The organism is Halobacillus campisalis (assembly GCF_030345335.1).
In the GTDB taxonomy this organism is placed as follows: Bacteria; Bacillota; Bacilli; order Bacillales; family Halobacillaceae; genus Halobacillus_A; species Halobacillus_A campisalis.
This window is the reverse complement of sequence record NZ_JAPVRC010000003.1, coordinates 57,672-288,357: the sequence shown is the minus strand read 5'-3', so window position 1 is coordinate 288,357 and position 230,686 is coordinate 57,672. Positions and strand designations below refer to the sequence as shown.

Sequence of the window (230,686 nt, the reverse complement as noted above, 5' to 3'; positions counted from 1 at the left end):
TACTTGAAAATTCGGAAAAACAAAATGAAACTAAGAAGAAGGAAAGGGACTAATTTTGAAGCCTTAGAATTTAACGGTTATCTTGATTTCAATTCTTCTTGTTACTGGGGCTATAATGTAAAAAATAGTTGAATTGTCGGCAGGAGGGATATTATGAATAAAGAGACTTTATTAAAAATCATTGGGACTCCTGTTCTTGTGTTCTTTGGTATGTGGATAGCTGAATTAATTTTTAATTTTGATATGGAACCAACGGGCAAGGTAGTTTATTTTATATCGACTACCATACTATTATATATCTTGACCTTTACAAATTTTATTAAGAAACACGATAAAGATAAGTAATAGAACTTCTATGATATATCTCAACTTCGAGTCTTTCTGTATCGGGGGCAATTGTTCAATAATCAGGTCTAATACTACGCAATTCCTTAGGAAATATATGGTTTATTGATGTTATAGTTAAAATACAATATTAGAGATTTCGACGCTAGGAGGTATTAATATGTCAAAAAACACCGAAAGAAATACCGGAATTGACAAAACCATCAAAAAAGTCCCATTAGGTTATGGGATAATTGCTCCTGCAGTCGTTTTGATTTCTTGTGTATTACTAACAATAAACAGTATTAAAGATTCGGATTATATTTTCTCTTTTATAAGTGGTTCTTTTTCAATTGTTGTGGCAGCTACACTATTAATTAATATTGCAAAATTAATTAATAGATAAGAGGTTAGTTTTACAGTGCAAGTTTAAAATATCTTGATATCGAGTCTTCACGTAACTGGGGGCGATTGAGCAACCTTAATAGGGACTTCATTGCTACCCAGGCGTAAATTTTCTAGCCTTTACCAGTAATTTGATAATTGTTCAATGTTAATGTAAGGGGGGATTAGGTGGAGTTCTTAGTGTTTTTAATTGTATTGATTACCTTGATGTTTATGACAGAAAAAATTACAAATAAGATTCTTAGGGTTGAGAAGGTAAGAATATCAGAAACACCCGGGAAAAATCTTGACCGTTGGGGGAGAGGTATAATCCTGTTTGTCTTTTTAAGTGCACTATGGTCTGGCATTGATTTCAACTCAGACACATTAATAAAATATTTTTTTATGTCCTATTTAGCAATAACATTAGGATTTCAGGCAATTATGGAATTCATCTTTATTAAAGATTCAAAGCAATATATAAGCACAATGATGTTACTTATACTGAGTCTTGTTATTGTGTATAACGTTGATAACTTTCCATTTTTAGAGTAGATGTTGTGACTAAGATAACAGTTGTGTTTGATATGTTTAAATCAAAGATATCTTGAATTCAAGCTTTCAGCTAACTGGGGCGATAGCTGCACATTAGCTATCCATTTATTGTACTAACGAAGCAGGCTAGCAAAAATTTCGAGCTTAGCTTCTTTATATTAAAATAAAGTAAGTTCTGCATTGGTTGGGGAAATATAGAAAATAAACTAGGGCTACAACCACTAAAATAACCGCGGGGGCTATAAATATGAAAAAAATGGGGACGCTATACTTTTTCTGTGGAAAAATGGGAGCAGGAAAATCAACTAAATCAAAACAATTGGCGATAGATAAACATGCGGTACTATTGTCTGAGGACGAATGGCTTTCATCCCTTTATCCCAATCAGATTGCATCATTTGAGGACTATAAAAAATATTCAGCGCAACTCAAGCCGTTGGTGAAAAAGCATGTCCAAAGCATGCTAAGTGTGGGTACAGATGTAGTAATGGATTTTCCAGCTAATACTCAAAAACTGCGAAAGTGGTTTTTGGATATGGCATCAGAGGTCAATGCAAGCCATCAACTAATTTATCTTAATATAAATAACGAGCAATGCCTACGTCAAATTGCACAAAGGCGTAACGAACAACCCGAAAGAGCAGCTTTTGACACGGAAGCGGTTTTTAATCATGTTACTAAATTTTTTGAAGCACCCGAGGCATCTGAGGGTTTATATATTTTGGAGTTTTGTGGAAAAGAATAACAATAAGTTCGATTATTCGTGTGCATAGAGTAACTTCTGTTTCAGGGAGTTCCTCCATTTTATGTAAAATGAAAGTTGAGTAAGTAAAGTTTCAAATGTATAAGTTAAAACTTTGTGAAGTGAGACACTTCAATATCGCCTTGTGAAAAAACAAGAAAATAATTTAATTAGGAGGACAACATATTTACAATAAAACGATTGGTGCATGAATATGTAGTTTTCTTATTTTTGCGGTTGGCTTATTTACCGAATCTCTTTAATTAACGTCCTCGTTTGTCGTATATGTATTTATTATTACCGGCTTCATTGGTGTTGTTGCTAACGGAATAAAGTTAGTGTAAAAGAATAAAACCTAAGTAACCAGTGGGATTATAATTCTTATGGGGTCTGTCTGCAATTTAGTTGAACACCCCCAATACAAAAAAGAACTTTTATAAAAATGGACGTTTTTTTTGTTGGTAATATACATACTAAACTCGCACCATGACCTATGAAAATAGTTCCCTAACGGGTAATAGGAGAGTACAGGCAGTGACTTCTACCAAAGGTCTAGAAGGCGTGATGTCTTAGAACTCGTAACAGAGACGGATCCTCGGAAGTAAGTGTATCATGGATGGTCGCTCTTTAAGATTCCATCTTGATTCAGCAGAGAACATGCAGCTTCCCGTCCCTGGAATGAAACGTTCGAAGCACTTATATGAGGAACTGAGTGAAGCTGGTGGAGATCATGATGGGAGGCAGACGTTGTAGATGTACCATCAAATGATGACACCTGTCTCATAGAAAAAGCGACCGGATGCGGTCGCTTTATTTTTTGTATTGAAGAATTTTTAGGATGGACTCAAAACAGTTGGTCCGGTAATACTCGTGCAGTTGATCGTCGTCTCTCATCAACCATTGAATCAAGCTCCCATCAATCATACAGCGGATGCTGATAGACGTTTGTTCCACATCATCGACTTCAAAAATCCCTTCTTTTAGCCCTTGATGGATGATGTCTCTGCCGATGGACCAACAGTTTTCGTAGAATTTCAGGTTGATCTCTTTATACGAATCGTTATTTTTCACTTGCGCTAAAAAATCCAGATACACACGATAGAAGTTTTTATTTTCTTCTGGACTGCTGAACACACAATTTAGATAGGCTTCCAGCTTTTTGACGGCTGTTTCATGCTCACTGATGGACGCAGCTTCTTTTTCATGGATGCGTGTCGTAAGCCATTCAAACAATTGTGTGAAGACATCGGATTTATTTTTAAAATAATAGTTAGTGACACCTTTACTGACATCCGCATAATTTGCGATGTCCTGTAAGGTGACGGATTCATAGCCTTTTTCAATTGCGGCTTGAAAGGCAGCTTTCAATATCTGCTTTCGTCTCTGTTTTGCTTTTTTTTCCATATTCAATCGAACCTCCATAGGATATTCCTCTTCATTATACAAGAAATTGTAGAAGTACACGAGTGTTTTATACTGACCGTTCAAAATAAATTGACCGGTCAGTATAAAATGATATATGATAGGTTCATAAGCTATTAAATGACTATTTGGAAGGGGAAATGTACAGATGACCAAAGAATTCAAAGCTCTTGTGGTGAACAAGACGGACGAAGATTTTACAGTGGGTGTAGAATCGTTATCTATAAATGATCTGCCAGAAGGAGATGTGACGATTCGTGTCCACTATTCCAGCGTCAACTATAAAGATGGGTTAGCCAGTATTCCGAATGGGAAGATTGTACAATCGTACCCTTTCGTACCTGGCATCGACCTTGCTGGGACTGTTGTTTCATCGGATGATGACCGTTATCAAGAAGGGGACGAAGTGGTTGTCACGAGCTATGAATTGGGTGTGTCTCATTATGGTGGATACAGCGAATACGCTCGAGTGCCTGCGGATTGGGTCGTACCATTGCCGGAGAATATGTCCTTGAAGGAAGCGATGGCGTTTGGTACGGCAGGATTCACAGCAGCGCTTTCTGTCCATCGCCTCGAAGAAAGCGGCGTCACACCGGAAGACGGAACGATTCTTGTAACCGGATCTACAGGTGGTGTCGGCAGTATGGCTGTTTCGATGCTCGCAAAACGTGGATACCATGTGACGGCTAGTACAGGTAAAGATTCGGAACACGAATATTTGAAAAAGTTAGGTGCACAAGAAATTATTTCCCGGGAAGAAGTGACACCAGAGAAAATCCGCCCAATCAGTAAGCAGAAATGGGCAGGTGTGGTCGATCCCGTTGGAGGAAAAACATTGGCCTCTGTCCTGAGCAATACGAAATATGGTGGGGCCGTTGCTGTCAGTGGCTTGACTGCCGGCATAGAAGTGCCGACAACGGTCTTCCCTTTCATCCTTAGAGGTGTGAATTTGCTCGGCATCGATTCTGTATATTGTCCTAAAGACTTGAGGGAGAAGTTATGGAAGCGGATGTCTACAGATTTGAAACCGGATGATTTAGGAGAGATTGAAAAAGAAGTTTCTCTAAAAGATCTTCCAGCTACCTTGTCGGAGATCTTACAAGGAAAAGTAAGGGGAAGGACGGTTGTGAACATTCTTTCATAAAGCTTGACCGACAGGAAGTGAGCGGTTCTTTTAAGCTCAAGATAATACAAGCACTCCTTTAACAGTGCTGGAAGCGTAATCTTAAAGGATTACGCTTTTTCATTTTTATTTTTAGAATTGTGTGATACTATTCCAACTTACAAGTCGTTGCTGGAGGTGTAGTATGATACATAGAAAGTTATTTTGGCTGGGATTCTCAATGTTTGTAGCGGCAGGTCTAGCATTAGCTATTATGGATAATGAATGAAATGGGAGTAATCTTTTTTCTTATATTATTGCTACTATTGGGTTGCTTCTTACGGGCGTATCTAAGATTGTAGAAAATAAACACTCGCCTAAGAAATAGTACGTAAATATCAATACTATCTTGAATTCAAGTCTTACTGTAACGGGGGCTTTAGCGTACTAAGTTTTGCGCTCAATATTGCTTAATAGGCCCATTCTGTGGAGTGAACCATATGATTTCTTCTGGAAAGACGCTTCTCTCATCAAAAGATTAGCGTCATTTTTATGGGTGGTTTGTAATCTATATATTGAATAATGTAAACTATATATTACAGTTAAAGGGGTAGGAGGAGGGATTATATAGGTGAAAAATAACGTAAAGATAGCTCGGGTTCAGGTGAATTTAACCCAGCAGCAATTAGCTGAAAAAATAGGTGTCACCCGTCAAACCATTAGTTTAATAGAAAAAGGGAAGTATAATCCTACTTTAAAATTATGTCTTTCGATTTGTGACGTCGTACAAAAGTCACTGGATGAACTATTCTGGGTGGATAAGGAGGAGCGAACGAAATGATGAAAAAAATAACGGATGAACGATTGAAATTGAAAAACTTAGAAAATATAAGGGTTTTATTTATGGTTCAAACCATTGGAATCATCGGTATATTGGGATATGACCTGGTCACTAAAGGAATGGGTAGTATGACAGATAATCCAGTATGGTATGTTTTGATTCTTACAGGTGTCGTATCTGCATATTTATCCATGAGCATTAGTGTAGATCATGAATCGAGTAAAAATTCCCCCAAAAAAGGATTAATCATTTCAATAGTTGTGAGTACATTTATTGCCATCGGTTTTGGAGTCTTAGTTACCTTTACAGGTGATTTGGGTGCTGGAATACTCGTAGGAGGAATAGTCTTCGTTTGTTTTCTTGCATCTTATCTATATCTTTATTACTTACGGACTAAGCGACAAAATTAAAGTTCAGCGAGCTCCTCTGGATAGGCATAAGAATTAGTTAATTTTCAAAGAAGTAAAGAAGATACCCAAAGTGAGTTTATCTTGGTATTAAGTCTTCACATATCTGGAGCGGTTATCTAATAATAGATAACCGCTTTTCTTTTTTAACTCTAATTTATCTTAGTAAATAATTTCCCTCACTTTGACTTTCTTTAAATAACAAGCCTTCTGGGTTACAAAGGCACTAAGATTGAAGGTTCTATAAAAAATAAAATAGTCTCATCAATAAATTGATGTAAAGAACTTTTGACATAAATGTTTCTATTGTGATAATTTGGAAATGTAAAGAACTTTTGACATATTAAAGGGGTGATATCATTGTTAATCGAATGGGCTGTTTCTATTACAGTGGGGATCATTATATTTTTATTTATTGGCCGGTTTACTGGGAGTGAGGAGTTTGGAGGTGTTAATAAAAGTGACGATGAACGATCTCAATACATAAAACAAAAAGCAATTGTAGGAAGCTGGACGTTCCTATTAATCGTATTTTTTATGAACATTGTTTTTAATTTTTTAGATTTAAGGACAGGTTTTCTGAAAAATGCTCCGTTCAATCATCCAGAGCTATTTTATTTACTACTACTGGTTGGAAGCTATGTTGTATATTATCTCATTTATAGTAGACGGTTAAGTGGAAATGCAAAATAAAATTTTTGAACTGCGCAAAAGCGCAGGATTAACCCAAGATATGCTGGCAAAAAAATGTAAAGTATCACGCCAGACCATTAACGCTATAGAAAATGACCGGTATGATCCTACCTTGCAACTTGCATTTAAAATAGCAGTAGTTCTTAATACGACTGTAGATAATGTTTTTAAAAAATAACTAATGAAGGGCACAAAATATATGCAAAATAATTTATTGTTGGCAGTGGTATTATTTTTTGTTTTAGGTTCTGCAACGATAAGCAGTATACATATTTCAAGAAAACTAAACACTAATTCATTTAACACCTCTTGAACTATCACCTGCAATGGTTCGTACCCTAGTTTAATTGGGAGTGAATCAATTCGGAAAAGTTTAAATGAACAAGACAGTTTTTAGGAGTGGGAGAATGGAAACGTGGGATGTTTACGATAGGGATAGAAATCTAACCGGCAAACAAATGAACCGGGGGGATACATTTGACCCAGGTGCTTATCATTTAGTGATCCATGTGTGTATATTTAATCAACTTGGACAAATGCTGATCCAACAGCGACAGCCTGATAAGGAAGATTGGAAAGACATGTGGGACCTTACCGTAGGAGGCAGTGCTATAGCAAGTGAGACCAGTCAGCAAGCAGCTGAAAGGGAGGTTAAAGAAGAAATCGGCTATATACTTAACCTTAGAAATAGACGCCCTTCTCTAACCGTTAACTTTGAAAATGGTTTTGATGATTATTATCTCATAGAAAACGATTTGAAAACCTCAAACCTTTCACTGCCGACTGAAGAAGTGAAGCAGGTAAAGTGGGCATCAAAGGAAGACATTGTCGATATGATTTCAGAAGGTTTATTTATCCCTTATCATAAGTCGTTGATTGAAGTACTGTTTGATATGAGAAACACCATGGGATCGCACGGTTGATGGTTCTTGTACCACATTGTACTGGGGGGCAGCATTAAGAAGGGGGCCTGTCCTGCTGCGTTAAAACTTTAGCAGAACGAGATAGGCACCGAAGTCATTTAAAGAGATATGTATGGAGGAATATTCCATTATTTACTAAAATAATTTCTGTTTGTGGCTCTATATTTTTAAAAGATGCCTGGGTCACTCCCTCATAAAATAACTCGTACTTCACCAGCTGCTTGAAAAAGTGATTAACTACTTAAGTTAATCACTTTTTTTGTTAAGATAGAAATAGGCTTTATTGAAATAATTGGAAATGTGATGTGGGAAAGAGGCAGCATTCTTGAAACGAATGGAGGGGAGATTATGATAGGTGTAAAAATAAAAGAAAGTGGCGAGAACGTTATTATTTCCTGGCAGTTAAGCAGAGTCAAAATTCCTAAAAATGAAATCATTGAAGTTAGGAATGATGACACTTACGGTGGAGAAGATAAATCGGCTATGCGCATTGGATTTCCTTCCGCTTCCTTAGAACGGTTTGTAATAAAGACAACAAAGCAGAATTATATACTTTTTACTAGTAACATATCTATAAAGAATAAAATCGAGCGTATGATTGAGTAAGCAGAATAGTTGAGGAATCAATATAGTAAGAGATATTGTCTTAAAGTTAAAAGTGAGGGGTGGTTATATGGATACTTTCTCAATTATGGGGTTTATATTTGGAATAACGGGATTCACTTTCGGTATTATTGCTTTTACGACAGCTGTGGATAGTAGTAATAATGTAAAAGAACTTGAAAAAAGAATTAATGATTTAGAGGAGAAATCGTGAACAATGTCTCAAGTTAACGGGTGAGCTAGTATAAAGTCTGCTTCAAGGGATACAGGCACCGCTGTCATTTAAAGAGATATTTATGGAGGAATGCTCCTTTATTGACTGGACGTCGTCATGGGTTATCTTATGATAAGCTTTGGTTATATAATCATCTGAAATATTGTCTGTTTGTGTCTCCATTACAAAGAGGGTAATGGAGTATGATGTATAGCATATTGGGTTTGAGGAGGTGTATTATGCAAAAGGCCATCACAGTTAATTATCAATCCGATAAAAAGAATAACGTCGATGAGTTAAATCAACTTCTTCAAGAGGGATGGAAGGTCGTTTCTCAGAGTCCAGTTGGATTGGTACCCATGGTTTCTTCACTTGTTATACTGGAGAAAAATTAGTGAACATGACTTCGGAATTTCGTTGAAGAAGAGGAGAACAATAGTTAAAATTACCGCCTTTTTTTAGTAGCAAGAGAACGGGGGTCAGGCACCGACTTCAGAGGGAGGAACCATAGATTGGATAAGGTCGTCAAAATATCGGCGTTCATCGTATTCGTGCTCAATTTATCTCTTCTGATTTTGGATCTTGCATTAAATATAATTGAGATGCCAATGATGGTTTGGTTGCCAAGTATGTTAGTTTTCTGGTTCATCTTGGGATTCAGAGATTACATAGAAGAGGGAAGCAAGGTGTGGGGAGGAATCATCATGGCCGTCTCCACAGGTTCGTTCTTCATATTTTTGTTTCTCAGGCTGCCTTACTTTCAGTAGAGGGCTTTAAAAAATACTTAAAATACCTTGAATTCTAGTCTTTACGGACCGGGGCTACAGCTAAATAACCCAAAATGTCAAAATAGGACTTCCATAAAGTTGGAAGTCTTTTTTGTGGGGAAGATCACCACTAAACGTTAACGGAGCAAATATTAACGAAATCGTTCCACTTTTCACAAGGAACGCAATCCCTCCTTGAGACTCACTTTAAAAATAGTATATTTTTCTTATTAAAATTCTATTTGTTTTCCATTTTCTGAAACGGAAGACAGGGTGTAATCGTACATGTAGGTAGAGAAGATAAAACGGAGGTTGTCTGATGACCAAAAAAATTCTATGTCTTGCTATGACGCTCTTTGTAACTGCCGGCTGCTCATCTACTCAGTCTTCTGTTGAGAATACGACAGAGGAAAATACGACTAAGGATGATGTAACAACGGTAGTGGAGCAAACGTTCTCAGGACCTGATGAAGAGTTAACACAGTTTTATGAAGAGGATAATTATGAACAGATTTCTACCTATTACATGGAACGATTCGAACCTTTCTTTACGGAAGACTCCATGGAAAATGCGGTGAACACCAATTTGCTTAACAGCTTTCACCAAAAGGCATATGGAAATGATGTGAACATGGAAATTGGTGAAATGAGTGTGGAGGAGAAAGAGGACACAGCAGGCGCTTATGACTTTGAGATGCAAATCAATGTAAGCAATGGTCAGAAAGCGGAGGTCAGAGGAAGAGTGAATACGAACGAAGAAGGAAAAATTACTCGAATCCGCTACCTTGATGTTCAACCATTGCTGAACGCATTCGATACAGCCGTTGAAGTAGAAGAAGGACTATTCGAATACGATCGTTCCAGGTTAGTGAGTCGGACCGGAGATGAAGCCTATCAGCCTAAGTATCCGACTGTCATGCCTTTTGAAGTGGATGGTGTAGAAATAGAAGCTGGAATTATGGAGCACGAGGATACCTTATTAACATTAATTTTTCATGGCGAAACGAATGAAACGATGGAATTGAAGACCGTTAAGGATAGTGAAATCTCCCATCAGGACATAGAGACAGAAGAAGTTTCGATCGGAGACCAAACGAGGCAATACGCAGGAAAAGAAGGCGAGACTCAACGATTGATTTGGACGCATGGGTCGATCACATATGAGTTAAAAGGCAATGTAGAGGGATTATCAAAAGAAGATTTGATTAAAGTGGCAGAGTCTTTTAAATAAATGCCCGATACGTGGTAGAGAGGTTCGAAGTCTTCTATCAAAAGGTAAAGATGATTAGTATAAAACGCTCAATGCCGCCATGGATTTGAGCGTTTTTAGATTCTACCATCGATGCTGTTTTTTTTGGAGCGAGCTGGCTTCTGAAATCGTTTTGACTGTGTTAGGAATCGGGCAGTACTTTATTTTCTGGTCGGAAATAATAAAATTATATAAATAGAGAGGGAAATCGGGACTATGTTTTTATCGTATCTATTAGTATTTATTTTGGCGGCGATTCCATTATTTGAACTTGTTGCAGTAATCCCATTAGCTGTTATCGGAGGCCTGTCTCCGGTATTGACAGCGATACTTGCCTTTTTAGGGAATGCACTAACGGTGGTTCTGTTAATTGTATTTGTGGACCACATAAAAAAATGGATGAGTAAGAGAAAGCAAAAACGTAAGCAGGACGAAATACAAGAGGAGACCATAGCCGCAGAAGCAGAGACTGAAGGTATGGAGGAATCGAAAAAAGGCAAACGCGCAAAGAAGCTTTTTGATAAGTATGGCTTGCCTGGCTTAACGATTATTGGTCCTTTTTTCGTTGGATCTCATATCTCCGCGTTTATGGGGATGAGTTTCGGTTCGAAAAGGAAGGTGGTCACAAGGTGGATGATGACCAGTTTAGTGTTATGGACAGTAATTATGGGTGTAGCTTCAAGCTATGGGGTCACTTTTTTTATGCCTCATGTAGAAGAAGATGGCTTTTTAGTTCAGCTTTTCAGTAACTAACTTCAAATAAAGAGGCCGTTTAGGCTTTTTCTTCATTTGAACAGCTCATGAATTTTTCACATGTACACAAGGGAGATGGTTAAGTATCTTATTGTACCTTATAGCATTCTTAACCATAGTTGGGGAGTGGGATTGGTTTAGTTATAACCACAAACATAACAAGGCTCACCTTTTTTAACATTTATTTCGGTCTCACTAGCTTGTTTGCTAAGGTCGGTAATGTCATGCAGAGACATTGATTAAAAGTTTTCCTATAATGTAGGACCATTGAGCTTTCTCGGAAGTACTATGATCACTAATTTTTATCAGATCTCAAACTAAAATTAATGAACTAGATGGGTAGATTTAAAGGAATAAAGGAAAAAGAATGAAGTATAAAGTAGTAGACAACCTCTTGCATTATTTGTCCACTAAACCTTTGAACATCCATGAATTCAGCATCAACTTCTTCGGGAAGTCTTATTTCTTCTTTTTTCTTAGGCTGTGTTAAAAAGGAAATGCATACGTTATTCCTGTCCTATAGGTAGAAGACGCACTATAGCAAGTATTTCGAAGACATGCATCCATTGAGAGTGCTGGTCTCCTTGAAGCGGTTTCGAGACACTTATATGGAAAGGGGCGGAGGGAAACGGTGAGACTCCTGGGGGATGAGTGGGACAGGTGAGACCCCGGAGAGCGAAGCTCGAGAAGGCTCAGCGCCCGCCCCCCGGAAAGCGATCCGTTTCCTGTAGCACCTAAACTCTTGCTATAACTCGAAACTGAGAACATTTCTCCTTTTTCTAAAAACAACAAAGATTTGCGAGAGGCTCAGTTTAGAGATAATTTAGCCGAATGATTGTTTTAATTAGTTGTTGGTATTATTTGGATCTATGATGGTATAGTTGAATTACTTATCGATTTGGAGGTGGTTCTTTGGGGACCTTTGCGGCTTTAATAATAGTAGTGTTAGCAGTAATCGTGGATTTCTTTTGGTTGGATGTTGATCGAAAGCGTTGGGGTTGGATGAAAAATTGGACAAGAGTTCAGAAAGGGTTATTCTTTTCTGGATTTATATTTGTATCAGTCTTAATTTATGTAGGACTGAGTCTTGAGTTTTTATGAAATAATTCGTCTTACAGTATAGGGAGCCAGTAAGTAAGGAGTGTTCATTAAGTGCGAAGGTATGTGAACCTAAGCAGTAACATTAAAAACGGAGTCCCGATTTAGGACTCCGCTTTTTCTGCTAAGGTGCTTATTTATTTTTTCCTGCTGTTTTATCAAGCCCTATGGCTGTACCGGCCCTTGATGAATCGGCTGCACCTTCGTAACTGCCATCTTCAAGAACTCTTACAGCCTGTACGTTCCCAATTTCTCCAGGGCTGCTTTGCCATTGGTGGCCCCAGTCTTCCATTGTAGCTCTTACGTCATCCGGAATGCCGTCTTCCCATCTGATTTGAGGATAAGAGGCACTGTAGATTCTCGGTTCCTCTATCGCATCCTTCAACGGCATATCATAATCGATTACATTAACAAGCGTTTGAAAGACAGAAGTTATGATCGTAGGGCCGCCAGGGGAACCAAGCGACAGATAAGGTTCGCCGTCTTTAAACACCATGGTAGGCGTCATGCTGCTCATCGGTCGTTTGTCAGGCTCCACTTGGTTAGGTCCTCCCGGGACTGCATTGAAATCGGTTAACTCATTATTCAGCATAAAACCGTATTCCGGCACCATAATCCCTGAACCAAATACCTGCTCAATCGTTGTCGTATAGGACACGTGATTCCCCCATTTATCCGCAACACTAAAATGGGTGGTCTCCCCGATTTCGCGGTCGTCATCACTACTGACTGCAGTGTCTAATTCCCCATCTTGATAATCCCATGGATCACCTGGTTCGACATTTTCATTAGCCTGCCCCATTTCGATAAGGGAAGCTCGTTCTGCTAAGTATTCTTCATTTAACATACCTTCCATCGGTACATCCACAAACTGCGTGTCTCCGATATATGCATTTCGATCAGCATAAGCGAGATGCATCGCTTCTGCCATTAAATGATATTTTTCAGGTGATTTCACATCATATTCGCTCAAGTCAAACCCTTCCAGCATTTTAAGCATTTGAAGAACAGTCAGGCCTCCAGAGCTCGGCGGCGGCATTGAAGCAATTTCGTACCCCCGGTAAGTCCCCGTTACGGGCTCATCTATTGTAAGTTGGTAGTTCTCAAGATCATCAGATGTCATGGTGCCTCCAAAATCCTGAACCGTATCGGCAAGAGCCTGTCCAATTTCACCTCCATAAAAAGCATCTAACCCATCTTTTCGGATTAGTTTAAAGGTATCTGCCAGGTCTTTTTGGACAAGCTTATCTCCTTCCTGCAAAGGCTCACCGCCAGGTAAAAAGACATCTTTCGCTGCGCTTCTTGATAATTCATATTGATTATCATCAATAGCCTCTGCCAGCACACTATTTACTTCTACACCCTTATGTGCAAGTTTAATGGCGGGATTGATTAATTGATTAAATGGGCGAGTTCCCCATTCGTCGTAGGCTGTCATTAAACCTTTTAACGTCCCGGGCACCCCGACAGCATCTCCGGTAATGTGCCGTTCTGAAAAAGGTATAACCTCTCCATTCTCATCAAGGAACATATCCGGCTCCGCACCAGCCGGAGCACGTTCACGGCTGTCAATGATCGAGACATCGTCCTCCTCAGCTTCATATACCATCATAAAGCCGCCACCGCCAATGCCTGACATCATCGGCTCTGCCACGTTTAGCGCAAGCTGTATAGCAATCGCTGCATCCATGGCCGTTCCCCCTTTACGGAGAACCTCTGCACCAATTTCTGTGGCAGCAGGGTGAGCAGTGGCTACCATTCCTTCCTCGCCATAAGCTACTTCATCGTCAGAATAATGAGGAGCCCCCTTAGCAAAAGCTCCTCCCGGCAGTGCTGTAGTGAACAAAAGGACTGCTAACACAATTAATGACCAGATTTGTCTTCGTTTAACATTCAATAAAATTCTCCTCCTTTCCATACTATCCAACATTTTACAGAACATTCTGAATTGTATATATAGACGATAACTCCCAATAATTTCAATTTAATGCAGCTGCTTCATCCGCTTTTTATCAAACTTCCAGTAAGAGTAACTCAGTAATCGACACCATTTTTCTTTACCTGTTATAAAAATACACGCATCGACTGCTGGTTTCTAGGTAAAAGGAAAGGGACTGTTTATATAAAATAATAGCCACACTTATTTAAGTTTTATAAATTTCAAACTGTTCTTGAGCCAGCAGGATGAAAACTTCTTCTTAGCGCCGTGTTGGAGATACGCAGTCTTTATTACTGAAGGCGCGGTATTGTACGGATTTCCAACTCCCACCCAGTAGGGAAATGAAAAAGCGTATGAAATCAATAATTAAAAATCTGATTTCACACGCTTTTTACTTATATCTGAGCCTCTTTTAAATATTATTGAATAGCAGCTTGCACGTCGATAACTCCGTTTCCATAGGAGAAGGAATCACCAAGAGGAACAGCTGTGTCATTTAACGTTTGTCTGATCTCATCATTAGTCAATCCATTATCATCTGCTAATACTAAAGCAGCTGCCCCAGCTACATGCGGGCTTGCCATGGAAGTACCGTTAAAGCGCTCATAATCATTACCTGGTACAGAGCTTAAAATATCTGCACCCGGGGCCATCACTTCAAGTTCTTCGCCAACACTGGAAAATGAGGCTCTATTATTGGCATCGTCCACGGCGCCAACAGCCATCGCTGCGTCATATTTAGCCGGATAACCGATGGTGTTTTTCTTCCCTTTAGATCCTTCATTTCCTGCAGCAGCAACTACTAATACACCCTGTTTATCAGCATTGTTTACTGCTTGTTCTAAAGTGGCTGATCCGCGGCTTCCACCCAGACTCATGTTAATAATGTCCATGTCATTGCTAATTGCCCACTCAATCCCTTGAGCAATTCCACTGTATGAACCACTGCCTTCACTGCTTAATACTTTAACGGCGTAGAGGTCAGTAGATGGGGCTACACCTAGCACACCTAGTGAATTATCTACACCTGCTACAGTCCCAGCCACGTGTGTACCATGACCATTCCCATCCACTAATGGATTAGGTTCGCCGCTGACAAAGCTCTCTCCGCCAGCTACACTTAAATCTTCATGAGCTCCATCAATACCAGAGTCCAGTACAGCTACCTTTACACCATTCCCAGTCGTTCCCTGAGCTTGTACATCATCTGCATTAATGTGTGAGATTCCATAGGGCGTCGTTTGACTAGTTGCCTGTGCGACATGATCTTTCTCTACATACGCCACATTAGGATTGTTGGATAAGGCTTTTACTGCTTGTTCCGGCAGCTTGGCATGCACGACATTCATATATTCATATTCGTGAATTACTTTCCCTCCGACTCCTTTTACGGCATTTTGGTTCACTTTTGATTTGAAGCCAATTAAGTATTCTTCTACCACTACCTTTTGCTCAGCCGCTTTTTCAGCTGAAGCTTGGGCTATGTTACTGAATGTAAAGACTAAAGCAAACATTAAAATAAACCCGGCTACTTTCCACATATGTTTACGCATCAAAGTCCTCCTTTAATTTGTTACTCAGAGTCCCGATAGAATTCTGAATAGTACTAATATTATGATAACACCGATAGTATAACGGATGTTTGGGAAATATGTGTGTGAAAGCAGCCGCTTAAAGGAGTGTTTAAGCATCAACTTGGGCAAGTTTAATAAGGGTATTATTCTTGAAGCGTCATTTATAGATATATTCCACACAAATGATGGTGAGGTTGCTTTGGTCTGGTGACTCTCATATTAGGACTTGATGTTTAGTGAGTCCCTAATTATTTTAGAAGTATAAGGTAGATTCATATTGATATTTTGGATTCAAATCTTCATGTAATTACACTCTCCAGGAAATAGGAAAGATTATAATGAATTGATCTATGATAAACTATTACTAATAAAAAACTAGTAAAGCAGGTGAAACTTTGGTCAATATGAAAGACGTAGCTAAGGAAGCAGGAGTCGGCCTTGGCACCGTTTCTAGAGTGATAAATAAAAATGGTCCCGTTAAAGAATCAACGCGGCTCAAAGTAGAGCGAGCGATTGAGACATTGAAATATAAGCCAAACGAAGTGGCCAGAAACTTCAAGATGCAGCAATCGCGTTCGGTAGCCTTAATTGTTCCTACAATATGGCACCCTTTTTTTTCGAAATTTGCCTACCACGTGGAGCAGGTGCTTTCTAACAATGGGTACAAAATGATCTTATGTAATTCGCAGAGTGATGTAATGAAAGAAATCAACTATATATCGATGCTGGAGAAAAATAAGATCGACGGATTGATTGCGATTACGTACAGTCATGATCTTGATCAATATATCACCAGCCATTTGCCCATCGTCAGCATTGACCGCCACTTCACGGAAGATGTCGTTTACGTCACCAGTGACAATGAAAAAGGCGGCCAAATCGCAGCGGATGAACTGATTAAACGAGGATGCAGGAATATCGCTTTCTTAGGAAGCGTATCGGACATTAAGAACGAATCGATGAGACGCCGCCAGGGCTTTGAAGCTGAAGCAAAGCAGAGCAGCATTTCCTACCGTGTGCTTGAATTGGAAGAACCGGTGGAGGATATTAATGAAAGTGTACGCACATTCTTCCATGAGCATCCTGATGTGGATGGCGTTTTTGCCATGAATGATAAATGGGCCAGGATTATTATCAGCACCTTACAAAATGAAAGAAAACGCGTTCCAGAGGATGTCCAGGTAATCGGCTATGATGGAATTACAGCCAGTAAGGAAGAAGAATTGACGTTTTCAACGATTAAGCAGCCTGTGCATCTGATGGCGGAGAAGGCAGCGGAAGCGATTATCAGCATTATCAACGATCAACCCACTGATGAGAAGATGATTTTGCCCGTCGAATTTTACAACGGAACAAGTACTAAATAAAATAGTGTTGACATTCTAAAGTGAAAGCGCTATTATTGTTAATAACAAAAAGCGATTTCTAGAGTCGCTTTCCTTTAAAACCAAAAGTGGAAACGTTTCCAAATAAATGAAACTTTTTTACTTGAATGATCTTTTTATTTTTCATTAAAGTGGAAACGTTTCCACTTTAGTAATCTAACTTAGGAGGAAAATGTAATGGCAAAGAACCCTAAAGTAGTTGCCGATAGTGTTTTGGAAGCCCTCGGTGGAAAAGAGAACATTTATCGAGTATCGCATTGTGCCACAAGGTTGAGAGTGGAACTGCACGATGATAAAAAATTGGACAAGCAGGCTTTTGACTCGATTCCAGGCGTGAGCGGTTACTTTTTTCAAAGCGGCCAGCATCAAATCATTTTGGGTACTGGATTTGTAAACAAGGTGTTCGCTGAATTGGTTAATCAAGGCGTTGCTGAAGAGCAAGGTGAAAAAGAGGAACCGTCCGGCGGCTCGAATAAAACAAAAGTCCAGCAGTTGACGAAGACGTTTGCTGATATATTCATTCCTGTAATTCCTGTCTTGATTGCAACCGGTCTATTGATGGGGCTGCGTGGTTTATTAATCAACGGATTTGGGATGGACATGTCCGACACCGTATTAACACTCTCTCAAGTACTGACAGACACGGCCTTTACGTTCATTCCAGTATTCGTTGCCTGGTCCGCCATGAAAACCTTCGGCGGGTCTCCTGTTCTTGGTGTTGCGCTCGGATTGATGCTCGTGGCCCCGCAGCTGCCGGATAAGTGGGCAGTGACCTTTGGGGAGGCTGAACCTTTACTGCTTCCGTTCCTCGGGTTTGATATCCCGATCACCGGTATGCAAAGCTCGATCCTGCCAGCTGTTTTTATGGGGTGGTTAGCAGCAACGATTGAAAAGAAGGCACGAAAGTTTGTTCCAGAAGCTTTGGATTTGATTTTGACACCGTTCATTACGTTGCTTTTCTCCTTAGTTCTCGGCTTAATCATGGTAGGACCGCTGATTTTAGGAATTGAAAACTTGATCACTTCAGGAATCATGTACTTCTTTGAATTGCCATTCGGAATCGGTGGTTTCGTCTATGGAGGGGCCATTCAATTTCTTACGATTACCGGCATGCACCATACGATTGTTCCAATTTCGGTAAAAATGGTAGCGGAAACGGGTTATGATCTCATTAACCCGATCGGCACAGCTGCCATCGCCGGGCAGGCAGGCGCTGCGATTGCTGTGATCATTCAACAGAAAAACAAGATCAAACGCTCCAACATGTACGGCTCTGTCATTCCGGCCTTTTTAGGCATCACTGAACCTGTTATGTTTGCGATTAACCTGCCTAAAGTGAAACCGTTCTTCTTCGGGTGTTTAGGTGGAGCAGTTGGCGGTGGTTTAGCTTCTATTCTCGGCATCGCTGCTCAAGGAACGGGTTCAACGATGCTGCCAGGTTTACTACTGTATATCGGAGATGGATTTTTCCAATATATTCTCGTCATTCTTGTAGCGCTTGCTACTTCCTTCTTAGTCACATTCGCAGCTTACCGTGAAAAACAAGAAGCGGAACAGCCGGCACTGAACTACAATGTCAATCATGGTTAATAATAGAAAGGAAGCCTCCTATGATCCAGCATATCGACTTTTCTAACCGTCAGAACCGATTTTTATCGATGACGGACGTATCCGATGGTTATTTGAATATGATCGAAAATAAAACGAAACAGGATCCTTACTATCCGACGTATCATGTGGCTCCACGTCACGGGCTTTTGAATGATCCAAATGGTCTCTCCTACTATAAGGGGAGCCACCATATCTTTTATCAATGGTTTCCGCTTGGTCCGGTGCATGGTCTGAAGCATTGGTATCATGTGTCCACAAAGGATTTTATCCATTTTGAAGATCACGGAATCGCACTTTATCCAGATCAGAATTATGATTCTCATGGTTGTTTTTCAGGATCAAGCTTTATCGAAGGAGAGGATCTTCATCTCTTCTATACGGGAAATCAAGTCAGCAAAGACGGCCAGGTCAACCAGACTCAGGTATATGCGTCTATGGATGAAAACTTGAACGTAACGAAGCACGCTGCCATTACAGACGCTCCTGCTCCACAATTCACACATAATTTCCGGGATCCAGTCGTGTTTAAACGGGATGAAGTGTATTACATGCTCGTCGGAGGGGAAACCGTCCACCAGCAAGGAGCTTTAGCTCTATACAGCGGACCATCCATTCATGAAATGACATATCAAGGAATTGTGAATACTACGATGAACAATCCGGGTTATATGTGGGAATGTCCGAATTATTTCGAGGAGGAAGATCAAGGCGTTCTGATTTTTTCTCCGCAGGGAGATTTAATAAAAGATAAATACAATTTCAACAATGTATTTTCAGTCGTGTATGCGGTCGGTCAGCCCCTTGATGTTGACCAGTTGAGCTTTGATGGAAGTGAGTTCATCGAGCTGGATAAAGGATTTGACTTCTACGCTCCGCAAACGTATCAAGATGAGCAAGGTCGACGAATTCTTATTGGCTGGCTCGGTAATTCCAAGAGTGATTACCCGACGGATTCAAACATGTGGGCGCACATGCTGACTATCCCCCGGGAAATTACGATAAGCGGAAATCGTCTTCTTCAACATCCGGTAAAAGAGCTTGAGAGTTTGCGAATCGGTCGTGAAACGTTGAAGAAAAATCACGTTTTGTCTTCCCGGGCGTTTGAAATCGAAGTGTCTGTGGATGACATATTTGAAATGACATTTAAAAACAATGATGGGGAATCCATCACTTTCTCTTCTAATGGAGAGGAGTATTGTTTAGACCGTTCAAACATGACTCACCTTTTTGCGGAACGTTATGGGGTGAAAAGGTATGCTTTAAGACAGAACAAAGAGAGCCATCTCATTCGTATCTTTGTGGATTCCTCCAGCATTGAAATTTTTTGTGATAACGGACAAACCATTTTTACAAGCCGGATGTTCATAGCTGACCTCTCTAGTGTTTATTCAGAAGGTGTTACTGGCGACTTGTTTTGTTTAGGGTCTATTACCACTCATGTGGAAACAGAGTAACTCTACTATAGGTGTTTATAAGAGAGTTATTCAACCATACGGCAGGAATGCGGAAGACGTGATTCCGAGGCATTTGGTGAGTGGATCAGGGCGGCGGGGAATGGCTCGCTTTCCGTGGGAGCGCAGTGAGCTTCCTCGGACGTCCCGTCCTGCGGGATCTCACCAAGCACTCTCTTCCCACAGGAGTCTCCCCATTCCCCGCCGCCCCCACCATAGATCTGCTTCTCGAAATCGCCTGGATAAGAGCTTTCTTAATAATAGTGGGAGGATTAAACTCCAGTACTCTAGTTATAGCAAACTTAGTTTTAAAACTCCCTGCACTTTAAGGTAGTTTCAAGCATCTTCGCATACAAAAGTCTCGCTGGTTATGTTTCCGTGAACCTAACAAAAGCAAGAAGGTCCGGGAAATTGCGAGACTCCTATGGGATGACAGTACAGAGTGAGATCCCACAGGGCTTTAGCCCGAGGAAGCTCACCGTACGCCCATGGAAAGCGAGTGGTTTCCCGGACCTTCAAGGTCTATTCTTAGCAACGGAAACTTCCTGTATGTCTCGAAACTAAACTTCAAGAATAGGGAGCTTGTATGAATATTAACAGAGCAAAATAAATAGAATATCGCGGTATGTTCTCCATTGATTATCGAGAACATACCGCTTTATTTTTCATTAAGACATACTCTGTTGTGAACAAAAGCAATTGTAATTATCGCTGCAAGAAGACGTCGTGTTTATTCCTAAAGACGGTCTCATCTCGCCGCCGGAATCCCGCCTGAAAAATTGAGAAAACTCCGCCTATTCATTTTTACATAAATGTAATTGACCACAGCCTTCATCGCTATTAAAATGGCCGGATAATCAATCAATGACGGTAGCTCTCGGCAATTAAAAGGAAAGATGAGGATCAGATATGTTTTACCGTATGACTGTGTATATTCTTGGGATGTTTGTTAATTATTTTGGAGTCGCCCTTATCATTAATGCTGCGTTAGGGGCGGGGTTTTGGACGGCGTTGTTTGTTGGAATTTCGGATCACCTCGGTTTGACTGTGGGATTGTGGTACGCTATTTTTCAGCTGGCTATTATTTTTGTGAATGGCAGGCTGATGAAGCAGGCGCCGGAAGTGAGAGCTTTGCTTCCTGTCGTATTGGAAAGTTTGATTTTGGATTTTTGGGTAGAAGTCGTATTTAAAAATATCAGTTTCGCTTCTCTGCCGCTTGCCCTTCAGGTCGTCATTCTGACCATGGGCGTAGCCTTCAGTGCATTAGGTGTTGCGATTTATATTTTACCTCAACTGCCTCGTGCGCCGGTTGACCAGCTATTTCTCGTTGTTGCCAAGAGGTTCAACTTGAGCTTGCGTGTAAGCCAGACGGCTATCGCTTTCACCACATCCACCTCAGCGCTGCTGATCGGCGGACCCGTCGGGCTCGGTACGGTGCTTGGCGTCATTTTTGCCGGTACGCTCATTCAATTCTTTTATACGAAGGGATATCCCTTGTATTATATGGCACACCCGCACTACCGCGAGCGCTTTGAACTCGTAATGTAATAGGATTCTCTTACCTTGGAACGAGTTCAGGGTAAGAGTTTTTTTGATTAATAAAGCTGATCACTTCCATATTTTGTTCATCAGCTTAATATTGTATAATCATCCATATACAAATGATCCACTCAAGGGAAACGAGGAGAAGCCCTATGACCCCGGCAAATTCCGTACAATTAAAACTTTTTTCTAACCGCTATGTAGACGCACTGCATGCTTTTAAGCTACCTGAAGAACAAGAAAGATTTACCGCACTGCCAAACAGATTTTCAGAAGTGGCCGAAGGGGAGCATCGAGTGGTCATCGTAAGTAATGATGTGCCTGTCGGTTTCTTTTTGCTGCATGAAACCGATAGGGTCAAAGAATTTTCCGCCAACCCGCATGCAATGCTGCTGACCGCTTTATCTATCAATCATCCAGAACAGGGGAAAGGATATGCCAGGCAGGGGATGCTGTTATTGGAGGGGTTTGTCCGTGAAAAATTTCCTCAATGTAATGAAATTGTATTAGCCGTCAATCATACAAATATAGCAGCCCAGAAATTATATAGTAAAGCAGGGTTTCACGATACGGGAAAAAGAATATTAGGACCAATTGGTGAACAGTTCCTCATGAAAAAATGCTTAGCCACATAATTTGTTTGTCCATATTAAAAAGCTGAAAGGCTGGAGTGTCCCGGCTTTTCAGCTGATCCATCACGCTCTGATGATATATTGATAGAAATGGAAACCCTGACCGCTCCCCGAATTTGTACACCTCTTCTTTTAAACTGCCTGCATATGTAAAGCCGAACTTTTCATGAAGCTGGACGCTTTGGGGGGATCGCCGCTGATTCCGCCAATGATCGTGTGATAGCCCAGATCACCGGCCCGCTGCAGGATGTCTTCCAACATAACAGATCCTATTCCTTTATCGTTCCCTTCTATCAATAGAGGGGAGTTTATATGAAAAGATTTAACATAGCTATTATTTTTAGTATACCTAAGAGTTCTATGTGAAACACTAGAAACATAGAGTACACCAACTGCTTTTTTTCTTTCGATTATAATGATGAATCGCGAAAAAGGGGGAGAAGTAATGAATTATCAAAAGGAATTCATCTTATTTTTTACGAATGCGGAGCGGCATACCGTCTCTGCTGAAGCGCGCCTTCTCTGGCTGGCACTGCTGTGGGCGAACTTCAGGTCGGGGCCGAAAAAGGAATTTACAGCGGATAACGACGTGTTGATGAAACGGGCAGCTTTGAATCAGGAGTCTTTTAACCGGGCGAAAGACGAGTTGATAGAGGAAGGCTACGTTGAACTTAGAAAAGAGTATGAAACGAGCACGACATACCGTCTCATTCCTCAAGAGATTGTTTTTAATGAGCGGGATGAAGTGATGGAAAAAGCCAGTCTGCGTTGAGACTGGCTTTTTCTATTGTTAGGGGACTTGTTTAATTTTACACAAGGTCATATTGAAATCCTTCAATCAATAGGAGTAGAATTAGTATATATTGTCATTGGCTGCGAGAAGAGGAGAGACCGATATGAAAAGGTTGAAAATCATGATAGGGGCTGTGCTCGTTCTTGCTTTGGCAGGGTGTGTGCAGGGGGATTTCGGTGTGAAGATCAATAAGGATGGAAGCGGCGTCCATACGATTACGCTCGGGATCGAGGAGAGCGTGTTTGAACAATTCGGAGGTAGTGAAGGGCAGACGATTGATTCGACGAATGATGACCTCGAAGCGCAAGGGTATACGGTAGAAAATTATACTGAAGATGGTTATGTCGGATTCCGTGCCACAAAGGAATTTGAAGAAGTGAGTGAAATGGAGCTTGTTCCTGATACGGAGGGGCTGAGCGAAGCTGGCATTGATGCTCCCGCTGATGACTCCAGTGTCGTGAACAGTCCGGTTGATTTGAAGATGGAAGAAGGCTTGTTTACGGATACGTACCTTTTTGAAGGGGAAATGGATCTTTCCAATTCTGCAGGGCTCGGCGGCATGGAGCAAATGCTGGCCAGTCAAATGGATATGACGTTCACTTTGGAATTGCCGATCCGCCCGTCAGATCATAACGCCGATGAAGCGGACGGCAGGGTGCTGACGTGGGACGTGGACCTGACCGGCACGAATAACATCATGGTAGAGGCGAAAGCGCCCAATATTACTAACATAATTGTGGCGGGTGTTATTGTTCTTGTGATTGTTGCAGGTTTGATTTTCTTTGTAAGAAGGAGAAAAAAGCAGAAAGAGGCATAAGAAAAGGGATCTGGCGCACCAGATCCCTTTTTTATTGAATTAAACAGCTTTAGTCGTTTCCTCAGCATGAACAGGTCTTTCTTTTGATAAAAACCAGCCGCCGATTCCGATGGAAAGAAGGACGGTCCAGAAAATCGCCTTCCACTCTGCACTTTTAGGGAACCCTTCAGCTAATACAGCAAGTTCCGGGTGAGCCAGCGAATAGACGGCGAGCTTGATGCCTACCCAGGCGACGATTAGATAAGCCGTCGTTTCGAGCCCTGGCCGACGGTCGAGCAGGATGACGAAATATCCTGCGGCAAATCGCATGATGACAAGGCCGATGATGCCCCCGGCAAGAACGACAGCGAAGTGACCGCCATTGAGGCCGCCGATTTCAGGCAGGTTGGCAGCTGGCAGGGTGATCGCTAACGCGACAGCGGCTAAGATGGCATCAACCGCAAAGGCGATATCGGCCAGCTCCACTTTCACGACGGTCATCCAGAAGCCTGAGCCTTTTTTCTGTTCAGCGGCTTTGATTAATTTAGGCTTCAATACATGCTTCTTCAAAAGGTGGTAGGCTGCGATTCCGAAAAGATACAGCGCTCCAATCGCCTGCACCTGCCAAATGTGGACGAGGTAGGAAATGATGAATAGTGATCCAAAGCGGAAAATGAAAGCTCCGGCCAGACCATAAAATAAGGCTTTTTTCCTTTGATTCTTAGGTAAATGTTTGACCATGGTCGCGATGACAAGCGCATTATCCGCTGCCAGAATTCCCTCTAACCCAATAAGGATCAGCAGTACCCATCCGTATTCCATTAATAACGCAACGTCCAATTCATGTTCTCCTTTAAATTATATTATGTGATGACGATGAGTTCATCGTGATCAAAGGTTTTTATATCATCTTCAAATACAATCTTCGTCTGCAGCCGATACGTACATCCGTGGTCTGTCGGTGTCAGAGCCTCAGGCACGAGGTAACGGAAAGGAAACTCTTTTTGATCGCGGGGTTCGATGACCTCCGACATCAATACCGTCGTGACAGGCTGAATCGGTTGCGACTTGCCGGCTGACACCTTGACTAAGTCGCATTCCAGCCGCTTGATCTTCTGAGTGAACCATCCTCCGTACAGATGGAAGGAGCCGGAAACATGCCCTCCAGCCTCAATTTTGTGGGAGTGTAATACAAGGTCAATTTTTGGTGAACCAATTTTAAAGTAACTAAACATTCTGGCAATCAATACTCCGGACCTCCTGGTAATTTTTTGTAAAGGGGGTGTGTTTGTATGCCCCTGTTGTAACGATAGACTCCGGGGCGGGTTATGGGTGTCGAGCGTAATGATCGTTACGGCATATAAAGAAAGCGTAACCGTCATCGTAAGCAAAATCAGAAGCTGTCTCATGAATGAAACATCTAACTAATGAATGGTCGTTCTCCTCCTAAAATACATATAAAAAACCTTTACCAGATTGCTGGTAAAGGTTGGGATCGTCATATTAAACCCTTTACCAAAAATGGCAAAGGTCTCGCAAACAACGTGATGTTGCCAGTTAAGCCGGTGATGTAAGCATCACGTAATGTCGACATAACTGTAAGCTACTCCCCTTTGGAGTGTTATAAGCTCATGTAGAGCACAGTTTTTACTCGGTAACTGTAATCTTATATTAGATTATTTTTACAATTAAGTCAATATTTATTTAAGCAATTTTTTGGATAAGGGGTGAATGCCTGCACTTTGGACGACTAAAGAAAGCAGTACCGAGGCAAACGTTAACGAGATGATGACGTCAGCCTTTTCCCCAGCCTGTGTCGCCAGGCTTAAAATCAAGAAGACGGACATGGAACCCTTTAACCCGGACCAGCTGAGAATGAGCGATTCCTGCCAGCTGATTTCTTTTCGCCACATCGGGAAAAGCTGGGTCGTTCCTGCAATGATGACAAACCTCACCAATAAAGAAGCGATGAAAATCAATACAGCCAGTCCCCAGTAATCGAAGGAGAGATGGTTGGCCGCCTCGATTCCTATCAGCAAGAATAATAAGGAAAGAATTGAAATTTCCACGATGCCCCAGAAGCTGTCGAGCGATTCCCGGAAATGATCTTCCTTGATGGTGCGCCCGAATTCAAAAGACAGCATGATGCCGGCAAAAACTGTCGCCAATACGCCCGAGAGATGTATAAATTCGGCCAGGTTGAAAATTCCATAGGCGACGACGATGCTGAGCATCACCTGATATTCCCGGTGATGGGTGAAATGGATCGCCTTACTGAAAATCCAGCCGAACAGCAGTCCGATGGCGATGCCTCCGAGAGATACGAGTAAAAATTCACCGAAAAAGCTGCCGATGGAAAACGATTCATTCGTAAGGAACATGCCGGTGACGACTGAAAAAATCACAATGCTTGTTCCGTCATTGATCAAAGACTCACCCTCGACGACATCGGCCATTTTTTCATCTCCGGTAGATTGCTTAAGAATCGACGCCACCGAGACCGGATCCGTCGGTGTCAGCATGGCCGCAATTACTAGAGCCCCAATAAACGATAGGGAAATGAACGGGCTGCTGATCGCATAAATGACCGCTCCTAACAGGAGGACGGTTAACATGATGCCGGCTGTAGCGAGAAACCCGATGATGCCTCCATTCTTTTTCAAGGCTGAAGGCGGAAACCGGTAAGCTGAAGTAAATAGAAGAGCCGGCAGAAAGATGTGGTAGATCAAGTCCTCCGTCACTTCAATGGATGAAAAGTATGGAATGAAAAATAGTCCGATGCCGATCAACGCTAAAATCGGAGGTACGGGGATATCTTCTTTTTTCTTATCCAGCGTGAATATGATGTATCCGATAAATAATAAGAGAATAATAGGGGTCGTGGGCATCTCATAAACTCCTTTCCCGCATTGTGTAAAAAGGGTGTGATTCCAGTTCGATGGGATTTGTTGTTGTATACCTTCTCTTCTATAGGTGTTAAACATCGTGTGAGTAATAAAGTCGACTGTATATGTTTCATAGATTAGAAGCAACTCTCCACATTGTTTTTTTATGGTAAAATTAAGGTCACATCATTGGGCGTTTGATAGCTGACGATTTGTTCTCATCATCATGATTCCTTCTCTTCATGCTCTCATAAATGCTAAGTTGCGACATTGTATGGAAGTTTTTCACCCAACAAACGGAAGGAGCATTTAATGAAAAAAGGAAAAAGTATATACATAAGAACGTTCCAGCCAGCTGATGCCCGTGCTCTGCTTGCTTTACAAGAGGAAAACAGGACCTTTTTTGAAAGGGCTTCCATGCCGCGTAAGGATGTATTTTATACGATGGACAGGCAGTTGGAAAAGGTTAAGGAGTATGAAGAGCGAAGCAGAGAGGATCAGGAGTATAATTTTGGTATCTTTACAATAGAAAGCGACAGACTCGTGGGCACGATCAACTTATTTCAAGTCATGCGCGGACCTTTGCAGAGTGCCTTTCGGTTATTTCCTCGATGAAAAGCACAATGGGCGGGGGTTCACGACGGAAGCCGTTCAGCTGATTGTGGACTATGCCTTTGCGGAGCTGCAGCTGCACCGAATTGAAGCGGGCGTCATGCCTCATCATTCGGGTTCGATGCGTGTGCTTGAGAAAGCGGGCTTTCATAAGGAAGGGTTGGCCCGCAAAAATGTGAAAATCAATGGCCGGTGGGAGGACCACCAAGTGTTGGCGATCATCAACCCGGAGGATTGAAGGTCTTTGTTTAATAGATTCATGGAGTCGGTCGGTAAGCAGGGGGATGTACAGACAATAGTAAAATTTATAAATAAACCCAATCGATATGATATGACTTAGTGAATTAGAATTTGTTGTGATGGTCGTGGGGGGCAAATGGAATCCCATGACTCTATTCAAAGAAAGAAAAGGCTTTTTTAATATTGCTTTTTTCTGAGAATTAGCATACACTTGTATTAGGAAGTCAGGTCATCTGATGACCTGACCTATAGATGGATGAAATAGTTAAAGAGGAGGCGTCATCGTTATGTTGCTGCTTGTTGCGTTCAGTGCCATTATCACCCCTTTCATTTTTCTTGTGCTGTTAAGGATGTCCGCTAAAAAAGGAATGTTTTTCAGTGCGTTGATCGTCCTTGGTCTGGCGTTTTTTGTGTGGGGGGTCGACGGAAGGGTCATTGCGGCCTCGGTACTTGAGGGCACACATAAGACGTTGACGATCCTCTTTATTTTATTCGGTGCGATTGTCGTATTGAACACGCTTCGGCGTACGGGAGCTGTGGATCGGATCAATCAAGGCTTCCGTAGTATTTCTACAGATATGAGGGTCCAGGTCGTCATCGTCGCTTTTCTGTTCGGTTCTTTGATTGAAGGGGCTTCCGGATTCGGCACTCCGGCCGCGGTCACTGGTCCACTGATGGTCGCGCTTGGTTTTACGCCGATGGCCGCGGCGGCTCTTGCGTTGATTGCGGACAGTTCAGCCGTATCTTATGGAGCTGTCGGTACGCCGATCCAGGTCGGTTTAAGTAATTTGCCTGATGCCGGTCTTTCTTTGTATAAAGAAATCGGTGCTCAGGTCGCTTTCCTTGATCTTTTTGCCGGGACGTTCATTCCCTTCGTTTTGGTCGTCATTTTAACGATATTTTTTGGTAAGAAAAAAGGGTGGAAAGATGCCTTTCAGCTGTTTCCGTGGGCGTTCTTCGTCGGCATTACCTACACTTCTTCCGCCTTGCTGTATGCAACGTTGTTCGGTCATGAATTCGTTGCGATTTTAGCATCACTTACCGGACTTGTAGCGGCAACGACTACGGCTAAAAAAGGATTCCTTTTGCCGAAGGAAGAGTGGAAGGATGCACTTGATGAGAACATGAAGCCAAGCGGTGACACGCCTTCTATGTCTTTATTGACCGCATGGTCCCCTTACTTGATCATTGTCGTCTTGCTGCTTGTGACGCGCATCGTTCCTTTTGTAAAGGAAGCGGCTCTCACGTGGGTCGATTGGACGTGGACGGATATCCTCGGAGTAGAAGGGATTACCTCAGACTGGGAAGTTCTATATTCTCCGGGAGCTGTGCTCGTAGCAGCTGCCTTGCTCGCGGTCGTTATCCAAAGAAAGCCGTTCCGTCACTTTGCGGAAGCGTCTAAGGAATCTTTAACTTCTATGAAAGATGCAGCGCTTGCGCTCATTGCTACTCTTGCGCTTGTTCAAGTATTTACAAACTCAGGAATGAATGCACAGGATCTCGTCAGTATGCCGCAGTACATTGCGCAGACGCTGGCCGGAAGCTTTGGTCCGATGTGGATATTGGTGGCTCCTTTTCTAGGGGAGCTTGGCTCGTTCATTACAGGGAGTGCGACGGTCTCGACGTTAACGTTCGCTCCGATCCAGTACAACATCGCTCAGGAGACAGGACTGGATACGAATACTGTGCTTTCTCTGCAGGTAATCGGGGCGTCCGCGGGGAATATGATCTGCGTGCACAACGTAGTAGCGGCTGGTGCAGTCGTCGGCCTGTCTGGCAGAGAAGGGGATATTATCCGCAAAACGCTGGGTCCCGCGTTGTTATATGGAGCGTTAGCTGGACTCGTAGGGTTTGTATTCACTTTGTTCATATAGGATTTCAGGCTGTTCTGGCGGGGACAGCCTGATTTTTTTCTAATTCGATTAACCACCTTGTTTTTACCAATCGAAAGACATACAATTGTATTAAGCAGGTCATCTGATGACCTTATTCAGATAGGCAGGAGTGAAGGACAAATGGAATTTAAACCAGTGCGTGCGAAAAAGATTTATGAACAGGTAGCGGATGCTCTGCTGGAATCATTGAAAAATGGAGAGCTGAAGCCGGGCGATAAGCTCGACAGTGTGGAGCATCTGGCAAAGAGTTTCAACGTCGGCCGGTCAGCGATTCGTGAAGCGTTAAGCGCACTGAGGGCGATGGGCATTCTGGAAATGCGGCAGGGAGAAGGAACGTATGTAAAGGCTTTTGATGCCAGCCGTTTTTCGCTTCCGGTGTCGGTCGCCTTTTTGCTGAAGCGTGAGGATGTAAAGGATTTACTTGAGGTTCGCCACATTCTTGAAGTAGGCGCGGCGGCTTCTGCGGCTGTTCATCATAATGAGGAAGACCTTGAGGCGCTAGAAGCGGCGCTTTCTGCGATGGAAAAAGCCAAAGGAGACGGAGAACTTGGCGAGCAGGCGGATCTCGATTTTCACGTGGCGTTAGTTCATGCGACTCATAACGCCATGCTGATTCATCTCATGCAAAGCGTTTCAGAAATTATGGTGCAGGCGATGCGGGAAACGCGGAAGCTTCTTCTTACGAAAGAGGGAACCGAACGGCTTCTGGAAGAACACCGGCAGATTTTCACTGCAATCGTCGAGCGTGATGAGACGAAGGCCCGTCAGGCGATGTACGAGCACCTCGGGAATGTAGAGCGGTCACTGGTCGATTATTTGGAAATTTAATTTGAAAAAGGGAAGGGAGAAGGCACAATGAAGGTTTCTCTTTTTATTACGTGTTTGTGTGATACGCTGACGCCTGACGTCGGCAAGGATACGGTACAGCTGCTTGAGCGATTCGGCTGTGAAGTGGATTTCCCTGCGGGGCAGACGTGCTGTGGGCAGCCGGCCTATAACAGCGGGTATGTTCAAGAGTCGAAGCAGGCGATGAAGCAGATGATTCGGGCTTTCGAGTCCAGTGAATATGTGGTCGGACCTTCAGGATCGTGCGTGCACATGATGAAGGAATATCCGAAGGTTTTACGTGATGAGCCGAAGTGGCAGGCCCGGGCCGAAGAGCTTGTCGGCAAAACGTACGAACTGACGCAGTTTCTTGTAGAGGTGCTGGATGTGAAGGATGTCGGATCGACGTTTAAAGGAACGGCGACGTATCACCCTTCCTGCCACATGACCCGGCTGCTTGGTGTCACAGACGCTCCGAGAATTTTGCTTGACCATGTGAAAGGTCTTGAAATCATCGACCTTCCTTTGAAAGAGGACTGCTGTGGCTTCGGGGGTACTTTTGCCGTGAAAAATGCGGCTGTATCGGAACAGATGGTTCATGAAAAAGCGGAGCATATCGGCGAAACGAAAGCCGAATACTTAATTGGCGGCGATATGGGCTGTCTCATGAATATGGGCGGCCGCATGCGGCGCAATGATCAGGACGTGAAGGTGCTCCACATTGCCCAGGTGTTGAACAGTCAATAACAAAGGAGAGATGAAATGAGCATAAAAATCGGCACGAAAACGTACGCAGATCGAATTCAGGACGGCATCGACAATACGTTTATGCGTCAGGCGGTTTCTTCAGCTCAAGGACGCTTCCGGACTGGACGGCTGTCGGCTGCGGAGGAGCTTGGTGACTGGGAAGAATGGCGGACGCTCGGCTCAGAAATCCGCCAGCATACGATGGAAAACCTTGATTATTACTTACATCAGCTGAGTGAACAAGTAGAGAAGCGGGGAGGGACGGTCTTTTTTGCAAAAACGGCAGAAGAAGCCAATGAGTATGTGCAAAAGATTGCCCGGGAAAAAGAAGCCAAAAAAATCGTCAAGTCGAAGTCGATGGTCACAGAAGAAATCGGTTTGAATGAAGCGCTGCAGGAGAGCGGCTGTGAGGTCGTCGAATCGGATCTTGGCGAATGGATTTTGCAGCTGGATGAAGATCCGCCGTCTCATATCGTCACGCCTGCCCTTCATAAAAATAGAGAACAAATCCGCAAGACGTTCGTTGAGAAGAAAGGCTATACGGGATCCGATCAGCCGGAAGAACTGGCGGCTTTTGCACGCGAGCAGCTGCGAAAGGACTTTCTTTCCGCTGATATCGGAGTGACGGGATGCAACTTTGCGGTCGCTGAGTCGGGAGCCGTCACGCTCGTAACGAATGAAGGAAATGCCCGCATGGTTACGGCCCTTCCTGATACACAAATTTCAGTGATGGGAATGGAGCGGATTGTGCCGACGTGGCAGGATCTCGAAGTCGTCGTCAGCCTGCTGACACGCGCAGCCGTCGGACAGAAGCTGACGAGCTACATTACGGCATTAACAGGAACGAAGCTCGAAGGAGAGGTCGATGGTCCCGAAGATTTCCACCTCGTAGTTGTCGATAACGGACGCTCCAAAATTCTCGGCACGGAATTCCAGTCGGCGCTTCACTGCATTCGCTGCGCGGCTTGTATCAATGTGTGCCCGGTTTACCGGCACGTCGGCGGCCACTCGTATGGATCAATTTATCCAGGACCGATCGGTGCGGTGCTGACGCCGCTTCTTGATGGCTATGAAGATCATAAGGACCTGCCTTATGCCTCCACGCTATGCGGTGCCTGTACCGAAGCCTGTCCAGTGAAAATTCCTCTTCATGAGCAGCTGATCCGTCATCGTGAAATCATTATCGAACGGGAACACATGGGATCAAAAGCAGAAGCGGTCATGATGAAAGGATATGCGAAATGGGCCTCTCATTCCGCCGCCTATAAGCTGAGCACAAAAATGGCTCATACCGCTCTTTCCCCGTGGACGACCGACGATTATATAGAAAAAGGACCCGGCCCGTTAAAAGGCTGGACAGATTCGCGCGATTTCCCGGCGCCTGCCAAGCAAAGCTTCCGAAGCTGGTACAAGCAAAGGGAGAAAAGGAGGTCAAACGAATGACGATCCACCATCGTGAAAGTTTTTTAGAGGGACTAGCCGATCAGCTCGGTCGTCCAAGAAAAACAACAGTTGAGCCACCCGCTTATTCCGTGAAACCGCAGGAACGAGTGCTGGCCGGTGCGTCGCCTGACGAGCTCGTCGACGTTTTGGAAAAGCAGTGCGAATTCATTCATACATCGTTTGAAAAAGCGACGGTCGAAACACTGCCGCAGACGATCCGGGCGATTCTAAACGGAAATGACGTCACACGTGTCGTTGCTGCCGGAGGTCCTCGAAATCAAGTCAGCGGGATGGACCAGTTCTATGACCAGTTACGCACGGAAGGGTTGGAAGTCCTCGTATGGGATGAACAGCAAGGACGAGAGCAGGTGACGTTTGCGGAAAAAGCCGGTGCGGGCATCGTGTTCAGTGATCTCACCCTTGCTGAATCAGGAACGGTGACCCTGTTTAATGACCGCTATAACGGCCGTTCGATCAGCCTGCTGCCGGAGACGTTCATCGCCATTATCCCTAAAAGCACGCTCGTCCCGCGCATGACCCAGGCTGCCCGGCTGATCCACTCGCAGGAAGCCAAAGGCAATCCCGTATCATCCTGCGTCAGTTTTGTTACTGGACCAAGCAATAGTGCGGATATCGAGATGAATTTGATTGTCGGCGTCCATGGCCCGGTAAAAGCAGCTTATATTGTCGTCGGTGATTTGTAATCCGGTGTAACTATTTTCCATCAAGAGACGTCTAATGGTGTGAAGGCGATTATAAATGGGATGGAGGACATTCTATGAAACGGAACAGCTTGCTGCTGCTAAGCGTGTTGCTCATTGGAATCGCCGGGTGCGGAACGCAGGACCAGGATCCGCCAGTCGACTCCGATACGAACGAAGAAGTAGACAATGAGGGTACCGCCACGAATGAAGAAGAGGCCAATGACGAAACAACTACGAACGAAGAAGAAGATAATGAAATAACCAACGAAGAAGCAGACGAGAAAGGCACAGCCGAACCGAAGCATGTAGATATGATGGCCAATGATGAGCGCATTATCAGCATGTTGAAAGAATCGGGCTTCATTTCCGAAGATGCCACTCCTGAAGAAATTGAACAGGCACTAAACGAGTATGTGAAGGAAAAGGCGAAAGGTCATGATTTTAATGAAAAAGATTCTAAAGCCTACCTGGAAGAATTGAAAAAAGAGATCGAACAGGATATAAACAGTGAAAGCTGAACATGCGGACTTAGGACTCTCCTAAGTCTTTTTTTTATGGCTGGCATCAAGGTTTCTGCCGAAGCAGGAGGCTTGATGTCGACTTCTATACCGGTCCCGCCCACATTAGTAAAACATTGTAAAAATAACAAGAAACAATAAGTCCAACGTCATATTCTTTTTTTTCAGAAAATAACATATAGTAAAGACGTTGTGAAAATATACATAAATTGGGAGAGTGAGAGCTTGGGAGCGAATCGGGTATTGTCCATGGCCATGATAGCGTCTGTATGTTTAGGGTTGTTTGCAGCACCAGCAACGAGCAGTGTAGAAGCGGCAAGTACGGTTTCAACGAAAAAAGAAGCGAAGGAGGAGCATGCACACGGTCAAGGCCCTTTTGACTTAGCGATAGCTAATGAAGAGCGATTGATTGAAATGCTGAAGAAACGCGGGGACATATCTGAAGATGCCTCGGCTGAAGAAGCAGAAAAAGCGGTCGATGAATTTCTGGACAGCAAAGCGGAAGGGCTTAAAGAGATGGAAGACAGCGGAGAGCTTCATAAAGAAGAACTGGAGCTTGAAAGCGACGTAAAAGAAAAACTGAAAAAAGAAAATGAAGGGAAGGCCAACGATCAAGCGAAGAAAAAGGGCGGAAAGAAAAACCTCGATCCTGTCGTTGAGGAAGAGTATAACGGAGAAGTTCGCTCCGACGATGTGCTTGTCATCTTAATGGAATTTCCCGACTTCCCTAAAAACAGCATAGAGCCTGGAGAAACGGATATGTATTATGAAGATTACGTGAAAGAACACTATGAAGACTTGATTTTCGGCGATGACGGGTATGAAGGACCCAACGGAGAAAATCTAGTATCGATGAAGCAATTCTATGAACAACAGACAAACGGAGCGTATACGGTGGACGGGCAGGTTGCCGGGTGGTATCCGGCTGAGAAGAAGGCAGCCGAATACGGAGGAAATAACCCCCAGCCCGACGGCAATGACAAGGACCCTCGCTCGCTTGTCAAAGAAGCGTTAGCGGCAGCTGCAGCCGACCCTGACGTAAATCTGGCTGACTTTGACAGCGAAGACCGTTACGACCTTGATGGCGATGGGGACTATCATGAGCCGGATGGACTGGTGGACCATTTGATGGTGGTGCACTCAGCGGTCGGTGAAGAAGCAGGCGGAGGTCAGTTAGGCGGCGATGCGATTTGGTCCCACCGCTGGAACCTTGGCGAGACCTTCCCTATTCCTGGATCGCCGGAGCCGGAAGTGGATTACTGGGGTGAAGGTTCAATGTACGCCTATGATTATACGATCGAACCTGCTGACGGAGCAGCCGGTGTGTTCGCTCATGAATATGCTCATGACCTCGGACTTCCCGATGAGTACGATACCCAGTATACAGGAGCGGGAGAAGCGGTCGGCTACTGGTCGCTTATGTCGAGCGGCAGCTGGGCGGGAGATATTCCAGGCACCGAGCCGACAGGTTTCAGCGCCTGGTCGAAAGAGTTCCTGCAAGCGAAGCATGACGGAAACTGGTTGAAGTACGATGAAGTCGATATAGATCAAATCGATAGCAAGGGGATGGACGTGTATCTCGATCAGGCCAACACGAAAGGTACCAACCTGGATGCCCTGAGGGTCAATCTTCCGAATAAAGAAACGAGAATAAATACCCCGTATAGCGGAGAGTATGAATATTTCAGCGGAAGTGATGATGAGCTCGATAACTCAGCAGTATTCGATGCCGACTTGTCTAACGCCACAGCCGGCGAACTGACGTTCAAAGCCTGGTATGACATCGAAACCGACTGGGATTACGGATCGGTTAAAGTGAGTGAGGATGGCGAGAAATGGACGTCCATTCCAGGTAATATTACGACCGATACGGATCCAAATGAACAGAACCCGGGTCACGGCATTACTGGGAAATCGGATGGCTGGGTTGATGCGGTGTTTGATTTGAGCAGTTATGCAGGCAAGGATATTCAAGTGAAAGTCAACTACTGGACAGATGTAGCAGCCATCAATCCAGGATTATATGTTGATGAAATCCGCGTCACCGCTCAGGAAGGAAAAGAAGTCGAGCTCCTATTTGATGATGCAGAAGGCGAGCCGAAAGTGACGCTCGATGGATTCACGAAGAGCGATGGAGTGAAAGTATCCGAACATTACTACCTGCTGGAGTGGAGAAACCATCACGGAGTGGATGAAGGATTAGGCAACATCCGCCGCGGAAACAGTCTTATGGCTTACGACCCCGGCCTTGTCATCTGGTACGCCGATAATAAGTACACGGATAACTGGACAGGCCTTCATCCAGGAGAAGGGTTCCTCGGAGTTGTAGATTCCGATCAGCAGGAATTATTCTGGAGTGACGACTCAGTTGCCCAGACGCGCTATCAGATCCACGATGCCGCATTCAGTCTCAGAAAAGACGAGAAACTGTTTGTCGATTATCGGGATATTACCGGACTGACCTTGAAGGATAAAAACAGAAAGCCGGTCAAAGTTTTCGATGACAGCCTCAGCTACTTGAACGAAGCAATTCCGGACGCCGGACGTAACGTACCTGAATATGGGTTAAAGGTCAAAGTGACAGGGGAAGCGTCTGATCGTTCTGTCGGAAGGGTTTCTCTTACAAAAGATGAATAGATAGGAAAAGGAGCACTCCATAGGTGCTCCTTTTTGGATCGCTTAACGTCTGGATTCTATCGTTTCTAATAACCCTTCATCCTCATGAATCATGAACCTGCTTATCTTTCCTTCTTCGTTAAAATTAACTCTGCCGGAAACGTCAGCGGTCTTTTCTACTCCGTCCTCTTTTTTGTAATCGACGGTTACCGTGAAGTCATAAGCTTCTTCGCCACTTGAACTTTCCTTGTAATCCACACGATCGGTTTGCAGCTGATAATCATTGTAATAAGCTGCTAATCCATAGCTGAACGCCTGGCTGCCAATATATTCACTATACGCGTGTTCGGTGAAATAAGCAGAATACTCGTCTTCAAGATACACATCCAGCTCTGTTGGAGATTCAGGCTGTTCCGTGGACTCATCTCCATCTTCTCCAATGATGGTATTATTTTCCGGAGACTCTATTAATTTCACAAGTTCCTCATCCGCAGTTGAAAAATGTGTAGTCAAAAGAGCTTCAAGAGTCTCGCCATTCTTATCTTCTGCACCTGAAGGGGAGGTGGAAGAAGCGCAGGCGCTGGTGAGCGAAAGCATGAAGAGCAGAGCGAATACGCTCCATTGATTAGAAACATTTCTGAGTCTCAAAATATCTCCTCATCTCTTTGAATAGGTTATCCTTCATGGTAGGTATACGTATCACCAGGTTAATCGTTTCAAAAATATGGGAATCACAGCAAACATACAAAAAGCCGAAAAGGAGACGGTACTCCTTTTCGGCTTAGCTTATATCCACCAATTATTTTAGTAAATAGGGGGAGCGGTGGTTTAACGCTACATCTTTAATATATCCGATCTGCGAATACGATAAACTCTTATTTTCAGGAACGCTACTGCAAAAGGTTTTTGTCCGGAAGATTAGGGATGGTTTGTGGAAGAATTGAGTTCTAGATAACGAAGAAGTTGCTAATAAAAATACTAAAGTGTTGGAGAGTTAATCAAAAGTCGGTTTAATAGAGTAAGTAACCATTCGCTTACGAATCCCTGGATTTTTTCTTTTTTTCAACTTCTTCAATGGTATCTCCGTTGGGGATCTTATATAAGCTGCTTTTAGGTTGATATATTTTTTGAGAAGGCCATAATCCATGGTGGCCAGAAAATATATAGCTCACTAGACAAGCAACAAAAAAGTACTCTGCTCCTTTTCCGTCAAACATCTCTATGGCCAATAGGAAAGCTGCTATTGGAGTATTCGTACCAGCACTGAAAGCAGCTATCATGCCCAGGGCAGCGAGAAATGAGATGGGTAAATTCATGAAGTCATGTAACGTGTTTCCTAATGTTGCCCCCATAAAAAATAGAGGTATGGCTTCTCCACCTACAAAGCCAGTGCCGAGCGTAATCGCTGTAAATACTAGCTTTGCAAGGAAGGCAAAGGGAGGTACATCTTCTTTAAAAGATTGTTCAAGCATCTCTAAACCTCGACCATTGTAGTCTTGTGAACCTACTATTAAAGTTAATACTACAATGATTACTCCTCCAATAAAGGCTCTTTTTATATGATTTTTCTTGAAAATTTTTTCAGATAAATTTTGTATTCCGTGTCTTAATTGGCAGTATGAAATACTTAATATGCTGAAAATAACAGCTGCTAATATAACTTTTGTAAATGTAACAAGAGACGCCTCGGGTAGAGTTTGAATAATGAATTCTACGTGTTCAACTCCCAAAGCTGATGTTGTTATATAATGCCCGGTAAAACTAGCTGCAAGGCAAGGAACGAGCGCTTCAAATTTCATTTTTCCTAAAGCAGCCATTTCCATTCCGAAAACGGCGCCTGTTATGGGTGCTCCAAAGGCCGCACCAAACCCAGCGCTTATCCCGCTCATCACTAGGATTTTAGTGTCTTCCTTATTTTTTCTGAAGAACATGTTAACTGCTTGAGCTACGCTGCCGCCCATTTGGATAGCTGCACCTTCTCTTCCAGTTGACCCCCCGAATAAGATGGTTATAAAGGTTCCTAAATAGACGATCGGGCCCATTCTCAACAGAACTTTTTTCTTTCCATGAACGCCTTCAATTACTAAATTATTTAATTCAGCTGCGTCATGCAGTGTGTTATTTAAAAAAACCTTTCCAAACTTCATATATATGTACCCGACCACAACTCCTGCTAAAGGAAGAAAAAAGATGAGCCATCCGCTTTCTTCTCTTATCTCTCCTAAAAAATCATTGGTTTCTAATAGGAAAGCAGTGAACGAACCCACAACTATACCAATCAGGCTTCCGAAAAATACCCATCGACTAAGAACCGTGAAAAAGTTTATATATTTTAGTTTTCTATCCATGTCGCATTCCTCATCTTAATCCTTCCGGAGGTTTCTTTAGATGTTTTTCATTTTTAACTTCCTCAAAAAGGTTGTAGGATTCATTTGGTTGGTCTTCTGTTGTCTCAGTAGAGACAGGAGAGTTGTTCTCTTGAATCATCGTCATCAGCATTTGAATATCTTTTTTAGTAGAGTATTGGAGATCAGGTTTTAGCATATATCCTAACTGACCATTCGATTCGATAGTTGCCCATTGTAAGTCACTGATATTTTGAATGTTTTGTTGTCTTAATCGCACTTCAAGCATATCCACCGTTAAACGTAATTTTCTTAAATTGCTTTCAATAATCAGCCCATTTTCGACAACCATAAGAGATTTTCCATAAATTAAAGTTTCTAGAACATCATATTTCAACACGATATACTCAATAAATAGAAGGGTAAGAACCATTAAAAATGTAATCACCATAGTAATCCAAATGTTTCTCTCGCTTACAGGTTGAATAATTAATGAACCAACAGCTATCATAATGACAGTCTGGGCAACCGTAAGCTGTGAAATTGACTTTCGTCCAGCTAACCTTAAAATAAAGACCCCGCCGACGACAATAACAATAGATTTCCATATGAAATGTAAATCCAATGAAGATCCTCCTTTTATACCCCCACCTATATATAGCTTGTTAAGGATATGTAAATATATACATAGTAAAACCATAGGGCTAGAAACGTTAAAGAGGGTAGAAGTCTGGTAATGGAAGGAATATGGTATTGGGCGATCTCGTTATTTAATTTAGGGTGCGCTTACTGGACCGTTATTACTCAACGTGTAAACAGGGGTTGGAATGTCAAAACTTTTTGGCATTCCAACCCCTGTTTACTTATAATGGTAAATATCACTTTTTGAGGTGTTAATACGCTTTTATTTTTTGTGATCGAAAGGACAGTTTTGATGGTGAAAAATAAAAGCAGTGGTTGTTAAAAAAGGTGAAACATTTGAACAAGCAGCGGTTCGAGAAAGTAGGTAAGAAACAAATTTAACGATAGAAATTTTAACTATAGCTGCGGTGTTGATGACCAATGAAATAACATGATATCACTTTGAATCTACTAACTTTCGGATCGATTTTTTCAGGAAGAAATAATACAAATCCAACACGATCAAGCCGAAGAAGTAAGTAAGAAACGTATAGAAGACATTCCAGGGAGCGCTGTATACCACTTTATCGAATGACAGAGCTACCATTTCCGCCCCGTTTAAAAATAATAAAAACCCTAAGTACACTATCCACCGCTTCCATTTCTTAAAATAAACCATAAATACAAACAGCAATCCCGACGATGGGTTATAGCCAAAATCTATATTAACGGAATTAAAGATAAGTAAATCCGTTTGAGGGTAAAGGGTCCAAAATCCCATTTCCATACCTAACTGGTTAAAGGTAATAGACATTAACGACATAAATGGGGCCACTGTCAAAAATAAAACAGGAACCCGTCGGCAGGTCACAATAGCAATCGTCCAAGGAATTATAAAGGCTATTATAAAATTAAAAAGAATGAAAATCACCGCTTTTTTATGTATTTGTTATTACTTATTATTGGCTTAGAATTCCATTTAATAATAGGAAAAAAATGTAATTTTGAATTTGAGCGGTCCTTAAGTGTATTTTGAAATGAAGCGCAGATTATTTAAGCTATATAAGGCTGCTGAGGAGAACATACGAATGAGCGTCCTGTAATCGAGGCGGAAACTTGGTTACGCATATACTTTTGTATGATTATTGGATATTTACCCTTATAGTTCACTTATTGATAAGCTTCTATTATCTAAGCAAGAAGGAAAGGGGCGTATATAATGGTTAACCGTGCTATGAACATTATGGTTGCAGAGTATGATGAAAACTGGAATGAGCTGTACAAAAAGGAAGCACTAAAAATACGAGAAATAATCAATGGTGAACTTGTTGACATTCATCATATAGGCAGTACAGCAGTACCCAACTTAAAAGCTAAGCCGATCATCGATATAATGCCAGTAGTTAATAACGTGGAAAAAGTTGATGATTTTAATGAACAAATGATTGAAATAGGCTATGAGCCGCTTGGGGAGTTGGGGATTATAGGAAGAAGGTATTTTAGAAAAGGTGGAGAGAACAGGACACACCAAATTCATTTTTTTCAAAATGATAATAAATTTGAAATAGAACGCCATCTTGCAGTCCGTGATTACCTGAAATCGCATAGTGAAGATAGGAATGAATACGGGAAATTAAAAGAAATGCTTGCTCAACAGTTCCCCAAAGACATTGAACGATATAGTGAGGGTAAAAATGATTTTGTGCAAGATCTGGAACGAAAAGCGATGGAGTGGAAACGTAAACATGGTAGGTGAATTTTTTGCAGCTGTAAAGTGGCTATCGCTTATTGCGCTAAGAGGCAGAACTGTGGAAGACTCATTTTCGAGATAATAGACATAATGAAACTAAATTTGGCCCGTATCGTATATGTAATAAGAAAGCTTCAATAGAGGAGAACGAGAAAAGGCATTGAATTTCTATAATGGAGGTGTTAAATCGTCTATGAATAATGGAAACCAAAACAAACCTTTCAACGACGTTATAGCCCATAAACAGAATATTGAAGGCTACCCTAAAACTGGCAGGGGAAAATTACCACTACCAATAAAGTTAATTGGGTATTTTCTTTTCGGAGGCTTTTTCTTAATCATTTTAATCGGGTTAGTAGGAAATATTCTTTTCAACTAAAGGGTCAATCATAAAAGATGATTTAAAGGTAGAGGTGATTCAAGTGTTGCGTTATTTTTGGTTTTTCTTATTCATGGTTGGGGGTCTTTCATTATGGCAGGTATTGTTCTTAACATTTGCCCCGCTAGATATAATGGGGATCTCCTTATTTGCGACTTTTTTCAAATGGCTGTATGAGGTGACCTGGGAAAGAAAATCAGATGGTGCTGAATCACCTTGAAATCAAGACTTAAGTAATCAGGGGCAATTATGAAAAAAATCAGGTATGTGTTGTTGAAGGATGAATGGCTATGATCTGGACAATAATTGGAGTGTGACAAAAGCTGTTAATGGAATGGCGATCCCAATACCTCTTTAGATGAGTAATTGAGTTTCAGAAACTTCTTCACCTCTTTGCTTTTTCCAAACAGGGTAAAAAAATGCGATTACGGATGCAGCTATGAGAGTTATTGACATTATGATCGTTCCCACAATAAAAAACATGTGAGCACCTCCAATTGTGTAAATAATTTCACTGAAAATATAGTTCAAAACATCTGAAGGAACTCCTATTGGGTTCTCTTGAATTGATTTTAAAAATAGGCTCTGTTAAATTTCCGTGTTGATATTCAAATAAGCTCCCTATTCTTGAAGGGTCAGTTTCGAGACTTTTGTATGAGAATACGGCGGCTTCAGAAAACGGATCGCTTTCCGCGGGCATGTGGTGAGCTTCCTCAGGCTTCGCCTTCCGGGATCTCACCGAACATGTCCATCCCGCAGGAGTCTCACCGTTTTCTAAAGCCGCCATATGATTGTAAAGTACTCGAAACTACCACCAAGTTCAGAAATATTAACCAGTTATTGAAATAATTAAATATTATTGGGCATCCCTGGAGTCTCGCTATGTCATGGACTATCTTGCTTTTGTGAGGATAATGGAAACATCATATACGGTTCTTGTATAAGAAATAACCGCTTTAGAGTGATAACCAAAGAGACTTTTTTGCGCAAATAAATGCTTGGAGAAACCTTAAAGTACAGCGAGTATTAAACCTAAAATACTATATACCCTCCACTTTAGTTTAACTCCCCCAGTATTACTAAGAAAGGTTTTGAAGCGATTTCGAGAAGCACATTTATAGTGAAGGGGCGGCGGGGAATGGTGAAGACTCCTGTGGGAAGAGAGTGCTTGGTGAGATCCCGCAGGACGGAACGTCCGAGGAAGCTCACCGCGCTCCCACGGAAAGCGAACCATTCCACGCCGCCCTGTTCCTCTCACCCAATGTCTCGAAAACAAGTCTTCCACAACTGCCATATTGTTGAATAACTCTCTTATGATCATCAACAACCACCTTTAACATATCCTGAAAATAAAGACAATCGGGGGAATTAGTATTATTAAAGCCATTATTTTTGATTTAGATGGGACTTTATTGAACCGAGATGAATCAGTAAAATTTTTTATAGCCGGACAATATGATCGATTGAATGAGTCACTGAATCATATACCGAAAGAAGAGTACATACGAAGGTTTATTGAACTGGATAATCATGGATATGTGTGGAAGGACAAGGTGTATAAACAATTAATAAATGAATTTTCTATTCAGGGAATGACGTGGGAGGAACTACTAGAGGATTATTTAACTTACTTCAAGGAAAACTGCGTACCGTTCCCAAAACTCTTAGAAACGCTGGAGAAATTGAAACAAGATAACTTTCTTATTGGGATGATAACTAATGGAAAAGGTCTGTTCCAAATGAATAACGTAAAGGCTTTGGAAATTGACAGCTACATAGATTCTATTCTTATATCAGATTGGGAAGGAGTAAAAAAGCCTGATCCGATCATTTTTAAAAGAGCATCAAAAAGGCTGAAAGTGTATCCGGAAGAGTGTGTATTTATAGGGGATCATCCAGAGAAAGATGTGAAGGCAGCTAAAGACGTTGGAATGATTGGTATTTGGAAAAGGGACCATCAATGGAATGCAGTAGAAGCAGACTATGTTATAGACGAATTAGATGAAATACATAAAATAATTCAACAGTTAAATTCTGATTGTTGTTAATCTTGATATCGAGTTTTCAAGTGAAACTTGGGACGTTTACGATAAGGATAGAAATCTAACCGGCAACAAGGATGTAGATTTATTTTATAGATTTGGGGTGATAGGATGACACGATTTTATATGGCAGTGACGTATGATGTGTGTGAACACAATAATCTATATGAAGATATGAACGAATACCCTGTAGATTTGACTGTTGATATAGATAATCAAATAAGGAAATTTGCCAAAAAAGATGTTGCACCTTTAGTAAAGCTTTATGAATCAGAGACAAGTGACTTTAAAGAGTTAAGGTTGTCCAAAGAATATAGATTTAAGGAATATGAGTGCAGTTGTAATCAATAGTCTTTCTCTAACTATCTTGGGATTTAGTGAAAGAAGCCCATGTTAGGGCTTCTGATTTCTCTCTAGTATTTTTACGATTATTAACAATAAGGATCTTAGCTCGAGTTTTTTGCTGTATCTGAATTCTCGGACATATTAAGCAGTAGAATTCCACCTATGACCAATATAACCCCCGAAATTTTAAAGAAGGTAAAAACCTCCCCCCATACAATAAAGCCTATGATCGCGGTCAGCACGGTTCCTAATCCTGCCCAAATGGCATAGGCTAAACTCAATGGAATAACTTTCAGACACAAGGATAAGCAAAAATATGAAAGTCCATAACCCGCTACAACCCCTGCAGATGGAAGTAAAACGGTGAATCCATCTGATATTTTGAGCATCGTCGTACCAAAAACTTCTCCTAAAATTGAAATAGCTAGATAAATGTAATACTTCATATGCCTACCTCTTTCACTAGAATTAAAGGGTACTCTCTATGTTCAGTAAAACTATGCCGCCGATAATTAAAAATAATCCAAGAAGCTTTCCTGTATTAATATTCTCCTTGTAGATTGTAATACCAAGTAATGTAGTAAGTGCTGTTCCTGCCCCTGCCCAAATAGCATAAGTCACTCCAATGGGCATTGTCCGTAATGTTAAAGATAAAGCATAGAAAGCCACACCAAAACTCACGACTACTCCTAAAGAAGGTAAGAGTATTTTGAATCCGTTTGACGCTTTAAGCATTGCATTCCCTATAACTTCACAAACAATGGCTATAGCTAATAGAAAATAAGCATTCATAGTTACTCCTCCCTTTTTAAATTCCAATAAGGGTTTACCCTCTTTATTTAACTTTATGGGGAAGGCGCAAGAAAAAAAGAAATTATTTATTTACGTAAAAGAATAAAATGTACCCTATAGAGTAGATTCTTTAAAGCGTCTACTCTACAGGGTGCATTTTGAAAGGCTCTCTTATTTTAAGTTGCTTTATTGAAAGAACCTGCGTCATTTTACAGAAGAATAAAAGAATCTTCCTCTTTGGAGTGTAATTTCTTTCTTGTGCCCGCTGTTATTTATACTCAGTTTATATTTACAGCTTCTCCCGTTCTTGCTGACTCGTATAGAGCCTGGATAATTTGTTGGATGAGCACTCCTTCTAATGGAGTACTTAATGGCTGTTTGTTATGGAGAATACATTCGATAAAATCGTGAACGAGGTATTCGTGCACATTTCGTTCTTCTACATGAGCAGGGGTGGTATCCACCAGTGTGTCGTATTTTTCCTGATATATTTTTAATGGGAAAAGGTCTGCGCCGCCGCGATCACCCAGAATGGACACTTTTTTACTGCTCAGCGTCTCTACGTTTGCGGCAAAAGTAGATTCGAACATAAGAGAGGAGCCATTTTCAAACGTAATCATTCCTCTAGCCATATCTTCTACCGAAAAGTTCTCATAATCCCACTCGCCCATTAACCCTACTCCCGGGCGCTGGCCGATCTTTTGATAAGTAGCCCCTAAAACGGTTTTAGGTGTCGGATATCCCATTAAATATAAGGCTGTGTCCAGCATATGAACACCATTATCGATCAGCGTTCCTCCGCCCTGGAGTTCTTTATTCGTGAACACACCCCACCCGGGAATTCCTCTTCTTCGGTTGTAGTGCGTTTGGGCTGCATAAATCTCCCCTAATTCACCGCCATCAATGTATTTCTTTAACGTCTCTACCTCAGGCTGAAAGCGGAAGTGAAACCCATAGGTTAAAATCTTTCCAGCTTTTTCTGCCTCTAAAGCCATCTTCTCTGCTTCCTTCGCCGTCATAGCCGGCGGCTTTTCACAGAGCACATGGCACCCAGCTTTCAGAGCGGCAATCGCTTGGGAGGCGTGAAATTTATTGGGGGTGCAAATGCTTACGGCATCAAGTTCCATTTCCTCAAGCATTTGTTGTTCATCTTCATAGGCGTAAGGGATGGAAAACTGCTCTGCACATTGAACGGCTTTATCTTTATTATGGTTAGATACAGAAACGACTTGAACATCCTGCCCATAACTTTGGTAACTCGGAATATGGGCACCTCTGGCAATTTCGCCTGCTCCAATAATTCCAATTCGAATGGGGTGTGACATGGAATCCCTCCTATTCATCGTTTCTATCCTTGGTTCTGGTAGTAGTCTTTTACCAGCTCATCCATCACTCGATTTGTACGTAAAGCAGTCTCACCCGTACTTGGGGAGCTCCCTTTACCAATAAGTTCATCTACAATATCCTGGATGAGATGCTTTTGAATATGTTTAGGGCGTTCGATAATAAATGATTGAGTTTCTGATTCTTTGATAAGTGTCACTGGTTTTTCATCAAAGGAGGAAAAAATAATTTCCCCTTTTGAGCCCACGATTCGATTGGTATCCTCATTTTTGTAAGAAGAAAAATTCCAGACACCATTTCCGATCACACCGCTTTCGAAAAGGAAGGTTCCGCTTACAATATCCTCTGCCGGGTAGGCTTCTGCTTGATTGGCTGCGATCCCTTTCGCTTCTTTCACAGGCCCTAGAAGATAATCAAACAAATCCAATGTATGAGAGGCTACATCATAAAACAGACCTCCGCCGCTTATGTCAGGCTGTACTCTCCAGGGCAGGTTATCATTCTCATCTTTCTCTACTAGTTTTTGAGTCTGCTGGATAGAAACAAAACGAATATCACCGATCTCATTATTGTCCAGAAGTTCTTTCACTTTCAAAAAACGAGGCAGAGAGCGTCTGTAAAAGGCTACATATAAAGGCACTTGCTGCTGGCTGCAAGCTTCGACCATTTCCTTGCACTCTTCGACATTCAAAGCCATTGGTTTTTCAACATATACAGGCTTTCCTGCTTCAGCTGCCTTCAGGGTGTACTCTTTATGAGAAGATGGAGGAGTGGCAATATAAACAGCATCCACTTCAGGGTCGTTGATTAAATCTTCCGCTTGATCATACCATTTCGGGACACCATGACGCTCGGCGTAGTCCTTCGCCAGGTCGCCGTTCCGCCTCATAACCGCTGTCAATGTGCTGTTTTCTGCTAAATTGAATGCTGGTCCGCTTTTAACTTCAGTGACATTACCGCATCCGATGATTCCCCATCTTACATTTTTCATTGTTTAGTCTCCTTTTTCCTGGAATATAGTATATCTTTTTCACTCAAACATCTTTAATAAAACCCATTATTTAATGGCCTGGCTGTGATTCTAAAAAATTTATCCATCTGAATTATGTAAGGGTTACCATGCAATTGTAAAGATTTTTAGTGAAACCTGCCCCCCATTGTATGATTTTTTTGAAAATTAGGCTTTACTTTAATGTAAGCTTCTTATATAATTTCCAGTGAAAGATAAAAATTACCAGAAAGCGAGGTCGAAACCAATGATGAAAACTTCAACTTACAACCAAACTGTACAACTAAATCGACCTGCGCTATTAATTAGACCCTAAAACATTTTTTCTGAAAATAGGTTCATAACAGCCGCAGGTGATGCATATTGTATTCCTGTGGCTTTTTTGCGCCTTCCATAAATGGAGTGTGTTTAAAGCAGAGCTGCAGGATACCTGTAGCTTTTTTGACCCCTCCAATAAACGGAGAGACTCAAGCAGAGCCACAGGACCCCCTGTGGCTTTTTCTTATGGAATCAAAGGGTAATTTTACTCTTTTGATATAAATTTACAATTTTTAAGGAGGTGAGCAATGATGACCATGCATTTCTTAATTTTTACAATTCGTATCAACCGGCGTAAAGAACAAAAGTATGCTCCAGTTCCCGGTTACCGGCCGAGCGTTCAAGATCGATGCCTTGACCGGAAAGCAATGACTAAAAATATTATCTAAGAAGGGAGTGTTAACGATGGCTGAACTATTAAGGATTGAATTTATGGATTGGTTAAATGCGGAGAAGGACTCCGCTTAGTGATAATCACTTAGGAGGAATAAATGATGAGAATTAACTTTTTGATATTTGTGTTCTCGATTGAAAAAAGTGCACCGGAAGCTAGAGATCGTTCTGCTGAGCGTGCCAGATTAATCAATGAACGCATTAACGAAACAAAAATGAAACACAATCGAATGTAATAAAAACTCTCCACTTGTTAGAGTGGCATAGTAAATAAAACACCTTGGCTGCCATGACTCTAAATTCTAGTGAGTCTGGCGGCTGTTTACATTATCTGTTGCCATCTGTTTGCCGGGCATCTATGTTATGTTTCAAGAATTATCTGGTGCAATCGGACATTTGCCGTACCAAAAGTCAGCATTCTAACCACTGAAATGAATGTGACTCTCATAGTGAAACTTGCTATTATTCTCGGTTTGATTTGTGCGGTTGGAAATATAATTTTGTATTATTTTTATTTAATAAAAACGATTTCTGATGAAGAATACCGTGCGATTGCTAACAAACTTAACAAGAACAGCTATTAAGGAAAACGCCAATTTAACAGCAAAAAAATGAACTTCCATATAATCCGGAAGTTCATTTTTTTGCTGTTTTAAAGCCATTTCTAAAATAATACGCGAACTTGAACGAGATCCTGGACGCTGTTGTCGTTCGCACTTCTCGTATATACCCAAATCTCCCCCGCGGTAGAAGCGGGAGCCTCGTCGAATACGATAGATTCAGAGAATGTACCGTAAGCAGGTCCTCCTGCTGAGGCTTGAATAGGTGATTCATTTGTCACGGTGTTGCCTTCATCATCTTTAATTTGATATAAAATACTTCCTTCGAACGCTCGCGCAAATCCGGCAAGCTTCTGCCCTTCGCGGATTTGAGTGCCCGGGAACGGGCGGGAAACCACGATGTTGTAGGAAGAAGGGAGCGGGAGGATGAGTCGTGAGCCTGGGTATATGACGTCCGGCGCGATGCCAGGACGCTGGCGGTTCGCTTCAAGCAGGCTTGCAAGCGAAATACCGAACCGCTGGGCGATTTTATTCAGCGTGTCTCCTTGTTCAATCTCATAAACAAAAGCTGGGACAAGCAGTACTTGATTCGGATAAATATAGTTCGGATCCCCAAGCTGCGGATTGATGCCGAACAATAGATCGACACTGGAAGAAAAGCGCCGGGCATATTGATTGAGCGTTTCACCAGGACTGACGATTTGATAGGTTTGATTCGGACCTTGTTTGGATACTAAGAGAATTTGTCCAGGATAAATTAAACCGGGATCCGTAATCGGGGGATAAAGGGCATTGGCCTGTTCGATATCGGACACCTCACTGCCGAAACGTCTCGCGATGGAATACAGCGTGTCCCCAGGCTGAACGGTATAAATGTAATGAGTGCTGTTTTCGATGGGCATGTAGATTCCTCCTTAGTGAAAAAAGTTTTTCTTCCTACATCTTATTCATAAATGGGCCGAGTCATGAGTAACTAAATCCACGAAAAAACAGGCAGAGAGGCTGCCTGTTATTCATTATGGTTTAAGAAAAATGGCTTCAAGCGGGGGTTCTTCTCCGACAAGACCGACAGCTACCGCTGTGTACCCTTGATTTGGATTCAACGTAGCATCTTCCACCGTAAGCGCTACCTGGTTCGTCCCCGCTACACGCACTTCGAGATCCGCCGTGGTCGGGGAGAGCGTGATGTAGCGAGTTGCCTTGCCAAAAGGAACGTTACGGAATAATACATCGCCGCCTTTTACAGCAATATCAACCGCTGGTGCATTCGGTGACAGGTGCCAGAATCGCACCTTCGCTTTTCCTGAAGACACACTATCACTGTCTACAGCCGCAAGCAGCTGTAGATCATCAAGCGTGCCCGCAGCGGCTACTGTATACATCTTCGCAGGCTCTACTTCCACCATTTGTGATAACACCGGCTGCCCCATCTCGCCCTCCGGATAAATATCAATCTGGTACTGACCGGCGGCCACACTTAAATATTCACTTTGCTGCTTATAAGTAAGTCCCTCCAAAATTTGCTGGCCATTGACATACACATCAACCGCTGGCGCATCAGGTGAGGCATGAAGCACGCGCACCTTGGCTTCACCGTTCATACCCATCATTTGATTACCACCGCTATTGCGCTCATTCAACCAGCGGTACATACACTCAAAGTGCTTTTGGTAGTAATACATATGCTTTTGTGGGTCGGTATACTTAAAGTAATCAGCCATCAAACCATACTTCGCAGCTTCCCAGGCCAACTGATCAGGATTTTCACGGTAATACATGGATCATTCTCCTTTCATAAAAAACTACCCTTCTAAGCCTATTCAGCTTTTATGAAATGAGAACCTTATCGAGCAAACTTGTCTTCACCGAAAAACAACTGGACTGCCACGGCTCCTCGCAATTCAGTCTGAACCCAAAACCGCACAAAAAAATCAGTCCCGCATCGGAACTGATTTCTGATTTTTTTCATTCATTGATGGATAAATAGAGGTGGTGTGAGGACTCACGCTTCGGCGGCATCTCCAGCATCAAAGCTTCAAGAATGAAGTTTTGCACGGAAATCTTATCTACTAGCCCATCCATATAGATAACAGCTGCTGATGTTTTGTGAACCATCAAAGATCGGATCACAAGATCAAAGGTGTTGCCCATTGAAGTGCGAATATGTGCTAAGCTGTCTTCCAAATTAGGAAAAAGGGGTTGTGAAGCAGGTGGAGTTGTTTGATTATTAGAGTTTTGCTTCAACGAAATCCCACCTTTTCTCTTGGACGTTTTTGTTTATTTTGTTCAAAAACTGAGAAATTATGAATAATTTAATGATGTTTATGAAAGAGCCGATATTAAATGAAATTTCCAAATTCACTTAATGAAAAAGACTGGAGTTCGAAAAAAGTAAGGTAAGAGAGAGGAGCGGTTAAATGAATATAAATGCGAGAAGATGTACAATGGAAGATACTTACACACTTCAAAAAATCGGCCGGGAAACCTTTAAGGATGCCTTCGCGGATCAAAATTTCCCAGAAAATATGAAGGCCTATTTGGAGGAAGCATTTAATAAAAAGCAAGTGGAAAAGGAGTTATCCAACCCTTCATCGCAGTTCTTCCTCGTTTCTATTGATGGGGAGTCCGCTGGATATTTAAAGGTCAACAGTGGGGAGGCACAGTCTGAAAAAATGGGTGATGACGCTCTTGAGATTGAGCGCATTTATATTATAAATAGATTTCAAAAGCATGGACTTGGTAAATATCTTTTCAATAAAGCTATGGATATTGCTGTGGAACAAAATAAAAATAAGATATGGCTCGGCGTATGGGAAAAAAATGAACATGCGATTTCTTTTTACAAGAGGTTAGGATTTGTACAAGCGGGATCGCACTCTTTTTTTATGGGGGATGAGGAACAAACGGACTTGATCATGGTTAAAAGCCTCTATTAATAAAAACTCTTAATGTTGTAGTTTCAGAGGGATGAAACCACGCTTCTTAAAGTAAGGGGAGCGTGCCTATTTAAAGTAACTCCAAATCGAGTCTTAAGGGGAAGCTGGATTATCTTTAGCAAAGGTAATCCTCTTTTTACTTATGAAAAAGCATTGAGTTTCAGGATGTGGTTTGAAAAATTTGAACTATCTAAGCAGGAAGTATTCAATGGTCCAGATAACAAAATAATTTAGTGTGTCAGCGAGGTGATGAGAAATGCAGATAAGTGTGAGTAAATGGGCTTGGAGGGATATCATACTAGGTTTTATATTCATTGCGGTTCTCTACATAACGTTACCTTATTTCGGAATCAATACCTTATCTATAGCCCTAGCTCTGATGGGTGTGGTGGAATGGGCGACCAAATTTATTCTTCCCTGGATTGTTTTATTTTGGGGTATCAGGCTGATAAAGAATCTGGAGTCTAAATAGATGATTTTTCAATGGAGTTGTTCTTAAGCTTTAAAGAAAGGGAGGACGTTATGTGATTGCTGCATTACTATTAATGGGCATGCTTGTCTTGCTTTTAAATCTTTTTGCAATTCCTGTAGGTACTTCAAATGCCTTATTAATCTCTGCCGTTCTATTTGGTTCAGCAATAATTCTCTCACTAATGAAATCGAAAAAAGCGGATAAGTAAGTGTATACAGCAAGGTGGTGTAACTATTGAAGCATTTAATTGGTATGTACATTGTGATCGCAATCATCGTATTTGTTAATTTAACGAGTGAATTTATTTTTAATAGTGAGTATTCAGCTATCGCCAGTTGGCTTATGGGCATGTTATTTCTATTTGGAACGATATTCTTTGCTAATGCAAGGTATTATCTATCCGAGAAGTAAAGGACCTTAGCAAAATGGAATGGATATGAAGATCCCTCGTGGTAAAGTCTATCCCTCTTCATTTCGTGCAAAAGCTTATAGGGTACCACAAATACAACTATCTATGAAAGGTGGAATAGGATAAATGAAAACAGAAAAAGAAAAGATGTTAAATGGAGAGCTCTATTATCCAGCCAGTAAAGAATTAGCGGAGGACAGAGCAAGAGCCAGGTCTCTTGTACGTTCATTGAATGACGTAAGTGAAGCTGAGGAAGAAAAGCGTGCGTTGTTATTAAAAGGGATGTTTGGTTCTACGGGAGAAAACATGTACCTCGAATCCATTTTTCGTTGTGATTACGGATACAACATCCATGTCGGGGAGAACTTTTACGCTAACTTTGACTGTACGATTCTAGATGGCGGGAGAGTGACGATCGGAAAGAACTGCATGCTTGCGCCGGGCGTACACATTTATACAAATACTCATCCCGTAAATGCGGAAGAACGAATGACGGAAATCGAATTTACGAAACCAGTAACGATTGGGGATAATGTATGGATCGGTGGAAGAGCCGTCATTAATCCGGGAGTGTCTATCGGAAATAATGACGTCATAGCATCTGGAACTGTTGTAGTGAAAGATGTCCCGGATAATGTGGTCGTCGGAGGGAATCCAGCGAAAGTAATCAAAGAGTTGGATTAATTGTAATAGTACGGTTTGAATATTGATTGATTTTAAGGTTTTAGGAGGTGGTCATTTGTTTGATCTTTTAGAAGGGATGAAGCAAGGGAACAAAAAGCAAAGAAATGGGGTAAAGGAAGGTTTTATAACGAGCAAGCTTTGAAAGTAGCAGTAAACAGCCTTACTCCCATAAAGAACCGAAGCAGGGCTGTCAGCATTTTATATTTTTATAGGTGACAACCAGAATCAGCCAGCTTAATTCTTATTTCTAAAAAAGTACATCGTCAGTGTACCGAACACAGCAATTAAACCTACGGAGATGTAGGTGATGATCAATAATTCGCTCGTTACATCATACCCGTGAATCAATCCTCTGGACGCATCGACCACGAATGTTATCGGGTTAATGTCTACAAAGTGCTGCAGCCAATTTGGCATAGTTGATGGATCTACAAATACGCTGCTTAAAAAGGTGAGAGGGAATAACAGCATCATACTTATAGCCATGAGAGCCTTTTCTGAACGTACAACGATTCCAAGCATCGTCCAGATCCAGGATAAACTAAAAGAGAAGAATAGAATGACCAGGACAGCAAGGACGATGCCTGAGAACCCGGCTTCTGCACGAAACCCTAGAATGTAACCAAGTGTAATCATAATGGTTGCGGCAAGTGAATATCTCACGACGTCCACTAACAGCGCCCCTACTAAAACAGCAGGCTGCCAGATTGGCAGTGAACGAAAACGATCAAATACGCCTTTCTCGATATCTTTATTTAAATCAAGCCCAGTATACATCGTAATCATCGCGACAGTCATGACTAAAATTCCCGGCAGGACAAAGTCTAAGTACTCTCCTGTTGAGCCTGAAATCGCTCCACCGAATAAGTACGTAAACATCAGCAGGAAGATAATCGGGAATACCGTTACATCAAATAGTTGTTCGGGAACATAGCGGATGCGTAATAATGCCCGCCAGGCAAAGGTAAGAGCGGCACTCATAGGTGAAGCTTTGGGCGGGCGTTTTTCTAATTTGATTGATTTTTCTAATGAATTATTCTCCATTTGCTTCCCCGCCTTTCTCTTTAGCAGGCTTTCCGGTAATGGTTAAGAATACATCATCTAAACTTGGCTGCTGCATAGAGAAGTCTTTCACTGCTATCTGGTGGTTGGCTAATTCTCCAATGGCTTTTGCAGCCTTTGACTGGTCTTTCATCGTTACGGAAATCGATAAGCGGCCACGATCCACTTCAGGGGTCTGAGTGAACATCCCTTCAAAGATGGACTCCGCCTTGTTCAAATCCCGTTCGTCTTCGAATTCAATAATCAAACTTCGAACGCCAATCGATGATTTCAATTCTGCGCTCGTTCCTTCTGCAATTAGAACTCCCCGGTCTATGACACCAATAAGGTCAGCAAGTTGATCGGCTTCTTCTAAGTATTGTGTCGTAAGAAATACTGTCGTTCCGTTTTTGACTAATGCTCGAATAACCGTCCACACTTCATTTCGGCTTCTTGGATCGAGGCCGGTGGTAGGTTCATCTAAAAAGAGCAGTTCGGGTGAAGTGATTATACTTGCGGCGATATCGATTCTTCTTCTCATTCCGCCGGAGTATTTCTTCACCTGGCGCTTCGCTGCATCTTCTAAATTAAAAGCGGCTAATAATTCATCGGCACGCTGTTTTGCTTCTTTTCGCGAAAACCCAACTAACCTGCCAATGAATATTAAATTCTCGCGGCCGGATATTTCTTCATCAACTGAAGCGAACTGTCCTGTTAAACTGATCGACTGCCTTACTTCATCCGCTTCTTTTGCCAGGTCATACCCCATGACTTTCGCTTGACCTTCTGTCGGTTTCAGCAGTGTGGCCAGCATACGGATCATCGTCGTCTTCCCGGCTCCATTAGGTCCGAGGAAGCCATAGACAACTCCCTTTGGCACCTTTAAGCTGATGCCGTCTACAGCTCGTTCTTTTCCAAAAGCTTTAACTAAATGATCGGCTTCTACTGCGTAAGATGTATTTGAATGATCCATTTGTTGACCTCCCTATTCGCTTTTATTTTACCATAGGACAGCAGCCTTGATATCAGGCTGGACGATGGTAGTAAAGCAGGTTTTATAAAATCGACAGTTTCCTATGATAGCAAGGTTCATTTCCTGCATTTTCTATGAAAAAAGGGAGCGTAGTGAAGGGTTCCTTGCATGCCTCACTTCCAGTCTTTAAAAAACAGTTATGCAGGAAAAATCAACTAAATGTATTGAATGATATAATTGTAGGACCAGTAAACAAAACTATAGGGGAGGGAGGAAGAGTGGTGACTAAACATAAGATTTATACCATGAGTTTCGCAAGTGTGTATCCCCATTATATTGCGAAGGCAGAGAAAAAAGGACGTACGAAAACAGAAGTCGATGAAATTATCCGCTGGCTGACAGGGTATAACCAGAACGAATTAGAAGCACAGCTGGAAAAGAAGACAGACTTTGAGACTTTCATTGCGGAAGCTCCTCAACTAAATCCTTCACGCACTTTGATTAAAGGTGTGATTTGCGGTGTGCGAGTGGAAGACATCGAAGAACCAACGATGCAGGAAATCCGCTATATGGATAAGCTGATTGATGAATTAGCCAAAGGAAAAGCGATGGAGAAGATTTTAAGGGAATGATTATGGAGCACGAGATGCTGCTCCAATAAAACCGCTGCCTTTAAAAAGAAGTGATTTTTAAAATGATTCATTTCTTAGGAATTTTCTTTATAACTACTTCACCGTTCTCATCCAGAAATGGCGTGAGGGAAACCCCTTACAATGCCATATCATTGATTAAAACTCTTATTCAAAATCAATAACGAAGTTTAATACAACGAATTCAAAAAATAGAGGCAGATCATCTGAAATGATGAGCGCCTCTATTTTTGTTATAGATCAGGTCGGTTTCCACCATGATTCCCTTTGAATAAAGTGTGGATAACAAGGTTGACGGACTTTGGCCGCCTTTATACCATAACCAAGAATTTACCTGTATTACATTTGATTAATTGATTCTTAAATGGGGAAAAAGATACAGGTGAATAAACAGTGGGATAGGAGGATTTTTATGAGCAGTAAAGTTGCCTTGGTTACGGGGAGTTCCAAAGGACTCGGAAAAGTGATTGCACAAAAACTTGCTGAAGCTGGAGTAAAGGTGATCATTAATTACAGTAACAATCAAAGTCGAGCAGAAGCGGTTGTTCGTGATATTCAAGAACACGGAGGAGAAGCCATCGCTATTCAAGCAGACATAACAGATAAAAAGGACGTAGAAAAGCTGGTCACTGTTTCACAGGAGACTTTCCAGCAGCCGATTAATATTCTTATAAATAATGCTACGGGCCCACAGCCAGAGCTTTCGTTGGAAGAAGTAACCTGGGAAGATTACTTGGATCAGCTGCATTTTACAGTGAAAGCTCCGCTATTACTTGTGAAAGAGGTTATCCAATCGATGAAAGAAAACCAATGGGGGCGCATCATTAATATTGGGAGTGAAGTTGTGGAATTAGGTAATAGTGATTTTTCTAATTACGTAACTGCAAAGTCTGCTGTAATTGGAATGACTCGATCCTGGGCAAATGAGCTAGGTAAACATGACATCACCGTAAATGCTGTCCATCCAGGGTTTACTCCGGTTGAACGTCATGGGGAAGTCACAGAAGCGAGCGCAGACAACTATATTAAGGGTCTTCCTTTGAATCGTCTCGGAAAACCGGAAGACATTGCTTACATGGTGCGTTTTTTAGCCAGTGATGAAGCCGAATTTGTAACCGGTCAAAATATTAATGTAAATGGGGGCCATACCTTTGGTGTATGACTTTTGCTTAACAAGCTGCAAAGTTAAGCATTTAAAGTTCTAGCCATAATCAGCCTGATTTTCTACCTGGGAGTTTGGATTCCTAATATAGCCTTCCAAGTCGCTGGTCCATTGTGGATGTTAACATTTATTATAGCTCCCGCTGGAATAGTATTTGATGGATACTTTGTTGATTTCATAACTGGTGGGAAGCCATAAAGATAACAACTGAAACTGATAGAATACTTAAAAAGTGTATGTGCAGACCTGCTTTTTATAAGCAGGTCTTTTTACATTGGATGTGCTCACAGGATGATTTTCCATTTAAAAAACAGAACCGTTCATCCGATAACTATATTATAATGAACAGTAAGAAAAGGGGGATTACATGATTCGCCAAAGAATGAGTATCGCTTTTTTATTGTGGGTCATCAGCTTTTTCATATTGTTTTATTGGACACGAGGGTTACTTCCTGAAGGGACGTTCTTCATACTGCTTGTACCTTCCATCCTTTTCCTTTTATTAAAAGATAAGGTTTCGTATCTGCTGTTGACGATCTTTACGATTGTTTCTTCGCTGGCTTTTCTCTACATGGCCTTTGTGCAAGGTTGGTCTACAGCCGATCAGTGGAGCGGCATAGGCATTCATGGACTGCTGCTTATTCATCTCTGGGCAATGTATACATTTGTTACGTCCATCACGACGCTTTCGGCTATGAACAAAAAGCTGGGACGCCGTATTCTGGAGCTCGAGGAGTATGTGGCTAATACACAGGTGTTATCTAATCGTGAATTTATTAAACAAAAAGAAATGATTAATATCTCCATGGTGAGGAAGCGGGAGAAGGGTTTTCTAATATATGTAGGTCTGGAGGATCTTCCTGGTTATGTGAAGGATACAAGCTTCGTGAAGGTGGCGAATATCATCTATCACAGTTTAAGGAAGCATTTTGATATCGTAGGGAAACATGATGAAGCTACGGTAGTGTTCTTACTGCAGTCTACCAACTCGGCAGGACTGAACGTAGTGAATCAGCGGATCCTGCAGAAGCTGAGTTACATATTTACGGAGGGAGCACTTGATCGTATCAGCTGGGACATAGAGGAGATCGGCTATACAGAAGCGAAAGCTGTTCAAGGAGAGACATCTAGATGAGCAAGGTTATAAGCAGCTTGATTGTTGCAGCCGCTGCCGTTGCCGCAGGTATATATTTTGAACTGTTGTCGATCCGGACTTTGCTTTTGACAACGACCGTGTTGTTTTTACTGCTATTACTGTACTATTCGATTTTGACCATTGCTGGCCTTTATTACCGTACGAAAAAAACGAGGTTCAAAAAGCTCGATCACTATCCGAGCGTTGATATTCTCATCCCTGCGCATAATGAAGGGGTAGTCATCAAAGATACTCTGGACGCTATGGTCAGTATTCAATACCCTGGACCGCTTAATATTTATGTCCTCAACGATAATTCCAAGGATGAAACGGCAATGATTGCAGACCAGTATGACAGCACGTATCGGGAAGTCCATCATATATTAGTCCCCCCTGGAGAGCCGAAAGGTAAATCGCGCGTACTTAATTATGGGCTCGAGATATCTGATGGTGAGTACTTCTGTGTCTATGATGCAGATAATCAGCCAGAACCCAGGGCACTCGTCCAGCTTGTTGAGGCGGCGGTGAATTATAAGGATGCGGCAGGAGCTGTCGGTTACGTTCGCACCGTCAATGAAAGTAAGAACCTGTTGACCCGGATGATTTCAATCGAGTTCCAAGTTTTTCAGCTGCTCATGCAGGCTGGACGCTGGCAGCTGTTCAAAACGGGCTCTTTGACGGGTACCAACATGCTCGTCAAACGCAGTGTGATTGAAGAATTAGGGGGATACGATCCTTATGCTATTGCAGAGGACGCTGAACTGACGTTGAGGATTACCCGGCAAGGCCTATTTCTACCGATCGTTCCCCATTCTGTTACGTGGGAACAGGAGCCTGAAACGATGAATGTATATATCCGCCAGCGCACAAGGTGGCTGCAGGGGAACCTCTATATCGTGGAGCAGACGCTGACTGTGCCTGGCTATTTTAAGGGGAAAATGATGGTTCACTCCATCCACCAGCTGATGGTATACGTCATCTTTTGGTTCTTTCTCGTCCTGTCCTATGCCTGGTTTGTTCTAGGCTTGTTTGATGTTCTGTTTATAACCTACACACTTCCTTTATTATTTGTATGGTATGTGTCTTATCTCGTATACACGACGCAGCTCATGAGCGCCCAGGCTGCGGAACGTTCATTTAACAGCCGGAACATTTTTGTCAGCTTTATCATGTACTTCACGTATGCTCAGTTATTCTCCTATTTGTTTGTCAGAAGCTTGATTTTTTACTTGAAAGCAAAGAAAAACAAACAAGTCATCAGCTGGGACAAGACGTCCCGCTTCAAAAGCAATAAATGAGAAACGCCTGGAAGCTCAGGCGTTTTTTTGCTTGTACGTCCTGTTGCATTCAATGTTGGTTTTTCCTTATCTTAATGACTCGATTTCGAGATGTTCAAGCTGTTTCCGTATTGTTTGAATAGTGTTAGAGTTCCGGGAAATCACTCCCTTTTAGGGTAAGACTCAGTTTTGAGCCATAGTGGGAGTAAGAGGCTGCAGGAAACGATTCGAAACCGCTTCAAGGAAATCAGCCACCTCCATGTATGCATGTGTTCGAAAGACTTGCTATGGAGCGTTTTCCACCTAAAGGAAAGGAATGGCGGAAGCCTTTCCTTATGGGGGGCGTTTATCACCTTCATTCAATGGGGTTGTTGGGAAGCTGCGAGACTCCCGTGGGAGAAGGAGGTAGGCGAGATCCCACAGGGCTGCAAGCCCGAGGAAGCTCGCCAGGTCCCCCACAGGAAAGCGAGTAGCTTCCCAACACCCTCTGACTCTTAGTAGGGTAATGAACCCAGGTTATCTCGTAACCCCCTCTTCCATTATCCTGCCATGTTGTTGAATAACTCACTTATCAATATCAACACCTACTAACTTAGCCTATTAAAAAGGAAAATTTTGTTGGTTTGGTTGATGTTATGTTACGATTCAGGTAATCATTTGAAGCCTGAAGGGGAGGAGCATATGTCGGTTAAAACGAGGTTGATGATTTCCATAGCTGCAGCGATTTTACTAACGATTAATTGTTTCATAGCCTTCAGCCAGGATCAGACCCTTCGGTGGTTATGGTTAGTGGTGGCGTTGTCCAGTCTATTGAACTGTGTCATTTACTATGTAAGATACAAAAATTACGAGCCTTCTTCAAATCAATAAGCAGCCCCATACCACGGAGAGGACAAGATATGTAATGACTGCTTTCCGTGACTCTTTTTTATTTACACCAGCACGGACGGCTTTACCTTAATAGGGGATTTCCAAGCGAGTGATTTCCCAGACCTTCAAGCGCCATTCTTAGAAACGGAAACGTCTCTATGCTGGGTCAATAGACAGCTCCTATGATTTTAACGCGGAAATTAAACGGAGTATTTCATTAAAATCACGTACCGGGAAGTTGATAGAACGATAGAACGAGAAAAATAGCCCATGAGAGGGCTATTTTTTTTGCTGCCGATATAAATCAAGCGTTTTATATCCCTGCGATAAAAGCTCAACCATCTGGTGGAACCGCTTCTCTCGCGTCTTTTCCTGCTTTGCTGAGTAAATATGACGAGCCCAATCCTTTTGGTAGCCCGGGGTCAGCTCGTTATAAAAGTCGAGTTCCTGCGGATGGTCAGCCAGCCAACGTTTGACGTCTGGTATATGTTTCTCATAATCCGCTGCTTTTTGACTGGGAGCGCTGGTTTTATTCGCTTTCTTTTTTTCCCGTTTGAACCCTATGACGGTGAACACGTCGTCCATACTGACGAGCCGGGAAAACTTGATGTCGCTATCTCCCAGGTAGTAGTCTTTACGGATGTTCAACGCGGGAAAAATCTCGTCCCGGTGTATGAATGTGTTGTACCGTTTATTGCCTTTTTTCGGATAAGCCAGAAACAGGTAGCCTTGATCAGTAAGCAATTGTTCCTTGATGACGCGTTCTGTATGAGCTGCCATTTCCTCTATGTTCTCTACGAAAATAAAAATCGCATCATGATCGCTTTGGAGATCATTGGTCTGTTCAGTAAACAAATGATAGTCGGCGGGCTGGTCGATGACTGCCAGGTTATTGTATTGATCGAGCTTCAGCTTATCGACGATTGACATATGGACAATCTCCTTCGTCATTGGATTTATTAGTAAAAATATAACATATTTACTAGCGGGGGAGATCCATATACTTCTGTTTACTTCACTTTAATTTCAATTCTTTTCGTTGCTGCACGGATCATCCATAGAGAAATACCGCAAAGAATTAAAGAACCGATGACAGAGAGATACGTCGGGAATTCTTCCATAGATCCATTCGTGAGAGATTCCAATAAACTACCCAGCTCGAATTCCCAGAGGTTATCTGTTAGTAATACAAGCAAAAGGGCGATGAGAATATAAAGGCAGCCTCCGATCCAGCCAAACCTGTAGAATCCGGCTCCACATCTACGAACAGTTGGTGGATAAAGGAAAGGGTTCCCATAACGAGCATATATATTTTGGATGGCTCGACAGCAAAGCTCAGGAAGTTCTGCTGAAGGACGTCAACATGCGCTAAGAAGATGTGCAGGCCTACATAAATGAAGAGCACAGTCACGATGAACCAGATTGAAGTTTTCATGAGAAACCAGTATGTATCCAATGTTACTTTTCAAGCATTGGTTGTGGTAGACATGCTATTCCCCTCACTTGTTAAATGAATGAATAAATCTTGAAGCGACACGGAGCCGATGTCCAACTCTTTTTCCCTGGCTTCGTGCTTTTTTTCTAAAGGAATGTCTCCATAGACCATAACGGATTTTGTTGTGCCAAGCTGTTGGCTGCTCAGTTTGGTCATCCCGTCTGAACCGGTCAACCTCCTCGGCACCACCTGTGACCGAAGCACCCTGCTCAATCAAATCACCGTACGGTTCATGCAGCAGCAGTCGACCTTTATGAATCATGACGACTTCTTCAAATAAATACTCCATCACTGTAGTCCACGTCATAAATGAAGTTCACTTGAGACATGATTTTTCCGTTTTCAAAAGGTATCTCACCGCCAATTTTCACAACACCTGAAGTCGGTTCGCGGTAGGAAGCTAATAAGGAGAGGAGAGTCGTTTTTCCGGCGCCGTTTCGACCGATCAATCCATAAATCTTCCCAGCTTCAAGGGAGCAGGTTACGTCCTCAAGAGCGGAAGTGCCTTTGAAATTCACGGTTACATTATTTAACTCGATATCCAACATCATGTCTCCTCAAGTCCTTTTATATTTTTCATAAAGGCAGCCAGCTCTTTTTCTGTAATCCCTAATTTGTCGGCTTCCTGCATCATCGGCCATACATATTCGTCTACAAACGCATCTTTCCTCTGCTGAACAAGCTTCTCCTTCGCTCCTTCCGCTACAAACATGCCCACCCCTCTTTTCTTATAAATGATTCCGTCATCTACGAGAAGATTCATCCCTTTCGCTACCGTGACGTGGTTGATTTTATAAAAATTAACCATCTGGGTCGTGGAGGGGACTTGATCCTTCTCTTTAAGCTGATCGTTGACAATTTGGTCTTCTATGCGGTCCTTGATCTTGCAGGAAAATAGGTTTTTTATCATCAAATGGATTCAACAGGAATTTACCGCCTTCCTCTGTGTTATATGGTTATATAGTTATGTATATAGCCATATAACGAAAAGTGTGTACCATCAAGATAGAAATGTGCAGATATGAAAAAAATTACAAAAAGGACTTTTCAAATGGCGAAGGTAAGTCTATACTTAACTGTATTACATATACTAATACGGTTAATACAGATAAAAAAGAGACGGCATGGAGGTGGGTATATGTTTGAACTGGATACTAGAAGTCGGAAGCCGATTTATGAGCAGTTAGTGGAGAAGCTCAAGCAGCTGATCATTAACAATGTCCTGAAAGAGGATGAAAAGCTTCCTTCTGTTCGCGAATTGGCTCAGCAATTGACGATCAACCCGAATACGATTCAAAAAGCGTACAGAGAACTGGAGTCGCTTGGCTACATCTATTCATTGAAGGGAAAAGGGAGCTTCGTTCACCCAATTGAGAAATCAGATAACGTAGAGGAGCTGAACAAAGTGCGGGAAGAATTGAAAAGGTTATTCGCAGAGGCCATCTATCTTGGGATGACAGAAAAGGAGATCGAATCGCTTCTTCATGAAGTCAAAGGAGGTCAGAAGAATGATTGAGGTACAAGACATCGAGAAAACTTTTGAAAAAGAAAAAGTCCTGAATAAGGTTACCTTTCACGTTCAAAAGGGATCGATTTATGGGCTGCTTGGATCGAACGGGGCAGGAAAAACGACGTTAATGCGGATGATTGCGGGAATTATAAGGCAGAAATCAGGGCAGGTTCGTGTAAATGACACCCCTGTTTTCGAAAATGAAGAAGTAAAGCAGCTTATGGTTTTTCTTCCGGATTCCTTATATTTTCTGCCACAGTATACAGTGAAGCAAATGGCGAATTTCTACAAAGACATGTATAACTCCTGGAATGAAGAACGCTATCAGGCGTTAAAAGACGTATTCAATCTAGAAGAGAATAAAAAAGTCAGCCACTTCTCAAAAGGTATGCAGCGCCAGGTAGCTTTCTGGTTAGCAATGTCCTGTATGCCTGACGTACTCATTCTGGACGAACCGTTCGATGGGTTAGACGCGGTGATGCGGAAGAAAGTACGGAGCTTGATTATTCAGGATGTAGCAGATAGGGAAATGACGGTTCTCATCTCTTCACACAATTTAAGAGAAGTCGAGGATATTTGTGATCACGTGGGCATTCTTCATAAAGGGGAGATGATGTTTGAAAGGGATTTAGATGATTTGAAAGCGGATGTACATAAAATTCAAGTCGCTTTCAAGGGAGAGCAAGAATCTATCCTGAACTCTGATCTCGATATTATGCATTACGAAAAAAGAGGGACGGTCCTTCTCATGATCGTGAAAGGGAACGAAGATGAAATTACTGACGCCATCAAACAATACCAACCCGTCATCTTTGATCGGCTTCCTCTTACATTAGAAGAAATTTTTATTTATGAAATGGGAGGTGCCGGTTATGCCATTGAAAACGTCCTCGTTTAAAAAGGAAATTGTAAAGCAGAATTTAAGGAATGTTGGCTGGGTCAGTATCGTTTATTTCATAGGACTGCTGTTTGTTCTGCCTCTTCAATTGGTGATGGCTTTAGGCGGTGAGAATGGGGTGGAATCAGGCAGTGGTGGTTTGTTTTCGATTACTTTCATTTTCCATGTGCAGGCCATATTTTTATTCACTATGCCTGTATTAATGGCAATCTTTATTTTTCGGTATATGCACGTGTCCGCGTCGTCAGATTTCATCCATAGTCTCCCGATTAAGAGAGGAAAACTTTTTAACTACCACGTCGGAGCAGGGGTCCTGCTTTTAGTGGCTCCGATCGTTATCGTCGGGTTAATTCTTTTCGTATTCATGGGGACTGCTGATGTTTCTGCGTTTTACAACCTGGCCGATCTCGGGCGTTGGACCATGTTCATGCTTATCGTCACTTTGCTTGTTTTTATAGCCTGCGTATTTGTGGGGACGTTGACCGGATTATCGGCGGTTCAGGGCGTGTTGACGTATATTTTTCTTCTTTTTCCTATGGGAATAATCGGTTTGATTTATTTCCATCTCAGCTTTTTCATCTATGGATTATCCAGCAGTACATTACTTGATCGATGGGGACAGCAACTATCTCCGATTGTAGATATTGCAGTGTATCACCCTCAGCTTATTGAAAACGGAGAAATTCACATTCCTGTCGACTATCCGGTACTTGGAATTTATATCGTGGTGACAGTCCTGTTGTACTTCCTGTCTGCGTTCATTTACAAAAGGCGTCAGCTTGAAGCGGCGTCTCATCCTATCGCTGTAAATTGGCTGAAGCCTGTATTCAAAATTGGCGTGACGTTTTGTTTGGCCTTATTCTTTGGGTTGTATTTTAGTCAAACGCAAGGAACGTTACCGTGGGTCATTTTTGGGTATGTTCTTGGAGGGATTACCGGCTTTTTCATAGCGACAATGCTGATTGCGAAAACGTGGAGGGTTTTTACTTTTTACCACTTGAAGCGGTTGGGGATGTATAGTGCGACTGTTGCTGCCTTATTAGTGCTTATTCCTTTGGTGTTTATCGGATATGAGAACCAAATCCCGGAACAAGAAGAAGTGGAAAATGTCTATGTAGGCAGCCATTACTACCAGTATGAAGATTATAAGGCCAGTGATGAGGTTGATTTCATTGAGTCGGAGGAAACGATAGAAGCCGTTCGGAATCTGCATGAGCGTATGCTGCAAGAAAGAAGTTCGCTGAATAATAACGGAGAATCCATTTTCATAGCTTATCAATTAAAAAACGGAAACGTCATTCAACGTTCATATGATGTAAACAGAAGCTTAGTAGAAGAAGAATATGAACAAGTGTCACAAACTGATGAATTCAAAGAGATGCAAATGCCTTTTCTAGTTGCAGAAGCCACCAGCATCGACTCCATCTATATCGTCAACCCTCTTAGATTCGAAGTCACTATTTCGGCTTCCAATCAGAAGAGGGAGTTGCTTGAGCATCTAAAGCAGGATATTTACAGCGAATCTTATAGTGAAACGTTTGGATCGAGTGAAATCGATTCATATGGCATGGTTCGAATTGACGGAGGAGAAGAAATTTACTTTCCTTTGAGAAGATCATACGAGAATACGATGGAATGGCTGCAAGCTGAAGACCTTTATGACGAGGTCATTCTAGAGGCTGGTGATATCAATCATTTGGAAGTTTTTAGGAATGGGGGCGCTGCGGATCAGCAGGGTTTTAATGCCTTTCAACAGCTGAAGGATAGCGGAGAGGAGCCGTTAGTCATTGAAGACCCCGGCCAAATCAATCAAGTATTAGAAGCGGGCGATGGCGGTTCCAATGACGCATACTTAGTCGGAGTGTTTCTTCATGAAGAAAATCCGCAAGCTGATATGATAGCAAGTTTCGACGAAGACGAAGCCCCTTCCTTCATAACGGAATCTTTGCAGGATTCGGAGTAGGAGGCATCTATGGATTTAAATTTTGACGACATCTATAAGACATACTACAGCCGCGTGTATTATACGGCGCTCCGTATTTTAAAAGAGCCCGGTTTAGCCGAAGATATCCTGCAGGACACGTTTATGAAAGCCTACGATAAATTAGATGAAATAGGAGATCCAAGCAAAATCGGTGCCTGGCTTACGACCATCGCTTCACGAAAAGCGATTGACTTCCTTAGAAGAAGAAAAAGAATCGTATTCCTGCCTATAGAAGAGTCTCACCTTACGTATGCTGCCCATGCTTCGCTTGATTCGAACGTTGAAAAAGTGCTGGAAGCCATTGTTTTGCAGGAGAGGATCAAACGGATGGTCCATACCTTAACCCCAAAACTCCAAGCGGTCTTTCTTCTCCATTATGAACAGGAGCTGAAAGAGAGTGAAATAGCCAGCCGGCTTCATATTTCGAAAGCAGCGGTGAAATCTCGTCTTCACCGAGCGAGGCTGGCTATAAAGGACAGGATGAGGGAAAAGCCGGAGTTCTATTATTCAGCATAAAAAGATGCAACAGCAAGGGATTAAAGATTTCAAATATGAAAAAACAAGTCACAAGGTTATTCGGCTTATTTTCATTGGTTTAGCTCTTGCGCTTATCACGGCAGGTGTTATTGACTTGATGGGTTTCATCAATAACCCGATGGATTACCGATAAACAGAGGAAGGCTGTAAGTAACAACTCTCATATTTAGTGAGGAGGGGAATACTATGGAATACAAACCGTCCAGGGCAGGATTTAAAAGACGTGCTGCCGCTTATTTCTTGGACTTTTTTTATTATAAGTATCCCGGCAGCGATTATTTTATTTTTCGTGAGCGATGGGTTTTCGTTCGAATTTACTCAAGGCATTTGGTTGAATTTATTTTACACCGTATATTTGACCATTCTTCCTGTACTGTGGGGAGGCTATATTATCGGTAAACGAATCATAAATGTCAGAGTCGTTAAATTGAATCACAAGCGTCTCTCAGTATTCGATATGTTCATTCGGGAATTCATTGGTAAGTTCGTGCTGGGATATGTGAGTCTTGGACTTACAGCCCTCATCAGTGCATGTATGGTAGCTTTCTTAAAGGATCGTCGTGCCATCCATGACTTTTTGGCAGGGACGTATGTTGAGCGGGGACACTAGTTTTTTTCGTAACAAAGAGTTGCTTTCTCCAAAAAATCAAGAACGTCTGAAGGGATCGGGTACAAACCCATCTCTTTGGACGTTTCTTCTGATTTTCTCGCCTCCCAGAACTTCTGCTGTAATTGTTCATCCCCATTGAAAAAATCCTCAGACAGTAACAGGCAGTCCTCCGCCAGCGTAAGCGCCTCTTCGGAATCAGGGGTTAGCTCGCGTTCTATGCAAAACTGAGATCGTTTAATGATATTGATCCATTTCTTTGTAGAAGGGTCTTCCATTTTTGGCAGGTCTTCCTGCAGGATTTTCTGTTCGTCTTCGTTGAAATGATTCTCCCACCTATTGGTGCCTGCCCGTTTATTATTTTCCCTGACGAGAGGCAGCAGCTGATTCCAATCCAAATCTCCTTCAAGCTTCAGGGTATTACTTAATGAATGCGTCTGTTGAAGGGAGTACTGCAAGTCTTGAATTTTATTTTCCAGTTTTTCTTTATGTAAGGTTAGAATTTCTTCAATGGTGAGTTCGTTGATGATTTTTTGTATATCCTCTAATGACATGGATAAAGATTTCAAAAGCAATATTTTTTCGAGTACAACTAATTCCCGGCTGGAGTAGAGTCTTCGGCCGGTTTCTTCTTTTTTTGCCGGGGTGACTAAACCGATCTGATCGTAATAGCGGAGTGTGCGCACAGAAATACCGAGTGTCTGTGATACTTCTCCCGAGGTGAAATATCTCAAATGTAAATCCCTCCTAAAAAAAGTTGTTGAAGGTGACGCTGCGTAACCCTTTATATTGAGAATATCATAAGTTTATTCATTCAGGATGAGAAATGGGAATGCGATATGAGCAAAAGGACGTGAACATGGATGAATGTGATTGGATGGATGATTGTTGCAAGTGAAATCGGGTTCTGGGTCGTCATTGGGTTAGGTTTAGTCACGAGGTATATATTTAAACGAAATAAACTGGGGCTCTTTTTTCTGGCTTTGACTCCGTTGATCGATTTCATCTTATTAGTCACCACGAGTGTAGACTTATTTCGAGGAGCCACCGCCACGACCGCGCATGCCATCGCTGCTGTGTATATCGGCGTTTCGATCGCATTCGGCAAAAGCATGATCGAGTGGGCAGACATTCACTTTCAATATTATATTACGCGGCAGGTAGAGAAGCCGAAGAAGCGGTCAGGTTTGGACTATGCCGTCCATTACTTTAAAGGCTGGGGCCGCCATGTCCTGGCTTACGTCATCGGTGCAGGTTTCCTCGTTTTTCTCATCTATTTTGTGAATGATTCTTCCCGAACCGAGGCTTTAGAAGGAGTTTTGAAGCTTTGGAGTATCGTGTTAGGCATTGATTTCCTTATCGCCATCAGTAACTTCGTCTGGCCTGAGAAAGCGAAGAGTGGGTGAAGCGTAACGCGTTACGCTTCACCCATACAGTGCGCACAATTTGGTTTCCTTTCTGTTGTTTCTTTATGGGATTAATTTTCCTTATTTGCAATCAATCAATATTAAGCCGATTATCCATATAATTGAAACTTTTTCGCTGACTAAGCGTAATAATAAGCACAGAACCTAACCGGGAGGAGACGCCTCATGAGCGAATGGTGGAAAAGCAAAAAGGAAGTCTTGAGAAGGAAGAAGAGGGATGACGGACGCTTCTATATTGTAGATTTCATGATTGAACTCCTGATTTATATTCCAGAGCTGCTGTTTCTCCCGATACGATTGATTATTCTTTTGGGGAGAGCTATATCAAAAGTGATTATTCATATTTTTGACCTGGTTTAATGTTGTATTGAAGCTGATTTTGAAGGACGACTGAGGAGGGGATCGATGATGTTTGTGAAAGGTTTGGACCATCTGCTGTTTTCTGTTTCTGATTTAGATACCTCTGTCCAATTTTACGAGCAAGTATTTGAGGCAAAGCTTTTAGTCAAAGGGAAAACGACTGCTTACTTTGATGTAAACGGCCTCTGGCTTGCTTTGAATGAAGAAAAAGATATTTCGCGAAGCGACATCCATCACTCGTATACTCATACAGCTTTTTCTATAGATGAAGAAGATTACGTTGAGGTATATAAAAGGTTAAGAAAGTTAAATGTACATATTCTTTCAGGGCGTCCAAGAGAGCAAGCGGATAAACGGTCGATTTATTTTACCGATCCGGACGGGCACAAGTTTGAATTTCATACCGGTTCTTTGCAGGATCGAATGGATTACTATAGAAGTGAAAAACGTCATATGGAGTTTTTCGATGAATGAAGGGCTGAGGGGAAGGAATTTAACGCGGGGAGCGCTCTAATCCAGGGGCGATTTTTTTATTGTACCTATATTATCCTAGTGTAAATTTTGTGGATAACCATTGAATTATATAACCAAAGACTTATATAATGAATGGAGAAGAAAATGGTTCATAAATGATAGACCGCTTGTAAACGGAGGGGAAGCCATGACGGCAGTTACAGTGAAACGGGATACCGCTTCAACCGTTCAGTGCATGAAAGCAATGAGCGATCCTACAAGGCTTTTAATCATGAAACTGGTGCAGAAGAAAGCGTACTGTGTATGCCAGTTTGTCGATATGTTTGAAATGAGTCAGCCTGCCATCAGCCAGCATTTACGCAAGTTGAAAATGGCCGGTCTGGTTCGAGAGGAAAGGCGCGGGCAGTGGAGATTTTTCTCCATGAATGATGAATTCGGCGCACGTGATCTCGTCTTATCCATACTTAATCAATTAGATGATGAAGATGAAACTCTACGAGCTATCCAATCGAAGGAGAAAGCTGTTTCGTGTGATTGAGCTGCCACTTTAGTAAAGGAGCGTTTACTATGAAAAAAGTACAAATCTATGATCCGGCAATGTGCTGTCCGACAGGAGTGTGCGGCCCTGGCGTGGACCCTGATTTAACTCGCCTCGCTTCAGTCCTTCATTCCCTTGAGAAGAAAGGATTTGTAGTGGAACGGTACAATCTGGCTAATGAGCCCGGAGCATTTACGGAAAACAAGGTCATAAATGATCTGCTGCATCAGTCAGGAACAGAGGCCTTGCCAGCGGTTCTCGTTGATGGAAATGTTGTGAAAGAAGGAGAGTATCCAACAAATAAAGAATTTGGTGAATGGTTTGAAATAGAGCCTTCTGCTTTGGAAGAGAAGAAGCCGGAAACTCCATTGAATTTTACAAAATTATAAAGATAAGACGGAGGAGAAACGAACATGAACATTACTGAAGAAGCGAAAAACGTATTGACGGAAGCTATGAATGAACAGAAGGCAGAGAATATTCGTTTTTATTTTGCTGGACAAGGGTGCTGCGGACCGCAAATGGGATTGTCTATGGATGCCCCGGAGGAATCCGATCAGGTAGAAACGATTAATGAAATTCAAGTGGCTATGGACTCACGTGTAGTGGATATGGTCAAAGAGGTTACACTCGACCATCAAGACGGCGGTTTAGTATTGGCGGGTTTACCTGAACAGAACTGTTAATTGTATATCCGCGTTGTCGCGCTTTTTAAACCGAAGAGCATTAAGAAACAAAAAACACAGAAAAACGGAGACGTTTTTCTGTGTTTTTTTATGTGATACATAGGAACAACAAACGGACACGAAAAAATCAGGTAAGCTCGATCAACTGCGGGAGGCAGACCATGTCGGCTGAAAAACTCTTACCGTATTACGTCCTTCTTCTTTTGCCTGATAAAGCGCACGGTCGGCCATGTCGATGATGGTCGTGTAATCCGTCTCATCGGTTGGCCTCAGAGTCGCTACCCCCGCACTGATCGTTACAAAAGGCTTGATATCGGAATTAATATGAGGAAGCTCCTCTTGAAGAATTCCTTTACAAAGGGTTTCAGCAACTTCTTTTGCTGCCACTTCGCTTGTTTGCGGGAGAATGATGGCGAACTCTTCACCGCCATATCTTGAGAAGAAGTCCTGCTCTCTCAGAAGAGACGGTACGATCTCAGCAATCGAGCGTAAGCATTCATCACCTTGCAGGTGGCCGTATGTATCGTTGTATACTTTGAATCTATCGAGATCGAATAAGATAAAGGAATAGGGGTGAGCGTGCTGCACTGCGTTCTCCCATTCTTTCATCAGTGCGTAATCAAAGCTTCTTCTATTAGGGATACCTGTCAGTCCATCGAGGTTCGACAGCTTCTTAAGAGACTGATTCATATCCATCAATTCCTGTTCCATCAGCTTCCTCTCTGTAATCTCGCGGGAAGAGTAGATGAAATCGCTGCCTTCACGTAAACCTTTGATTTGATTGAATGTGGCTTCAAGCCAAATATAACCACCGTCTTTATGCTTAAAACGATACTCGATCGTTTTATTGGCAGACCTTTTAAGCACCTTATCTGGAGCTGTGCGCAATTGGTCTTTCGGGTGGAAATAACTAAACGCATTCGTCCCTGTTAATTCAGCTGGCTTATAACCGAGAACGGCTTCACAGGAGGGAGACACGTACTGGATGGTGCCTTTTTTGTCATGAGTCGAAACGACATCGGTGGAGCTCTCAGCAATCAGCTTGTAGTATAAGATGTTTCTTTTATCGATGTTGCTTTTTCTAATATATTCGGTCATATAGTAAGCTGTAAACCCACCGAAAATGGAAGTGGATACAGAGAATAGCAATGTACTTTGAAGCAGGGATGGAGAAGCGATCAGCATACTTAAAGCGAACGAGTTCATAAGGATATAAGAGACGTTCATGACCAGGTATTTGTTGATTTTGTTTATAGGAAGAGTAGAAATATAACCTAACAGCAGACCCATGAAAACGGCAATGGAAGAGGCTAGAATCGAAGCCGTAGTAACTCCATGAATGAGCATACGAGTTGTTGCGATAATTACGCCTGTAATGATGGCAGAGACCGGTCCGCCGACCATGGCAGCGGTGATCGTAGCGATATGTCTGAGGTCAAGGATGACCGTCTCCGTAACCTCAATGGTGCTCAGGATCAACAAAGATCCTAATAGACCGGCACCTAATCCCGCATACACTTTTGAAGAAAGCGGAGGGTTTTGATCCAGCGGGCGGTTCTCAAAAAATTTCCCCGCAATAAAAAGAAGGGCCACAATGATCGCTACGTTATTAAAAAGATCTAAAAACATTTACATCACACTCTCTAAAAAGGAAAAGCTGGTCATTCCATTTTATCATTTTTTTATCGGCAATGAGGGAATATTGTCTAATGCAGCACATTAGCATCTAATGAGGGGGAGAGAGCTCAAAATCCTGACTGACCTTCTCTATGCCGTTCAATATAATCGCCAGTGTGTGTGTCCCTGGATAATGTTTGCGCGTCGTCATATTTCTAAAGGATTGATTTCTTGTGAATGATTTTTCTTCTCCGGTTGTAATTGTCGTATCACTTGCTTGAAAAACTTTACGGTTCCTTTGTCCATTTTTCTTCACATAATCGATAGCATATTCAACTCTCAGCTTCGTATCGGCTTCTGCGGACACTTGAAAAGTAAAAGAAAGACTATCGCCGATCGATATCTTCGATTGATCGAGCGTAAACTGGTGAACATGGAGGGAATCGCTGGAATGATAACCGAACAGCTGTAAAGCCTGGTAGTTTCCTTGCTTTAACAGGGTGCGGCAGGCATGACGCAAGATCCAGTCGGTTTTATCATTGTGACCTTTCCGCTTTTCTAAGATATCGATCACGAGTTCAGGATGAGTTTTCGATACATCATTTAAATGATTGGCTACACTTCTTCTCACATAAAGCGATTCATCTTCCAACAATTTTTCCAGAAGAGGAAGAAGACGTTCGGGATGCTCTTTAAGGTAAGGCACAGTTTGTCCCCATGGAAGACGCGGACGCGAGCCTTCACTTGCTAATCGCCTGACGTGCTCGTTGTCATCTTCTGCCCATAGGAACATTTGGTCAATCGTTTGATTAAGATCTTTGAGTAAAAATGAACGAATAGCAAATTCCGATGTAGAGAACCCTGTTACGTCACGCAGTGCATGCATGGATTCCTCCCAGTCGTCTGTTCCATATTGAGCAATGTAATCCGGGAAGATGATACCCGCCAGGCCTTCGAATTCAGGAGCCGTACGCTTGATGATCGGCAGCGCTTGTATGTAAGGCTGAGGAAGGGTTTCATGCATGGAAGCTGTGATGCGGCCAACACGCTGTTTAAACTCCAGCTGCTCCCAGTCATTAGAATAGACGAGCGTCAGGAATCGTTCCTTATTAAAATCACTGTTCTGCTTAAGAAGATCGTCGGCCAGCCGTTCTAAAAATTCTTTATGATAGATGTCTTTTACTTTGGACATGAAGTTGACCCCCGCTTCTTATTGTATGTGTATCTATCATAATGGAATTACGGTGAAAACAGAAATAGACTGTATTGACATTTTGCGAGTCTTCGCGTATATATAAAGCATACCATTCTGCAAATATGGTATTTAAAAGGAGATTTTTTATGAGTGTGGCTGTTCTTAACTAATACGTAACCGTATAATCCTTGAATGATTCAAAAACACCTGATATTTCAGGTGCTATTTGTGTTGTAATCTTCAAGGGTAGTTAAGAACAGGCATACCCGACAATATGAGGGAAGAGCTATGACGCCTGTCGTGGCTCTTTTTTTATATTTGGAAACTGCAGAATGGTTCAAGTGATGAGCCACAGCAGGAGGAGTATATCCGCCTGCTGTGGCTTTTTTTGTATGCAAAATTTAAATTAAAAAGGGGAATTCAGCATTGAATAAACAAGCGTTAAACAAACTGGGATTTGATCAGGTAGTGGAAGAGATCAGTTCCTATGCCTTTACGAAGAAAGGAAAAGAAACGATACGGGCGCTGGAACCGATGAACGTGCGCCGTCGTATTGAACGATCTTTCCAAGAAATAAAAGAAGCGATTGGCGTGCTTCGATTAAATTCAAGCATTCCGATCTACTCTTTAGAGTCCATTATTCGTTCACTTGAAGAAGGCGAGAAAGGCCGCTATATCAGAGTAGAGGACCTCAGCCGGATGATTGATTTCCTCGATCATTGCCGCAAGCTGAAGCGGTTTATGGATGACAAAGGATATGTAGCACCTACGATTTCAGTGTACGTCGAATCGATGGAAGATATAACGGATCTGGAGGAGGAGCTGCGCCGCTGCTTAAAAAATGGCCAAATTGACGACTATGCATCAAAAACTTTGCTGAAGGTGCGTAAGGATTTACAGCAGGAGCAGACGAAACTAAGAAACAGAGCGCAGGAGATTATGAAAAAACGTTCCTCGATTTTGCAGGAGCAGATGACCGTCGAGAAGAATGGCCGATTGACTCTTCCTGTTAAAAGAGAGCATCGGCAAAAGGTGAAAGGGTCTGTGATCGATCAATCATCTTCAGGAGCTACGCTCTTTATCGAGCCGAAAGAGTTAGAGGAAAGGCAGTACGTGATTGAACAGCTTAAGCTGTCCGAACAGCATGAGGTGGAACAGATTATGTATTATTTAACCGGTCTTGTTCTTGAGCACAAGCCGGCGATCCAGGTGGCCATCGACGTCATGCATCAGTACGATGTCATTTTTGCTAAAGGGAAGTATGCGATGGATAATGATGCCAATGAGCCGCAATTGAATGAAGATCATGTGATTTCTTTAATAGAAGCTCGTCATCCTCAATTAGGAAAGGAGGCCGTGCCGCTGACCATTACGATGAAAGCTGATGACCAGGCGCTGATGATCACCGGTCCGAATACGGGAGGGAAAACCGTCACGTTAAAAACGACAGGTCTGCTTACCATGATGGCCCAGGCAGGGCTGCTTGTTCCTGCAAGCCCTGAGTCGACCGTCATGATTTTTGATGAAATTTTTTGTGACATTGGGGATGGTCAGAGCATTGAAGCTAATTTAAGTACGTTCAGCTCAAGACTCGTCAATATTATTGATATTTTACGGAAGGCAGGTCCAGGAACGCTGGCATTAATTGATGAGATTGGATCAGGCACGGAGCCTAACGAAGGCATGGGACTGGCGCAGGCGATTCTTGAGCAGCTCGTAGAGAAAAAAGCGAAGCTGATGGTGACGACACATTTTACTGAAATGAAAGAGCTTGCGAATAAACGTACGGATTTTATTAACGGTTCCATGTCGTTCGACTTAGAAACATTAAAGCCTACGTATCGGCTGATCATCGGGGAAGCAGGGGAGAGTCAGGCGTTTCAAATCGCTTTGAAGCTTGGCCTGCACCCTTCGATTATTGAACGGGCACATGAAGTGTCCTATCAAGAAACGAAATCGTATGTAATGGATGGCAACGTTTTGAAAAGTAGAGAAATGAAGCAGCAAGTTACAGTACCACGCTATACGAAAAAGAAAGCTGTGAACACAAAAGAAGAAACAGTCGCCGAGTTTAATATGGGAGACAATGTGAAGGTTAAAGCGACAGGAGAAACCGCGATCGTTTATAAAGGACCTGATGAGCATGGCGATTATATCGTTCAGCAAAAAGGGGAAAAGCTGAAGCTGAACCATAAACGTCTGGAGCTCTATATTCCCGCGGCAGAATTATATCCAGCTGACTATGATTTTGATATCATTTTTAAATCGAAGGAGTATCGTAAAGTGACCAAACAACTGGATCGTAAACATGTAGACGGATTGTCGATAGAGGAAGAAGAATTTTAAGTTGTATGAATCAGCCCATTTCCTTAATTAAGGAGATGGGTTATTTGATTTGGGAGAGAAACCAAACAATGATGAAAATGAGCAAAAAAATTCCCACCCCTGCAAGACTGTAGCCATATCCTTTCCATTCAGAAACCTTTTCACCTTTCATTCTTTTGAAGTTGGGATATAAGAGGCCAATTCCCCATAGGGAGAGGGTTCCAATCATCATCAGTACGGCGGCCGCAATCTCCATAATCGTTCACATCCTTTCCCTTTATGTAAACGGTTGGAGGTCTGTCTAAACGCGTATTGGGAAAAATTGTTTCACGTGAAACAATTTAGGTGGAAGGTCTTTACTTTCGTGTACCTGTTTATTTCTCAGGTAAAGAAGCTTAACTAATATAGAAGCATCATGTATTTAGAGTATCAGAGAGTTGTGCAAAAGCTTTTAAAATATGGGTGAATATCCAATCAATAGACGCTTACCCCACATATACAAATATATAGTCCAGATTATAAGGAGGTTTCAAGGAATGTTTGAAAAACAACAATATGACCGGAACAACTCTAATTGGCCGTATGGGCAAAATGATACGATGGTTCAGGGCGTCCAACAAGGTGACGATGATAACGGTCAGCAGCAAGGTCAACAGCAAGGGCCCCAAAATATGGAGGGCGGTTACCCGCAAGTAGCACCTTTTATCCAAAACCCGCCCAGGGTCATGCCTGCTCAGTATGCTCCTGTCCGCCAGCTTCCGCAACGAGTAAACTCAGAGGTGATTATCCCTGTCGTTCATCCAAGTCATACGACTCAGTATAATCACACGCATTATAAATATGTTCATTCTTTCCCGCACACGCAGTCCGTCGTGAATTCTTATTCTTGTGAAGATGTATGTGCTCCTCCATCCCAGGTAATGGGGATGGGAATGGGTAAACACCAGCGTAGATTTTAGTACCCTCCATGAAAATAAATCAGGACGATCTTCTTGTACTTAGTGGTGCAGTGAGGTCGTCTTTATTTTTTTATAGATTCATTTGTCAGGAAAGGAGTGACCGTGTTGAAAGATATGTCAGGGTTGTGGAAGAATTGATTTCGATACATTTAAGGAGTGGATTAGGGCGGCGGGGAATGGCTCGCTTTCCGTGGGAGCGCGGTGAGCTTCCTCGGACGGTTCGTCCTGCGGGATCTCACCAAGCACTCTCTTCCCACAGGAGTCTCCCCATTCCCCGCCGCCCCTCACTGTATGTGCATCTCAAAATCGTTTGAATAATTAATATTAGGGGGAGAAATCATGATCCAATACGAAATTATACATTTAAGCATTTATAACTTTCTATACTTTGAGGTGGTTCTAAGTACCTTCTAGTATAGGGTGGCGGGAATACTTCAAGACTCCAGCTCTTGCGCAACCTTTTCGCCCGAGGTAATGCAGTGTTGACTTATTGTACGAAGTGAAGTCATTAACATAGATGGGAATAACAGTACATGGTGAGGTCCCACAGGGCGTTAGCCCGAGAAAGCACACCGTACCCCCCATGGAAAGCGAGTGATTCCCCGGACCTTCAAGCTTTATTCTTAGTCACGGAAACTTCCTAAATCATCTCGAACGGAAACAAGAAATTCTAACAGAGCTTTTTCTATACGTGAAATAACGAGAGGTGGTATCCTTAATTCAGAAGAAAAGAGGACAAACCCTCTTTGGAAAGGTATTGCGTAATCTATGAAACTAGTAAGAATCATTGTACAAATTGCTGTATTATTCATTATTTCTTTTATAGGAGAAGAGATCCAAAGTTTGTTCAACCTGCCTATTCCAGGCAGCATCATCGGCTTGATCCTTTTATTTTGCGGTTTATCATTCAACCTCTTTCCTGAAAAGTGGGTTGAGGATGGAGCTAAATTCATTCTGGCTTATCTGCCGATGTTTTTCATTCCAGCAACGGCAGGGGTCATCCAATATCCTTCCCTACTCTCCTTTAGCGGAGCCGTACTCGTAGTGGTTGTCATCATCAGTTCACTGGCAACGATGGCAGCGGCGGGCAGGGTAAGCGAGTTTTTTCAAAGGCATGATAAGGAGGGAGAGCGATGATCCAGGCGATGTTCATGGTGATTTTAACAGTCGGTATATTTCTGGTCATGGGGCGTGTGTATCGTCGCTTACCCAATCCGGTCCTCGTTCCTGTCTTGACCTCGACGGTTCTTGTGGTGGCGATTTTACTCGTATTTAATATTCCTTATGAGACCTACATGACGGGAGGACAGTGGATCGACTCCTTTTTGGGACCGGCGGTCGTCGCGCTTGCTTACCCGATGTATCGCCAGCGTCAGGTCTTAAAAGCTCATATGATGCCTGTAATATTTGGTGTCTTGGCGGGGTTGTGCACAGCTCTCGGCAGTGGATTGTTATTCGCGAGGATGTTTGGCGTGGACCGGGCAAGTATCTTATCAATGGTCCCGAAGTCGCTGACGACGCCTGTAGCTATTCCTGTTTCCAGTGAAATTGGTGGAATTCCATCTATGACGATCGTCTTTACGATGGTAGCTGGTTTTACTGGCATTATTTTCGGTCCTCTTCTGGTGAAATCGTTTCGGATTAAAAGTTCGTTAGGTAGAGGGATAGCTTTCGGCAGTGCCTCTCATGCTCTTGGAACCTCCAAAGCTTTTGAATACGGAGAGCGGACTGCTTCCATGAGCTCCGTTTCAATGAGTCTGACGGCGATTTTCGGCTCTGTGCTCGGACCGTTGTTTGTATGGTTGTTCCACATTTGAATAGGAATTAATAAAGATGATCTTCGGGCAGTTGATGCCGGAAGATCGTCTTTTTTTATGGTCTTTGCAACTTACACTTCAGTCCTTGAAGGAACACATCACTGCATAAAAAAACAGCACTCCATATTGAGGTATGGAGTACTGTCTATACTATTCTTTATTGGGGTACTATTTTAAGCTTTTACCCAATACGCTGCTTCATTTTTAGACGGAGATGGCGGGAATTGTTCCCCTTTTTCAAGCTTGATCTCCGTGTTGTCCTGGCTTGCAGGACCGCCGCTCACTAAAGTACTTACTTTATACTTACCGCTCTCTGGTGCTTTTTCGCCTGTCTTAAATTTGTTATCTGCCATTTTGCTACACCTCCAAAATATTTTAGAAAGGCTATTTATCGATCGAACCATTCACCTTTCCATATTTTAGATATAGCCGTATCTCATAAAGTTAAACATAAAAACAAAAAAATGGTTTATTTGTAATATAAATGTAAAGGGCAGCGCTTTGAGCGGGGCATTCATCCCTCTTCTTTTTCCACCAGTTTAATAAGAACTTTCTCTCCGCTGTAACGCTTATACAAAGCGTAAAGCAGATTCCCAACACCGAACGTCCACCAAAGAGAAAGTAAAGCTGCGATGATGTGACCGCCCGCTGATCCCCATCCGCCGTGCTGTCTGATTCTGACTGAATTTTCGCCCCGGGATAAAATTTGGTAGCCCATGGTAATGTAGTCATCCGTTACGTTTTCCATTTCCTTTATGGAGCCGACTCTTCTAATTCGATCTAATGCCATTTCAATTCCTCCCTTAGTATCGTCCACAGTCCTGAGGTCGTAATAATAAAGTATACAAAGGGTTGTACGTTTCTATGCATTTGTAAAGGAAGGAATGACAAAAATCCCGGCCCTGCAGATTGCTATGGGACCGGGAAGGAATTGTTTCACGTGAAACAATCTATAATAGTTCAGATGCGTATTTATTCAGTTCTTTACTTTTCTTTTCTATTTCATCAATGAATACAGAAATCTCATCTGTGGAAGAGGCTTGTTCTTCGCCGACTGCCACGATTTTCTCTATAGATGTAGAGATTTCATCCATGGATTTACGAATATTAATAAGCGTCGTGCTGATTTTCTCCGTCGACGTGACGGTTTCATTGGACAGCTTCCTAATTTCATCCGCTACGACGCCGAACCCCCGTCCGAGGTCACCGGCTCGAGCCGCTTCAATAGAGGCGTTTAATCCTAATAAATTAGTCTGATCGGCTATTCGTTTGATGAACTTTAAAACGTCGTCGGTGTTTCTCACTTCTTCCGTTGCTTTTTGAGACTGGATGAGCAGTGTGCTGCTGGCTTCAGATAACCCTTCAGCTCCCTCAGCGACACTTGATACCCCTTCGTTCGCCTGGCTAAGGGAGCTGACGATCTGTTCAGAAATCTCCAAAAGTTTTTTCTCGTTTTGCTCCTGAAGCTGAATCGCGATCGCTCCGATTACTTTATTTCCTTCATAAATAGGGGTTGCTAATCCTGTAAATGGAAAACCAAAAAATTCTGCATCCACCTCCGTGCGAATGACTTTCCTCTTATGGATGCAGTCAGCTAATGGCTCTTTCGGATTGATTTTGTGGCCGGGTTTTACATGTAAATCAATTTTTTTGCCAGGGTAATAGGCGATCCATTCTTCTCGGTTCGTAATGCCGATCGCTAAGTCAGGAAGCATCGAATGAATGATAGGGACAGTTTGGGTGAATGCATGTAAAAGGCTGGATTCGTTTGTGGGACTCTCATTTGGAAAAGAAACTATCGTATTTTTTGTAGTCATATAGTACCCCTTATGTATTTTTTGTTATAATCATATTTTCGTTATGCAAACCAATAAGTTAGCTAATTATGGTAAAGTGAAATCATTCATGTAACTATTTTTCTGTAAATGAACCGGAAATTATAGATTTTCATTTTTACTGCCCACGACAGGTCCATATGTTCAGCAGTTAAGATATCCATTGGGAATAGTAGACAAGGAGGTCGATCATATATGTAAGTACTGCTCATTTTCATCGATTTGTTTAATTTTAAATTGATAAAAAGGAGCAGTAAAAATGAAAAATCATTCTTTTCGGTTGTTATGGGCTGGTCAAGGGTTGGCCAATATGGGAGATGTCTTCTATATTGTCGGCCTGGTCTCTATTCTGTATTCGATGTCAGAATCCGTGCTTTACTTAACGTTGCTTCCTTTTGTAAATACGTTTGGAAGGTTCATCAGCGGACTGCTTTCACCGATTGTATTCAACAAATATCCCCTGCAGCCATTATTGTCCTATTCTCAGTTGGGGAAGACGATGGTATTGCTGGGTCTGGCTTGTTGGATGTTGGCCGATCCTTACCCTTCTATTATCGGCCTTCTGTTGTTTATCTTTACCCTTGCTTTTTTCGATGGTTGGGCGATGCCGGCCAGCCGTGCCATGATTCCAAGATTGGTCGGACCGGCTGACATCGTAAAAGCGAACGGATTCCTTTCTATTGTCAGTCAGACGATTCAATTAGGCGGATGGGCATTAGGAGGAATTGTCGTTGCGGTAGTCGGAGGGTTAAACGTGCTCTGGCTTACGTTGTTTTTGTTCGTGCTCTCGACTGTTATGATGTTTTTAATAAATGATGAAGCCAATAATCACATTGAAAAATCTGCTGAACGAATAGGAAAAGTGTTAAAAGAAGGTTGGGCGGAGATCTGGGGAAATCGACTGTTTAGAAATATTCACGTGGCCATTTTTCTCGAAGCTATGGCAGGTGTCGTTTGGATTGCAGCGATTATTTACGTGTATGTGGCAGAAGTGCTGCACAAAGGGGAAGCGTGGTGGGGGTATATCAATACTTCCTTTTTCCTTGGTTTGTTATTAGGCGGGCTGATCTGCACTAAGTTTGCACAGATCATTGAACTTAACTTGAAAAAAATCATGCTCTTTGGATCTGTAGGTGTCAGTGTACTTACGTTATGGTTTGGATTGAATTCAACTGCCTGGCTTGCTTTAGGTATTTCAATAGTTTTCGGTTTTGTGGAGCAGATTAAATCGATTACCTTTGAAACTTTTCTGCAAAAAGAAACGGCAAGCGAGATGCTGCCGAAAATATATGGGGCACAGGAATCGTTGACTGCCTTGACCTTTGGGCTTTCTTCACTCATGTTCGGTGCGATTGCCGAACGATTCGGGGTCCAATCTGCGTTTGTGACAGCAGGTCTGCTTCTCGCTGCAGGCGCATTGTATCTTATAAGGGAAAGACACCATTTTCCTGACCAATACTCAACTTAAGTAAGCAGGCTGCCCCACAAATAGGGCAGTCGCTTGCTTTTTAATGAAAAGTCTCGTCTGCCTGGTTTCTAAAAGGTAGTACAATGCCAACCCTGTTAATACTGATTCATGTTGAAGTGGAGAAGAACATTTCGTACCTGCTCCTAAAAAGCACTTGCCTTCTTTATAACCGTTTGCTATTCTTAAACTAACTTGTAATACAAAGTAGTTATTTTTTTAATCATCTATCTTGTAAAACAATATAGTCAATTAGATAAAAGGAGAGGGTGGCTTGTCTTCGAGTCAGATTCTAAAGGGGATTTTAGAAGGATGTCTCTTATCCATCATTGGAAAAGGGGAAACCTATGGGTATGAAATGATTGAAAAGCTGAACGATTATGGATTTTCAATGGTAAAAGAGGGGAGTATTTATCCATTATTACTCCGAATGAAAAAAGAGGGGCTTGTGGCGACACATCAGAAACCACTTCCTTCAGGAGGACCGAAGCGGAAGTATTATACGTTAACAGAAACAGGAGAAAAAGAATTAATCGAATTCAAGCAAAGGTGGGACGCGGTTTCAAAAAGCGTAGACCGCTTGCTGGAAGAGGAGGGATAAGCAATGATTTTATCTAAAGAAAGTCAGGATTTCTTAGAAAACCTCAGACTATACTTAGTTTCCAGTGGAAAAAATGAAAGCGAATCTGAAGAAATTATAAGTGAGCTTGAAGACCATTTGTACGAAGCCGAGAAGTCAGGGAAAAACGTCGAGGATATCGTAGGACGATCGCCAAAGGATTATATGGAACAAGTAGCGAGTGAAATGACGTTTGATCGTAAGGGAATAATGAAATACGGCGGCATCATCATCGTATTAGCCTTCTCGTATCTATTATTAGGGGACGCCGTAAGAGGCGGGATTGAGTTATCTTTGTTGGAGGCTTTAGGGTATCCGTTGATTTTCATAAGCTTCACGTTATTGACGGCTGGCTTATTTCGTCATCTCGCAAGTTCTAAGAAGAACAAAACAAAAGAATGGACGCTTATTGGAATTGTCGGAATGACCCCGATTTTATTATTTCTTGGGCTCATCTATTTAAATAAAGTAATTGTAACGCCTTCCGTAACGTTCAGCTTTGCCGCTAATGTTATAGCAGTTATCGCAACGATTACCGTATTCGTCATTACGGCACTCTGGATTAAATCACTGGTGACGATTATGATCCCTGCTCTTCTATATTTGCCTGAGGTTCTATTAGGTTTTACGAATTACGGTGAGGAAACCCAACTTCTTGCTTCAACAATTATCATGTTCGGCGGTCTGTTCATTTACTTGCTGTTGATGGGCAGAAAAGATGTAAATAAAACCGGGGCTTTATAAAAGCACCCGGTTGAATGGACGATTAATTTGTAACTGGAACTTTAGTATGCTGGGGTGGCAGAATGAGCCAACCTTTTTCTTTGTTTAAGCGAAGGGCTTTGGCTCCAAGCTGAGCTTTATTCATGTGGTATTGTCCAAAAAGCGCGGCAATGTCCTCACGAGTTGACTGACCGATTATGGCACTGCATGCTACCAGGCTTTGTGCTATTTTTGCACTAAGGGCTGCACTGATCTCAGGGTCGTTAACACGTGCCCCTACAGGGATTTCTTCTAGATTTGCTAATGAACGCTCTGGGGGAGCAGGTGGAAGAGCAATTCCATTTGTCTTTAAAATCTCTTCTACAGGCTCTAGTTCCTGCTTAATTCCTCGAGTTGCTTCTTCAAGCAATTGTTTTAATTCCTTGTCTCCAGTATGGTTCATTAATGTTTGAACCATAGCATAATCAGCTTTTGCTGTTGCTGCATAAGACCACAGTCCAAAAACTTCTCCGTAATGCATAGGTTCTTTATTTTGACTTCCTGATAAAATTCCCATTCCATTCACTCCTTTTAAATCATCCAACCCTCTTATTATTACTTAGCTTACGTAAACTATACGATGACTTCGAAGGGTAATTTTTCTAAAATAATGCCCTGTAAAAACTTCGAATTGAATTCATATATGACTTTTACCAAAGGTCGGTTCAATTAAGACGTATAAGAGTGGCCTAGAGACAAATGATAGGCGTAAAAGAGGTGTTGATTTTGGAACATGGAAAATTGATCGCGTCTAAATTGATATTTGCTTCAGCGTGGCTGTTTCTCATTCTTGGTATCGGATATGATTTGTCTTTTGCGAACGTCTTGTTCATCAGTATAGTGTTGACGGCAGTTTCCTATATAGTAGGGGATAGAATCATCCTTCCTCGAGTAAACAGCACAGTTGCTTCTCTTTTTGACTTTGCTATAGCATTCTTAGTCATTTATTTAATTCTGAATGCTTCAACGGTGGACGGAGGTTTGTGGTCAGCTTCACTTTACTCGGCGATCGGGATTGGGATTTATGAATTTGTATTTAACCAATACGTCCGATCTTCAGGAAACGAAGAGGAAACAGAACGTGAAAGAATTGAGGATCTGGATTTACGTACAGAATCTGCAGATGAACTTGCCCCCTATCATTCAGATGAAGACAAATAAAATCACACCCTCACGCAGGGTGTGATTTTATTTATATAGGAGAAACAGTCAATTAAGACTAATTGGATATAGGATATATGTTCTAAAAACTATATTTATATAGTAAAAATATAGCGTTGATTCCTTGTATTACATCCTTTTTCATTTCCATCGTAAAAAAAATAAAACGTGAATTTGGATTAAATTTACAGATAATTGGACCTATCTGATGTTACATAAACATGAAAATTGTTTCAAAAATATTACAGTAAAATTATTCCTGGATAATAAAGGTTTTAAAACCATAAAAAGAGAGAACTTCTATAAACGTAATCACAAAAAATCACAAAAACAAAGGAGGGTGATCGAAATAGCTAACAATAATCAAAACCAGAATCAAGGCAATATGAGCAGAGAAGAAGCAGGACGTAAAGGCGGAGAAAAGACGAGCAGGAAATACGATCACGAGCATTTTGAGAACATCGGCCAAAAAGGCGGCGAAACAACAAGCCAGGAATATGACCAGGATCACTTTGAGAACATCGGTCAAAAGGGTGGAGAAACAACGAGCAAGAAGTATGGCGAAGAGCATTATGAGAAGATTGGAAGTAAAGGCGGCCGCACTTCAGGAAAAGGGTCCAATAATAACTCCAATTCCTGATTGCAGCCGAGGGTTGAATAACTAAAAGTTTGTTCAGTAAAAACAAACAATTATCCTAAATTATAATGGAGGTTTTTAACAATGGCAAAGAAGCAATTCAAAACTGGTGAAAAAGCTCCGGAAACAGGAAAGTATAAAGTAGATGAATTAGTGAACGGTAAAAGAAGCCAGGAGAAAACGGAAATTAATTTAAATGAAGGCGACCAATTCCCGCCATCTCCATCTGAAAGTGAAGCAGCTTACTGGGTTAAATCTTCTTAATGACTATGTGCGCCCCCTTCAGGATTTATGAAAGCTGAAGGGGGACTTTTTTATAAAACAAACTTTCGAAAATTATATAAATATAATTTAAACGGAAGAATTGATTTTTGGTAGTTGGGAAAGTAAAGAGCAAACCAATCTTCCCTCACTTTACATAGGGAAATTATTTTAAAAAGGTGGTAAGCGAATGTTTTTTCACAGAAAAGAGCTTCAGTACCATGCTAAACCTGAAAGACCAGATCCTGTTTATGCCAAGCAGCTGCAGGAGATTTTAGGCGGACAGTTTGGTGAAATTTCGGTCGCTATGCAGTACTTATTTCAAGGTTGGAACGCCAGAGGCGACGAACGGTACAAAGATCTTATTATGGACACCGGTACAGAAGAGCTGGGGCATATTGAAATGATCTCTACGATGATTGCCCGTTTGTTAGATGACGCTCCAGTTAATGAACAGGAGAAAGCAGCGCAAGATCCAGTGATTGGGGCCATTATGGGAGGCATGAACCCTCATCATGCTATCGTTTCAGGGTTAGGGGCAATGCCGGAAAACAGTACGGGTGTGCCCTGGAGTGCAGGGTACATTGTAGCAAGTGGAAACTTAATTACAGACCTTAGAGCCAACTTGAATGCAGAGTCTCAAGGAAGGTTGCAGGTGGCCCGTTTATACGAGATGACAGACGACCAGGGAGTAAAGGAAATGCTTTCTTTCCTTCTTGCACGTGATACGATGCACCAGAATCAATGGATAGCGGCATTGAAGGAGTTGGAGGAAGAGCATGGCACAACGGTTCCAGGTACGGTTCCTAAAGAATGGGAAGCCACTGACTTTTCATACGATCTCATTAATTTTTCAGAAGGTGAAGAGAGCACGAAGGGCAGCTGGACTTCTGGTACAACACCTGATGGAGCAGGAGAATTCGGTTATGTGAAATCACCTAAAGCTCATGGCGGTAGACAGGAATTGAAGCCTGCTCCCAGTTATATGCATGGTACACCTCCGACGAAAGACTAAGGATACGGGGTACTTTAGCTGTAAGAGTCTCAGAACACAGTGTGGCCTTTCACGCTGTGTTCTTTATTGTTGCAGTATTGATGGAAGTACAAAAAGGAGGTCATTTCATTGAATACAAAGCCAAACTCACTTTGGAGAGACGTTGAACTTGAATCATTCCCTGGTTTATCGAAAGACTTGAACACAGAGGTAACCGTGGTTGGGACAGGAATAACCGGGATTACGACGGCCTATTTTCTAGTAGAGAAAGGGTATAATGTCGTCTTATTGGAAGCCGGCCGCATCATCGAAGGGACCACAGGCTATACCACCGCAAAAATTACTTCGCAGCACGGGTTGATTTATGACACGCTCATTCAAACGATGGGGGAAGAAAAGGCGAAGCTTTACTATCAAGCGAACGAAGAAGCACTTAGCTGTATTGATGATATTAGAAAAAAAGAGCAAATCGACTGTGATTTTTCTTACCAGGATGCCTACATCTATGGGAACTCTAAGGAAGCCAACCGCAAGATAGAAAAAGAAGCTGAAGCTTATAAGCGTTTAGGTATAGATGGAGGGCTGGCGGAAGTGACTGAATTACCCTACTCTGTTTCTTCAGCTGTTAAAATTAATCATCAAGCCCAGTTCCATCCGGTGAAATATCTGGCATCAATGATCCAACGTCTCCAAGAAAAAAACACACCGATATTTGAGAACACGCGAGCCGCAAAACTAGTGGAGGGAGATCGTCCCGAAGTGGTGACGAGAGAAGGAAATACGGTGACGTCAGACCATGTCGTCATGGCCACCCACTTTCCTTTTGCAGATTTTAAGGGATTGTATTTTTCTCGACTGCATGTCGAGCGTTCCTATTCCATTGCGGTCCGCTCCGCTGAAAACGTCCCCGATGGGATGTACTTGAGCGCAGAAGAACCGAAAAAATCGCTGCGTCATTTTGTAACGGAAGATGGGGAGAAGCTTCTGCTTGTTGGAGGAGAAGGCCACCCGTCGGGACAAAAAGAAAACACGGAAGAATCCTACGAGAATCTAGCGGTTTATGCGAAGGAGCAGTTCGGATCTGAGGATGTCTCTTACCATTGGTCCTCACAGGATTTGATTACGCTGGACATGGTTCCTTATATAGGGCCGGTTACGAAGAACAACAGCAATATCCACATAGCGGCCGGATTTGCTAAGTGGGGGATGACCAACGGAACTATCGCAGCAAAGGTGATCAGTGATCTGATCGCAGGAAAAGATAATCCCTATATTGAGCTTTTTTCACCATCTCGCGATTTAGGAAAACAACACGTGAAAAGTTTCTTAAAGGAAAACATGGATGTAGGTAAAGAATTTGTAAAAGGCAAACTGGACAGGAAAAATATAAAGCCGGAAGATCTCGCAAAGGACGAAGGTTCAGTGGTACGTATTAATGGAAAAAGAGCCGGAGCTTACAAAGATGAACACGGTTCTATAAGTATCGTGGACACGACGTGTACGCATATGGGCTGCGAATTAAATTGGAATAATGGAGATAGGTCATGGGACTGTCCCTGCCACGGTTCCAGATTTACCGTTGAGGGCGAAGTCATCGAAGGACCGGCGACCAAACCGCTCAGTAAATTATCCGATAAATAACATAAACGCAGCTTCATATAACCCGCCCTGATCTTCTCAGGGCGGATTAATACATGAGTTTTTCGCCTGTCATCTTTAAGAGTGTCCGCGCTATTGTAATAAAGTCTTTATGTTTTCAGTCATAAACCATAAAAGACCAACTCCTATGATAACTGAACTCCACGTAACGGATTTTATCACTCTTTTTTTTCTCTCGTTAGACATTTTATTTGATCCCAAATGAACAGCCGTACCAATGAAAGCTAAAAGAATAGCAGCTACAATAACCCATGCCACCTTTATTGGCTCCTTTCATCTTACAGGATGTGTGACAGTTGCTAATGATTGCGGGATTTAATTACAATAAATCCCATTTTAATTTTAACAAATTATTCGTGAATTAAAAGCAATCCCAACTTTTATGATCATGAGTTTTTCATATATAATGACCCTACATACTTAAATGCGAAAGAGAGCGGATAGAAATGGACGCACAAAATTTTATCGATCAGCTGCAATTAGAACCACACCCGGAAGGAGGGTACTATAAACCGACGTACGCTTCAGAGAAGGTCGAACGTTTTGCTCAAGGAGATCGGAGTTTGTATACGAGTATTTATTTTCTCCTTCGTTCAGGCGAAGTATCTCATTTCCATAGACTGCAGTCGGATGAGCTATGGTATTTTCACGCTGGGAGTTCATTGACCATCCATATGATTTATCCTGATGGGAAATATGAAGAAGTGAAGCTTGGCCTGCATGTCGACAAAGGGGAAGTCCCCCAGTTTGTAGTGCCGAGACATACGATATTCGGCTCCTCGGTTCAAGAGGAGGATACTTTTTCACTCGTAGGCTGCATGGTATCGCCTGGCTTCGATTTCGAGGATTTTGAATTGTTTTCGCAGGATGAGCTGGTCAAAGAGTATCCACAGCACGAAGAAATCATTAGAAAAATGACTTATTTGCAGAAATAAAGGCTGTATTCAACTTCAGTGTTGATATGCATAAAAGCGCCCTTATATTGAAGGCTTAGCTTTCGGGATGTTCGGGATGTTTCCGTTATCAATGGCAGTGATTAGAGCTTCGGGAAATAACTCGCTTTCCGTGGAGCGCGTTGAGCTTTCTCGGACGTCCCGTCCTGCGGGATCTCACCAAGCACTCTTTCCCACAGGAGTCTCGCCAGTTCCCCCACAGGAAAGCGAGTAGCTTCTCAACCAACCCTGCTGACTGTCTATCTGGCAACGATCCCTGGTTATCTTGCAATCAAATCCTTCACAATCCTGCCATTTCATTGAATAATTTTCTTTTAGAGAATCATCAACGAAGTTTAACGTAGCTAAAATAAAAAGGAAAAGCTCACCTGCTGGATAAGGGGAACTTTTCCTATCTATTTTTATAAAGAGTCATATGAACATATTATGAGCTAATGTTAATCCGTGCCCTGCTTGCTACATATTCATCATCTTGCTTTGCTGAAGCAGCTTTGATTCCCCTTTTTCCCAAAGTTCCACCTGTTCTATTGCTTCCTCCGGCTCAAAGCCTTGCCCGACTAAAACCCCAGATAAAATGAATTCTTGAAATAAGTGCGTAAGGTTGATCCCTTCTTCTACTTCTTCAAGAGCTCTGTCCACTAAAGGCTGAATGTATTCGACCCATTGATCGGGAAGGCTCATTTGCTCTCTTTCAATTGTATTCTGTCCCATACAGCCGTGCACACAATTCTGCCATGCGGCTGTGCCGGGTTGAAAGCCTAATCTGGCACAGCGATCCCTGCAGGCTTCCCATGTCTGGTCGTTCGGCATAATCGTCGGGTTATAGTATTGCGTGTACTGTTGATTTTGCGGGTGGTAATATCCATACATATTGCACCTCTCCTTATTGTTTAAAGTTCCATCATTAGTGTATGGGCAATTAGACGATTCGGTGATTTTTAACTGCAGAATCATTCATAAAGGGAAACAATTAAACTCTCTTCCAGAAAATAAAGGTGTTAATATCCTGAAAAATTCATCATGAGAATTTAAGAAGTTTATTGTAAAAAATTAACCCTTGATTTCTAATGTCCGACGGGGTTAAAATTCTCTGAAGAAACTGATTACTGTACAAAAAAATTCACTCAATGGTCATGGCTTGGCCGACCATTGAATATAGTAAGTTTACCGGAACGCAGTTTAAGAATAAAAAGAGGATGCCTGGTTTATTTGCATACTCCAGGAACACGACCAAAGGAGAGGAATCATGAAAGAAGTACTTGAAAAAGTGTACAGTCCTTGCTATGGCTCCATTAAGGAAGTTTTAGTCGATCAACAAGCTTATGTATATGAGTGGGAGCCGCTATTCTTAATTGAAACAGAAGATCAGCAAGTCATTGAAGTTTCTATCGGCGTAAGCGGAATTATTGAAGCGGTGGATACTTGCCCAGGCCAAGAAGTGACCCCGGAATCTGTATTGACCATTTTAAAAGATGATTTGCAAATCGGAAGTGATTGATAGATATAGCGTGGAACAAAACCCTTTATTACGGCTTTTAGCGGGCTTATATAAAGGGTTTTTATTTTCTTCAGAAGATGTCCTGAAAAATAATTACTCCTCATCTATAATAGGAAGCTCACTCTCTATAACAACCTTACTGACGGTAATCGCAAGGTTGTCGTCCGTAATATTAACAGCAGGGTCCAGCCATAATTCCACCTCTTGATGGGCATCTAAATTGTCCGGCGAAATCTCTTGGCCGTCCTCATCTTCGACAACAGCCTCCTCTGCAAGACTAACTCGGCATGGAATCAGCACTTCTCTGCCGTCATCATAAATTTGAGGGGTACAGTTGACTAAAAAGGTGTCTCCCTCGATCTGATCAATGAAGGTGTTAAACGATTCTGTTTTTTCAACACCAGTATCGCTGCATGCGGCTATTAGAGAGAGGAGCAGAAACAAGAGAAAAATTTTCATTTTACGGCGCCCCTTTTTCATAAATATATGTGTCAGGACTCGTCAAAATATCTTTTTTCATTGTCCTTCTAAAACTTCCCTCCAATGAACACGCCGAGTGCAGGATATATGCTATAGAAGGGCGGAGGGAATGGGAAGACTCCTGTGGAAAGAGAGTGCTAAGTGAAACCCCGCAGGACGGGACGTCCGAGGAGGCTCACCGCGCTCCCACGGAAAGCGAGCCATTCCCCGCCGCCCTGATTCACTCAACAAATGTCTCGACACTGAGTATCCAACAATCCTTCTATATTGTTGAATAATGCTCTTATGAACATCAACAACCACCTTTAACATAGCCTATAAAAAAATAAACCTGACGCTCATAGAGAGAATCAGGCTTCTATTTGATCTTGTTTTCGGTCTTCAAGCCTTGCTGACGCCAGGCCGTAAAAAATTCCAAAAAGCGCCCCTACCAGTACCTCCAGCGGCTGGTGTCCGAGCAGCTCTTTCAGCTCTTTTTCACGTTTCACAAATTCTAAGCTTGGAAAATCGCCGGATATTGTTTCGATATTATCCTCAAGATCATTGACCAGGCGGGCGATTTCTCCTGTATGTCTCCTTACACCCTGGGCATCATACATGACGATCGAACCGAAGACGACAGCTATAGATGTTTCGATATGTCTCGTCCCGCGATTAGCGGCTACGTAGCTTGCCAGTGAGGCTACGCCTGCTGAGTGGGAGCTTGGCATGCCGCCGGTTTGCAGGATTGGTTTCAGCGACCATTTCCCGGATACTTTTTTATGTGTCAAAATTTTCAAACCCTGTGCGAGTGCGATGGCTGATATGGATGTCAGAATTCCGCGGTTCATACTAGTTCCCTCCGTTTTATCTCTTTTATAATCTCCTTTTTGTTTGATACCCTTCTCTCAATATTTTATTCAATATATATTCAATTTCTAATAAGAACGGACTTCTATTCATGAGAGAGGTATTCAATTATATGGAGGTATTGTGGTGGATTTGTTTTCGAGATAAACGGGATTCGTTGCCTTATGAAGAGTCCGGGGTGGTTGGGAACTACTCGCTTTCCTGTGGGGGAAGTGGCGAGCTTCCTCGGGCTTACAGCCCTGTGGGATCTCGCCTACATCCTTCTCCCACGGGAGTCTCGCAGCTTCCCAACCACCCCGCGGTATGAGATGAACGAACCCCCTAGCTATGGAATAGAAAAGACCTTTGGACTCACTTCTAAGCTGAGTTTTCCGGCTATAGTGCTTAGCGACCAATGAGGCTAGTAAACACCGCATCACTTTGTTCTTCGAATTTCTTTTTTCTCCATCAGCGCAATTCTTAGAAATCATAAACGTCCTTCATAAACTTAGGTATAATCTACAACTTTTTTTAGAAGGAGTCTGATATTAAACTTTTATCATGGCTATTTTAAGGGTTCAGCATTCTACAATAGAAGTTTCGTTTCACTAATCTTCGCAAAAAGCTCCGGGAAATTGCGAGACTCCTGTGGGAAGAGAGTGCTTGGTGAGTCCCCGGAGAGCGTCAGCTCGAGGAGGGCTCACTGCGCTCCCACGGAAAGCGAGTTATTTCCCGGAGCTCCAAACGCTGTCAAACATAACGAAAACAGTCTGAACACATAAAAACCAAACAAAAAATACGAGCCTCTCAAAGAGACTCGTATTTTTATAAGAATTAGTTGATATACATATCTACTCCGGGTCCAAAAGGAATGCCGAAGATTGCGAAAACAAGAAGCAGCACAATCCAGATGGCGAAGAAGATAATGCTGTATGGAAGCATTAATGAAATTAACGTTCCAAGACCAGCCTTCTTATTGTATTCTCTCATAAAGGCGAGAACGACAATGATATATGGGTTCATCGGCGTAATAATGTTCGTCGATGAGTCAGCAATACGATAAGCAACCTGGATGAACGCAGGGTGATAGTCTAAATAATAGAACATTTGTAGGAAGATCGGTGCTTCCAAAGCCCACTGCGCGGATCCACTGAAAATCAACAAGTTCATGAAAGCCGTCAATATGGAGAAACCAACGACGATCGGAAGCCCTGTCATATTCATAGCTTCCAGCGTATTCGCTCCGCTTACCGCTACCCAAGTTCCAATGTTTGTCCAATCAAAGTAAGCGATAAATTGAGCGGCAGCAAAGATCAATACGATAAATCCTGACATATCCTTCATAGCATTGCCCATGTAGCCGGAAATGTCATTCGTAGATTCGATCTTTTTCACTGTAACCCCGTAGGCAACACCAATGGCAATGAAGAAGAACAAGATGATCGGAACAATACCATCTAAGAACGGCGAAGGCACTAGACCGCCTTCTTCACTTCTTAGCGCGGAATCCGGCCAAGCAATGGCTGCAATTAGTACAGCAAGGAAAATTGCTCCGGTAATGATAGCATTGCGGAAACCTTTTTTCTCAAGCTCTGTCACTTGTTCAAGCTCACTTCCACCTTCACCTTCATACTTTCCGAGGCGAGGTTCGATGATTTTTTCAGTGATGAGTGCACCCGTAATAGATAATACGACAACGGAAGCGATCATGAAATACCAGTTATCAACTGGAGTAACTACAATGCTGGAATCTAACCCTTCCATAACTTCAGTAGAAATACCTGATAGCAGTGCGTCCGTTCCTGTAATGATAAAGTTTGCGGTAAAACCAGAACCTACACCAGCGAACCCTGCAGCCAGACCGGCGAGCGGGTGACGTCCGATCGTGTAGAACACCATGGCAGCCAAAGGAGGGACGATTACGAAAGCAGCATCTGAAGCCAGGTTCCCCATGATCCCTACCATGATAATTGCGTAAGTGACTAACGATTTAGGTGCTTTTAAAATCGTGCTTTTAATAGCTGTTTCTAGTAGACCGACTTTATCGGCAAGTCCGATACCTAACATCATAGCAAGTACTAGACCAAGCGGGGCAAAGCCGGTAAAGTTATCGAGCATGGACGTTAAAATGTATTCCAATCCTTCTCCTGAGACAAGGCTCTTAATCGCAACTTCTTCACCTGTACCTGGCTCTTCAACCGATACGCCGAATAACGATACCACCCATGAAAACAGGATCGTGAACACAGCGAGGTAAACGAATAGCATGAACGGCTCTGGCAGTTTATTCCCGAGTTTCTCAATTCCATTTAAAAATCTCGTCATTCCCTTGTTGCTTTTTTCTTCAGTCGTCTTACTCATGTCTTTCACCCTTCCTTCTGATTTTGGAAAATTTCCTTTAATCTTCCGTTTTTATTTAAAAACTTCACCAGTAACCTTTATTCTCTTTTTTTCAAAAGGTTACTGTGGGACGAATTGATACACTTTGCGAGGACGTCCGCGTTCACCGGATTGGGACTCACCGGCTTGTTCTACGATACCGACCCGTTCCATTTCAGAAAGGATTCTGCGGCCGTTTCTCTCTGTGCTTTTCAGCCATCTGGACAAATCTTGTGAAGAAAACTGATCCCTCCCATACTGCTTGGCGTAAGCTAATATCTTAGAAACAACTCCCGGGCTCAAATTAGCGTCCTTCATTCTCTTTTTCCAAGTGGGTCCAAGGTCAGTGGTTTGATAGACGATCTGGTCCTCTTTCTGTTTAAGGGAAATCGATTGATTTTCATCAACGACGAGAATCATCGGTTTCTCATAATCTTTTAAGCTGCGAAAGCCGAGACTGACGTGCTGTTCCGCCTGTAATACCGTTTCGCCAAAGCCTATGGACACTTTGGCCTGCAGGTTCGTCTGAGCACGGATATCATCAATCAAGGTGAACAGATCAGCTTCTGATTCCTTGCTCAGTTCGCCGCGGGTAGTGAAGATGAAAAACAATCCATCACCCATCTGCATGACCGAACCGTTCGTTTTTTCTGCAATGGAGAGCAGCTGTCTTCTGACATCAAGCTCCTGGAACTTGGTTTTGAAAGAATACGTGATGTCCTCGGGCTGATTCGGATTCATTTGCATGCGGCATCCGATGATCGCCACTTGAGAATTCCGATAAAGGTTGGATTGTGCTCGTTCTTCTAAAAACTGGATAATCATTTTAATGGATAAATAAGATGGTGTAACGCGGTAAACGGGTATTTGCTTTGCTTTTAATTTCAAATAGACGTCTTTAATTGATGTAATGACAACTTCTGTTTTGCCCGCTTCGTATAATTCAGTATGAAATTGAATGATTTCTTCTGGGCTTTTGCTTCGTTCAAATGGATGGTTGTAGTGGGTCAGATTATCAAGTTTATAGTATGAGAGTATTTTATCGAATTCTTCAGTTGCAATCGTGTCTATGCTTACCCGCCTATATACTTGGTTGGCTGTCAGTTGAGCTTCTAAAAGAATGCCGAAGAAACTGGATCCGTGAAGAGGGGGATAAGCTCCTTCCTCTTCGGTAATTAAGTGTTGGTCCATTGCGTACGTGTAGTTGAGTACACCTGAGAAAAACCACTGATCGACATCATAGCGGTGGTTCAACAGAGTATCTTTCACTTCATCAAGCTGTTCGTAAGGGTAAGGCTTAAACGATATATGATCGAATTCTTCGGCTACATACATGATCCGTTCGAGCGAGTCATGAGGGGCGATGACGCCGATCGTCGTCTTCATTCCCAACGCCTCGTTTCCTCGCGCAGATATTCAGCGATAACATGTGATCCTTTTGACAGATCTTCGAGTGTTGCGAATTCTTTCGGATGGTGGCTGATCCCTTCCTGGCATGGGATGAAAATAAGTCCGGACGGCCATTTCTGGGCCATGTTCATGACATCGTGCCCGGCACCGCTGTCCATTGTAAATGGCTTTAAATTAAGCGATTCCGTCACATTAGTAAGCTTCTCGTGGATCGCAGGGTTTAGAAAAACGGACTCATTGTTGACGAGTGTATGAATATCTACATTCACCCCGCGATCTTCCTCGATTTTTTGACAGAAAGCCTGGATGCGTGCAGCGAGTTCTTCTTTCAGGGAATCCTCTACGCTGCGAATATCAATGCCAAGAACTACTTCCCCAGGAATGACGTTCATTGCGTTTGGGTGCAGCTGCACCGTGCTCACAGTCGCCACAAGCGGTGTTGTATGTTCCCTGTTGATTTCGTTGGCTTGCTCCTCAACGAAAGTAATCAGAGGGGCGATAGCTGCGAAAGCATCCGCTCGATTTGTCATAGGGGTGGTGCCTGTGTGGTTGGCCATTCCAGAAGCCGTCACTTGCAGACGGATCGGACAGGCGACTCCACGGACAATTCCGATGTCTGCTTCGTTATTTTCAATTTGTGTTCCTTGTTCAATATGAAGTTCTATAAAGCTCTCAAGTGCCTTATCAGGCTGCTCCGCTTGTTCAATAGATTCCCAGGATAATCCGAAAGCTTCCACGGATTCTTTAATCGACATGCCGTCGACGTCTGTGACATCCTCGACTTCTTTTTTGTTTAAAATACCGGAAACGGCTTTGCTCCCGATCGTTGATACGCCAAACCGGGAAGATTCTTCTGAGGCAAAGCAAATCACTGTCATGTTTTTCGCAGGCTGGAACTCCTGATCTTTTAATATTTTGATCGCTGCGAGGCCGGTGAGGACGCCTGCGACACCGTCATATCCTCCGCCGGAACTCACGGTATCTACGTGAGAGCCAACTGCGACAGTAGGAGCTTCGTCGTCCACTTTCCATGTGGCCCACACGTTGCCTGCCTGATCGGTGTGAATGTGTAAGCCGAGTTCTTCGGCGATTTTTATAAATGCTTGATGGGATTGCTTTTCTTCTTCCGTGTAACTCAACCTTGTAAAGCCATTTACATAATCCATTTCTTCGGTAAGGTTAAGCTGCAATAAGTGTTGATTCAGCCAATCATGCAATCGAATTTCCTCCTTTCACAATATGGATGTACGTATCGACAGCAACGGTCAATACATCTTCTTCAAAATCAAAAGCGGGGGAGTGGTGGTTGTCAGGTAATTGAGTACCGAACAACATATACGTGGCCTGACCACCTTGCGTCTGAACGGCATTCATCATAAAGCTAGCATCTTCGGAACCGGAAACAAATGCGACAGGCTGAACTTCTTTAATGAAAGAACTCGGTTGCACAACTTCCGTTATAAAAGGAACGAGGTCTTCGTCACACACCATTTCTTCCGTTTCCCCGACAAATTCGATTTCTGCTTTTGTATCATGCATCGATGCGGCTGCTTCGATCATCCTCTTCGCTTCTTTTTGCATGAAGCGGTTGATCGCCTGTGTTTCTCCCCGTGTTTCAAGTTCCAAATAGCCTCGGTCGGAAATGATATTCCTTCCGTTGCCTGCGATCAGCTTTCCTACATTGATACGGCTGACTCCATCACTATGCCGTGGGATCGTATAAAGCTGGACAGCCGCTGTTGCGGCTGCTAAGAGAGCATTGCGTCCATCCTCTGGCTTCATGCCCGCATGGGATGACTGCCCTTTGAACTGAACATTCAGCTTTGAGGAAGCTAGAAATCCTTTCGTTGAAGCGGCAACTGTACCTACAGGCAGGGAGTGGATGCCGATGTGTCCGGAATAAAAAGTGTCGACACCATCGAGCCATCCTTTATCAGTCATTGCTTTCGCACCGCGTCCACCTTCTTCCGCAGGCTGAAATAGCAAGGTGAATTTACCGTTCAACTCATTGTGATGCGATGCAATGTAATGAGCTAAGCCTAGTCCAATCGTTGTGTGGCCGTCATGACCGCAAGCATGCATGACGCCTTTTTCATTGGATGTGAAGTTGTGTTGAAAAGGAAAATGATGTTCATCTTCCGCTTCCTCAATCGGCAGGGCATCTATGTCAAAACGGAAGGCAGCATGAGTGCCGGGTTTTTGTGTATCCCAAACCGCCACAAGGCCTGTATGACCTCCGTGCATTTTTTCTGCCCATTCGGTATCGATTCCTGAGTCTTTTGCTTGCTGCTCCTGGTTTTCGAGGTCTGATAAAGATGGGACTCCATAACGTGACTTACTATCTAAAGCGTCTTTACCTGCATAAACCTTAAAGCCCAGCTGCTCCAGTTCTTTTCCTATGGTGCAGGTGGTACGGTATTCCATGAACCCGAGCTCAGGATTTTTATGAAAATGACGGCGCCATTCGGTCAGCTTGGGCTGAATGCTTTTTATAAAATCTTCAGCAGCCATCATTTTTCCTCCTTTTTAGAAAGGGTTAGAAGCGTATCAAGAGCTACTTGAACCAAATACTGACTGCCAATCGGCAAAGCCTTTTCGTTCAATTTAAAACCTGGATCGTGAAGCGGCTTCTGATTCTCAGAATCTTCTATTTGAGTTCCGAGCCAGATAAAGGCTCCGGGATACTGTAACAAATATCTGGAGAAGTCTTCGCCTGCCAATGCAGGGTCAAGTGAAGGAGATGCGTCTTCTCCTAATAGATTTTTGGCTGTGGACCTGGCCTGCTGCGCCCATTCCGGCGTATTGATTGTAGCAGGATAGCCATCTAAATATTCCACTTCCGCGGTGCCTTCGAATGCATCAGCGGTTTGTTCGATAATGGTGTGGAACCTTTTTTTGACCAGTTGTTTGATATCGGGGTTAAATGTCCGAACTGTACCTTCGAAGGTGACTTGATCCGGGATGACGTTGTACCCGTAGCCGCCTTCGATCTTTCCGATCGTAACGACAGCGGAATGAAGCGGGTTGACGCTTCGGCTGACGATGGTCTGGAGGCTTGAGATGACTTGATTCGTAATGATCAATGCATCGTTGCCATCATGAGGCATACTGGCATGGCCGCCTTTTCCTCTGATGGTTACTTTGAAACGGTCCGACGCTCCCATCATTTCTCGATCGCGAATCCCAACTTGTCCAACAGGAAGGCTGGGCCAGACGTGCTGTCCGTAAATGACATCCGGAGTGTATTCATCAAATACACCGTCATCCATCATCGGTTTTGAGCCGCCGTGTGGAGAATTTTCTTCCGCCGGCTGAAAGATGAGCAACACGGTTCCGCTGATCTCCTTCTTCATGTTCTGAAGCGCATATCCTGCACCTAAAAGCATCGCAGTGTGGGCATCGTGTCCGCAGGCGTGCATTTTACCGGGGTTTTCGGACACCCACTCGTGATCATTCGTCTCCTGAATCGGCAAAGCATCCATATCGGCCCGCAGCGCCACCGTCCCGCCGGGGAGGTCTCCTTTAATAATGCCGAGGACTCCATGTTGTGCGAATCCGTCCTGCCATTCAATACCGAATTCACTGAGCTTCTCCTTAACTAACGAAGAGGTATGGTGTTCTTCATTACTTAATTCAGGGTTTCTGTGTAAGGTTCTGCGAATATCTATGATGTTGTTCTCAATAGAAGTGATTAGGTCTTTGATGGTATTCAAAAAAGAACCTCCTTTTAATTAAGGAAAATTTCCTTTAATGTTCCGTTAATAGCAGTATAACAGAAATAATAAAAAATTCACCCTTTTTCGACGAAATTTTTAGAAAATTCTTTCTAGGGAAAACGAATTAGTAGTATGAACACTAGCGGATATGGGATTGAGAGTGGGGAATTGGGATATTTCAAACTGAGGAGCGTTTCAAGCTATTAGCAGGAGTTTATGAAAGATACTTCATGATGATGGGTGAGTTGCTGATTCGACTTCCGTGGAGGTACGGTCAAGTCTCCCCGATCTTAACTCTGTTGGGTCTTGACCAGCACGCTGCTTCCACAGGACTCTCGCACATTCCTTCCATTCAATGGGAACGGGGAGACTCCTGCGGGAAAAGAGTGCTAGGTGAGACCCCCGGAGGACGAAGTCAAATGAGGCTCAGCGTGCTCCCGTGAAATAGCGAGTCTTCACAAATGACCTCATAATCACTTGGAATCGTTAACTCTCATGCTATATTTTTGAACAAAAGAAAAAAGCCCGGAAGGAACAAGTCCTTCAGGGCTTTCATAGCATTATCCGACGCTTTCAATTCTGTCCAAAGGGACGTATTTCTCAAGCTCTTTCATTTGTTCAGGGTTTAAAGGAAGCATTGGAAGACGTACATCTCCAACTGGTACACCCTTCATATTCAGAGCAGCCTTCACAGGGGAAGGACTAGGATGAGCGAAAAGCGCGTTCATAATCGGAAGTAATTTACGGTGGGCAGCCGCAGCGTATTGTACGTCACCCGTCTGGTAGCTTTGGACCATTTGCTGCATTTCATTTCCGATAATATGAGAAGCGACTGAGACTATGCCGTTTCCACCAATAGCTAGAATCGGCAGCGTCATGCCGTCATCCCCGCTGTATACTGTGAAATCATCTGAAGTACGTGTGATGATTTCCGTAACAGCATCTAAATCACCGCTTGATTCTTTCACAGATACGATGTTCTCGATTTCTGATAGACGCACGATTGTATCAGGACTCATGTTCACGACGCTTCTTCCTGGAATGTTATAAAGCATCACAGGAAGAGAAGTGGATGCAGCAATCGTCTGAAAGTGCTGAAACAGCCCTTCTTGAGATGGTTTATTATAATAGGGAGCGACGAGCATAATGGCATCGACACCTGTTTTTTCTGCCTGAATTGTCAATTCTACGGAAGCTTTTGTAGAGTTAGAACCCGTTCCTGCAATGACAGGTACTCTTCCGTTAACAGCTTTTACAACAAACTGGAACAATTCGATTTTCTCTTCTGAAGTCAATGTAGGCGATTCGCCTGTTGTGCCTCCGACTACTAATCCATCTGAACCGTTGGAAATTAAATGATTCACTAATGTTCTCGTGGCATTGAAGTCGATTTCACCCTTTTGGTCGAACGGAGTCACCATGGCGGTCAAGACTTGTCCGAAATTCATAATTCCACACCCTTTTGCAAAAATTTTTTTAAATGTAGAGGTGACAGGACCATAAGCCATAAACGCAAAAAAACAACAACGAAGGGTCCGCTGTTGTTGAAGAAACAAAGTTAAACGTAAAATTGTTCCTACATCAGATAGCCCTCCATACAGTTACCCATATGACAGTCCTGTATTTATTCAAAAGCAGAACCAGTTTCAAGAGAATGAGACTCTTTCCACTTCGGCAAATGCCCCTTTTCACAATGTTCACAGGATCTCATTATCCTCCCATTATGTACTGATGGTATTTGCACCTCTATCCTCGCTCCAAATATATTGAAGGAGAAATATTTAATTGGTTGAACTATAACAGAAATTCAATGTAAACACAAGAGAACGCAAGGAATTTACGAATAATCACTGCTTATGTTCTAACATTGGTTTGATTTCGACTGCAGCGGGATAATTATAGTTAAATTGTCCATTTTTAAATATGACAAATAATAGGTTTTCTTGTCTTTTTTTTACAATATAGTGAATGAATTGCGACAAAAAATCGAAAAAAGTGTGATGTTTCCGTGACAATTCTACTAAGCTTATCTAATAATCTACTTTTTTTGCTATACTGATGGCAATGATTATGTAAAATTAAAGCCATTGTGCCTTTAAATATTCAAAGAAAAGGAGTGTAATCCTCAGTGAAAAGCATGAAACAACTTATGAAAAAAGGATTGGCTTTAGCTCCACTTAGCCTTGTTTTACTTTTAAGTGGGTGTGAACTGGCTGTTCTTGATCCAAAAGGGCCGGTCGCTCAAACTCAATACGACCTTATCATGTATTCTATTATATTCATGCTGTTTATCGTTGTTGTCGTGTTTGGTGCCTTCGCCTTTATGGTCATCAGGTACCGAGAGAACCGTCCGGGTCGAAAGGAAAGCGACTATGACCCTCACATGCACGGCAATAATTTGATTGAAATAGTATGGACCGTTATTCCTTTTGTTATTGTCATCGCTCTCAGTATTCCAACGGTGGATTCTTTATTCGAATTAGAGAAGCCTCCTGAGGCAGCTGCAGGCGAAGAGCAGAAAGAGCCTTTAGTCATTTATGCTACCACGGCAGATTGGAAATGGTTCTTCAGCTACCCTGAAGAGAACATAGAAACAGTCAATTATCTTCACATACCGACAGATCGTCCGATTGAATTCAAGCTTTCATCTGCTGATGCTATGACAGCCTTATGGATTCCGCGTTTAGGCGGTCAGAAGTATAACATGGCCGGCATGGAAAATACGCTGTATCTGCAAGCGGATGAAGAAGGCGTTTATGACGGTAGAAACTCTAACTTTAACGGTGAAGGCTTCACGAAGCAGACCTTTGAGGTTTACGCCGAAAGCGAAGAGGACTATAACAGCTGGGTAGAGGAAACCCAATCCAGTGCGCCAGAGTTGTCGCAGGAAGAATATGATGAACTGCTTAAACCAGGACTTACGGTAGAAGCTGAATATTCTTCTACACACTTGGAATTTGTTGATCATGGTACGAATGAAGGCCGCGATTATGCCATAGAGCGTCATTACGACTTGTATGGTGATTTGATGCACTTATATAGTGATCAGGATGCAGAAGACTTTATGGATGAAGAAAATGATGACGATCATGAAAGCTCAGTAGAATAGAAAGAAGGTGAGAACACATGCAATTAGATGAATTTTTCGTAACCGGCGAACCGCTCATTTACGGGGGTATGGTATCCATTGCCCTCGTAACTATAGCTATCCTTTTCATCTTGACTTACTTTAAAAAGTGGGGATGGTTATGGCGCGAGTGGCTGACGACCGTTGACCATAAAAAAATAGGTGTTATGTATATTCTTAGTGCCCTGGCCATGTTGTTCCGCGGAGGCGTAGACGCAATGATGATGCGTGTACAGTTGGCTTTTCCGAACATGAACTTTTTAAATGCCCAGCACTACGACGAAATATTTACGACCCACGGTACGGTCATGATTATCTTTATGGCGATGCCATTCTTAATTGGATTGATGAACATAATTGTCCCTTTACAAATTGGAGCAAGGGACTTTGCTTTTCCTTATTTGAATGCCCTTAGTTTCTGGTCATTCTTATTTGGTGCCATGTTGTTCAACATATCTTTCGTTATCGGTGGCTCACCGGACGCTGGATGGACAAGTTATACACCGCTGGCTGGTGCTGCGATGAGTCCAGGTCCAGGTCAGAACTTTTACTTGATGGGCTTACAGCTTTCAGGTATCGGTACATTAGCGACTGGTATTAACTTGATGGTAACGATTTTAAAAATGAGAGCTCCGAAAATGAAAATGTTCCAGATGCCGATTTTTACCTGGTCAACTCTGATTACATCCTTCATTATCGTATTTGCTTTCCCGATTTTGACTGTCGCTTTAGCTCTTATGACACTTGACCGCATATTCGGAGCACAGTTCTTCACGCTGACGGGTGAAGGAATGCCGATGATGTGGGCGAACTTGTTCTGGATGTGGGGACACCCTGAAGTTTACATTGTTATTCTGCCTGCATTCGGGATTTTCTCTGAAGTTATATGCACGTTTGCTCGAAAGCAGTTATTTGGTTATAAAGCTATGGTGTGGGCGATCATTTTGATTGCCGGGCTGAGTTTCCTAGTATGGGTACACCATTTCTTTACAATGGGTGCCGGAGCCTTTGTAAACTCAGTATTCTCAATTTCCACCATGCTGATTGCGGTACCGACCGGTGTAAAAATATTCAACTGGCTTGGAACCCTATATAAATCGAAAATTAAAAACACAGTGGCTATGATGTGGGCGCTCGCCTTTATTCCAAGTTTCGTCATCGGCGGAGTCACCGGTGTAATGCTTGGAATGGCGTCAGCAGACTATCAATTCCACAACACCTATTTCTTAGTGGCTCACTTCCACTATGTATTGATTGCAGGTACTGTATTCGCCTGCTTCTCAGGGCTCGTGTTCTGGTATCCGAAAATGTTCGGACACAAGCTTAATGAGAGAATCGGAAAATGGAGCTTCTGGTTTTTCGTAATCGGATTCCATGTTTGTTTCTTCCCGCAGTACTTCGTCGGTTTAGACGGAATGCCGCGTCGTGTATTTACGATCATTCCAGAATGGATGCCGCTGAACATCATTTCTACAATTGGCGCATTCGGAATGGGTGCAGGATTTGCAATCTTTGTTTTCTGTATCCTTTACAGCTATCGTTACAGCGAGCGTGAAAAGTCTGGAGACAGTTGGGGTGATGGTCGTACGCTAGAATGGGCGACGCCGACTCCTGTACCGTTCTATAACTTTGCAACCTTGCCTGAAATTGATAGCCAGGATGCCTATGTGAAGCTGAAAGAAGAAGGCAGAACGACATTTGAAGAAGATAAACTTGAACCTATTCATATGCCTAATAACACTGGGCAGCCAATTATCATGATGGGATTCCTTTTCTTCGCAAGCTTCGGTCTTGTATTTGAATGGATGTGGATGGCGATTGCCTTCTTAATCGCCGGACTCATCATGATGGTGGTGCGTTCCTTTGATTATGACGAGGGTTACCACGTTGAAGTAGATGAAATCAAGCGTATAGAACGCTCGGCAAGGGGGTTATAATATGAGTTCTCATGAACTGAAAACAGGCCCTTTGGAATATAGAAGACAGGAAGATCAAATGACCATTCTCGGTTTCTGGATATTCCTGGGCGCAGAAATCGTATTGTTTGCGACACTCTTTGCCACCTATGCTGTATTATTCGGAAGGACGGCAGATTCAACGCCTCCAATGGAATTGTTTGAACCAGGTATTGTCTTAATTATGACATTCCTGCTTCTGACAAGTAGTTTTACATGCGGGCTGGCTATTCACGAGATGCGGAGAGGCAACGCGAAAGCTTTAAGAAACTGGATGATTATCACGTTAATTCTCGGTGCAACATTCTTAGGCTTTGAGATATATGAATTTATCCACTATGCTCACGAAGGTGCTACTATGCAATCCAGTGCTTATTGGTCCGCATTCTTCACGCTGGCCGGGACTCACGGATTACACGTAACCCTCGGCATCGGCTGGGTCATCCTGCTTCTTATTCAATTAGCGAAGCGGGGTCTCACTCCTAAGACGAGCCGTAAATTCTTTGTTATTGGATTATACTGGCACTTTTTAGATGTCGTGTGGATCTTTATTTTCACAAGTGTTTATTTGATTGGGATGGTGGTTTAATATGACAGATCATAATAAACGAATCCCCACTCAGCACGTTATCGGTTTTGCTTTATCAATCGCATTGACATTACTAGCTGCCTGGACGGCACTAGGATCCAATTTATCAACGATGTGGATCATATCAAGCATCATGATTCTCGCTGTCATTCAAGCTGGAATTCAGCTGTTCATGTTTATGCACGTAGTTGAATCGGACAGTCATAATGGTCACGTGCCTTGGAACATGATGTTCCATGGTGCAGTATTGGCTGCAATTCTTGTGGCAGGTTCTCTATTCGTTATGTCATTCGGCTTCACTCACGATCATGATGGGGAGAACCATGAACAGCACGAGCAGCAGGACAGCGGAGACCACAGTGATATGGATATGGAAGGCGATGGAGAGCACGAAGGTCATTAAAGCTTTTAAATAAATTTGGTGGTGATGTAGTTGGAATTTAATCAAAAAGTGAATAATCAGGAGAGTCAATATGCCCCTGAGCTTCCTAGCAAATATATCGTCGGTTTTATGCTCTGTATTATGTTGACTGCCTTCTCATTATGGGGAGCTGTTTATTCAAGTTATTCACCGAAGCCTTTACTTTATGCAATTGCCGCCTTCGCTTTCTCGCAAGCGATCCTCCAACTACTGCATGTTCAAGGAAAAGCTTTGTTCAAAAGATAAAAATTTCCACAAAAAGCCCGCTGGCCTGATCTTCAGGCAGCGGGCTTTTATATATTTTCTCCATTTAGGGGGAGACTATATTATTGGTAGCTTTTTTGCAGTTTTGCTTCCTGCGTTTTAACCACATAGATGATGAACATGATCCAGCCGATTTGGGAGACGAAAAGACCAGCGTAAAAAATCAGCCATAGTGGTGAAAGTGTCGGCGGTGCTACATTAAATACAGCTTGGAAATAGTACATCCACATTCCGACGAGCAAAACAGACTGCAGAATCGCTAAAGGTAATTTTTTAAGTTTTATAAACAAGAAAGGTGTAACTGTTGAAAGTAAAAGGAAAACCATGACGATATCCATATCATACAACTCCTTTGATGAAATTAAATGTAAGCGCATACTTATCTTTGTTCTTATTGTAACAAAAAATTCTTAAAAAAGACACATAATGTTCACAAATAGTTATTTATTTTATACTACCCCATATGAGCCTGGTTCTAACCCTCTTTTGCATACAGTCATCCCATGAAGCACATTACAAAAATAATTCTCATTTAAGCTGTTGTGGTTTAGTATAGAGACAGGTGGTTTTTATTTGTAAATGCGCAAGAGAGGTTTCGTGACTTTTGATTAGAGAAATGAGGTCTTGGAAATAGCTCGCTTTCCGCGGGGAAGACGGCAAGCCTCCTCGAGCTAAAGCTCTCCGGGGTCTAGCCAGTCTATCCTTTCCCGCAGGAGTCTCCCCATTTCCAAGACCCCATTACCATGATGTGAAGAACGAAACCACTAAAAATCACATTGAAAAGGTTATGACAAAGGCGCTGCTAATGCATTTAGAGCTTTTTCCAAAGGAGAGAATTAGTGCTTCTTGCATGATATTCACATATGGAAAAGATTCAATTTTCATTCTGATCAATCATATGAATAAGGGTACAAACTTTGGTAAGTAAATGATTTGAGAACTTCAAATCGTTCCGTCATATAAATTATAGAGAAGTGGTTTTAGGAATGGGTGAGACTCCTGTGGGAAGAGAGTGATTGGTGAGATCCCGGAAGGCGGAAGCCTGAGGAAGCTCACTGCACTCCCACGGAAAGCGAGTTCATTCCTAAAACCACTTTCCACCTATAACGGAGACGGAATAGCAGAAGTTTTCCAAGTTATTGAATTACTCTTTTAGAAGAAACCTTATATAAAATCAACACTGATATTTAACAGAGTCATTTGTAAAGGAAGGTCCGTAATGTCTATAAATGAAGAAAATATAACGAGAATCTATCTGGATAACAAAGAACTCATTCTCATTGGTACGGCTCACGTATCACGAAAAAGTGCAGAGCAGGTAAAGGAAGTCATTGATTATGAACAGCCCGATTCTGTCTGCGTAGAATTGGACGAGCAGAGGTACCAATCCATAAAAGATGGAAATAAGTGGCAGGATACCGATATTTTTAAAGTCATTAAACAGAAAAAAGCGACCCTGCTATTAATGAATATGGTCATCTCTTCTTTCCAAAAACGTATGGCCAAACAAATGGGAATCAAGCCAGGGCAAGAAATGATCCAGGGAATTGAATCAGCTGAAGAGACAGGAGCAACTCTTGTATTAGCAGATCGGAACATTCAGATCACTTTCGCCAGAATTTGGGGAAACTTAGGGACAATGGGCAAAGCCAAGCTCCTTATGCAGATTATATTAAGTATATTCAGTAATGAAAAGGTGTCTGAAGAAGAGCTGGAAAAATTAAAATCAAAAGACATGCTGGATGCAATGCTGCAGGACTTCACGGATAATTTCCCTAAATTAAAGAAGCCGCTCATCGATGAAAGGGATCAATATTTATCCCAGAAAATCAAAGAGGCACCCGGGCAGAAAATCGTTGCCGTATTAGGCGCTGCTCACGTACCAGGAATCAAAGAACAAATTCACAAAGAGCACGACTTGAAAAAGTTGAGGGAACAGCCGCCTAAGTCAAAGGCACCTAAAATAATAGGCTGGGCTATTCCAGTAATCATTTTATCTATTATCGCCTATACCTTTTATGCAAACCCGGCTGCAGGAACCCAGCAGACCATCAGCTGGATTTTATGGAACGGGTCATTTTCAGCCATCGGGGCAGCCGTCGCTTTAGGCCATCCGCTAGCTGTATTGACAGCGTTCGTTATGGCGCCGATTACATCATTAAACCCATTGATCGCTGCCGGCTGGTTCGCTGGAATTGTGCAGGCCTATTTCCGCAGACCTAATGTAAAAGATTTTGAGACGTTATCTGACGACGTATCCAGCGTTAAGGGGTTCTGGGACAATAAAGTGACTAGAATTCTTCTTATCATCGTCTTAGCCAATATAGGAAGCTCTCTAGGTACATTCATTGGCGGAGCTGATGTCATCCGCGTCTTTTTGGAAAATATTTGAATTATAGCACACCGTAGGAGTCGGGGACTCTTATGGTGTTTTTTTAATGATGATTACACGATTTCTATAAAGGACCGCGAGCAGAATAAGCATGACGATGTCAAGACGAGCATTAAATAAAGCATGAATCACTCCACTGTTCAGAACAGGAAGTTTGGTCAGGATAATAGCACCGATCATTATCGCCATAAGTGCAATCGTCGCAAGCTTCGTGTATTTATTAAGCAGCAATAAAGCCCCGCAGCAGATTTCAATCCAGGCGACAATATACATGACTTCTAGTGGAAAAGGAATGCCTAAGTTCATAAAGTAATCAGCCAATTCAGTGTGAACAAGCTTCATTAGACCAGACGTTAAAAAGACAAATGCAATCGTATACTTCAGAAATTTCAAGATAGATATTGATCGATCCATAGTTCGTCCTCCTTTGTATTAGTGTATGTTGAACAATTTTAGAAATATTCAAAAAATGTGTTGACTCGGATAGTGGAATGTCTTTATAATATGGGAATAATTACATATGAGATCTCTTATTGAGAGTGGCGGAGGGAATAGGCCCGTTGATGCCCGGCAACCTTTCAAGCAATGCTTGAAAAAGGTGCCAAATCCTACAGATTTTTTTAAATCTGAAAGATAAGAGGAGGCATATTTTTAAACGATAATCCCTCTTCTTATGAAGTGGGATTTTTTCTATGTAATTTTATAAGAAAGTTTCTGCTGTTAGACAGGATGGAAGTCAGGCATTGGATGTTTCGTTCAGCTATGCTTCATCAAAAATAAGAAAGGGTGTTTTACTATGAAAAGAAGCTTAGAACAAAGATTACAGGATGGACCCGTTATTTGCGGAGAAGGCTACTTATTTGAATTAGAGCGTCGAGGGTATTTGCAGGCAGGCTCGTTTGTTCCTGAAGTTGCTCTCGATAACCCAGAAGCTCTGAAACAAACATACCGGGATTACATGCTTGCGGGTTCTGATGTTGTACTGGCATTCACTTACAATGCCCATAGAGAAAAAATGCGTATTATAGGTAAAGAAGACTTATTGGAACCTTTGAATCGTCAGGCCATCCGCTTGGCGAAAGAAGTGGCGAAAGAGCACCCTGAAGAGGAAGCGCTCGTGGCCGGTAACATTTCCAATACGAACTTATTTAATCCAGATGACCCTGAAGCGGTGCAAAGTGTACGGACGATGTTCGCGGAAATGGTGAAGTGGTGCAAAGAAGAGGATGTCGACTTTGTAAATGGAGAGACGTTCTACTACTATGAAGAAGCGAAGATCGCTTTAGAGGAAATCCAAAAACAAGGACTTCCTGCCGTCATTACGTTTGGTCTAATGGGAGAAAATGTCCTTCGTGATGGCTATTCCGTGGAAGAAGCGTCCCGTTTACTGAAGGAGCAGGGAGCCCTGGTTGTCGGAATGAACTGCTTCCGCGGGCCGGCAACTATGCAGCCTTTTATTGAAAAAATTCGTGCTGAAGTGGACGGCTATGTCGGAGCACTTCCTATTCCTTACCGCACAACAGAAGAGCACCCGACTTTCTTCAATCTGCCGGATGGCGGATGCTCCTGCAGCATACCTACGGCGACGACGTTCCCGACGTCCCTTGACCCACTGTACTGCAACCGATATGAGCTTGCCGAGTGGGCGAAGGAAGCGCACGATATTGGAGTGAATTATCTGGGACTTTGCTGTGGAGCTTCTCCTAGCATGCTGCGTGAAGTGGCCGAAACTGTCGGGCGTACGGCTGTGAACTCCACGTATTCTCCGGATATGGAAAAACACTTCTTATTTGGAACAGACGATACTCTGCAGTCACACAACACGTCCTATAAAACAAAAGCTTAATTATGTATAGCTGCCTTCTCAATTCGGAGAAGGCAGCTTTTTTATAATCTTTCTTTAATTCAATCCAGACTTTTATATTGTCATATGTCATGGTACGAAAAATTTAGCATGAAAGACTCTGTAAAATTTCCGTGTTGATATTCATATAAGCTCCCTATTCTTGAAGACTCAGTTTCGAGGTAATCGGGCTGCTTCCGTCACAATAATAGTGGTGGAAGGTCCGGGAAATCACTCGCTTTCCATGGGCGTACGGTGAGCTTCCTCGGGCTAACGCCCTCCGGGATCTCACCCTGTACTTTTTTCCCATCACTTACACGTAGATTAGTCTAGATCCTAAACCAGTTCATAAATTTCATGTGGGGACTATCCAGCTCCAGCGCTTAGCGGCTACTGAGACTTCCTTCACTTCTGTGCGATAAGTCAACATCGAATCACTCCGTTCTTCGTGTTTCCTTTATCTCCGTCAGCTCAGTCCAGTCCATACGCCGCTGAACGAAGCGCTTCCACTTTCACAAAAGGAGTCTCGCAATTTCCCGGACCTTCTTGCGACGATTAAGTGGTACGAAAACTTCCGTTGCAGCATGTCAGACCACCCTATTAAAAGCTTACCATTGTGGATTCCTAACTCTACATTGATTATGGAAAAAAGACCCTCAATTCCTTTAATAATATTACTCTTCTTTAGAAAGAAAAGTTAGAAAGCTCCTGACTCCTTTAAGAAAAACAGGCTGAAGCTTTATAGTAATCCTTCGGTGTTTGGGGTTGTTCATGTACCTGACTAATTTACTTTTTACGAATGGAGGTACGTAAGAACTTCCTTCTTCTCATTTCTTAGTTCCGTCAATTAATATAAGTTAGGTGGTTTTAGGAATGGGCGAGACTCCTGTGGGAAAAGAGTGATTGGTGAGATCCCGGAAGGCGGCAGTCTGAGGAAGCTCACTGCACTCCCACGGAAAGCGAGTCCATTCCTAAAACCACTTTCCACTCATCACGATGACGGACCAGCTTCAATAAACGAACCGGTTTTTTGAAAAGTCCATCTCTCTGTAGTCGGGAAATATCAACTTTTCCTATGGTAAAATAGAAGAAATAGGAGGTGCGGCATGGTCAGAAATGTAATTTTTATAGTCTTTAGTGTATTCATCATCTTCTTAGCAGGAGGGTGCGGCCAGGAGTTTACGAGCACGGCAGATGAACCAGACTCCGACGAACAGACGTCTTCAGAAGAAGTGGCAAACGAGGATGAACTTCCTAAAGAAAGTGATGAATCGAACGACAACGAAACAGAGGGTGAAAACGAGAAAGAAACGGAAGCTGAAGAGGGGTCTGAACAGAACACGGCAGAGGAAGAGGAAGCTCACGAAGTCAGCACAGAGGAAGAAGAGCCTGACGCAAAAGAAGTGACTTCTGAATTAACGGCTCATTATATTGATGTCGGACAAGCAGACGCTACACTGTTTGAGTTTGAAGACGCTGGCCAGCAGGTCCATATATTGATTGACGCAGGAAACTGGAATAGTGATAACGTGGTCAACTATTTACATAGTCGCCAGGTCGATCAAATAGATATAGCGATCGCTACCCACCCGGATGCTGATCACATTGGACAACTCGATCAAGTGATTGAACAATTTGATGTCGAAGAGGTGTGGATGTCGGGAAATGAAAGTACGTCTGATACTTACGATCGCGTCCTTGATGCGATAGAAGCTTCCGGAGCTGAATACGAGGAACCGCAGGCGGGAGACGCTTTTGACATCGGTCCATTAGAAGTTGATGTGCTTTATCCAGATAGCATAACAGGTAACACCAATAAAGAATCGATCTCTTTAAAAATGTCTTATGGTGATACCGGCTTTGTATTTACCGGGGACGCGGAAGTCGATGATGAAGCGGCCATGCTGAGTGGGTCTTCTAATGTTGAAGCTGACATCTTACAGCTGGGGCATCATGGATCTTCTACCTCTACAAGCTCTTCTTTTTTAGACGCGGTAAGTCCTGAGGTGGCTATTTACAGTGCGGGTGCAGACAATCAATACGGTCATCCAAACGCGGAGGTCATCAACCGGGTGGAGGACGCAGGGATTGATCTTTATGGTACGGATGTCCATGGAACGGTTGAAGTGACTACTGATGGGGAAAGTTATCACGTGGCAACAAAAGAAGAGGGTACCGTGACGCCCCCGGACGATTCCAGATCAGAAAGTGAACAGGAGACCGAAGAAGAACCAGTGACGGAATCCGAATCTGAAATCGAGGGGTGCGTCGACATTAATCATGCATCCGTTGAAGAACTGCAGGAGATTACACAAATAGGACCAGCCCGAGCGGAAGATTTAATAGAGCTGAGACCTTATCAATCCATCGATGATTTAACAAAAATCAGCGGCATAGGTCCTGCGCGAATCGATGAAATCAAAGCGCAGGGTGTCGCATGTACAGGAGGGTAATCAATGAAGGCTGTATTAGATCGAATCGAAGAAAATCAATATGCTGTCTTATTAGTTGAAGAAAACACTCAAGAGTTTATTTTAAATAAAAATGAGCTTCCTGAAGGCAGCAAGCCACATGATTGGTTCGAAGTGACGATCGAAAATGATAAGATCACTTCCCTTAAAGTAGACCCAGAATTTGCACTTGCACAAGAGCAGAAAGTGAAAAGTAAGCGGGACCGACTTAAAAAAAGAAGTCAGGGAAGTAAGTTTAAACGAGAATAATGCACAAACAAGCCTCAACAGTCGATTGGACAGTTGAGGCTTTTATTAAGAATGAGCTCGCTTATGCTTCCACATCATATAGCGGTAACGAATGGTACAGCCGATACAAAAACCGGCTAAAGCTAAACCTGCCGCAGCCACAACAAGTAAGCTGAAGACATATCCTGCTGCTGCCCAGCCGGCATTGAAAGATAGGAGAGCAGCACCTAAACAGATGGTGGCGATCCACTGATTGAATAATTGCTGGTCGCGGTCTTCTGGTACATATTGATCAAAAGGTTTCTTTAAAAAACGTTTGCCAGCCGCCATGACAGGATTTTTTTTAGTTGCCAAAGTATATGCACCTATTAAAAAAGGGATCATTAAGAGGTTCGGCTGAAAAATCAGCCCGAGTAGAACAGTTGTGACAATAAACAGCTGATTCATTTGTACAAGTGGTTTTGGAATACGCATACAGGCACCCCTTTCTTTATAAAACTTATTATACACAGTATATTACTCGGAATAAACTGTGGATGTTTCTTTTACAATTTTAGGTTATAAATGCAGTGGAAAAGGGGATAGACCAATACAATCGGTTAGAGGAGGTACCCTTTTTTATGAAGAAGCTCATCAATTACGCAAAAGAGGTTTTCGCTGAATTCCAGAAGGATAACGTTCCTTTATTAGGTGCAGCGCAAGCTTATTATTATTTATTAGCTATATTTCCATTAGTCATTCTGCTATTATCGATATTACCTTATTTAAATATTAGTGCTGAAGAGGCTATGAATTTCATGCAGAATATTCTTCCGGGCGGCGCAGCTGACATTTTCCAGGAAAATATCGTGAACCTCGTTGAGACACCCAATGGCGGGTTATTGACGGTCGGTATTCTTGGTACATTATGGTCGGCTTCAAATGGTGTGAACGCCTTTATTCAGGCTTCGAATATCGCTTATAATGTCGAAGAAACACGTTCATTCATCAAAGTCCGTTTGATGTCTATTTTTCTTACAATCGGTATGATCATAGCGATTGCAGTAGCTTTAGCCTTACCAATCTTCGGTGACGTCATCATCTCTATGCTCAGTGACTTTCTGAATCTGCCCGCTCAAACGATCGGTCTGTTCCAGGTGCTCCGCTGGGTAATCAGTATCTTTGTAATGTCGCTCACGTTAATGGCTCTCTATCACTTTGCGCCAAATAAGTCGTTCCCTTTTAAAGAAATTCTTCCGGGCGCCATTATTACAGCGATCTTATGGCAGCTCATATCCCTGGCATTCTCTTTTTACGTAAGTAATTTTGCAAATTACTCAGCGACGTATGGAAGTTTAGGGGGTATCATTATCCTCATGTTATGGTTCTTTATCACAGGAATCATTTTGATGGTCGGCGCTGAAATCAATGTCGTCCGTCATCGAAAGAAAAAAGAAAGAGCCAGGCAGGTAGCTTAATCAGTCGAGAACAGCTAAATAACAACCGCAAACAACTCAGAGTTCTTTATGGCTCTGAGTTTTCTTTTTGTGTGAGTTCAAACTTAATTGCCAAGTAACCATACCCCTCCCATGTTTCGTCCGCTCATATATTTCGAAAAAATGGTATAAATAAGAGGATAGCTCGTACAAGTAAAAGAAAGGACAAAATGGGGGAGGACATTATGAAAAAGCGGTTTATTTGGGGCACCGTCATTGGATTTCCGATTTATACGCTCCTTGTGTACTTATATTTGTTTCATTGGACGACTCCTGGCGTCCCTGAGGCCTTCGAGGGAACGGCTGCAGACCCTGCAACGTTCATGACCGCATCGGAAATGGCGCTGAGTGAAGAGTATTCGAAATATCGAAACCTTCTTTTCTTCATAGGCATCCCGGTAGAAGCCCTTATTTATTTAGGGGTTCTGATTTTTGGATGGTCAGCTATATTCAAGAATTTCAGTGAGCGGGTTAAATTTATAACAGTACCGCTGTATGTATTGTTATTGTCGACGGTCGTCTGGCTGATCAGTTTTCCCCTCGACTACTTGGGTTACCAATTATCAGGTCGTTACGGAATTTCCACCCAAACCTTTTCCAGCTGGATGAGAGATGAGCTGATCAGCTTCTGGGTCGGGTTCTTAATTATGGCTATCCTTATTTCAGTCCTTTATTTCCTTATAAATAAAGCCCCGAAACGTTGGTGGCTCTATTCCTGGCTGTTACTCATCCCGTTTTTTGCCTTTATGATGTACATCCAGCCTGTGCTCATTGATCCCCTGTACAATGAATTTACCGAGTTAAAGAATCCAGAGCTTGAAGAGAAGATTCTCGCCCTGGCAGATGAAGCTGAAATTCCGGCGGATCGTGTATATGAAGTTGATATGTCAGAGAAAACGAATGCGATGAACGCTTATGTAAATGGTATAGGGTCTAATTTGCGGATTGTCTTATGGGATACGACCTTAAATCGGCTTGACGATAATGAAACTCTCTTCATCATGGCGCATGAAATCGGCCATTACGTAATGAATCATTTGTACATGAACTTGGCAGGGGTGATTCTTTCAAGTTTTGTCGGACTATATTTGACGTACCGCCTGATCCATATCGTCGTCCGCAGGTGGGGAGGAGCATTCGGAGTGAAAAGTGTGGAGGATATCACTTCCCTCCCCATTTTGTTCTTATTGCTAACTGTTTTGACGTTTGTTTCGACGCCTGTAGAATTAGCGGTTTCACGTCAAGCGGAAAAAGCCGCAGATAACTATGCCATCGAGATGATGTCCGATAAAGAAGCAGCCATCGGTTCATTCCAGCAGCTTACGATCAATGGAAGAAGTGAAGTGAACCCTCCATTACTAGTTAAATACTTAAGGTATGGTCATCCGACGATGATGGAACGAATCATTATGCTCGAACAATACGAGAATGAATAAAAAAGGTGTTTGATAGGTAATTGTTGATTCTCATAAGAGATTAATTCAACTGTATGGCAGTGTTGAAGACGCTAGACTGAGGTAAAAGGGTTCGTTATGATAAAGAGTGCAGGGTTGGTCGAGAAACAACTCGCTTTCCTGCGGGGGAGCTGTCAAGCTTCCTCGGGCTAACGCCCTGTGGGATCTTGCCTAGCCCCTTCTCCCGCGGGAGTCTCGCAGTTTCTCGACCAACCCACTAGAATGGAATAAACGACCCCTCCCTTTAAAAAAGAGCGCCTTTTCGATTCCTGCCTCTGAAAATTTGGCGTACTGACTCAAAAGACCTGCTACGTCACGACAATCAGTGTGATGCCATTAATGTTCGTATTTTATTGAGGGTACAGCTCAGTAAACATTCAGAACAAGCGTGGTACTCATCTCAAGCGTTTAAGTTTATTCATTCTGCTAATTACTTGGTTATGACTCCCACGTATGTGTGGAGTTGATGTACGTCTTCCACTAGCCATGTTGAAAGTGCCCTTTGAGATTAGGGTTTTACACGCTTCTTAAGTGCTGCATTCCCGTCATTGGAGTTTCCGTTCTACTAATAATCGTAAAGAACTCCGGGAAATCGCGAGACTCCTGTGGGAAGAGAGTGCTTGGTGAGATCCCGGAGGACGGCACGTCCGAGGAAGCTCACTGCGCTCCCACGGAAAGGGAGTGATTTCCCGGAGCTCTACCCGCTGTTAAACATAACGGAAACAGTCTAATCAATTCAATCATCTCGAAACGGAGTCTTCCACATTAGGGAGATTACATGAATATCAGCATTGAAAAAAGCAGCCAACGGTCATCGGCTGCTTTTTATTTGAACCATCCTTTTTCCTTCATTCGGGAAATGGCTTCAATTCGGTTGCTTACTTCGAGCTTATCGAGGATGACTGAGATGTAGTTCCTTACCGTGCCCGTAGTGATGTAGAGTTGAGAAGAAATCTCTTTCGTGTTTTTCCCGTCCGCCATAAGCTGGACGACTTGTTTTTCCCGTTCGGTCAAAGGATTTTCGTTCCCGAATGCCATATCCACCAATTCAGGGGCGAAGATACGTTGACCTTCCATAATCGTTCGGATGGAGTTGGCCAAGTCTTCGCTGGGACTGTCTTTTAACAAATACCCACTCACCCGCGCTTTTTGAGCCCGTTCAAAGTAACCTGCACGCGCGAACGTCGTCAGTATAATAATTTTGCAAGAGTGCGATTTTAGTTCTTCGGCAGCATCGAGTCCGTTTTTCAAAGGCATTTCAATATCCATGATACAGATGTCGGGCTCGAGCTGTTTTACGAGGTCGATGGCTTCTTCACCATTATTTGCAGTTCCGACCACTTCCATATCTTCTTCTAAATCTAACAGCGAGCCTAAAGCCCCAAGCAGCATTCGCTGATCCTCTGCAATGACGATACGTATCACATCGACCCCTCCTGTTTAGTTTGTTGGATTACGTTAGGTACATGAATATTCAATGTTGTTCCGCTGGCATTGTAGATGTCCAAACTTCCGTTCACAAATTCGAGACGCTCCCGCATCCCTTGAAGTCCATGACCTTTATAAGTATCGACCTTTGCGGATATGCCGACACCGTCATCTTTGATGGTGAGGAGCACTTCATTAGGCAGTTGTTCAATGCCGATATGGCACGAAGAAGCCTGACTGTGCTTCACCACATTCGTGACAGCTTCTTTCAAACACATGCTTAGAACATTTTCTACCAGTAGAGGAGTGTTGGAAAGAGCTGGATCCCCTTCTATAGCAAACTCCATTTCTGCCGCTTCTAAAATTTGTCGGACGTGCAGGAGTTCATCTTCCAATTTAGCGCCTCTCATATTCGAAACCATTTCCCGCACTTCTTTCAATGCCGTCCTGGCCGTTTGGCGGATATCCTGAATTTCATTTTGAGCTGCATCGGGGTTTCTATCCATTAATTTCCCAGCTAAATCACTTTTTAATCCAATTAATGATAGTTTTTGACCGAGCGTGTCATGAAGATCACGGGCAATCCGTTCTCTTTCCTCTATGACCATAAGCTCTGAGATCTTTTCATTCGCATCTTCCAGCTGTCCTTCGAGCTTTTCGCGTTTGATGCGATAATACATCGTGAATGGCAGTAGTACCACACCAATCAAACAGATGATGACGAACGGAAGCTGTGGGAAAAGTGCTTCGTTTTGTATGAAAAACACAAGAGCAATGGAGCCAATCGTCGTCACGACATGAACGATATACAAGGTGAGAAAACCAGACAGTCTTTGAATATTCCCTATGAAGAATGCGAGGAATAAAGAAAAATAAATGTAGCCGAAGAGAAGCGTCATCATTATGCTGATCGCCATTTCTATGCTGACCCATACGTACACCATGCTGCTGTTTGAAATGAACGACAGCCGGTAAGATAGGAAAAATAGCAGAATCATAAAGATTCCGAAGAATATTTCAGTGAGGGAAGACGACCTGAAAATGAAAAAGAAAGGAAGTAAGCAAAAGATAATCCATATGTATGAGCTTAACCCTGTATTTTTAGGGATGATTTGATACCAATTCTGCATAAAGGCTGCTCCTTTTTTTAGATGCGTTATTCTTATATTAACAAAAGAAACCCTATTCAATACAACAAGAATAGGGTTTCGCTGTATTCAATTATTAATTTTACTTATCCGTCTGGAGCTTCGACTCTTGAAGCAGCGGCTTAATTTCTCTGAAGCTGACGAACGTTTTATTTGCCGTATCATATAGACGGAAACGAATGGACTTCAAGCTGGACCACAATGTAATCGTCGTAGCTTTTTGTAATGGTGGAGTCGATTCATGAGCCTCTTCCAGCTTATAGTTCGGAACCCTTGGGCTTAAGTGGTGCACATGGTGGTAACCGATGCTTCCTGATACCCACTGAAGTACCTTAGGCAGCTTGTAATAAGAGCTGCCATCAACAGCCGCTTTTACAAAGTCCCATTCGGACTCGTCTTCAAAATAGGAGTCCTCGAATTGGTGCTGCACGTAGAACAACCATATTCCAAGTACGCCGGATACGTAAAGGATCGGCAATTGAATGATAAGGAAGGCCTGCCAGCCAATCGCCCAAATCAATAAACCATAGATGACGGCGATGGAAGCATTCGTCAAATGAGTGTTCAGACGTTCCTTACGTTTTGCACCTTTACGATTGAAGCGGTTCGAAATGCAGAACAGGTAAATCGGACCTAATCCGAACATTACGATAGGGTTACGGTAGAGGCGGTAGCCTAATCGCTTCCAGAAAGAAGCTTCAAGGTATTCATCGACCGTCATGACCCATACATCTCCAGTGCCGCGTTTATCTAAGTTACTGCTGGTAGCGTGGTGAATCGAATGATCTCTTTTCCATTTTTCAAAAGGAAATAAAGTAATGATCCCGGTGATTGTCCCAATCACGCGGTTCGCTTTTTTATTTTGGAAAAAGGACATGTGTGTACAGTCATGGAAAATGATGAAGATTCGAATGACGAACCCACCGGCAATCATGGCTACCGGAATGGCGAGCCAGGGAGAAACCGCAAGGCTCTGATAGGAGAGGAACCACAGTAAGAAAAATGGTCCGAGTGTATTTACTAATTGACGGATCCCGACAGAATTATCAGGTTTCGCAAAAGATGCTACATTCTTTTTCAACTCTTTTTGTTTATGTTGGCTCATAGAATTACTCCTTAATCGTTCTTATTATCGTAGCTTAATCATAGAAGATAGACGTTATTCATGTAAGACATAAACGTCAGGTGGCCTATATGACATTTGTCATGGTTTTCACATATTCGTTTAACGAAAGCGCTATCATAACCTGTGTTAATATGGAAATGTATGGTTATTAATTAAAAAACAAGGAGAGTGCGTATGACGAACTTCGGCAACCAGGTGCAGTTCAATGTTTATCAAACGATGCCTAGCCCCGATCCCGACCGCCTGCCTATAGTTTATGAGGAGTGGGAGGAGTTGGCTCGTGAAGTATTAGAGGATGGGCCTTATTATTACGTAGCTGGAGGTGCTGGGGGAGAGCACACGATGAAGGCGAATTTAACTGCTTTTGACCGGTGGAAAATCATCCCGCGCATGCTGAGGAATGTAGAAATACGAGATTTGACGATAGAGCTCTTCGGAAAAACATACAATTCGCCTGTGATGATGGCTCCGATCGGGGTCCAGTCCATTATCCATCCGGAGGGGGATCTTGCTTCAGCTAAGGCTTCGGCAGCATTAGGTATACCTTTTATAGCGAGTTCTGCGTCTTCAGCCCCTATGGAGCAAATCGCCAACGAGATGGGAGACGCGCCCCGCTGGTTCCAGCTGTATTGGAATCGTGACCCTGACGTCACAGCGAGCTTCCTGAAGAGAGCGGAAGCTTCAGGCTATTCGGCGATTGTAGTGACGCTAGATACTCCTATGATGGCGTGGCGAGAATATGATTTAAAAAACGTGTACCTGCCATTTTTAGTTGGAGAAGGCGTAGGAAATTACTTAACCGATCCTGCTTTTTGTTCAAAGCTGTCCAAGTCGCCAAAAGAAGATCCGACAGAAGCGATTATGCACTGGACGAAAACGTTTGGTAACCCATCACTGACATGAGAGGATCTAACTTTTTTAAGAAAACATACGGATCTCCCGATTTTGCTGAAGGGTATCCTTCATCCTGAAGACGCTAAGCTTGCTATCGAACATGAAGTCGATGGCATCATTGTATCCAACCATGGTGGGCGGCAGGTGGATGGAGCGATCGGAGCTTTAGAAGCTCTTCCGCAAATATGTGAAGCCGTAGATGGGCGGATCCCTGTACTAATGGACAGTGGCATCCGGCGTGGAGCTGACATCGTTAAGGCTCTGGCTCTCGGAGCGAAAGCCGTACTTGTAGGAAGGCCTTGCATGTACGGTTTAGCTGTTGCCGGAGAGCGGGGAGTGAGGAAAGTTTTGCAGAATATGATGGCTGACATGGACCTCACCCTGGCGCTTTCTGGAGGGAAATCGATTCGTGAGCTGGATCACTCGGTACTTTCAGATATGAAACGATAGAGGAATGGGCGAAGCGCTCTGCGCCATGATTGCAGAGCGCTTCTTTTAGGTTAACCCTTCATTTCTATGAATTTCACGAAATCTAAAAAAGTATGAACAGGAGCATATTTCTTTTTATCGCTTTTGTTAAAATAAAGGGGAGTAATGTTAAGTGTCGTGGTAAAGCCAGCACGAGGATTTGGCATGAATTACGTGCAATCACTAGATAAGAGGTGAACGTATGAAACAACCTAAAATAACGGTAGTGGGCAGTATTAATATGGATCTTATGACCACCATCTCGCGAATCCCCAACCAGGGTGAAACCAATTTCGGCGACTCTTTCACGATGAAACCAGGTGGAAAAGGTGCCAATCAGGCGATCGCAGCTGCTCGTCTAGGCGGAGACGTCTCTTTTATAGCGAAGGTGGGGGCGGATGCTATGGGGGAGGAACTTGTCGCTCACTTAAAACAGCAGCAAATAAATACCGACGCCATTGGGTTTTCAGCAAATCGGTCAACGGGAATCGCCAATATTTTGCTGAATGAGAAGGATAACCGGATTATGGTCGTCCGAGGAGCAAATGAAGAAGTGACTGTTGAGTACGTGCAAACATTTCAAGAACGCCTGAAAAATAGCGATATCGTACTGGCTCAGTTGGAAATACCTCCAGAAACAGCAGCATGGTGTGCCGAATTTTGTACTGCGCACGGGGTATCGTTCATTTTAAATCCGGCTCCTGCCGTGAAGCTGTCAGAAGAAGTTTGGAGAAATTGTACATACATGACCCCAAATGAGGAAGAGGCTAAGCTGCTTTTTTCAAAAGCTTCCTACGCTGAAAAATTAATTACAACTCTCGGACCAGAGGGAGCAGGCTATCAAGGGAAGGTGATTCCGGCAATTTCAGCAAAAGTAGCGGATACTACTGGAGCAGGGGATACGTTTAATGGCGCACTGGCTTATTATACCGGAGCAGGATTTTCGATTGAAAAAGCAATTGCCTATGCTAATACGGCGGCGTCATTCGCTATTGAAAAGTTAGGCGCGCAGGAAGGAATGCCTAAGGCAGAAGAGGTTGAACAACGCTACCTTGAGAATATTTGAGTAAATGTCAGGTTAAAAAGTGTAATGTTAGAATAACCTTCCAAAATGGATGAAAAACACTCTCAAATATCAGAATTGATTCTCAGCCAGCCCTTTTGTTAGGAGCTTTTTTCAGATGCCTCGAATGAATCACTTTCCGTGGGAGTGGTGTGAGCCCCGTGCTACGGGGCTTATTCAGCACTCTCTTCCCCCCTATAAGTTATGAATAAGATCCAGTCCGTACTCCGCTGAACGAAGCGATTCCCCCTTACAGCTGCTGCTCCAACTGCTCCTTCAGCTGGTGGGCTTGTGTCAGCGCTCTTCTATCAGATTGGATCTCCCCTGGTTTATTTGCCTGTCCAAGAATATATCCTTCTAATGAGCTGTCGAAAAACTGTAAAATATACTCAAACTGCTGGATGAGCGGCAGTCCTTTTAACGAAGGGTTGTCCCCTCCGACCGCAATGACGTATACGGTTTTCTTTTTGAAGTCTTGTTTAAATGTTTCATATCCTTTTTCTCTTACAAGTTGAGAGAATCGATCGACGAACACCTTCATCAATCCGGACATGCTATACCAGTAGATAGGCGTGGAAAGTATGACGACATCATGTTCAAGCATCTGATCTATGATGTGGTGGTAGTCGTCTTCAATCGCTTGGAATCCCTGATCGGAATGTCGTTCATCCGTGATCATTTGAATGTTGTGATCCCTTAAATAGACATGGTTTACATTCTCACCGGGTACCGCTTGATGAGTTAAATATTCAGTGTTTCCATTTTTTCTTGTTGATCCGTGAATGACGATCGTTTTCAAAGAAACCCCTCCTTACGAATAATCTACCAACAGCATACATGAGTAATTGTGAAATATCTTCCATACTGCTTTAGGAGCACTTGAAAAAAAGTGTAAGATTCCGATATTAGAATTATGAACGGGCGGCGTTTTCATAGACAGCCAGAATGATTCTACGGGGGTATTGTATGTTGCAGCTTTTTGCTATAAAAACAAAAGCTAAACCGCAGACAGCGGTACTTGATCCTAATATTCGAGGCGAAATCCAAATCGAAAAAGGGTCTGATCTTGAAAAGCAATTAAACATGATTGATTTAACAGAGGCGGATTTGTCGGTATTGAATGCACTCCAGCCTATTATAATGAAGAACATCGAAAGCATTGTAGGCCAGTTTTATAAAAACCTTGCGTATCAGGATTCTTTGATGGAGATCATTAACGCTCATAGCTCGGTTGAGCGGTTAAAAGAAACGTTGTCGCAGCATATTCAAGAAATGTTCAATGGATTGATTGATAACGATTTTATAGAAAAAAGACAGAGGATAGCAGAGGTTCACGTCCGTATCGGCCTGCAGCCTAAATGGTATATGTGTGCTTTTCAGGATTTACAGCTTTCTCTTTTGTCAATTTATGAAACGGAAATCCCTGAAATGGAGGAGTTAAGCCGATCTATTCGCGCCACAACGAAGATTCTTAACCTGGAACAGCAAATCGTTCTGGAATTGTTTGAACGGGAAAATGTAAGGTTACGTGAAGAAGAAGCTGCCAGAAAAAAAGAAGCCTATCGAAAAATTGAAGAAATGTCTGAAGAGCTTGCAGCGATTTCCCAACAGGCAAGTGCTTCTACGGAGCAGCTTTCCGGACAGACCGACAAGATTCTAATTGATTCTAAAAAAGGGACAGAAATCGCTCAAAATGTTGAAGGTCAGTCCACAGAAGGGAAGCAGCAGCTTGAAGTTCAACAGGAGCAAATGAATCATATCCAGCAAAGCATCAAACACATTACTGCTGAAATGGAAAAGTTGAAGGTAGGTGCTGAAGAAATCAGCAAAATAGTAACTATTGTATCTGCCATCGCTGAACAGACCAACCTTCTATCGTTGAATGCTTCTATTGAAGCGGCTCGCGCAGGAGAACATGGAGCCGGATTCACCGTTGTAGCAAATGAAGTGCGCAAGCTGTCTCAACAAACGAAAAGCTCTGTATCAGAAGTCTCAGACCTTATCCAATCCACCAATGGTCAAATTCATAAAGTGTCCAGCCATGTGGGTGAAATCGATCAGCTCATTGTCGAGGGGACTGCGAATATGGATCAGATCAACCATTTCTTCACTGAAATTGTAGGAGCTATGGGACAGAACAAAACATATAATGCGGGAATTGAACGGGAACTGGAAGGCTTTGCTGAAGTGATTCAGGAAATTAACGAAGCCGTGGCTCAGGTAGCTTCCTCATCTCAGTTATTGACGGAGGTTACAGAGTAGATTGGAAAGGGAATTATAAAGAGTGGAGGGTTTTACATAACCTCCACTCTTTTATTATTTATGCTGCTCAAACACTTCCCCTCTGTTACGCTTACCAGAAATTCATGCTTTCTCGATCTTTAATAGAATTCTAAAATGTCATAGTGCGATAAAATCAGCATGAACGTCTCTGTTAAATGACATTCATATAAGCTCCCTATTCTTGAAGACTCAGTTTCGAGACATCATGAGAATTTAGGGGCTCCGGGAAACGGATCGCTTTCCGGGGGGGCGGGCGCTGAGCCTCCTCGAGCTTCGCTCTCCGGGGTCTCACCTGTCCCGCTCCTCCCCCAGGAGTCTCACCGTTTCCCTGCGCCCCTTTTCATATAAGTGTCTCGAAACCGCTTCAAGGAAAGCAAACATTTATTGACCTTCATAACAAGTATCCTATGTTAAAAAACCTGGTGTAGAGCGCTAGCTGCTCACGCGACAGGCATATAGAAGACCCTCTTTCTTGATAGGGTTCGTCTCACACCTCTATCGAATGGGGATTGGAAGCTTCGAGACACCCTTTATAAAAAGTCACCGGCGTATGGACTGGACTGAGCTGGCGGAGAGAAAGGAAACAAGAAGAACGGAGGGATTCGATGATTCCTTACCGCACAGAAGTGGAGAGAGTCTCCTCGTCGCTATGTGTTGAGTTGAGAAAGGATTGAATGTCTCCATTTTCTCATCCATCTTGCACTGGACTGCACGCAAACTAACTTAAAATTGTGGAGTTTAAAAATAAACCATTTTAACCGTGGCACTGTAGTGTTATTCTCCCTCTTTATTTAAAAGTTTTCTTGTTAAGTGGATTTCGAGAAGCGCATATATCGTGAGGGGCGGCGGGGAATGGGGAGACTCCTGTGGGAAGAGAGTGCTTGGTGAGATCCCGCAGGACGGGACGTCCGAGGAAGCTCACCGCGCTCCCACGGAAAGCGAGTCATTCCCCGCCGCCCTGATCCACTCATCAAATGTCTCGAAATCAAGTCTTCCTTCTATTATGAAAATCAACAACCCCCTTCAACATAGCCAATATTTAAAAAGATTGTCCCTAGGCGAAACCAATCTTTTCCCTGATACGTATGTAAAAGAAAACAAATCGGAGGAATTGAAGATGAACATTTCACCTGTTCTTCACGTCAAGGATTGTCACGTAGCCATTAGAGATGAACCTATTGTAAGCGATGTTGCCTTTGACATCGATCGTGGCAGTATTACGGCTTTAGTCGGTCACAACGGAGCAGGGAAATCCACGCTGATGAAGGCGGTTATCGGCACGATAGAAAAGAAAGAGGGGAAAATTTCTATAAATGGCTTCGATCAGGATGTTGATTTTAAAGACTACAAGTATCAATTCAGCTATATTCCTGAAGAACCGCTGCTTTTGAATGAACTGACGGTCTTTCAGCATTTTCAGCTTTATCAAAAAAGTTACGATATCTCTGATGCAGTGTTCATTGAACGCATCAATGCGTATACAGAAGGGTTCGAGCTTATGGATAAATTGGATGATTATCCTGAATCCTTATCTAAAGGTATGAGGCAAAAAGCTCAAACGATCTGCGCATTACTGCCTGAAGTACCGCTGCTTCTTATAGATGAGCCGTTTATGGGTCTTGATGTATATGCCGGGGCTTATCTTGAAAAGCTCTTACGGCAGCGAAGAGAAGAAGGGGCGAGTATCCTGCTGACAACTCATCAGCTGGATAAAGTTCATGAGCTTGCTGATCACTTCGTCATGTTGAAAAACGGAATGATTTCTTCTGCGGGAAGAATAGACCATTTTGAATACCTCGATCGGAAGAGCACATGATGAGCTTCGCGACATGGGAAGTTTATCGCTGGGTACGCAAACTGCGTGCGAAGAAGAAGCGCAGCCTATATAAGCAAGGGTTTCACCTGATATCTGACGTAACTGTATTAATTTATTTTGCGATTTTTGGCGTGTTATTTTTATTCATTCTGGCTGATTGGATGGAATCCTTCACGCCTGTAGTGGAAAACTGGCAGGGCGATTTGGAAGAGTGGATGTGGATCCTGCCTTTTATTGTTCTGATCCGTGCGTGTTTCCAGTCTTTTGTGTATTCTGGTATTCCTTTTACGACTTCTGAGTTAAAATTAACCATGCTTCCTCACGAGAGAAGTCATCTGCTTTCACACCTCGCTATGGATCGCGCGGTCCGGCAGACGACAGCTATCTTTGCAATTACCTTATTGATCGGTGGAGTCACTCCGCTGTCTTATTCTTTCCTTTTTAAAGTTTTTCTCCTTTATAGTTTATTTTTAATCTTATCCATCACCGTGCAATGGAAGCTGCACTCTTTGAATAAATGGTGGAAGTTACTAGCTGTTTTCGGATCGGCCGCTTTGCTTGGGGCATTAAGAAACATATATCCAGAGTGGAACGGCTGGATTCTTTCTCTTATCCTTGGGTCTGTTCTTTTTGGCTTGAATGTTTATTTAATTCCTCGTATGATGCAGAATGTCGACTGGGATCGAGTAGTAGAGGTGAATGATGCAAGAGTGTGGAACGTGAAGTTTATCGGTCAGTTGACAAAAGTAGACATAAAGCCCCCTAAACGGTATGGGTTATTGCGAACTTATATGAGGAGTAAACGTTCCAAGCAACGTTTTAAAAATATCCACCAGCTCTATCACCGGTTATGGCGTCATTATCTTCATCACCAGTTCACCTATGTCTGGAAAACGATAGCCGTCTGTGGTGTAATCATTGGAGTCCTTCCTTTTCAATCCGAATGGATTCTCTATGTATCCGTTCCTATTGGCATATTTGTTTATATAGAAATGGCGTCCAGTTTGTTTGGTGATCAATTTAAAGAACAGCCGCTGCTCGGTGTTTTACCTATAGAAGAAAAAGGTTGGCGGGATACGTTTTATAGTTGGGCTTTAAGCGGGATGGCCGTGCTCTTCTTGATTTTTTTCCTAACCGTCCTAGTTTTAAATGGATTTAATTTGGGGGTTATATTCCAATTGATTGGGGTAATAGTTTGGAGTACTCTAGATTTGAGGAGCAGATTAATAGAACGAATGAATGATTTACAGAGAAAAGGCTTTAAGCACAAGGAAATGTTACGATTGACTGGATATGTATTTCTTGGGGCGTGTTTGTATTTCCCGCTCGCAGCTGCGGGTATTATGCTGCTTATATTTACTATTTACGTGGGGAAACTTCCATTTCTTCGTTCAATGCTCTGAAACATAGGATAAAGAGTCGAGTGAACATCCTTCGAATTCATTCAATTATCACCGTCGAATGCTTTCTTCATCACTTCTTCAATCATTCTAAAATTTCCTGTAATTATTAGAATGTGTCGTCCGTTGTTCTTGAAAACTTTTAGTTCTATTTATTAATTGATTTTCCAAATTTTATTAAGGTGTATTAGATACTCTTAAACTATGTTACTATAAGAAAGGTCTGAAATTTGTAGAAATCTACTTTATTTATTGGATATATGTGTCGTAATGTGTATGTTTTTGGAAGTAAAATTAATTGGGAGGAAATGCAGTGAATGAGCTAATATACTTGTTGATTTTTTTCTTTATCGTCATAGGGATCGGTATAAAAGAACACAAATCACTTGACCGCAGTTTAGAAAAAATTCCTGATCGGATTTTAGTGAATGGGATCAGGGGGAAGTCGACCGTAACGAGGTTGGTCATGGGCATACTTAAAGAGGATAAGAGAAAAGTCGTAGGGAAGACGACAGGCACAAGTGCCCGTATGTTTTATTGGGATCAGGAAGAAGAGGAGCCGATAGTCCGAGGGCTGCAAGGACCAAACATCAGTGAGCAGAAGACTATGGCAAAGAAAGTAGTAGATAAAAGAGCTGATGCCTTTGTCAGTGAATGTATGGCTGTCCACCCTGAATACCAGAAGGTTTTTCAGGCCAAGCTTGCCAAAGCTAATATAACCATTATAACGAATGTACTCGAAGATCACATGGACGTAATGGGTCCGACTTTACGAGATATGGCTAAAGCATTCAGCGAAACGATTCCTTATAATGGTTATGTTGTGATTCCTGAGATGCCTTACGAGCGAATTTTCAGAAGAAAAGCGGCTGAACGAAATTCAGAAGTTATAGTAGCGGACGAAAGTCTTATCGATGAAGAATATTTGAAAAAGTTCCCGTTTATGATTTTCCCGCAAAACGCGGCTTTAGCCCTTGCGGTTGCTGATATCATGGAAATCGACCGCGATGTCGCATTAGCAGGTATGTTAAAAGCGCCGGTAGATCCGGGAGCTATGAAAGTACACAGGTTCGGCAGTCCGCAAAGACCTAAGTATTTCTTCAATGGTTTTGCTGCAAACGATGTGACTTCCACGTTGAACATTTGGAAAAGAATCCAGGAGCTTGGATATCCTTCCGATAACGTCACTATCATTATGAATTGCCGGGATGATAGAGTAGAGCGAACAATAGAATTCGCAAATCAAGTGTTTCCATATATTAAGATGGATCAGCTTGTGTTGTTCGGAAAAAATGTTCAGCCTATTCTTGAAAAGTATGAAGAAGGTACAATCCCAGCCGAACGTATAGTAAATCTTGAAAAAGAACCTACCAATAAGGTGATAGAATACCTGAACGGTTTACCGGATCAGTCTGTTATTTATGCTGTTGGAAACATTAATCAGGGTGGCGCAGAGCTTGTTGAAGCGGTTCAAGAACAAGAGATTTACCCTGAGCATTTAGAAGATTATGAAATGATCGAATCAGCTGGAAAGTATAAAAAAGAATCAAGGTATAAAAAGAAATATTCGGCTAGAAGCCTTCAAACAACGAATAATAGATAGTCAGCATTTAAGAAAAAGGGGTTGGAATTTCAGTGTTTGGTACAGATTTATATATAGCAATTGTTATCGGGGTTTTGTTAAGTTTGCTCTACGCAGAAAAGACAGGGATTGTTCCGGCTGGTCTAGTCGTCCCTGGCTACATCGCTTTGATTTTTGATCAAGTGATGTACGTATTAGTTGTCGGTCTTATAAGTTTATTGACGTATTTATTAGTCACTCAAGTATTATCAAGGTTCACCTTACTATATGGGCGTAGGAAGTTTGCTGCGATGCTGACGGTAGGCGTCTTAATGAAGATGTCGATGGATTACTTATATCCTCTCACCCCGTTCCCCGTGATGGAACTAAGAGGTATTGGAGTTATCGTACCGGGGCTGATAGCAAACTCCATCCAAAAACAAGGCGTTCTTCCAACATTCAGTGCTACCTTTGTCATTGCGTTTTTTACGTTCGTAATTATTACAGCTTATCACTTGTTTTAAGGAGTTTTATCAATGAAAGAATCAAAATTAAAGTCATTTATGCAAGTCTGGGTTAAAAGGAATCGTGAAAAAGCGCTTCCGCATTCCCTTATCTTAGCATGTCTGTTGGCGATTCCGTTTTTTGCTCATGGGAAACTCGATGAAGCTCCAGTACCTGAAGACACTCGAGCTGAAAACGTCGATTATCGTGTGTCTATGGTAGGCGATATGATGCTGGGGCGGCATGTCCGTGACGCAGCTGCCAGAAGCGGAGAACCGCTTGACCGTGTATTTGAATATGTCACACCATATTTCCAGGAGTCTGATTATTCTACAGGTAACTTTGAGACCCCGATTATTGATGCGGAAGATCCACAAATCGAAAGTCAAATGGAAGAATTCGAGCTACATAATAAGGATATCCATTTGTACGCTGAGCCTGGAGCTGAGCAGGCTATTGAAAATGCCGGTTTCGATTCTGTCAATCTAGCAAACAATCATACTATGGATTACGGTAACCTGTCTTTGACGGAAACGCTGAAACATATGAGCGATGTTGACGTTGATATCCTGGGAATGGGAGAAGTACTGGCCTCAGGTGAAGTGGAACCGGTTGAAGGGGAAGAAGATGTAAAGGATGCTGGAGAAATCTCTTACTTTGATGTAAATGAAGACTTCACAGCAGCGATTGTAGGTTTCACCGATGTTTATGTGCAAGGTTATAGTGCCGGTGATTACGTCGGGGGCGTATTGACCAACGACGGTTTAAGTGTGCTTCAAAGCCGAATCCAGGAAGCTAATGAACAGGCTGATATGGTGATTGTTCATTCTCACTGGGGCGACGAGTATCAGGTGGGATCCAATCAGGAACAGGAAAACTTAGCCTGGCTGATGACGGATATTGGTGCCGATGTCATTATTGGTCACCATTCTCACGTATTGGAGCCGGTTTCTATTGTAGAGACGAACAATAACACATCGGTTGTCATGAACGGTTTAGGAAATTTCGTTTTTGATCAAGGATGGTCCAGAACAAAAGAATCCACCCTTGCTCAGCTTGATTTTCTGGATGGCGGAGATGTGGAATTGTCTTTTATACCTATGCATATAACGAATACGAAGCCCAGGGAAACAAAAGGAATTATGAAGCCATACAGAGATTATCGAATCTTCCGAACGCTGCGTAAGGAAATAGATAGAGACCTTTGGCGTGTAGAAGATGATCGCTTGAAGATTGATATAAAAGAGGCTGGCGTGCTTGATTACGACGGAGGTTCTGCGTCATGAATTATTTAAGATTAACGAATGTTGTTGCGCTTTTTGTTTTTATTGGCTTAGTGGCGTGGAATTATTATTTTGAAGATGAATTTGACGCGTTTCGTGAACCATATAGAGAAGAAGATCGTACGGAAACCGTTCAGGTAGATGCAAATGATGAAAATTCTATGATATATGGTGCAAGTGCCTTACACCCTCTTGCAGTAGACGCAGGAATGGAAGTATTGAATAACGGCGGTAATGCTGCAGAAGCTGCAATCGCTGTATCTTTCACCTTAAACGTAGTAGAGCCTTTCGGGTCTGGTATTGGTGGAGGAGGTCAAATGATCGTCCATGAGCCAGGGGAAGGCGCCATGACATACGATTACCGTGAAGCTGCACCTGCCAGCGGGACGTGGCCGGATAGAGGAGTGGCTGTGCCTGGCTTTGTAAAAGGCATGGAAGCTCTTTATGAGGATTATGGAGAAAATACGGAATGGGCCAGTTTGCTGGATCGCGCTGTTGAACACGGCGAAGAAGGATTCGAGGTTGGACGTATTTTCAATGAACAAATCCAAAAATCCGACCGCTATCTTGTTCTTCCAAATGATGTTTCTAATATGTATTATCCAGAAGGCCAAGCGATTGCAATGAACGAAACGCTTGTTCAAGAGGATCTGGCTAATACGTTGAAAATCATTCAGGAAGAGGGCGCAGATGGATTTTATGAAGGAGAGCTCGGTCAGGAGTTGACCGCAGAACTTGGTTTGGCACAGGGAGATCTATCTTCATATGAAGTAGCTAAACGTGAAGCTCCTTCTGGAACATTTAAAGGACAAACCGTTTATGCCGGATCTTCTCCGACTTCTGGAATAATTGTCATTCAGGCTCTGCAAATGATTGAACACCTGGAAGAGAATTTCGAAGAGGTGTTGCGAAATGAGTTCGAAGATGAAAACGGAGAACTACCTTCCTTCTTGGCGGATGGATTTCCAGAGGATATGGAAGAGTTAATGAACAATGAAGAATGGGAAGCAGTCTATATTCATATGATTAATAAAATATCGGATGCTGTTTACAGTGATCGTGTCAGTACGTTAGGAGACCCGCAGTTTGAAGAGGTCAATCAGGAGGAACTGACTTCTGAAGCGTACACGACTGATTTGTTTGAAGAAGAGTTTTCGACTAACCAACTATCAAGCTCTGCCGAGTGGTTTGACAGTCCTGGAGACTACAATGATTCAAGAAATACTACCCATTTCGTAGTTGTTGATAAAGATGGAATGATGGCTTCTGCCACCAACTCTTTAGGTGAGTTCTTTGGATCAGGTTTATATTCTCACGGGTTTTTCTGGAATAACCAGCTGAATAACTTCAACACTGTAGATGATTCTATGAACGAATATGAGCCTGGAAAGCGTCCTCGTTCCTTCGTTTCTCCTATGATATTTGAGGAAGATGGAAGAGCTTCTCTTGGTCTTGGTTCGCCAGGTGGATCAAGAATTCCAGCTATGCTTTTCCAGACGATCCTACAGTATGAATATGGTCTGACAGAGGATAATGAATCGCTTAACCTTCAACAAGCGATCAGGAGATCTCGTTTCTATACCGAAGATAACGTGGTTCACTTAGAAAGCATGGTGTCAGAAGAGTCAGTGGCAATTCTGCGAAATGAGCTGAATTATTCGGTAATCACTCATGATTCACCGTTGTTCTATGGCGGGATTCAAGGCCTTGGTATCCGGACGAACGATGATGTCCGTGAAATGTATGGCGGCGGAGACCCAAGACGTCTAGGAACATGGCAAATTGCCGATCAGGATGGATTAGTGGAAGAAGAGCAAACAGAATAAACACGTAACATAGCAGCCTGTTGTATAAACAGGCTGCTATTTTTATTTCCAGTGAAATAAAATTTCTGATTATAAAACATTTAATTGACAAAATAGTTCAATGTGGCGTAAGATGAAGTCAGTCACAAAATTGTCACAATATTATAAAAACGAATACTTTTTACATAACCAGTTCTTAAAGTCTATGCAGGAAATGATCATAAAGGAGACGATACGCGGATGGAGTTATCGAACCTGACTACCGAACAAAGGAATAAGAACAGCCTGAACTTAGACAAGATGTCGATTCTGGAAGCACTACATACGATGAATAAAGAAGATAAAAAGGTGGCTGAAGCTGTAGAGTCGGTCTTGCCCAAAGTGGAAACGTCCATAGAGAAGATGTACGTTTCTTTATCCCGGGGAGGACGTTTATTTTATGTAGGGGCCGGTACGAGCGGGAGACTTGGTGTGATTGACGCTTCTGAATGCCCCCCGACATTCATGACTCCTCCTCATATGGTACAAGCTTTGATGGCGGGAGGCGAGGATGCCTTCTTCAGTGCTGTAGAAGGTTCAGAAGATAATGAAGAGCAAGGGGCAGAAGATTTAAAAAAGAAGCAGCTGACAGCAGCTGATGTGGTTGTCGGTATTACGGCAAGCGGCCGCACTCCTTATCCTATCGGGGCTTTAAAGTATGCTCGTTCGGTGGGGGCTTACACCGTATCATTATCATGCAATGAACGATCAGAAATTAGTCAGTTTGCCGATTGTGATATAGAAGTCGTGGTGGGACCGGAAGTGCTCACAGGGTCGACAAGGCTCAAAGCAGCGACGGCCCATAAGATGGTGTTGAATATGATGAGTACGACTACAATGATCAAGTTGGGAAAAGTGCATGAGAACCTTATGGTGGATGTCCATGCAAGTAATTATAAATTAATGGAACGCGCCAAGAAGACCATTATGGAAATTACGAAGGTTACATATGAAGAAGCAGAAGAGGTGCTGAAGAAGACCAACCATAAAGTTAAACCGGCAGTAGTCATGATAGATACAGGCGCTTCCTACAATGAGGCAGAAGAAGCGATCAAACAAAGTAATGGATATGTAAGGGAAGCTATTGCTCATATTCGCAAGAATTCACCTGATTTAAGAAACAACATGGATAGCCGTTAAGCTGTCCATGCGTTTCATATACTTAACAAACTCAAAGGGGGAAGTAATTTGAAGAAGCTATTCACAGGTCCAGTTTCATTGCTTTGGATGGGGCTGCTTTCACTGGTGTTAGTCGCAGGGTGTTCGTCAGACGAGGAGTCATCTTCTGACGGTGGCGGAAGCGGATCAGCCGATTCTGGTGAGCTTGAACTTCAATACTTTGTTGGTGGATACGGGGATTCATGGTGGAAAGAAGTGATTGCTGATTTTGAAGAGGAGTATCCGGATATTACAGTAGTGGAGCATGCGGGTCCGAACATAAACGAAGAGATGAGATCTCGCTGGGTATCTGGAGATCCGCCTGATGTCGTATATATTGATGGAGCAGGATCCAGTGAGACCCAAATGGTAGAGGACGGTCAGCTTATGAATCTGACTGAGTGGGCGGAAGATGTGGAAGTGGATGGAGAGCCGCTAATGGAAAGCTTCATCGTAGACCCTGCCACTTATGATGGGGATATTTATTCCCTTCCTTTAGTCTTTGACACGTGGGGCACCTGGTATAACGAAGCTATGTTTGAAGATAAAGGCTACGAAGTCCCAGCTGACTTTGATGGTTTTATGAATACAATGGGTGAAATCTCTGAAGGAGAAGATATCGCTCCGTTTGTAACGACAGGTCAACATCCTTACTACTTCCTGCGTGGAATGCTTTACCCTGCATTTGGAGCTGCCGGCGGTGACGAGCTGTTAAATGATGTCATCACAGGAGCAGAGGGCGCCTGGACTAGTGAGCCTGTGTTAGAAGTCATGAAAAAAGTAGAACAAATGCAGCAGGAAGGCTACATTGACGAAGGGTTCGGAGCATTGAACCATACTCAATCACAAATGGACTTTTTGCTTGGAAACAATGCGTTTATTCCGGTAGGTTTCTGGCTGCCGAACGAAATGGCTAATGATGTGCCGGATGATTTTGACTTCGGTTTTGTACCTTCTCCGATGCAGGACGCTGGAGAGCCATACTCCATAGTTCCTGACTTGCGACCGCTGGCTATTGCGGAAGAAGCAGAGAACCCTGAAGCAGCTCAAGCCTTTGTTGAGTTCGTTTTCAAAAAAGAATACGCTCAGCTTTTCTCTGAACATACAGGAGCCATTATGAACTTGAATGGTGTGGATTTGTCAGAAAGTGAAGAAGTTCCGGATTACTTGACGGAAGCTAATGAAATGATCAACGACCCGGATCAAGTGCAAATCAACAATAAACCACACCCGATGAGCTCTGATCTAGAAGAACCTATTGGTAATTCACTTACTTCACTCATGCTCGGAAACATTACGGCAGAAGAGTTCACGGAAGAGGCAGAGGCAGCTGCGGCTGATTATCGTGAAAGCAACGAATAAATTGTGTGAATGGTATGGAATATAGAGGCTTTGCAACGTCTTTATATTCCTCCCTCTTTATCTCTAGACTCTGTTAAATTTCTGTATTGATATTCATATAAGGTACCTATCTATTGAAAACTTTGTTTCGAGACATAGTGGGAGTTTCTGGGCTGCAGGAAACGGTTCGCTTTCCGTGGGGCGGGCGCTGAGCCTCCTCGAGCTTCGCTCTGCGGGGTCTCACCTGTCCCGCTCATCCCACAGGAGTCTCACCGTTTCCTTCCGCCCCTCTGCCTAATAAGTATCTCGAAACCGCTTCAATATCCAGGAAACATTGATGATAGTATTTTTATTCTCATATTGAAGTTCATTGTTATGAAGTGCTTTATACGTACACGACAGGAATATGGTAGACGCTCATTCTGTTTAAAGGAGTTCGTTTTTCCCATTATAAATGGGTGGTTGGAAAGCTGGTAGCTTCCCAGCCACTCGTGGCTTTTTAATACGATAACGAACCCTGATTATCTCGTAATTAAATCTTCCCCAATCCTGTCATCCCGAGGATAAACTTTTTATGAAAAATGAACAAAGACGTTAAACATAGCTATTACTTAAAGGAAGAGGTGATGGGGTGGTACAGTCTAAAAAACAAAAATATACCTTCTTAGCCTTTTGTTTGATTCCGACATTTATTATGTTTTCTATATTCACCCTATATCCTTTGTTCAGCGGGCTATACTATTCTTTTTTTGAATGGTCAGGGTCTTCGCAGGACAAAACGTTTATTGGTTTTGATAATTACATAGAGCTTTTCAACGATGATATTATTCCTCAGACAATCTATCATGACTATTTTCTAGTGGCCGCTAAAGTTGTGGGGATCATGGTTCTTGCTTTGTTTTTTGCAGTAGCTTTAACACAATTGAAGATCAAAGAGGCACCTTTCTACCGCATTGTTTTCTTTTTTCCGAATATCATGTCTGTTGTAGTCATCGGTATTCTATGGGCATTCATTTATAACCCGAGTATGGGACTTGTCAATTCGGGATTGGAAGCCATAGGGCTGGAGAGTTGGACGAGAGCGTGGCTCGGTGATGAAGATTGGGCTCTGCCAAGCTTGATACTGCCTTCTGTTTGGGCGGGGATCGGGTTGTTTATGCTTATGCTGATGGGCGGGATAGCGAATGTTTCGAAAAGCTATTATGAAGCAGCAGAAATTGATGGAGCCAATGAATGGCAGCAATTTTGGAAAGTAACTTTACCGCTCGTATGGCCGCAAATCAAAATTTCCATTTTATACATCGTTATTACGACACTGAATGGATCATTTATCATTGTCCAGGTCATGACTGGCGGAGGTCCAAATAACTCTACACATGTGATGGGATCTTATTTATACCAGCAAGCCTTCCAGCAATATAACTTTGGTTATGGAGCGACGATCGGCGTCATGATCCTTATCCTTTCATTATTTACAGTGATGATTTTACAATTTCTGATGAGGCGTGAACGTGTAGAGTATTAGATTCAAGCTGGTTATACCAAACAACGAAGGAGGGATACAGCATGCGGCGAAAAAGAAGTGTCGGGCAAATCATGGGTAGGGCGGGAATTCGGATTCCGCTGATCCTTTGGACAATCGCTGTCTTGTACCCTATCATTTGGATGTTTATCGGTTCATTTAAGTCGAATGGGGAAATATACGCTAATCCATGGGGGATGCCTGATCAATTCAACTTCGATAATTTTGTACAGGCCTGGACGGATTATAGTATAGATACAAGCGTGTTCAACAGTTTGATCGTCACAGTCTTAGGCGCTTTGTTGACTTTGGTGCTTGCGATCCCGACGGCATATGCGATTGAAAGACTTAGGTTCAGAGGGAGTCATCTGTTATTCACCGTTTACATCGCTGCGATGATGATTCCGATGGTGCTCGGCTGGATCCCCTTATTCTTTTTACTCCAGCAGTTTAATCTTCTCGATAATATCTATGGTCTGGCTATGGTATATGCTGTCAGTCAGCTGCCGTTTACGATATTTGTTTTAACAAGCTTTATGAGTACGATTCCAAAGTCGCTGGAGGAATCGGCTTCTATGGATGGCTTGTCTCCTTATGGGGTGCTGCTTAAAATCATTACTCCTCTATCTATGTCTGGAATTATTACGGTCACCATTATGAACACTATCCAGTTCTGGAATGAATACTTTATGGCTCTCATTTTTCTTCAGACAGAAGGTAACTACACGTTGGCTCTTGCGATCGATTACATTAGCAGTGAAGCGGAGTATACCAATGCCTGGGGAACCTTATTCGCGAGTTTGACTATAGCGATCGTTCCCGTAATTATTTTATATGCCATCTTCCAGCAGCGGATTGCTAAAGGTATGACAGAAGGAGCAATAAAAGGATAATGTGCTGTAAGTAAAGCCAAAGAAATTTGGCTTTATTTTTTTGCTCTTTTAATCTTCATGTTGATTAATTGATTCTGGAAATCGGTGTGAATATTGGGAAAATAGGGTATTGAAAATGTATCGATGCCCGCCATGAATACGGCAAGTCCCTAGAGTTAAAGCTATGTGGTGTCTAGCTAGTCCAGCAGGAACTAAATTCCTTTTCATGGTGACTTTAAACGAAGTGCTTCCGTTTTCACAAAAGGAATTCTTTTTCGCCTAAAGCAGCAAATGTTTTCGTTATCCTCACAGACTTAAGAAGGTGCGGGAAATTGCGAGATTCCTGTGGGATAACACAGTATATTGCCCCGTAGGGCGTTAGCCCGATGAAGCTCACCGCACTTCCTTGGAAAGTGAGTAATTTCCCGCACCTTCAAGCTTTATTCTTAGAAACGAAAACTTCTAAATTCTTTTTGAATATTTTAAGGTTGTTAAAAAATCTTCATGAGCTTACACATTTTATTGCCTGAGCGAACATTCAATCAACGAATGGATAAATTAGTTTTTGTTGTAATTTATCGAAAATTAATTTCTGGTTTTGTTTGAAAGCGCAATCATACAAAATTAGACAAAAAACCGTATAATTTTCAGAACTTTTTGTAAGAAACTGATTGTAATCGGTTCCGTAACATTTTATGCTTAATAGTAAGCAATGAATCAAGGGGGTGATGGCGTGTTAAATCAAGCATCAGTCGAGCATGATATTTATTTATTTCATCAAGGCAATCTTCGTTACAGCTATCAGCTCTTCGGAGCGCATCCGCACACGGAAGACGGTGAAGAGGGTTATCGATTTGCCCTATGGGCACCAAACGCGAAACAGGTCAGTGTAGTCGGTGACTTTAACAACTGGAATGGAAGTAAGCATCCGTTGAAAAAGATGAATGACAATGGAATATGGTACGGATTCATTCCGGACTTGAAAGAAGGAACGATTTATAAGTATGAAATTTTGACACCGCACGGGCACTTGAGGTTAAAAGCTGACCCTTATGGGTTTTCAAGTGAGTTACGCCCGAATACTGCCTCTGTGACTTATCCTCTTAATAAGTATTCATGGAATGATCAACAGTGGATGAAGCGGCGGGAGAAGATCAATATCTATGAATCACCAACCTCAATCTACGAACTCCATTTGGGGTCTTGGAAAAACATTGAAACAGAAGTTTACTACAACTATCGTGAATATGCTGATATGGTCATCCCATACGTCAAAGAATTGGGATATTCCCATATTGAATTACTGCCGATAACGGAACACCCTTTCGATCGTTCATGGGGCTATCAGACCACAGGTTACTATGCTGCTACTTCGCGGTACGGAACCCCGGACGACTTCCGCTATTTTGTAGACCAATGCCATCAGAATGGCTTAGGGGTGATACTGGACTGGGTCCCTGCCCACTTTTGCAAAGATGAACATGGTCTGCGCAGGTTTGATGGAGAAGCCTTGTATGAATACCAGGATCCGATCAAAGCCGAAAAGCCTCAATGGGGGACGCTCACGTTTGATTTCGGCAGGAATGAAGTGCAAAGCTTCCTCATATCAAACGCTATTTATTGGCTCAAAGAGTTCCACTTAGATGGACTGAGAGTCGATGCTGTCGCAAGTATGCTCTATTTGGATTTCGGTAAAGAAGAGGGGCAATGGCAGCTCAATGAATACGGTGGCCGGGAAAATCTTGAAGCTGTTGAATTCATCAAAAAAATGAATGAAGCAATTTTTGAGGAAGTCCCGAACGTATTGATGATGGCAGAGGAGTCCACGTCTTGGCCGTTAGTAAGTGCACCTACCTATATTGGCGGTCTGGGCTTTAATTATAAATGGAATATGGGTTGGATGAATGACATGCTGAAGTACATCGAGATGGATCCGATCCACCGTAAGCATCATCATAATCTAATTACTTTTTCTCTTTATTACGCCTTCAATGAAAATTTCGTACTCCCGATTTCTCATGATGAAATCGTACATGGAAAAAAATCATTATTGAATAAAATGCCGGGTGATTATTGGAAAAAGTTCGCAAATTTACGAGCGTTTTTAGCTTTTATGTATGCTCACCCAGGTAAAAAACTGTTGATGATGGGAACGGAATTCGGCCAGTTCGATGAGTGGAAAGATCTTGAAGATTTGGATTGGGAATTGCTTGATTATGAATCTCATGCTTCTACACTTGAGTATGTTAAAGAGCTTCATCAGCTTTACAACGATATGCCTGCCCTATGGGAGCTCGATCACAGCGAAGAAGGTTTCTTCTGGATTGACCCTAACAATTATGAGCAGAGCATCGTATCTTTTGCCAGAAACAGCCGGAACAAAAATGATCAATTGATTATTGTCTGCAACTTTACTCCGGAGGTTTATCACAATTACAAGGTGGGCGTTCCGCATGAGGGCTCCTACAAAGAAGTTTTCACAAGTGATTCCACTCATTTTGGAGGTTCAGGTCAAACGAATGGACTTTATTTGGAAACAAAAGCAGATCCATGGCAAGGACAAAACCAGCATATTGAAATGACTATACCACCGTTAGCTGTAAGTTTCTTAAAAAGAACTTCTTCACCAAAGGAGGAGATAGAATGAAAAACAAAGAATGTGTAGCGATGCTTCTAGCAGGAGGACAAGGTACAAGGTTAAAATCACTTACGAAAAAAATTGCAAAACCAGCTGTCTATTTCGGAGGGAAATATCGGATCATCGATTTTCCGCTCAGTAACTGTACCAACTCCGGTATTGATACTGTAGGCGTACTCACACAATATGAGCCTCTTATCTTAAATAACTATATCGGGATCGGCTCATCCTGGGATTTGGATCGAAGTTTTGGAGGAGTGTCTGTACTCCCGCCTTATATGCAAGCTGAAGGCGGCGGATGGTATTCAGGAACGGCGAATGCTATTTATAGAAATATAGAATTCCTGGATCAATACAACCCTGAACATGTACTGATCTTATCAGGCGACCACATTTACAAGATGGATTACAACCATATGCTTGAATACCATATTGCTGCAGAAGCGGATGCTACCATTTCGGTCATCGAAGTGCCTTGGAGCGAAGCAAGCCGTTTCGGCATCATGAATACGAATGATGAAGGCCGCATCACGGAATTCGATGAAAAGCCTGAATTCCCGTTAAGCAATCTTGCTTCCATGGGAGTTTACATCTTTAAATGGGACGTATTAAAAAGGTACTTGATGGAGGATGAAGAGAAAGAAGGTTCTTCTCATGACTTCGGTAAGGATATCATTCCTGCTCTTCTTAACGACCGCAAAAAATTGAATGCTTACACGTTTGATGGATATTGGAAAGATGTAGGAACGGTTGACAGTTTGTGGGAAGCTAATATGGATTTGTTGAAAGAAGAGCCCGGACTTAATTTAAGTGATAACAAGTGGCGCATCTATTCTAAGAACCCTAACCAGCCTGCTCAATATATTGCTCCATGTGCAACGGTCAGAAATGCGCTGATCAATGAAGGCTGCCGAATTTATGGAACGGTGGACACATCAGTCATCTTTTATGGTGTCCATGCTGCTCAGGGATCCGTCATCAAAGATTCCGTTATCATGCCCAACGTGAAAATAGGTAAAAATGTAAAAATTCATCGTGCCATCATTTCAGAAGGAAGCGTTATTGAAGATAACTCTGTAGTAGGGGATTCGAGCCCTGACAGCCAAATTACACTAGTAGCTGAAGAAGGCAGTGTAATGGCTTCAAGCTATGCCACTATTATTAAATAAGGGGTGATTATATGGATCTGATCGCTGGAATTATCAATCTGGATCATGAACAAGACTTACTTGAGGAATTGACTTACTTTAGATGCGGTGCCGCAGTGCCTTTTGCGGGACGTTACCGTATGATTGATTTCACTATTTCTAATATGACGAACTCCCGTATAGAATCGGTCGCAGTTTTCGCTCGCAGAAAATACCGTTCCCTTATGGACCATATGGAGCAGGGGAAATCGTGGGATTTAGATCGTAAACGTGGAGGTTTGTTCATATTACCGCCTGACTGGAATGATCCTACAGACCTTTCGCGAGGAGATCTGCAGCATTTCCATAACAACATTGATTTTATCAGGCGTACGTTAGCTGATTATATAGTTGTCTCTGGCTCGCAAAATATTTGCAGCATCGATTACCGTGACGTACTGGAATCGCATAAAGAATCTGGAGCAGACGTCACAGTGGTTTATAAGAAAGTCGAAGAGCTTCAGCCTGAGCACAATCTGGCCCATAAGCTGACGATTGATGACAGCGGCAGGGTAATGGCTATTCATAATGATCATCAAAGCAACAACGTTTATATGGATATGTATATCATTGAAAGGGATTACCTTAATCAATTAGTGGAGAATTGCATTGCTCATGGATGTTCTCACCTGTTTTTAGATGGAATCAAAGGTAGACTTCCTGATATCCATATCAATGCTTATGAACATGAAGGAAGTCACGCTTTGATCAATTCAGTTGAAAGCTATTATCGTAACAGCCGTAAGCTGTTGAATGAATCTGAGCATGACGAACTTTTCAAAGAAGAATTTCCTGTCTTTACAAAGGTGAAAAATGAGGCTCCTTCCCAGTACGCCTATTCGTCAAATGTCACTAATACACTTGTCGCTAACGGTTGTACCCTTGAAGGTCACGTTGAAGACAGCATCCTATTCCGAGGGGTGAAGATCGGAAAAGGAGCGGTGATAAAGAATTCCATTATCATGCAGAGATGTGAGATCGAAGAGAATGCCGTACTGGAAAATGTGATTTTAGATAAGGATTGTTCGATTTCGTCTGGACGTACGTTAATAGGGGCTCCTGAGAAACCTTTTGTCGTTGCAAAACGGAAGACGATGTAAACTAGATAAAAGGAGCTGTCGGAACGCTGGATTCTGACGGCTTTTTTCTTTATCTATCGCTCTGTTATATGATGCTGTTGATAGTTACAAGGGTGGTTAAGGAGTCCACTCCATGCAAAACAAGGAGTCGCGACTTGGCCGTTAGCCCATAATCAACAGAGCTGGTTAATAAGGACTTATTCTATTTTGCTTTCAATAAATGTAAGGAGAGGGAAAAATGAATGTATTAATGATAGGTTCAGAGTGCGCACCGTTTATCAAAACAGGCGGCTTGGCTGATGTGTTAGGCTCGCTTCCTCAGGCGCTGAAAGAGGACGGCCATGACGTGAGGGTCGTTCTTCCTAAATACGAAAATATGAGCGATGAGTGGAAAATGCAATTAGAAACGATTCATACATTTGATGTACAGCTGGGTTGGCGAGACCAATATGCCGGCATTCAGTACATCGAGCATAACGGAATTCATGTTTATTTTATCGATAACGAATATTATTTTAAGCGTTCTAATTTATATGGCTATGATGATGAAGGGGAAAGGTTCGTATTCTTTAATAAGGCAGTCATGGAAATGATCCGACACATAGACTGGAAACCTGATGTGCTGCATTGTCATGATTGGCAGGCAGGGCTGGTCCCAGTGTTATTGCATACCCATTATGGAAGTGATCCTCTTTTTCAAGACATGAAAACTGTCTTTACCATCCATAATCTCAAATATCAGGGGATTTATCCAGATTCGGTTTTATATGACTTGCTCGGGCTTGATGGAAATATGATGACAACTGGTGGTTTAGAGTTCTTTGGTAACATAAACTTTATGAAAGGCGCTCTTAATTTTGCAGACCATATTACAACGGTCAGTGAAACTTACGCAAAAGAGATTCAAACCCCTTATTATGGGGAAAACTTAGACGGAGTACTTAGGGAACGATCAGAGAAATTGTCGGGTATTGTAAACGGGATTGACAGCCTCTCTTATAACCCAATGAATGATGATGCTGTTCCTGTTCCTTTCCGAAGCTCTCTGTCGAAAAAAGTTCAAAATAAAATGTGGCTTCAAGAAGAGCTAGGTTTACCTGTCAGAAAAGAAGTACCGATGATTGGAATCGTTTCCCGGCTGGTGGAGCAAAAAGGTTTTGATTTGATTGGAAGAATCATTGATGAACTTCTTGAAGAAGAGGACGTACAGGTAGTCGTTCTTGGTACCGGGGAAGCAGAGTATGAGCACATGCTTCAATGGGCCCAATCGAAGTATCCCGAGAAGCTGTCCGCGAATATCATGTTCAGTGAAGCCCTCTCTCGTCAGATCTACGCTGCCAGTGATTTATTCTTGATGCCTTCACGTTTTGAACCTTGTGGAATTGGCCAGCTCATAGCCCTTCGCTATCTGTCTGCACCAATTGTTCGTGAGACTGGAGGTTTAGCGGATACTGTACAATCATTCGATGAAGTGACAGGTGAAGGTAATGGATTTACGTTTACCAATTATAACGCCCACGACATGTTGTTCACAATTCGCAGAGCAATAGAATTTTACCAGGACCCTCCTTGCTGGAAACAGCTTGTGAAAAATATGTTGAATAGTCAATACCCTTGGAAATTTTCTGCCAGTCGCTATAGTGAATTGTATGAGACAACAGTAGAATAGGCGCGAATGGGAGGATACCCTATGTTCAGCGATAAAGAAGATTTCAAGCAGTCGTTTTCCGAGAAGCTCGAGACGACGTTAGGCAAAAAAGTCGACTCAGCCACAGAAACTGATGCTTACCGGGCCTTAGGGTCGCTGCTTACCGATGAAATCAATAAGAATTGGCTGAAAACGAATAAGCATTACCAAGAAAGCAAGGAAAAGCAAGTATATTACTTTTCTATGGAATTCCTTATTGGGAGATTAATGGGGAATAATCTATTGAACATGCAATTATTGAATACCGTGAGAAATGGATTAGATGAATTAGGGTTTTCACTGACAGAATTAGAAGAAAAAGAAAGTGATGCTGGACTTGGAAATGGCGGACTTGGAAGACTTGCTGCTTGTTTTCTCGATTCATTAGCCTCTCTTGGCTATGCGGGTCATGGGTATGGTATTCGCTATAAATACGGTATGTTCGATCAAAGGATCATCGATGGCTACCAGGTGGAACTGCCCGATCGCTGGCTCTCAAAGGAATATGTATGGGAAGTTCGCCGTCCTGAAGAAGCACTTGAAGTCAGGTTCGGCGGAGAAGTGGAAATGGTAGAAGAAAAGTCTGGAGCGCTTACGTGCAAACATACGAATTATGAGCAAGTTCGAGCCGTGCCTTACGATGTTCCGGTAGTCGGCTTTGACAATGAAACTGTGAACACACTCCGTCTCTGGTCGGCGGAAGCGTCAGAGGATGATACTTTGAAAAAAGCTTCCAAACAATCCGACTTTGATAATTTCCTGGAGCATAAACGTTCTTTGGAGGAGATTTCTGAGTTCCTTTATCCAGATGATTCTCATGAAGAGGGGAAGCGGCTGCGACTAAAGCAGGAATACTTTCTCGTTTCGTCGGGTGTACAAAATGCGCTGGATAATTTTGAGAAGCTGAACCTGCCTTTGACTACTTTCCCGGATCATGCGGCATTGCATATTAACGACACCCATCCAGCGCTTCTCATCCCTGAGTTGATGCGTATATTAATGGATGAACGGGGACTAGGCTGGGAAGAAGCATGGGACATCACGCAGGCTTCTGTGTCATACACGAACCATACTACATTGAGTGAGGCATTGGAAACGTGGCCGGTCGGCATGGTCCGCTCGCTTCTGCCGCGCATTTTCATGATTATTGATGAAATCAATGAGCGCTTCTGCCAGACTCTTTGGGAGAGGTATCCAGGTGACTTTGACCGGATCGCAAGCCTGGCCATTATAGCTGACGGCCATGTGAAAATGGCCCATTTATCGATTGTAGGAAGCCACAGTGTCAATGGGGTGGCAAAACTGCATACCGATATTTTGAAAAAACGTGAAATGAAAATTTTCTACGATACATTCCCGGAACGTTTTAATAATAAAACCAATGGAATCACCCACAGGCGATGGCTTATGCATGCAAATGAGCCGCTTTCTGCTTTAATAACAGAATCTATCGGTGATCAATGGGTCCGCCAGCCTGATCGATTACAGGATTTACTAAAGTACAAAGAAGATACCTCGTTTCTGAATCGATTGAATGATATAAAGCAAGAGAAGAAAGAAGAATTAACTGCGTTCATTAAGGACTACTCAAACATTACCATCGATCCGTCCTCTATATTTGATGTTCAAATTAAAAGACTTCATGGGTATAAGCGTCAACTGCTTAATGCTCTCCATATCATGCACTTATACAATAATTTAAAAGCGAATCCAAATTTTAATATGACCCCTCGCACGTTTATATTCGGGGCGAAAGCAGCACCAAGCTATCATTTTGCTAAAAAAGTGATAAAGCTTATTCACACCATCGCTTCTGTAGTCAATAATGATCCTGCTGTAAGGAACAGGATGAAGGTAGTTTTCTTAGAGAATTATTCTGTTTCCATGGCGGAACGCATCATTCCCGCTACGAACATAAGTGAGCAAATCTCGACTGCGAGTAAAGAAGCATCGGGTACGGGAAATATGAAATTTATGATGAATGGGGCCATAACACTAGGAACGATGGATGGGGCCAATGTAGAAATCCATGATTTAGTCGGAGATGATCACATTTATACGTTCGGCTTAAGCTCAGACGAAGTTCTGGAGTATTACAAGAATGGCTTCTATTCTTCGAGAAAAGTTTATGACGAAGATGACCGTGTGCGTCATACGCTCGATCAGCTGATCCACTACAGTCCTTTCTCTAAGGGAGAGACTGAGTTCCAGGACATCTACGATAATTTGATTACTTACAACGATGAATTTTTTGTGTTGAAAGATTTCGCCAGCTACATCGATACACAAGCTAAAATCAGTGAAGATTATCTGGATACGAGGCTTTGGAATGAGAAAAGTCTAGTCAATATCGCACGTTCGGGAAAATTTTCAAGTGATCGCACGATTCAAGAATATGCCTCTGAAATATGGAAGATCGAACCATCTGGCATACTGAAATAATTGGTCGAAGGAGGACTTCTTGTGAGACAACAGGATATTTTTCATAACAGCTTTGAATTGAAATATAGAGAACCTTTTGGAGCAGCTCCAAAAGGTTCCAACGTTACATTAACGATCGATGTACACAACCGCCATAATGTGTCACGCGTCGTTCTTCATTACATTCATGATAAGTCAGATGAAGAGTTTACGCTAGATATGGATTTATATAGTGAAGAGCATCATTACAATTCATTTGAAACTAAGCTTGAAATGCCCGAGAAGCCTCAGTTGGTCTGGTATTATTTCGAAGTGATTACAGAAAGTGAAACCCTATTCTATGGCCGGATAAATATTGAGGAAAGCGGAGAAGGAGTCGTGTATAATCAAGTTCCTCCTTCCTGGCAAATTACCGTATATGATCCGAGCTACGATACCCCGAAATGGTGGAAACATGCGACTATGTATCAAATTTTTCCTGACCGTTTTTATGCAGATGGAGAGATTGACCCTAGTAAAGCTCCTAAAACGAGTTTGATGCATTCCCATTGGGAAAACGATCCGTATTACATCCGCAATGAAGAAGGCGGCGTTGTAAGGTGGGATTTTTTCGGCGGAAATTTGCAAGGGATCATTAAAAAATTAGATTATATTAAGAAACTTGGTATTACTGTAATTTATTTGAACCCTATATTTGAAGCAGAAAGCAATCACCGTTATGACACGGGAGATTACCATAAAATCGATCAACTGCTGGGTACAAAAGAAGATTTTGAAGAGCTGATCAAGGAAGCGAAAAAGCGTGGAATGGAAATTATGCTCGACGGTGTATTCAGTCACACGGGAAGTAACAGTAAATATTTCAATCAGAGAAATGAATACAACACGCTTGGTGCTTACCAATCTAAGGATTCATTTTATTATCCCTGGTATAAGTTTCATAAATTCCCTGATGAATATGATGCATGGTGGGGAGTCGGGACGCTGCCAACGTTAAATAAAGAAAATAAAAGCTATCAGCATTTCCTCATCCATGATGAAGATAGTGTCATCAAAACCTGGCAGAAGTCAGGGTTGAAGCATTGGCGTCTTGATGTGGCGGATGAGCTGACAGATGACTTGATTAAACAAATTTATCAACAGCTGAAAAAAGAAGATAAATCAAGCGTCCTGCTGGGAGAAGTTTGGGAAGACGCTTCAAATAAGTCGGCTTACGGACATCGCCGGGATTATTTTCTAGGGGGCGTTCTTGACTCCGTTATGAATTACCCTCTTCGGGATCTGATGCTAAGCTTTATAAAAGGAGAGGTGGATGCCGTTTATCTCAACCGTCGCCTGCTGACGCTGAATGAACATTATCCTAACCCTTACTTCTATGCGTTGATGAATATGCTTTCGAGTCATGATGTCGAGCGGATTAAAACGATGTTGGAGGAATTTTTGCCAGATCACCTTTCTCGCGAGCAGCTCGATGGAATCGTTCAGGCTCAGGTTAAAGCACTAAGTTTATGGATGTACGCCTTTCCAGGAGTACCGTCTCTCTATTATGGAGATGAGGCGGGACTGACCGGTGGTGACGATCCTGATAACCGCAAACCTTATCCTTGGGGAAGGGAAGAGGAAGATCTTCTTGCCTGGTATCAGTCGATTGGTACGTGGCGTAATGAACACCAGGCGCTTCGTACGGGAAGCTGGATGCCTCATGCGTTACATGATGATGTGTTTGCTTTTGAACGCTGGACAGAGAATGGGCTTGATCATTTTGGTGATGGGGCCAACGATGAGAACTTGATTTTTCTTATGAACCGTAACATCGAAGAAGCAATTGAAGTGACTATCCCTGTCCGTAAAGGAAAGTGGCAGCACATCGATAATAAGAGACGGATTTTTAAAGCTCAAAATGAAGAACTCAAGATTAAAATAAATCCTTCTGAATGCATGCTGTTAAGGCATATGCATTAGGATAAAAAAGGTCAGCTCCAGAAAGTGGGAGCTGACCTTTTTTTATTCGAATGTTCCTTTAACTGTGACTTCGCCTTTCTCCACCATGACTTGGCCCAAAGCGATGACTGTATCAATGGCTAATGTCTTCTCATCGAACAGGATGGCATCGGCATCCTGTTTTTCTTTGAGTGTTCCTTTCGACGAGAGTCCTAAGATACGTGCCGGATTTTCTGTTACGACTTGCAAAGCCTTGTCTAACGGCACCTTTTGCTCGTGAACAGCATCCTTGAACGCTTCGTACAGGGAGAGGACTCGTCCCACTTTTAATCCGATGAGCTCTCCTCTTTCGTTGAAATCAGGTAAGCTGCCCTGGGCATCTGAAGTGAAAGTGATTTGCTCAACGGGGACGCCTGCATCCAGCATTTCCTTTAATGCCTGGCTGCTTTTTACTTCTCCATCTTCCAAAAACTTAGGAATGGTGCTCGTCGTAAAATCAACGTATCCACCGTTTTTTGCATAACGAATGCCGGCTTCAAAAAGACTGCGGCTTCGGTTTACATGAGTGGGATAAAATTGGCTGATCGGTATGTCTGTACTTTCCACCACTTTTTCAATGAGGGAAAGGTGCTCCGGACTATCTCCTAAATGAATGTTGACGACCCCTTTTTTGCCAGATAACATTCCGCCTATTCGTGCCTGTGAGGCAAGACGGGAAAGTTCCTCAACTGTAGGCTGGGAAGAACGGTGGTCGGCGATCGCTATTTCACCAGCACCAATAATAAGGTCGATGAGCATTAGATCATCTTCAATTTTACCTGTTAATGTGCGTACCGGAATCTGGTATGAGCCTGTGTGAGCATAACAGGAGATGCCTTCTTCTCTAAGCGCACGGGCTTTAGCAATCAGGTTCGTCATTGTGCGGGTCGTTCCATCGGTACCAATGACACCGACAATAGTCGTAACCCCGCTGCGAGTCGCGTCCGTTAGTGGTAGCTCAGGGGTGCGGGTCCGATAACTTCCCTCACCGCCGCCTCCTGTTATATGGACATGTCCATCGATAAAGCCGGGTGTCATGATTTTCCCTCTGCCATCGATGACTTTTATCCAATCCCAATCACTGGGGATTTCTATTTGGTCGCTGATTTTGGCAATCCGCTGATCAGCCAGGAGTACATCCTTCACGCCTGAATAATGTGGATTGTATACTGTGGTGTTTTTAATCAATGTCAGCATGATCGCTGCCTCCTATCGTTAGTTGAAATTAATGAGCGCAGCCAGAATGATGAAAAAGGAAGCCAAGCCGAATAAGATCAGTTGGAATTTAATGATAAACTTGAACCATAATCCCCAATCTAAACGTGCTGCGCCAAGTGTACCCATCAGTGCGGCAGATGTCGGTACAATAATGTTCGTGAGTCCATCTCCTAGTTGAAAGGCCAGTACGGCTACTTGACGGCTGACCCCGGCAATATCGGCTAGTGGCGCCATAAGAGGCATCGTCAGCGCAGCCTGTCCAGATCCTGAAACTACAAAGAAGTTGAAGACCGATTGGAATAAGAACATGAACCATGCGGAAATGACTTCAGGTACACCTTCAAACAATTGACCCGCTGAGTGCAAGATCGTATTCAATACGGAAGCTGATGCTGGGTCGTCACCTCCAAGAATAATGATGATCCCCTGCGCCATACCTACGACTAATGCGGCTGGAAGGAGGTCCTTGGCTCCATCTGCGAAACCTTCTGCAATATCATTCACTCTCATATTATTCAATTTAAAAATGACACCGATGATACCTGCGACCAAACCGATTGTGAAAAATTGGCTGGCGATTTCCGGAATGAAATAGGCATTTTCAATAACACCCCAGATAATCCAAGCGACGCCGGCTGCTACGGTAAGAATGACCAGCAGGTGTCCTGTGGTGAAATTCACTTTAATATCTTTTTGTTCAAAATCATCGCGGAAATACTGGTCTGAATCATAAGCTAGTGAACGTGTCGGATCTTTTCGAACACGACTGGCATATTTCCACGTATAAAAGGTTCCAACAGCTGTGAACACAAGCCACATGACCATACGGAAAGGTGAACCGGAAAGCACTGGAACGTCAGCGACTCCCTGAGCAATCGCTACACCGAAAGGGTTCATCCATGATGTGGCAAAACCGATCTGTGTCGCAACATAAGTGATCATGATGCCTGTGATGGCGTCGTAACCAAGGGCAATGACGAGCGGCACAAGAATCATAGCAAAAGCAATCGCTTCTTCGCCCATTCCGAAGACAGCCCCGCCTAAAGAGAAGAGGAAGAACATTATGGGGATAATGAGCACTTCTTTTCCTTTTGTCCGATCTATAACGGATAGAATTCCTTCTTCAATCGCTTTTGTTCTCATAATGATACCAAAAGCCCCGCCGATGATTATAATGAAAGCCACAACCCCGACAGCAGAACCCCATTTATCACCGCTCACTAACCCTTCAAACACGTAGTTGAGCAGTCCGGCTCCGCCGCCTCCTTCGAACAAGGTGGTGCCGCTGCTTTCTCCTTCTTCAGTCGAGTAACTTTCGGGAACAAGTACGGTGCGTGTTTCTTCTGATCCAGAGTTGTCGTAAGTGACATCTTCTGTTTCAAACACCCCTGCTGGAACTAAGTACGTAAGCAGTGCAGCAAATAAGACAACACAAAAAATGATGACATACGTATGTGGCATTTGAATGGCTTTTTTCTTCTTCTTCATGTATTTTCCTCCTTATTTTTCTCCTCACTATTACACATGCAAAAACCATGCCAACAATATTTTCTGAATATTTCAAGTTTTAATGGGTTTGCGGGTTATTATTGGTTTTATTAGGGTGGTATAATAGAAACCAGAAAGGGTGTCTTTATGGATAATCATTTGACTCTATTAGCAGGAACTCCAGAAACAAGAGCTACACTGCATCAGCAGCTGGACGAAATTTTTGGTGAGTTTATTAAGATTGATAGTTATTCGGTAGATGAATCTCTACCGGATCTGATAGAAAAAGATTTGATCATTTTCTCCTCCCATTTAATAGAGCAGGAAGCAGCTCATGTCATTGGTGAACGCTGCACGTCGATTACTGCCCGCAGAACCATCAACTATCAACATATTGATCGATTGTTCGAGCTTCGCGATAACACCACGGTACTCTGTGTCAATGATACCCCTGAAATGACAATAGAGACGATTGATACATTGGAAAAAATCGGGATGAACCACCTGAATTATAAGCCCTATAACGGCCGCTCATCCAGTGAAGAAATCGATACCGCCATTACACCCGGCGAAGTACCGTTCATCCCTAAGAGAATTGGAAAGGTTGTCGATATCGGAGTCAGACTGATTGACATTACCACCTTGATCGAGATACTGGATCATTTTCAATTGAAGCGTAAACTGGGCGGCATCATTTCAAGCCGTTATACAAGTAAGATCATTGAGTTAAGTAAGAAAATTTCTGAAATGAACCAACAAACGCAAACTTTAAACGAACATCTAAAGCAAGTGGTGGATGGCGTCAATGATGGAATTATGGCGATTGACGTAGTAGGGAAGGTTACGGTGTTCAATCCATTCATGGAAGAATATACGGGACTATCTGCTTCTCATGCTATAGGAAAGACTCTTCCACAGTTATTCAAACAGCATGACCTGCTGCAATTTTTGTCCCAGCCTCAAGAGGAAGGGCGCTACTTTACCATTAATACGTATAACGTTATGGTATACCGTTTTGATTGGGAAGGCAGTGACAGTGTACTGCTCATTTTCAAAAACACCGACGAAACGATTACGATGGAGCGGGCGGCGAGGAAACAGCTCACGAAAACCGGGTATATCGCCAAGTACCACTTTCAAGACATTATTGGTGAAAGTGAGGCGCTTGAAAAAACAAAAGAAATCGCCAAGAAGTTGGCACGGTCTGAACTGCCTGTCCTCATCCAGGGAGAAAGCGGCACAGGAAAAGAGTTGTTTGCAAGCGCCATCCATAATCATTCTGGTCAACGACTGGATCCGTTTTTGGCTGTGAATTGCAGTGCTCTCCCTGAAGAACTGCTGGAAAGTGAACTATTTGGCTACGAAGAGGGGTCATTTACAGGAGCGAAGCGAGGCGGGAAAAAGGGAATCTTTGAGCAGGCTGATGGAGGTACAATCTTTCTGGATGAAATTGGAGATATCAGTCTCAAACTGCAGGCGCGTTTACTCCGAGTCATTCAAGAAATGGAAATCCGAAAAATCGGTGGCAATAAGAACATTCCTATTCAAGTGCGCGTGATCGCAGCTACAAACAAAGACCTTCTCCGCCTGATTGAAGAAGGGAAGTTCCGCGAAGATTTATATCATCGTCTTAAAGTCTTATTTCTGCAAATTCCTTCATTAAGAAAAAGAAAGGCAGACGTTCCGAGGCTTGTTCACCAGTTTCTCATAGAAAACGGCTGTCCTGACCATAAAATAAGTCCCTCCTTAATGAACACATTGAAAGACTATGAATGGTACGGAAATATACGAGAGTTGAAGAATACGATTTCCTATTTGATTACTGTTGGAGAAGGCACAGTTATTACAGAAAGAGATTTGCCGAACGACGGATTTTTTCAAAGTAATTTGTCATATGAAGCAGACGCACAACTAAGTATGCTCGATCAGCAGAAGTTCATTCACGTATTAGCTATCATCCTTGAACTTAATGAGTCCTATGTCAGTGCGAGTCGCAGCAAAATCAGTGAACGAAGTCAGCAGTCTGATTTTCCACTCTCTGTCCAGCAAATCAGAAAAACAATAAAGGATCTCGAAGAGCACGAGTATGTAAAGGTGAAGCGAGGAAGAGGAGGTACGGAAATAACGGAGCAAGGCAGATCTTTTTTAAAATATTAAACGCCGTCATTGATTCTCATAAGATAGTTATTCAACAATATGGCGGGATAGAGGAAGACTCGGTTTCGCGATAACCTGGGTTCGATGCTGTGGGACCTTTGCTGTTTCGTCATCATTATGAGAGGAAGGTGGTTTTAGGAATGGACTCGCTTTCCGTGGGAGTGCGGTGAGCTTCCTCAGGCTCCGCCTTCCGGGATCTCACCATTCACTCTCATCCCACAGGAGTCTCGCCCATTCCTAAAACCACCTAACTTATATTAAGAGACGGAACTAAAAAATGAGAAAAAAACTCTCTTGTACGAATGTTATCCACCGCCCCTCAATATAAGATTTGATTCTCGAAATCACCTGGATAAGTACTTTCTTACTTATAGTGGGGACATTAAACTCCAGTGCTATAGTTCCTTGATTTTAGTTTCAAAACTCCTGCACTTTAAGGTAGTTTCAATTATCTTCTTGCAGAGAACAAGTTCGCTGGTTACATTCAAAAGAGTAAAAAAGAAGCCAGCTCCCTATATTAAGGGGCTGGCTTCTTCCGTTTATCTAAAGTCTCTATTAGCTTCCGCCACTCGGCTGACTGCCGTATAAAGAACAGTAGCTCCAACTGTGAGAGCTGTCAGTAACCATAAGAAATTTTTCATGATATCGTTCCCCCTTAAGAAAAATTAAAAGAAGCGTACTTTCCCTTTTTTAAGGACAAGCTTAGGACCACCGACTAAGAATAAATAACGGTCATCTATTACGTTCTTCATTGCTTTTGCGCTCATACCGTAAAGCTTCTTATCATCCAGGACTGTTCCCATCGCATCACTTCCGCCAAGAGAAGCTACCGTACCTTTATAATCAAACTGGAAGCTTTGTAAAGGCTCTTTACGCAGCAGAGCTGTAAGGTTGGAAGCACAAGTGTCCGCTTCTTGAATTGCGCTCTGAGCGTTTACTGCGAACGGCTTATCGCTTTCTTTGTCCATAACCCATGAACAATCGCCGATTACAAAGATATTTTCATAGCCTGGTGCACGTAAGTCCTCATTGACGTTCACTTTTCCTTTGAAAATTTCAAAACCGGATTCGCCGACGATGGAGTTCGCCTGTACTCCGCCAGTCCAAACGACAGTTCCGGCATTGATTTCTTCACGGTCGTCTCCTACAATAAATCCCTTTTCCGTGCATTCTTGAATTTTAGTACCGATTCTGAATTCTACTCCGCGATCTTCAAGAGATTTTTTCGCATACTCTACTAGATCCTCCGAAAATCCAGGGAGGACAGTAGGAGCCGCCTCTACATTGATAATGCGGACTTTCTCACGGTCGATGTTGTACTCCTTGCATAATTCAGGTACACGCTTAGCTAATTCACCGACAAATTCGATACCAGTAAATCCGGCTCCGCCAACTAAGATGTTCAATGAATCTTCATTTCTATCAACTCCGCTGCTGTAACGAGCAAACTGATACTCTATATGGTCACGGATATATCTGCTGCTGTTGATGTTCTCAATCTTAAGAGCGTGCTCTTTAATTCCAGGTATACCGAAAGTTGCTGTTTCAAATCCAAGAGCAACGACGAGATAGTCATAGCTTAACTCCCCGTTTTCTAGAACGACGCGCTGTTCATCCTTCTTGATTTCAACAACTGTATCGTAATGCAATTGGACACGTTTCGTATTTAGGACGTCACTGATCATAACCCTGGATTTGTTAGGTTCTTCCGTTCCTGCTGCAACTTCGTGAAGCCAAGTCGTCAGGTAGTGATAATTGTGTTTGTTGACTAAAGCGATTTCTGCTTCCTCAGGCTTGAGTTGCTGAGAGAGTCTCTTTGCCGTCATCATCCCTGCATACCCTGCACCTAATACTAAAATTTTCGGTTTACTTTTACTCACTAGATCTCCACCTTCCTCTTGGTTTACGTTTACCAAGCACACGAATCTTCCAGAAATCCGTGGATACAATCTCTACCAATTCATTATAACAAGGACGATAGAGTTGTTGTAATCATATCTATTCATTTACGTCGCTTATTGTAAAAAAAGGAGAGTGAGTGTTTCATGATTGTTCATGAATTACCTTGAAAAATGTCTTCATATCAACGAAAATAGGTATAACTCTTATGAGGAGGAGGTAGGACGTGAAGCTCGAATTAACTCAAAATCAATCGACTCGTTTAAAAATGACGAAGGAGCTCCGTCAAGCTATCTCTCTTTTACAGTACACCCAGGTGGAATTAGTTGATTTCATAAAGGAACAAGCGATGGAAAATCCATTGATAGAAATTGTAGAGCCTTCTCCAACTAATTTCTCGTCTCCTAATCTTACAGTAGAAGACTATGCAGAGAGACTAGTAGATTGGCGGCAGACACTTCTTGAAGAACAGCGATTGCTTACATTGAGTGAAATGGATAAGAAGGTGGTCAGCCAATTAATTTTGAACCTTCATGACAATGGATTTTTACCTTACACGAAGGCAGAATTGGCTACAGAGATAGATGTGGAAGAGAAGGATGTAGAAAGTGGCTTGTCCATTTTAAAGCAGCTTCAGCCAGGCGGGCTCGGCTGTTACGGTTTTAGAGAGTATTTACTTTTCCAAGTTAAGAACCATGCTGACTTTTCCCTTATCCGTCTGGTAATCGAGAATCACTTACCAGAACTTGCCGATGAAAACTGGGCCTATTTAGCGGAGCACTTATCGATTACAAGGCAGAAGGTTATGACCATCGCAAATCTAATAAAAAGTTTGAGCCCACGTCCTATGCTGCCTTCTACTAAACAAGCAGAATACATTGCACCTGATTTTTACGTAGAGAAAGTAGGGGAAAGGTATGAGGTTTCTCTGAATAAATATGGGGAGCCGCGCATTTACATGAACAGCCACTATAAAAATATCGAAGGTACCGCTGGCGAGTATGTAAAAACTTGCTATAATAAGGCTTCATGGTTGATTCGCAGTATCGAAAAACGACATACAACAATGCTCAAAGTGGCGCAGTCTATTGTCGATCGACAGATAGATTTTCTGAACGATGAAGGAAAGGGAGCTTTTGCACCGTTGCAGCTGAAAGATATAGCGGAAGAAATTGATAGACATGAATCTACTGTCAGCCGAACAGTCGCGCATAAATATATTCAGACCCCTTTTGGCACGGTACCGCTTAGGATGTTTTTCACATCGAAATTACAGCTGCATCAGGGCGGTTCTGTATCATCAAAATACGTGAAATATCTCATACGCGAACTGGTGAGAAATGAGAGTCGGCAAAAGCCTCTCTCTGACCAGAAGATAGCAGATGTTTTAAATAGGGAGCATACCATCATAATTTCCCGCAGGACTGTAGCTAAATATAGAGAAGAATTGAATATCAGCTCTTCGTCTAAACGAAAAGCTGTTCAATAAGATTAACAATCCTCTTGAGCGGCAATAGTAATGATAGATTAAAACAAAAGGAGAACTAGAGGTTATGAAATCATATATACAAGAACAAGTGCAGAATTATAAGGAAAAACATAAAAATAGTGGACGTTTACTCATAAATTGTCCTGACCAGCCGGGCATCGTGTCTTCAGTCACACAGTTCCTTCATAAAAATGAAGCGAATATCATTGAATCCAATCAATATACGACAGACCCTCAAGACGGAAAGTTTTTCATGCGTATCGAATTTGATTCACCACGCCTGCCGGAGAAGGAAGAGGAACTGCGTAAGGATTTTCACTCGATTGCCGAACAATTCGATATGACATGGACGTTAAAAGGTGCTTATGATGTGAAGAAAACAGCCATTTTCTGCTCAAAGGAACTCCATTGTCTGCGGGAACTTTTACTGGAATGGCAAAGTGGAGACCTTATTACGGACATTGGGTTGGTAGTAAGTAATCATGAAGATTGCCGAGAACTTGTTGAATCGTTCAATTTGCCTTTCTACCACATTCCATCGAATAAGGATATTCGCAAACAGGTAGAAGAGAAACAACTGGCTTTATTAGAGGAATATGAGATCGATCTGATTGTACTTGCGCGCTATATGCAAATATTGACCCCGGAATTCGTTGCTGCGCATCCGTTCAAGATCATTAATATCCACCATTCGTTTTTACCGGCCTTTATTGGAGCCAACCCTCATAAGCGGGCTTATGAGCGTGGTGTGAAGCTGATTGGAGCAACATCCCATTACGTTACAAATGATCTTGACGAAGGTCCGATTATTGAACAGGATATTATGCGTGTCGATCATCGTGACAGCATAGATGACTTGAAAAAGATGGGACGTACGATTGAACGAAGCGTTCTTGCTCGTGGTGTGAAGTGGCATTTAGAAGATCGCTTGATCGTTCATGAAAATAAAACCATCGTATTTTAAATACATGGTGATATAGGCGGTGTCTGGTCATAATGAAAGCTCCATATTTCATGGTCATGTTCGCCGCCGTATTGTGGGGAACTACTGGAACAGCTCAAACCTTTATTCCAGCCAGCCATCCTATATCGGTCGGTGCGGTCCGTTTAGCTGTAGGCGGTATCTTTTTATTTGTGGCAGCACTTGCTATGAATAAGTTCCGATTCAGGGGTTTGCATACTAAATATGTCTTTTTTGCAGCGATAAGTATGGCCTGCTATCAGCCATTTTTCTTCTCAGCCGTCAGTTTAACGGGAGTAGCAGTCGGCACAGTCGTAGGAATAGGAAGCGCCCCGGTTATGGCTGGTTTAATCGATTGGTTGTTTATGAAACGCAGAAAATCAAGAAGATGGTGGATGGCCACGTGTCTATCGATTATCGGCTGCGGCATGCTTTTTCTAAATAGTGTGGAAATTACCGTGGACCCTTTAGGTATTTTGCTTGCGCTCGGAGCCGGGTTATCATTTGCGGCGTATACGTTGACTAGTGAAAAGCTTGTGAAAAACCATTCGCCTATAACAGTGGTAGCCGTAGTCTTCATCTTAAGTGCGATCATACTATCGCCGTTCCTATTCGTATTCGATTCATCATGGATGGCGAACGTCAATGGTGTTTTAGTCAGTCTCCATTTAGGGATATTGGCTACAGGCGTTGCGTACGTATTATTTTCTAAAGGATTAATAAAGGTGCCTGGTTCTACAGCGGTAACTTTGTCGCTTGCAGAACCTTTGACGGCTGCTTTGTTAGGTGTATTTGTCGTAGGAGAAGTCTTCTCCTTAGTGTCCTGGATAGGGATGGCTCTTATTTTATGTGGGTTGTGTTTGTTATCAATTTCTTCACCGAAAAAATCAAGGGCCCAGGCTGCCTGAAATTTCCCGGGAAATATCGACAGGAAAAATAATAAAATCCGCCAATTCTTCTAACGAAAGAATTGGCGGATTTTTTATTTTAAAACTATGTTTAATTTCTGTGTTGATAAACATATAAGCTACCTAATTTGGAAGGTCGGTTTCTTTATTTTTGTTTGGAGAATGAGGTCTTGGAAATGACTCGCTTTCAGCGGGGAAGACGGCAAGCCTCCTCGAGCTAAAGCTCTCCGGGGTCTAGCCAGTCTATCCATTCCCGCAGGAGTCTCCCCATTTCCATGGTGTGAGGAACGAAACGAAACCATCTTTTAATGATCACCTGAAAAGTATTATGTATAGATACTTTTCAGGTGCCTATAGAAGAACTAGCAAAAGCTTTGCATTGGTGTGTGGCGAGTGATGAAACTCAGCAATTCTCTAAAGAAGCGGTGAAAGATTAACAAACTGAAGGAGACCCTCTTGACTGAAAGTACTTCACTAAGAATGTTACAAACGCTGTTTTATCGAAGTGCTATATTTTATCTCTTTAAAGAGCTTCCGTTACTGAACCTACTGGTGTGTCAGGATTGATTCTATTAATGTGAAAACTTTTACGTCAGTCTCTTTCTGTGAAGTAAATTGACAACTGGATTCGTTATACCTGCATTAGAAACATCCGATTTTGTCACAAATAAATTTATTTAAACCTAGTGGATTGGTTCAGGATATTTATTACATAGCGTTTCATTTATGTATATTCTTCTAATCTACGACGGCCTTACTCACGACCAATCCTGACTGCTTTTATCTGCCCCGTGCTGCTTGAGTATAGAGGGAGTGGAGGTCGTTGATCTGTCACGGTAACTTAATCGTAATTTAAAAACTGCGTATTCGTCTTTTTCGATGTCCGTTGACCAAACAGCGTCAGCCAGATCATAGATAGTATCGTTAGCAAGGGATACAGCCTCCTCTTTGAAAGACAACTTCTCAATCGTTAGGACACGTGCAATTTTTCGTCTCTTCATCAAAATCGTTTCCATGCTTAATTCGGCTTACACGTTTAACGAGTCTCATCGTGAACACTTTATTGTGCTTAAATAATCGTGATTCTGCTGACCAAACTTGAACTGCATAGAATACTACAGTGTTTTGCGCTTTTTCGAGTTATACATTACTTCTTTTGCTTGTAAATTATTAACTTTATTAAGTAATCATTTAACATATTTAATAACATTTACGATATCAGCTTTAATTTTTTTTGTCAAAGCGAATAAAAAATTTAAAATGGGCTGATCGTATGGCCTGATAGACTAAAACAAAGTAATAAAAAGATTAACGTTTTGACAAGATGAGATTATTCGTTAAGATAAGTTTGTTAAGAAAAAATTTAATAAAGTTTATTTGTTTGGTCTGGAGGAGGTTGTAAATGTCGAACCAACAAGGAGACAATGCGCGTGCTTCTTTTGAACAAGCAAAAGCGCTAGTCATAGATTCAATTGCAGAAACAATGGATTTGTATGGCGTCACCAGGAGTGCAGGCAACTTGTATGGAACTATGTACTTCGGAAATGATATGACCCTGGACGAAATGCGTGAAAAGCTGGGGATGAGTAAGCCAAGCATGAGTACGGGTGTAAAGAAGCTTCAGGACTATAACATAGTGAAGCAGACTTTCCGTAAAGGAACGAGAAGACAAACTTTCGCGGCGGAAAAAGACTTCTTTCAATTCTTCGCAAACTTTTTTGCGAAAAAGTGGCTGCGAGAAGCAAGGATTAATTTAGACGCTATCCATAAGGCTCAGCAAGAGCTTGATCAACTTCTTGAAAATGAATCTGTAGATGGAAATTTACGCGAAGAAGCTCTGTTGACTTATAGGCAGATGGAAGATTCTAAGCCTTATTATTACTGGCTTCAAAAATTAGTTGCTTCGATTGAAAGCGGCGAATTATTCGATGCCATTCCCGTAGATGAAATTAAGAAACAATAAGCAGGTAGACGCGTCTTTGTAAAATAGCGAATACGTTATTTCAAGAAAACGTCCGCCTTTTATAACTTGCAGAATATTCAGAAAAATAATTAGGAGTGAAGCCGATGACAGAACAGTCAAATGAAAATCAGTCATTCTTAAGAAAGAATGCTGCAGCGTTGATACTAGGAATCTCAGTCGTTATATTTATGTTTTATATTTTCCTTACGAATGATGACATCCATTGGGGTGGATTCATTGCGATGATCGTGTTTTATGCACTTGTTTATTACATTGGTGCAATTTTTGCTTCAAAAAAATCTAATTCCCTCTCAGATATGATGGTTGCCAAGCGCAGCATCCCCCTTGGAATCGCAATGTTCACGATGGCCGCTACATGGGTAGGCGGCGGTTATGTGAATGGAACCGCAGAATTCACTTACAGTGATGGACTTGTTTGGGCTCAAGCTCCCTGGGGTTATGCTCTAAGTTTAATTATTGGCGGTATTTTCTACGCAAGAAAAATGCGCCGTTATGAATTTATGACAATTCTTGACCCTCTGCACCAAAGGTTTGGTAAACGGATGGCGGGTATTTTATATATCCCGGCTTTACTAGGAGAAATGTTCTGGAGTGCTGCTATACTTACAGCGTTAGGGACTACATTTGGTACGATCTTAAATATTGATTTTACAACTTCCATTATATTATCAGGAATCATCGCCATCGCTTATACCGTAGCTGGTGGAATGTGGGCCGTCGCCTATACGGACGTGTTCCAAATGGCCGTTTTGCTGATAGGTCTAGTATTAGTGATTCCTTTTACTTTAGGTCATGTAGGTGGTCTAGAATCGGCCTGGGGGAATTACTCCTCAGAAATGGGGACTTACTCTAACTTGTTTCCTCCTTTAGATGGATGGAATCATCCGGACTGGGGAGATTATTACTGGAATTGGATTGATTACGCCTTGCTGCTTATTTTTGGTGGTATTGCGTGGCAAGTATATTTCCAGCGTGTTCTTTCAGCAAAAAATGAAAAAACGGCGATGTGGCTGTCTATTACGGCGGGTGTTATTTGTATCCTTGCTGCCATTCCAGCAGTAATCATCGGAGTGGTAGGATATAACATCGATTGGGCAGGGATGGGTCTCCCGACACCTGAAAACGCATCCGTTGTATTGCCGCACGTATTGCGTTACTTAACGCCTGAAATCATATCTGCTATCGGGTTAGGAGCTCTTGCAGCAGCTGTTATGTCATCCATGGACTCTTCAATTTTGTCAGCATCATCGATGGCATCCTGGAACATTTATCGTCCATTAATTAACCCGAAAGCCAGCCAGGACAAGCTGAAAAAAATCATTAAACGGATGATCATCATTGTAGGAGTAGGCGCAATGATCATCGCCTTAAACGTTCAAAGTGTTTATACTCTTTGGTATTTAGCTTCTGATTTAGTGTATACTGTACTGTTTCCTCAATTGACAATGGCACTGTTTTATAAAAACGCGAACCTTTATGGATCAATTGCTGGATTTTCAGTAGCCGTATTCCTTAGATTGGGAGGAGGGGAGCCAGCACTTGGCCTTCCTGCATTTTTACCATATCCGATGATTGATGCGGACGGCATCGTTCTATTTCCATTTAGAACTGTGGCTTGTATCGCTGCATTCATCTTCATTTTTATCGTTTCTGAATTGACGAAAAAGAAATGTAGGCCTCAGCCTTTGCTGCTGCCTTCTGAGAAACAATCCGATTGAGAATCGACTTCTTAAAACAAAAAAATCAGCCAGTCCTTTTTAGAAGGGCTGGCTGATTGTGATTATACGGTCTTAATTATTTATTTAATTCGATGGAGAACTTATGCAATAAATCGCGTAGTGCAGGTTTTTCATTCCCATTTCTGCCCACTACATGACGGGCAGTAATTAACGAATTGAGAACTGCTTCTTCTGTAGCTTCTCCGATTGCGCGAAACGCTGTATCAAGGTCTTCTTCATGAATGGAAAGAATGTTTTGTAATCCGTCCGTTTTATTATGAGGGATTTTAGTAGCTGTAGAGAAACCTATGACAATTTCACCGCTTCCATTTGCAATGATGCTTCCCGTTCTTGATAGTCCTGTAACGCTTCTTTTCAATATCCTGTTTAACTGCCTTTCAGTTACAGGCAGGTCGGTGGCAGCAATGATCATAACCGAACCTTTATCTTTTTCATCTTCAGAAGTCTTTAGCTTATTATGTAAATCCTTTCCTATTGAGCGTCCTCCAATCATTAAATCATGTAATGCTCCGAAATTGGTGACCACATAAACGCCAAGTGTATACGTCTTATCCTGCAATTCTATTAATCTGGAGGATGATCCCACTCCGCCTTTTAGAGAGTAGCAAAGCATACCGGTTCCAGCACCTTCTGTTCCTTCTTTAAAGACGTCAGAGGCCTGATTGATGGCAGCAGTTACATGTTCCTTCGTAACGTAACGCTCTCGTATGTCGTTTAAAAACATATCATTGCATTCACCGACAATCGGATTTACAGTACCCGTTGTTCGTCCAATTTCAGGGGTTCTGGATAACATATAGTCTATGACGGCATCAGCTGCTGTCCCTATATTTAATGTATTGGTCAGCACTATGGGAGTTTCTATCGTTCCCATTTCTTCAACTTGGACCAAGCCCATTGTCTTACCGAAACCATTGACCACATAGGCGGAGCTGATCACTTTTTCATGAAAAAGGTCACCTTGATGCGGAAGGATAGCCGTGACCCCTGTCTGCATCTGCTTATCGCTGAGTGTCACTTGGCCAACTGTCACTCCAGGTACATCGGTAATCAAGTTATTTTTCCCTGCACGAAGGTGACCAATATCTACTCCGTAATCTTTGATTCTTTTAGTTTTATTCATTTTGCTCACCTCGTCCTATTAGATCTAATTTTTGCATAACTGTGTAACTATATGCAAAAACGATGATTTTAGTGTATAAAATGGAAAAAAATTGAACTGGATTGTGAGAAAATCTATCAAATGAAATTTTTTTGAAATAAATTTGGTTGCGCTTTCATTTTTAGCGCCTATTTAGATAACTCCATTCATTACAGGGATTCAAACAATATATATAAATATCAGAATTATCAGATTATTAACTCAAAAACGCTCTATTAGAGGGTTTGGAGCGTGAAATGTACCTTCCTTCATGCTATACTTATATGAAACTGAAAAAAACAGAATTTTGTCACTTTTGCGTAGAGACTTCAATGATTAGTAAATGAGGGGGAACAAATATGCAAAAAAACGGATATCCGATTCCTCAAGGGTTGTATCACCCTGACAACGAGCATGAAGCTTGTGGGATAGGAATGCTAGCAAATATTAATGGAACAAAATCACATAGTATTGTTGAGAACGCTATTACAATCCTTTGTAATTTAGAACACCGTGGCGGCCAGGCGGCTGATATCAGCACAGGAGATGGTGCAGGAATTTTAACACAGATTCCTCATTACTTTTTTGAGAAACAGTGCGAGAAAGAAGATATCGAACTTCCGCCAGAAGGTGAATACGGCATCGGAATGGTGTTTTTGCCCGAAGATCACGAAGCTCGTATGCATTGTAAACAGTTGTTCGAAAAAATCGTCAAGGAGGAAGGCCAGAATTTCTTAGGCTGGCGTACCGTTCCTATTAACGATTCTTTTGTAGGAAACGATGCGAAAAAAACGAAACCATTCATCCGTCAGGCGTTTATAGCACCAGCAGAAGGCATTAAAACGAAGATGGACCTTGAACGTCGTTTATACATTATCCGTAAGCGTGCAGAAATTGAAATTGCTGGAGGAGAAGGATACGACGATTTTTATTTCAGCAGTCTTTCCTCCAGTACGATTGTATATAAAGGAATGCTTATTCCAGAACAGTTAGACTCTTTCTACATTGATTTGAACCATCCGGATTTCAAGACCGCGTTAGCGCTCGTCCACTCTCGCTTTAGTACAAACACTTTTCCAAGCTGGAAAAGGTCTCACCCGAACCGCTATACGATCCACAACGGAGAGTTCAATACATTGCGAGGTAACGTGAACTGGATGAGAGCAAGACAGGAGTTGTGTGAATCAAAGCATTTCAGCGACGAAGATTTGCAAAAGCTTCTGCCTGTCATCGACTCTAACGGCAGTGACTCCTCCATGTTCGATAATGCTTTTGAGTTCCTATACCTTTCTGGACGTTCACTTGCTCATTCAGCAATGATGATGGTACCGGAGCCATGGGCCAATGATGACTCTATCCACCCTAAGAAGAAAGACTTCTATGAATATCATAGCTGTTTGATGGAGCCTTGGGATGGCCCTGCTGCCCTTGCGTATACAGATGGTAAGCAGGTTGGAGCTTGTCTTGACCGTAATGGTCTGCGCCCAGCTCGTTATTATGTGACGAAGGATGGCATGATCGTCCTTGGTTCTGAGGTGGGAGCCCTGGATATTTTTGCGGATGATATTCTGTATAAAGATCGTCTACATCCAGGGAAAATGCTGTTAGTCGACCTTGAAAAAGGTGAAATTATTCCTGATGAAGAGATTAAACTAGAAATCGCCAACCAGGAGCCTTATGGTGAATGGTTAAAAGAATATAAGATGGATTTAGAAGACTTACCGAAACCAAAATCAAAACCAGACCATACAATAGACAGCCTTCTCGACCAACAGTTGGCATTCGGTTATACAACAGAAGAGCTAAATAAAATTTTAAAGCCGCTTGTTTCAGGTGGTAAGGATCCTGTCGGTTCTATGGGATACGACTCACCTTTGGCCGTCTTATCGAAAAAGCCGCAGTTGCTTTACAGCTACTTCAAGCAGCTTTTCGCCCAGGTTACAAACCCGCCGATCGATGCTATCCGAGAAAAGATCATCACAATGGTAGAAACGACGATTGGGTCCGAGGGGAACCTTGTGGAGCCTCAGCCTGACAGCTGTCGGAAAATACGTTTGCAAACTCCAGTATTAAGAGATGACCAACTGGAAACGCTGCGTCAGCAAAATGTAGAGGGTTTTCAATCCCAAACTCTATCGATTCTATTTGCAGCTGAAGAAGGCTCAAATAAAATGGAGGCGGCTCTCGACGAAGTGTTCAAAAAAGCTGATGAAGAAGTTGAGAAAGGAACGACTTTACTCATCCTATCGGACCGTGGAGTAGACCGTGATCATGCTGCCATTCCTGCTTTATTAGCGGTGTCAGGTCTCCACCACCATTTAATTCGTCAAGGAACTCGTACGAAAGTCAGTATTCTTCTGGAATCAGCAGAACCACGCGAAGTCCACCATTTTGCAACACTGCTTGGATATGGTGCTGAAGGTATTAATCCTTATTTAGCGTATGAGTCAATAAATGATTTGATCGAGAAAGGTGATCTGGAGGTTGAATCGCTTGATGTAGCGGTCAATCGCTTTGTTAACGCAGTAACAGATGGGGTTATCAAGGTGCTTTCTAAAATGGGAATCTCTACGATTCAGAGTTACCGAGGTGCGCAGATTTTTGAAGCGGTCGGTATCCACCCTGAGGTCATTGACCGCTATTTCACTCGGACAGCTTCCCGATTAGGTGGAATCGGTCTTGATATCATTGAAAAAGAAGTACTCATGCGACACTACAACGCGTATGGAGATGAACGGAAGAGCGTGAAAACGCTGGATCCCGGGGATGATTACCAATATCGTGCCAATGGCGAGGATCATCAGTATAATCCGAAAACGATTCATACGTTACAGCATGCGTGCCGTACAAATGACTATAATCTCTTCCAGGAGTATTCTAAACTGCTGACTGATGAAACAAATAACCTGCAGTCATTGCGTGGATTGATATCCTTTAAGAAGCGTGACTCGATCCCGTTGGATGAAGTAGAATCTGTCGAAGACATTTGTCAACGTTTCAAGACAGGGGCTATGTCCTACGGCTCTATCAGTCAGGAGTCTCATGAAGCACTGGCTATAGCCATGAACCGTGTAGGCGGGCGGAGTAATACAGGAGAAGGCGGAGAGGACACTGACCGTTTTACTCCTGACGAAAATGGAGACTCCCGCCGAAGTTCTATAAAACAGGTGGCATCTGGACGGTTTGGAGTAACGAGCCATTATCTTGTCAATGCCGATGAAATCCAAATCAAGATTGCGCAGGGAGCTAAGCCAGGGGAAGGCGGACATCTCCCAGGGAAGAAAGTTTATCCTTGGATTGCCGAAGTTCGAGGATCGACCACCGGTGTAGAGTTGATTTCCCCGCCTCCTCACCATGACATCTATTCGATCGAGGATTTGGCAGAGCTCATTCATAACTTGAAAAATGCCAACCCAAGAGCGCGAGTGAGCGTGAAGCTCGTATCGGCTGTCGGTGTAGGTACGATTGCCGCTGGTGTAGCAAAAGGACGGGCTGACCTTGTTCTGATCAGTGGCTATGATGGAGGTACTGGTGCAGCACCTCGTACAAGTTTGAAGCATACAGGTCTTCCGTGGGAAATAGGCCTGGCGGAAACTCATCAAACCCTGCTTTTGAATCGACTTCGTGATCGTATCGTCGTTGAAACAGATGGGAAAATGATGACAGGCCGGGATGTAGTTGTAGCTACATTGCTTGGTGCTGAAGAATATGGATTCTCAACCGCACCATTAGTCGTACTTGGCTGCGTTATGATGCGAGTGTGCCATTTAAATACTTGTCCTGTCGGAATAGCTACTCAAGATCCTGAACTTAGGAAGAAATATGCCGGAGACCCTGAGCATGTAGCCAATTTTATGAGGTTTGTTGCACAAGAGGCGCGTGAACTTATGGCTGAGTTAGGTTTCCGTACGATAAATGAAATGATTGGCCGTACAGATATTCTTGAAGCCAATGAAAATGTTGATCACTGGAAAGCAAAAGGTGTAGATTTGTCTGCCCTGCTTTACAAACCAGAAGTGGCGGAAGATGTCGGCCGTTACGCAACGAAAGAACAAAATCATGGGTTAGATAAAACAATTGACAACGAAGAGCTCATTCCTCTATGTAAAGATGCCCTGGAAAAAGGCGAGAAAGTCACAGCCACAGGCTCAATTAGAAACATCCACCGTGTCACAGGTACAATTTTGGGCAGTGAAATCACTCGCCGATACGGTGAAAAAGGATTGGATGAAGATACGGTAAGTCTTACGTTTAAAGGCTCAGCTGGCCAGAGCTTCGGCGCTTTTATTCCTAAAGGAATGACTCTCCGATTAATTGGAGATGCCAATGACTATGTAGGAAAAGGGTTGTCCGGAGGGAAAATTATAGTTCATCCATCTAAGAAGTCGACCTTTATTCCGGAAGACAACACGATTGTAGGTAACGTTTCCTTTTACGGAGCTTCCGATGGTAAAGCGTTCGTAAATGGCCTTGCAGGAGAACGGTTCTGCGTAAGAAATAGTGGAGCTGAAGTAGTTGTCGAAGGAGTAGGAGACCACGGGTGTGAATATATGACTGGCGGTAAAGTTGTGGTGTTAGGAGCTACAGGCCGTAACTTTGCTGCAGGAATGTCAGGCGGAGTCGCCTACGTTCTGGATGAAGCCGATGAATTTGACCGCAAATGTAACAAGGAGCTTGTCCTTGTAGATCCATTAGAAGATGATCAGGAAATAACAGAGCTCTATCATATGATTCAACAACATGTCGACTATACGAACAGCCCGAAAGGCAAGCGTATTCTCGATGATTGGGAAAATAGCGTGCCAATGTTCAAGCGTGTCATTCCTGAAGCTTATTATGATATGCAGCAAAGAATCAAAGTCCTTAAAGAGAGCGGATTAGATAAATTTGACGCTGAAATGGCGGCGTTTGATGAAAGTACGAAAGAACCAGTGAAAGCCTAATCAATTACAACAGGAGGGGATCTGATGGGAAAGCCGACTGGTTTTATGGAGTACAACAGGCAAACACTAAAAGAACGTGATCCTGCCGAACGTACAAAAGATTGGAATGATTATACTCTCCCCCTATCTGAGGAGGAAGTACAGATGCAAGGGGCGCGCTGCATGGACTGTGGCGTTCCAACTTGCCAAACAGGGATGGAAGTGAATAGATCGACCACAGGGTGTCCGGTCTATCACTTAATTCCTGAGTGGAATGATCTAGTTTATCGAGGTCAGTGGAAAGAAGCACTGAAAAAAGAACATGAAATGAACAATTTCCCTGAATTTACAGGGTTCGCATGTCCAGCACCATGTGAAGGGGCTTGTGTTCTCGGGATCAATGAACCTCCGGTAGCGATTCGGACGGTAGAACGTTCCATTATTGAAAAAGGGTTTGAGAATGGATGGGTCAAGCCTGAGCCTCCTAAATCCCGTACAGGTAAAAAAGTGGCTGTTGTAGGATCAGGGCCAGCTGGCCTTGCTACAGCTGCCCAATTGAACAAAGCTGGACACTGGGTGACAGTGTATGAACGAAACGACCGAATCGGCGGACTGCTTACTTACGGCATCCCGGAAATGAAGCTTCCTTACTCCGTCGTCCAGCGTCGAGTAGATATTTTGAAACAAGAGGGAATTCAGTTTTTCACAAACATTGAAGTCGGCCGTCATTACCCAGTTTCAAGACTTCGTGAAGAATTTGACTCCGTGATTCTATGTGGGGGTGCAACCGTCCATCGTAATATCGAAGCTGAAGGAAGAAGTCTTAAAGGGATACACTATGCTATGGACTTTCTTCACTCGAATACGAGAAGCTTACTGGACTCTAACCATGAAGACGGAAACTATATTTCTGCAAAAGACAAAGATGTCATCGTAATCGGTGGTGGAGATACAGGCACTGATTGTCTGGCTACGTCTGTCAGACACGATTGCAAGAGCCTTACACAGTTCGATATTTACGATAAGAAAGCCGAGGAACGTGATGATTTGACGAACCCTTGGCCGCAATACCCTATCGTTCACCGTGTCGAGTATGGCCATAATGAAGCTGATGCGAAACTTGGTAGAGACCCTCGTGCTTATGCTGTTATGACAAAGCGTTTCGTCGGCGATGAGAACGGACGTGTCAAAGAGGTGCATACAGTAAATGTGGAATTAGTTTTTGATGAAAAAGGAAACCGTTCACGCCGTGAGATTCCTGGAACAGAAAAAGTTTGGAAGGCGGATCTCGTATTGTTGGCCATCGGTTTTAGCGGTCCAGACCAGGATTTAATTCAAAAGCTTGGTGTGGAAACAACAGAACGATCCAATGTAAAAGCTGAATATGGGAAGTATGATACCAACATTGATGGTGTATTTGCAGCAGGAGATATGCGAAGAGGACAAAGTTTGATCGTCTGGGCAATTAATGAAGGACGAGAAGCTGCTCGCGAATGTGACCGTTACTTAATGGGGTCCACTGTACTTCCATAAGATGAGAACTAGACCTCCTATAGGTCTAGTTCTTTTTAATGATTTTAAATAATATATTAGAAAAGTGAAGTTTTGAGTATATTTCCTGTTTCGACAGCTGATAAATAAGGTATGTAATTAGTAACAAAGTGAAGAGAGGTGTCCATTCATGTTAAGAACAATCCTTATGATTATTGGAGCTATTGTAGTTATCAGCTTTATTATTTCACTGCTATAATAAAATTCATATTATGAAACTCATCCTGAAGAAGGATGAGTTTTTTTTATTTCTCACAATAGAATTTTGTCGAATTTGTTTATAAATTGTTATTTGGGGAAAGTGAAAATGAATTGGAAATTTTTTGTTGAGGTGAAGTAATGAAAAACGTAACTGCGGTATTTTGGCTATCACTTATTGTATGCGGGCTTGTTGTAGTATGGGGAGGTACAGCGCCCTCGCAATTACAAACTTTAACAGCAGAGACCACATCTTTTTTCTCTGATAAATTTGGGTGGTATTATTTATTGATTGTAGTGGTTATGCTTGCATTTTGTACATATTTGATTTTTTCAAAATTAGGCAAAATTAAATTAGGGAAAGCTGATGATGTCCCTGAATTCAGTCTCCCGAGTTGGTTCGCTATGCTGTTCAGTGCAGGAATGGGGATGGGACTTGTTTTTTGGACGACCGCTGAACCAGCTTCTCACGCTTTTCTATCAACTCCGGGGGCAGAAGCCGGGTCAGACACTGCGATCAAGGAAGCTCTCCAATATTCTTTCTTCCACTGGGGTGTTCATGCCTGGGCTGTATACGGAGTAGTCGCTTTAGCTTTAGCGTATTTTAAATTTCATAAGGGATCGAAAGGTTTGATCAGCGCAACGCTCATACCTGTTTTTGGAGAGAAAAGCATGAACGGAGTACCTGGTAAGTTAATTGACTCTCTCGCTGTCATTGCTACTGTAGTTGGAGTGGCGTCTACTTTAGGGTTCGGTTCTGCCCAAATCAAAGAAGGGTTAGTGTTCTTATTTGATTGGCCGGATACGTTCAGCTTGCAGATGATTGTATTAGTCACCGCTACCGTACTATTTATTTTTTCTGCCTGGACTGGTATTAGTAAAGGAATTAAGTATTTAAGTAATATAAATATGGGGCTGGCATTCGTGCTGATGTTGATGCTCTTCATCGTGGGTCCTACGATACTCATCCTGAACATGTTTACGACAACATTAGGCGGATATATGACAGACTTCTTCAATATGAGCTTCCAGTTGGAACCGCTAGACGATGAGAATCGCACCTGGATTAACAACTGGACGATTTTCTACTGGGCATGGTGGATTTCCTGGTCCCCATTTGTCGGAATATTCATCGCCCGGATATCGAAAGGCCGTACGATTAAAGAATTCATGCTGGGTGTACTGCTAGTACCTTCCATAGTGTGCTTTATCTTCTTTGCCGTGTTTGGCGTGTCTGCTTTGGATCTGGAACAGAATGGAATTGTAGCCATTTCGGAATTTCCTATGGAAACGGCAACATTTGGTATGCTTGAACATTATTCGCTCGGTTTCTTGATGTCTATCATTACAATTTTCGTAGTGGCCATATTTTTCATTACCTCGGCAGACTCCGCAACATTTGTGTTAGGGATGTTGAGTACAGATGGATCAATAGAGCCTCACAATTCTGTGAAAATCATCTGGGGAATCGTACTATCGTCTATGGCTGCAAGTGTTGTTTATTTCGGGGGTACCGCAGCCCTGCAAAATGTATTGATCATTGCAGCCTTACCTTTTTCCGTAGTAGTTCTCTTGATGGGGGCTTCTTTCTTTAAGGCTGCACGGCAGGAAACTGCACCAGCAAGAAAATTAATAAAGAACAAGCGTCAAAATATAGAGACATCTAAATAATTTGGAAACTCATCAGCCGGTGCTGGTGAGTTTTTTTATTTTGCTTATAGTATGGGATATATGAGAATTCCATAGGAAATAAGAGAATATAAAAAATATATTTACATTAGTAGAAAATTTGGTATTATATAAGAGGATTTAATGAAATATTGAAGAATTTGATCGAGGAAGGGGACTTTGGCTTATGCTGACATCTCTTTATGTGTTGTCTTTAACTATTCTTCTCACTTTTTTAGTTTTAGCAGCCGCAGACAAAATCCAGTCATTTCGCAAAAAGCGAAAGACAGTGGCGCAGCCATCACACCAAGTTACACCTGTACTAGAAGTAAATCAGCAAAACTGATTGTATATAGAATAGGTTAAGAAACTCTTTGGGCATTGCTCAAAGAGTTTTTTTGTCGAATTAAAGAGCTCCTAAAAACTTTGATACAATAGAAATAACCGCACGTAAGGAGGAATTATTAATGAAACAAGAAATTAATCTACATAAAAATGAATTTTTGGAAGAGCTGATGGAGTTTCTCCGTATTCCTAGTATTTCTGCTTTATTAGAATATAAGAACGAAGTGAATAGGGGGGCTGAGTGGTTAAAAGCTTCACTTATAAAAGCGGGATTAGAGAACGCAGAAGTGATCGAAACGGATGGTCACCCCATTGTGTATGCTGACTGGCTCCATGCAGAAGGTCAGCAGACGGTTCTCGTCTATGGACATTATGACGTACAGCCAGCTGATCCACTGGAGTTATGGGACACGTCTCCATTCGACCCTGTAATCAGAGACGAGAAAATTTTTGCTCGAGGAGCCACAGATGATAAAGGACAACTATTTATTCATTTAAAGGCTGTTGAACTGTTAATGGAGAAGCACGGTACTCTGCCAGTGAACATCAAATTCTGCATAGAGGGAGAAGAAGAGATCGCTAGCCCGAACCTTGCTCCGTTCATACATGAACAAACCGATAAATTAGCGGCGGATACTGTCCTCATTTCCGATACTTCGTTTATAGAAAAAGGTCTGCCGGCCATTTGTACTTCTTTACGAGGGGCTCTCGCTCTTGAGTTGCAGCTGGAAACTGCAAACACAGACCTCCATTCTGGATCATATGGCGGGGGAGTACCGAATGCAGTACATTCTCTCGTCCGTTTATTGAACTCCTTTCACAATGAAAAAGGTGAAGTAGCTGTTGAAAACTTCTATAAAGGCGTCCCAGAGCTTACTGATGAGCTTAGGGAAGAGGTAGGTAATATTCCCTTTGATGAAGAGAAAACAAAGAGAGAGCTTGGCTTAGATGCTTTATACGGGGAAGAAGGATTCAGTTTTCAAGAACGTACAGGTATTCGGCCGACTTTAGAAATCAACGGTATAGGAGGAGGCTTCCAGGGAGAAGGGTTGAAAACGATTGTACCTAGTAAATCAGAAGCTAAGATTAGCTGCCGCCTGGTAGGTGATCAGGACCCTCAGGAGATATACCGTTTAATTGAAAAGCACATCGAAGTGAACACCCCAGTTGGGAGCCGGGTGAGTTTAAACCAGCTTGTTCATGCAAATCCGGTATCCATTGATTCCACCCATCCTGATTTGCAAAAAGCAGCGGATGCTTATGAGAAAGTATACGGTGTTCGTCCTCTATTCCCTAAAGAAGGGGGCTCAATTCCTATTGTTGAAGTTTTTGCCCGAGTTTTGGGTGCGCCTGTGGTATTGATGGGGTTTGGCTTGAATTCTGAGAACCTGCATGCCCCAAATGAGCATTTTCATATCGAAAACTTCACTAACGGTATAGAAACGGTGTGTGAGTACTTACAAAGTTTATAATCAAGATTCTTTCTCTTCTTTGTATGCACATATCGTGCATAAGAGAGAGCGGTCATGAGTAATGACGCCGTCTAAAAATCCATCCTTACAATAGACGGTTTTTCCGCAAGATACGCATGGACCAACCGGTTCTTCCATTATGATCGCCTCCAGTATAGTAAGTTCACTACTATTAAAATATTGGGATGAGTCTCTGAATTATAAACAAACCCAGCGGCAACCGCTGGGTTTATATTTATGAATTCATGATATCGGCTACAATTTCGTACGAACGTACTCTAGCACCATGATCATAAATTTGAGAGATTACCATTATTTCATCTGCTTGTGTGTCGGCAACAAATGTTTCTAGTTCTTTTCTGACTTTATCGGGTCCGCCAATGATAGAGGATCCTAGCTGTTGCTGAAGAGCATGCTTTTCGTGCTCCATCCAAATATCATCCATGTTCTCTACAGGGGGCTGGAGAAGCATGTTTGTATTGCGTACAAGGTTCAGGAATTGTTGATATAAAGAAGTAGCGAGACGCTCCGCTTCTTCGTCAGTATCGGCTGCAATTATATTTACGCCCAGCATAGCATGTGGTTCACTCAAAGTAGATGATGCTGTAAAGTTACGGCGGTATAAGTCTAGTGCACCCATTGTATTATTAGGTGAAAAGTGACTTGCAAATGAAAAAGGCAACCCTAATTGGCCAGCCAATTGAGCGCTGAAGCCACTTGATCCTAACAGCCAAATGGGAACATTCAGACCTTCACCAGGAACAGCACGCACACTACGGATTCCTGTAGAGAGAGTAGGGTCGAAGTAGCCTCTCAGTTCATCCAATTGAGCTGGAAAGTTATTAGCGTCTCCGTCCTTATTGCGTCGAAGGGCATAGGCTGTGGTCTGGTCAGTCCCTGGTGCACGGCCCAGTCCTAAATCAATACGGCCGGGAAATAATGTTTCCAAAGTACCAAATTGCTCAGCAATCACTAAAGGTGCATGGTTCGGCAGCATGATTCCCCCTGCCCCTACTCGGATAGTTGAGGTGTGGTGGGCAATATGGCTGATCGCTACAGAGGTGGCCGAGCTGGCAATGAACGGCATATTATGGTGTTCGGCCATCCAATACCTGGTGAACCCCATCTTCTCTACATTTTGTGCTAAATTTACACTGTTTGCGAATGACTCTGCCGGACTCCCGCCTTCTATAACAGGTGCTAAATCTAGTACGGAGTAATCTATATCTTTTAATTGTTTGTCTGACATATGAACATCTTCCTTTATTAAACATTTAATTCAAATCCATAGTAACAATTTTATTTCGGGACACAAAGGAATCTGCTTGTTTCCTGTTTATCGAGGCCTGACAAACGCAAAGAAGTCAAGGAAGTTGTAAGACTCCTAAGGAGTGACAGCACTGGTGAGATCCCTCGAGGAAGTTCACCCTGCGCCTATGGAAAGCGTAACTTCCCCTTACTTACAGCTCCAATCCTAGGAACTGAATCCGTCTCAAAGCTATGTCTTAGGAGAAGTAAACTTTTACGAAACGATAAATGGGGAGACTAAAAAAAGCTTTCTTTTAAAAGAATGGGCCCTTGCGTATCGGGATATATAACCTTACTATGATAACAAATGATAAAGACAGGGGATTCAAATGAAAAATGAAGTAACAGTGACTTTAAAAAACAAGGTTATAAAAAAATTCAAGAGTGGATATCCATTAGTTCAAAAGTCTTTTGTAGAGTCTACCCATATGTTGAAGCATGAAGGAACGATAATGAACCTTGTCGACAACAATGGTGATTTTATAGGAAAGGGCTACTACGGTTCTCAAAATAAAGGAATTGGGTGGGTGTTGAGCCAACGGCCAGAGGAAGAGATAGACCATTCCTTTTTTGAGAAGCGGATAAAGAAGGCCATACATGGCCGCAACGGCTTCTACAAAGATACAGATACTACGGCTTTTAGAGTGTTCAATGGAGAAGGCGATGGCATCGGCGGTTTCACGATCGATTATTTTGCAGGCTATTACCTAATCAATTTTTACAGTGAGGGAATTTACTCTTTCAGGTCGTTAATCCTTGAGTCTTTGCAAAAGTTAGTAGAATATACGGCTATTTATGAGAAGAAAAGATTTGGTAAGCAAGGACAGTATATAGAAGAAGATGAATTTGTAGCAGGAGAACGTGGTGACTTCCCGGTTATTGTGAAGGAGAATGGTGTAAACTTTGCTGTTTACTTAAATGAAGGCGCGATGGTCGGTGTGTTTCTTGATCAACGAGAAGTACGAAAGAAAATTCGTGACGAATACGCTGAGGGACAAAGTGTTTTGAATATGTTTTCTTATACTGGTGCCTTCTCGGTGTTTGCTGCTTTAGGCGGAGCCAGCCACACCACAAGCGTTGACCTTGCGAACCGGAGTTATGCTAAAACAATTGAAAACTTTAGTCTGAATGGGATTGATTTTGAGGCGCATGACATTGTAGTAGAGGATGTTTTTCAATACTTCAAATACGCCAAACGGAAAAATAAGCTGTTTGATCTTATCGTTCTTGATCCTCCTAGTTTTGCAAGGTCAAAGAAAACGTTGTTTAAAGCTGAAAAAGATTATACTAATTTGTTGAAAGAAACGATTGCTATAACGGAAAAAAGAGGAACGATTGTCGCTTCAACAAATTGCAGTACTTTTAATATGAAGAAGTTCAAATCATTTGTGGACACTGCTTTTAAGGAAATGAATGTAAAGTTTAGAATTGAGTGGGAGTATTCTCTGCCTCAAGATTACAAAACACTCCCAGAATATGCAGAGGGTAATTATTTAAAGGTGTTATTCATAAGGCTTTTATAATCCATATGATCGAGAAGACCATTGTTGTAGTCTATCGATAAAGGCAGGTTGCAGTCTTAAACCACTTACTAACCAAGTTAATTGAAAAAATTGTAAAAAAGACCGTAAAATTACGGTCTTTTTTTATTGGAACCTCATTTAACCCTTTTTAAAGCCTCTCTCCCTCTTTTTCTACTGTTTTAATCCTACGTCCCTCGCAACCTATATTCTTCTCTTTATATTAGCTCTATTTAATCTAATTTTGTTCTCTTTACTAATTTTATACTAGATTTGTTTATTAATTTCTCTTTTATCAATTTGCATACAAAAATGTTTATACGTATACATTAATGTTTACACGTACACAAAAAGTATTTACTCTGCAATCATTCTAGTATACTTGTGCACTTAAATGTTTACTTGCACACGAAAGTGTACACATATTGTTTTAGAGCCATGCAAACATTAAAGAAAACAAGTATACAATAAAGAATACATGTAAACAAAAAAGTGTTAATTGTATACGTAAATGAATACGAAAATAGTCACATTGACTATTATCACCATATCTAATATGTTTAATAAGGAAGCTAGTAATCTAGCAAATTTCTTTCTAAAAGGAGAATTCAATTAAATGACAAAATCAAGAATTGCTGCTGTAGATGTAGGGAACGATGCAGTGAAAGCCAACTTCGGAAAATTAGAATCTGAACTTTATATACCTAACGTAATGGCGAGGGACGTCGAGGATCGTCCCGTTATCGGAATAGAAGATCTGGATGAAAAAGATCCTTTAGATAACTTGCATATTCGTCTTCACTCACCAGCGCTTCAAGAGAATAACGCTATTTATCGTGTAGGGAATTTAGCAACTAAAAGCGATAATTCTACGGAGCTGGATCCTGGAAGCAGTAAATCGGAGGAAGACCAAACATTAGTCATGCTGTTTGCTTCCCTTGCAATGGATGCTGTACAAGGAAATGATTCAACTGTGGAAAGAAACAATGTAATTGAAGCTAATTACACTTTAGGTACAGGTCTGCCTCTTCGCGAAGTGAAAGAAGGTAAAGATGTAGGTTACCGTTCTCAACTGCTAGGTTCTGTTCACCAGGTTGAATTCCTTGTAACTCCGCAGTATCAAGGTAAAAAAGTAAATATTAAATTTGATGAAGTAAAAGTTTACCCAGAAGGCTTCGCAGCTTACGTAAACTTAGTAATGGATAACAACCTGAATGTGATTAATAAAGATCTTATTGATAAGCAAATCCTTATTCAGGACATTGGCGGTCTCTCAACTGATATCGCAGTAATCCGAAATCGTAATGTCGATGATGATAAAGCACAAGGTTTCAACCTTGGAGTTGCAGAATCACTGGAACAAATCCGCGATGAAATTCTTACAAAACATGGCGTGCAATTGGATAGCCGCCGTGATGTAGTAGATATCATTACAAGAAAAAATGACAGACACCACATCATGGTTAAAGGGAGCAGAACGAGCGTTCATGATATTACGGACCGAATCCTTCTTGAGCTAGCTAAAAAAGAGTACCGTTTCCTAAGAAATGTATGGCAGAAGAACTCTCAGGCGGAAATCTGCTATTTCGTGGGCGGAGGTTCCGCTGTATTAAAAGAGTATATTAAAACATTGAACAATAAGCTTGATGGCTTTAACATAGACTTCTTTGAAGATGAAAATGAAAGTATTTGGATGATGGCCAATGCTTATTACAAGTTGATCTCAGATTTTGAGAGAAAATCCCATTCGAACAAAAGAAGAGAAGAAAAGAAAGAAAAAGAAAAAGCTCAATCTAAATAAGGTGATTAAATGAGCAATTCTAAGAAAGGTGTGGAGAGGGGGCAGTCCATTACATTTCGTGTCCCTTCTGATACGCCTGATCACTTATTAAAGCAATTAACGGCACTTAAAGAGAAGGAACGAAGGAATTTCTCAAGCAGAATCGCTCAATTTGTGATGGATGGTGTCAGTCAGTCTCTATCAAAAGACAAGGAGACGGTTACGATACCTCTGCCCCGCCAACTTACAAAGGAACAACGAAGTTGGATGAAGCATGAACACTCAGAAGCATTAATGGGAAGCATTATCTATCAGCTTATGAGTGACCCGACAAGAGCGATGACATTACTGGCATCTCTTAACAGTAATTCTGTAAATATTGATGAGGCTCTCTATCTCCAGGAGGAAGCTGCAGCGAGCGAGGAAGCAGGTTCGTCTTATGAAAATGAGGACAGGGAAGCCCCTCAGCGAACAGTTGTAAGCAGCAGTGATAACGATTTGGATGATTTGAATTTAGACAGTCTTCAAGGTGACTTGAGAAGTTTTCCGGAAGAAGACCAACAACAAGAGGAAGAAGAAGACCCTCTCGGAGACTTCTTTTCTAGTATGAATAAATAAGAGAACCCCCTGGCCGCTGTGGTCAGGGGGTTCAAAATTACGGGCTTAGTTTTAGAAAAATACGGACTAGCTTAAGGGGTTATGTTCAGCGAAGCGCTGAAAAGAGATTTCGTCTTCGATTAATCCACAAGCACCACATTGGACTTTATACTCAGGTCCTTTGTAGTCGACGTGGTAAACAGCCAGCTGATCAGAGCTGCATTCTGAAATCATTTCACCTGAACGCGGATCGACTTTGATTGACCTCGACACTTGTTTAATCATATTGAACCTTGATCGATTGGTTTTACAGTTTGGGCATAAATAGGGTTTCATTAAACTCGCTTCCTTTTCATAAAGTAATTAGTTATCTACTATTATGTAACTATTAATAGGAATTTATGAGCTGAATCCAATAATTTTTTAATAAAATCATGTCGGTATTTCCCAGGAAATATCAAAAAAGACCCTAGAGGGGCCTTTTTATAGATCTATTGAACTTTAGAATCTTCTTCTAAAGTCACCCAATCATGAGACCATTTCTCAACACTGCTCATAACTGGCTTTAATGACTCGCCTTTTTCGGTTAAAGAATACTCAATACGGACGGGGGTTTCGGGAAAGACTTCGCGTTTAACTAAGCCTTCTTTTTCCATTTCTTTTAAACGGTCCGACAACACTTTACCACTTATCCCTATAGATGATTCTATACTTCTAAAACGCTGGCTGCCTTCTAACAGCTTATGAATAATAAGACCTGTCCAACGTTGACTTAGGATTCCTATTGCCTTTTCAAAGCGAGGACATACAGTTTTATCCATAGTAATCACTCCTGCATTTAATATATCACATTTGAACAGGTTATTAAATGAATTAAAATTACTTACTTACAAAAAGAAATCGTATATATCACCTAATAATCATCACTATACTTACCCCACTTCTTATAGCGTAGGCTAAATTGAATTTCCCCGTTACTTATTGATATAAGCTCCCTATTTTTGAACACTCAGTTTCGAGACAAAGTGGGAGCTTAGGGGCGGAAGGAAACGGTTCGCTTTCCGTGGGGTGGGTGCTGAGCCTCCACGAACTTCGCTCTCCGGGGTCTCACCTGTCCCGCTCATCCCACAGGAGTCTCACCGTTTCCTTCCGCCCCTCTGCCAAATAAGTATCTCGAAACCACTTCAAGAAAAAGAATACATTTGTTGATTTTCATAATAGGTGTCCTATGTTAAAACCTTGGCGTAAAGAGCTACCTTCTCACTAAGCGGGCATATAGAAGAGCCTCTTTCTAAATTAAAGGGTTCGTTTCTCATCTCTATCGAATGGGCTGGTTGGGAAGCTGGGGGACTCCTTTTTTAAAAGCGCAAGCGCTTTGGTCAGCGGCGTATGGACTGGACTGAGCTGGCGGAGATAAAGGAAACACAAAGAACGAAGTGATTCGATGTTGACTTATCGTACAGAAGTGAAGGAAGTCTCAGTAGCCGCTAAGCGCTGGAGCTGGATAGCAACCTAACAGATTTATGAAATAATTTACGCGCTGTATTTATAAGAGGGTAAGAGGTCGGAGAAGGAGGTAGGCAAGGATTTCACAGGACCTTAGCCTTAGTAAGCTCGCCAGATCCCCCACAGGAAAGCAAGTAGCTTCCCAACCACTCCTGACTCTGAACCTTAGTTATCTTGAAATCAAATCTTCAACAATCCTGCCAAATTGTTGTACAGAATTTCTTATGCAAAATGCCTGCTATTTTGAAATAAACTCAAGCTCCGGCATCCATTGAGAAAGGTGTTGCTCATACCCTTTTATGATTTCTTTGTAATCAGGTAATACACTCTCGTTTAGTTCATGCATCGGTAACACTTCGTAAGCGTGTGGTCCTTCTGAGCTGACATAGGTGAGCATGAAACGTGGGGAATCTACTATAACTTCTCCCTCGATTTCAGACATATCAAATTTTATAATGCCCCCCACACGCTTTTCGAAGGCCTCCTGACCTGAGAAAAAATTCCCCAGGGAATAAACAGCAAGCATTCTGTGTCCATCTTTTCCTTCCACCCAATCAATAGGCTGCAAGACATGAGGATGATGGCCAATTACTACGTCCACACCTGAATCTGCAGCAAATTTCATTAATTCTTTTTGTTCTTCGTTTGGAAGAGGCTCGTACTCATCCCCGGCGTGAAGGTTCATGATTATGGCTTCGCTTTGAGAATGTGCTTGTTCAATATCACTTTTCATCTGGTTTATATCGATTAAATTTACAAGATGCGATTTCCCTTCAGGAACAGGGATGCCATTCGTGCCATATGTATAGCTTAAAAAGGAGACATCAATTCCCTGTTCGGTTTCTATGGTTCGCAATTGTTGTTGGTCTTCTTTGCTTTCATATGCTCCTGTGTAGACCATATCAATTTGATTCCAATGTTCTATAGCATTGAGAACAGCTTTTTCTCCACGGTCTAAAGTGTGGTTGTTTGCAAGAGCAACCACGTCGATGCCTAACTCTTTTAAAGCATCGCCTATTTCTGTCGGAGAGTTGAACGAAGGGTAACTTGACAAACCTATTTCCTCTCCACCAATCATGGTTTCCTGGTTAGCTATAGACAGAGTAGTATCTGATAAATATGGTTTTACACTATTTAACATAGGCATGAAATCATAGCCATCATTTGTCTTGGCGTCTTCATATACGCGATCATGAATTAAAATATCTCCTATTGCAGAAAAACTGATAGTGGAAAGCATGTCACCTTTTTCATGGAGATATACATTCGATTGCGGGGAATAGGAGACTTCTTTTTCATCGGAAGGATTTTCTTGAGAGAGAGAACAAGCACTCATAAGGATTAAAATGATCAAAGTGAATATGTATTTCATGAATTTCATCACTCCTAAATTAAAGTTCGGCTCAAAATGGAAGATATGTTTTAATTCAATTTAGCTCTTATTATATCAGGAGTAAGATAGTAATTCTATATTACGAACAACGTAAAAATAAATACACTGCCGACTAAATCAGCAGTGTATTCTGAAGGTTAGCTTTTGATATAGAGAGGCAGCTCTGTATGCCCCATTTCACGAACATAGACGAATAAGTTTCCTTTATGATGAATCTCGTGCTCAACTGCAATCGTAAGAAGCTGTCCCGCAGACACCTCTTTACCGAAAATCTGACTTACGTCAATCATCTGTTCAAAATCTTCGTCTGATAGAGAGCTGATCAACTTGACTGTTTCTTCGGTATATACATCAGCCCGTTTTACGAGATCCGAAGTATCTCCTTCACCGAATAATTTCTCAGGCTGCTGCTTATTAGCAAAACGAGCGAAAGAATACATAGATTCAAGTATATGATTGACTAATTTTTCAGCTTCCATTGAAGTGGGGGTTGGTTTGAAGCTGTAATGTTCAGAATCAATTTTAGAAATCAATTCTTTCGTAACTTCACGGTGAGACAAGAAATGGTCGATAAAATGCGCATTTTTACTCATACGTCTCCTCCTTTAAATTATATCTTTCATTTCTAAAAGTATATTCCTTTATCAAATTGGTCAAATAGAAGGGGCTGCAGTGCTAAAAGTGCTGATCAGGTCCATTCTACTGGGTGTAGGTAAATATAACCAATGTTAAGTGACAAAAATTCGAACATTTGATTACAAATATTTCATTTTGATAAAATACAGAAGTTTTGAGTTCAAATTTAAGGGGATATAAGGTAAAATAAATGAGTGCAAAATTAACGGAGGTTTTACAATGTTTACAAAAACTAAAAGTAAAAAGAACAATAACCCCTTGAACAAATGGCTCATTTATGCTGCGGTGATTGCTATATTCTGGTTGAAAATGTACTTCATACAAGGGAGCATTTTTACACTTGATGTAGAAAATGCCAATGAAGCTGCCATTTTAGCGTTCAACCCGCTAAGCAGTATTTTCCTGCTCTTTGGATTGGGCATATTATTGGCTGGACGGAAAGGCTTGTTAGCTACGTATATTTTTGGATCCGTCTTACTGTATGTAAATGTATTGTTCTATCGTGAATATAATGATTTCATTACGATTCCTATGCTGGGACAAGTGGCTAACCTTGCCGGTCTAGGAAGCAGTATTACGAACATCCTATCGCTCACTGATGTCTTTCTATTTGTGGATGTTTTTGCGGCAGTTTTTCTATTATTCTATTTAAAGCCTACTCGTTTTCAAAGTTTCATGCCGAAACGAAGAGAAGGTTTTGTGCTGGCTGTCATTGCGATTCCTCTGTTTTTAGCGAACTTGGCTTGGGCCGAGACAGAGCGTACCGACCTGCTTGAACGTGCGTTCGACCGTAATATGCTGGTTAAATACATCGGGGTCATCAACTATCACGTGTATGACATCGTATTACAGGGTCAAACAGAAATGAAAAAAACATTTGCTGACAGCAATGAATTAGTTCCTGCTTTAAACTATCTGAATGAAAATAAAACCGAACCTAACAGCGAAATGACAGGAGTTGCTGAAGGGAAGAACGTAATTGCGTTGTCTCTTGAAAGTACCCAGACCTTTGTCGTAGATAATGAAGTGAATGGAGAAGAGCTTACTCCTTATTTCAATGACCTGAAAGAAGAAGGAGCCTACTTTAATAACTTCTACCACCAGGTGAAGCAAGGACGTACATCAGACTCAGAGTTCATTTTGGACAACTCCATGTATGGTCTGAATCGTGGAGCTGCTTTCTTTACTCACTCTGGAAATGAGTACGAAGCAACCCCTGAAGTGTTAGGAGAAAATGGATATACTTCTACAAACATGCATGCTAACGATAAATCGTTTTGGAATCGAAATGTCATGTATGACTCGCTTGGATACGATGAGTTTTATTCAAAAGAAGATTATGATGTAACCGAAGAAAAATCTTATGGATGGGGATACTTGGATGAGTATTTCTTCAGTGACTCTTTAGATAAAATGGAAGAACTGGAGCAGCCATTTTACAACAAGATGATTACACTGACGAACCACCACCCATTTACGCTTCCTGAGGACAAGAAATATATTGAGGAAGGCGATACGTCAAGCGGAACGTTAAACCGTTTCTTCCAGACGATACGCTACCAGGACGAAGCGTTGAAACAGTTCGTTGAAGACTTTAAAGAGTCAGACCTTTATGACGATACCGTTCTAGTCATCTATGGTGATCACTTCGGTATTTCCGAAAACCACCAGCAGGCTATGGGAGAGTACTTGGACAAAGATATTAATGAATATGAACAGTTTCAGCTGCAACGTGTCCCTCTTCTCATGATTGGCGAAGGTATTGAACCACAGGAGAATGACACGGTCGGAGGACAGATTGATCTGCGGCCTACGATTATGAACCTTCTAGGAGTAGAAGATGATAATCCGGTTCAATTTGGTCAGGATTTATTCAGTGAAGATCGCCGTGAAATGATGATTACACGTGATGGCGATTTTGCAAGTGATGAATATGTAGGTGTAAAAGGAAGCTGCTTTGATAGGGAAACTGGTGAAGAAGTAGAAGGCAGTGCCTGTGAACCTGGATTTGAGCAAGCTGAAGAAGAATTAGGATTATCGGATTCAATCGTTTATGGAGATCTGCTCAGATACCTTGATGAAACGGAAATGATTGAAGAAGAAATGAATGAAACAGGACAGCAAGAAGATTAGTAGAAAGCCCTCCACCTATCAGGTGGAGGGCTTTTTTTGGGTTTATTTGCTTAAATGATATCCAGCCAAATTTTTATGGTGGTTGCTAAAATGAGTACAGCTAGAATGGTTTGAAGTGCTTTAGTATTCATAACTTTTCCTGTTTTAGCACCGAGTGGAGCTGCTATCAAACTTGCGACGATCATTATGCCAGCTGCCATGTAATCGACTTGCCCTGTAGTGACTTTACCTATTGTGGCTCCTATAGAGGAAATCAATGTAATGGCTAATGAGGAAGCGATTGTCATCCTGGTTGGTATTTTCAACACGACAAGCATAATAGGAACTAATAAGAATGCACCGGCTGCTCCTACAATTCCTGCTCCTATCCCAACAATGAGGGCAAGGATAGCTGCCAGCCATTTGTTGAAGCTGACCTGATCAAACGGTATATCGTCAATCCCTTTTTTAGGCACAAACATCATCACAGCTGCTGTTAAAGCTAATAATCCATAGACGAGATTGATACCATCCTCCGGCATAAATCGTGAGCCGTAACCACCGATGAAACTGCCTATTAAAATGCTGACCCCCATGTAAGTGATCAAATTCTTATTTAGGTAACCACCTTTGCGATAGGCCCACACACCACCGATCGTAGCGAAAAATACTTGAACGGCGCTTATACCTGATACTTCATGGGCAGTAAAAGCCGTAAAACCAACTAGTGATGGGATGTAAAGAAGCATAGGGTACTTAATGATTGATCCGCCGATCCCTAACATTCCGGAAACGTAAGATCCTATAAAACCAATAAGAAATACAGTAATAATTAGTCCAAATTCCATAATTCTGAGTCAACTCCTTAAAAAAGGGAACCTCCTAGGCTCCCTTAAATTTTCACCCTTTTTGTATCCAAAATTTCAGTACATCATTTTCTTCCTCGTCTTTTAAGAACTCATGGCCTCCAGATTTCGCCCATGCGGCAAGGTCACTTTTAGCTCCTTTATCTGTTGCGTGGATTTCTAAAATGTCTCCTGTTTCAAGTTCTTTCATTTCTTTTTTTGTTTTTACAATCGGCATTGGACAAGCTAATCCCTTTGCATCTAATACTTTTGTTGAATTCATTTATAATTCCTCCTGTAATTTTAGTATTTTATCTTACTGCACATCGGTTTGGACCAATTTCCATCTCTCGCTGATCCTCGTCCGAAGGATTGGTTTTACCCATGTTCATTTCACGAATTTCTTGATAAGCATTAGGTTGTGGCGGAAGGTTTTCCGTCACCATCTTCCTAAATTCCTCTTCGTTCTCAATGTTAAGACCGTGATTATTTTTAAATAAGGTGTCTAGCCTTTCAGAAACTGTACCGTCGTCATTTAATTCATCTATAGTCATGAAGTGTGCAGGCAGGACAATAAGTTCGTCAGAGAGCTCTTTATAACGCGTATAAAGTGTGTCTCGTAAATCCTGTACCCAGTCTTCAGCTTTACCAGCTAAGTCTGGACGTCCAATCGAATCGATGAATAGTATATCTCCAGACAGAAGGTACTGTTCATCAATGACAAATGAAGTAGAGCCGATCGTGTGCCCTGGAGAGTAAATAGCATGGATCGTAATATTTGTGTCTCCAACTTTTACTATCTCTTGATCTTCTAATGGCGCGTAATCAAATGTAACTTCAGCAGCATCCTTTGGAGGGAGCCAATACGTCGCTCCTGTTTGTGCAGCAAGTTTGCGTCCTCCTGAAATGTGATCAGCATGCAGGTGAGTATCGAATATATGAACGACCTTAGCACCTTTATTTTCAGCAAATGCTACATAGGCATCCGTCATTCGAGTCGCATCAATAATAGCTGCTTCGCCATTAGAGATCACCATGTAGGAGAGGCAGCCTTTCCCGATGCGTACGAATTGATAAAGTTCGCCGCCATCATTTAAGTCTGCTACTTTAACAGGTTCAAGATATTCACTCCATGCTTTCATTCCACCTTGTAAATAATAAACATCTCTTTTTTCTTCAGAAAGCATGTCAGCAACCATAATTGAGGACCCTTCTTTTGCACAAACAACAAGGATATCTTGATCAGAAGGCAGTTGGTCTAAAATTTCTTCTACTCCATCCAATAAGTCGAAATAAGGAATATTAAGGTATGTGATGCCTTTCCCTTCAATTTTCCAATCTTGAAAGGCATCTTCATTTCGCACGTCCAAAATAAATAGTTGATCATTGTTTAAGATTTTTTCAGTAACTTCTTGAGCTGTCATTGGATTAACAGTCATATCTATAATTACCCCCTAAGGTATTAATTTTGTTAAAAAAATTAGTTGGATTTTTTAGTTTCTCCTGACCATTCACTCATACCTGGAACGACATTGTAGACATGGTCAAAACCTTTAGCTGCTAACTTCTGAGCTGCCATGTCACTACGGTTGCCTGTGCGGCACACCACATAAATATTCTTCGTATCATCGATTTCACCCATACGCTCATCTAAATCGCTTAATGGAATAGATATAGCGCCTGGAATATGACCAAATGCATACTCTGCGGATTCGCGTACATCTAAAATAACCGCATTTTCATCTAAAGATTCTATTGATTCGTTACCCACAACATTCGGATGCTGCTTCTCCTGGGTGTCTTCATCGCTTGATTTGCGAATATAATGGCTCAAAACATCATGATCTTCCGTAGTACCAAGGTATTGATTTCCAGTCTTGTCAGCCCAAGCTTTCATGTCGGCTGTCGAGCCTTTATCCGTTGCTTCAATTTTAATCACTTGGCCAGACGCTAATTCTTTTATCGCTTTCTTCGCTTTGACTATAGGCATCGGGCAAGCAAGACCTTTCGCATCAAGAGTTTGATCTGTTTTAATATTCATATTTAATCCCCCTCAGTTATTTAGTTTCACCTTCATAATTCATCATTCCGCCATCCATGTTTGTTACATTAAATCCTTGATCTTCAAGGAATTGAGTAGCTTGACCACTGCGTCCGCCAGAGCGGCAAACCATAACGTAATCTTTAGATTTATCAAGTTCATTCATGCGGAATTCAATGAGTCCGAGTGGTATATTTACGGCACCAGGTATTTTACCGGCAGCTACTTCATCCGTTTCTCGAACATCAATAATATTTAGAGCTTCATACTGTTTTTCTACTTCTTTTACAGACATCGTTTTCATGTTAATTCCTCCTTGTTAAATAAACAGGTTAACGTTACCGTCTTCAGCATTACCTAAATAAGCAGCAACCCCTGCGTATTCGATTTCCTCCAGCAATTCTTCTTTTCTTAGTCCTAGTAAGTCCATAGTCATTGTACAAGCCACAAGATTCACTTCTTGTTCCTGCGCCATATCAATTAGTTCTGGTAAAGGCATAGCGTTGTGCTTCTTCATAACGTCTTTAATCATTTTAGGGCCAAAACCGGCATAGTTCATTTTAGAAAGACCCATTTTATCGGCCCCTCTAGGCATCATTTTTCCGAACATTTTCTCCATGAAGTTTTTCTTTATTGCCACATGGCCATCTTTACGAAGAGCGTTTAACCCCCAGAAAGTATGGAAGACTGTTACCTCATGGTCGTAAGCCGCTGCTCCATTTGCGATGATGTAAGCCGCCATGGCCTTATCGTAGTCTCCGCTGAATAAAATAATATTTGTCTTTTTTGTTTCTGACATATTAACCCTCCTAATATACTTATACACCCATGGGTATATTTTGTTATAAAAAAATTTATCTGCTTTTTACTAACAATTGCACAGCTTCGTTGATTGTTTCTTCTTTAGATTCTTCATCTCGTGCATCCTGAATGCACTCGACGAGGTTGGAACTGACAACTACGCCTATCGTACGGTCCAGTCCGCTGCGGGCTGCTGAAAGCTGTGTAATGACGTCTTTGCAGTCTTTACCTTCTTCCATCATTTTTAAAACTCCGCGCAGCTGCCCTTCCATACGCTTCACTCTATTTTTTACAGAGTTATTGTATTCCATATCGAGACCCTCCCTTATTGGAGTTTGAAATTAATAATTTATGAATAGTACATGACCAATAATATACCCTGGTAGGTATATTGTCAATGGTTAAAATTTTATTTTTGGAAAGGCTAGAAAAGAGGTGTTGCTAAATGGAAATTGTAATGGATGGTGTGAAAGTGATAGGAAGAATTGTTACAATCCTGCCATTACTGCTAGTTGTCGGTCTTTATATGGGGAAGCGTTCAATAGGTGAACTTCCTGTTTTTGATTTTTTAGTCGTACTAGTTTTAGGTTCAGTGGTAGGAGCGGATATAGCTGACCCAAACATCGATCATATTCACACCGTAGTAGCCATGATTGTCATCGCTCTTTTGCATCAATTCATTATATTTATCAAATTGAATAACAAGAAGTTAGGTAAACTGCTCACCTTTGAACCTACGGTCGTTATATACGATGGTAAATTCCTTTTTAAAAATATGAAGAAAGTCCATTATGCCATTGATAACATTATGCAGATGCTTCGAGAGAAGAACGTGTTCTCCGTGCAAGATGTAGAAATGGCTATAGTAGAAGCGAACGGGCGATTATCCGTAAAACTAAAAGGAGCAAAAGAGTGGGCAGCGAAAGAAGACGTAGGAGCTATAGTAAGTGCTGCGGAATACGATGTTCCAGTGATTCTTGATGGAGAACTGCAACGCCCTATGTTACAAAGGTTGAATAAAAATGAAGAATGGATAAAAAGTAAATTATTGAAAAATAACATTACCGATGCGAAAGAAGTATTTTATGGGGCGCTTACCCCGTCCGGTACATTTGTTTACTCATTAAAGAATGAAGATACTTCTGTTCCTCCAATAGAACATTAAAAAGAGAAGCATTCCTTCAACGGGAAGCTTCTCTTTTTTTGAGGTTATACGCTTTTATCCATACAACTGATCAGACGTTCTTCGATATCTGCAGCAAGAGATTCGATGGTGTCATCATTTACCATGCTGATAAGGGCTGTGGGTCTCGGCATCCCTATTTTAGTTGTACCTTCATCGTCATAAACAACCATTTTACATGGTAAAAAATATCCAGCCATCTGATTTTCACTTAAAACCTTTTGTGCTTCTTTTGGGTTGCATACTTCTAACACCTTATATTCTTTTTCGAAATCGAGCCCTTTTTCTTGGAGTTTGTCTTTAATATCGAATGTCCAGAGTACGCCAAACTGCTGCTCTTTTAAACTAGCTTCCAAACTTTCAACTGCTTCAGTGACGTTTTTATTTGTGGAAACGGTGTAATCAAACATTCTTAGCCTCCTATTTTTTATTCATATGTAATATACCCTGCTATGTATTGATTTAATCTGATTACTTTGTAAATTTAATCGGTAAATACATCAGTACGGGGAATTTATGTAGTGGAAGACTGCTGGCTCCTGCCTGTAGTTTAAAAGTCCATTTAATGGAGTGATTTTTGTAGAAAAGGTAAAAAGTTAAACCGTAAACCTGTATCATTTCATCCTTTTGTATTAGAATAAGGGGAGCAAAAGAGAGGACGTGAACATCCATGAAAAAAGATATTAAATTAATCGCACTAGATATGGACGGTACATTATTGAATTCTGGGGAGACCGTCTCAGAAGCTAACTATAAGGCTATAAAAAAAGCAAAAGATCAAGGCATCCATGTCGTTCTAAGTACAGGACGCTCTTTGGAAAGGTGCCAGGAGATTGCTGAATCTCTCGGCCGCTCTTCTTACATTGTAACGATCAATGGGGGAGAGATCTATAATGATAAATTCGAGCTTGTCGATCAAACGGTACTCGATGCTGCTCTTGTCGAGCGTTTATGGGAGCTTAAGGAAGAACATGACGTCCATTATTGGTCGACGACAGTGCAGGGGCAATTCAACAGCTCCGAGAATTTTGAAAAAGAAATCAACGAGTATGACTGGCTGAAATTCGGTTTTGATATACAAGATGATGAAATAAGGCAAGTGGTGTTAGATGAATTACAAAATAATGAGGCGCTGGAGATTTCCAACTCGAGTCCTACTAATATTGAAGTCAACCCTTCAGGGGTGAATAAAGCAGCTGCTCTCCTTAAAGTATGTGAAAGATTGGACATTGAAATGGAAAACGTGATGGCTGTAGGTGACAGCTTAAATGATATGGCCATGATCAAAGAAGCAGGTATAGGCGTAGCCATGGGGAATGCTCAGGAAGATGTTAAAAATGAGGCTGCATGGGTAACATCTACAAATGATGAAGATGGAGTCGCTGAAGCTATTGAGCGTATTTTATAGTTTTTTAATGAAAAGATGGCATATAAGTGGGGATCTGACCATAAATTAGTAACACCCTACCTAAAGTCTCCTCCTATACAAAAAGCACGGTTCCTTATTTCTAAGGGATCGTGTTTTTTTGGTGTTAAAATTTGAAAACGCTTACTACGTGAGAAGGATTTTCAAATTTAAAACCGAATACAGTAAAGGAGACATATTTTTCAAAATTAATATTTCGGAAGGCTTCTGTAAAACAAGGGAGGATTTTATGAAGGCATCCTATCTTAAGGAAGAGCACGATATTTTAAGGAATTCTATAAAGAGATTTTTAGAAAAAGAAGCGTACCCTTACTTTCAGGAGTGGGAAGAGAAGCAAATGATTCCGAGATCATTTTGGAAGAAGATGGGGGAGCAGGGCTTTCTATGTCCATGGCTGGATGAAAAGTACGGCGGGTATGAAGCGGATTTTGGGTATTCGGTGGTCATCAATGAAGAGCTCGAAAAAGTAGGTACAGGACTGATAGGAATAGGGCTTCACAACGATATAGTTGTCCCTTACCTTTATCACTATGGGACAGAAGCGCAAAAGAATAAGTGGCTAGCAAAATGCGCGAGCGGCGACATCATTACAGCCATTGCTATGACAGAACCCGGGGCAGGTTCCGATTTGGCTAGTATTCGAACGAGTGCCCAATTAAGCGATGATAATTATCTAGTGAATGGAGAAAAAACGTTCATCACGAATGGGATCCACGCTGACTTGATTGTAATTGTATGTAAAACCGACTCGAAAATTTCTCCTCCTTACCGGGGAATCAGCCTGCTTGCAGTAGAACGGGACACGGGTGGATTTTCACGGGGGAAACAACTGAATAAAATAGGCTTACATAGCCAGGATACCGCCGAACTGGTATTTCAGGACGCAAAAGTTCCAAGAGACAATCTTCTTGGGGAACCAGGGGAGGGTTTCTATTATTTAATGGATCAACTCCAGCAAGAGCGTTTGATCGTCGCAATCGGGGGTATTTCAGCCAGTGAACGTATGCTTGAGATAACTGTAGATTACGTGAAACAGCGAAAAGCATTCGGCCAATCCATCGCTTCGTTTCAAAACACCCAGTTCACTCTCGCAGAATTGCAGACAGAAGTGGAAATTGGACGAACTTTTTTAGATAGGACCATTGAAGCCCATATGAATGGTGAGGACGTAGTCAAAGAAGTTTCTATGGCTAAATGGTGGATCACCGAACTTGTGAAAAAGGTAGCTGCTGCCTGCATGCACTTGCATGGCGGGTATGGATATATGGAAGAGTATGAGATTGCCAGAAGATATCGCGATGCTCCTGTAACTGCTATTTACGCAGGATCCAATGAAATTATGAAATCCATTATCGCTAAGAAAATGGGACTGCATTAAGTCAATTTATGTGGAGGTATATGTTATGAATGAAGTTGTCATTGTAGAAGCTGTCCGAACACCTGTCGGAAAAAGAAACGGACTTTTAAGTGAAATCAGACCAGACGAGCTGCTCGCTAAGGTGTTGAGGGAAGTCGTAGACCGCATTTCCCTTGACCCGAAGGAAGTGGAGGATGTTATAGCCGGCTGTGTTTCTCAAGTGGGGGAACAAGCCGGGGATGTAGCTCGTATTGCGTCATTAATCGCAGGATATCCAAAAGAGGTGCCAGGCGTTACTATAGATCGTCAATGTGGATCGAGCCAGCAGGCGGTTCACTTTGCGTCTCAGGCTATTGCCAGCGGTGATATGGATGTTGTGGTTGCTTGCGGTGTGGAAAGTATGTCCAGGGTTCCTATGTTCTCGAATATGAAGAATACAAAGTATAGCGATAGACTAACCGACCGTTTTGAGATCATCAACCAAGGACTATCTGCAGAAAAGATGGCAGATCATTGGAAATTAAGCAGGAGCGACTTGGATGAATATGCGGCCGCCAGTCATGAAAAAGCGTTGAGAGCGATAGCAGAGGAACGATTTGATAGGGAAATTATGCATGTTGAGGCAAAAGACAAACAAGGTTTACCTATCATGATGAAAGTGGATGAAGGACCAAGGAAAGGTTCTACAGTAGAAACTCTGGCTGAATTAAAGTCTGTTTTCGAAGAACAAGGGGTCATAACCGCAGGAAATGCCAGCCAAATAAGTGATGGTGCCTCTGCCGTGTTATTAATGTCCCGGCAGAAAGCAGAAAATCTTGGTCTTAAGCCTCGATTCCGTATCGTTTCCCGCTCTGTTGTAGGTTCTGATCCGACGTTTATGTTGACAGGTCCGATCCCGGCCACTCAAAAAGCATTACAAAAAGCCGGACTGAGCATTGAAGATATCGATTTGTATGAAGTGAATGAAGCATTTGCTCCAGTACCTTTGTGCTGGTTGAAAGAGATAGGGGCTGACCCTGAAAAATTGAATGTGAATGGTGGTGCTATCGCTTTAGGCCACCCATTAGGTGCCACAGGTACAAAATTACTGACGACGCTGATTCATGAATTAGAACGGTCCAAGTCCCGATATGGACTGCAGGCGGTCTGCGAGGGGATGGGCATGGCAAATGCCACGATCATAGAAAGACTGGAGGAATAAGGAGATGCAAGTGAATGAGCTGACCGCTGTAGTGACAGGGGGAGCTTCAGGTTTAGGAGAAGCAACTGTGAGAAGGATTGTTGCCCACGGGGGAAGAGCGATCATTGCAGATCAAAATATTGAGAAAGGACAAGCTCTAGAAGGTGAATTGGGATCTTCTGCTGTTTTCTGTGGAGTTGATGTGACGTCAGAAGAACAAGTAAAGAAGATGATCAGTTTATCAGTCCAACAATTTGGATCCGTTAACAGTCTTGTTAATTGTGCGGGAATTGTGATTGCAGAGAAGGTTTCAGGAAAAGAAGGCGCCCATAAACTGGGTTCTTTTCAAAAGGTGATTGAAGTGAATCTAATCGGCACCTTCAACATGATTCGTTTGGTCACTGAACAGATGCAGGAAAATGTTCCTAACGAAGAAGGCGAACGAGGCATCATTATTAATACGGCATCCATTGCGGCTTTTGAAGGTCAGATCGGACAGGCTGCTTACAGTGCTTCTAAAGGAGGCGTTGCTGGGATGACTCTTCCTATTTCGCGGGAGCTTGCGCGTTACGGCATTAGAGTGATGACGATTGCACCAGGGCTATTTGAAACTCCGATGTTCGAAGTTCTTCCTGATTCTGCAAAAGAGGCACTCGGTCAGATGACACCATTTCCGAAGCGTCTTGGAAAACCGGATGAATATGCAAGGTTAGTTTTAAGTATCGTTGAAAATTCCATGATGAACGGGGAGGTGGTTCGACTCGACGGAGCCATAAGGTTACAGCCAAGGTAGGGGCAGGACGACAAAATAAAAAAAGGGAGTGGATCAGGGTGGGTCCAACGTTGAAGAGCATGTTCGAGCAGACAGTAGCAAAGTATCCAAATAAAGAAGGTCTTGTGGATTTACGTTTGGGTACAAGGTGGACATACCGGGAGTGGAATGACGAAGTAAATAGAATGGCCAGCACTCTTCTTGCTGAAGGGGTGGATAAAGGCGACCGTGTCTCTACAGTACTTTTTAACACCGCTGAATTCGCTACGACTTTATTTGCATGTATGAAAATCGGTGCCGTATTTAATCCGATCAATTTTCGCCTGACGTCTCAAGAAATAGATTTTATTATTAAAGATGCCAGTCCTAAAGTAGTTATCTTCGAAAAAGCTACGGCAGGTTCCTTAGAAGGGGTAGCATCAGAATCTCCTCATATCGATTTTTGGTCGATTGATGAACCTGATTTGTCTTATGCAAGGTACTACTATCAAATGATCGAAGGATCAGATACGTCGCGTCCTGACTGTTTGATAGAAGAGGATGATCTTTATGCTATCATGTACACTTCGGGTACAACCGGCACCCCTAAAGGTGTCCTTCATACACATCGTGATATGGTGGATCAAGCTCTTGTGTTAACGGCTACCTTGAGGTTGACACCGCAAGATCGCGGCTTAACGGTTGCTCCTATGTTTCATTGTGCTGAGCTCCATTGTACATTCTTCCCTAGAGTGATGGTTGGAGCAGCTAATGTCATTCTTCATCATTTTGACGCCCCTGCAATGATTGAAACGGTACGTGAAGAACAAATCTCTACTTTATTTGCTGCTCCGACGATGTGGAACATGGTGCTGCAGGAAGACTTTTCTCAAGAAGACTTTTCAACGTTAAGGCAAGGACTTTATGGCGGGGCTCCTATGGCTCCTGCGTTAACCACCCGATTACATGAAGCGCTTGGCGTTCAGTTGCTGCAGGCTTATGGAATGACTGAAATGGGTCCTGCTATTACAGCACTCTTTGAGGATGAACAAATATCCAAAGCGGGGTCTGCAGGAAGAGCGTTGATCAACCATGAGGTGCGGGTTGTCAGAACACAGGAAAACGGACCTTCTGATCCCGATGACGTTTGTGCTCCTGGTGAATTAGGGGAGATCGTGGTGCGGGGCCCAAGCACAATGAAGGGGTATTATAACCGGCCTGAAGCCACAGAGGAAGTGATGTATAAAGGATGGTATCACTCTGGTGATATAGGAACCTTTGATGATGATGGGTATCTATGGGTGAGCGATCGAGTTAAAGATATGATCATTTCGGGAGGAGAGAATATCTATTCCAGGGAAGTGGAGGATGCTTTGTTCGCCCATCCTTCTGTGGTAGATGCTGCCGTGATCGGAGAGCCGGATGAAATGTGGGGCGAAAGAGTGGTTGCCTATATTGTTTCTAAAGAAGCTGTGACAGCTGACGAGCTTGAAGAGTATTGTATATCGAGCAGCAGTCTTGCACGATATAAACGGCCAAGGCGATACGAATTTGTTGATGAACTGCCGAGAAATGCCAGCGGTAAATTACAAAAGTTTAAACTGAGAGAACAATTTGAACGGCATATCTAACGTAAATAGAAACGAAGGGCTCTACTATATATAGTAGAGCCCTTCGTTTCTATAGTTTTTTAATCGTAGTGATCGGCTGATACTTTCTTACGTCGTGAAAATGCTGAAAAGGGCATCCAAGCTTATGGATCCGTTCCATAACGTTTCTAACGGTAAACATGGAAGGCGTCAGGGGCGCATCTAATTCGTGCCAAAATAGCGGAGCAGCTACACTTGCTTCTTTCGTAGCCCGTGCAGAATAAGGAGCAATGATCGTTTTTCCCTCTGCATGCTGTACGTAGTCAATATAGAGACGTCCTCCGCGATTTTTCTTCAAACGTTCAATGGTGAAGAGGTCGGGCTTTTCTTTAACGAGAAGCAAAGCCAACTGTTCAGTGAATCTTCGGGTCTCTTTATAGGTCATACTGCCTTCATCGATAGGAAGGTGAATTTGCAGCCCTTTGTTTCCTGATGTTTTTACAAAACTGTAGACTCCTAGCTCGTCCAACAGATGTTTTAACAATCCGGCGGCTAAAATTGCTGAATCAAAACTTTCTCTCTCTGGAGGATCTAAATCTAAAATGATTTCGTCAGGATGATCGGATAAAGTCTTTTGGAAAGGAAGATGAAATTCAAGGGCCCCCTGATTGCCGAGCCATAATAGGGAAGACAGCTGTTCGGCTCTCAGACGCATTTCACCTTCGCTCGTCGGCTGCCCTTTCACATGATCTGGTGCATAATCCGACGCATTCTTTTGAAAAAAAGATTGTTGCTTAATTCCATCAGGGTAGCGTATCACCGTCACGTGCTTATCTTTAAAATATGGAAGCATATAAGCAGCCGCATGACGTAAATAAATGAGGTAATCCTTCTTGGTTATACCGTTAGGCCATAATTGTTTGTCGGTATGGGTGTATTCGACATCTTGAGGGAAGAGAGATAAGTCCCATTTCAGCTTATCTGCCGTGCACTCGTTTGGGTTGAGGTCAAAGCGGAATTTATTGAACTGAGGTTCTCTTAACTCTCCCCTGGAGGCTTCTAAACAATTGATATCCGCACAAATGCTTGGCTGTAATCTCCATCCATTTCCTTTTTCTCTAAAAAAAGTGCGTAAAGTTTTGGATTCTTCATCACTCAGCCCGTTTTTAAAACGTCCGAGTACGATTCTTTCTTCTCCGTCATAAATTTCTGCCTCATAGTAATCATTTTCTGGATTGTATTGAGTGAGGAAGCCGGATACCGTCCGCCACTCTTTTATTTTCAGCCACGACCTCGTTCTTTTATTATACGCATAAGAGCTGTCTACCCTCTTGGCTATTATACCTTCACCTAAATGGTCAAAGACTAGCCTTTGGACCGATTCCTTATCCTTAAATGACTCTACATAGTTCAGAGCAGGTGTGCTCAGCTGTTCAATGAACTCTTTAAGGTGTCTTTTCCTGTCCAAATATGGCTGGGATGTTAAGTCACTGTCCCGTTTCAGCATGTCAAAGGCCATAAATACAGCGGGACGACGGGAAGAAAGTTGCTTGATTTTTTCAAGTTTCTTCATACGCCCTCTTGTTTGCAAAAGGGGGAAGTTTGCTTGATAGGCATTATTTAAAATAACAATTTCCCCATCCAAGAGGATAGGTTCTTCATTTAACGTACAGTTATCTAAAGCGTTTATTATTTCAGGGAATTGCCGAGATAAATCTGTTCCATTTCTACTCCTCAACTCCACTCCACCTGTTGTCCAGCTAAGGAACGCTCTGAAACCGTCATATTTCACCTCGTACATCCATTCTTCCCCCTCAATGAGGGAAGAGGACAAAGTCGGAAGCATTGGCTTGTCCATTCATTTCACCTGCTTTTCTCCTCATAGTTTAAGCGATACGCAGGGATTTAATCATAAATTTAATGTTCGAGTACATGCTAAATAAAAAGGAGTGTGGATCGATGCATACGATGTGGAAAGGAACGATAAGCTTTGGACTTGTGAATATTCCGATCAAGCTCCATGCAGCCACTGAAAATAAGGATATCAAGCTGAGACAGCTGCACGAAGAATGCAAATCTCCGATTGAGTATAAGAAAAGGTGTCCCGTTTGTGATAAAGAAATATCGAACGAAGACATTGTAAAAGCTTATGAGTACGCAAAAAATAAATTTGTCGTTCTTGATGCGGAAGATTTGGAGAACTTAAAGAAAGAACAGGAGGATAAGTCGGTTGAAATATTGGATTTTGTCAAATTAGAAGAGATCGATCCGATATACTTCGACCGCAGTTACTTTATGTCGCCTAATGAAGGAGGCACAAAAGCTTATGGGCTTCTTCGCCAGGCTTTAAGCGATACAGGGAAGATCGGAATTGCTAAGATCATCATTCGTTCTAAAGAGCAGCTCGCCATTGTCAGGGTGTATGAAAACACGCTTATTATGGAGACGATTCACTTTCCGGATGAGGTTCGTAATGTGGCAGATGTCCCGAATGTGCCAGAGCAAACGACGGACCTGAGTAAAAAAGAGGTGAGCACAGCTATTACTTTGATCGATCAGCTGACGGCCGAATTTGAACCTGAAAAATATACCGATGAATATCGTACAGCTCTAATGGAATTGATTGAAGCGAAACGAAACAATGAAGAAGTGACGACTGCGAAACAGGAAACCACACCTGAAAATGTGACCAATCTGATGGAAGCTTTAGAAAAATCCCTTGAAAGCACGAAAGAGTCGAAAAAAATTGCCCCAAAACGAAAAACGGCTGCCAAGAAAACAAATCGCAAGAAAAAAACCTCATAAATGCTGTTATGTAGCGTTTTGTCGAACTATATCTCTGTATTTGTACACCGTTTTGTAGTATAATAATAATAGATCAATTCGGTCGGAGGGTTGTTTAGATGAGCGTTCGTACGGATGAGCAGGCAGAGAGCATGATGGAATCTGCAAAAGCTTCCATGGCTATCGAAGGAATGAATTTGAGTAAACGGGAAGAAAGCCTCGTCATGAAACGTTTGACAGGCTCTATTACACATAAAGAATTTTTGAAGCGGGCTTTGGAATTGGCTCGCCATGCCTAGATCCAGGTATGGCAGCGGATCCTCCCGCTATTGTTATGCTGGAACATCCATTCTTATCAACCATTATGATATTAGGAATGATCGTCAGCTTCAAACGATGGAAACGATTTTGGCAACGCAGCGGTTATCAGAGCTTCAGGAGCACCCCGTCAGTGGAGATTTTGATTTGAGGCATCTGCAAAAGATTCATGAATCCATTTTTAAAGATTTATATCCGTTCGCTGGAGAAATAAGAACGGAAAATATCACAAAAGATGGATTTACGTTCGCTCAATCCCAATTTATCCGCCACGCGGCTGGCGAATTATTCGCAAAGCTTTTATCGGAGAACTGGGACCATATGAGTAAGGCTGAATTAGCGGAACGTCTGTCGTATTATATGGCTGAAATTAATGTGCTTCACCCTTTTCGGGAAGGTAACGGACGCAGTCTAAGGGAATTTATCAGGTGTATCGCCCTGGAAGCAGAGTATGTGTTGGACTGGGCAGCTGTTCCGAATGAAGAGGTTTTAGCTGCAAGTATTGAATCTGTTCATAGTTGTGAGCATTTACAAGATGTCATTCATCGATCACTGCGTGAAAAATAATAATGAGGTCGTACATATAGTACGATCTTTATTTTTATGATATATTATCAGAAAAATCTGAATCTATAAAGGAGGGGGATTTTGAAGAATAAGTTGTCGTTAAGGGATGTATGGCAAGCCAATAAGCGTATAAGGAATATAGTGGCCAAAACGCCACTCCTGTATTCTGAGCCCCTCTCAAAGCACACAGGCCGTCACATTTACTTGAAATTAGAAAATTATCAGCCGACGGGTGCTTTTAAATTACGAGGAGCAGCTAATAAAATCTTATCGTTGACACCTGAAGAACAAAGCAAAGGAGTGGCTACCTTTTCTACTGGAAACCACGGCATAGCAGTTGCTTACGTAGCTGAACAGTTGGGGATCAAAGCCACCGTTTGTATATCCAACCGGGTTCCTAATGAAAAAGTGAATAGGTTGATGAGACTGGGCGCAAACGTGGAAAAAGTGGGTGAAAATCAGGATGATGCCGAAGCCTTTTGCTATGAGCTCGAAGAATCACAGGGGCTGACTGTCATTAAGCCTTTTGATGATATCCAAGTAATAGCTGGACAGGGTACGATCGGGCTGGAAATCCTTCGGGAGCTTCCTGAAGTCGATCAGCTTATTATTCCTTTGTCTGGAGGAGGACTGCTTTCAGGAATTGCTTTCACCCTTAAAACGATGATGCCTGATATTCATATTCAGGGAATTTCAATGGAGAATTCAGCAGTCATGCATGAAAGCTTGAAGCGAGGTGTTCCAGTTTCCATGAAAGAGTCGGATACACTGGCAGACAGTTTATTGGGAGGGTTAGGTCCAAGTAATGAACATACGTTTCAATTGACTGGGCAATACTTGGACGAAAGCTTGCTCGTTTCAGAAGAAACTATAAAAAAAGGAATCCTTTTTATGATGGAGCATCATAAAATGATCATAGAAGGGGCTGCCGCTGCTGGTATAGGAAAGGTGCTTCATAAAAGTGAAGAGGCAGGTGAAAATATAGTGATCGTCGTTAGTGGCAATAACGTCGATCATGACACCATTCGTCAGTTGCTTTAGATTAGATTGTAATGGGGTGGTAGGATGGGAATACATGTTGAGGATGTTTTGCAAATCCCTGTGATGGAGCCTGCAAAAGTATTGACCGGTGAAAAGCATCTGAAAGAAAGAGTAATTGAATGGATTTCAGTCATCGAAACACCGGTGGAAAACTTTGTTCGGAGAAATGAATTCGTATTAAGTACAGGAATCGGGTGTAGTGACGATCCGGAAGCGCTTGAGGGTTATGTGCAAGATGTTATTGATTCAGGGGCGTCAGCGCTGGCATTCGCTACAGGAAGGCATATTTATAAAATACCCGATCGGATTACGACCCTGGCGTCTAAACACCAATTCGTCCTTCTTGAGATTCCATGGGATGTGAGATTCGGAGATGTTCTTCATGACGTTTTGTCAGAAATCAGCAAAAGAAAAAGAGTGGAACAGCAGCGCACAGAAGAAATAAGGCAAGAGCTTATTAATTGTGTCCTAAACGGAAAGGGTCTTCAGGAAATTATGAAGATCGTCTATGAAAATACTACGATCCCTGTAGCAATCAGCGACCATAATAAGCTAGTTCGCGCAAACTATTATTTTGACGGCCATATGATCGACGTGCTGAATGGAGAAGCGGCAGGCGATTATGAGCTCATCACCTCCAGGGAGACGCCGTTTAAGGATCATCCGTTATACCATTATATTGAAGAGTACAAGATTGGAAACGATTCTTGCTATCAGCTGACCATTTTATCGAACTATAAAAAACAAGGCTACCTGTTGTTTAAACCGGAAAGCGACACAGAACTCACATGGTCCAACCTCAACATTCTGGAGCACGCCTTGACTGCTTGTGCCTTGTATTTTGTCAAAGAGAATGCTATCGAAATGACGGAAATCCGTTTAAAGGATAATTTCCTTCTCGATCTTGCAAAAACGGATATGGAAATGGATAAACAGCTTCAGTCCAAGGCTCAGCTGCTCGGCTACGATTTGACGAAGCCCTATATATGTCTCGTTGGAGAAATTCGGTTCAAGAAAAAAGTAGATGACCATATTGGAAGTTCCGAGCAGGCCATTATGTCTTCCTCCATGCACAGCCGTAATTACTACATTCAGAAGGAAGTGGCACATGCGGGAGATGTTTTAAAAAGGAGAACGATGGCGACTTTTGAAGATGGTGAAGTGATTGTTTTTTTAGAAGCGGATGACCGTCCTTATGTCGAAACAACGAACCAATTTCTCGATCTTGTGGAACGAAGATTGAATGAATTATTAGCAGGAATTAATATTTCCTGGGGAATATCGATGCATAAGGATGGCATATTTGTATTTCATAAAAGCTATAATGAAGCAGTTACAGCTTATAATATAGGGCGTCAGCAGCATGAAATAGGCGACCGCACTTTCTTCAGCGACACGAGAATGAACCGTTTATTAATTGCTTTGTCCCATGAAAAAGAAATTGAACAAATTGTTAAGAACACTCTCCATAAATTGATAGAATATGATCAAAAGCGACAAACTGACTTGATTAACACGTTCATTGTTTATAATAAATACAACAGCAATGTAAGCCAGACAGCCCGGGCTTTGAATTTACACAGGCAATCGCTGCTCCACAGATTGCGTAATATTGAGCAATTGACAGGACTTTCTTTATTGAACGCGGACGACATGTTTTTGCTTGAACTCAGTGTAAGACTCTGGATGTTGAAAAAAGTAGAAGAGTAAAGCTCTCCTCAGGCTGTTAGAAAGTATCGGCGGCCTGGGGAGATTTTTCATGAGTACAGAAAAAGGTGATTAGAATATTAAAGCTTTTAAAGCTTTAATTTTAAATAATAAGTAGTCATCTTCAATAAACTGGAATTTATAAGCGGACTGCTTTAAAAAATCATTCCTGTTCAAAGTCATCGTCGTCGATAGTTATTCTCTCCGTACCGCTTTCTGTTACAGTGGAACGCATTTTAATTGTCCATTGGTCTTCCTCGTCGTTATATTCCATGGTTTCTACAGATAAGGCATTGCCTCGATCGACTTCACTAAGAGCACTTGCCAGCGCTTCTGACTCATTCAAATCAGCTCCTTTGGGCTGATTGGACTCAACGACAGTCACTTCACCTGCCTGGCCTTGCATGGGGGTGGATTCTGCGATAGGTCCGTCAATTTCAACCTCGACTTTTTTTCCAAGCCACATATCTTTTTCAACTCCTGACACCCAAATTGGTGCCCCGCCTCTGTTTTCAATTAAATCTACTACTAGGATGCTGTCTTCATTCTGGTCCATCACAAATCCAGAAAAAGAGGACGATTCTGCGGGATCATTACTAACTTCTCCAGAGGAATCTGGTTCTTCATTGATGTCTGTCGTTCCACAAGCGGTTAATGACAGTGCAAGTATGACCATCCATTTTTTCATAACGGATCTTTCCCTTCTATAGTTTCAGTGGTTAGTCGGTTCTTTTATGGAAAATGTTACACCTTTTACAATGACAAATCAAAAATGCTTTGTTATGATAGTTGAAACCAATCAAATATTTACAGAAACTACTAGGGGGGCCCAATTGCGGGCTGAGAGGAAAGAAATACTTTCCGACTCTTAAGCACCTGATCTGGTTAACACCAGCGGAGGGAAGTAGTTAGACAATCAGTCTATTACTCTACCTATACCAGTCAGGTCCTTCCCGGGATCTGGCTTTTTTGTGTTTTCCCTCTAATGAAGAAGGGAGGAGTCTCATGAATCGAACACGTTTATTGACCACCATGGCCGTATTTGTAGCGATTGGTACATTAGGTGCTCAACTGCTCTGGTTTCCTGCGGGAGTTGCGAAAGCCTATCCAGTCCAGCATGCAGTTAACGTCATGGCAGCTATAACCCTCGGACCTGGGCCGGCTGTAGTGATCGCTTTTGTGATTGGTTTATTGCGAAATCTGCTCGGTCTGGGAACGTTATTAGCGTTCCCCGGGGGAATGATCGGAGCCTTATTTGCCGGCTATATGTACAAATGGACCAAGAAATCTTTTGCTGCAGCTGGAGGAGAGATGGTAGGTTCTGGTTTAATTGGGGCGATGTTTGCCGTGCCTTTTGCTAATGTGTTGATGGGCAGCTCAGTGGGAGCAGTTGCTTTCTTGCCATCCTTCATCGTAAGCAGCGTCAGCGGAGCACTGTTAGGGTGGCTCGTAGCTTCAAGGGTGAGACGTACCAATTTAGTACCTCAGCTCGACTGACCTTAAATTTAAGGATCCGTTAAATTTCATTGTTGGTATTCATACAAGCATTCTATTCTTGTAGGCGTAGTTCGAGACTTTTGTATGAGTAGACGGTGGCTTTAGAAAAAGGATCGCTTTCCGTGGGCATGTGGTGAGTTTCCTCAGGCTAACGCCTTCCGGGATCTCACCTACCATGTACATCCCACCTCTTACACCATAATAGGTATTAATATTATCAATTGCATAAACGATATGGGGCTACATCCAGCTTCAGCGCTTAGCGGCTACTGAGACTTCCTTCACTTCTGTACGATAAGTCAACATCGAATCACTTTGTTCTTCGTGTTTCCTTTATCTCCGGCAGCTCAGTCCAGTCCATACGCCGCTGAGCAAAGCGCTTCCGCTTTTAAAAGGTAGGAGTCTCGCCGTTTTCTAAAGCCCCCCATCCAATTGGGGGGTGCTCGAGACTACTTTCAATTGTAGGGGATTTTAAGAGTGAAAATGCTGTAAACACGGCATGAGTAATATTATCCACCTATTATTAAGAAGGTTCTTAATGAAGCTATTTCGAGAAGCGCATATATAGTGAGGGGCGGCGGGGAATGGTGAAGACTCCTGTGGGAAGAGAGTGCATGGTGAGATCCCGCAGGACGGGACGTCCGAGGAAGCTCACCGCGCTCCCACGGAAAGCGAGCCATTCCCCGCCGCCCTGATCCACTCACCAAATGTCTCGGAATCAGCAGTCCTGCCATATCGTTGAATAACTTTTCTTTAAAAATCAACAACGACATAACATAGTTAAATTATAAGGAGGCCAAACGTATGAGTTTCACAGAGATGTTGAGAAGGGAAAATAATGATATATTCGAGGCTGTTTTTAACCACCCATTCGTAGAGGGTATTGGGAAAGGGGATGTGCCCCACGATTCTATCGCTCATTATATCAAAGCAGACTACGAATACTTGAATGCTTTCATGCACATTTACGGCGTAGGAATCTCAAAATCTACTAACCGCAAAGATATTGAATACTTCAATGAACAAGTGGGATTCGTATTGAACAGTGAAACCCACCCCCACCAGAACTTTTGTGACGTCATCGGAGTAGGTTATGACGAGCTTCAAGGCTACCCGCTGCCGCCAACAGCTGATCACTACGTCAAACACATGATGTACCACGCCCAGTTGGGAGGGTTGGGTGAAATTCTAGCAGCTATGCTCCCCTGCCCGTGGACGTACCTTGAAATCGGACAACATTTGATGAAAAAATATCAGCCTGGCCCTGACGATACGTTTTACCCATGGATTAAATTTTATGCTGACGAGGAATTTGATACGCTCTCACATGCGATGCGTAATCGTTTAGATGAAGTGGCCGACGAAGCTTCAGAAGCTGAGCGGCAGCGTATGAAAGACGCATTCCGCAAAAGCTGCCAGCTGGAATGGAAGTTCTGGGAGATGGCTTATATTTGTGAAGAATGGCCGCAATGGAAAGGGGTGAATTCGAAATGAGAAATGTCTCCACAGCTCTTACTATTGCCGGGACAGACCCAAGCGGAGGCGCCGGCATCCAGGCCGATCTGAAAACGTTTCAAGAATTGAAATCATATGGCATGAGCGTCATCACTTCAGTCGTATCTCAAAATACAACAGGAGTTAAAGATGTTCACCACCTTCCATCGGAGTTCCTGAAAAGTCAGTTGGAGGCCATTTCATCAGATATGCCTGTCCATGCTTTGAAAACAGGTATGATTTCCAATATGGAAATGATGAAGGTGATTGCAGAGTGGATAGAATCTATTCCTGCCCCTTATGTCATGGATCCTGTTATGGTAGCGACGAGCGGTGACGCCTTGATTGAAGAAGAATCGCGTGGTTATTTACGTGATCACTTATTGCCTTTAGCTTCACTAGTGACGCCCAATATTCCTGAAGCTGAGTATATCCTTGGGGACGAGGTCGAATCGCATGATGATATGAAGAACGCTGCTGAACAGATATGTACGAGGTTTGGGGCAGGTGCTGCCTTGATTAAGGGCGGTCATATGAAAGGGGAAGCGATCGATTTCCTATATGATGGTAAAAGAATACACGAATTCACAAGTGAACGGATCGATACAAACAATACTCACGGCACAGGCTGCACTTACGCAGCCGCAATTACTGCTTTTCTTGGTCAGGGGCACACGCTTCCTGATGCAGTGGAAGAAGCGAAGTACTTCGTTACGGAAGTAATCCGTCACTCTTTTGACCTTGGACAAGGAAGTGGACCGACCAATCATTTCGCGACTCGCGAGGAGGTTTTTAATAAATGGCTATAAAGCTTGTCAATGAAGTCCGGGAGACGAAACCTTTGATTCATAATCTTACGAACGAGGTAGTCATGAATTTTAGTGCAAATGGACTGCTCGCTTTTGGAGGTTCTCCGATAATGGCAATGGCTGAGGAAGACGCAGCGGATATCGCGCAGCTTTCTGACGGTGTATTAATCAATATCGGAACGCTCACTGAACCGCACCTGCGTGCGATGATTCTGGCAGGGAAAGCAGCTAACCAAAAAGACGTTCCTGTCGTTATTGACCCTGTGGGAGTTGCTGCGACGAGTTATCGCACAGAAGCTTTTCAGAGAATCATAGATGAAGTTCAGCCGACGGCCATTAAAGGAAATGCTGGCGAGATGGCTCATCTTGTAGGCATCACGCTAGAAACGAAAGGCGTAGATTCAGTCGGTGAAGGCGATAGTGAAGAGATTGCTAAGAAGGTGGCAGAAAAGTACAACACGATTGCTTTAGTGACAGGGGAGACTGATGTCATCAGCGACGGGCAAGAAATTATGACTAACCAGGCTGGACATGAATGGCTGGGTAAAGTAACGGGGTCAGGCTGTCTGTTAGGCTCAATTTTAGCGGCATGTCTATCGACTTCTGGTACGCGGCTAGAGCAAACCATGGCTGCTGCACGCTTTTATGGACTGGCAGCTGAAAGAGCGTCCAGACACACCACTGTTAACGGACCGGGCACTTTTGCTGCATGTTTTATTGATGCACTTGCAATGGATATAACGAAGCTGGAAGGGTGATGAACCTTGGAATTTGCGGGCCGATTAAGAAAATATTTAATTATGGGCAGTCAAAATTGCACACGTGATCCAGTAGACGTGCTCACTGAAGCGATTCAAGGCGGGATCACAGCTTTTCAATTTCGTGAAAAAGGTCCGGGCTCTCTAGAAGGGGAAGCGAAGCTGGCGCTAGGCGAAAAATTACGCCAGCTTTGCCGGACGCATAATGTGTTGTTTATTGTAAATGATGACAGCGTTTTGGTGGATCCTCTTGAAGCGGATGGCATTCATGTCGGTCAGGACGATGTCGATGTGGAGGAACTGCGATCCCTTTTCCCGGAAAAAATCATTGGACTATCGATTTCGAATGAAGAGGAATTAAAGGGAAGTGCTGTTGCTTCTGTTGATTATCTAGGGGCAGGGCCTGTGTTTGGGACGTCTACGAAAATCGATGCGAAGGAACCGGTTGGGGTGGAGTGGATCGAGCGGGTAAAACAGCTTCATCCTGACGTTCCGCTTGTAGGAATTGGCGGCATCTCGGTTAATAATGCGCACGAGGTGATCGCGGCAGGAGCTGATGGTGTGTCGGTTATCTCGGCAGTCACTGCAGCTGAAAATGTTGTGGAAGCAGTTCAACGATTATGAAAAAGAAGTCCCGCTATATTACAAAGCGGGACTTCTTTTATGTCATGTCAAAATATAGATGAAAGTGGCTGCTGCAGCCTTCATTAAATGGATGATGGCATTTTGGACATGAGGAAGTATGGATATATTCATTAATGGAAAGTTCATACTTACAGCTTCCGCATAATATCGCTGTTTCATCCTGCTTTGTCTTTGGCCATTTTTCGGCGGGGTGACCGGCACATTCTTTGTGGCAGTAGTAGCAGGCATAGTATTCGCTGCAGCAATAGAACTTTATGGCGATGATATCTACTTCGCTGTGGTAATGGGCGCAGCGGGTGTTAGCATCAACTTCCCTTCCTTTTACCTGATGTTCACTCATGACAGAATCTCCTTTATGTACAGGGGTTAACTGATGTCACAGTTGAATGAATAATTCCATGCTAAAAAGCTTTGCTCCACATCAGGCACTCCACCTTCTTCATAGCAGCGGTCACTGGCATAATTGATTATCTTATAGTTGAAATAGGAGTGGGTGCCAATTAAAAAAATGGCAACTACTATAGAAAAAGCAATTAGTGATAATAAAACCTTTTTGTTCAGGCTCATCTTCATACCTCCCTTAATTATAATAAGGATCCGAGCAAAGCAAAGATCAGCATGAGCAGGATTCCGACGACGAGAAAGTATCCAATCCAATGAATCCCTTATGCTTGTTGTTATGGTCAGTTCCATCGTTAAAAGGTTTACTCTTTTGGTTCATAGTACCATTCCGTTTATCTGGATGAAACAAGACGGGTCAGTTCGTTTTCCATTTATATGATAAGTAAATGGCTGGAATCATCGATAATATGATGAATAATACTGGTGATGCCATCGTATCACCAGCTTTAGAGTATGATGTGAAATCCGGGGTATGTAATACGGTTAGGACCCAACCTGATGTAATTTGCAAGACGATATAGATGAGCGGAAAGCTTATAAAAAAGATGATGTATTTCTTCACAGGGGCAGCTTCCTCCTTAATCTTGTTGAGAATCAATTGGCCGGAATGACCCTTTTATGGCAGCACACGTTATTAAAAGTCCAATTCCAATTAGGCCTCCAATGAATTCGGCGCCGAAAAAGTCTCCATCCCTTAATAAACGAATCAGAAATTGCCCTCCAAAAATTCCAGTCAATAGTAATCCGAAGTAAAAGCATATAAATTTCATAGGACTTTCCACCTTTCATGTTTGATGGAGTTACTTTATATACGATAAATAAAGGGGATCGTTTCAAAAAAAGGGAAATTATAAGAATTTCTTAATGTCGAGGATGGCTTTTTCACAATGTTTTCATTTCCCAGGTGAACCAGCGGCCGTGGCCGTCGGTACCTCCGACAATTGTCCGGGATTTTTCTCCGTCAACAATTGTATCCAGATGAAGCTTTTGATCCTCTATGTTGTTATATAAATGGGCAATATCTCTTTCTCGTCCTATATGGTCTATGGAATTCAGCAAGTTTTGTTTTGTGGCGTCGTTCATCTGATTGGCCACGTGTGTATGAAAAACGCATACAATCGAGTCTTTGGAAATGCGTTCGGAAACTTGTAGTAAGAGGTCCACGCCATCCCCCTCTATAAGGTGAAGATGGGCAGCTTGCACTGCAGCAGCAGCTTGATGGAAGAGTTGACGTCGCGCGTGATGTTCAGGCCAAATCAATGCTTCCAGCCATTGGAGATCTTCTTCTTTTTCTACACTATTAATGTGCAAATCCAACCCGAAACGATCACTGACAGGTGGTGGGTTTTGTGAGATATTTGGTTTTTTTGAGGATTTTATCTTTGAAGTAATATGTACATTCGTTTCATCGCCGACATAGGTAAAGTCTTTCTCGTAAGTATAGCTGTATTTATCCCACAACAACTGGAGACCTGCACTCGTTCCGATCTCTATAAGAGCTAATGGCTTGCGTATTGTATCATACACATAATTAAAACAAGGGTATAGGTAAGCGCAGCGTCTCACTTCATTAGTTTGAACTAGTCTGTTTTGTAGTAGTTGTTTGATATCCTTTTGGTGAAGTTGGCAGAAATCTTTGAAATGATTGAAAGCATCAGAAGGCGGCAGCGGGTTTTCGGTGAGATTGGAATAATAATTCGCTAAAGGGTGTGCTGACCCTTTTAAAAGGAATTGAACGCTGCCGAACAGTAAATTTGGTGCAGGCTGACCTTTGCGGGCATATGAACACAGCTCGAGCAATTCTTTGTCGTGGGCAATATGGGTGGACAAATGACCATATAGGCTGCTCGATAATTGGTGAGCTTCCTGAGAAAACGTTTCGAAAAAATCAGTAAGGGACAACGTGACTTCACCTCTTTCTATTGGAAATATGTACCTCTTATCGTAACATGATGGTTTAATAGTGACTACCAGAATGTAGGTGGTTTTCATAAGTTGTGGAAATAAAGGAAGCGCCAACTCATAAACTTTCTGTGGTAAAATAATAATAGTTTAGGGTCGGATTCCGATGTAGTTGAAAGTCCCTTTGAAAGGGGAAGATCTAAAGTGAAGTTTGAAGAACGGTTTGATTGGAAGTTAGGTTTTGTTCTTATCTTATTTATGATTATCAGTTGTGTGGCACTGTATAGTGCTCAGCAAAGTGCTCAATATAATGAGAATTTTATGATGAAACAGCTTGTCTGGTACGTGGTAGGCGGAGGAATTATCGGGGTCATGCTGTATTTTGAACCGGATTTTTATAAGAAAATCAGCTGGCCTTTATACTTAGCGGGGCTTATTGCATTGCTGGCGCTTGTCATTGCTCCATCTACGATTGCACCAGTTATTAAAGGTCAGAAAAGCTGGTTTGTATTACCGGGTTTAGGGTCTATTCAGCCATCAGAGTTCATGAAGGTATTTACGATTCTCATTTTAGCGAATGTGGTGACGAATCATCACGAGAGGATTAGAGTAAAAGATTTAAAAAGTGATTTTCTTTTGCTGGGTAAAATTGTTGGTCTGACGTTAGCTCCATTAGCCTTGATCATGCAGCAGCCTGATTTAGGAACCGGGTTAGTGTTCATAGCTATTATGGGAGGAATGATCATTATATCAGGCATCAGGTGGCGTGTAATCCTTCCAATATTCGGAACGTTGGCTGCGGCAGGTACCTTCATCATCTGGCTAGCGATCCGTTTTCCTCAAATATTAGATCAATATTTAGGAGTGAAGCAGTACCAGCTGGGAAGGATTTATTCCTGGCTCAACCCCGAACAGTATAGTTCTTCAGAAGGGTTTCAATTAATCCGCGCAATGCGGGCGATTGGATCTGGACAAATGTATGGCAAGGGATTAGGGGAAAGAGAAGTTTACTTACCGGAAAGTCATTCTGATTTCATTTTCAGTATCATCGGTGAGGAATATGGTTTTATTGGGAGTTGTGTTGTGCTGCTCGCTTTCTTTCTTTTTATTTACCGGCTGACGACGATAGCTTCCAGAGCCAACCATAAGTTCAGTACGTATGTCATTGTGGGGCTGATTTGTATGATTGCGTTCCACGTTTTTCAAAACATAGGGATGTCGATTCAACTTCTGCCGATTACAGGGATTCCCCTGCCGTATATTAGCTATGGGGGCAGCTCGTTGCTTGCTTTTCTACTTGCAATAGGCCTTGCGTTTTCGGTTTCTTATCATCATAGGGATTTCATGTTTGGAGAAAATTAAGCAGTTGAAAATATAATCATAAAATAATCGCTCTTATCGTTTTTATGTTAAGCTTGGCCGCTTACATTATAACGATAAGAGCGTTATTTATGAAGCAATGTTAAAAGCTGTTTCACCGGATTAGGAACGGGGTCCCTCAGTCTCTTTCTTAACCATTATCCATGCTTTTATCCGAACTGCGCCTGGTGAAGACGGCTGTATATTCCTTTAGAATCAAGTAGTTCTTTATGGCTGCCTTGTTCAGCAATGCCTTCCTTCGTAACGACCATGATCCGGTCCGCATTTTTGATGGTAGCCAGCCGGTGAGCGATCACAAGGGTCGTTCTGCCTTTTGTCAGCTCGGCTAGAGACTTTTGAATAGCCACTTCAGTTTCTGTATCCAGCGCAGACGTAGCTTCATCTAAAATCAGGATCGGAGGATTTTTCAAGAACATCCGGGCAATCGCAAGGCGCTGCTTCTGACCTCCGGAAAGCTTCACGCCCCGTTCACCAATAATGGTGTCCAGTCCTTGAGGTTGGGTCCGGACGAATTCGGCAAGTCTTGCTTTACGGGAAGCTTCCATTACTTCTTCGTCTGTAGCTTTAAGGTTTCCGTATGCGATATTCTCACGAATGGTTCCTGAAAATAGAAAAACATCCTGCTGGACGATGCCGATTTGGCTTCTTAAAGAGTCGAGCTTCATATCCTGGATGTCGACTCCGTCTACAGTGATTTGTCCAGATTCTATTTCATAAAAGCGTGGAAGCAGACTGCAGAGTGTCGTTTTTCCGGCACCGGAGGGACCGACAAAAGCGACTGTTTCTCCCGAATGGATATTCAGACTAATGTCCTGTAAGACATGGTCCAATCCTTCATAACCGAATGTGACGTTGTCATATCGGATATCGCCGTTTAAATCAATGTCTCTAGCATGTGGCGCATCCTGGATGTCAGGTTCTGTATCGATGACCTCGGTGTAGCGTTTGAACCCTGCAATGCCTTTAGGATAGCTTTCAATGACGGCATTGATTTTTTGTATGGGTCCAATTAAGATGTTGGACAATAAGATGAATGCCACAAACTCCCCGTTCGTGAGCTCTCCTGTAATGACAAACCACGTCCCGAATAATAACGTGAACAAAGTGACGAGCCTCATCAATACATAGTTTGCAGTTATATTCTGGGCCATGATTTTGTAGGAGGATAGCTTTGTATTACGATAACGGTCATTGTTCACTGCAAACTTTTCCTGTTCGTGCTTTTCGTTAGCGAAAGCCTGGACGACACGGATGCCGCCGATGCTGTCTTCGACTCGTGAGTTGATTTCTGCTACATCGCCAAACATTTTGCGGAAGGTCCCTGTCATTTTTTTGTTGAAATGAATAGCTAAAACGATTAGAAGAGGGATAACGATAAAGGAAAGAACAGCTAATTTCCAGTTGATGGTCAGCATAAGAATGAATGATCCGACTAAAGTCATGATGGCAACAAAAATGTCTTCCGGTCCGTGGTGGGCCACTTCTCCGATTTCCTCCAGGTCTTTTGTAAGCCGTGAAATAGAATGGCCTGTTTTATTATTGTCATAATAACCGAAAGAAAGCTTCTGCATATGTTGAAAAAGCTTTCGGCGCATATCTGTTTCGATGTTTATGCCGAGCATATGTCCCCAGTATGTAACAATATAGTGGAAGCCGGTATTAATTAAATATATGAGCAAAAGTCCGACACAAGCCCATAAGATAATCGTCCAATTTTCCTGAGGGAGAAGCCGGTCAATGACTTGATTGACGGCTAATGGAAAAGCGAGCTCCAATAGTCCGACCAGTATGGCACAGCCGAAATCTAATATGAAAAGCCATTTATATGGCTTGTAATATGAAAAAAATCGAGCTAGCAAGGTAGAGCGCTCCTTCATTATTTTAATTGAAATCCATTTTCAATTATAAGCATACAAACTGCGCAAGGCAACGTAAAAAAAGGATCTCAGTCAGGCACTGAGATCCTTTTATTCAGATGATCTAGGTCTTTTTAGAACCTTGTTCATCTCAACTCTTAGCAAATTAAGGTACATCATGCCCCATCGAGCTTTGCAGAATTTCAAACCATTGGTCGTGATTCAAAGAAAGTTCCAGCGATTTTACAGCTAGATCAATCCGCTCTTTTTTCCCGGAGCCAACGATTGGCATAATCTTTGCGGGGTGTTGGAGGAGCCAGGCATACATGATTTGATCGATGGAACGGGCGCCAGTTTGTTCTTTTATTTGATGGAGAGTATCTCTTAGTCGAACGGATTTATCATTTTCCTCATTGAATACTTTTCCGCCTGCTAGAGGAGACCAGGCCATTGGCGGGATCCCGTGCTGCTGGCAGCGGTTCAACGTCCCATCTTCGAAATTCTCCAAGTGGTAGGCTGAAAGTTCAATTTGGTTGGTTACGAGAGAGAAAGGCAAATGAGATTGAAGTAAATCCCACTGGTGGTCTTTAAAATTCGATACTCCAAAATGACGGACTTTTCCCTGCTGTTTAAGCTCTATAAATGCTTCGGAGACTTGTTTTGGATCCATAAATGGGTCTGGGCGATGAATCAGCAATAAATCGATATAATCTGTTTTTAAATTATGCAAAGACGTCTCGACAGATTTTAAGATGTGTTCTTTGCTCGTATTGTAATGATGACTACGATGTTCCGGACGATTTTCTGAAGGTAAAACAATGCCGCATTTCGTTACGATTTCCATTTGTTTACGAAGTGATGGTTTCAGCTCTAAAGCATTACCGAATAACCCTTCGCACGTATAGCTTCCATAGATATCAGCATGATCGAATGTAGTAATGCCATGGCTCAAGTTATGTTCAATTAATGACAGCGTATCTTCTTTCGAATACTCCCATTCATTCAACCTCCATAATCCATGAACGATTCTTGAAAATGATAGATCTTCAGCAATTTGAACTCTTTCCATCTATGTACCCTCATTTCTATTAGTATACCGTTACTTTACCGAGCGTTCCTATATAGTGCAAATATTATTTCATAACGTCGAGCTCTGTCTAAAAAATTTTTGTATAAAAATAAACTATAAAACTTCATACAATTTATACATTACATTAAAAAATTGCAATGAATACAATGAGAGTATAGAAGTTAAAATATTCAGATAACAGGGGAGGGATAATCTTGTTGCTTCCATTTGATATTCTAGAATATCACCAAAGGCTTCAAGGCACGAAAGAAAGAATGGCAGAAAAAGGAATTGAAGTCCTGCTCATTACGGATCCAGCGAACATGAACTATTTATCCGGATACGATGCTTGGTCCTTTTACGTTCATCAAATGCTGGTCATCGTCATCGATGAGCCGCAGCCGATATGGATTGGACGACTTCAAGATGCGAATGGTGCTCGAGCGACAACTTGGATCTATGAGGAAAATGTAATTGCTTACCCTGATTATTATGTGCATTCACGGACCCATCACCCAATGGATTTCATTTCAGAGATTCTTACTCAAATCGGTCAAGCGAACCGACGGATTGGAGTGGAAATGGATCATTATTATTTTACGGGGATGGCATTGGAACGATTGAAAAAGGGGCTTCCTAATGCTCAGTTCGAGGATTCCTCTTTACTTGTAAATCACGTACGGATGATTAAATCAGACCAGGAAATTGAATATATGAAACGTGCTGCTACTATTGCAGATTTAGCCATGGCAAGAGGTGTTGACAGTATCGGGGCAGGGCGAAGGGAATGTGATACCGCAGCAGAAATCTATCATCAGTTGATCAAAGGTACGTCAGATTTTGGCGGTGAGTACCCTGCAATTGTGCCGCTTCTTCCGACAGGAGATCATACCTCAATCCCGCATTTGACCTGGTCAGACCGTCCTTTTGTAGATGGAAGTCCGGTGATTGTGGAATTAGCCGGCTGTTATAAACGATACCATGTACCTTTAGCTCGAACGGTATCTATTGGAAATCCATCTAAGAAACTTGAACATTTAGCACCAGTAGTTTTAGAAGGCATACAAAATGTTCTTCAAGCTGCGAAGCCAGGAGTGACGTGCGGTGATCTTGAGTCTGTTTGGGCAAAGAGTATTAAGCAGCACGGCTTTGAAAAAGAGTCGAGACTCGGATATTCCGTAGGTCTTAACTATCCGCCGGATTGGGGAGAGCATACGGCAAGCATTCGAAAAGGCGATGAAACTGTACTGCAGAAAAATATGACTTTCCACCTCATTCCTGCTCTTTGGTTCGATTATGACGGGATTGAAATTAGTGAAACGTTCCGTGTCACTGAGTCAGGGTGTGAGCGATTCTCTAATTATCCTCAGGAATTAATAGTTAAACAGGAGTCTTCTATTTTTCTGAACAGTGGAGATCAAATCAGCTAGGAGGTGGGGGAGATACGTTTATACGAGAGAGAGGAAATTGAGCGTGTCATTCGTCTCGATACTCACGTCATTCATGAAATAGAAACGGCTTTCTCCGATTTAACTACCAGGAATGTAACGATGCCGCCGATTATGCGCATTGACGTTCCAGAACACAATGGAGAAGTCGATATTAAATCAGCTTATATCGAAGGAAAAGACAGTTTCGCTATTAAATTGTCTTCCGGATTTTTTAACAATCCAGATTTAGGGCTTCCGAGCGCTAACGGGATGATGATCCTGCTGAGTTCCATTACGGGAGAACCTAAAACAATTTTTGCGGATAATGGCCTGCTGACAGACTTGAGAACAGCAGCGGCAGGCGCCGTTGCTGCTCGGGCTTTAAGTCGTGAAAACAGCAGAACCGTCGGTATTATTGGTACAGGTTCACAGGCTCGTTATCAGCTGGAAGCACTTGTGAATGTACGCTCGATCGAGGTGGTGTATGTCTATGGAAGATCGGCTGAAAAATCATCCACCTACCAGCGAGATATCGAAAACCGCCTCGGCCTGAAAGTAGAAATAAAGAACTCTATCGAAGAAGTTGTGAGGAGCAGTGACATTGTGATCACAACCACTCCTTCGACTGAACCGATCATCAAATCTGAATGGCTGCATGAAGGTCTTCATATTACGGCAATGGGCTCTGATGCCGAGCATAAGCAGGAGCTGGAAGCTGCTGTACTGGAGCAGGCTGATTTGTTTGTCTGTGATGTCAAAGAACAATCCTTGAGGCTCGGGGAGCTTAGATCTTGTACAAATCAAGAAATCAGGGATTCTGCATTAGAGTTAGGGGAAATAACGAGCTGGAAAAAAAACGGACGAGCGAATAACCAACAAATTACCGTCTGTGATTTAACAGGAACTGGTGTGCAAGATACGGCTATTGCAAGATATGTTAATCAATTAATGGAGAAAATAGGAGGACGATGATCATGAGAGAAGCTAAATTTGCGACAAAATCCATTTGGGCTGGGGAAAAAGATCAATTAGCGTTTGGGGCTACTCAAGTTCCTGTTGTACACAGTGTTTCATTCGGATATGACGATATGGACGATTGGTATGAAGTGGCCATCGGAAATAAGAAGGGTCACATTTACGGACGAAACACGAATCCGACGGTGGAAGCTTTTGAAGAAAAGATCCGTATTCTTGAGGGAGCTGAAGCAGCTACAAGTTTTTCAACAGGAATGGCCGCCATCAGCAATACGCTTGGTACGCTCCTGCGCCCTGGAGATCGTATTGTCTCCATTAAAGATACGTATGGGGGCACTAACAAAATCTTTACAGAATTCCTTCCCCAGCAAAACATCGATGTAATGCTTTGTGATACAGGGGACCATGAAGCCATCGAGCAAGAAATTGCTAAAGGCTGTAAAGTACTTTATTTAGAAAGTCCGACGAACCCGACGGTTAAAATAACGGATATTAAAAGAATGGCTCAAGCCGGTAAAGCTGTGGGAGCTACTGTAGTAGTTGACAACACGTTCGCCACTCCAGTTAACCAAAATCCTATCGAGCTCGGAGTTGATCTAGTCATTCATAGTGCTACGAAATTCCTGGGCGGTCACGCCGATGCTTTAGGGGGAGCTGTCTGTGGCAGCAAAGAATTGGTGGAAAAAGTGTATCACTACCGTGAAATCAATGGAGCGACATTAGATCCAATGGCAGCTTATCTGCTTTTACGCGGAATGAAGACATTACACCTGCGAGTTGAAAAACAAAATAAAAATGCTAAAGAGATTGCTGAGTATTTGAATCAGTTCGATATGGTAGAAGGAGTTTACTACCCGGGTCTTGAAAGTCATCCAGGTCATGATATCGCTAAAGCACAGATGAAGGGATTCGGAGGTATGCTGAGCTTCTCTGTAAAAGGCGGAGTCGATACGGTACGGCACTTATTGCCTAAGCTTAAATATGCTAACCGGGCAGCAAACCTCGGCAGTGTAGAAACCATTGTCGGACCAGCGAGGACGACGAGCCATGTGGAATGTACACCGGCAGAACGAGCCGCTATGGGCATTCCGGAAGGGTTGATTCGCTATTCTGCAGGCATAGAGGATATAGAAGACTTAAAGCACGACTTAGAGCAGGCCTTTCATGCGCTTCCTGAGAATATGGTGCTGCAAAGCTGACACGAGGTGATCCCATTGCGAACGAAAAAAAACATCACAGCTCATGATATATTCCCACAGCTTCAGGAATGGAGACGTTATTTTCATAAACATCCTGAACTAAGCTTCCAGGAGAAACAGACGAGTGAAAAAATCATTGAAGTGTTAAAAAGCTTTGGGGTATTTAAAATTGAAACGAATGTCGGAGGCTATGGGGTCATCGCCACGCTTACGACAGGTGATGGACCTGTGATCGGTCTTAGAGCGGATATGGATGCGCTGCCTATCCTGGAACAAGCGGATGTGGAATATGCTTCTTCTGTGCCGGGAGTGATGCATGCGTGTGGCCATGATGCGCACATCGCTATCTTGTTAGGGGCTGCACGACTACTCTCTGAAAAAGTGAAAGATCAATCGTGGAGAGGTACGATTAAATTGATTTTTCAACCGGCAGAAGAAAGCTGTGATGAACAAGGAGAAAGCGGAGCTGTTAAAGTGCTCAAATCGGGATGTATCGATGATTTGAGCGCAGTTCTCGCGCTCCACATGTGTCCGTGGCAGCGAAGAGGAACCGTTCAGCTGCACGATGGTCCGAGCATGGCGAATAACGATGAATTTCATCTTATCATTAAAGGACGCGGGGGTCATGGAGGATACCCGCAGCATACGAATGATCCGCTTTGGATGTCGACCTTCGTACTTCAGACGTTGTACAGCCTAAGTGGAAGAAAGCTTGATCCATTACAGGTTGGCGCGCTTAGTATAGGGCAGATTGCAGGAGGAGAAGCCCATAACATCATACCTGATAAAGTGGAAATAAAGGGGACCATCCGTTCATATGAAGAACGTGTTCGCGATCAATTAGTTGAAGAAGTGAGGCGTGCGGCAGAGATTGTTAAACCGATGGGCGGAGAGTACGAATTAATGATTCAACGGGGAGAACCAGCACTTTATAATAATTTGGCTATAAATCAGGTTTTAAGAGAAGCAGCTGAATCAATGACTATTATTGAAAAACCTTTTGGCATGGGGAGCGAAGATTTCAGTTACATTACGAGGGAAATTCCGGGATCTATGTTTTTCCTCGGGTGCGGACTGGAAGAGGAACGCGGGTTGCATCATCCGCGATTTGATATCGATGAGCATTCGATGGTAGACGGGGTGACGATTTTATTGAAAAGTGTTGAGAGTCTGTTGGAAAGTGAAGGAGGGCGATTATGACAACCAATATCGCGTTTATAGGATTCGGCGGTGTAGGGCAGGCACTCGCAGAAATATTGTTGGAGCGTGAACAATCTTTACAGAAGCAATACGGCTTGGACGCAAAAATTGTTGCAGTTGCAGACATGATGAAGGGATCTGTCTATCACCCAGACGGGCTTGACGTGAAAGAACTAATCGCATGTGTCAGGGAAAAAGGAAGCTTGGAGGCTTACGATGGGGGAGCTTCAGTTACTAAGGGGTTAAGCAGTATTGATACGATAACTCAAAGTAATGCCGACGTCATCGTAGAAGTGACGTTTACGGATGTGAAAACAGGAGAACCAGCGATTACCCATTGCCGAACCGCTTTCAAACATGGGAAAAGCGTGGTGACGACAAATAAAGGACCGGTCGCCTTGGCTTACCGGGAACTCGCTGAGATGGCTGATCAGAATGATGTATATTTTGGCTTTGAAGGAACGGTAATGAGCGGAACTCCCGCCCTGAGAATGCCTATGGAAACGCTAGCCGGCAACACCATCACAGAAATCAGAGGAATTTTGAATGGGACGACAAATTACATTTTAACAGAAATGGAAAAAGGTCAGTCCTATGAAGAGGCATTACAGAAAGCCCAGCAATTAGGGTATGCAGAAGCAGATCCCACAAGCGATGTAGAAGGATATGATGCTCGTTACAAAGCGGCTATTCTTTCCAATTATATTATGGGCATCCCCATTGCTCATACTGATGTGGAATGTGAAGGAATTTCCCGTATAACTCTCAACCAGGTCCAATCCGCTCTCAAAGAAGGAAAGCGTTGGAAACTGCTGGCGAGCATTAAGCAGGAAAATGGTAAAGTCAGGGCTTCAGTCAAGCCTGAATGCATCGAATCCAATGATCCATTAGCCAGTGTTTCAGGTGCGACGAATGCCATTTTGTACGAATGTGATTTATCTGGTCCTATTTTACTGACGGGCGCAGGAGCAGGGTTGAAAGAAACTGGATTTTCCTTGTTAATTGACCTGATTCATTATCAGAAAAAGAAGAAGCTAGCCAAAATTTAATGGGTGGTGGTTATGATGCATACAAAGGTAAAAGCGATGAACATGCTGATTGGCGGTAAATGGGTAGCCGGTAAAGAAACCTTTGAAGTAGTGAACCCTCAAAGCAATGAGCCCATTGCAAGGGTCCCTTTAGCTACAAGAGAACAAATGCTGGAAGCGATAGAAATGGCGGATCGTGCTTACCGTACAACACAAGTGTGGCCGACTCATGAACGAATTGCAATTTTAAATAAAGTAGCGAATTACATGAGGGAGCATGCTGAAGAGTTTGCGGTAGTGATTGCCAGTGAAGGAAGTAAAACGATTAACGAGGCTAGAGGCGAAGTGAAGCGGGCGGCCCAAACAATTCAAATCAGTGCTGAAGAAGCGAGACGCATTAATGGCGAAACGATCAACTTCGATCAAAACGAAGGTAGTGAAAATAGGGTAGGTTACTATTACCGTTTTCCGGTTGGGGTCATTGGTGCGATCACCCCATTTAATGATCCGTTGAATATGGTCGCACACAAAATTGGTCCAGCCATCGCTTCGGGCAATGCAATTGTATTAAAGCCAGCTTCTGTCACTCCACTCAGTGCTTTGAAACTGGCGGAAGCCTTTGTAAAAGCTGGTCTTCCTGAAGGTTTCCTTTCAGTTATAACAGGCTCAGGCAGGGAAGTAGGAGATACGCTCGTTACCCATCCCTCCGTCCAAATGATTTCCTTTACAGGCGGGTCCGAGGCTGGAGAGAAAATAACTCAAAAGGCAGGGACGAAAAAATTAAGCATGGAGCTTGGCTCTAATTCTCCCGTCATTGTTTTAGAGGATGCAGATTTAAGTGATGCGGTGCAAGCGACTGTCTCTGGATCTTTTTCAGCGGTCGGACAAAATTGCATCGGTGTGCAGAGAATCTACGTGCAGGACAGCGTATACACCAAGTTTGTTGATACTTTCGTCAATCGTACGGCAGAGCTGAATGTCGGAGATAAGATGGATGAATTGACGGATATGGGACCGTTGATCAATGAAAAAGAAGCGATGCGAGTAGAGAGTTGGGTAAATGAAGCTGTAGAGCAAGGTGCAGTGCTTCAGTTTGGGGGTGTACGAGAAGGGGCATTTTTCACCCCAACTGTTCTGACTGACGTACCGGAAACAGCTAAAATAGCGAAAGAAGAAATTTTCGGACCTGTAGTTCTTATTTACCCTGTCGATTCATTATACGAAGCGGTAGAACGTTCAAATAATGTCAATTATGGACTTCAGGCAGGAATATTCACTAGTCATATCAATCATGCCTTTTACGCCATCAAACATATGAACGTAGGAGGCATCATGATTAATGACAGCAGTGATTATCGAATTGATGCCATGCCTTTTGGAGGGACTAAAGGATCCGGGATTGGCCGGGAAGGTATTAAATATGCTATAGAAGCTATGACAGAGCCTAAAGTTGTCTCCTTTAGACTTCAGGAAAATTTATTATGAAGAGATAGGAAATGAAAAGGAAAAACCGCTAAATTTTAGCGGTTTTTTTGTGTCTTCTGTTCAGGATAATTTCAACCCTCATGCAAATAGTAAAGGAGAGGAAAATCATGAGGAGGCACAATGAAATGAAAAAATTTCTAATGACCACATCTGCGCTGTTACTTACGACCACACTTGCAGCATGTGGAGGGGCGAATGATAATGGGGCAGCCGATGATGCCTATGACTATAACCAAGTAACATATGGAGGACAAGGGCAAGAAGAAGACCGAAGAATTAATGATTTAAACGGAAACGAATTGCGTCATCCATATCAGGGCACATATCCAATGGTACCCGAAGATAGAATGGGAGAGCAGGGTGATTTAACTGCTCAGCCCGATGAAAAAGATGTAGATGAAGTTCACGGAGACATCCATGAACAAGTTGTTCAATTAACAAATGAGGCACGTGAGGAACAAGGGCTTGAGCCGTTAAAGTTCAGTAAAGAAGTAACCAGGGTAGCTCAAGAGAAATCAGAAGATATGGCAGAAAACAACTATTTCTCCCACACTTCACCTGAACATGGCAGTCCGTCACAAATGCTTCAGGAAAACGGTGTAGATTTCAGAACAGCTGCTGAAAACATAGCATCTGGTCAACGCAGTCCAGAAGAAGTCGTAGAAGGCTGGTTGAACAGTGAAGGGCACCGTAAAAATATTATGAATGAAAACATGACAGAAATCGGTGTCGGGTTTGATGACGATGGGAATTATTGGACGCAGATGTTTATTGGTAAATAAACGCGTCGTAGTGTAACGTTTTGCTTCTTATCGCAAACGTAGAAAATATAGTCTGAAATGCCTTTCAAATTGTATATTAATTTGTTAGGCATTTTTTGTTTCGCATATTTTTCATAAGCTTTTCGAGGTGGAATTTTCTACATAATTGTTAAACAAACTGGAAGGATTGTTGAAGATTTGATTTCAATTCATTTAGTTAGTGGATCAGGGCGGCGGGGAATGACTCGCTTTCCGTGGGAGCGCAGTGAGCTTCCTCGGACGTCCCGTCCTGCGGGATCTCACCAAGCACTCTCTTCCCACAGGAGTCTCCCCATTCCCCGCCGCCCCTCACTAAAGATGTGCTTCTCGAAATGATTTGAAAAAGACTTTGATAATAATAATAGGAGCATCAAACTCCAGTGATCTAGGTATAGCATTTTTAGTTCTAAGATCCTCTGCACTTTAAGGTAATATCAAACTCCTTTGCATACAAAAGTCTCACTGGTTATATTCAAAGACGTTATTGATTATGTGAAGCAGCGCATATGATGTTTCCGTTATCCTCACAAAAGCAAGAAGGGCCGGGAAATTGCGAGACTCCTATGGGAGAACAGTATATGGTGAGATCCCGGAGGGCGCTAGCCCGAGGAAGCTCACCGTACGCCCATGGAAAGCGAGTGATTTCCCGGACCTTCAAACGCTGTCAATCATAACGGAAGCAGCTCTAACATCTTGAAACTGAGTCTTCCACTAAAGGGAGCGTTAGTAAAAAAATAAGTTTAACTTTTTGAATGGCTCGGTTTAAAATTTATCGAGCTGTTTTAATGGAATATCTTTTCAAAGTATAAAGCAATTTAGGCGTCTTGTTTTTAAAATGGAAGAATTAACTTCGATTGAATTCCTTAACAATCTGGAATGCTAAGAAGAAAACGGATAAGTAATGTGGAAAGGGAGGTCTTCCATTGAAAAGAATAATGGTTTTACTATGCTGCTTGCTGCTCATAAATGTATATTTTCCTTCTTCCACTTACAGTGAACAAAACCGACAAATGACAGCTATAGGAGATTCCATTCCATATGGATACAATTTGACTAAAGAAAATAAATATCCATCAGGAGGAGCATTTCCTTTTATGATGGGAGAAGAAAAAAATTTAGAAGTGACGAATTTGGGTATTCCGGGACTGACGTCAGAGGAACTGCTGCAGGCAGCCCGTGGAAATGATCTGTTTAGAGAAACAATCAAGAATAGCGATTATATCGTTCTTTATATTGGCGGTAATGATTTATTAAAAATTTTAAAAGATCACAAAAATTTACAAGGGATTGATATGGAAGAGGTTGCGCTTGTGGTGCGAAACCTTCTGTTTAATGTCTATTCCACGGTCATGGAGATTGATAAATTGACGGATGCAGAAATACTCGTATATAACATTTATAATCCATATCCTGAAAAAGGGGCTTCCTTAGAGCAGCCTCTTCACTATATAAACATCCAATACAACTCGCTTGTAGAATTGTTGAGTCACTTCACAAATGTAGAATTAGTCGATGCTTACCAGGCCTTTAAAGGACATCCGGAATATATAATTAAAGGAGATGTCCACCCGACGGCTGAAGGACAATTTACACTTGCTGAAATAGGATTAAATAAAATGGAGGAGTGATGATGCCGGATCATTTTCTGGCATCTTAAGGCTCCTCAGGCTTGTCCATCCTGTTATAATAAAAATAAATCTTTTATAATAAGGAGATATACATATGATACGTTTCGGTATAATCGGCACTAATTTCATTACAAATCTTATGATAGAAGCAGGACAGCACCTTGAAGAATTTAAGCTTCAAGCTGTCTATTCCAGAACTCAGGAACGAGCGGACGAATTTGCGGAGAAACATAATATTCCTACAACTTATACAAAGGTTGAGGACCTAGTCAAAAGTAAAGAAGTGGATGCTATTTATATAGCAAGTCCTAATTCTTTTCATTTTGAACACGCCATTGCAGCAATGAAGCATGGGAAACATGTCTTATGTGAAAAACCATTAGCTTCCAACGAGCATGAAGCTGCACGTATGATAGAGGCGGCTAAAGAACATAATGTTCTTCTTATGGAAGCTGTAAAATCAACGCTTATGCCCGAGTTTCTATCGATTAAAGAAAACCTTCATAAAATTGGCAAGGTTCGCAGGTATGTGGGGAACTTCTGTAAATATTCCTCGAGGTATGATGCCTATCGAGAAGGCACTGTACTAAATGCATTCAATCCTGAGTTTTCCAACGGTTCTTTAATGGACTTAGGGGTATATGGAATTTATCCAATGGTAGTATTGTTCGGCAGTCCGGAGAAAGTTCAAGCGAGCGGCATGGCGTTAGAATCAGGAGTCGACGGGGAGGGAAGCCTTCTCATGAAATATGAGGATATGGAAGCGGTCGTCATGCATTCAAAAATAAGCCATTCTTATAATCCTTCAGAAATACAAGGAGAAGAAGGGACCATTGTCATTCCTAATATTTCAGAACCGCGAGATGTTTATATTCAATACAACGACGGGTCGACAGAAAATTTGAGTGTACCCGATGAATATCCTCCTATGTATTATGAAATAAAGGAATTTATAGATCTGCTTCAAAAAGGCCACAAGCAATCTGAGGTCAATTCACTTGAAAATTCTCTCATCACATCGCAAATTATACGAGGTGCCCGTAGACAGATGGGAATCAGTTACCCGGCTGATAAAAAATAATCGTTCAAAAACACGGACTTCCTAATAACAAGTCCGTGTTTTTTCTTATCACCGGCCCTGAATACCGGACTAGCCTCAAGTTCTAAATAGTACTAAATCACTTCCTTATCCTGTATAATGATAGGAACTTTTCACGTATGCGGAGGACCTGCTATGAAGAAAATATTCGCTTATGCCGTTACATATAAAGTCTCAGCCGTCATCGCCATATTGTTGATGCTAATAGAATTAGTGGTAGAGCTTGTCCAGCCTTTACTAATGGCTCGGATCATCGATGATGGAATCATGCAGGAAGATTATACGGTCGTTGCCACATGGGGAGGGGTGCTCGTTGGCCTGTCTTTATTAGCTTTTGCAGCCGGCATTACCAATTCCTTTTTTGCCGCTAATGTAAGTCAGGGGGTTGGATATGATCTTCGGCGCGACCTGTTTAAAAAAGTCCAGTCGTTTTCCAATGAAAACTTTCAATCTTATTCAACGCCCAATCTTGTGACGCGCATGACGAATGACGTGATTCAAATCCAGAACCTTGTGCTGATGCTTATGCGCATCGCCCTGCGCGCGCCTCTATTTATTATATTCGCCCTCGTCATGGCATTTACTGTCAATGTTCAGCTTGCCTTTATTCTTCTTATCGCTGTCCCGGTGTTAGGCGCATTTTTATTCTGGGTGTTGTTAAAAGGAATTAAGTTATTTAAGCGAGTACAGACAAAGCTGGATGGAGTGAACACCGTGATCCGGGAGAATTTGACCGGTATCCGGCTCGTGAAGGGATTCAATCGTGGAGAATATGAGGAAGAAAGGTTCCATGAAGTCAATCACTCATTAATGGACAAAAATAAACGTGCACTTTGGCTGATGGAGCTTGCTATGCCTGTTGTCATGCTCGGCATGAACGTCATTATTCTGATTCTGCTTTGGTTCGGGGCTGTACAGCTGAATTTAGGGACAGCCCAGCCTGGTGAAGTCGTTGCGATTATCAACTATGCTACAAGGATCATGTTCACTTTTTCTATTTTTTCTTTTTTGATCATGGTTTTTTCCCGTGGGAATGCCTCAGCGAATCGGGTCAGTGACGTTTTGAATGAAAAAACACCTGATTTTAACCGACAAGGGGGAAGGGATACTCTATTGAAAGGGAATATAAAGTTTGAAGGGGTTACCTTTTCAAGAGGCGAAGCAGAAACGTTAACGGACATCAGCTTTAGTGCCCAATCAGGGGAGATGATTGGGATCCTTGGTGAGACCGGATCGGGGAAAACATCACTTCTTCATCTCATCCCAAGGCTGTTTGAAAAAGACAGCGGCACCATCTTGTTGGATGAGCAGGAAATCGAAGGATTGGACGTGCGTGCGATCCGCCGGCAAATCAGTCTGGTTCCCCAGGAGGTTCATTTATTCTCTGGTACTGTAAAAGAAAATATCGCATGGGGAAAAGAGAATGCAACAGATGAAGAAATTATGAGAGCGGCTGAGAGTGCTGAAATCCATTCTTTTATAAGTACTCTTCCAAATGGGTATGATAGCCGGATAGGTCAAAGAGGGGTGTCCTTCTCCGGAGGGCAGAAGCAGAGACTTTCGATTGCAAGAGCACTGGTGAGGAAACCCAAAATCCTTATATTAGATGACAGTACCAGCGCACTGGATGCTCATACAGAAGCGCGTCTGCTTAGAACGTTAAAGCAGCAAAATTGCACGATATTCATGGTTGCTCAGAAAATCAGCTCACTAAAAGCTGCTCATAAAATTTTATTGCTGGAGCGAGGCGAAATCATCGCAGAAGGTGACCACGAAGAGCTGCTTGAGTCGAGCGCTTATTACCGGGAAGTGTATCAATCTCAGCAGGAGGTCGTTATGTAATGGTGGACAAACAAAAGCCGAACCGTGCTCCGATTAACCGCCATCATGGGATAGGCACGAAACCCCCGAAAGTAGATGATATGAAAGCTACTCTTAAGCGAATCTGGAGTTATATGACAACTGAAAAGAAGCTGTTTAATGTCATCCTAGCCATTATTTTAGTGAGTTCCGGTTTATCTTTATTAGGACCGTATTTACTGGGGGTAGCTGTAGACCGAGTCATAGATGAACCTGCCACGAACACGCTTCTTGTTATGCTCAGCCTTCTGCTTGGTGTGTATGTTTTACATTCAGCGTTCTTATGGCTGCAAAACTACTTAATGATCGGTATATCGCAAAATACAGTTTATCGTATGCGGAATCATCTATTTTCCCACTTGCAGCGTCTGCCTCTTTTATTTTTTCAGAAAAAGCAGCAAGGGGAATTGATGAGCCGGCTGACAAACGACATGGAAAATGTCAGTCGCACATTAAACACGGCTATCATCCAGTTTGTAACTAGCATACTTACGATATTAGGGACGGTTATCATTATGCTGATCTTAAGTCCTGTCCTAACTTTGATGACGCTGACGATCGTTCCCGTCATGTATTTTGGCATGAAGTGGATTACAAAACGCACAGGCCGTTACTTCAAAGAGCAGCAAAAGCACCTTGGAGAAGTTAACGGATACGTTGAAGAAATGTTTTCGGGACAAATGATTATTTCTATGTTCTCCCGTGAAGATAGAGTAATCAAAGATTTCGAAGCAAAAAATGAAGCTTTAAAGGCCTCTGGCTACTGGGCGCAAACGTACTCTGGCTTTATCCCTAAGCTGATGAATATGTTGAACAATGTCAGTTTCGCGATCATAGTAGGTGCTGGCGGACTGCTTGCTTTAAATGGAAGTATCTCGATCGGCATCATTGTGACGTTTACGACGTATTCACGCCAATTCACAAGACCGCTCAACGACCTCGCCAACCAGTATAATATGATTCTATCCGCCGTCGCAGGTGCAGAGCGCGTCTTTCAGATTATTGACGAATCCGAAGAGAAGAAGGACGAAGAAAAAGCGTCTGCTATTCAATCGATTCATGGAGACATTGAGTTCCGCTCGGTCTATTTTTCTTATGACGAAGATGAGGATACACTATCAAACATAAGCTTCCGTGCTTCAAGAGGACAGACGGTGGCTTTAGTCGGTCCGACCGGTGCGGGGAAAACAACCATCATATCGCTGCTCTCCCGCTTTTATGAAACAGATGGGGGGGCGATCTTAGTTGATGGAAAAGATATTAAGACGATTACAAGAGACAGTCTGCGCAGTCAAATGGGAGTGGTGTTGCAGGATTCCACCATGTTCCATACAACGATACGTGAAAATATAAGGTATGGCCGTCTGGAGGCTTCGGACGAAGAGGTAGAAAAAGCGGCAAGGGAGGCACATGCACATGACTTTATTTCCCAATTGCGTGACGGTTATGATACTGTGCTTGATTCAGATGGAAAAGGAGTAAGTCATGGCCAGCGCCAGCTTCTTTCTATCGCTCGTGCGATGCTTGCCGACCCGGCCTTATTAATTTTAGATGAAGCCACGAGCAGCATTGATACCGTTACGGAAATGAAAATTAATGATGCCCTTGGAAAGCTGATGAAGAATAGAACAAGCTTTGTCATCGCCCACCGTCTAAATACCATCCGGGCGGCTGATCAGATTCTTGTGCTCGAGCACGGAGAAATCATTGAGAAAGGGAGTCACTGTGAGTTAGTTGATCAAGATGGCTTTTACGCCAACATGGTCGCCGCTCAGCAAGCCGAAAGTCAGGCATCTGTCTAAGGGGATAAAAATCGTTGACCATAAAATTGTTCTTACCTGATAAGGAGGTTCTCTTTCATGAAAAATTCGAATCGGTATCGCGTGGATGAACCCAGCCAATTGCTTGAATACCTGTTCACAATACTATCCGACCGCAGTCGAAACTCTGTAAAAACGCTGCTGGCTCGAGGACAGGTTTCCGTAGACGGCCAACCGGAGACGGCGTTCAATTATAAGCTGCAGCAGGGCCAAATGGTGGAAATCGGTCACAATCGCAGCTTCAAAAAAAGCACTCCTCTGCAAGGTCTGAAGATTCTGCATGAAGATGAAGACTTAATCATCATCGATAAAAGTTCAGGACTGTTATCAGTGGCTACAGCAAAGGAAAAACAATCGACAGCATACCGTCAGCTTACGGATCATGTAAAAAACCATAACCCTAAAGGACGGATATTCATCGTCCATAGGTTGGACCGGGAAACTTCTGGAGTCATGATGTTCGCAAAAAATGAAAAAATAAAGCGTGCGCTCCAAAACAATTGGAAAGATATTGTTAGAGAGCGTATCTATATGGCATTAGTTGAAGGTGAAGTTCAAACGGCTGAAGGCACCATCTCATCATGGCTGAAAGAATCAAAAAGCATGAAAATGCATTCGAGCCAAAAACCGAATGACGGACAATATGCCGTGACTCACTATAAGCGGATCCAATGGAATTCATCTTTTTCCTTATTGGAAGTTCAATTAGAAACCGGACGAAAAAACCAGATTCGAGTTCATATGGAAGACATCGGACATCCCATCGCAGGAGACAAAAAGTACGGTGCTGCAGGAAAGGGGATTGGCAGGCTAGGTCTCCATGCAAAACTACTTACGTTTCAACACCCCGCGACTAAAAAGTTGATGCGTTTTAAAGCAGAGACTCCAGAAGCATTTTACAAGAAATCGAAATGAATTTCAGTTTCTGGTAGAAAGTAGACAAGTTCCAAAGGTTTAAAAGCATATACATTAGCAAACAGGCTCTTTGGGAGGGGTATACTTGAAAGCTTTAGTTGTTTCAGGGAAAAAAATCCTTATCATCTGCAGCGCATTTTTTGTATTAGCCGGTGCGGTATTCATGATCAATCTCTTCTTTGGGAGTACGGCTCCCACTTCCTCACAGGTGGAAAGCGAACAGATGCGGACGATTAACCTTGTCACGGGTGAATTCAAAGCAGAGAAAGAGGACGGGCAGGTGATCGAAACCTACCGTTTTGATCCTGGCACTATTTTTGTGAAAAAAGGGGAGCTCTTTAAATTGAGTATTTATGGAGTCAATGGCCATGAACACCCGTTTACGATTGAGGGCACTGATAAGCAGGGAGTCGTAAAACAAGGCAGTGAAACCGTGTTAGATCTTCAGTTTGATGAAGAAGGGATTTATCGAGTGATTTGTAACACCCATACGACGACAGATACTGAAGGGCCGATGGTCGCTCATATTGTGGTTGGAGATTAGTGTTAGATAAGATTACGGGGATACAATAATGACATGGATAGAAGCACATTACTGTTTCAAAAAAAGAGTCGCTTTCCGCAGGGAAAGCGACTCTTTTTAATTAAGCCATGTTAAAGGTGGTTGTTGATATTGATAAGTGAGTTATTCAACAATATGGCAGGATAGTGGAAGACTTGATTTCGAGACATTGAGTGAGTGGATCAGGGCGGCGGGGAATGGCTCGCTTTCCGTGGGAGCGCGGTGAGCTTCCTCGGACGTCCCGTCCTGCGGGATCTCACCCAGCACTCTCTTCCCACAGGAGTCTCCCCATTCCCCGCCGCCCTTACTAAAAATGTGCTTCTGGAAATCATTTTTAAAAAGCTTCTTAGTAATAGTGGGATCATTTAACTCCAGTGGCAGGGCTCTAGCATTTTAGTAATAAAATCTACACTTTAAGGTAGGTCAAAACATATTCTTGCATACAACAGTCTCATTGGTTATTACTTAAGAGCAGTTATTTTTTCAGTGAATGTGCATGAGTTGTTTCCGCTTTTCTCGCAAAAGCAAGAAGGTCCGGGAAATTGCGAGACTCCTATGGGAAAACAGTACAGGGTGAGATCCCGGAGGGCGTTAGCCCGAGGAAGCTTACCGTACACCCATGGAAAGCGAGTGATTTTCCGGACCTTCAAGCTCTATTTTTGTGACGGAAACAGCCCGAATATCTCGAATCTGAGTCGTCCACTAATGTTTATATGAATATCATCACGGAACTTTAACAAAGCCAAAATCTAAGAAGCATTGGATTCATCAATAATACGGTTGATTTCATTTTTATAAAGATCTGAACGGCCCCCAAAGATGGCCTGAATGTTGTGATCGACCTTCACTACACCAGCAGCTCCAAGTGATCTAAGCTCGTCTTCATCAATTTTTTGTATTTCTTTAACTTCGACTCGAAGTCTCGTGAAGCAGGCATCAACATGCTTTAAGTTTTCTTGACCGCCTAAGGCGTTCATAATAGATGCCGCAGTCTCCTTGGTCTGTTCGGATTTTCCGCCCTTTTTCTTTTCATTAAAATCTTTTCGCGTATAAAGTTTGTTTTCCTGACCACCACGACCTGGCGTAGCAAGGTCCCACTTTTTAATAGCAAAAGAGAAGGAGAAGTAATAAATGACGAAGAACACGGCTCCTACAACTATATTTAACCACCAATTGTTTGTGCCTGGAATGGCGTTTACCAGAACATAGTCAATAAGCCCTGATCCACCTGCCCAACCAATATTAGCGTTAAGCATATACATGACCGAGAACGATATACCGGCCAAGACAGCGTGAAAGACAAATAGAAGCGGTGCTACAAATAAGAATGTGAATTCAATAGGTTCTGTAATTCCTGTCAGGAACGCCGTACCTGCTGCGGCAATCAGCATCCCTTTGACGACAGGACGATTCTTTTTATCAGCTTGACGATACATAGCAAGAGCAGCTCCAAGGAGTCCGAACATGATAACAGGGAACTTACCAGCCATA

At 42.5% G+C, this 230,686-nt stretch carries 223 protein-coding genes, 3 pseudogenes and 3 riboswitches (2 of these 229 only partly in view); of the genes and pseudogenes, 146 read left to right on the top strand and 80 right to left on the bottom strand.

Annotated elements, in window-relative coordinates:
• The 6 genes from O2Q26_RS08890 to O2Q26_RS08865 all read left to right on the top strand — a co-directional run.
• A protein-coding gene (locus O2Q26_RS08890; protein ID WP_289215578.1) for a hypothetical protein crosses the window boundary here: on the top strand, positions 1-53 show its 3' portion. 79 nt of this gene lie to the left of the window's left edge; only the last 53 of its 132 coding nucleotides appear in the window; the start codon falls outside the window, past its left edge; it ends in the stop codon at positions 51-53.
• Between the two features lie 100 nt (positions 54-153).
• A complete protein-coding gene (locus O2Q26_RS08885) occupies positions 154-345 on the top strand; it encodes a hypothetical protein (RefSeq protein WP_289215577.1) in 192 nt (63 codons plus the stop codon).
• 160 nt (positions 346-505) lie between these two features.
• Positions 506-730 carry a hypothetical protein gene (locus O2Q26_RS08880; protein ID WP_289215576.1) on the top strand — a complete coding sequence of 75 codons (225 nt, stop codon included), beginning with the start codon at positions 506-508 and terminating at the stop codon, positions 728-730.
• Between the two features lie 179 nt (positions 731-909).
• A complete protein-coding gene (locus tag O2Q26_RS08875; protein WP_289215575.1) occupies positions 910-1,263 on the top strand; it encodes a DUF4181 domain-containing protein in 354 nt (117 codons plus the stop codon).
• Between the two features lie 247 nt (positions 1,264-1,510).
• Positions 1,511-2,008 carry a P-loop nucleotide/nucleoside kinase family protein gene (locus tag O2Q26_RS08870; protein ID WP_289215574.1) on the top strand — a complete coding sequence of 166 codons (498 nt, stop codon included), beginning with the start codon at positions 1,511-1,513 and terminating at the stop codon, positions 2,006-2,008.
• Positions 2,009-2,617: 609 nt separating this feature from the next.
• A complete protein-coding gene (locus tag O2Q26_RS08865) occupies positions 2,618-2,758 on the top strand; it encodes a hypothetical protein (protein ID WP_289215573.1) in 141 nt (46 codons plus the stop codon).
• 57 nt (positions 2,759-2,815) lie between these two features.
• Here O2Q26_RS08865 and O2Q26_RS08860 read toward each other — a convergent pair whose 3' ends face one another.
• Positions 2,816-3,409: a TetR/AcrR family transcriptional regulator gene (locus O2Q26_RS08860; protein WP_289215572.1), complete on the bottom strand. Its 594-nt coding sequence runs from the start codon at positions 3,407-3,409 to the stop codon at positions 2,816-2,818.
• Positions 3,410-3,575: 166 nt separating this feature from the next.
• On the opposite strand from O2Q26_RS08860, the gene O2Q26_RS08855 reads away from it, so the two are divergent.
• From O2Q26_RS08855 to O2Q26_RS08800, 12 genes are all read left to right on the top strand, one after another.
• Positions 3,576-4,571, top strand: a complete 996-nt coding sequence (locus O2Q26_RS08855; protein WP_289215571.1) for an NADPH:quinone oxidoreductase family protein — start codon at positions 3,576-3,578, stop codon at positions 4,569-4,571.
• Positions 4,572-5,160: 589 nt separating this feature from the next.
• On the top strand, positions 5,161-5,370 hold the full coding sequence (locus tag O2Q26_RS08850; protein ID WP_289215570.1) for a helix-turn-helix transcriptional regulator: 210 nt from the start codon (positions 5,161-5,163) through the stop codon (positions 5,368-5,370).
• Complete coding sequence (locus O2Q26_RS08845) at positions 5,367-5,780, top strand: hypothetical protein (RefSeq protein WP_352232231.1); 414 nt, start codon at positions 5,367-5,369, stop codon at positions 5,778-5,780. Before O2Q26_RS08850 ends, O2Q26_RS08845 begins: the two co-directional genes overlap by 4 nt.
• A gap of 357 nt (positions 5,781-6,137) precedes the next feature.
• Entirely contained in the window at positions 6,138-6,470 is a 333-nt protein-coding gene (locus O2Q26_RS08840; RefSeq protein WP_289215569.1) for a hypothetical protein, read from the top strand.
• A complete protein-coding gene (locus O2Q26_RS08835) occupies positions 6,460-6,648 on the top strand; it encodes a helix-turn-helix transcriptional regulator (protein WP_289215720.1) in 189 nt (62 codons plus the stop codon). Before O2Q26_RS08840 ends, O2Q26_RS08835 begins: the two co-directional genes overlap by 11 nt.
• Before the next feature lie 229 nt (positions 6,649-6,877).
• Positions 6,878-7,393 (top strand): NUDIX hydrolase, encoded by a 516-nt coding sequence (locus O2Q26_RS08830; protein ID WP_289215568.1) that lies wholly within the window; start codon positions 6,878-6,880, stop codon positions 7,391-7,393.
• Positions 7,394-7,741: 348 nt separating this feature from the next.
• A complete protein-coding gene (locus O2Q26_RS08825; protein ID WP_289215567.1) occupies positions 7,742-7,999 on the top strand; it encodes a SunI/YnzG family protein in 258 nt (85 codons plus the stop codon).
• A gap of 67 nt (positions 8,000-8,066) precedes the next feature.
• Positions 8,067-8,210, top strand: coding sequence for a hypothetical protein (locus O2Q26_RS08820; RefSeq protein WP_289215566.1), 144 nt, complete (start codon positions 8,067-8,069; stop codon positions 8,208-8,210).
• Positions 8,211-8,449: 239 nt separating this feature from the next.
• Complete coding sequence (locus O2Q26_RS08815) at positions 8,450-8,605, top strand: hypothetical protein (RefSeq protein ID WP_253936293.1); 156 nt, start codon at positions 8,450-8,452, stop codon at positions 8,603-8,605.
• A 117-nt stretch (positions 8,606-8,722) separates the two neighbouring features.
• On the top strand, positions 8,723-8,977 hold the full coding sequence (locus O2Q26_RS08810; RefSeq protein ID WP_289215565.1) for a hypothetical protein: 255 nt from the start codon (positions 8,723-8,725) through the stop codon (positions 8,975-8,977).
• Positions 8,978-9,296: 319 nt separating this feature from the next.
• A complete protein-coding gene (locus tag O2Q26_RS08805; protein ID WP_289215564.1) occupies positions 9,297-10,208 on the top strand; it encodes a DUF4367 domain-containing protein in 912 nt (303 codons plus the stop codon).
• A 234-nt stretch (positions 10,209-10,442) separates the two neighbouring features.
• On the top strand, positions 10,443-10,979 hold the full coding sequence (locus O2Q26_RS08800) for a small multi-drug export protein (RefSeq protein ID WP_289215563.1): 537 nt from the start codon (positions 10,443-10,445) through the stop codon (positions 10,977-10,979).
• Positions 10,980-12,210: 1,231 nt separating this feature from the next.
• Here O2Q26_RS08800 and ggt read toward each other — a convergent pair.
• Positions 12,211-13,974, bottom strand: a complete 1,764-nt coding sequence (gene ggt, locus O2Q26_RS08795; protein ID WP_390216118.1) for a gamma-glutamyltransferase — start codon at positions 13,972-13,974, stop codon at positions 12,211-12,213.
• Positions 13,975-14,435: 461 nt separating this feature from the next.
• Complete coding sequence (locus tag O2Q26_RS08790) at positions 14,436-15,572, bottom strand: S8 family peptidase (protein WP_390216116.1); 1,137 nt, start codon at positions 15,570-15,572, stop codon at positions 14,436-14,438.
• Positions 15,573-15,994: 422 nt separating this feature from the next.
• On the opposite strand from O2Q26_RS08790, the gene O2Q26_RS08785 reads away from it, so the two are divergent.
• The 5 genes from O2Q26_RS08785 (at position 15,995) to O2Q26_RS08765 (ending at position 22,214) form a co-directional block, all read left to right on the top strand.
• Positions 15,995-16,957: a LacI family DNA-binding transcriptional regulator gene (locus O2Q26_RS08785; protein WP_289215718.1), complete on the top strand. Its 963-nt coding sequence runs from the start codon at positions 15,995-15,997 to the stop codon at positions 16,955-16,957.
• 195 nt (positions 16,958-17,152) lie between these two features.
• Entirely contained in the window at positions 17,153-18,565 is a 1,413-nt protein-coding gene (locus tag O2Q26_RS08780) for a PTS transporter subunit EIIC (protein ID WP_289215561.1), read from the top strand.
• A 20-nt stretch (positions 18,566-18,585) separates the two neighbouring features.
• On the top strand, positions 18,586-20,040 hold the full coding sequence (locus O2Q26_RS08775; RefSeq protein WP_289215560.1) for a glycoside hydrolase family 32 protein: 1,455 nt from the start codon (positions 18,586-18,588) through the stop codon (positions 20,038-20,040).
• A gap of 906 nt (positions 20,041-20,946) precedes the next feature.
• Positions 20,947-21,585 carry a YczE/YyaS/YitT family protein gene (locus O2Q26_RS08770; protein ID WP_289215559.1) on the top strand — a complete coding sequence of 213 codons (639 nt, stop codon included), beginning with the start codon at positions 20,947-20,949 and terminating at the stop codon, positions 21,583-21,585.
• Between the two features lie 146 nt (positions 21,586-21,731).
• On the top strand, positions 21,732-22,214 hold the full coding sequence (locus O2Q26_RS08765) for a GNAT family N-acetyltransferase (RefSeq protein WP_289215558.1): 483 nt from the start codon (positions 21,732-21,734) through the stop codon (positions 22,212-22,214).
• Positions 22,215-22,343: 129 nt separating this feature from the next.
• On the opposite strand, the gene O2Q26_RS08760 is transcribed toward O2Q26_RS08765, so the two are convergent.
• Positions 22,344-22,472, bottom strand: a complete 129-nt coding sequence (locus O2Q26_RS08760; protein WP_289215557.1) for a hypothetical protein — start codon at positions 22,470-22,472, stop codon at positions 22,344-22,346.
• 184 nt (positions 22,473-22,656) lie between these two features.
• On the opposite strand from O2Q26_RS08760, the gene O2Q26_RS08755 reads away from it, so the two are divergent.
• Complete coding sequence (locus O2Q26_RS08755) at positions 22,657-22,983, top strand: hypothetical protein (protein WP_289215556.1); 327 nt, start codon at positions 22,657-22,659, stop codon at positions 22,981-22,983.
• Positions 22,984-23,107: 124 nt separating this feature from the next.
• Entirely contained in the window at positions 23,108-23,821 is a 714-nt protein-coding gene (locus O2Q26_RS08750) for an EGFR-like transmembrane domain-containing protein (RefSeq protein ID WP_289215555.1), read from the top strand.
• A 39-nt stretch (positions 23,822-23,860) separates the two neighbouring features.
• On the opposite strand, the gene O2Q26_RS08745 is transcribed toward O2Q26_RS08750, so the two are convergent.
• From O2Q26_RS08745 to O2Q26_RS08735, 3 genes are all read right to left on the bottom strand, one after another.
• The gene (locus O2Q26_RS08745; protein ID WP_289215554.1) at positions 23,861-24,640 is read right to left on the bottom strand and encodes a TerC family protein; all 780 of its coding nucleotides are present in this window, start codon (positions 24,638-24,640) and stop codon (positions 23,861-23,863) included.
• Between the two features lie 23 nt (positions 24,641-24,663).
• Positions 24,664-25,209 carry a sporulation protein gene (locus tag O2Q26_RS08740; RefSeq protein WP_289215553.1) on the bottom strand — a complete coding sequence of 182 codons (546 nt, stop codon included), beginning with the start codon at positions 25,207-25,209 and terminating at the stop codon, positions 24,664-24,666.
• Positions 25,210-25,500: 291 nt separating this feature from the next.
• Positions 25,501-26,688 carry a cation:proton antiporter gene (locus tag O2Q26_RS08735; protein WP_289215552.1) on the bottom strand — a complete coding sequence of 396 codons (1,188 nt, stop codon included), beginning with the start codon at positions 26,686-26,688 and terminating at the stop codon, positions 25,501-25,503.
• 309 nt (positions 26,689-26,997) lie between these two features.
• On the opposite strand from O2Q26_RS08735, the pseudogene O2Q26_RS08730 reads away from it, so the two are divergent.
• The 8 genes and pseudogenes from O2Q26_RS08730 (at position 26,998) to O2Q26_RS08695 (ending at position 36,306) form a co-directional block, all read left to right on the top strand.
• Positions 26,998-27,535, top strand: a pseudogene (locus O2Q26_RS08730) (GNAT family N-acetyltransferase).
• 289 nt (positions 27,536-27,824) lie between these two features.
• Positions 27,825-29,411 carry an L-lactate permease gene (locus tag O2Q26_RS08725; protein ID WP_289215551.1) on the top strand — a complete coding sequence of 529 codons (1,587 nt, stop codon included), beginning with the start codon at positions 27,825-27,827 and terminating at the stop codon, positions 29,409-29,411.
• A gap of 141 nt (positions 29,412-29,552) precedes the next feature.
• Complete coding sequence (locus O2Q26_RS08720) at positions 29,553-30,260, top strand: FadR/GntR family transcriptional regulator (RefSeq protein ID WP_289215550.1); 708 nt, start codon at positions 29,553-29,555, stop codon at positions 30,258-30,260.
• Between the two features lie 27 nt (positions 30,261-30,287).
• On the top strand, positions 30,288-31,004 hold the full coding sequence (locus O2Q26_RS08715) for a (Fe-S)-binding protein (protein WP_289215549.1): 717 nt from the start codon (positions 30,288-30,290) through the stop codon (positions 31,002-31,004).
• Between the two features lie 15 nt (positions 31,005-31,019).
• Entirely contained in the window at positions 31,020-32,447 is a 1,428-nt protein-coding gene (locus O2Q26_RS08710; protein WP_289215548.1) for a LutB/LldF family L-lactate oxidation iron-sulfur protein, read from the top strand.
• On the top strand, positions 32,444-33,151 hold the full coding sequence (locus O2Q26_RS08705; protein ID WP_289215547.1) for a LutC/YkgG family protein: 708 nt from the start codon (positions 32,444-32,446) through the stop codon (positions 33,149-33,151). Before O2Q26_RS08710 ends, O2Q26_RS08705 begins: the two co-directional genes overlap by 4 nt.
• 74 nt (positions 33,152-33,225) lie before the next feature.
• Positions 33,226-33,669 (top strand): hypothetical protein, encoded by a 444-nt coding sequence (locus O2Q26_RS08700; RefSeq protein ID WP_289215546.1) that lies wholly within the window; start codon positions 33,226-33,228, stop codon positions 33,667-33,669.
• Between the two features lie 249 nt (positions 33,670-33,918).
• Positions 33,919-36,306: an immune inhibitor A domain-containing protein gene (locus O2Q26_RS08695; RefSeq protein WP_417397342.1), complete on the top strand. Its 2,388-nt coding sequence runs from the start codon at positions 33,919-33,921 to the stop codon at positions 36,304-36,306.
• A 42-nt stretch (positions 36,307-36,348) separates the two neighbouring features.
• On the opposite strand, the gene O2Q26_RS08690 is transcribed toward O2Q26_RS08695, so the two are convergent.
• The 4 genes from O2Q26_RS08690 to O2Q26_RS08675 all read right to left on the bottom strand — a co-directional run bounded on the left by O2Q26_RS08690 (position 36,349) and on the right by O2Q26_RS08675 (position 40,074).
• On the bottom strand, positions 36,349-36,933 hold the full coding sequence (locus tag O2Q26_RS08690; protein WP_289215545.1) for a hypothetical protein: 585 nt from the start codon (positions 36,931-36,933) through the stop codon (positions 36,349-36,351).
• A 386-nt stretch (positions 36,934-37,319) separates the two neighbouring features.
• Entirely contained in the window at positions 37,320-38,633 is a 1,314-nt protein-coding gene (locus O2Q26_RS08685) for a voltage-gated chloride channel family protein (protein ID WP_289215544.1), read from the bottom strand.
• A gap of 10 nt (positions 38,634-38,643) precedes the next feature.
• The gene (locus tag O2Q26_RS08680) at positions 38,644-39,255 is read right to left on the bottom strand and encodes a DUF421 domain-containing protein (protein WP_289215543.1); all 612 of its coding nucleotides are present in this window, start codon (positions 39,253-39,255) and stop codon (positions 38,644-38,646) included.
• A 453-nt stretch (positions 39,256-39,708) separates the two neighbouring features.
• Complete coding sequence (locus O2Q26_RS08675) at positions 39,709-40,074, bottom strand: hypothetical protein (RefSeq protein WP_289215542.1); 366 nt, start codon at positions 40,072-40,074, stop codon at positions 39,709-39,711.
• A gap of 396 nt (positions 40,075-40,470) precedes the next feature.
• Between O2Q26_RS08675 and O2Q26_RS08670 the strand changes: the two genes are divergently transcribed.
• A complete protein-coding gene (locus O2Q26_RS08670) occupies positions 40,471-41,007 on the top strand; it encodes a GrpB family protein (RefSeq protein ID WP_289215541.1) in 537 nt (178 codons plus the stop codon).
• Between the two features lie 727 nt (positions 41,008-41,734).
• On the opposite strand, the gene O2Q26_RS08665 is transcribed toward O2Q26_RS08670, so the two are convergent.
• Entirely contained in the window at positions 41,735-41,863 is a 129-nt protein-coding gene (locus tag O2Q26_RS08665; protein WP_289215540.1) for a hypothetical protein, read from the bottom strand.
• Positions 41,864-42,753: 890 nt separating this feature from the next.
• Here O2Q26_RS08665 and O2Q26_RS08660 point away from each other — a divergent pair.
• The gene (locus tag O2Q26_RS08660) at positions 42,754-43,428 is read left to right on the top strand and encodes an HAD family hydrolase (protein ID WP_289215716.1); all 675 of its coding nucleotides are present in this window, start codon (positions 42,754-42,756) and stop codon (positions 43,426-43,428) included.
• Between the two features lie 120 nt (positions 43,429-43,548).
• On the top strand, positions 43,549-43,773 hold the full coding sequence (locus tag O2Q26_RS08655) for a hypothetical protein (RefSeq protein ID WP_289215539.1): 225 nt from the start codon (positions 43,549-43,551) through the stop codon (positions 43,771-43,773).
• A 95-nt stretch (positions 43,774-43,868) separates the two neighbouring features.
• Here O2Q26_RS08655 and O2Q26_RS08650 read toward each other — a convergent pair whose 3' ends face one another.
• The 4 genes from O2Q26_RS08650 to O2Q26_RS08635 all read right to left on the bottom strand — a co-directional run bounded on the left by O2Q26_RS08650 (position 43,869) and on the right by O2Q26_RS08635 (position 46,894).
• Positions 43,869-44,213, bottom strand: a complete 345-nt coding sequence (locus O2Q26_RS08650; protein WP_289215538.1) for a DMT family transporter — start codon at positions 44,211-44,213, stop codon at positions 43,869-43,871.
• Between the two features lie 22 nt (positions 44,214-44,235).
• Complete coding sequence (locus O2Q26_RS08645; RefSeq protein ID WP_289215537.1) at positions 44,236-44,559, bottom strand: DMT family transporter; 324 nt, start codon at positions 44,557-44,559, stop codon at positions 44,236-44,238.
• Between the two features lie 278 nt (positions 44,560-44,837).
• Positions 44,838-45,884, bottom strand: a complete 1,047-nt coding sequence (locus O2Q26_RS08640) for a Gfo/Idh/MocA family protein (RefSeq protein WP_289215536.1) — start codon at positions 45,882-45,884, stop codon at positions 44,838-44,840.
• Between the two features lie 23 nt (positions 45,885-45,907).
• On the bottom strand, positions 45,908-46,894 hold the full coding sequence (locus O2Q26_RS08635) for a Gfo/Idh/MocA family protein (RefSeq protein WP_289215535.1): 987 nt from the start codon (positions 46,892-46,894) through the stop codon (positions 45,908-45,910).
• A 584-nt stretch (positions 46,895-47,478) separates the two neighbouring features.
• Here O2Q26_RS08635 and O2Q26_RS08630 point away from each other — a divergent pair.
• Both O2Q26_RS08630 and O2Q26_RS08625 read left to right on the top strand, forming a co-directional pair.
• The gene (locus O2Q26_RS08630) at positions 47,479-47,619 is read left to right on the top strand and encodes a hypothetical protein (RefSeq protein ID WP_289215534.1); all 141 of its coding nucleotides are present in this window, start codon (positions 47,479-47,481) and stop codon (positions 47,617-47,619) included.
• Between the two features lie 105 nt (positions 47,620-47,724).
• The gene (locus O2Q26_RS08625; RefSeq protein WP_289215533.1) at positions 47,725-47,859 is read left to right on the top strand and encodes a hypothetical protein; all 135 of its coding nucleotides are present in this window, start codon (positions 47,725-47,727) and stop codon (positions 47,857-47,859) included.
• 428 nt (positions 47,860-48,287) lie between these two features.
• Here O2Q26_RS08625 and O2Q26_RS08620 read toward each other — a convergent pair whose 3' ends face one another.
• The 3 genes from O2Q26_RS08620 to O2Q26_RS08610 all read right to left on the bottom strand — a co-directional run bounded on the left by O2Q26_RS08620 (position 48,288) and on the right by O2Q26_RS08610 (position 50,427).
• Positions 48,288-49,085: a LysM peptidoglycan-binding domain-containing protein gene (locus O2Q26_RS08620; RefSeq protein WP_289215532.1), complete on the bottom strand. Its 798-nt coding sequence runs from the start codon at positions 49,083-49,085 to the stop codon at positions 48,288-48,290.
• Positions 49,086-49,199: 114 nt separating this feature from the next.
• Positions 49,200-49,793: a DUF4397 domain-containing protein gene (locus tag O2Q26_RS08615; RefSeq protein WP_289215531.1), complete on the bottom strand. Its 594-nt coding sequence runs from the start codon at positions 49,791-49,793 to the stop codon at positions 49,200-49,202.
• Positions 49,794-50,148: 355 nt separating this feature from the next.
• Positions 50,149-50,427 carry a spore germination protein gene (locus tag O2Q26_RS08610; protein ID WP_289215530.1) on the bottom strand — a complete coding sequence of 93 codons (279 nt, stop codon included), beginning with the start codon at positions 50,425-50,427 and terminating at the stop codon, positions 50,149-50,151.
• A gap of 173 nt (positions 50,428-50,600) precedes the next feature.
• Between O2Q26_RS08610 and paiA the strand changes: the two genes are divergently transcribed.
• The 4 genes from paiA (at position 50,601) to O2Q26_RS08590 (ending at position 52,684) form a co-directional block, all read left to right on the top strand.
• Positions 50,601-51,119 carry a spermidine/spermine N(1)-acetyltransferase gene (gene paiA / locus O2Q26_RS08605; RefSeq protein ID WP_289215529.1) on the top strand — a complete coding sequence of 173 codons (519 nt, stop codon included), beginning with the start codon at positions 50,601-50,603 and terminating at the stop codon, positions 51,117-51,119.
• A gap of 524 nt (positions 51,120-51,643) precedes the next feature.
• Positions 51,644-51,799 (top strand): hypothetical protein, encoded by a 156-nt coding sequence (locus O2Q26_RS08600; protein WP_289215528.1) that lies wholly within the window; start codon positions 51,644-51,646, stop codon positions 51,797-51,799.
• Between the two features lie 26 nt (positions 51,800-51,825).
• The gene (locus O2Q26_RS08595) at positions 51,826-52,002 is read left to right on the top strand and encodes a hypothetical protein (protein ID WP_289215527.1); all 177 of its coding nucleotides are present in this window, start codon (positions 51,826-51,828) and stop codon (positions 52,000-52,002) included.
• A 124-nt stretch (positions 52,003-52,126) separates the two neighbouring features.
• Positions 52,127-52,684 carry a sugar O-acetyltransferase gene (locus O2Q26_RS08590; RefSeq protein WP_289215526.1) on the top strand — a complete coding sequence of 186 codons (558 nt, stop codon included), beginning with the start codon at positions 52,127-52,129 and terminating at the stop codon, positions 52,682-52,684.
• 234 nt (positions 52,685-52,918) lie between these two features.
• Here the strand turns inward: O2Q26_RS08590 and O2Q26_RS08585 are convergent, their stop codons facing one another.
• Positions 52,919-53,728 carry an ABC transporter permease gene (locus O2Q26_RS08585; RefSeq protein WP_289215525.1) on the bottom strand — a complete coding sequence of 270 codons (810 nt, stop codon included), beginning with the start codon at positions 53,726-53,728 and terminating at the stop codon, positions 52,919-52,921.
• Positions 53,718-54,698, bottom strand: a complete 981-nt coding sequence (locus O2Q26_RS08580) for an ATP-binding cassette domain-containing protein (RefSeq protein WP_289215524.1) — start codon at positions 54,696-54,698, stop codon at positions 53,718-53,720. The genes O2Q26_RS08585 and O2Q26_RS08580 overlap by 11 nt, the downstream gene beginning before the upstream one ends.
• A 281-nt stretch (positions 54,699-54,979) precedes the next feature.
• Here O2Q26_RS08580 and O2Q26_RS08575 point away from each other — a divergent pair, with 281 nt between their 5' ends.
• The 5 genes from O2Q26_RS08575 (at position 54,980) to O2Q26_RS08555 (ending at position 59,792) form a co-directional block, all read left to right on the top strand.
• A complete protein-coding gene (locus O2Q26_RS08575) occupies positions 54,980-55,330 on the top strand; it encodes a DUF2200 domain-containing protein (RefSeq protein ID WP_289215523.1) in 351 nt (116 codons plus the stop codon).
• Positions 55,331-55,760: 430 nt separating this feature from the next.
• Entirely contained in the window at positions 55,761-56,510 is a 750-nt protein-coding gene (locus O2Q26_RS08570) for an SDR family NAD(P)-dependent oxidoreductase (protein WP_289215522.1), read from the top strand.
• Between the two features lie 367 nt (positions 56,511-56,877).
• Positions 56,878-57,645 (top strand): hypothetical protein, encoded by a 768-nt coding sequence (locus O2Q26_RS08565; RefSeq protein ID WP_289215521.1) that lies wholly within the window; start codon positions 56,878-56,880, stop codon positions 57,643-57,645.
• On the top strand, positions 57,642-58,943 hold the full coding sequence (locus O2Q26_RS08560; RefSeq protein WP_289215520.1) for a glycosyltransferase family 2 protein: 1,302 nt from the start codon (positions 57,642-57,644) through the stop codon (positions 58,941-58,943). The genes O2Q26_RS08565 and O2Q26_RS08560 overlap by 4 nt, the downstream gene beginning before the upstream one ends.
• A 660-nt stretch (positions 58,944-59,603) precedes the next feature.
• Positions 59,604-59,792, top strand: a complete 189-nt coding sequence (locus O2Q26_RS08555; RefSeq protein ID WP_289215519.1) for a hypothetical protein — start codon at positions 59,604-59,606, stop codon at positions 59,790-59,792.
• Between the two features lie 279 nt (positions 59,793-60,071).
• Here O2Q26_RS08555 and O2Q26_RS08550 read toward each other — a convergent pair whose 3' ends face one another.
• From O2Q26_RS08550 to O2Q26_RS08530, 6 genes and pseudogenes are all read right to left on the bottom strand, one after another.
• The gene (locus tag O2Q26_RS08550) at positions 60,072-60,722 is read right to left on the bottom strand and encodes a YdeI/OmpD-associated family protein (protein ID WP_289215518.1); all 651 of its coding nucleotides are present in this window, start codon (positions 60,720-60,722) and stop codon (positions 60,072-60,074) included.
• Between the two features lie 80 nt (positions 60,723-60,802).
• Positions 60,803-60,937: a hypothetical protein gene (locus tag O2Q26_RS08545; RefSeq protein ID WP_289215517.1), complete on the bottom strand. Its 135-nt coding sequence runs from the start codon at positions 60,935-60,937 to the stop codon at positions 60,803-60,805.
• 35 nt (positions 60,938-60,972) lie between these two features.
• Positions 60,973-61,227 carry a hypothetical protein gene (locus O2Q26_RS08540; RefSeq protein WP_289215516.1) on the bottom strand — a complete coding sequence of 85 codons (255 nt, stop codon included), beginning with the start codon at positions 61,225-61,227 and terminating at the stop codon, positions 60,973-60,975.
• Between the two features lie 64 nt (positions 61,228-61,291).
• Positions 61,292-61,594, bottom strand: coding sequence for a hypothetical protein (locus O2Q26_RS19055; protein ID WP_352232229.1), 303 nt, complete (start codon positions 61,592-61,594; stop codon positions 61,292-61,294).
• A complete protein-coding gene (locus tag O2Q26_RS19050; RefSeq protein ID WP_352232228.1) occupies positions 61,560-61,832 on the bottom strand; it encodes an ATP-binding cassette domain-containing protein in 273 nt (90 codons plus the stop codon). The genes O2Q26_RS19055 and O2Q26_RS19050 overlap by 35 nt, the downstream gene beginning before the upstream one ends.
• A 2-nt stretch (positions 61,833-61,834) precedes the next feature.
• Positions 61,835-62,213, bottom strand: a pseudogene (locus tag O2Q26_RS08530) (GntR family transcriptional regulator).
• A gap of 212 nt (positions 62,214-62,425) precedes the next feature.
• Between O2Q26_RS08530 and O2Q26_RS08525 the strand changes: the two are divergent.
• From O2Q26_RS08525 to O2Q26_RS08505, 5 genes are all read left to right on the top strand, one after another.
• A complete protein-coding gene (locus tag O2Q26_RS08525; RefSeq protein ID WP_289215514.1) occupies positions 62,426-62,803 on the top strand; it encodes a GntR family transcriptional regulator in 378 nt (125 codons plus the stop codon).
• Complete coding sequence (locus O2Q26_RS08520; protein ID WP_289215513.1) at positions 62,796-63,695, top strand: ABC transporter ATP-binding protein; 900 nt, start codon at positions 62,796-62,798, stop codon at positions 63,693-63,695. Before O2Q26_RS08525 ends, O2Q26_RS08520 begins: the two co-directional genes overlap by 8 nt.
• Positions 63,670-65,658, top strand: coding sequence for a DUF6449 domain-containing protein (locus tag O2Q26_RS08515; RefSeq protein WP_289215512.1), 1,989 nt, complete (start codon positions 63,670-63,672; stop codon positions 65,656-65,658). Before O2Q26_RS08520 ends, O2Q26_RS08515 begins: the two co-directional genes overlap by 26 nt.
• Positions 65,659-65,667: 9 nt before the next feature.
• Complete coding sequence (locus O2Q26_RS08510; protein WP_289215511.1) at positions 65,668-66,195, top strand: RNA polymerase sigma factor; 528 nt, start codon at positions 65,668-65,670, stop codon at positions 66,193-66,195.
• A 244-nt stretch (positions 66,196-66,439) separates the two neighbouring features.
• On the top strand, positions 66,440-66,826 hold the full coding sequence (locus O2Q26_RS08505; protein ID WP_289215510.1) for an RDD family protein: 387 nt from the start codon (positions 66,440-66,442) through the stop codon (positions 66,824-66,826).
• On the opposite strand, the gene O2Q26_RS08500 is transcribed toward O2Q26_RS08505, so the two are convergent.
• Positions 66,823-67,557: a MerR family transcriptional regulator gene (locus O2Q26_RS08500; protein ID WP_289215509.1), complete on the bottom strand. Its 735-nt coding sequence runs from the start codon at positions 67,555-67,557 to the stop codon at positions 66,823-66,825. The two genes, O2Q26_RS08505 and O2Q26_RS08500, sit on opposite strands and share 4 nt — an antisense overlap.
• Before the next feature lie 129 nt (positions 67,558-67,686).
• Here O2Q26_RS08500 and O2Q26_RS08495 point away from each other — a divergent pair, with 129 nt between their 5' ends.
• The 6 genes from O2Q26_RS08495 to O2Q26_RS08470 all read left to right on the top strand — a co-directional run bounded on the left by O2Q26_RS08495 (position 67,687) and on the right by O2Q26_RS08470 (position 70,308).
• Positions 67,687-68,229: a hypothetical protein gene (locus O2Q26_RS08495; protein WP_289215508.1), complete on the top strand. Its 543-nt coding sequence runs from the start codon at positions 67,687-67,689 to the stop codon at positions 68,227-68,229.
• A 186-nt stretch (positions 68,230-68,415) separates the two neighbouring features.
• Positions 68,416-68,610, top strand: coding sequence for a hypothetical protein (locus O2Q26_RS08490; RefSeq protein WP_289215507.1), 195 nt, complete (start codon positions 68,416-68,418; stop codon positions 68,608-68,610).
• Positions 68,611-68,658: 48 nt separating this feature from the next.
• Positions 68,659-69,084: a metallothiol transferase FosB gene (gene fosB / locus O2Q26_RS08485; protein ID WP_289215715.1), complete on the top strand. Its 426-nt coding sequence runs from the start codon at positions 68,659-68,661 to the stop codon at positions 69,082-69,084.
• A 187-nt stretch (positions 69,085-69,271) separates the two neighbouring features.
• A complete protein-coding gene (locus O2Q26_RS08480; protein ID WP_289215506.1) occupies positions 69,272-69,622 on the top strand; it encodes an ArsR/SmtB family transcription factor in 351 nt (116 codons plus the stop codon).
• A 29-nt stretch (positions 69,623-69,651) separates the two neighbouring features.
• Positions 69,652-70,011, top strand: coding sequence for an arsenite efflux transporter metallochaperone ArsD (gene arsD, locus O2Q26_RS08475; protein WP_289215505.1), 360 nt, complete (start codon positions 69,652-69,654; stop codon positions 70,009-70,011).
• A gap of 24 nt (positions 70,012-70,035) precedes the next feature.
• Positions 70,036-70,308 (top strand): iron-sulfur cluster assembly accessory protein, encoded by a 273-nt coding sequence (locus O2Q26_RS08470; RefSeq protein WP_289215504.1) that lies wholly within the window; start codon positions 70,036-70,038, stop codon positions 70,306-70,308.
• Positions 70,309-70,449: 141 nt separating this feature from the next.
• On the opposite strand, the gene O2Q26_RS08465 is transcribed toward O2Q26_RS08470, so the two are convergent.
• On the bottom strand, positions 70,450-71,937 hold the full coding sequence (locus O2Q26_RS08465) for a diguanylate cyclase domain-containing protein (RefSeq protein WP_289215503.1): 1,488 nt from the start codon (positions 71,935-71,937) through the stop codon (positions 70,450-70,452).
• Positions 71,938-72,034: 97 nt separating this feature from the next.
• Positions 72,035-73,117, bottom strand: coding sequence for a DNA alkylation repair protein (locus O2Q26_RS08460; protein WP_289215502.1), 1,083 nt, complete (start codon positions 73,115-73,117; stop codon positions 72,035-72,037).
• A 429-nt stretch (positions 73,118-73,546) separates the two neighbouring features.
• On the opposite strand from O2Q26_RS08460, the gene O2Q26_RS08455 reads away from it, so the two are divergent.
• Positions 73,547-75,466 carry an endonuclease MutS2 gene (locus O2Q26_RS08455; protein ID WP_289215501.1) on the top strand — a complete coding sequence of 640 codons (1,920 nt, stop codon included), beginning with the start codon at positions 73,547-73,549 and terminating at the stop codon, positions 75,464-75,466.
• Between the two features lie 40 nt (positions 75,467-75,506).
• Here the strand turns inward: O2Q26_RS08455 and O2Q26_RS08450 are convergent, their stop codons facing one another.
• Positions 75,507-75,701, bottom strand: a complete 195-nt coding sequence (locus O2Q26_RS08450; protein ID WP_289215500.1) for a hypothetical protein — start codon at positions 75,699-75,701, stop codon at positions 75,507-75,509.
• Between the two features lie 280 nt (positions 75,702-75,981).
• Between O2Q26_RS08450 and O2Q26_RS08445 the strand changes: the two genes are divergently transcribed.
• The 3 genes from O2Q26_RS08445 to O2Q26_RS08435 all read left to right on the top strand — a co-directional run bounded on the left by O2Q26_RS08445 (position 75,982) and on the right by O2Q26_RS08435 (position 78,221).
• Positions 75,982-76,404 carry a CotD family spore coat protein gene (locus O2Q26_RS08445; protein WP_289215499.1) on the top strand — a complete coding sequence of 141 codons (423 nt, stop codon included), beginning with the start codon at positions 75,982-75,984 and terminating at the stop codon, positions 76,402-76,404.
• Between the two features lie 768 nt (positions 76,405-77,172).
• A complete protein-coding gene (locus O2Q26_RS08440; RefSeq protein ID WP_289215498.1) occupies positions 77,173-77,541 on the top strand; it encodes a CidA/LrgA family protein in 369 nt (122 codons plus the stop codon).
• Positions 77,538-78,221, top strand: a complete 684-nt coding sequence (locus O2Q26_RS08435) for an LrgB family protein (protein ID WP_289215497.1) — start codon at positions 77,538-77,540, stop codon at positions 78,219-78,221. Before O2Q26_RS08440 ends, O2Q26_RS08435 begins: the two co-directional genes overlap by 4 nt.
• Positions 78,222-78,394: 173 nt before the next feature.
• Here O2Q26_RS08435 and O2Q26_RS08430 read toward each other — a convergent pair whose 3' ends face one another.
• From O2Q26_RS08430 to O2Q26_RS08420, 3 genes are all read right to left on the bottom strand, one after another.
• Positions 78,395-78,574 carry a YjzC family protein gene (locus O2Q26_RS08430; RefSeq protein WP_289215496.1) on the bottom strand — a complete coding sequence of 60 codons (180 nt, stop codon included), beginning with the start codon at positions 78,572-78,574 and terminating at the stop codon, positions 78,395-78,397.
• A gap of 161 nt (positions 78,575-78,735) precedes the next feature.
• The gene (locus O2Q26_RS08425; protein WP_289215495.1) at positions 78,736-79,011 is read right to left on the bottom strand and encodes a DUF8108 domain-containing protein; all 276 of its coding nucleotides are present in this window, start codon (positions 79,009-79,011) and stop codon (positions 78,736-78,738) included.
• 160 nt (positions 79,012-79,171) lie between these two features.
• Complete coding sequence (locus tag O2Q26_RS08420; protein WP_289215494.1) at positions 79,172-80,038, bottom strand: methyl-accepting chemotaxis protein; 867 nt, start codon at positions 80,036-80,038, stop codon at positions 79,172-79,174.
• Between the two features lie 277 nt (positions 80,039-80,315).
• Between O2Q26_RS08420 and O2Q26_RS08415 the strand changes: the two genes are divergently transcribed.
• From O2Q26_RS08415 to O2Q26_RS08405, 3 genes are all read left to right on the top strand, one after another.
• Positions 80,316-81,524 carry an MFS transporter gene (locus O2Q26_RS08415; RefSeq protein WP_289215493.1) on the top strand — a complete coding sequence of 403 codons (1,209 nt, stop codon included), beginning with the start codon at positions 80,316-80,318 and terminating at the stop codon, positions 81,522-81,524.
• 271 nt (positions 81,525-81,795) lie between these two features.
• A complete protein-coding gene (locus O2Q26_RS08410) occupies positions 81,796-82,122 on the top strand; it encodes a PadR family transcriptional regulator (RefSeq protein WP_289215492.1) in 327 nt (108 codons plus the stop codon).
• 3 nt (positions 82,123-82,125) lie between these two features.
• On the top strand, positions 82,126-82,884 hold the full coding sequence (locus tag O2Q26_RS08405) for an HAAS domain-containing protein (RefSeq protein ID WP_289215491.1): 759 nt from the start codon (positions 82,126-82,128) through the stop codon (positions 82,882-82,884).
• A gap of 22 nt (positions 82,885-82,906) precedes the next feature.
• On the opposite strand, the gene O2Q26_RS08400 is transcribed toward O2Q26_RS08405, so the two are convergent.
• Complete coding sequence (locus O2Q26_RS08400; protein WP_289215490.1) at positions 82,907-83,419, bottom strand: DUF3231 family protein; 513 nt, start codon at positions 83,417-83,419, stop codon at positions 82,907-82,909.
• A 209-nt stretch (positions 83,420-83,628) separates the two neighbouring features.
• Here O2Q26_RS08400 and O2Q26_RS08395 point away from each other — a divergent pair, with 209 nt between their 5' ends.
• The 6 genes from O2Q26_RS08395 to O2Q26_RS08370 all read left to right on the top strand — a co-directional run bounded on the left by O2Q26_RS08395 (position 83,629) and on the right by O2Q26_RS08370 (position 88,549).
• Entirely contained in the window at positions 83,629-84,063 is a 435-nt protein-coding gene (locus O2Q26_RS08395) for a DUF2512 family protein (protein WP_289215489.1), read from the top strand.
• Positions 84,064-84,403: 340 nt separating this feature from the next.
• Positions 84,404-84,703: a general stress protein gene (locus O2Q26_RS08390; protein WP_289215488.1), complete on the top strand. Its 300-nt coding sequence runs from the start codon at positions 84,404-84,406 to the stop codon at positions 84,701-84,703.
• 81 nt (positions 84,704-84,784) lie between these two features.
• A complete protein-coding gene (locus O2Q26_RS08385; RefSeq protein WP_289215487.1) occupies positions 84,785-84,964 on the top strand; it encodes a YjzC family protein in 180 nt (59 codons plus the stop codon).
• 187 nt (positions 84,965-85,151) lie between these two features.
• Positions 85,152-85,976 carry a manganese catalase gene (locus O2Q26_RS08380; protein ID WP_289215486.1) on the top strand — a complete coding sequence of 275 codons (825 nt, stop codon included), beginning with the start codon at positions 85,152-85,154 and terminating at the stop codon, positions 85,974-85,976.
• Positions 85,977-86,084: 108 nt separating this feature from the next.
• Positions 86,085-87,596: an FAD-dependent oxidoreductase gene (locus O2Q26_RS08375; protein ID WP_289215485.1), complete on the top strand. Its 1,512-nt coding sequence runs from the start codon at positions 86,085-86,087 to the stop codon at positions 87,594-87,596.
• Between the two features lie 464 nt (positions 87,597-88,060).
• Positions 88,061-88,549 carry a cupin domain-containing protein gene (locus O2Q26_RS08370; protein ID WP_289215484.1) on the top strand — a complete coding sequence of 163 codons (489 nt, stop codon included), beginning with the start codon at positions 88,061-88,063 and terminating at the stop codon, positions 88,547-88,549.
• A 474-nt stretch (positions 88,550-89,023) separates the two neighbouring features.
• Here the strand turns inward: O2Q26_RS08370 and O2Q26_RS19045 are convergent, their stop codons facing one another.
• Positions 89,024-89,437, bottom strand: a complete 414-nt coding sequence (locus O2Q26_RS19045; RefSeq protein ID WP_352232227.1) for a hypothetical protein — start codon at positions 89,435-89,437, stop codon at positions 89,024-89,026.
• Between the two features lie 376 nt (positions 89,438-89,813).
• On the opposite strand from O2Q26_RS19045, the gene O2Q26_RS08360 reads away from it, so the two are divergent.
• Positions 89,814-90,065 carry a biotin/lipoyl attachment domain-containing protein gene (locus tag O2Q26_RS08360; RefSeq protein WP_253937296.1) on the top strand — a complete coding sequence of 84 codons (252 nt, stop codon included), beginning with the start codon at positions 89,814-89,816 and terminating at the stop codon, positions 90,063-90,065.
• A gap of 93 nt (positions 90,066-90,158) precedes the next feature.
• On the opposite strand, the gene O2Q26_RS08355 is transcribed toward O2Q26_RS08360, so the two are convergent.
• The 8 genes from O2Q26_RS08355 to dapA form a co-directional block, all read right to left on the bottom strand.
• Positions 90,159-90,524, bottom strand: a complete 366-nt coding sequence (locus tag O2Q26_RS08355) for a hypothetical protein (protein ID WP_289215483.1) — start codon at positions 90,522-90,524, stop codon at positions 90,159-90,161.
• A gap of 371 nt (positions 90,525-90,895) precedes the next feature.
• Entirely contained in the window at positions 90,896-91,375 is a 480-nt protein-coding gene (locus O2Q26_RS08350; protein WP_289215482.1) for a divergent PAP2 family protein, read from the bottom strand.
• Between the two features lie 832 nt (positions 91,376-92,207).
• Positions 92,208-93,734, bottom strand: coding sequence for an AbgT family transporter (locus tag O2Q26_RS08345; RefSeq protein ID WP_289215481.1), 1,527 nt, complete (start codon positions 93,732-93,734; stop codon positions 92,208-92,210).
• Between the two features lie 99 nt (positions 93,735-93,833).
• Complete coding sequence (locus tag O2Q26_RS08340; RefSeq protein WP_289215480.1) at positions 93,834-95,138, bottom strand: hypothetical protein; 1,305 nt, start codon at positions 95,136-95,138, stop codon at positions 93,834-93,836.
• Entirely contained in the window at positions 95,135-96,379 is a 1,245-nt protein-coding gene (locus O2Q26_RS08335; RefSeq protein WP_289215479.1) for a M20 family metallo-hydrolase, read from the bottom strand. The genes O2Q26_RS08340 and O2Q26_RS08335 overlap by 4 nt, the downstream gene beginning before the upstream one ends.
• Complete coding sequence (locus O2Q26_RS08330; protein WP_289215478.1) at positions 96,372-97,673, bottom strand: amidohydrolase; 1,302 nt, start codon at positions 97,671-97,673, stop codon at positions 96,372-96,374. The genes O2Q26_RS08335 and O2Q26_RS08330 overlap by 8 nt, the downstream gene beginning before the upstream one ends.
• Complete coding sequence (locus O2Q26_RS08325) at positions 97,673-98,875, bottom strand: M20 metallopeptidase family protein (protein ID WP_289215477.1); 1,203 nt, start codon at positions 98,873-98,875, stop codon at positions 97,673-97,675. The genes O2Q26_RS08330 and O2Q26_RS08325 overlap by 1 nt, the downstream gene beginning before the upstream one ends.
• 563 nt (positions 98,876-99,438) lie before the next feature.
• Positions 99,439-100,326 (bottom strand): 4-hydroxy-tetrahydrodipicolinate synthase, encoded by an 888-nt coding sequence (dapA, locus tag O2Q26_RS08320; RefSeq protein ID WP_289215476.1) that lies wholly within the window; start codon positions 100,324-100,326, stop codon positions 99,439-99,441.
• A 130-nt stretch (positions 100,327-100,456) separates the two neighbouring features.
• Positions 100,457-100,635: riboswitch (Lysine riboswitch) on the bottom strand.
• 380 nt (positions 100,636-101,015) lie between these two features.
• Between dapA and qoxA the strand changes: the two genes are divergently transcribed.
• From qoxA to O2Q26_RS08295, 5 genes are read left to right on the top strand one after another with little or no spacing between them, the layout of a single operon-like run.
• Positions 101,016-101,987: a cytochrome aa3 quinol oxidase subunit II gene (gene qoxA, locus O2Q26_RS08315; RefSeq protein WP_289215714.1), complete on the top strand. Its 972-nt coding sequence runs from the start codon at positions 101,016-101,018 to the stop codon at positions 101,985-101,987.
• Between the two features lie 17 nt (positions 101,988-102,004).
• Complete coding sequence (qoxB, locus tag O2Q26_RS08310) at positions 102,005-103,942, top strand: cytochrome aa3 quinol oxidase subunit I (protein ID WP_289215475.1); 1,938 nt, start codon at positions 102,005-102,007, stop codon at positions 103,940-103,942.
• A 1-nt stretch (position 103,943) separates the two neighbouring features.
• A complete protein-coding gene (gene qoxC, locus O2Q26_RS08305; RefSeq protein ID WP_289215474.1) occupies positions 103,944-104,549 on the top strand; it encodes a cytochrome aa3 quinol oxidase subunit III in 606 nt (201 codons plus the stop codon).
• A gap of 1 nt (position 104,550) precedes the next feature.
• The gene (gene qoxD / locus O2Q26_RS08300) at positions 104,551-104,952 is read left to right on the top strand and encodes a cytochrome aa3 quinol oxidase subunit IV (RefSeq protein ID WP_253937434.1); all 402 of its coding nucleotides are present in this window, start codon (positions 104,551-104,553) and stop codon (positions 104,950-104,952) included.
• A gap of 30 nt (positions 104,953-104,982) precedes the next feature.
• Positions 104,983-105,216: a hypothetical protein gene (locus O2Q26_RS08295; protein ID WP_289215473.1), complete on the top strand. Its 234-nt coding sequence runs from the start codon at positions 104,983-104,985 to the stop codon at positions 105,214-105,216.
• Between the two features lie 80 nt (positions 105,217-105,296).
• On the opposite strand, the gene O2Q26_RS08290 is transcribed toward O2Q26_RS08295, so the two are convergent.
• Positions 105,297-105,572, bottom strand: coding sequence for a spore morphogenesis/germination protein YwcE (locus O2Q26_RS08290; protein ID WP_289215472.1), 276 nt, complete (start codon positions 105,570-105,572; stop codon positions 105,297-105,299).
• 881 nt (positions 105,573-106,453) lie between these two features.
• Here O2Q26_RS08290 and O2Q26_RS08285 point away from each other — a divergent pair.
• Positions 106,454-107,626 (top strand): TraB/GumN family protein, encoded by a 1,173-nt coding sequence (locus tag O2Q26_RS08285; RefSeq protein WP_289215471.1) that lies wholly within the window; start codon positions 106,454-106,456, stop codon positions 107,624-107,626.
• 30 nt (positions 107,627-107,656) lie between these two features.
• Here the strand turns inward: O2Q26_RS08285 and O2Q26_RS08280 are convergent, their stop codons facing one another.
• Entirely contained in the window at positions 107,657-108,040 is a 384-nt protein-coding gene (locus O2Q26_RS08280; RefSeq protein WP_289215470.1) for a DoxX family protein, read from the bottom strand.
• A 113-nt stretch (positions 108,041-108,153) separates the two neighbouring features.
• Positions 108,154-108,266, top strand: a riboswitch (SAM riboswitch).
• A gap of 156 nt (positions 108,267-108,422) precedes the next feature.
• On the opposite strand from O2Q26_RS08280, the gene O2Q26_RS08275 reads away from it, so the two are divergent.
• From O2Q26_RS08275 to O2Q26_RS08265, 3 genes are all read left to right on the top strand, one after another.
• Positions 108,423-109,472 (top strand): homocysteine S-methyltransferase family protein, encoded by a 1,050-nt coding sequence (locus tag O2Q26_RS08275; protein ID WP_289215469.1) that lies wholly within the window; start codon positions 108,423-108,425, stop codon positions 109,470-109,472.
• Between the two features lie 1,103 nt (positions 109,473-110,575).
• On the top strand, positions 110,576-111,922 hold the full coding sequence (locus tag O2Q26_RS08270) for an MBL fold metallo-hydrolase (protein ID WP_289215468.1): 1,347 nt from the start codon (positions 110,576-110,578) through the stop codon (positions 111,920-111,922).
• 3 nt (positions 111,923-111,925) lie between these two features.
• Positions 111,926-112,189 carry a DUF3006 domain-containing protein gene (locus O2Q26_RS08265; protein ID WP_289215467.1) on the top strand — a complete coding sequence of 88 codons (264 nt, stop codon included), beginning with the start codon at positions 111,926-111,928 and terminating at the stop codon, positions 112,187-112,189.
• A 45-nt stretch (positions 112,190-112,234) separates the two neighbouring features.
• Here the strand turns inward: O2Q26_RS08265 and O2Q26_RS08260 are convergent, their stop codons facing one another.
• Positions 112,235-112,642, bottom strand: coding sequence for a DUF4395 domain-containing protein (locus O2Q26_RS08260; protein ID WP_289215466.1), 408 nt, complete (start codon positions 112,640-112,642; stop codon positions 112,235-112,237).
• Positions 112,643-112,788: 146 nt separating this feature from the next.
• Between O2Q26_RS08260 and O2Q26_RS08255 the strand changes: the two genes are divergently transcribed.
• Positions 112,789-113,625: a YihY/virulence factor BrkB family protein gene (locus O2Q26_RS08255; protein WP_289215465.1), complete on the top strand. Its 837-nt coding sequence runs from the start codon at positions 112,789-112,791 to the stop codon at positions 113,623-113,625.
• A gap of 203 nt (positions 113,626-113,828) precedes the next feature.
• Positions 113,829-115,079, top strand: a complete 1,251-nt coding sequence (locus O2Q26_RS08250; RefSeq protein ID WP_289215464.1) for a M48 family metallopeptidase — start codon at positions 113,829-113,831, stop codon at positions 115,077-115,079.
• 843 nt (positions 115,080-115,922) lie between these two features.
• On the opposite strand, the gene O2Q26_RS08245 is transcribed toward O2Q26_RS08250, so the two are convergent.
• The 3 genes from O2Q26_RS08245 to desA form a co-directional block, all read right to left on the bottom strand.
• Positions 115,923-116,522, bottom strand: a complete 600-nt coding sequence (locus O2Q26_RS08245; RefSeq protein WP_289215463.1) for a response regulator transcription factor — start codon at positions 116,520-116,522, stop codon at positions 115,923-115,925.
• On the bottom strand, positions 116,519-117,655 hold the full coding sequence (locus O2Q26_RS08240; RefSeq protein WP_289215462.1) for a sensor histidine kinase: 1,137 nt from the start codon (positions 117,653-117,655) through the stop codon (positions 116,519-116,521). Before O2Q26_RS08240 ends, O2Q26_RS08245 begins: the two co-directional genes overlap by 4 nt.
• Before the next feature lie 100 nt (positions 117,656-117,755).
• The gene (desA, locus tag O2Q26_RS08235; protein ID WP_289215461.1) at positions 117,756-118,778 is read right to left on the bottom strand and encodes a Delta(5) desaturase DesA; all 1,023 of its coding nucleotides are present in this window, start codon (positions 118,776-118,778) and stop codon (positions 117,756-117,758) included.
• Between the two features lie 195 nt (positions 118,779-118,973).
• Between desA and O2Q26_RS08230 the strand changes: the two are divergent.
• Both O2Q26_RS08230 and O2Q26_RS08225 read left to right on the top strand, forming a co-directional pair.
• Positions 118,974-120,143 (top strand): annotated as a pseudogene (locus tag O2Q26_RS08230) (lactate 2-monooxygenase).
• Between the two features lie 220 nt (positions 120,144-120,363).
• Positions 120,364-121,227: a ribokinase gene (locus O2Q26_RS08225; protein WP_289215460.1), complete on the top strand. Its 864-nt coding sequence runs from the start codon at positions 120,364-120,366 to the stop codon at positions 121,225-121,227.
• Between the two features lie 247 nt (positions 121,228-121,474).
• Here O2Q26_RS08225 and O2Q26_RS08220 read toward each other — a convergent pair whose 3' ends face one another.
• Positions 121,475-122,023, bottom strand: coding sequence for a flavodoxin family protein (locus O2Q26_RS08220; RefSeq protein WP_289215459.1), 549 nt, complete (start codon positions 122,021-122,023; stop codon positions 121,475-121,477).
• Between the two features lie 167 nt (positions 122,024-122,190).
• Here O2Q26_RS08220 and O2Q26_RS08215 point away from each other — a divergent pair, with 167 nt between their 5' ends.
• The 17 genes from O2Q26_RS08215 to O2Q26_RS08135 all read left to right on the top strand — a co-directional run bounded on the left by O2Q26_RS08215 (position 122,191) and on the right by O2Q26_RS08135 (position 147,782).
• Positions 122,191-123,486, top strand: a complete 1,296-nt coding sequence (locus O2Q26_RS08215; protein WP_289215458.1) for a globin-coupled sensor protein — start codon at positions 122,191-122,193, stop codon at positions 123,484-123,486.
• A gap of 1,138 nt (positions 123,487-124,624) precedes the next feature.
• The gene (locus O2Q26_RS08210) at positions 124,625-125,323 is read left to right on the top strand and encodes an ABC transporter ATP-binding protein (protein WP_289215457.1); all 699 of its coding nucleotides are present in this window, start codon (positions 124,625-124,627) and stop codon (positions 125,321-125,323) included.
• Positions 125,323-126,726, top strand: coding sequence for a hypothetical protein (locus O2Q26_RS08205; protein ID WP_289215456.1), 1,404 nt, complete (start codon positions 125,323-125,325; stop codon positions 126,724-126,726). The genes O2Q26_RS08210 and O2Q26_RS08205 overlap by 1 nt, the downstream gene beginning before the upstream one ends.
• 310 nt (positions 126,727-127,036) lie before the next feature.
• Positions 127,037-128,326, top strand: a complete 1,290-nt coding sequence (gene pgsB, locus O2Q26_RS08200; protein WP_289215455.1) for a poly-gamma-glutamate synthase PgsB — start codon at positions 127,037-127,039, stop codon at positions 128,324-128,326.
• A gap of 32 nt (positions 128,327-128,358) precedes the next feature.
• Complete coding sequence (pgsC, locus tag O2Q26_RS08195) at positions 128,359-128,808, top strand: poly-gamma-glutamate biosynthesis protein PgsC (protein ID WP_289215454.1); 450 nt, start codon at positions 128,359-128,361, stop codon at positions 128,806-128,808.
• A gap of 12 nt (positions 128,809-128,820) precedes the next feature.
• A complete protein-coding gene (locus tag O2Q26_RS08190; RefSeq protein ID WP_289215453.1) occupies positions 128,821-130,074 on the top strand; it encodes a CapA family protein in 1,254 nt (417 codons plus the stop codon).
• Positions 130,071-131,897, top strand: coding sequence for a gamma-glutamyltransferase family protein (locus O2Q26_RS08185; RefSeq protein WP_289215452.1), 1,827 nt, complete (start codon positions 130,071-130,073; stop codon positions 131,895-131,897). Before O2Q26_RS08190 ends, O2Q26_RS08185 begins: the two co-directional genes overlap by 4 nt.
• 219 nt (positions 131,898-132,116) lie before the next feature.
• A complete protein-coding gene (murQ, locus tag O2Q26_RS08180) occupies positions 132,117-133,055 on the top strand; it encodes an N-acetylmuramic acid 6-phosphate etherase (RefSeq protein ID WP_289215451.1) in 939 nt (312 codons plus the stop codon).
• A 48-nt stretch (positions 133,056-133,103) separates the two neighbouring features.
• Positions 133,104-134,435 (top strand): ABC transporter substrate-binding protein, encoded by a 1,332-nt coding sequence (locus tag O2Q26_RS08175; RefSeq protein WP_390216071.1) that lies wholly within the window; start codon positions 133,104-133,106, stop codon positions 134,433-134,435.
• 610 nt (positions 134,436-135,045) lie between these two features.
• The gene (locus O2Q26_RS08170; RefSeq protein ID WP_289215450.1) at positions 135,046-135,939 is read left to right on the top strand and encodes a carbohydrate ABC transporter permease; all 894 of its coding nucleotides are present in this window, start codon (positions 135,046-135,048) and stop codon (positions 135,937-135,939) included.
• 41 nt (positions 135,940-135,980) lie between these two features.
• Positions 135,981-136,829 carry a carbohydrate ABC transporter permease gene (locus O2Q26_RS08165; RefSeq protein WP_253934842.1) on the top strand — a complete coding sequence of 283 codons (849 nt, stop codon included), beginning with the start codon at positions 135,981-135,983 and terminating at the stop codon, positions 136,827-136,829.
• Between the two features lie 712 nt (positions 136,830-137,541).
• Positions 137,542-139,455: a 1,4-alpha-glucan branching protein GlgB gene (gene glgB, locus O2Q26_RS08160; RefSeq protein ID WP_289215449.1), complete on the top strand. Its 1,914-nt coding sequence runs from the start codon at positions 137,542-137,544 to the stop codon at positions 139,453-139,455.
• Positions 139,452-140,615: a glucose-1-phosphate adenylyltransferase gene (locus tag O2Q26_RS08155; RefSeq protein WP_289215448.1), complete on the top strand. Its 1,164-nt coding sequence runs from the start codon at positions 139,452-139,454 to the stop codon at positions 140,613-140,615. Before glgB ends, O2Q26_RS08155 begins: the two co-directional genes overlap by 4 nt.
• Before the next feature lie 11 nt (positions 140,616-140,626).
• A complete protein-coding gene (glgD, locus tag O2Q26_RS08150) occupies positions 140,627-141,733 on the top strand; it encodes a glucose-1-phosphate adenylyltransferase subunit GlgD (RefSeq protein WP_289215447.1) in 1,107 nt (368 codons plus the stop codon).
• 217 nt (positions 141,734-141,950) lie between these two features.
• Positions 141,951-143,381, top strand: a complete 1,431-nt coding sequence (glgA, locus tag O2Q26_RS08145) for a glycogen synthase GlgA (RefSeq protein WP_289215446.1) — start codon at positions 141,951-141,953, stop codon at positions 143,379-143,381.
• A 21-nt stretch (positions 143,382-143,402) separates the two neighbouring features.
• On the top strand, positions 143,403-145,841 hold the full coding sequence (locus O2Q26_RS08140; RefSeq protein ID WP_289215445.1) for a glycogen/starch/alpha-glucan phosphorylase: 2,439 nt from the start codon (positions 143,403-143,405) through the stop codon (positions 145,839-145,841).
• A 21-nt stretch (positions 145,842-145,862) separates the two neighbouring features.
• Positions 145,863-147,782: a glycoside hydrolase family 13 protein gene (locus O2Q26_RS08135; RefSeq protein WP_289215444.1), complete on the top strand. Its 1,920-nt coding sequence runs from the start codon at positions 145,863-145,865 to the stop codon at positions 147,780-147,782.
• Positions 147,783-147,824: 42 nt separating this feature from the next.
• On the opposite strand, the gene iadA is transcribed toward O2Q26_RS08135, so the two are convergent.
• Together iadA and yfcC are read right to left on the bottom strand one after the other, a co-directional pair.
• Positions 147,825-148,997, bottom strand: coding sequence for a beta-aspartyl-peptidase (gene iadA / locus O2Q26_RS08130; RefSeq protein ID WP_289215443.1), 1,173 nt, complete (start codon positions 148,995-148,997; stop codon positions 147,825-147,827).
• 18 nt (positions 148,998-149,015) lie between these two features.
• The gene (gene yfcC / locus O2Q26_RS08125; protein WP_289215442.1) at positions 149,016-150,506 is read right to left on the bottom strand and encodes a putative basic amino acid antiporter YfcC; all 1,491 of its coding nucleotides are present in this window, start codon (positions 150,504-150,506) and stop codon (positions 149,016-149,018) included.
• A gap of 147 nt (positions 150,507-150,653) precedes the next feature.
• Between yfcC and O2Q26_RS08120 the strand changes: the two genes are divergently transcribed.
• Positions 150,654-152,663, top strand: coding sequence for a sigma-54 interaction domain-containing protein (locus tag O2Q26_RS08120; RefSeq protein WP_289215441.1), 2,010 nt, complete (start codon positions 150,654-150,656; stop codon positions 152,661-152,663).
• Between the two features lie 665 nt (positions 152,664-153,328).
• On the opposite strand, the gene O2Q26_RS08115 is transcribed toward O2Q26_RS08120, so the two are convergent.
• The gene (locus tag O2Q26_RS08115) at positions 153,329-154,543 is read right to left on the bottom strand and encodes an NAD(P)/FAD-dependent oxidoreductase (RefSeq protein WP_289215440.1); all 1,215 of its coding nucleotides are present in this window, start codon (positions 154,541-154,543) and stop codon (positions 153,329-153,331) included.
• A gap of 245 nt (positions 154,544-154,788) precedes the next feature.
• On the opposite strand from O2Q26_RS08115, the gene rpoN reads away from it, so the two are divergent.
• The 3 genes from rpoN (at position 154,789) to O2Q26_RS08100 (ending at position 157,920) form a co-directional block, all read left to right on the top strand.
• Positions 154,789-156,051: an RNA polymerase factor sigma-54 gene (rpoN, locus tag O2Q26_RS08110; protein WP_289215439.1), complete on the top strand. Its 1,263-nt coding sequence runs from the start codon at positions 154,789-154,791 to the stop codon at positions 156,049-156,051.
• 64 nt (positions 156,052-156,115) lie between these two features.
• Positions 156,116-157,015: a formyltetrahydrofolate deformylase gene (gene purU / locus O2Q26_RS08105; RefSeq protein WP_289215438.1), complete on the top strand. Its 900-nt coding sequence runs from the start codon at positions 156,116-156,118 to the stop codon at positions 157,013-157,015.
• A gap of 32 nt (positions 157,016-157,047) precedes the next feature.
• The gene (locus tag O2Q26_RS08100) at positions 157,048-157,920 is read left to right on the top strand and encodes an EamA family transporter (protein WP_289215437.1); all 873 of its coding nucleotides are present in this window, start codon (positions 157,048-157,050) and stop codon (positions 157,918-157,920) included.
• A 758-nt stretch (positions 157,921-158,678) separates the two neighbouring features.
• Here O2Q26_RS08100 and O2Q26_RS08095 read toward each other — a convergent pair.
• Positions 158,679-158,921, bottom strand: coding sequence for a hypothetical protein (locus tag O2Q26_RS08095; protein ID WP_289215436.1), 243 nt, complete (start codon positions 158,919-158,921; stop codon positions 158,679-158,681).
• A 401-nt stretch (positions 158,922-159,322) separates the two neighbouring features.
• On the opposite strand from O2Q26_RS08095, the gene cudC reads away from it, so the two are divergent.
• Together cudC and O2Q26_RS08085 are read left to right on the top strand one after the other, a co-directional pair.
• Positions 159,323-159,883 carry a choline uptake/conversion transcriptional regulator CudC gene (gene cudC / locus O2Q26_RS08090; protein ID WP_289215435.1) on the top strand — a complete coding sequence of 187 codons (561 nt, stop codon included), beginning with the start codon at positions 159,323-159,325 and terminating at the stop codon, positions 159,881-159,883.
• A gap of 188 nt (positions 159,884-160,071) precedes the next feature.
• A complete protein-coding gene (locus O2Q26_RS08085) occupies positions 160,072-161,622 on the top strand; it encodes a high affinity choline transporter 1 (protein WP_289215712.1) in 1,551 nt (516 codons plus the stop codon).
• Positions 161,623-161,698: 76 nt separating this feature from the next.
• Here the strand turns inward: O2Q26_RS08085 and O2Q26_RS08080 are convergent, their stop codons facing one another.
• Entirely contained in the window at positions 161,699-162,766 is a 1,068-nt protein-coding gene (locus O2Q26_RS08080) for a DmpA family aminopeptidase (RefSeq protein WP_289215434.1), read from the bottom strand.
• 377 nt (positions 162,767-163,143) lie between these two features.
• Here O2Q26_RS08080 and gltB point away from each other — a divergent pair, with 377 nt between their 5' ends.
• From gltB to O2Q26_RS08060, 4 genes are all read left to right on the top strand, one after another.
• Positions 163,144-167,727, top strand: a complete 4,584-nt coding sequence (gltB, locus tag O2Q26_RS08075; protein WP_289215433.1) for a glutamate synthase large subunit — start codon at positions 163,144-163,146, stop codon at positions 167,725-167,727.
• A 24-nt stretch (positions 167,728-167,751) separates the two neighbouring features.
• The gene (locus O2Q26_RS08070; protein WP_253934859.1) at positions 167,752-169,239 is read left to right on the top strand and encodes a glutamate synthase subunit beta; all 1,488 of its coding nucleotides are present in this window, start codon (positions 167,752-167,754) and stop codon (positions 169,237-169,239) included.
• Positions 169,240-169,596: 357 nt separating this feature from the next.
• Positions 169,597-171,126, top strand: coding sequence for a BCCT family transporter (locus tag O2Q26_RS08065; protein WP_289215432.1), 1,530 nt, complete (start codon positions 169,597-169,599; stop codon positions 171,124-171,126).
• A gap of 464 nt (positions 171,127-171,590) precedes the next feature.
• Positions 171,591-172,940, top strand: a complete 1,350-nt coding sequence (locus O2Q26_RS08060) for a dipeptidase (RefSeq protein WP_289215431.1) — start codon at positions 171,591-171,593, stop codon at positions 172,938-172,940.
• On the opposite strand, the gene O2Q26_RS08055 is transcribed toward O2Q26_RS08060, so the two are convergent.
• Both O2Q26_RS08055 and O2Q26_RS08050 read right to left on the bottom strand, forming a co-directional pair.
• Complete coding sequence (locus tag O2Q26_RS08055) at positions 172,941-173,078, bottom strand: hypothetical protein (RefSeq protein WP_253934862.1); 138 nt, start codon at positions 173,076-173,078, stop codon at positions 172,941-172,943.
• A gap of 97 nt (positions 173,079-173,175) precedes the next feature.
• Entirely contained in the window at positions 173,176-174,189 is a 1,014-nt protein-coding gene (locus O2Q26_RS08050; RefSeq protein ID WP_289215430.1) for an LLM class flavin-dependent oxidoreductase, read from the bottom strand.
• A 388-nt stretch (positions 174,190-174,577) separates the two neighbouring features.
• Between O2Q26_RS08050 and O2Q26_RS08045 the strand changes: the two genes are divergently transcribed.
• The 3 genes from O2Q26_RS08045 to O2Q26_RS08035 all read left to right on the top strand — a co-directional run bounded on the left by O2Q26_RS08045 (position 174,578) and on the right by O2Q26_RS08035 (position 178,166).
• Positions 174,578-175,771, top strand: coding sequence for a class I SAM-dependent rRNA methyltransferase (locus O2Q26_RS08045; RefSeq protein WP_289215429.1), 1,194 nt, complete (start codon positions 174,578-174,580; stop codon positions 175,769-175,771).
• Positions 175,772-176,384: 613 nt separating this feature from the next.
• Positions 176,385-177,569, top strand: coding sequence for a ParM/StbA family protein (locus O2Q26_RS08040; protein ID WP_253934865.1), 1,185 nt, complete (start codon positions 176,385-176,387; stop codon positions 177,567-177,569).
• Between the two features lie 9 nt (positions 177,570-177,578).
• Complete coding sequence (locus O2Q26_RS08035; RefSeq protein ID WP_289215428.1) at positions 177,579-178,166, top strand: hypothetical protein; 588 nt, start codon at positions 177,579-177,581, stop codon at positions 178,164-178,166.
• Between the two features lie 66 nt (positions 178,167-178,232).
• On the opposite strand, the gene O2Q26_RS08030 is transcribed toward O2Q26_RS08035, so the two are convergent.
• The 4 genes from O2Q26_RS08030 to O2Q26_RS08015 form a co-directional block, all read right to left on the bottom strand.
• Entirely contained in the window at positions 178,233-178,481 is a 249-nt protein-coding gene (locus O2Q26_RS08030) for a DNA alkylation repair protein (RefSeq protein WP_253934867.1), read from the bottom strand.
• A 155-nt stretch (positions 178,482-178,636) separates the two neighbouring features.
• Positions 178,637-178,966: a winged helix-turn-helix transcriptional regulator gene (locus tag O2Q26_RS08025; RefSeq protein WP_289215427.1), complete on the bottom strand. Its 330-nt coding sequence runs from the start codon at positions 178,964-178,966 to the stop codon at positions 178,637-178,639.
• A gap of 923 nt (positions 178,967-179,889) precedes the next feature.
• Positions 179,890-181,023 carry a CapA family protein gene (locus O2Q26_RS08020; RefSeq protein WP_289215426.1) on the bottom strand — a complete coding sequence of 378 codons (1,134 nt, stop codon included), beginning with the start codon at positions 181,021-181,023 and terminating at the stop codon, positions 179,890-179,892.
• Between the two features lie 158 nt (positions 181,024-181,181).
• The gene (locus O2Q26_RS08015) at positions 181,182-181,637 is read right to left on the bottom strand and encodes a DinB family protein (protein ID WP_289215425.1); all 456 of its coding nucleotides are present in this window, start codon (positions 181,635-181,637) and stop codon (positions 181,182-181,184) included.
• Between the two features lie 262 nt (positions 181,638-181,899).
• Here O2Q26_RS08015 and O2Q26_RS08010 point away from each other — a divergent pair, with 262 nt between their 5' ends.
• A complete protein-coding gene (locus O2Q26_RS08010; protein WP_289215424.1) occupies positions 181,900-183,813 on the top strand; it encodes an LTA synthase family protein in 1,914 nt (637 codons plus the stop codon).
• A 50-nt stretch (positions 183,814-183,863) separates the two neighbouring features.
• On the opposite strand, the gene O2Q26_RS08005 is transcribed toward O2Q26_RS08010, so the two are convergent.
• Genes O2Q26_RS08005 through O2Q26_RS07975 form a run of 7 tightly spaced genes read right to left on the bottom strand, consistent with a single transcriptional unit; the run spans position 183,864 to position 187,790 of the window.
• Positions 183,864-184,640, bottom strand: a complete 777-nt coding sequence (locus tag O2Q26_RS08005; protein WP_289215423.1) for a sulfite exporter TauE/SafE family protein — start codon at positions 184,638-184,640, stop codon at positions 183,864-183,866.
• A 52-nt stretch (positions 184,641-184,692) separates the two neighbouring features.
• A complete protein-coding gene (locus O2Q26_RS08000; protein ID WP_289215422.1) occupies positions 184,693-184,920 on the bottom strand; it encodes a sulfurtransferase TusA family protein in 228 nt (75 codons plus the stop codon).
• A gap of 28 nt (positions 184,921-184,948) precedes the next feature.
• Positions 184,949-186,076, bottom strand: a complete 1,128-nt coding sequence (locus O2Q26_RS07995) for an MBL fold metallo-hydrolase (protein WP_289215421.1) — start codon at positions 186,074-186,076, stop codon at positions 184,949-184,951.
• A gap of 41 nt (positions 186,077-186,117) precedes the next feature.
• Positions 186,118-186,678 carry a sulfurtransferase TusA family protein gene (locus O2Q26_RS07990; protein ID WP_289215420.1) on the bottom strand — a complete coding sequence of 187 codons (561 nt, stop codon included), beginning with the start codon at positions 186,676-186,678 and terminating at the stop codon, positions 186,118-186,120.
• 16 nt (positions 186,679-186,694) lie between these two features.
• Complete coding sequence (locus O2Q26_RS07985; protein WP_289215419.1) at positions 186,695-186,982, bottom strand: rhodanese-like domain-containing protein; 288 nt, start codon at positions 186,980-186,982, stop codon at positions 186,695-186,697.
• Between the two features lie 15 nt (positions 186,983-186,997).
• Entirely contained in the window at positions 186,998-187,477 is a 480-nt protein-coding gene (locus tag O2Q26_RS07980) for a DsrE/DsrF/DrsH-like family protein (protein ID WP_289215418.1), read from the bottom strand.
• Positions 187,478-187,532: 55 nt separating this feature from the next.
• Positions 187,533-187,790, bottom strand: a complete 258-nt coding sequence (locus tag O2Q26_RS07975; protein WP_289215417.1) for a metal-sensitive transcriptional regulator — start codon at positions 187,788-187,790, stop codon at positions 187,533-187,535.
• A 134-nt stretch (positions 187,791-187,924) separates the two neighbouring features.
• On the opposite strand from O2Q26_RS07975, the gene O2Q26_RS07970 reads away from it, so the two are divergent.
• Positions 187,925-188,644, top strand: coding sequence for a DUF421 domain-containing protein (locus O2Q26_RS07970; RefSeq protein ID WP_289215416.1), 720 nt, complete (start codon positions 187,925-187,927; stop codon positions 188,642-188,644).
• Between the two features lie 44 nt (positions 188,645-188,688).
• Here the strand turns inward: O2Q26_RS07970 and O2Q26_RS07965 are convergent, their stop codons facing one another.
• Entirely contained in the window at positions 188,689-189,072 is a 384-nt protein-coding gene (locus O2Q26_RS07965) for a DUF302 domain-containing protein (protein WP_289215415.1), read from the bottom strand.
• 260 nt (positions 189,073-189,332) lie between these two features.
• On the opposite strand from O2Q26_RS07965, the gene O2Q26_RS07960 reads away from it, so the two are divergent.
• The 5 genes from O2Q26_RS07960 to O2Q26_RS07940 all read left to right on the top strand — a co-directional run bounded on the left by O2Q26_RS07960 (position 189,333) and on the right by O2Q26_RS07940 (position 195,007).
• The gene (locus tag O2Q26_RS07960) at positions 189,333-190,070 is read left to right on the top strand and encodes a Cof-type HAD-IIB family hydrolase (protein WP_289215414.1); all 738 of its coding nucleotides are present in this window, start codon (positions 189,333-189,335) and stop codon (positions 190,068-190,070) included.
• A 247-nt stretch (positions 190,071-190,317) separates the two neighbouring features.
• Positions 190,318-191,466, top strand: a complete 1,149-nt coding sequence (locus O2Q26_RS07955; protein ID WP_289215413.1) for an acyl-CoA dehydrogenase family protein — start codon at positions 190,318-190,320, stop codon at positions 191,464-191,466.
• A 25-nt stretch (positions 191,467-191,491) separates the two neighbouring features.
• Positions 191,492-192,646 carry a thiolase family protein gene (locus tag O2Q26_RS07950; RefSeq protein ID WP_289215412.1) on the top strand — a complete coding sequence of 385 codons (1,155 nt, stop codon included), beginning with the start codon at positions 191,492-191,494 and terminating at the stop codon, positions 192,644-192,646.
• 4 nt (positions 192,647-192,650) lie between these two features.
• The gene (locus tag O2Q26_RS07945; protein WP_289215411.1) at positions 192,651-193,418 is read left to right on the top strand and encodes a 3-hydroxyacyl-CoA dehydrogenase; all 768 of its coding nucleotides are present in this window, start codon (positions 192,651-192,653) and stop codon (positions 193,416-193,418) included.
• A 59-nt stretch (positions 193,419-193,477) separates the two neighbouring features.
• The gene (locus O2Q26_RS07940; RefSeq protein ID WP_390216055.1) at positions 193,478-195,007 is read left to right on the top strand and encodes a fatty acid--CoA ligase; all 1,530 of its coding nucleotides are present in this window, start codon (positions 193,478-193,480) and stop codon (positions 195,005-195,007) included.
• Between the two features lie 49 nt (positions 195,008-195,056).
• On the opposite strand, the gene ligD is transcribed toward O2Q26_RS07940, so the two are convergent.
• Positions 195,057-196,823, bottom strand: coding sequence for a DNA ligase D (gene ligD, locus O2Q26_RS07935; RefSeq protein WP_289215409.1), 1,767 nt, complete (start codon positions 196,821-196,823; stop codon positions 195,057-195,059).
• 101 nt (positions 196,824-196,924) lie between these two features.
• Here ligD and ku point away from each other — a divergent pair, with 101 nt between their 5' ends.
• The 5 genes from ku (at position 196,925) to O2Q26_RS07910 (ending at position 201,385) form a co-directional block, all read left to right on the top strand.
• Positions 196,925-197,770: a non-homologous end joining protein Ku gene (ku, locus tag O2Q26_RS07930; RefSeq protein WP_289215408.1), complete on the top strand. Its 846-nt coding sequence runs from the start codon at positions 196,925-196,927 to the stop codon at positions 197,768-197,770.
• 98 nt (positions 197,771-197,868) lie between these two features.
• Positions 197,869-198,048 carry a hypothetical protein gene (locus tag O2Q26_RS07925; RefSeq protein WP_253934888.1) on the top strand — a complete coding sequence of 60 codons (180 nt, stop codon included), beginning with the start codon at positions 197,869-197,871 and terminating at the stop codon, positions 198,046-198,048.
• Positions 198,041-198,634, top strand: a complete 594-nt coding sequence (locus O2Q26_RS07920; RefSeq protein WP_289215407.1) for a Fic/DOC family protein — start codon at positions 198,041-198,043, stop codon at positions 198,632-198,634. The genes O2Q26_RS07925 and O2Q26_RS07920 overlap by 8 nt, the downstream gene beginning before the upstream one ends.
• 81 nt (positions 198,635-198,715) lie before the next feature.
• Positions 198,716-199,675 carry a pyridoxal-phosphate dependent enzyme gene (locus O2Q26_RS07915; RefSeq protein ID WP_289215406.1) on the top strand — a complete coding sequence of 320 codons (960 nt, stop codon included), beginning with the start codon at positions 198,716-198,718 and terminating at the stop codon, positions 199,673-199,675.
• A gap of 24 nt (positions 199,676-199,699) precedes the next feature.
• A complete protein-coding gene (locus O2Q26_RS07910; protein WP_289215405.1) occupies positions 199,700-201,385 on the top strand; it encodes a PucR family transcriptional regulator in 1,686 nt (561 codons plus the stop codon).
• A gap of 160 nt (positions 201,386-201,545) precedes the next feature.
• Here the strand turns inward: O2Q26_RS07910 and O2Q26_RS07905 are convergent, their stop codons facing one another.
• On the bottom strand, positions 201,546-202,070 hold the full coding sequence (locus O2Q26_RS07905; protein ID WP_289215404.1) for a DUF3221 domain-containing protein: 525 nt from the start codon (positions 202,068-202,070) through the stop codon (positions 201,546-201,548).
• A 123-nt stretch (positions 202,071-202,193) separates the two neighbouring features.
• Positions 202,194-202,302, top strand: a riboswitch (TPP riboswitch).
• A gap of 85 nt (positions 202,303-202,387) precedes the next feature.
• Here O2Q26_RS07905 and thiW point away from each other — a divergent pair.
• The 5 genes from thiW to thiE all read left to right on the top strand — a co-directional run bounded on the left by thiW (position 202,388) and on the right by thiE (position 206,564).
• The gene (gene thiW, locus O2Q26_RS07900; protein ID WP_289215403.1) at positions 202,388-202,879 is read left to right on the top strand and encodes an energy coupling factor transporter S component ThiW; all 492 of its coding nucleotides are present in this window, start codon (positions 202,388-202,390) and stop codon (positions 202,877-202,879) included.
• An 804-nt stretch (positions 202,880-203,683) separates the two neighbouring features.
• Entirely contained in the window at positions 203,684-204,373 is a 690-nt protein-coding gene (gene tenA / locus O2Q26_RS07895; RefSeq protein WP_289215402.1) for a thiaminase II, read from the top strand.
• Entirely contained in the window at positions 204,370-205,182 is an 813-nt protein-coding gene (gene thiD / locus O2Q26_RS07890; protein ID WP_289215401.1) for a bifunctional hydroxymethylpyrimidine kinase/phosphomethylpyrimidine kinase, read from the top strand. The genes tenA and thiD overlap by 4 nt, the downstream gene beginning before the upstream one ends.
• Positions 205,173-205,940 (top strand): hydroxyethylthiazole kinase, encoded by a 768-nt coding sequence (thiM, locus tag O2Q26_RS07885; RefSeq protein ID WP_289215400.1) that lies wholly within the window; start codon positions 205,173-205,175, stop codon positions 205,938-205,940. Before thiD ends, thiM begins: the two co-directional genes overlap by 10 nt.
• A 6-nt stretch (positions 205,941-205,946) precedes the next feature.
• A complete protein-coding gene (gene thiE / locus O2Q26_RS07880) occupies positions 205,947-206,564 on the top strand; it encodes a thiamine phosphate synthase (RefSeq protein ID WP_289215399.1) in 618 nt (205 codons plus the stop codon).
• Positions 206,565-206,601: 37 nt separating this feature from the next.
• Here thiE and O2Q26_RS07875 read toward each other — a convergent pair whose 3' ends face one another.
• The 5 genes from O2Q26_RS07875 to O2Q26_RS07855 form a co-directional block, all read right to left on the bottom strand.
• Positions 206,602-206,925, bottom strand: a complete 324-nt coding sequence (locus O2Q26_RS07875; protein WP_289215398.1) for a CHY zinc finger protein — start codon at positions 206,923-206,925, stop codon at positions 206,602-206,604.
• Between the two features lie 26 nt (positions 206,926-206,951).
• Positions 206,952-207,152, bottom strand: a complete 201-nt coding sequence (locus O2Q26_RS07870) for a hypothetical protein (RefSeq protein ID WP_253934899.1) — start codon at positions 207,150-207,152, stop codon at positions 206,952-206,954.
• 190 nt (positions 207,153-207,342) lie between these two features.
• Entirely contained in the window at positions 207,343-207,549 is a 207-nt protein-coding gene (locus O2Q26_RS07865; protein ID WP_289215397.1) for a hypothetical protein, read from the bottom strand.
• 16 nt (positions 207,550-207,565) lie between these two features.
• Positions 207,566-207,757: a hypothetical protein gene (locus tag O2Q26_RS07860; RefSeq protein WP_289215396.1), complete on the bottom strand. Its 192-nt coding sequence runs from the start codon at positions 207,755-207,757 to the stop codon at positions 207,566-207,568.
• Between the two features lie 112 nt (positions 207,758-207,869).
• Positions 207,870-208,889: a DUF2332 domain-containing protein gene (locus tag O2Q26_RS07855; RefSeq protein ID WP_289215395.1), complete on the bottom strand. Its 1,020-nt coding sequence runs from the start codon at positions 208,887-208,889 to the stop codon at positions 207,870-207,872.
• Positions 208,890-209,093: 204 nt separating this feature from the next.
• Between O2Q26_RS07855 and O2Q26_RS07850 the strand changes: the two genes are divergently transcribed.
• Entirely contained in the window at positions 209,094-210,251 is a 1,158-nt protein-coding gene (locus O2Q26_RS07850) for an FtsW/RodA/SpoVE family cell cycle protein (RefSeq protein WP_289215394.1), read from the top strand.
• Positions 210,252-210,418: 167 nt separating this feature from the next.
• Here the strand turns inward: O2Q26_RS07850 and O2Q26_RS07845 are convergent, their stop codons facing one another.
• Positions 210,419-212,128 carry an ABC transporter ATP-binding protein gene (locus O2Q26_RS07845; RefSeq protein ID WP_289215393.1) on the bottom strand — a complete coding sequence of 570 codons (1,710 nt, stop codon included), beginning with the start codon at positions 212,126-212,128 and terminating at the stop codon, positions 210,419-210,421.
• 163 nt (positions 212,129-212,291) lie between these two features.
• Positions 212,292-213,194 (bottom strand): aldo/keto reductase, encoded by a 903-nt coding sequence (locus O2Q26_RS07840; RefSeq protein WP_289215392.1) that lies wholly within the window; start codon positions 213,192-213,194, stop codon positions 212,292-212,294.
• 215 nt (positions 213,195-213,409) lie between these two features.
• Between O2Q26_RS07840 and O2Q26_RS07835 the strand changes: the two genes are divergently transcribed.
• The 13 genes from O2Q26_RS07835 (at position 213,410) to O2Q26_RS07775 (ending at position 229,177) form a co-directional block, all read left to right on the top strand.
• Complete coding sequence (locus O2Q26_RS07835; protein ID WP_289215391.1) at positions 213,410-214,624, top strand: M24 family metallopeptidase; 1,215 nt, start codon at positions 213,410-213,412, stop codon at positions 214,622-214,624.
• A 3-nt stretch (positions 214,625-214,627) separates the two neighbouring features.
• Entirely contained in the window at positions 214,628-215,596 is a 969-nt protein-coding gene (locus O2Q26_RS07830; RefSeq protein ID WP_352232225.1) for a cyclodeaminase, read from the top strand.
• Positions 215,597-215,598: 2 nt separating this feature from the next.
• On the top strand, positions 215,599-216,798 hold the full coding sequence (locus O2Q26_RS07825; protein WP_253934906.1) for a cystathionine gamma-synthase family protein: 1,200 nt from the start codon (positions 215,599-215,601) through the stop codon (positions 216,796-216,798).
• 15 nt (positions 216,799-216,813) lie between these two features.
• Positions 216,814-217,998 carry a M20 metallopeptidase family protein gene (locus tag O2Q26_RS07820; protein ID WP_289215390.1) on the top strand — a complete coding sequence of 395 codons (1,185 nt, stop codon included), beginning with the start codon at positions 216,814-216,816 and terminating at the stop codon, positions 217,996-217,998.
• Entirely contained in the window at positions 217,995-219,047 is a 1,053-nt protein-coding gene (locus O2Q26_RS07815) for a homoserine dehydrogenase (protein WP_289215389.1), read from the top strand. Before O2Q26_RS07820 ends, O2Q26_RS07815 begins: the two co-directional genes overlap by 4 nt.
• A 15-nt stretch (positions 219,048-219,062) precedes the next feature.
• Positions 219,063-220,511 (top strand): aldehyde dehydrogenase family protein, encoded by a 1,449-nt coding sequence (locus O2Q26_RS07810; RefSeq protein WP_289215388.1) that lies wholly within the window; start codon positions 219,063-219,065, stop codon positions 220,509-220,511.
• A gap of 125 nt (positions 220,512-220,636) precedes the next feature.
• Positions 220,637-221,293: a CAP domain-containing protein gene (locus tag O2Q26_RS07805; protein ID WP_289215387.1), complete on the top strand. Its 657-nt coding sequence runs from the start codon at positions 220,637-220,639 to the stop codon at positions 221,291-221,293.
• 941 nt (positions 221,294-222,234) lie between these two features.
• A complete protein-coding gene (locus O2Q26_RS07800; RefSeq protein ID WP_289215386.1) occupies positions 222,235-222,939 on the top strand; it encodes an SGNH/GDSL hydrolase family protein in 705 nt (234 codons plus the stop codon).
• Positions 222,940-223,033: 94 nt separating this feature from the next.
• Positions 223,034-224,020, top strand: a complete 987-nt coding sequence (locus tag O2Q26_RS07795; RefSeq protein WP_289215385.1) for a Gfo/Idh/MocA family protein — start codon at positions 223,034-223,036, stop codon at positions 224,018-224,020.
• 153 nt (positions 224,021-224,173) lie between these two features.
• A complete protein-coding gene (locus O2Q26_RS07790; RefSeq protein WP_289215384.1) occupies positions 224,174-225,880 on the top strand; it encodes an ABC transporter ATP-binding protein in 1,707 nt (568 codons plus the stop codon).
• The gene (locus O2Q26_RS07785) at positions 225,880-227,700 is read left to right on the top strand and encodes an ABC transporter ATP-binding protein (RefSeq protein WP_289215383.1); all 1,821 of its coding nucleotides are present in this window, start codon (positions 225,880-225,882) and stop codon (positions 227,698-227,700) included. The genes O2Q26_RS07790 and O2Q26_RS07785 overlap by 1 nt, the downstream gene beginning before the upstream one ends.
• Before the next feature lie 57 nt (positions 227,701-227,757).
• Positions 227,758-228,633 (top strand): RluA family pseudouridine synthase, encoded by an 876-nt coding sequence (locus O2Q26_RS07780; RefSeq protein ID WP_289215382.1) that lies wholly within the window; start codon positions 227,758-227,760, stop codon positions 228,631-228,633.
• Between the two features lie 85 nt (positions 228,634-228,718).
• Positions 228,719-229,177, top strand: coding sequence for a cupredoxin domain-containing protein (locus tag O2Q26_RS07775; protein ID WP_289215381.1), 459 nt, complete (start codon positions 228,719-228,721; stop codon positions 229,175-229,177).
• Between the two features lie 767 nt (positions 229,178-229,944).
• Here the strand turns inward: O2Q26_RS07775 and O2Q26_RS07770 are convergent.
• Positions 229,945-230,686, bottom strand: the final stretch of a protein-coding gene (locus tag O2Q26_RS07770; protein ID WP_289215380.1) for a PTS transporter subunit EIIC. It continues 815 nt past the right edge of the window; only the last 742 of its 1,557 coding nucleotides appear in the window; its start codon lies off the right edge, out of view; the stop codon is at positions 229,945-229,947.

Excerpts from the sequence above, each read along its gene's own strand:
- O2Q26_RS08065 (WP_289215432.1), top strand. The coding sequence starts at position 169,597 with ATGAAAAACGTAACTGCGGTATTTTGGCTATCACTTATTGTATGCGGG.
- O2Q26_RS08750 (WP_289215555.1), top strand. The coding sequence starts at position 23,108 with ATGAAAAGGTTGAAAATCATGATAGGGGCTGTGCTCGTTCTTGCTTTG.
- paiA (WP_289215529.1), top strand. The coding sequence starts at position 50,601 with ATGAATATAAATGCGAGAAGATGTACAATGGAAGATACTTACACACTT.
- O2Q26_RS08360 (WP_253937296.1), top strand. The coding sequence starts at position 89,814 with ATGAAAGAAGTACTTGAAAAAGTGTACAGTCCTTGCTATGGCTCCATT.
- O2Q26_RS07875 (WP_289215398.1), bottom strand. The coding sequence starts at position 206,925 with ATGAGTGAACATCAGGTAAAAGGAAGGGAAGTTGATGCTAACACCCGC.
- O2Q26_RS08665 (WP_289215540.1), bottom strand. The coding sequence starts at position 41,863 with ATGTTTTTTATTGTGGGAACGATCATAATGTCAATAACTCTCATAGCT.
- O2Q26_RS07995 (WP_289215421.1), bottom strand. The coding sequence starts at position 186,076 with ATGACTGTTAATCCAATGACAGCTCAAGAAGTTACTGAAAAAATCTTA.
- O2Q26_RS08495 (WP_289215508.1), top strand. The coding sequence starts at position 67,687 with ATGAATGTGATTGGATGGATGATTGTTGCAAGTGAAATCGGGTTCTGG.
- O2Q26_RS07990 (WP_289215420.1), bottom strand. The coding sequence starts at position 186,678 with ATGAATATTAAAACAGATCAAACTCTTGATGCGAAAGGTCTTGCTTGC.
- O2Q26_RS08525 (WP_289215514.1), top strand. The coding sequence starts at position 62,426 with ATGTTTGAACTGGATACTAGAAGTCGGAAGCCGATTTATGAGCAGTTA.
- ligD (WP_289215409.1), bottom strand. The coding sequence starts at position 196,823 with ATGGACAAGCCAATGCTTCCGACTTTGTCCTCTTCCCTCATTGAGGGG.
- O2Q26_RS08210 (WP_289215457.1), top strand. The coding sequence starts at position 124,625 with ATGAACATTTCACCTGTTCTTCACGTCAAGGATTGTCACGTAGCCATT.
- O2Q26_RS07870 (WP_253934899.1), bottom strand. The coding sequence starts at position 207,152 with ATGAGCCTGAACAAAAAGGTTTTATTATCACTAATTGCTTTTTCTATA.
- O2Q26_RS08635 (WP_289215535.1), bottom strand. The coding sequence starts at position 46,894 with ATGAAAAATGTAAGATGGGGAATCATCGGATGCGGTAATGTCACTGAA.
- O2Q26_RS07860 (WP_289215396.1), bottom strand. The coding sequence starts at position 207,757 with ATGAAATTTATATGCTTTTACTTCGGATTACTATTGACTGGAATTTTT.
- O2Q26_RS08085 (WP_289215712.1), top strand. The coding sequence starts at position 160,072 with ATGTTTTATATTTTCCTTACGAATGATGACATCCATTGGGGTGGATTC.
- O2Q26_RS08710 (WP_289215548.1), top strand. The coding sequence starts at position 31,020 with ATGAGCATAAAAATCGGCACGAAAACGTACGCAGATCGAATTCAGGAC.
- O2Q26_RS07790 (WP_289215384.1), top strand. The coding sequence starts at position 224,174 with ATGAAGAAAATATTCGCTTATGCCGTTACATATAAAGTCTCAGCCGTC.
- O2Q26_RS08770 (WP_289215559.1), top strand. The coding sequence starts at position 20,947 with ATGTTTTACCGTATGACTGTGTATATTCTTGGGATGTTTGTTAATTAT.
- O2Q26_RS08040 (WP_253934865.1), top strand. The coding sequence starts at position 176,385 with ATGACAAAATCAAGAATTGCTGCTGTAGATGTAGGGAACGATGCAGTG.
- O2Q26_RS08345 (WP_289215481.1), bottom strand. The coding sequence starts at position 93,734 with ATGAGTAAGACGACTGAAGAAAAAAGCAACAAGGGAATGACGAGATTT.
- O2Q26_RS08035 (WP_289215428.1), top strand. The coding sequence starts at position 177,579 with ATGAGCAATTCTAAGAAAGGTGTGGAGAGGGGGCAGTCCATTACATTT.
- O2Q26_RS08215 (WP_289215458.1), top strand. The coding sequence starts at position 122,191 with ATGTTGCAGCTTTTTGCTATAAAAACAAAAGCTAAACCGCAGACAGCG.
- O2Q26_RS08540 (WP_289215516.1), bottom strand. The coding sequence starts at position 61,227 with ATGAAAACTTCAATCTGGTTCATCGTGACTGTGCTCTTCATTTATGTA.
- arsD (WP_289215505.1), top strand. The coding sequence starts at position 69,652 with ATGAAAAAAGTACAAATCTATGATCCGGCAATGTGCTGTCCGACAGGA.
- O2Q26_RS08870 (WP_289215574.1), top strand. The coding sequence starts at position 1,511 with ATGAAAAAAATGGGGACGCTATACTTTTTCTGTGGAAAAATGGGAGCA.
- glgA (WP_289215446.1), top strand. The coding sequence starts at position 141,951 with ATGAATGTATTAATGATAGGTTCAGAGTGCGCACCGTTTATCAAAACA.
- ku (WP_289215408.1), top strand. The coding sequence starts at position 196,925 with ATGCATACGATGTGGAAAGGAACGATAAGCTTTGGACTTGTGAATATT.
- O2Q26_RS08785 (WP_289215718.1), top strand. The coding sequence starts at position 15,995 with ATGAAAGACGTAGCTAAGGAAGCAGGAGTCGGCCTTGGCACCGTTTCT.
- O2Q26_RS08100 (WP_289215437.1), top strand. The coding sequence starts at position 157,048 with ATGAAAGCTCCATATTTCATGGTCATGTTCGCCGCCGTATTGTGGGGA.
- O2Q26_RS07965 (WP_289215415.1), bottom strand. The coding sequence starts at position 189,072 with ATGTTTGATTACACCGTTTCCACAAATAAAAACGTCACTGAAGCAGTT.
- O2Q26_RS08845 (WP_352232231.1), top strand. The coding sequence starts at position 5,367 with ATGATGAAAAAAATAACGGATGAACGATTGAAATTGAAAAACTTAGAA.
- O2Q26_RS08355 (WP_289215483.1), bottom strand. The coding sequence starts at position 90,524 with ATGAAAATTTTTCTCTTGTTTCTGCTCCTCTCTCTAATAGCCGCATGC.
- O2Q26_RS08005 (WP_289215423.1), bottom strand. The coding sequence starts at position 184,640 with ATGGAATTTGGACTAATTATTACTGTATTTCTTATTGGTTTTATAGGA.
- gltB (WP_289215433.1), top strand. The coding sequence starts at position 163,144 with ATGCAAAAAAACGGATATCCGATTCCTCAAGGGTTGTATCACCCTGAC.
- O2Q26_RS08550 (WP_289215518.1), bottom strand. The coding sequence starts at position 60,722 with ATGTCAATCGTCGATAAGCTGAAGCTCGATCAATACAATAACCTGGCA.
- O2Q26_RS08580 (WP_289215524.1), bottom strand. The coding sequence starts at position 54,698 with ATGGATCATTCAAATACATCTTACGCAGTAGAAGCCGATCATTTAGTT.
- O2Q26_RS08860 (WP_289215572.1), bottom strand. The coding sequence starts at position 3,409 with ATGGAAAAAAAAGCAAAACAGAGACGAAAGCAGATATTGAAAGCTGCC.
- O2Q26_RS08120 (WP_289215441.1), top strand. The coding sequence starts at position 150,654 with ATGGATAATCATTTGACTCTATTAGCAGGAACTCCAGAAACAAGAGCT.
- O2Q26_RS08260 (WP_289215466.1), bottom strand. The coding sequence starts at position 112,642 with ATGCGTATTCCAAAACCACTTGTACAAATGAATCAGCTGTTTATTGTC.
- O2Q26_RS07905 (WP_289215404.1), bottom strand. The coding sequence starts at position 202,070 with ATGAAAAAATGGATGGTCATACTTGCACTGTCATTAACCGCTTGTGGA.
- O2Q26_RS07920 (WP_289215407.1), top strand. The coding sequence starts at position 198,041 with ATGCCTAGATCCAGGTATGGCAGCGGATCCTCCCGCTATTGTTATGCT.
- O2Q26_RS08010 (WP_289215424.1), top strand. The coding sequence starts at position 181,900 with ATGTTTACAAAAACTAAAAGTAAAAAGAACAATAACCCCTTGAACAAA.
- thiW (WP_289215403.1), top strand. The coding sequence starts at position 202,388 with ATGAATCGAACACGTTTATTGACCACCATGGCCGTATTTGTAGCGATT.
- O2Q26_RS08460 (WP_289215502.1), bottom strand. The coding sequence starts at position 73,117 with ATGTCCAAAGTAAAAGACATCTATCATAAAGAATTTTTAGAACGGCTG.
- O2Q26_RS08205 (WP_289215456.1), top strand. The coding sequence starts at position 125,323 with ATGAGCTTCGCGACATGGGAAGTTTATCGCTGGGTACGCAAACTGCGT.
- qoxB (WP_289215475.1), top strand. The coding sequence starts at position 102,005 with ATGCAATTAGATGAATTTTTCGTAACCGGCGAACCGCTCATTTACGGG.
- O2Q26_RS07950 (WP_289215412.1), top strand. The coding sequence starts at position 191,492 with ATGAATGAAGTTGTCATTGTAGAAGCTGTCCGAACACCTGTCGGAAAA.
- O2Q26_RS08705 (WP_289215547.1), top strand. The coding sequence starts at position 32,444 with ATGACGATCCACCATCGTGAAAGTTTTTTAGAGGGACTAGCCGATCAG.
- O2Q26_RS08695 (WP_417397342.1), top strand. The coding sequence starts at position 33,919 with ATGGCCATGATAGCGTCTGTATGTTTAGGGTTGTTTGCAGCACCAGCA.
- O2Q26_RS08290 (WP_289215472.1), bottom strand. The coding sequence starts at position 105,572 with ATGGATATCGTCATGGTTTTCCTTTTACTTTCAACAGTTACACCTTTC.
- O2Q26_RS07940 (WP_390216055.1), top strand. The coding sequence starts at position 193,478 with ATGTTCGAGCAGACAGTAGCAAAGTATCCAAATAAAGAAGGTCTTGTG.
- O2Q26_RS08025 (WP_289215427.1), bottom strand. The coding sequence starts at position 178,966 with ATGGATAAAACTGTATGTCCTCGCTTTGAAAAGGCAATAGGAATCCTA.
- O2Q26_RS08190 (WP_289215453.1), top strand. The coding sequence starts at position 128,821 with ATGAAAGAATCAAAATTAAAGTCATTTATGCAAGTCTGGGTTAAAAGG.
- qoxC (WP_289215474.1), top strand. The coding sequence starts at position 103,944 with ATGAGTTCTCATGAACTGAAAACAGGCCCTTTGGAATATAGAAGACAG.
- O2Q26_RS08050 (WP_289215430.1), bottom strand. The coding sequence starts at position 174,189 with ATGTCAGACAAACAATTAAAAGATATAGATTACTCCGTACTAGATTTA.
- O2Q26_RS07840 (WP_289215392.1), bottom strand. The coding sequence starts at position 213,194 with ATGGAAAGAGTTCAAATTGCTGAAGATCTATCATTTTCAAGAATCGTT.
- O2Q26_RS08725 (WP_289215551.1), top strand. The coding sequence starts at position 27,825 with ATGTTGCTGCTTGTTGCGTTCAGTGCCATTATCACCCCTTTCATTTTT.
- O2Q26_RS08755 (WP_289215556.1), top strand. The coding sequence starts at position 22,657 with ATGAATTATCAAAAGGAATTCATCTTATTTTTTACGAATGCGGAGCGG.
- O2Q26_RS08590 (WP_289215526.1), top strand. The coding sequence starts at position 52,127 with ATGAAAACAGAAAAAGAAAAGATGTTAAATGGAGAGCTCTATTATCCA.
- tenA (WP_289215402.1), top strand. The coding sequence starts at position 203,684 with ATGAGTTTCACAGAGATGTTGAGAAGGGAAAATAATGATATATTCGAG.
- O2Q26_RS08415 (WP_289215493.1), top strand. The coding sequence starts at position 80,316 with ATGAAAAATCATTCTTTTCGGTTGTTATGGGCTGGTCAAGGGTTGGCC.
- O2Q26_RS07910 (WP_289215405.1), top strand. The coding sequence starts at position 199,700 with ATGGGAATACATGTTGAGGATGTTTTGCAAATCCCTGTGATGGAGCCT.
- O2Q26_RS08165 (WP_253934842.1), top strand. The coding sequence starts at position 135,981 with ATGCGGCGAAAAAGAAGTGTCGGGCAAATCATGGGTAGGGCGGGAATT.
- yfcC (WP_289215442.1), bottom strand. The coding sequence starts at position 150,506 with ATGAAGAAGAAGAAAAAAGCCATTCAAATGCCACATACGTATGTCATC.
- O2Q26_RS08515 (WP_289215512.1), top strand. The coding sequence starts at position 63,670 with ATGCCATTGAAAACGTCCTCGTTTAAAAAGGAAATTGTAAAGCAGAAT.
- O2Q26_RS08080 (WP_289215434.1), bottom strand. The coding sequence starts at position 162,766 with ATGAATAAAACTAAAAGAATCAAAGATTACGGAGTAGATATTGGTCAC.
- O2Q26_RS08420 (WP_289215494.1), bottom strand. The coding sequence starts at position 80,038 with ATGACTACAAAAAATACGATAGTTTCTTTTCCAAATGAGAGTCCCACA.
- O2Q26_RS07795 (WP_289215385.1), top strand. The coding sequence starts at position 223,034 with ATGATACGTTTCGGTATAATCGGCACTAATTTCATTACAAATCTTATG.
- O2Q26_RS08070 (WP_253934859.1), top strand. The coding sequence starts at position 167,752 with ATGGGAAAGCCGACTGGTTTTATGGAGTACAACAGGCAAACACTAAAA.
- O2Q26_RS08240 (WP_289215462.1), bottom strand. The coding sequence starts at position 117,655 with ATGCAGAATTGGTATCAAATCATCCCTAAAAATACAGGGTTAAGCTCA.
- O2Q26_RS08805 (WP_289215564.1), top strand. The coding sequence starts at position 9,297 with ATGACCAAAAAAATTCTATGTCTTGCTATGACGCTCTTTGTAACTGCC.
- O2Q26_RS08655 (WP_289215539.1), top strand. The coding sequence starts at position 43,549 with ATGGCAGTGACGTATGATGTGTGTGAACACAATAATCTATATGAAGAT.
- O2Q26_RS08700 (WP_289215546.1), top strand. The coding sequence starts at position 33,226 with ATGAAACGGAACAGCTTGCTGCTGCTAAGCGTGTTGCTCATTGGAATC.
- thiD (WP_289215401.1), top strand. The coding sequence starts at position 204,370 with ATGAGAAATGTCTCCACAGCTCTTACTATTGCCGGGACAGACCCAAGC.
- O2Q26_RS08670 (WP_289215541.1), top strand. The coding sequence starts at position 40,471 with ATGGTTAACCGTGCTATGAACATTATGGTTGCAGAGTATGATGAAAAC.
- O2Q26_RS08480 (WP_289215506.1), top strand. The coding sequence starts at position 69,272 with ATGACGGCAGTTACAGTGAAACGGGATACCGCTTCAACCGTTCAGTGC.
- O2Q26_RS08650 (WP_289215538.1), bottom strand. The coding sequence starts at position 44,213 with ATGAAGTATTACATTTATCTAGCTATTTCAATTTTAGGAGAAGTTTTT.
- fosB (WP_289215715.1), top strand. The coding sequence starts at position 68,659 with ATGTTTGTGAAAGGTTTGGACCATCTGCTGTTTTCTGTTTCTGATTTA.
- O2Q26_RS08780 (WP_289215561.1), top strand. The coding sequence starts at position 17,153 with ATGGCAAAGAACCCTAAAGTAGTTGCCGATAGTGTTTTGGAAGCCCTC.
- purU (WP_289215438.1), top strand. The coding sequence starts at position 156,116 with ATGAAATCATATATACAAGAACAAGTGCAGAATTATAAGGAAAAACAT.
- O2Q26_RS08015 (WP_289215425.1), bottom strand. The coding sequence starts at position 181,637 with ATGAGTAAAAATGCGCATTTTATCGACCATTTCTTGTCTCACCGTGAA.
- thiM (WP_289215400.1), top strand. The coding sequence starts at position 205,173 with ATGGCTATAAAGCTTGTCAATGAAGTCCGGGAGACGAAACCTTTGATT.
- O2Q26_RS08280 (WP_289215470.1), bottom strand. The coding sequence starts at position 108,040 with ATGGATCGATCAATATCTATCTTGAAATTTCTGAAGTATACGATTGCA.
- glgD (WP_289215447.1), top strand. The coding sequence starts at position 140,627 with ATGGATCTGATCGCTGGAATTATCAATCTGGATCATGAACAAGACTTA.
- O2Q26_RS08800 (WP_289215563.1), top strand. The coding sequence starts at position 10,443 with ATGTTTTTATCGTATCTATTAGTATTTATTTTGGCGGCGATTCCATTA.
- O2Q26_RS08265 (WP_289215467.1), top strand. The coding sequence starts at position 111,926 with ATGAAGGCTGTATTAGATCGAATCGAAGAAAATCAATATGCTGTCTTA.
- O2Q26_RS08055 (WP_253934862.1), bottom strand. The coding sequence starts at position 173,078 with ATGGAAGAACCGGTTGGTCCATGCGTATCTTGCGGAAAAACCGTCTAT.
- O2Q26_RS08030 (WP_253934867.1), bottom strand. The coding sequence starts at position 178,481 with ATGAAACCCTATTTATGCCCAAACTGTAAAACCAATCGATCAAGGTTC.
- O2Q26_RS08385 (WP_289215487.1), top strand. The coding sequence starts at position 84,785 with ATGGCAAAGAAGCAATTCAAAACTGGTGAAAAAGCTCCGGAAACAGGA.
- O2Q26_RS08765 (WP_289215558.1), top strand. The coding sequence starts at position 21,732 with ATGACCCCGGCAAATTCCGTACAATTAAAACTTTTTTCTAACCGCTAT.
- desA (WP_289215461.1), bottom strand. The coding sequence starts at position 118,778 with ATGAGCCAACATAAACAAAAAGAGTTGAAAAAGAATGTAGCATCTTTT.
- O2Q26_RS07985 (WP_289215419.1), bottom strand. The coding sequence starts at position 186,982 with ATGAAAACGATGTCTGTAAAAGAAGTAGAAAAACAGTATGAAGCTCTA.
- O2Q26_RS08555 (WP_289215519.1), top strand. The coding sequence starts at position 59,604 with ATGTCGGTTAAAACGAGGTTGATGATTTCCATAGCTGCAGCGATTTTA.
- O2Q26_RS08585 (WP_289215525.1), bottom strand. The coding sequence starts at position 53,728 with ATGGAGAATAATTCATTAGAAAAATCAATCAAATTAGAAAAACGCCCG.
- qoxD (WP_253937434.1), top strand. The coding sequence starts at position 104,551 with ATGACAGATCATAATAAACGAATCCCCACTCAGCACGTTATCGGTTTT.
- O2Q26_RS19045 (WP_352232227.1), bottom strand. The coding sequence starts at position 89,437 with ATGTATGGATATTACCACCCGCAAAATCAACAGTACACGCAATACTAT.
- iadA (WP_289215443.1), bottom strand. The coding sequence starts at position 148,997 with ATGCTGACATTGATTAAAAACACCACAGTATACAATCCACATTATTCA.
- O2Q26_RS08835 (WP_289215720.1), top strand. The coding sequence starts at position 6,460 with ATGCAAAATAAAATTTTTGAACTGCGCAAAAGCGCAGGATTAACCCAA.
- O2Q26_RS08825 (WP_289215567.1), top strand. The coding sequence starts at position 7,742 with ATGATAGGTGTAAAAATAAAAGAAAGTGGCGAGAACGTTATTATTTCC.
- O2Q26_RS08640 (WP_289215536.1), bottom strand. The coding sequence starts at position 45,884 with ATGTCACACCCCATTCGAATTGGAATTATTGGAGCAGGCGAAATTGCC.
- O2Q26_RS07810 (WP_289215388.1), top strand. The coding sequence starts at position 219,063 with ATGCATACAAAGGTAAAAGCGATGAACATGCTGATTGGCGGTAAATGG.
- O2Q26_RS07980 (WP_289215418.1), bottom strand. The coding sequence starts at position 187,477 with ATGTCAGAAACAAAAAAGACAAATATTATTTTATTCAGCGGAGACTAC.
- O2Q26_RS08045 (WP_289215429.1), top strand. The coding sequence starts at position 174,578 with ATGAAAAATGAAGTAACAGTGACTTTAAAAAACAAGGTTATAAAAAAA.
- cudC (WP_289215435.1), top strand. The coding sequence starts at position 159,323 with ATGTCGAACCAACAAGGAGACAATGCGCGTGCTTCTTTTGAACAAGCA.
- O2Q26_RS08645 (WP_289215537.1), bottom strand. The coding sequence starts at position 44,559 with ATGAATGCTTATTTTCTATTAGCTATAGCCATTGTTTGTGAAGTTATA.
- O2Q26_RS07815 (WP_289215389.1), top strand. The coding sequence starts at position 217,995 with ATGACAACCAATATCGCGTTTATAGGATTCGGCGGTGTAGGGCAGGCA.
- O2Q26_RS08510 (WP_289215511.1), top strand. The coding sequence starts at position 65,668 with ATGGATTTAAATTTTGACGACATCTATAAGACATACTACAGCCGCGTG.
- O2Q26_RS07825 (WP_253934906.1), top strand. The coding sequence starts at position 215,599 with ATGAGAGAAGCTAAATTTGCGACAAAATCCATTTGGGCTGGGGAAAAA.
- O2Q26_RS08465 (WP_289215503.1), bottom strand. The coding sequence starts at position 71,937 with ATGTTTTTAGATCTTTTTAATAACGTAGCGATCATTGTGGCCCTTCTT.
- O2Q26_RS08715 (WP_289215549.1), top strand. The coding sequence starts at position 30,288 with ATGAAGGTTTCTCTTTTTATTACGTGTTTGTGTGATACGCTGACGCCT.
- O2Q26_RS07970 (WP_289215416.1), top strand. The coding sequence starts at position 187,925 with ATGGAAATTGTAATGGATGGTGTGAAAGTGATAGGAAGAATTGTTACA.
- O2Q26_RS08380 (WP_289215486.1), top strand. The coding sequence starts at position 85,152 with ATGTTTTTTCACAGAAAAGAGCTTCAGTACCATGCTAAACCTGAAAGA.
- O2Q26_RS08470 (WP_289215504.1), top strand. The coding sequence starts at position 70,036 with ATGAACATTACTGAAGAAGCGAAAAACGTATTGACGGAAGCTATGAAT.
- O2Q26_RS08880 (WP_289215576.1), top strand. The coding sequence starts at position 506 with ATGTCAAAAAACACCGAAAGAAATACCGGAATTGACAAAACCATCAAA.
- O2Q26_RS08625 (WP_289215533.1), top strand. The coding sequence starts at position 47,725 with ATGAGAATTAACTTTTTGATATTTGTGTTCTCGATTGAAAAAAGTGCA.
- O2Q26_RS08620 (WP_289215532.1), bottom strand. The coding sequence starts at position 49,085 with ATGCCCATCGAAAACAGCACTCATTACATTTATACCGTTCAGCCTGGG.
- O2Q26_RS08830 (WP_289215568.1), top strand. The coding sequence starts at position 6,878 with ATGGAAACGTGGGATGTTTACGATAGGGATAGAAATCTAACCGGCAAA.
- O2Q26_RS08820 (WP_289215566.1), top strand. The coding sequence starts at position 8,067 with ATGGATACTTTCTCAATTATGGGGTTTATATTTGGAATAACGGGATTC.
- O2Q26_RS07945 (WP_289215411.1), top strand. The coding sequence starts at position 192,651 with ATGCAAGTGAATGAGCTGACCGCTGTAGTGACAGGGGGAGCTTCAGGT.
- O2Q26_RS07975 (WP_289215417.1), bottom strand. The coding sequence starts at position 187,790 with ATGGAATACAATAACTCTGTAAAAAATAGAGTGAAGCGTATGGAAGGG.
- O2Q26_RS08350 (WP_289215482.1), bottom strand. The coding sequence starts at position 91,375 with ATGAACCGCGGAATTCTGACATCCATATCAGCCATCGCACTCGCACAG.
- O2Q26_RS08285 (WP_289215471.1), top strand. The coding sequence starts at position 106,454 with ATGTCTATAAATGAAGAAAATATAACGAGAATCTATCTGGATAACAAA.
- O2Q26_RS08720 (WP_289215550.1), top strand. The coding sequence starts at position 29,553 with ATGGAATTTAAACCAGTGCGTGCGAAAAAGATTTATGAACAGGTAGCG.
- O2Q26_RS08400 (WP_289215490.1), bottom strand. The coding sequence starts at position 83,419 with ATGGGAATTTTATCAGGAAGTCAAAATAAAGAACCTATGCATTACGGA.
- O2Q26_RS08095 (WP_289215436.1), bottom strand. The coding sequence starts at position 158,921 with ATGAAGAGACGAAAAATTGCACGTGTCCTAACGATTGAGAAGTTGTCT.
- O2Q26_RS08855 (WP_289215571.1), top strand. The coding sequence starts at position 3,576 with ATGACCAAAGAATTCAAAGCTCTTGTGGTGAACAAGACGGACGAAGAT.
- O2Q26_RS07780 (WP_289215382.1), top strand. The coding sequence starts at position 227,758 with ATGAAAAATTCGAATCGGTATCGCGTGGATGAACCCAGCCAATTGCTT.
- dapA (WP_289215476.1), bottom strand. The coding sequence starts at position 100,326 with ATGAATTTCGGACAAGTCTTGACCGCCATGGTGACTCCGTTCGACCAA.
- O2Q26_RS08865 (WP_289215573.1), top strand. The coding sequence starts at position 2,618 with ATGGATGGTCGCTCTTTAAGATTCCATCTTGATTCAGCAGAGAACATG.
- O2Q26_RS07805 (WP_289215387.1), top strand. The coding sequence starts at position 220,637 with ATGAAAAAATTTCTAATGACCACATCTGCGCTGTTACTTACGACCACA.
- qoxA (WP_289215714.1), top strand. The coding sequence starts at position 101,016 with ATGAAACAACTTATGAAAAAAGGATTGGCTTTAGCTCCACTTAGCCTT.
- O2Q26_RS08445 (WP_289215499.1), top strand. The coding sequence starts at position 75,982 with ATGTTTGAAAAACAACAATATGACCGGAACAACTCTAATTGGCCGTAT.
- O2Q26_RS08450 (WP_289215500.1), bottom strand. The coding sequence starts at position 75,701 with ATGGAGATTGCGGCCGCCGTACTGATGATGATTGGAACCCTCTCCCTA.
- O2Q26_RS08405 (WP_289215491.1), top strand. The coding sequence starts at position 82,126 with ATGATTTTATCTAAAGAAAGTCAGGATTTCTTAGAAAACCTCAGACTA.
- O2Q26_RS08565 (WP_289215521.1), top strand. The coding sequence starts at position 56,878 with ATGATTCGCCAAAGAATGAGTATCGCTTTTTTATTGTGGGTCATCAGC.
- O2Q26_RS08270 (WP_289215468.1), top strand. The coding sequence starts at position 110,576 with ATGGTCAGAAATGTAATTTTTATAGTCTTTAGTGTATTCATCATCTTC.
- O2Q26_RS19055 (WP_352232229.1), bottom strand. The coding sequence starts at position 61,594 with ATGACGTGGACTACAGTGATGGAGTATTTATTTGAAGAAGTCGTCATG.
- O2Q26_RS08560 (WP_289215520.1), top strand. The coding sequence starts at position 57,642 with ATGAGCAAGGTTATAAGCAGCTTGATTGTTGCAGCCGCTGCCGTTGCC.
- O2Q26_RS08435 (WP_289215497.1), top strand. The coding sequence starts at position 77,538 with ATGATCCAGGCGATGTTCATGGTGATTTTAACAGTCGGTATATTTCTG.
- O2Q26_RS07925 (WP_253934888.1), top strand. The coding sequence starts at position 197,869 with ATGAGCGTTCGTACGGATGAGCAGGCAGAGAGCATGATGGAATCTGCA.
- O2Q26_RS08255 (WP_289215465.1), top strand. The coding sequence starts at position 112,789 with ATGAAGAAGCTCATCAATTACGCAAAAGAGGTTTTCGCTGAATTCCAG.
- O2Q26_RS08425 (WP_289215495.1), bottom strand. The coding sequence starts at position 79,011 with ATGGCATTAGATCGAATTAGAAGAGTCGGCTCCATAAAGGAAATGGAA.
- O2Q26_RS07785 (WP_289215383.1), top strand. The coding sequence starts at position 225,880 with ATGGTGGACAAACAAAAGCCGAACCGTGCTCCGATTAACCGCCATCAT.
- O2Q26_RS08885 (WP_289215577.1), top strand. The coding sequence starts at position 154 with ATGAATAAAGAGACTTTATTAAAAATCATTGGGACTCCTGTTCTTGTG.
- O2Q26_RS08440 (WP_289215498.1), top strand. The coding sequence starts at position 77,173 with ATGAAACTAGTAAGAATCATTGTACAAATTGCTGTATTATTCATTATT.
- O2Q26_RS08570 (WP_289215522.1), top strand. The coding sequence starts at position 55,761 with ATGAGCAGTAAAGTTGCCTTGGTTACGGGGAGTTCCAAAGGACTCGGA.
- O2Q26_RS08000 (WP_289215422.1), bottom strand. The coding sequence starts at position 184,920 with ATGAATTCAACAAAAGTATTAGATGCAAAGGGATTAGCTTGTCCAATG.
- murQ (WP_289215451.1), top strand. The coding sequence starts at position 132,117 with ATGGAGTTATCGAACCTGACTACCGAACAAAGGAATAAGAACAGCCTG.
- O2Q26_RS08275 (WP_289215469.1), top strand. The coding sequence starts at position 108,423 with ATGAAAAGAAGCTTAGAACAAAGATTACAGGATGGACCCGTTATTTGC.
- O2Q26_RS08630 (WP_289215534.1), top strand. The coding sequence starts at position 47,479 with ATGATGACCATGCATTTCTTAATTTTTACAATTCGTATCAACCGGCGT.
- O2Q26_RS08735 (WP_289215552.1), bottom strand. The coding sequence starts at position 26,688 with ATGCCCACGACCCCTATTATTCTCTTATTATTTATCGGATACATCATA.
- O2Q26_RS08685 (WP_289215544.1), bottom strand. The coding sequence starts at position 38,633 with ATGGATAGAAAACTAAAATATATAAACTTTTTCACGGTTCTTAGTCGA.
- O2Q26_RS08775 (WP_289215560.1), top strand. The coding sequence starts at position 18,586 with ATGATCCAGCATATCGACTTTTCTAACCGTCAGAACCGATTTTTATCG.
- O2Q26_RS08815 (WP_253936293.1), top strand. The coding sequence starts at position 8,450 with ATGCAAAAGGCCATCACAGTTAATTATCAATCCGATAAAAAGAATAAC.
- O2Q26_RS08760 (WP_289215557.1), bottom strand. The coding sequence starts at position 22,472 with ATGTTGGAAGACATCCTGCAGCGGGCCGGTGATCTGGGCTATCACACG.
- O2Q26_RS08675 (WP_289215542.1), bottom strand. The coding sequence starts at position 40,074 with ATGTCGTTAATGTCTATTACCTTTAACCAGTTAGGTATGGAAATGGGA.
- O2Q26_RS08370 (WP_289215484.1), top strand. The coding sequence starts at position 88,061 with ATGGACGCACAAAATTTTATCGATCAGCTGCAATTAGAACCACACCCG.
- O2Q26_RS08330 (WP_289215478.1), bottom strand. The coding sequence starts at position 97,673 with ATGGCTGCTGAAGATTTTATAAAAAGCATTCAGCCCAAGCTGACCGAA.
- O2Q26_RS08740 (WP_289215553.1), bottom strand. The coding sequence starts at position 25,209 with ATGAGACAGCTTCTGATTTTGCTTACGATGACGGTTACGCTTTCTTTA.
- O2Q26_RS08340 (WP_289215480.1), bottom strand. The coding sequence starts at position 95,138 with ATGAAGACGACGATCGGCGTCATCGCCCCTCATGACTCGCTCGAACGG.
- O2Q26_RS08520 (WP_289215513.1), top strand. The coding sequence starts at position 62,796 with ATGATTGAGGTACAAGACATCGAGAAAACTTTTGAAAAAGAAAAAGTC.
- O2Q26_RS08185 (WP_289215452.1), top strand. The coding sequence starts at position 130,071 with ATGAATTATTTAAGATTAACGAATGTTGTTGCGCTTTTTGTTTTTATT.
- O2Q26_RS07955 (WP_289215413.1), top strand. The coding sequence starts at position 190,318 with ATGAAGGCATCCTATCTTAAGGAAGAGCACGATATTTTAAGGAATTCT.
- O2Q26_RS08430 (WP_289215496.1), bottom strand. The coding sequence starts at position 78,574 with ATGGCAGATAACAAATTTAAGACAGGCGAAAAAGCACCAGAGAGCGGT.
- O2Q26_RS08140 (WP_289215445.1), top strand. The coding sequence starts at position 143,403 with ATGTTCAGCGATAAAGAAGATTTCAAGCAGTCGTTTTCCGAGAAGCTC.
- O2Q26_RS07960 (WP_289215414.1), top strand. The coding sequence starts at position 189,333 with ATGAAAAAAGATATTAAATTAATCGCACTAGATATGGACGGTACATTA.
- O2Q26_RS08060 (WP_289215431.1), top strand. The coding sequence starts at position 171,591 with ATGAAACAAGAAATTAATCTACATAAAAATGAATTTTTGGAAGAGCTG.
- O2Q26_RS08020 (WP_289215426.1), bottom strand. The coding sequence starts at position 181,023 with ATGAAATACATATTCACTTTGATCATTTTAATCCTTATGAGTGCTTGT.
- O2Q26_RS08155 (WP_289215448.1), top strand. The coding sequence starts at position 139,452 with ATGAAAAACAAAGAATGTGTAGCGATGCTTCTAGCAGGAGGACAAGGT.
- O2Q26_RS08250 (WP_289215464.1), top strand. The coding sequence starts at position 113,829 with ATGAAAAAGCGGTTTATTTGGGGCACCGTCATTGGATTTCCGATTTAT.
- O2Q26_RS08615 (WP_289215531.1), bottom strand. The coding sequence starts at position 49,793 with ATGATGGGTATGAACGGTGAAGCCAAGGTGCGCGTGCTTCATGCCTCA.
- O2Q26_RS08225 (WP_289215460.1), top strand. The coding sequence starts at position 120,364 with ATGAAACAACCTAAAATAACGGTAGTGGGCAGTATTAATATGGATCTT.
- O2Q26_RS08490 (WP_289215507.1), top strand. The coding sequence starts at position 68,416 with ATGAGCGAATGGTGGAAAAGCAAAAAGGAAGTCTTGAGAAGGAAGAAG.